Genomic DNA, 212,973 nt, shown 5'->3' on the forward strand with positions numbered 1-212,973 from the left:
GCTCGACTCGGAAGCGGCGACGGGCGCGTTCCATCTCACGCTGCATCCGGGCGAGATCACGACCATCGACGTCGAGACCACGATTTTCCCGCGCGCCAAGATCGAGCATGTCGGCATCGCGCCGCTGAATTCCATGTATTTGTTCGGATCCAACGACCGCAAGGGTGTCGACGACGTGCGCGTGGCCGTGCACGGCTCCTCCGGGCTGCAGATGCTGTCCGGCGGCGGTGAATGGATCTGGCGTCCGCTGCAGAATCCGGAGACGCTGCAGATCTCTGCCTTTGTCGACAAGACGCCGCGCGGCTTCGGCCTGCTGCAGCGCAATCGCGATCCGGCCGACTATGAGGACAGCCGGCATCGCTACGAAATGCAGCCCAGCGTATGGATTACGCCCAAGGGCGACTGGGGCGAGGGCTCGATCCAGCTCGTGGAGATCCCGACGGATCAGGAAATTCACGACAACATCATCACCTATTGGCGCCCCAAGGATGCCCTCGAGGCGGGCAAGGACTATTCCTTCGCCTATCGCACCAATTGGTGCTGGACGCCGGCGGAACGCCCGCCGATGGTGCTCGTGCACGAAACGCGTGTCGGTGCCCTGGGCTCAAAGCGGCGTCTGTTCGTGATCGACTTCCAGGGCGATCTGTTCGCCAATGCCGACAACCTCAATGGAGTCACCCCGGAGATCACCGTCAATCCCGGCAAGTTGAGCGACGTCAGTTTGACTCTGGAAACGGAGCGGCGCATCGGTCGCCTGAGTTTCGGCCTCGACCCGAGCAGCGAAACCTATTCGGAAATGCGTGCCGTGCTGGTCAAGGACGGCAAGCCTGTAAGTGAGACATGGCTGTATCGATGGACACCGTAGAGGAACACACCGGCGGCACCACCCCCGCTCCGTCGCAGGAATGGGTCTATCAGCGCCCCGCCATGCCGGAGGAGAGCCGGCTGGAGATGCCGGTGCAGTCGCTGACCAAGTGGTCGCGCTCGGAACGCCGCTCCTGGATCCATCCGGCCCTGCATCACGGTTCTTGGCTCATCCGGCTGTTCGTTTTCGGCGGCATGCTGGCGCTCACCGCTTTCGGCGCCTGGGAAATGTACAAGGTCGTCGAAGTCGGCGGGGTCACCTTCCTGGAATGGGCCCTGGTCTGCCTGTTCGTGCTGAACTTCTCCTGGATCGCCCTTGCCTTCACAGCGGGCGTCGCGGGCTTCGTCTATCTGCTCTTCCACCGGCGCCGCACCCAGCCGCTGCCGCAGCAATTGAGCACGCGCACCGCCGTGCTCATGCCGATCTACAACGAGGCGCCGAGCCGCGTTTTCGGCGCGATGCAGGCCATCATCGAATCGGTGGAACAGACCGGGCTCGGCCGCGCCTTCGATTATTTCTTCGTCTCCGACACCACCGATCCGAATGTGTGGATCGCCGAGGAGCGCGCCTTCCTGGCCATGCGCAAGCGGCTGGGGCCGGACATCCAGCTCTGGTACCATCATCGTCAGCGCAATACGAACCGCAAGGCGGGCAACATCGCCAATTGGGTCACGCGCTGGGGCGGCTCCTACGACCATATGCTGGTGCTCGACGCAGACAGCCTGATGACGGGTGCCTCCGTCGTGCAGCTGGCCGCCGCCATGGAACGCGACCCGGATGCCGGCATCATCCAGACGCTGCCGCTGATCATCAACCGCAACACCCTGTTCGCGCGCATCCAGCAATTCGCCGCCCGCGTCTATGGCCCGGTGATCGCCGAAGGCCTGTCGCTCTGGATGGGCCATGACGGCAATTACTGGGGCCATAACGCCATCATCCGCACCAAGGCCTTTGCGGCGCATTGCGGCATGCCGGACCTGTCCGGCCGCCCCCCTTTCGGCGGCCATATCCTCAGCCATGATTTCGTCGAGGCGGCGCTGATCCGTCGCGCCGGCTACGCCGTCTATATGCTCAACGACATCACGGGTTCCTACGAGGAGAGCCCGCCTTCGCTGATCGACCTGTCGGCGCGCGACCGGCGCTGGTGCCAGGGCAATCTGCAGCACGCCCGCGTGATCGGCTCCAAGGGGTTCCACCCCTGCACGCGCCAGCATTTCGCCAACGGCATCTTCTCCTATCTGGCAAGCCCGCTCTGGCTGCTCCAGCTCCTGGTCGGTCTGACCATCGCGCTGCAGGCCCATTTCATCCGGCGCGAATATTTCACCGACGAGTTCTCGCTCTTCCCGACCTGGCCGGTGTTCAATGCAGAACTCGCTCTGGCGCTGTTCGGCGGCACCATGGGTATCCTGCTGGCGCCGAAGATCTTCGGCCTGATCATCATGCTGCTCGACGGTCCCAACCGCCGGGCGAGCGGCGGCGGCCTCCGGCTGACTCTGTCGGTTCTGCTCGAGATCATTCTCTCGGCCTTGCTCGCCCCGGTGATGATGCTGATCCAGTCGGGCGCGGTATTCGAAATCCTGGTCGGACGCGACTCCGGCTGGAAGCCGCAGCGGCGCGACGACGGGTCGATCCCTTTCCGCGACATCGTCAAGCGCCATCGCTCGCACACCATCCTCGGTGCCTTTGCCGGTGTGGCTGCCTATGTGATCTCGCCCTATCTGTTCACCTGGATGTCGCCGACCATCATCGGCCTCCTGCTCGCCATCCCGCTTTCCTGGGCGTCCGGTCAGCTCGCCCTTGGCCTGTGGCTCCGCCGCCACGGCATCCTGGCGACACCGGAGGAGACGCATCCGCCGGAGGTGGCGACCCGAGCCAACGCGCTGAGCACCGAACTCGCAGCCATTGGCGAAGACGACAGCGATGCCATCGAGGTCGTCTACCGCGATGCGGGCTTCCGGGCGCTCCACGAGACCATGCTGCCGGCTACGGCATCGCGGGAGCGCGGTCGTTTCGAGCAGGATCGCGTCATGGCGCAGGCCAAGATCGCAGAGGCCGCCTCGATCGAGGAGGCCGCCAAATGGCTGAATGCGAAGGAGCGTTTCGTGGCGCTGCATGACCGCAGCCTGATCGCCAGCCTGTCCCGCCTGCACGAACCGGCCAAGGCCGAACCGGCCTAAGGGTCCACCGGCAAACGCGGCATCCGGGCGGGCTTTGAGCGCCTGACCGAAAAGCCGGCAAAACACGACTTTCGTCATTGCCGGGCTTGGTTCGGCAATCCACGGCCAACCTCGACGAGCGACGCTATCTGGATGCCCGGGACAGGTCCGGGCATGACAAAACTCAGCTTTTCTCGGCTCTGTTTGCGATTATCGAGTCAGGGCCTGAAGACCTGCCCCCTGTCGCAGAGGCAATGAAGCGGCTATTGACCGACGGCCTCGCCTTCCAGACCCGGCTCCGTGCCGAAACCGGCCGCAAGCCGAGATTTCAGACGGTTTTCCTGGCGCCGCTTCGCATAGGGCGTGCTGCGATCCGCCGTTTCCTGGACCAGTGGATCCAGCCTTTCGTCGATGGCGGCGATGGCTTCGTCGGCATAAGGGAATTCATCCTGACGCCCCCACGCCCGCCAGGCCTTGGCCACGCTCAGGCGCAGCCGGCCATAGGTATAGGCATAGGCGCCCATGGTCCGCGCAAAGCGCCAAGCATAGCGGGCATAGAAATGCAGCGGGTTTTCGAGCGGCAGCCCGTGGCGCCGCTCCCGGCGGTCGATGATGCGGCCGAGACCGAATTCCGCGAAGGCAACGCCTTCCCGCCGCGGCCCCTCGCGATAGGCGATCAGATTGTAGAGCGTGGTCAGGCGCATGCCGTTCTTGAGCTGCACCCGACGTTTGAACACCCGCTCCATATGCTCGAAATCGTAGTAGCGCCGGCTGGCCTCGTGGAAGACGGCGTCAAGCTCGGCGTCGCTCATTTTGGGATGATGGGTGACGCGATGGTTCAGGTCATATTTGTTGAAGTCCGGGTCCATCCATACGCCGGCGTCCTTCATGCGCTTGTGATCCTCGCTGCCGGGCAGAGGCGTAAGGATGTTGAAGTAGAGCACGTCGATGGCCAATTCACGCTTGATCAGATCCACGTCGCGCAGGATCGATTCTCTCGTATCGGCGGGAAAGCCGATGATGTAGCCGCAGCTGATCACCACTGGATGGCGCTTCCACGCCAGCACCATCTCGCGATATTCCTCGATGCGGTTCTGACGCTTCTTGGCCGCTTCGAGATTGTCGGGATTGATGTTTTCGAGCCCGATGAAGATCAGCCGCACGCCGGCCCGCACCACCTTGTCGATAAAGCCGGGAATGCGATGAGCCATGGTGTCGACCTGAATCAGCAGCCGGGCCTCCAGACCCTCGCGCTCGCGCAATTCGATCAGCCGGTCGCAATAGGCTTCCCAATTGCGGTTGCGGGCGAAATTGTCGTCCGTCACGAAGAATTTGCTGACGCCCTCCGCGGCATTCAGCCGGATGATGGCCTCCAGTTCATCCGCCGTGCGGAAGCGGCTTTTGCGCCCCTGGACGTTGATGATGGTGCAGAAGGAGCATTCGAACGGGCAGCCGCGGCCGAGATCGAAACTCGACCAGTGGGTGAAGGAGCGCCGCACGATAGGCCCAGGCAGGAGCGGCACAGGCACGTTCTGCAGGCCAGGCTGGTCCTTCAGATGATTGTAGAGCGGCTTCAAGGTGCCGGCCACGGCATCGCGCAGCACCGCATCGAGGCGATCGGGCTCGGCCTCGCCGGCAAACTGGCTGACACCGAGTTCCCGTGCCAAAGAAAGCTCCTCGGCATCCTCGCCCAGCATGGCGACACAGCCCGAGACATGGAAGCCGCCGATGCAGACCGGCACGCCGGCGGCTCGCAGCGGACGCGCAATATCCATCGCCCGGGGATATTGGTTGGTCTGCACACCGACCAGCATCACGATAGCCCGCGCGCCCTCGGCCTGATGGCTCCTCAGAATGGCCGAGATGTCGACGCGCGTATTGGTCTCGTCGATGGCGTGGACCCGGGTTTCGACACCGGGACCGAAGACCTGCCGGGATATGGCATCTTCCACCAGGGCCCAGACGCAGGCGAGCGAGTTGGATGGAATGGCGGACCGTATCCAGCGGATCGGATAGCCGTCATCGTCATATCGCGTAGCCTTGATCAGCCAGATATCGACACGACGCACCCGGCTCCCCGGCAGGCCGCCCGGTCTGCCTAGCTCTGCAACCGCCTGCCCCCGCATGCCATGTGCCTCAAGCTATATTATTACTTTTTTGTAGAGCTTTCTTTTCTAATAGCAAGATGAATTTCGCTTGATGGCAAGCTATGCGATGTACCGTCGGGTATTTTACACGAACACCGCGGCACCGGCGCCGCCAACACCCTCACGCTTTGGCGGATGGGTAAGTAGTAAGACGCCAAATCTCAGCATATCTGCTGCAATGACCTCCCTGCCAACAGACGCCGGCCGCTCTTGATCCTGTCCGCGACATCTCCTGCGAACCATCGCTCGGAGTTTGGCGCCGCAAACCGAGCGCGCGAACACCGCCGGCACAAGGACGAGCGTCCCAGCCTTCAGCCTTGACCCGGCTGACCGTTTGAGCCCACCATGACCACTCGGATATTTCGCCCATTGCACTCAGCAAACGACATCGTTTGACGCGCATTGCTTTCATCCTCATCCCCGCCCTGGCTGCCCTGGCTATCGCAGCAGGGCTCTGGTACGCCCCCATCGACTGGAATATCGCTCCCGCCGAAATTGGCTCGGGCCTGCTCTCGCGCGGTTTCTGGACGGCCGCTGCCGTCGGGCTGCTGGCCCAGATCGTCGATGGCGCCCTCGGCATGGCCTATGGAGTGACCTCAACGACCTTCCTGCTTTCGGCCGGCGTGCCGCCGGCCGCGGCTTCGGCCTCGGTTCACATCGCCGAGATCTTCACCACCGGTTTTTCCGGCCTGGCGCATTGGAGGCTGGGCAATGTGGACGGCAGGCTGTTCGCACGCCTGCTCATTCCAGGCGTCGTCGGCGCCGTGTTGGGGGCCTATCTGGTCACCACCATCGATGGCGAGCTCCTCGCGCCCTGGATATCGGCCTATCTGCTGCTGCTGGGCCTCTATATCGTCAGCAAGGCGTTCCGGACCATTCACGTCCGCACCGATCCGCCAACCTTCGTCGCACCACTTGCCGTTGCTGGCGGCTTCGTCGATGCGATCGGCGGTGGTGGTTGGGGGCCGGTGGTGACGACCTCGCTGCTCGGCACCGGCCAGGACCCGCGTACCACGATCGGCTCGGTCAACGCCGCCGAGTTCTTCCTTGCCATCGCCAGCGGCTTTTCCTTTGCCCTGCTCGGCGGTTTCACGCATTGGACCACCATTGCCGGCCTGGTCTTCGGCGGGCTGTTCGCCGCTCCCCTGGCGGCCCTGCTGGGCAGGCAGCTGCCAACCCGCGCCCTGCTTGTCATAGTCGGCGTACTGATCACCTCGCTCAGCGCCTGGAACCTTTGGAAAGCCCTGACATAGCCAAGGCCGCGTTGGCCATTCGGCCGCCGGCCTATCGGCGGCTGAATGGCCGGAACCGATGACCGTTCCCGCTTACGCCCCCACGCCGAGCGATTTCAGCTTGCGATGCAGAGCCGAGCGTTCCATGCCGACGAACTCGGCCGTGCGCGAGATATTGCCGCCGAAGCGGTTGATCTGGGCGATCAGATATTCGCGCTCGAACAATTCGCGTGCATCGCGCAATTGCAGCCCCATCAGCTGTTCGCCCCCCTGCCCGTTCGGGCGGGTCGGCATCAGCGCACCGATTTCCGGCGGCAACATTTCGGCGGTGATAGTGGCATCGGCATCGCCGCCCACCAGAATCATCAGCCGCTCGATATTGTTACGGAGTTGGCGCACATTGCCGGGCCATTCATGCGACTGCAGCACCGCCATGGCGTCGGGGCCGACCACGCGCCGCGGCAGGCCGGTCGCCTGGGCGATCTGTCCCTGGAAATAGTCCACCAGTTCCGGAATATCCTCGCGACGCTCGGACAGGCCGGGCACGCGGATCGGCACCACCGAGAGACGGTGCAGGAGATCTTCGCGGAAGCGTCCATCCGCCACTTCCTCCGTGAGGTCACGCGAGGTCGAGGTGATGATGCGCACGTCGACATGCACCTTGGTGGCGCCACCGACGCGAGAGAAGTTCTGGTCGATCAGCACCCGCAGGATCTTGCCCTGGGTTTCGCGGGGCAGATCGGCGACCTCGTCGAAGAACAGCGTGCCGCCATGGGCCTCCTCGAAAGCACCGACTTTGCGGGCCCGGCCATCGCCACCTTCCACGCCGAACAACTCGGTTTCCATGGTTTCCGGCAGGATCGAGGCCGAATTGAGCACCACGAAAGGTCCCTCGGCACGCTGCGAGGCCTGATGAATGGTGCGGGCAGCCAGTTCCTTGCCCGATCCGGGCGGACCGGCGATCAGGATACGGCTATTGGTCGGTGCGGTCTTCTCGATCACCTGCCGAAGCTGGTTCATGGCCGAGGACCGCCCGATCATCTTGGACGTGCTGCCCGAGATCTGGCGCAGCTGGTTGACCTCCCGGCGCAGACGCGAAGTCTCCAGGGCACGCTCGGCAACCAGCACCAGCCTGTCAGCCTTGAACGGCTTCTCGATGAAGTCGTAGGCACCGATCTTGATCGCGGCTACGGCGGTTTCGATATTGCCATGCCCCGAGATCATCACCACCGGAACTTCGGGGTGCTCGGCCTTCAGGACCTCCAGGAGCTGGAGCCCGTCGAGGCGAGACCCCTGCATCCAGATATCGAGGAAGATGAGATGAGGCCGGCGCTGGGCGACGCTCGCAAGGGCATCGTCGGCATCTTTCGCCGTTCGCGCGCCGTGGCCTTCATCCTCGAGGATGCCGGCAACGAGCTCTCGGATATCGGCCTCATCGTCAACGATCAGAATGTCGGTCGCCATCGTCTAGTTCCTGCTTGCATGAGGTGAATCCAACGCGTCCCCCGGCTGAGACCAGGCACGTCGCTCGCAAACGCTTTTCAAGCGCGTATCGCATAAGCTGCCATCGCCAGAGGGAAGACTGGGTCGATGCATCATTGCGCCGCCTCGTTCTTGGCTGTGCCGGGCTTGGCTGCGTCGGGCTTCGCCGTCGCTTCGGCCGGAAACCACAGGCGCATCATGGCGCCATGGCCGCCTTCGGCCACCGCCGGCGCGTCGAGCAGCTCGATGCCGCCGCCGTGCTCCTCCATGATTTTGCCGACAATGGCCAGGCCAAGGCCGGTGCCCTTCTCGCGCGTGGTGACATAGGGCTCCAGCAGCTTCTGGCGGTTTTCCTTGGGCAGGCCGATGCCGTTGTCGATCACCTCCACGGCGATATCCGCCCCTCTGCGCACCACCCGCACGTCCACGGTGCCCGGACCCTTGCGATCGTCGGGCCGGCCGGCAATGGCCTCGGTGGCGTTCTTCACGATGTTGGTGACGGCCTGCGAGAGCAGGCGCCGGTCGAAGCGGGCGATGATCGGCTCAGGCGGCGGCTGATAGTTGAAGCTGATGTCGGGATAGCCGATGCGCATCATGAACACGACCTGCTTCACCATTTCACCGAAATCCTCGCTCTCGATCGAGGGCTTGGGCATACGGGCGAAGGAGGAAAATTCGTCGACCATGCGCTTGATGTCATCGACCTGGCGCACGATGGTATCGGTGCATTGGTCGAAGACCTCGCGATCTTCCACGATGACCTTGCCATATTTGCGCCGGATGCGTTCGGCCGAGAGCTGGATGGGAGTCAACGGATTCTTGATCTCGTGGGCGATGCGGCGCGCCACGTCCGCCCAGGCCGAGCTGCGCTGCGCCACCACGAGCTCGGTGATGTCGTCCAGCGTGACCACATATCCGTGCTCGCGCATGGTGGACTGCTCGGAGGTGACGCGCACGGTGAGATTGCGCTCACGCCCGTCTCGATTGATGGTGATCTGGCCCTGGACCAGCCGCGACCTCGTGCCGAGGGCGTCGGCGAGGTAGGTGGAGAGCTCCGGCATCAGCTCGGCCAGGGGGCGCCCGACGGGGGACTGGCGCGATTTGATCCAGGTACTGGCGAGGGGATTGACCACGGTGATCTTGCCTTCGTCGTCAATGCCGATCACGCCCGTGGAAACGCCGGACAGCACCGCCTCAATGAAGCGCCGGCGGCTGTCGAGCAGATCATTGGCACCAAGCAGGTCATTGCGCTGGGTGCGCAGCGTATCCGTCATGTTGTTGAAGGTATCGCCGAGCTTGCCGAGATCGCCCGAGCGTCGTTCCACCGGCACATGCACGTTGAGATTGCCGCTGCCGACCTGGTCGGCGGCACTGATCAGGCGCCTGATCGGTTCCACCAGGCGATTGGCGAAGGAAAGGCCGATCCAGATCGCCGCCAGCAGCATATTGAGGGCGATGATGGCATAGAGCAGCGCGAAGTTGACCTGGGTCGGGAAACGGGATGCCTTCAGATTCTCGAAGCGAGCCGAGTCCTCGCCGGTCTGGCGGATATATTCGGCGATCTTGGGATCGAAGGGCCGGACGATGAAGAGATAGCGGTCGGTGTAGGCGGCCAGCTTGATGATCTGGCCCGTGACGTTCTGCGTGCCGGGGTCGATACGCACGGCCGGCTGCTGATCGGCGGCGGCAAGAGCTGGAAACAGCTTGGCCGGCAGAAAGAAGGGCAGGCTGCCGGGCACATAGGACTGGTCGGTCACCTGGCCGTCCCGCGTCAGGATCATGGCGCTGGACAGGCCGTAATTCACGGCGAGCATGTCGAACAGGCGCTGAAATTGCGACCTGTCGGCCGAATAGAGCGGCGAATATTTGTTGAGGTCGGCCGCCATGGACAGGCCGGCAAACCGCAACTGCTGGGCCTGCTCGTCCTGGTAGGAATTGGCGACCGCGACCGAGGTGTTGACGATGTTGCTGACGCGCGTCGAGAACAGATTGTCGAGGCCGCGGTCGAGCGAGATGATCGCCACCGTCGCCAGCAGCAGGACTGGCACGGCGGATACGACGGAAAACAGTCCGATCACCCGCATATGCAGCGCCGCGCCGGCCTGGCCGCGGCGCCTTGCGACGATCAGATTGCCGGCTTCGACCGCCAGCAGCACCAGCAGCGCCACGATGAAGGAAGCATTGACAATGAAAAGCGCATCGATGGCGTTGCTATAGGCGATATCGGTATTGGGCGCCTGCACGGCCGCGTCGATGCCGAGATAGAAGCGCAGATGGGAGACCGTGCTCTTGAGCAGCAACGACACCGGCTCGACGTCAACCAACACGAAGAAGGTGCCAATGGCCGAGGCGACCGAAAGAATGACCAGGCCGAAACCGAGCAAGCCGAGGCGCCGCGCCGGCATGCTGGCAACGTCTGGCACCGTTTGCTGGGCGCTGTCTGCAACTGCCATTCGAACGCCGTCCTCACCTCTGTGTCGATCGATCAGCTCGGCGATTCCGCGCTGAGTGATTCTTGCAACAGTGTTGCCGAATTGTAACAGAATCAAGGCGAAACTGACGAGCGGACTCATCAGAGTTCAGGCGAACTCGCTTTGCTCGCCGATCATCGCCTCGGCTGCCGCCTCGGCGGCATTGCAGAGCCAGTCTTTCCCGCGCCTGCGCAAATCCGCCTGCAGAAGCGGCACTCTGTGGGGATCATCGGCCTGGCAATTGGCGATTTCATGGCCCATCAATGCCAGCATGCGGGGCGACAGAAACTCGTCGGCCGCAGTTTTCACCTCCAGCTTGCGGCTGTTGGGCGACAAGCGCCGCACCAATATGTCGTCCTTCACTCCGTAATGCGGGTCGGGCGCCCGGCAGCGGCCGGTCGCGATCGTTTCCGCCAGGATCGCCCTGGCCTTGGGATCGAAACGGCAGGACCAGGCCGAGATGGTCAGCCTCTTGGCCTCGCGCAGCACCGGCCCTCCCCGCCACTCGCCGCAGGCGACGAAGCGCGCCCGGCCGAGACTCCCGGTTCCCGCCTGCCTGGGAGCGAAACGGCATTCGCTCCGCGGATCGGGCATCGAGGCCCGCAGCCTCCGTTCGTAATCGGGCCTGATGGGGTTTCGTGTCCTGATATCGAACTTGCTCCAGAACGCCTTGCGTTCGAGTTCGGGCAGCAGCACCGCCTTGCGCAGCCATTTGTGATCGCGCTCGAGCACGACGGGCGCCGGATTGGCGAGCCCCGCGGCATAGCCGTCCGCGATTGCCCTGCAGACCTCCCGCGCCGGCGGATCGCCACGGCCACGCACCAGCAAAGCACTGGTGGCAAGCCGCACGAGATCGAGCACATAGGGCATGGAGGCGGCATCGTCGAAATCATTGGCGCCCCAGATCAACCGCCCTTCGCTATCGCGCCAGGTGCCGAAATTCTCCAGATGAGTGTCGCCTATCGCCAGCACTTCCGGCGCCTCGGCAAGCTCCGGACAGATTTCCAGGATCGTCTCGGCCCACCGCCAATAGGTCGCACGCAGGAAGGCGAAAGCGCTGCTGCGCATCTTGCGGTGTTTTTCGTCGAGGTCTCCCTCGACGAAATCGGCTCCGATTTCTGCCTTCAGCCAGTTTTCGTAGGCGCGTACCGAGGTCCTGATTGAGTTCATGCCTGCATCCCCTATCCGGCTGAGTGTAGGAGTGCGGCGAGGCCAGGTGATAGCGGATTTGTCGCCTTGCCCATGTCACGCAACGGTCGGACGCCCATGCTCTATTCTATTCGCGCAGTTGCAACGATCGGCGCATGAAGCGGGAGAACCAGGCATGCGAGCGCAAGCAACGAATGGCGATCTTTCGCTTCGGGCCATCGCCGGCAGCCATGTTGTGCTCCTGGCGCTCGACGCCACCACTAAGGCCCGCCAGGGTCTGCTCGGCTTTGCCATCAAGCGCACCGACATCGCCGAGGATCAATCCTACTGGCTGAGCGGCACCAAATTGTTTCGCGAGGTGGTTCCAGAACCGCGTCCGGGGCAGAAATATTCCACGCTCGAACATCCGATTCAGAGCTTCTTGTGGAGCGACTACACCGCCAAACCCGGCCGCCGCTATGGCTTTCTGATCCGTCCCGTCTACGGCACGCCAAAGAACCTGCGCTACGGCAATGACATCGAGATCGAGGTCACGACCGAGAGCGAGGATAGCGGCAAGCACGCCGTCTACTTCAATCGCGGCGCCATCGCGAGCCAGGCCTTCGCCGAGAAATTCGGCAATCGAGGCCCCGCCGATCCCGATGACAGCCAAGACCGCACCACCCAGTGGCTCTCGCGCGGCCTCCTCGAGGCCGCTCTCGATTTCATCGCCGACACCCGTCCGGGAGAAAGCCTGCGCGTCGCCGCCTATGAATTCAGCTATCCGCCGGTCCTGAAAGCCCTGGCTGCCGCGCATGAACGCGAGGTCGATGTCGCCATCGTCCATGAAGCCGGCCAGGAAAGCGTAAAGGGCGAACGCAGGGATACCGAGGCCACCAGAGCCAACGCCGCAGCCATCAAGGCGGCCGGCCTGCCCAAGGCGATCCTGCTGCCGCGCACCCGCCGCAACGACATCCCGCACAACAAATTCATCCTGCGCCTCTCGGACGATCCGGCTCGTATCGCCCTGTGGACCGGCTCGACCAACTTCACCGCATCCGGCTTTCTGGGGCAGAGCAATGTCGGCCATCTCGTGCGGGATGAGGCACTAGCCGCCCGCTATCTCGCCTATTGGGAAAAGCTTGCCGATGACACCGAGTGGAAGCCCTTGCGCCAATGGGTGGGGGCCGAAAATGCCGCGCCCCAGGGCGAGCTTCCACCAGGCACGATTACCCCGCTGTTCAGTCCACGTCCCGATGACAGCCTGCTCGCCTGGTATGCCGACCGCATCCGGGCAGCCCGGCAAACCGTGATGTTCACGGCGGCCTTCGGCGTGAATGCCACCCTGGCTCAGGCCTTTACCGAAGACGTCGATTTCCTGCGCTACATCCTGCTCGAAAAGCCGCTCGACACCAAGGCGGAGAAACTGCTGGGCAACGATCCCGATCTGCAGATCGCCAATGGCGCGGCTCTCGGCAAGATGACGCTGCGCGCCAAGGTTCCCGGCTGGAAACTCGACAGATGGTTCCTGGAGGAAGGCCATTACCGCTATGAAGGCAATGTCTTCTACATCCATACCAAGATCCTGCTGATCGACCCGCTGTCGGACGATCCACTGGTCATCAGCGGTTCGGCAAACTTTTCCACGAACTCGCTCGTCAACAATGACGAGAACATGCTGCTCATCCGCGGGGACACGCGCGTGGCCGATATCTACATGACGGAGTTCGACCGCATCTTCCGGCATTTCTATTTCCGCAATGTCGCGAACCAACTCGCGCTCAAGGGCAGCGAGGGAACGCAGGCGATCTTCCTGGACCCGACCGACGGATGGGTCGGCGAGAATTTCGAGCCCGCCCGCATGAAGTCCAAGCGGCGCAAGCTCTTCTTCCCGCAATCGCCGAATTGAGCCCGCGCCCGCGCCTCACCGGATGGCGCGGATGACCTGGATATCGAGGTCGCGGATCTTCTTGCGCAACGTGTTGCGGTTGACGCCGAGAAGTTCGGCCGCCTTGATCTGGTTTCCGCGCGTCGCCGCAAGCGCCGCTCCGATCAACGGCTCCTCGATGTCGCGCAGCACTCGGTGATAGAGGCCGGGCGGCGGCAGATCGTCGCCGAACTTCGAGAAATAGCGGGTCATGTGGCGCTCGACCGAGGCCGACAGGGTTTCGTCGACCGAGTTCTCCGCCTCCAGCGGCATGGTCTCCGAGGTCGCCAATTCCTGCTCGATGATGGCAGCCGTCAGCGTCTCCTGGGGATAGAGCGCGCAAAGCCGGCGCACCAGGTTTTCGAGCTCGCGCACATTGCCCGGCCAGCGATGGCGCTTGAGGCGTTCGACGGCGGAGGCGTCCAGATGCTTGGCCGGCAAGCCCTCCCGCTCCACCAGCTTGAAGAAGTGGCGGGCGAGGTCCGGCACGTCCTCGGCGCGCTCACGCAGCGGCGGTAGGCGCAGCGGCACGACGTTGAGACGGAAGAACAGGTCCTCGCGGAACAGGCCCTGCTGGATCAGGATGCGCAGATCCTTGTTGGTGGCGGCCACGATGCGCACGTCGGTCTTGATCGGCGTGCGCCCGCCCACGGTGGTGTATTCGCCCTGCTGCAGAACGCGCAGCAGGCGCGTCTGCGCCTCCATCGGCATATCGCCAATCTCGTCGAGGAAGAGCGTACCGCCCTCGGCCTGCTCGAACCGTCCCACGGAACGGGCATTGGCGCCGGTGAAGGCCCCCTTCTCATGGCCGAACAATTCGGATTCGATCAGGTCCCGCGGGATCGCCGCCATATTGATGGCGACGAAGGCGCCACTGCGCCGCTTGCCATAGTCGTGCAGAGCCCGGGCCACCAGTTCCTTGCCCGTGCCTGACTCACCGGAGATCATCACGGTCAGGTCCGTCTGCATCAGGCGGGCAAGGACGCGGTAGATCTCCTGCATCGCGGCCGAACGCCCGACCAGCGGCATGCTCTCGGCTTCTTCGCCCGAGCGCGACGCCGGCTTGCCGCGAGGCTCGCTCAAGGCGCGGCCGACGATGGCGATCAGTTCCTTCAGGTCGAAAGGTTTGGGCAGATAGTCATAAGCACCCTTCTCGGAGGCCCGGATCGCCGTCATCAGCGTGTTCTGGGCGCTCATCACCACGACAGGCAGTTCGGGCCGCACCTTCTTGATGCGCGGCAGCATGTCGAAGGCGTTCTCGTCCGGCATCACCACATCGGTGATGACGAGATCCCCCTCGCCTTGACTGACCCAGCGCCACAGGGTGGTGGCGTTCCCGGTCGAGCGCACTTCATAACCGGCACGGGACAGCGCCTGGTTGAGCACGGTCCGGATGGCGGCGTCGTCATCCGCGACGAGAATACTGCCTGCCTGCATACTCGATTTTCCTATGCGCTAAAGCGTTTTGTGATTTGAACGTTTCAGTTCAAATCACAAAGACGCGTCGAAAGAACAAACAAGCGGTCACGGCTGAACCCGCTTTGCTTCGGAGTCGGAACGATACATGGGAAGAAGGATGCGAAAGACCGTGCGCTTGTTCTGGCTTTCGCATTCCACGATGCCCCCGTGATCGCCGACGATCTTGGCGACGAGGGCCAGTCCCAGCCCAGTACCGCTGGTCTTGGTGGTGACGAAGGGATCGAACAGGTAGGGCAGGAGATCGGGCGCCACGCCGGGCCCGTTATCCTTGATGCACACTTCGATGGGCAGGCTGACCCGCGAGGACGACCCCGGCACCGAAAGGCGCACGCCCGGCTTGAAGCCGGTGGTCATGGTGATCTCGCCATCCGCCTCGCCGTCAACGGCCTCGGCAGCGTTCTTGACCAGGTTGAGCACGACCTGAACGAGCTGGTCCTTGTTGGCGTGAACCGGCGGTAATGAGGGATCGTAGTCCTCGATGAACTTGATCTTGCGGGCAAAGCCGGACTGGGCCAGCTTCTTCACATGCTCCAGCACGACATGGATGTTCACCGGGCTGCGCGCCACCGGGCGCTCATCCGAGAACACTTCCATGCGGTCGACCAGCTTGACGATGCGGTCGGCCTCCTCGCAGATCAGCTGCGTCAGCTCGCGGTCGGCGTCCTCGACCGACTGCTCCAGGAGCTGGGCCGCACCGCGAATGCCGGAGAGCGGGTTCTTGATCTCATGAGCGAGCATGGCCGCCAGCGCCGTCACCGACCGTGCGGCGCCGCGATGGGTAAGCTGACGGTCCATCTTGTCGGCAATGGTGCGTTCCTGCAGCATGATCACCACGCCGCCGGATTGATCCTGCATCGGAGCGACCTGGATGTCGACATGCCGCTCGCCCCCGAGGCGGGGCGAGCCGAGATCGACCCGATATTCGTTCACCGGGGCGTTGCGTTCGCGAACCTGCTCGATCAGGGCCAGCAGCGGCGAGCCGAAGGGCAGGAGATCCTTGATCAGATTGCGCCGCATCATCGGGGCGCTGACGTCGAAGAAGGCCTCGGCCGCCATATTCGCATCGAGCACCCTGCCCTGCGCATCCACGGACAGAATCGCGTGGGGCAAGGCATTCAGGACGGCTTCATGATTGGGCATGTGGCGCGGCAGGGCTGTCATGCGGCCACCCGATCGAGACTAGCGAAATAGGCGGTGAAGGCGGTCGCCACCTCGCCGGGCTGGTCGCCCGTCAGCACCGACTGGCGCAGCTCGGCATGGCCGCCGCCGAAATAGGTCTGAGCCGCCTCCATTGCGGACGCCAGATGCTTGCGGGCGTGGCGAATACCGTGCGCCGGCCCGTAGAGATCGAGCAGCCCGTGATAATGCTCGAGCGCGAGATCGCGCTGCACCTGTGCATCGGGCACCGGCAGAGCTTCGCCGGCTGCGAGCTCGCGGGCGATATGTCCCGGCAGCCATGGCCGTCCCTGGGCGGCCCGGCCGACCATGATGGCATCGCAGCCCGATTGCTGCAGCATGGCCAGGGCGTCGCTGAGCCCCCGGCAATCGCCATTGGCGACGACGGGAATGCTGACGGCCTGCTTGACCGCCCGGATGGCCTGCCAATCGGCCGTGCCCTTGTAAAATTGCATGCGTGTGCGCCCATGCACGGTGATCATGGCGGCCCCCGCCTGCTCTGCGCGGCGGGCGAGCTCCGGCGCGTTCAGGCTGGCATGATCCCAGCCCAGGCGCATCTTCACCGTCACCGGGACCTTCACGGCCGAAACCGTCGCGTCGATAAGGGTGAGCGCATGATCGAGATCGCGCATCAGGGCAGAGCCCGACCAGCCGCCGGTGACTCGCTTGGCCGGACAGCCCATATTGATGTCGACGACATCAGCGCCGGCGTCGACCGCCACCCGGGCCGCCTCCCCCATCCACCGCGCCTCGCACCCCGCGAGCTGCACGACATGGGGCCCGCCGCCGGGCGCTTCGGCCCGCAAACGCGCCTCCTCGTCACCCGTGGCGAGACGATCGCTCGCCACCATCTCGGAAATCACGAGGCCCGCACCCTGGCGCTGCGCGATACCGCGCAGCACGGCATCGGTCACACCGGACATCGGTGCCAGGACCACCGGGTTCGCCAACTCGACCGTGCCGATCCGCAGCCGCCTTGGCGGCACGGATTCGATTGTGGCCGTGATTTCCTTGCCTACCATGAATGCAGGGCTCCTTTGTGCTCACAATCTAGCCAGTCGCATGGGCGGCAGCAAGCGGAATTCGCCTCCTAAACAAGCATGCCTGCAAAACGGGCAACGCAGGGCAAACCCACCGGTTCCCCAGCTCTGATGCGCCGATTTGCACATTGTCCGCGTTTGGCAAATGATGTGGTTGCGCAAGGGCACCTTCTAAGATCCCTTACAGCCGCGTCCGGGAGTGAAATCGATGAAGTTGAAGCTGTCACAAATCGTTATAGCCACTATCTCAACCATTGTGTTGGCGGGGGCCGCCCAGGCGGGCGATGCTTCCGGAACCTGGCTGAGGGAGAATGGCGAATCGAAGGTGAAGATCGCCCCGTGCGGGGAAGCTCTGTGCGGCTCCGTCGTCTGGGTCAAGGATCCCAAGCATCAGGGCAATGTCGGCAAACGCGTGTTCTACGACATGGCGCCGTCGGGCGATGACAAATGGAAAGGCAAGGCCTTCAATCCCGAAGACGGCAAGACCTATACCGGCACCATGACCCTTTCGGGCAACCGGCTCACCACGGCAGGCTGCGTTCTCGGCGGCTTGATCTGCCGGTCTGTCAGCTGGAGCCGTCAATAGGCCCGGCAGGCGCGCTGCCCAGACGCGCGGCGCGCCCTTTCGGCTGAAACGAGGCCGAGACTTGTTGGACGAAAGGATGTGGAGCGATGGCGACAGAAAGAGAGCCGGCGGCGCGGCCGATTTCGTCGCATGACGTGCCCTGGACGGAATGGGCCGAGGTGCCGCGTTTCGGCGTGCGCTACCGGCACCTCACCCAGGCGGCCGTCGGCGGATCCTACCATGTCGGGGTTGCCATCGAGGAGCTGGAGCCGGGGAAGCAGAGCTCGCCGGCGCATTTTCACATCTTCGAGGAAGAGCATGTCTACGTCCTCGAGGGCGATCTCACGGTACGGGTCGGCACCGAAATATACAGGCTGAAGGCCGGCGACTATATCTGCTTTCCTGCCGGCCAGCGGGCCGGCCATTGCCTGCTCAATCACGCCAGCGCGCCGGCCCGCTATGTGATCGTCGGCGAGCGCAACGAGAATGAGGTGGTGGTCTACACCGACTCGAACAAGGTGCTGGTACGGGCGCTCGGAAGGGACGCCCTCCTCGACCTCGAGGCAGCGCGCAATTACTGGGACGGCGAGGACACCGGCCTCGACGATCCAGCCTTTCCACGCCCCGACATCATCGGCAATCTTGCGGCAAAGCCGATCAAGCCGCTTGCGCCCATCTCACAGGACGACGTGCCCTGGGACGAGAACGGTGCCGGGCCGCAATTCGGCGGCTCTTCCAAGCACCTGAGCTACGCCGCTGCGGGCAGGGCCTATCGGGTCGGCGTGCTGATCGAATCCCCGGCTCCCGGCATGCGCCTCTGTCCGACCCACTACCATATGCTGGAGGAAGAGCATGCGCTGATCCTCGAAGGAGAGCTGACGCTTATCCTGGGAGAAGAGCGCCTTGCCATGAAACCGGGAGACTATGTCTGCTTTCCTGCCGGGCGGAAGATCGGCCACTCCTTCGTCAACAGCGGCGCGGGTCCCTGCCGCTACCTGATGATCGGCGAGCGCAATCCGAACGAGGTGTGCGTCTATCCCGACTCCAACAAGATGGCGGTCGACGCCCTCCGCGTGGAGCCGGGGGTTTTCGACATGTCGGCGACAAAGGGGTATTGGGACGGCGAGAAGACGCGATAGGCGCCAATTCCCGCGATCCCGGAGAGAAACCGCGCCGCTGATTACAGCCCTAGCTTGGCCTTGAGGATGTCGTTCACGGCCTGCGGGTTGGCCTTGCCGCCGCTCTGCTTCATCACCTGGCCGACGAACCAGCCGAGCATGGTGGGCTTGGCCTTGACCTGCTCGACCTTGTCGGGATTGGCCGATATCACCGCATCGATGGCCGCCTCGATCGCACCGGTATCGGTGACCTGCTTCATGCCGCGGGCCTCGACGATGGCGCGCGGGTCGCCGCCCTCGGTCCAGACGATCTCGAACAGATCCTTGGCGATCTTGCCCGAAATGACGCTTTCGCCGATGAGATCGACGATGCCGCCGAGTTGCTGGGCCGAGACGGGCGAAGAGGTGATGTCGAGCCCCTCCTTGTTCAGCCGGCCGAACAATTCGTTGATTACCCAGTTTGCCGCGATCTTGCCGTCACGGCCCTTGGCGACCTCCTCGAAGAAGTCCGCAGATTCGCGTTCGGCCGTCAGCACGCCGGCATCGTAAGCCGACAGGCCGTACTGGCTGATGAAGCGCGCCTTCTTGGGGTCGGGCAGTTCCGGCAAATGGCTGGCGAGATCATCGACATAGGCCTGATCAAATTCGAGCGGCAGGAGATCCGGATCGGGAAAATAGCGATAGTCATGCGCTTCTTCCTTCGAACGCATGGACCGCGTCTCGCCCTTGTTGGGATCGTAGAGGCGGGTCTCCTGGTCAATGGTGCCGCCATCCTCCAGAATGCCGATCTGGCGACGGGCCTCGACCTCGACGGCCTGGCCGATGAAACGGATCGAGTTGACGTTCTTGATCTCGCAGCGCGTGCCGAAGGGCTCGCCCGGGCGGCGCACGGAGACGTTGACGTCGGCACGCAGATTGCCCTTGTCCATGTCGCCGTCGCAGGTGCCGAGATAACGCAGGATCGTGCGCAGCTTGGTGACATAGGCGCGCGCCTCGTCGGCCGAACGCAGGTCGGGCTTGGAGACGATCTCCATCAGGGCCACGCCCGAGCGGTTGAGATCGACCAGCGAGACGTCGCCCACATGCATGGACTTGCCGGCATCCTGCTCGAGATGAAGCCGCTCGATGCCCACGCTCAGCGTCTCACCGGTCTCCGGCACCTCGACGATGATGGTGCCCTCGCCGATGATCGGCTGCTTGTACTGCGAGATCTGGTAGCCCTGCGGCAGGTCGGGATAGAAATAGTTCTTGCGGTCGAATACCGATTTCAGATTGACCTGCGCCCTGAGACCGAGACCGGTGCGGATGGCCTGGCGCACGCATTCCTCGTTGATCACCGGCAGCATGCCGGGCATGGCGGCATCGACCAGCGACACATGGCTGTTGGGCTCCCCGCCGAACTTGGTGGAGGCGCCGGAAAACAGCTTGGATTCGGAGGTGACCTGGGCATGGATTTCCATGCCGACAACCACTTCCCAGTCGCCCGTGGCGCCCTTGATCAGCTTCTTGGGGTCAACCGTGGCGTTCATGTCTAGGCTCCGGTTCAGAATAGAATTCAATGTTGCAGCGGGCTGACGTCAGCCTCGTCTGTCGGCATTCAGGTGCCGGTTCTCGTAGTCGATGATCCAGGCCACCATGTCTCGCCAGATGAGTTCGGCGAGTTCGGGCGGCAATCCTTCGATTTCAGCCCGCCTGCAGGCAGAGGCCACCACTTCCTCGACGCGTTCGGGGATATTGGCGGGCAGGCCGTCGCGGTTCTTCACCTTGACCACCCGTTGCACGACCCTGAGGCGGCTGGCCAGCAGATGCACCAGCTTTTCGTCGATGGCATCGATCTCCCGGCGCAGATCCGCCAATGTCTCGGTCGTGCCCGATGTTTCGCCGGTGTTCTGGCCGCCGCTCATGCTCAGGCCCACCAGCGTTCTGGTCGCCCGAGCGAGCCGGCCGCCTGTTCGACGGCATGGCCGAGGGTGAACAGCGTCTCCTCGTCGAAGGGGCGCCCGATGAGCTGCAGGCCGAGCGGCAGGCCGCCCGAGGACAGCCCCGCCGGAACGGACAGGCCCGGCAGGCCGGCCAGGTTCACCGTCACCGTGAAGACGTCGTAGAGATACATCTCCACCGGATCGGCCCCACCCTTTTCGCCGATGCCGAAGGCGGGTGACGGTGTGGCCGGCGTGAGGATGGCGTCGACGCCGGCGGCATAGGCCTGTTCGAAATCGCGCTTGATCAGCGTGCGGATCTTCTGGGCCCTGACGTAATAGGCATCGTAATAACCGGCCGAGAGCACATAGGTGCCGATCAGGATGCGGCGCTTCACCTCGGCGCCGAAACCGGCAGCGCGGGTGTTCTCGTAGAGCTCGGTGATCTCGCGGCCGGCAACCCTCTCGCCATAGCGCACACCGTCATAGCGGGCCAGGTTGGAGGAGCACTCGGCCGGCGCCACGATGTAATAGGCCGGCAGGGCATATTTGGTGTGCGGCAGGCTGATCTCACGGATCTCGGCGCCGGCATCACGCAGCCAGTCGATGCCCTTCTGCCAGAGCGCGTCGATCTCCGCCGACATGCCTTCGACCCGATATTCCTTGGGAATGCCGATGACCTTGCCCTTGACGCTGCCGCCGATCGCCGCCTCGTAGTCGGGTACGGCGATATCCATGGACGTCGTGTCCTTGGGGTCGTGCCCGGCCATCGAATTGAGCATGACGGCGCAATCGCGCACGGTATGGCCGAAGGCGCCCGCCTGGTCGAGCGACGAGGCGTAGGCGATGATCCCCCAGCGTGAGCACCGGCCATAGGTCGGCTTGATGCCGGTGATACCGGTGATGGCGGCGGGCTGGCGGATGGAGCCGCCCGTGTCGGTGCCGGCCGCACCGGGGCACAGGCGCGCGGCCACGGCGGCGGCGGACCCGCCCGAGGAGCCTCCGGGAACCAGGAAGCCGTCCGGCGTCTTGCCGGCAGAGCGTGCGTCATCGAGCTTGCGCTTGCCTTCCTCGGCGCTCCAGCCCGGCGGCAGCCAAGGCGAGACGGCCGCTCCGAAGGCGGAGGTTTCGTTCGACGAGCCCATCGCGAATTCGTCATTGTTGGTCTTGCCGAGCATCACGGCGCCATCGCGCCAGAGCTGGCTCGTCACAGTCGACTCGTAGGGGGGCACGAAATTGTCGAGAATGCGCGAGCAGGCGGTGGTGCGTACGCCCTCGGTGGCAAACAGGTCCTTGACGCCGAGCGGCACGCCTTCGAGCGGGCCGCCCTCGCCCCGGGCGAGCTTGTCATCGGCCCGCGCAGCCATCGCAAGCGCCTGTTCCGGCGTCTCCAGCACATAGGCGTTGAGGCCGCGTGCCTTCTCCATCGCATCGAGATAGGCCTTGGCCGCCTCGGTCGCGGTAAACGCCTTGGCCTTCAGGCCGTCGCGGATTTCGGCAAGGGTGAGATCGGTAATATGGCTCACGGAAGAATGTCCTGAACGGATACGGCCCGGGTTCGGAGCGGCCGGGAAGGCAGCGGCTCGAACGCGCGGGGCCTGGAAACGGCGTAACTCAGTCGACGACCTTGGGAACGAGGAAATAATTGTCCTCGGAAGCCGGCGCGTTGGCGACGATCTTCTCGGCGATATTGCCGTCCGTCACCACGTCCTGGCGCTTCTTCATCACCATCGGTGTCACCGACGTCATCGGCTCGATGCCGTCGACGTCGACTTCGTCGAGTTGGGCCACGAAATCGAGGATGGCATTCAGTTCGCCCTGCAAATGCGGAACGTCTTCTTCGGTGACGGCAATGCGCGCGAGACGCGCGATACGCTTCACCGTGGCGGCATCGACAGACATGAAACCCTCGATTGTGCGCAAAATCACGGAACGGCGCGGTCTATCACGCGTAGCTTTGCAGGCGCAACCAGTCTTGTCCCCCATGATGCCGCAAGTCGGGGGAACGAGTCACGCTGGTTTGACGCCATTTGCGCGATGGCTCTCGCATGAGGCCGTTGCGCAAGCTATCCTGCCTCTGCGATTGGGGGACTTCCATGAGAGCACGCTGTGTCCTGCTCCTGTTCGTGCTCCTGGCTTTCGGGAGCGGCATGACGCCGGCCTCCGCCAAGCTGCTCGCCCTGATCGTAGGCAACAACACCTATCAGGAAGTGCCGCCGCTGCAGACGGCAGTGAACGATGCCCAGGCGATGCGCGAGGCATTGCAGCGGGCGGGCTTCGCGGTCACGCTCGTGGAGAACGGCACCAAGCGCCAGATCAGCCGGGCCATGGCGACGATGGAGGGCGCCATCAGCCCTGGCGACACCGTGCTCTTCCACTACTCCGGCCACGGCGTCGAGATCGACGGTCAGAACTGGCTGTTGCCCGTCGACATCCCTACCGCAAAGGAAGGCGAGGCCGGCCTCATCAAGGACGAATCCTTCAACGCCGCCGACATCATCGATCGCTTCCGCGCCAGGGGCGCGCGGCAGGTGGTGGCGATACTCGATGCCTGCCGCAACAATCCCTTCGCCCAGGGCGGCACACGCGCGCTGCCCGCGACCAGGGGGCTTGCACGCATGGAAGCGGATGGCGGCGTCTTCATCATGTTCTCGGCCGGCACCAAGCAGGAAGCGCTGGATCGCCTCTCGGCGGCCGATCCGGAAAAGACCTCCGTCTTCGTGCGCTCCTTCCTGCCGCTGCTGGGGCGGCAGGATCTGACGCTGATCGACATGGCCAAGGAAACGCAGGAGAAGGTGCGTGCCCTTGCCCGCAGCGCCGGACGAGAGCAGGTGCCGGCCTATTATGACGGGATCGTCGGCAGGGTCACGCTGACGGGCGAGCTGCCCTCGGCGCGCGCAGGCACTCCACCGCCTGCAATCACGCCCGACCCACCTTCCGCCGGCAACGGCCAGTCGGAAAACCTGTTCTGGCAATCGATCCAGAACAGCTCCGATCCCGCCATGTTCCAGGCCTATCTCGACCAAGTGGGCGCCGGCACGTTCACGGGCACCTACAAGGTGCTCGCCCAGATCAAGCTCGCCGCGTTGCAGCCCAAAGCCGCGCAACAGCCGGCAACGAAACCGATTCCTTCCCCGCCTCCGGCAGCCGGGCAGGCCACGGCGTCACCGCCGCCGGTGCCCGGCAACGCGCCCCTGGATGCCGCCGTGACCGCCTGCGACCAGGCTGCCGCCGATACGCGCGATCCCGACAAGCCGGCCGCAGTCACCGGCGTGAGGCTGTCGGCCGACAGCGCCTCTGCGGCTATCGCCGCCTGCAGCAAGGCCATTGCGGTGCCCGGTGCGCCGCGCCGCGTCTATTATCAGCTTTCCGCTGCCTACGGACAGAATGGACAGGACGCTCTGGCGCTGGCGCAGCTTCAGAAGGCCGCTTCGCTCGGCCACGGGCTTTCACTCTACGAGTTGGCCGGGCGCTATCTGGCCGGGCGCGGTGTTCCCAAGGATGCCATCAAGGCACTCAGCCTCTATTACAAGGCTATCGATGGAAATTATGGGCCGGCCGTCAGTCGAATCGCCTGGATGTATGCCAACGGCCTCGGCGCCAGCCGCGATTATCGCAAGGCCGTGGCGATCTACGAACTCGGGGTCAAGAACAAGGAACCCACGGCCTATTCCGGCCTCGGCCTGCTCTATCTCAAGGGCCAGGGCGTGGCCAAGGATGTCGGCAAGGCCTGCGACCTCTTCAGGCAGGGCGCGTCGGCCGGGGACGCCGACGCGGCCGGCAATCTCAATGCCAAATGCCCGCCGGGCTGAGCGACAGGCGCAGGCAGCCCGGATGGTTAGACATGAGCGGAGACGAGGGATGTCGATGAAACTGCTGGCAGGTCCGCTGTTCGCCACGGCGCTGGCGCTGTCGTGGAGCGCACCGGGCCTGGCGGATCATGCCCGTCCCCTGCTGCTTGCCCAGGCGAGCCAGTCGGCCGAGGACATCTTCTGGCAATCGGTGCAGAACAGCACCGATCCCGCCATGTTCCAAGCCTATCTCGACCAGGTGGCCAACGGGACCTTCAAGGGCGTCTACAAACCCCTCGCCGACATCAAGCTGAAGGCCCTCGGCAAGGCTGCCGCACCGGCCATACCGATGGCGCCAGCGGCGGAAACAACGGCACAGGACCGGGCCACACCGCCGCCGGCGACGGAAGCGGCAACTTCGTCTCCATCCGCCCAGACTGGGCGGGATGTTCCAACATCGCCGGATATCGAGGCCTGTGATCGCGCGGCAGCCCATGCGATGGACGAGCAGAAGCCGGCCAACCTTCCCGGCGTCACCTTCGACAAGCTCGACACCTCGGCAGCCATCACCGCTTGCCTCAAGGCGACGAAGCTTGCCGACGCGCCAGCCAGGGAGTTCTTCCAGCTCGGACGCAGCTATGACAAGGCCGGGAACTACAAGGAAGCCATGGTGGCTTACAAAGCAGCGATGGAAAAGGGGCACAAACGGGCGCTCTACAATGTGGCGACCGGCCTGATGAAAAACCAGCGCGGCGTCAAGAAGGATCCGGCAGCGGCGTTGGCGCTGTTGGAGAGGGCCGCAGACGAGAAGGTCATGTTCGCCCTTTCCGGGCTGGGCGATTATTACCGCCTTGGCGTCGGTGGCCGCCGCAACTACCCGAAGGCGATCGACTACTACAATCAGGCCATCGCAACCGGCGATTCACAAGGCTATGTCGGCCTCGCAATCATGACCTATGACGGCACGGGCGTGCCAAGAAACCGCAACAAGGCCTGCGATCTCTGGCAGAAAGGCTCCAGCCTCGGGGACGTCAACGCCGCCGACTACAGCAAGCGCTATTGCCGTTATCGGTAAGACTGCGCCACAGATAGCCTATGGACAGGGAGGCGCGGGCGGGCTGCCGATCAGCGCGAACTCATTGGAGAGGACACGCCACGTCTCGAACGTTTCAGCCTGCAAATTCATCGCTTAGGGTGCAGGCTGCCTGCGCTCCTCCCATGCATCCTCACCCGACTTCCACGCTCTCGCCGGACTTGGGAGCGAGCACCCTCGTCTTGGTGCCGGCGAGCCCTGCGGCGAAGGTGTCGGCATTGCTTACCAGGCCGGGGAATGTGGCGTAATGGCAGGGGATGGCGACATCGAGATCGAGATAGCGCTTCACCGCCAGCGCCGCGGTTTGCGGGCCCATCGTGTAGCGGTCTCCGATCGGCACCAGGCCGATCTTGGGCTGATGCAATTCCGCGATCAGGGCCATGTCGGAAAAGATGTCGGTATCGCCGAGATGATAGAGCGTCGGCTGGCCCGGCGCCTTGAGGATGAGCCCATTGGCGTTGCCGACAGCAATGCTGACGCCATTGTCGATCAGGCTGGCCGAATGATCGGCTCGAACCATGGTGGCGCTGAAACCGCCGAGATCGACGGTGCCGCCGGTGTTCATCGGCTCGACCTTTTCCACGCCCTTGCCGGCCAGGAAGGTCACGAGATCGGCGTTGGAGACCACCGTCGCGCCGGTTTCCCGCGCCAGCTCGATGGTGTCACCGACATGATCGGCATGACCATGGGTGAGCAATATGTGGCTGATGCCCGCGCTGACGGCGGCACGATCGCCTTTGAAGGAGGGATTCCCGCTCAGGAAGGGGTCGAACAACACGGCCTTGCCGTCGAATTCGACCCGAAAAGCGGCATGGCCGAGCCAGGTAATACGCATTTGGGAAATCCTTTGAACAATGAGGTTGGTGCTTGGATCAGAAAACCATAACGCCTGAGCGGCGCAAAATGCTATCGGGATTCTCGCAGGGGTCCACGATGAGGCGCCCTTACCGGGAGCGCGGAGGTCCTCGTCCGCTTCCAGGACCGTGACATTCAATGGATGGGTAGAGCGGACGAGGACGTCCGCGCTCCCAGGGATATTTCCTTGATTGTTGATCTCTTCGACCTTGCAGAAAACCTGCCCGCCAATCAGCGCCTGCTCGGCCTCGATCTCGGCACCAAGACGATCGGCCTGGCGCTTTCCGACGTGATGCTCACCATCGCCTCGCCCCTGGAGACGATCCGCCGCACCAAATTCACCGCCGATGCCGAGCAGTTGCTCGCCCTCTGCGCCCGGCACGAGGTCGGCGGCCTGGTGCTCGGCTATCCACTCAACATGGATGGCAGCAAAGGCCCGCGCGCCCAGGCTTCCGAGAGCTTTGCCCGCAACCTGCAGCGCCTGAGCGACCTGCCGGTTGCCCTCTGGGACGAACGCCTGTCGACGGCAGCGGTGACCCGAACCTTGCTGGAAGCCGACGCTTCGCGTCGCAGGCGGGCAGAAGTCGTCGACAAAATGGCGGCATCCTTCATCCTGCAAGGCGCGTTGGATCGCCTGGGCTACGGGCGATGACCTCATGCGAACCATCACTGAACCAGCGCGCCAAATCGACGTCATCCTGGAAACCGACGTGCTGGTGGTCGGCAGCGGCCCGGCGGGGCTGGCAGCCGCCCTCGCCTCCGCGCGTGCCGGCGCCGAGACGACTCTGTTGGAGCGCCATGGCTGCTTCGGCGGCAACATCACCCAGGTGGGGGTCGAGGGCTTTGCCTGGTACCGACACGAGCACACGGTCGACAGCGAGGGTATCGGCATCGAGTTCGAACAGCGCGCCAAGGCGATGGGCGCCGCCCAGCCCGAACCGCAATCCGACAGCCAGGCGCTCGACGCCGAACTGTTCAAATACGTCGCCGACGTCCTGGTCCAGGAAGCCGGGATCCGCCCCCTGCTCCACAGGCTGGTCGTGGGCACCCTTGTCGAGGACGGCGAGATCAGGGGTGTGATCACCGAAAGCAAGGCCGGGCGGGAGGCGATCCTCGCCAGGCGCGTGGTGGATGCGACCGGCGATGCCGACATCGCTTTCCGGGCGGGCGCTCCCACCTACAAGACACCACGCGAAGAGATGCAGGCCGCTTCGGTGATGTTCTCAATGTGCGGCGTCGACAAGCGCCGGTTCATCGAGGCGGTGAAGTCCGATCCGCAGACCTACAAGGACTGGGGCGGCGGCGAATGGACCGTGGAGACCACCGGCAAGGAGGATGCTATGTTCTCGCCCTTCCTGCGCAAGCCTTTCAGCAAGGCAATCGAGGCCGGCGAGATTCCCGCCAATCTGTCCACCATCTGCGGCACCTGGGGAGCGGTTTCCGACCAGGGGGACCTGACCTATCTCAATCTGGTGCATCTGCCCGAGGTGGATGGGACGGATCCCGGCGACCTCACCAAGGGCGAGATCGAGGGGCGGCGCCAGGCTGTGATGGCGGTGGAAGCCCTGCGCCGCTACATGCCCGGCTGCGAAACCGCCAAGCTGCGCAATTTCGGCATGACGATCGGCATTCGCGACACCCGCAAGATCGACGCCCACTACAACATGGCGGGTTCGGATGTGCGCGAACAGGCGCGTTTCGATGATTCGATCGGCATCTTCCCCGAATTCATCGACGGCTACGGCATTCTGATCCTGCCGACGACCGGGCGATATTTCCATGTGCCCTACCGCGCCATGCTGCCTTACAAGATCAAGAACCTGATCGTCGCCGGCCGAAGCATCGGTGGCGACAAGGTCTCGCATGCGGCCGTGCGCAACATGATGTGCTGCGCCGTTGCCGGCCAGGGGGCGGGCGTCGCCGCAGCGGTTTCCCTGAAGAGCGGGCGCTCCTTCCACGACGTCGATATCGCGCAGGTGCAACAGGAACTGCGCCGCCAGGGCGCGCGGATCCATTGATGCCGGCCGGAGCCGGAACGGCGGAAGCGATCAGCGTCCGTGCCGTTCCAGCGCTTCGATCACCGCCTTGGGGACCTCGATGGTGTCCTCCGCGCGCCTGCGACCGGGAATATGCACGCCCTTGCCGGACAGCCTTTCCAACTGCTGCCTCAAGCGGTCGGCAAAATCCGGCTCCAGCAGATCGGGCTTCAGGGCGAGAACGAACAGGCCCGCACCCGGGCTCTTCGCACCGGTCATGAAGCGGGGAGCATCGAGCGACCAGTTCGCCCCGCTGATGCCGGCCGCCAGCACTTCGACCATCAGCGCGATATTGCCGCCGCGCGCGCCGCCGAAAGCCAAGAGGGCTCCCTTGACGGCTTCGCGGGCATCGGTCGTCGGCTGCCCCTGTGCATCGATCGCCCAGCCCTCGGGAATGGCCTCGCCCTTCTCGGCGGCCTGCCGGACATTGACGAAGGCCGTGGCGCTGGAAGCCTGGTCGATCACCAAGGGGGGCTCGCCGGCGACAGGCGCCGCGAATGCCAGCGGATTGGTGCAATAGACCGCCTCGCTGCCCAACGCGGCTGCCATCAGGGCCGGACCATTCGAAGCGGCAAGAGCCACCAGTCCCCGCTCGGCCAGGCGGCGCACATAGGACCCGAGCTCCCCGGTGGTATAGCTGTTGCGCTGGGCAAAGGCGGCCAGCCCATAGCGGCCTGCGCGGTTGCACAATTCCTCGAAGGCCCTGTCGAAACCAAGCTGGGCGATGCCGCCTTTCGCGTCAGAGCGGATGATGGCCAAGGCCGGATCGTCGAGCTCCGGCTCCACGTCGGTGGCGATCCTGCCCGAGGTAAAACCGACCAGGTAATCGCGCAGATGGGAGAGCCCCACCGAGGAGCGCCCCACCCATTCGGCGGCCACGACGGCATCGGCGAGCGACCGCGCGATCGCCTCGCCGGCACCGGCTCCGCGGCAGGCGCCATAAGCGAGAGTCCAGGCCGCCTCCCGCCCCAATCTCACGACATCCGACATCGGCGACCATCACTCCCAAAGCATCCTGCGATCTGCCGGAATACACAGGAAATTGTCCAGCAAAGAGTTGGACCAACCGAGCATTCGGGCACAATCGCCCGATTGTCTAGAACGCCGAAGCCGGATCCGGCCGGCTGCTTGCCAGTTTCGTGCGATAGATGAGCAGCGCCGCGACCAATCCGCAGGCTGCCGCCACCGACAGCCACAGCCCGGGAGCGGCCTTGTTCTGCAAAAGCGAGATCAGCCAAGTGGAGATCGCCAGCGAGAAACCGCCAAGCGCCGTGGCGAGGCTGTAGGCCAGCGAAAAGCCCGTCGTGCGGACATGGGCCGGCACGATCTCGGTCAGGGCCACCACCATGGCGCCGTTATAGCTGCCATAGAGGAAGGAAAACCACAGCTCGACCTCCAGCATGCGGGAAAAGCTCGGGGCACTGACCAGCCAGGACAGCGCGGGATAGGCCGTCACCAGCATCAGGAAGGAGAAGATCGCCAGAATGGGAAAACGCCCGATGCGGTCCGACAAAGCTCCCATCACCGGCAGCCAGATGAAATTGGAGATGCCGACGCAAAGGGTGACGACGAGGGCATCGGACTCCGACAGCTTGAGCACATTCTTGCCGAAGGTCGGCGTGTAGACCGTGATCAGATAGAAGGAGACGGTGGTCATCAGAACGAGCATCACGCCGAGCAGCACGACCTGCCAGTTCTGCAGCAGGGAAGACACGGCCTGCTGCAAGGTCGGGCGGATGTGGCGTGCCTCGAACTCGGCCGTCTCCTCCAGGCTCCGGCGCAGGAAGAACAGCAGCGGCACGATCATGCAGCCGATGAAGAAGGGAATGCGCCAGGCCCAATCGGTGATGGTCGCCGGCACGAACAGGCGATTGAGCGCATAGCCGATCAGGGCGGAGACGATGATGGCGACCTGCTGGCTGCCCGATTGCCAGGAGACATAAAAGCCCTTGTTGCCCGGGGTTGCCATCTCCGCGAGATAGACGGACACGCCGCCCAGTTCCACGCCCGCCGAAAAGCCCTGCAGCAACCGCCCGACCAGGACCAGGATCGGCGCCATCAGGCCGATGGTGGCGTAACCGGGCACGAAGGCGATCAGCACCGTCCCCATCGCCATGATGCCGAGCGTAACGATCAGCCCCTGCCGCCGGCCGATGCGATCGATATAGGCGCCGAGGAACAATGCGCCGAGCGGCCGCATCAGGAAACCGGCACCGAACGTCATGAAGGCTTGCAGAAGAGACGTCGTTTCGTTCTGGGAGGGAAAGAAAGCCTGGGAAATCTGGGTGGCGTAGAACCCGAACAGAAAGAAATCGAACATTTCGAGGAAATTGCCGCTGGTGACCCTGAGTACGGTCCCCACTTTCGACTGAGCTGCCGCCGCGCCTGCCATGAGCGTCCTTCCTGTCTGCTCGTGTTCTGCGCCCCCCGGCGCGAGCATTAAGAGCCAGCCCCCGCGCCCGGACAAGGGAAATATTCCGTGGGCCGGGAGGAGAGCGGCCCTCCCGATCCATGCGAAAAGCCCGCCGCGGAAAGCTCGGCAAATCGCGGATGGCCCGGCGGAGAGGGTTCACCTCCCCGCCGGGCTGACCGAAGCGAAGAACGCCTCCGGCTCGTCCACCTCGATGAGTTTGCGGCCCTCGATCAGCCAGAAACGGCTGCCGACGGCCCGTACGAAGCTCCTGTCATGCGAGACCAGCAGACAACTGACGTTGGGACGCAGCAATTCCCCCTCCAATGCCTCCTGGCCTTCGATGTCGAGATGATTGGTCGGCTCGTCGAGGAGATAGAAGTTCGGCTCGGCCAGGCGCAGCATCAAAAGGCCCAGGCGGGCCTTCTGGCCGCCGGAAAGCCGGCCGATCGGCCGGGTCTGCTTTTCGATGGCGATGCCGGCTCCGGCCAGGAGGGAGCGCCCGCGCTGGTCGCCGATATCGAATCGATGGGTCAGGGCGTGATGCGGCGTCTGCCCATCGTCGAGATCGGCCAGGGCCTGGTCGCCATAGCCCAGCACCAGGGCGGGCGTTGCCTTGATGCCTTCCGCGCCTATTTCCGGCTGCGCTATGGCGCGGCGCAGCATGGTGACGAGGCGGCTCTTGCCCGTCCCGTTCCGGCCGAGGAGGACGATGCGATCGCCCTGGCAGATGAAGTGCTTGCCGGTCCGGAACAGCAGCGTGCCATCCGGTGTCGTCACGGCCGCATCCTCCAGCGTCACCAGCACCTTTGCATGCGTGCCCTGGCTGGCAAGACGAACCGCCCCGGCGGAGCGCTCCTGATGGGCCGGCCTTGCCGCCTCCTCCAGCCGCTCTGCCCGCTCCTTGAGCTGCTTGGTCTTGACCACCAGCAGATCGCTGCCGGAGTTGATGCCGATATTGTTCAGCTTCGCGGCCTGCTTGCGCAACTGCTGGGCCGTCCTGATGTCGCGCTGATAGCGCCGCTCCTCCGAAGCGTCGGCTTCCGCGAGAGCAGCGCGCGCCCGCGAATAGGCCAAGGGAAACAAATGCGACCCCTCCGGGCGCAGGAACAGGGTGCGGTTTGTCGTGGCATCGAGGAAGGCGCGATCATGGCTTGCCACCATCACGGGCACGTCCCGCGGCAGGGCATTGAGCCAGTCCTCCAGCAGCGCGATCTTGGTAAGATCGAGATGGTTGGTGGGCTCGTCGAGCAGCAGGAGATCGGGCTCCCTGACCCAGACCCGGGCCAGCATGGCAAGCCTCAGCCACCCCCCACTCAACTGCCCAAGAGGTTTTTGCCGCAGATCGTTCGGCACCTGCAGCGAATCGAGGGTGACGTCGACGCGCCAAGCCTCGCTCGCCTGCGCCTCTTCGGGCAGCGCCGCGAGGACGGCCTCGTAAAAGGGGATGTCCAGAAGGAGGGACGGCACATTTTGTTCGACATGGCCGACGGTCAGCCCGCGTGACCTTATGATGTCCCCCTCCCCGGCTTCCATCGTGCCGGCAATGCAGCGGAGCAAAGTGGACTTGCCCCGGCCGTTGGCCGCCACCAGGCCGATGCGGTCGCCGGCATTGATGGTGAGGGTGAGTTGCGAGAAGAGCGGTGCGCTCAGCGTCACGCCGAGGTTGCGCAGGGTAATCAGGCTCATGGAAATTCTCTGGTCCGAACCGGCGATCGCAATGTCCCGGGCATCAAGCCATCGGGGGGATGCAGGGCGAAGGCGCGGCGTTTGACGATGCGCAATCACGAGCGGGAGCTCGTTCTGCACGGCCATCAGGGCAGACCAGTACGGGGGAAGAAACGGCCTCTGGTCAGCCCTGCAAACGCATTTGCAGGGCCTGGACTGGGCCACGCTGGCGATGATGGTCGGAACGAATAATCATGCGCAGCCCTCCTTTCCCAGGTTCGAGTACCGCGATCGCGGATAGCATTGGTCGGGGGGATAGGCAAGGCAGTCCGGAGGGGCGATCTCCAGATCGATCACTTTCTTGTGGCGATGGCAGCACTTCCAGGAGGTCGATCGCGCCATCATTCGATGGAGCTGAGGAGATAGCCCATCCAATGCCCGCGGTGGAAAAATGCGCCAGCCTCATCTCCTGCCTTGCTGCCGTCACCTGTGCGGCCTATGAAGTCGGCTTTGATGACAAAGCCAGCTCCAGCGACGTATCCGCACCGCCACCTCCTCGGCATAGAAGGCCTGACGGAGAGCGACATCATCAGCCTGCTCGACGAAGCCGACGAGCACATCGCCTTCAACAGGCAGGTCGAGAAGAAATCATCCGCCTTGCGCGGGCGGACCCAGATCAACCTGTTCTTCGAGCCCTCGACGCGCACCCAGTCCTCCTTCGAACTGGCAGGCAAGCGTCTCGGGGCAGACGTAATGAACATGTCGGTCGGCTCGTCCTCGGTGAAGAAGGGCGAGACGTTGATCGACACGGCGGTGACCCTCAACGCGATGCGGCCCGATGTGATCGTGGTGCGCCATAACCAGGCTGGCGCCGTGCATCTCCTGGCGCGAAAAGTCGATTGCGCCGTGGTCAACGCCGGGGATGGCGCCCACGAACATCCGACCCAGGCCCTGCTCGATGCCCTCACCATCCGCCGCAACAAGGGGCGGATTGCCGGGCTGACGGTGGCGATCTGTGGCGACATCCTGCATTCGCGCGTCGCCCGCTCCAACATCCTGCTGCTCGGCACGCTTGGTGCCCGCGTGCGCCTGATCGCCCCCTCCACCCTGTTGCCGGCCGGCATCGACCGCTTCGGCGTCGAGATCCACAGGGACATGAAGGAAGGCCTGGATAACGCCGACATCGTGATGATGCTGCGCCTCCAGCGCGAGCGCATGGCCGGCGCCTTCATCCCATCCACCAAGGAATATTTCCGCTATTTCGGGCTGGACGAGGAAAAGCTCAGTCATGCCAAGCCGGATGCGCTGGTGATGCATCCGGGCCCGATGAATCGCGGAGTGGAGATCGATACCGCCGTCGCGGATGGCGCGCAGTCGCTCATCCGTGAGCAGGTGGAAGCGGGCGTCGCCGTCCGCATGGCCGTGCTCGAAGCGCTCGCCCGCAACCTGCCGAATGCCTGAGGGGAAAATCCGTTGAATAGTGCTCGCCCTCTGCTTCTGGCCAATGCCCTCCTGACCGATCCCGCCGCCCGCAGCCAGCAGCGCGGCGGCCTGCTGATTCGCGACGGCGTCATCGCCGATATCGGACCCCACCTCACCGCCGGTGTCGTTGGCCCGGATATTGCCGTCATCGACTGCGAAGGCCAGATCCTCGCACCTGGCCTCATCGACATGCGGGCCGTGACGGGCGAACCAGGCGCCGAGCATCGCGAAACGCTCGCTACCGCCTCTCAAGCCGCAGCCGCCGGCGGTGTCACCACCATCGTGTGCACGCCTGAAACCCATCCGCCGATCGACGATCCCGCCGTGGTCGATTTCGTGCTGCGCCGCGCCCGCGACACCGCCATCGTGCATGTCCATGCCATGGCGGCGCTGACCAAGGGTCTGGCCGGCCAGGAGATGACCGAAATCGGCCTGCTCGGCGAGGCCGGCGCCCTGGCCTTCACCGACGGCGCACGCAGCGTGATGAATGCGCGCGTGATGCGCCGGGCGTTGACCTATGCGCGCGATTTCGACGCCCTCATCATCCATCACACCCAGGACAAGGACCTGGCCGGCGACGGGGTGATGAACGAGGGCGAATTTGCCAGCCGCCTCGGCCTGCCCGGCATCCCCGCCGAGGCCGAGGCAATGCTGCTGGAGCGGGACATGCGCCTGGTCGCCCTGACCGGCGGGCGTTATCACGCCGCCACCGTCACCTGCCGCGCCTCCCTGAACGTATTGCGCCGGGCCAAGCAGGACGGGCTCAACGTCACCGCCTCGACCTCGATCAACCACGTCACTCTCAACGAGAACGACATCGACGGCTTCCGTACCTTCTGCAAGGTCTCGCCGCCGCTGCGCCATGAGGATGACCGCTTGGCCCTGGTGCAGGCCATCAAGGACGGGCTGGTCGACGCGATCGTCTCCGATCACAACCCCCAGGACGTCGAGACCAAGCGCCAGCCCTTCGCCGAGGCGGCCGACGGCGCCATCGGCCTGGAGACCATGCTCTCGGCGGGACTTCGCCTGGTACATGACGGTTCGCTCGACCTGATCGGCCTGCTGCGCGCCCTATCGACCCGCCCCGCCGAGATCCTGCGCCTGCCCGGCGGCACACTGGGCAAGGGGGCCGGCGCGGACATCATCGTCTTCGATCCCGACGTGCCCTTCGTGCTCGACGCGGCCAAGCTGCGCTCGCGCTGCAAGAACTCCCCCTTCGACGAAGCCCGCCTCAGCGGCCTGGTTTCGCGGACCTTCGTTTCTGGCAAGCAGGTGTTCGAGCGGAGCTGATACCAGCGTCCCCGCTTGGGAAAAGCCATGCAGGTCGCGTATTGCCCGACCTGGCGCTGCGAAGGCGGTCATTGGTATGCCGGTCTGAAGACCGGCACACCAGACCGCGCCCAGGCATTATTCGTCGAAAGCCTGGTCCAAGGCCTGTTTCTGCGCCGCGCTGGGCGCGCCCAGATAGACCGGCTTGTCGCCGTCGCGGACCTCCGCCCAGGCCCGGCGGCCATCCGCCGTGAACAGGAAGACGCTGCCATATTCGGCACAGGTCACGTTGGTCGGGCAGACCATGGCGACGCGATAGGGAGAACCGTCGACATTCACCTGCTTGGAACCGAAGGTCATGTAGTCGCCCTTGCGCCTGAGGACGTCGGACAGATAGTCGGGAACGGGCGACAATTCCTTCAGCAGGGCACTATAGGCACCCTTGTAGGGCTGGGCCTTCACCAGCCTGTCCAGGGCGGGAAACTCCTTTTCGACCTGCTCGTTATAGGTCGGCTGCTGCGCGAGGGCAGCGCCGGCAAACGCGAGGAACAGGGCCGAAGCCACGATGGCACGCATTCAAATCTCCTTCAGTCGGCCGTCCCGCACATGCGGCCTGCGCTGGAGCAAAGCGCGTTCACATGCGAACGCTTGTTTGCCCTAGCTCTTAACTCTTTGTTCCGACGCGTCTTTGCGATTCTCGGTGATTCCGGGAAATAACAAAACGCTTTAGCGTCATACAGCATTGAACCAGCTCGGCACATGGGGAAAGCCTTAGCGTGCTCCCGGGTCATCGCAATCTGGTGCCCATCAAAGGCTGAGGAAAACTCCTTCACCGACACCTCACCCCGCGTGTCGATGAAAATTTTCGTGGCCGGGCCTTGGTCAGTGGCGATAGTGTGCGGCACGGACTTTTCCTTCAAAGCGAGCTGCCGATGTTTGCCGACCTGACCCTGACGACGACGCTGGCGGCGCTGCTGCTCGGCTATCTTCTCGGGTCGATCCCCTTTGGCCTGATTCTCACCCGCGTGGCAGGGCTGGGTGATATCCGCGCCATCGGCTCGGGCAATATCGGCACCACCAACGTCCTGCGCACCGGCCGCAAGGATCTGGCGGCGGCTACCCTGATCCTCGACGCTCTCAAAGGCACGGCCGCCGTGCTGCTCGCCCGCCATTTCTGGGGGGATGGGGCCGCCGTCGTCGCCGGGCTCGCCGCCTTTGTCGGCCATCTCTTCCCGATCTGGCTGAAATTCAAGGGCGGCAAGGGGGTCGCGACCTATCTCGGACTGCTCGCCGCCTTCGCCTGGCCCATCGCCATTTTTTTCGCACTGGTCTGGGTCCTGGTGGCCTTCACCACCCGCTATTCTTCCGCCTCCGCCCTGACCGCCAGTCTGCTGAGCCCGATCGGGCTGTTGCTGATGGGCTACCAGCGTGAAGCCCTGCTCTTTGCCGTCCTCTCGGCGGTCCTCTGGGTGATGCACCGCGCCAATATCGGCCGCCTCCTCAATGGCACGGAGAGCCGCATCGGAAAGAAGGCGTGACGTCGCCAGGCTCAGTCCTTCCGGATGAAGAAAAGCTGGATTGGCTGCGCCTGATCCGCTGCGACGGCATTGGCCCCGTCAGCTTCAAGGGCCTCCTGGAAAGCCACGGCTCCGCCCGCGCGGTGATCGAAGCCTTGCCGGAGATCGCCAGGCGCAGCGGCCGAGCCCTCAAGCTGCCATCCGAGGCCAGCCTCCAGCGCGAATTGCAGGCCATGGCTGCCCTTGGCGCCCGCTTCGTGGCCATGGGCGAAGCGGATTACCCCGTCTCCCTGGCCGCTATCGATTCGGCTCCGCCCCTCCTCGCCGCCTGGGGTTCGCTCGCTCCCTTGTCCCGGCCGATGGTCGCTATCGTGGGCGCCCGCAATGCCTCCGCACTCGGACGCCGATTCGCTGCTGCAATGGCGAGCGAACTCGCCAATGCCGGCTTCACCGTGGTTTCCGGCCTGGCACGCGGGATCGATGAAGCGGCCCATAGCGCGACGATCGGAAACGGCACCGTCGCCGTGGTCGGCGGCGGGCTCGGCAATATCTATCCTCCCCAGCACCTACAGCTCGCACGGGACATCGGCCAGGCGGGCTGCGTCCTGTCCGAAATGCCGTTCGACTGGGTGGCGACCGCACGTGATTTTCCCAAACGAAACCGTATCGTTTCGGGCCTGTCGCTTGGCGTGGTGATCATCGAGGCCGCCGCGCGTTCCGGCTCTCTCATCACCGCCCGCCTGGCTTTGGAACAGGGGCGGGAACTGATGGCAGTCCCGGGCTCCCCACTCGACCCGCGCAACGAAGGCAGCAACAAATTGCTGCGCGAGGGTGCCGTCCTGGTCCGGCATGCCGGCGACGTGCTGGAAGCCCTTGCGCCACTGGTCGAGCGCCCGGTAGCGCCGCCGCGGCGACCCGTTCAACCTCGTTTCAATTTCGAGCCCCCCTCCTCCGAAGCCCCTCCCACCCCACCGTTCGCCTCGACGGGCGACCCCGACCAGAATCGGCTGATCGCCGTGCTCGGTCCCTCGCCCGTGGCTATGGATGAGCTGGTGCGCGCCAGCGGCCTCGATGCCCGGCGGGTTCAGCTCGCTTTGCTGGAGCTCGATATGTCGGGACGGATCGAACGGCACGGCAACGGCATGGTGTCGCTGTTGTAAGCCGCTCGGTCGAATTGACTTACCTTCGCCTTTTGCCCATCTTGCCGCCGCCTTGGTGGTTGCAACACCGCCTGATCCGACAAATGCGCCGGTTTGCAATTTTCGGATTTACCCTTATTTGGCAGTTAGTCGACGGCTCCAGGACGCCTATTCGCGCCGAAAGCCGGACGGCCTGCTCGTTTCCATGCCCTGTTTGGCCGGCCACCAAGGTGAGCTCCTGGCAGGGAAGATTTCGTTTTCCGCGTAGTGAACGGCCCGCCCCATGCCTGTCGTCATCGTTGAGTCGCCTGCCAAAGCACAGACGATCAACAAATATCTCGGTTCCAACTACCAGGTGATCGCCTCCTATGGTCACGTGCGCGACCTGCCGGCCAAGGACGGTTCGGTGGAGCCCGACGCCGATTTCGCCATGGTGTGGGAAAACGATGCCAAGGCCGGCAAGCGCCTGTCCGACATCGCCAGGGCGGTGAAGGAGAGCGACAAGCTCATTCTGGCAACCGACCCCGACCGCGAGGGCGAGGCGATCTCCTGGCACGTCCTGGAGATCCTGCGCCAGAAGCGCGCCATCAAGGACATTCCTGTCGAACGTGTGACCTTCAACGCCATCACCAAGGATGCGGTGCTGAAGGCCATGAAGGCACCGCGCGAGATCGACGAAGGCCTGGTCGATGCCTATCTCGCCCGCCGGGCCCTCGACTATCTCGTCGGCTTCCGCCTGTCGCCGGTGCTCTGGCGCAAACTGCCGGGCGCCCGCTCAGCCGGACGCGTTCAATCGGTAGCCCTGCGCCTGGTCTGCGACCGGGAACTGGAGATCGAGCGCTTCGTCGCCCGCGAATATTGGTCCCTCGTCGCTACGCTCGCCACGCCGCGCGGCGATCTGTTCGAGGCTCGCCTCGTCGGGGCCGACGGCCAGAAGATCCAGCGCCTCGACGTGGGCACGGAGAAGGAGGCGCTCGCCTTCCGGAACGCCCTCGATCGGGGCCATTATGTCGTCGCCAGCGTCGAGGCCAAGCCCGCCCGGCGCAATCCCTTCCCGCCCTTCACCACGTCGACGCTGCAGCAGGAGGCCAGCCGCAAGCTCGGCCTGTCGCCCAACCGAACCATGCAGATCGCCCAGCGTCTCTATGAAGGCGTGAACCTGAATGGCGAACAGGTCGGCCTGATCACCTATATGCGTACCGATGGCGTCGACATGGCCCCGGAGGCCATCGCTGCCGTGCGCAGCATGATCGGCAAGAGCTATGCCCCGGGCTATTTGCCCGAAACGCCTCGCCGCTACACCACCAAGGCCAAGAACGCCCAGGAAGCCCACGAGGCGATCCGCCCGACCGATCCCTTCCGCACCCCCAAGGATGTCGCCCGCTTCCTCGACAACGAGCAGGCCCGGCTCTACGAGTTGATCTGGAAGCGTACGATTGCCAGCCAGATGGCGTCCGCCGAGCTCGAGCGCACCACCGTCGACATCCTGGTCGAGTCCGGCGGCCGCAAGCTCGACCTGCGCGCGACGGGCCAGGTCGTCAAGTTCGACGGCTTCCTCACGCTCTACAATGAAGACCGCGACGATGATGGCGACGAGGAGGACGGCAAGCGCCTGCCCGCCATGTCGGCTGGCGAAACGCTCGACAAGAAATCGATCGCCGCTACCCAGCATTTCACCGAGCCGCCGCCGCGCTACAGCGAGGCAACGCTGATCAAGCGCATGGAGGAACTCGGTATCGGGCGGCCCTCGACTTATGCCGCGACGCTCGCCACGCTGCGGGATCGCGAATATGTCTCTGTCGACAAGAAGCGCCTGAAGGCCGAGGACAAGGGCCGCCTCGTCACCGCCTTCCTCGAGAGCTTCTTCGCCCGTTACGTCGAATATGACTTCACCGCCGCGTTGGAGGAAAAGCTCGACCGCATCTCCAACCACGAGCTCGACTGGAAGGAAGTCCTGCGCGATTTCTGGCGTGATTTCTCAGCCGCCATCGACGGCACCAAGGAATTGCGCACCACCCAGGTGCTCGATGCCCTCAACGACCTGCTCGGTCCTCACATCTTCCCCGACCGGGGCGACGGCTCCAATCCGCGCCAATGCAAGGTGTGCGGTACCGGCACGCTCTCGCTCAAGCTCGGCAGGCAGGGTCCCTTCATCGGTTGCTCCAACTATCCCGAATGCCGTTACACCCGCAATTTCTCCGCCGGCGCCGGCGCGAATGGCGAGGCGGAAGGTGGCGGGGAGGCAGGCACGAAGAAGCTGGGGACCGATCCGGAAACCGGCCTCGACGTCACGCTTCGCGACGGGCGTTTCGGTCCTTACGTCCAACTCGGCGAAGGCGACAAGCCCAAGCGTTCCAGCCTGCCGCGCGGCATGAGTGCCTCCGGCGTCGACCTGGAGCGGGCATTGGCGTTGCTCTCTCTGCCCAGGGAAGTCGCCGTCCATCCGGATACGGGAAAGCCGATCCTGGTCAATATAGGCCGCTACGGTCCTTATGTTCAGCATGAGAAGACCTTTGCCAGCCTCGACAAGGACGACGACGTGCTCTCGATCGGCGCCAATCGGGCGGTCGACCTCATCCTCACCAAGGAGAGCGGCGGTGCAGGCCGCCGCTTCGGCGGCAGCGCCCCGGCCGGCCGGCCCCTCGGCGATTATCCCGGCGGCGGCAAGATCGAGGTCAAGCCTGGCCGCTATGGCGCCTATGTCACCAATGGCAAGGTCAACGCCACCCTGCCCAAGGGTATGGAAGCCGATTCCATCACCCTCGAGCAGGCGATCGAGTTGATCGCCGCCAAGGCCGGCAAGGCACCGGCGGCCAAGAAGGCGCCAGCCAAGAAAGCCACCGCCGCCAAGAAGCCTGCCGCCAAGAAGGCAACCAAGGCAATCGTCGATTCCGACGAGGTGCCATTCGATACCGATTGAGGCGGCGTTTCCGGCAACTGTAGTTGAGCGAGTGTCAGGCCTTGAACGGGGCCTGATCGCGCAAGATTGCATTGAGAGTGATGAGGATCTTTCGGGCCAAGGCGATGAGAGCCAGTTTGGGCGGCTTTCCGGCTTGTCGCAGTGCGCGATAAGTTTGGGCGAAGTTGGATTTGGATCGGCTGGCTGAAACAGCAGCCATGTAGAGGGCCTGGCGCACGCGGCGTCTGCCGCCGATGACTTTGCGTGTGCCGCGCATGAGGCCGCTATCGCGATTGAAGGGAGCCAGGCCTGCCAAGGCGGCGATGGTCTTGGGCGAGCGTTGGCCAAGTTCGGGCAGGAGAGCCAGCAGGGTCGTGGAAATGACCTTGCCGATGCCTGGAGTGGAGCACATGAGTTGGCGCCTTTGCTCAAGGCTGTCATGGCGGGCAATGAGGCGAGTGATATGCTGGTCGAGGCTGGCAATGGCGGCCTCCAGCCAGGCGAGATGGTCCAGGAGGCTGTCGCGGATCTGGGCCATGTCGGCTTGAGCCAGGCGCGTCAGTTCCTGCTTGCGGGTGGCGACGAACTGGTCGCGGCGCTTGTGCAGCAAGGCCAGTTGCTGGCGGTGGGGATCATCGGCAGGGTCGGCTTGCAGGTTGAGGCACTGGGCCATGGCGGCGAGCATGCGGGCGTCGATGGCGTCGGTCTTGGCCAGCAGGCCGATGGACTTGGCAAAGTCGCGGGCACGGGCCGGATTGATGCGGACAAGGGACAGTTGCAGGCTGGCCAGAGCCGTACGCAACGGCCCATCATAAGGCCCGGTCGCTTCGAAGGCGACGAGCTTGATTGGATCGGCTCGCAAGCGCTCGAAAGTCGAGGTGATCGCCTGTGGGGTGTTGTCGATGCGCTCGACATGCTGGGTGGTGGCATTGAAAATATCGAGATGGTGTTTGGAGACATCGATCCCGATGAAGCCAGGGTGTATGATCATCGCGCCTATCCCTGTGCTACGAGGTCCGGTGGTGCGGCCTCGATCAACTGTTCAGGTTGGGTACTCGAACGCGGGCGAGGACCAAGCCGGAAAACGGCCTTAACGGGCCGGGGTGCACACGGTCTCTCGCCCGCACCCATCCTGACACATTCCAACTACACAGGGTGCACGGGCATCTTGCCCGTTCTTCCTATTCTGCGAATGCCGCGTTTCCAGGAACGGGCAAGATGCCCGCGCACCCGGAATTCGCCATGCGGAGCGCCATCCTGTTCCGGCCGGCACTTTCCTCTGCTCGCCAACAACTCTAGCTTGCCTGAGGCAAGCAAGCTGGAGGTGGGCTATGGTTCGTCACGCTGTGAGATTCTTCAGCGCCCTTTTGTCTTGCAATCTCGCTGCCTTGCCAGCCCTCGCCGGTGATGCTGCAACACCCGACATTATTGGCTTTTCCAAGGATGGGCGCTATTTCGCCTTCGAGGAATACGGCACCCGTGACGCCTCGATCCATCCTTACAGCACGATTTTCGTGATCGATCTCGACACCGGCAAAACCGTGCCCGGCGCGCCCTTTGCCGTCGAGCATGACAAGGAAGGCCCCGAGCTTGCGGCTCGGGCCGAGGCGCGCCAACAAGCCGAGCCCCTGCTGGCCCGGCTCGGCATCGACAAGAAGCCGACCAGGCAGGTCGTGTATGAGGGCGCACGTCTGTTCGATCCACCGACGCCCGATCAGGCCTATGCCACCATGGCCGCCGAGGTGACCAATCTCAGCATCGGGGATGCGGTTCCCGGCGGCGACGTCACCGTGGACGTTTTGCCCCGCACGATCACCGATGCGACCTGCGCGGCTCGGGGGCGCGACAAGCTCAAGAGCTTCTCACTGGTGCGCACCCTGCCCGAGAACAACAGGGACAATGTGATCGTCTATGTCGACGAGGCTGCCGGGCATAAGCGCGGTTGCTCGCAATCCAACGGCCTGAACGCGCTCTTCGTCTACAGGCCGGCCAATGCCAAGCCGCGGCTGGTGGCGTTGGTCAGCTATTGGCCTCACAGCTGGGAAGAGCCCGACCGGCGCCATCTCGCCATTCCAGTGCCGCTGCCGTGAAGCAATCAATCCGCTACCATCGTCCGTTGCGCTTGTTCCAGGCGAAGAGCAGGTCGGCGAAGCGGTCATAGGCAAAGCGGGTCAGCACGATGATGCCCGGAGCGCCGAGCAAAGTGGCGATCCAGCCCTGGCCGGGGGTGCGCCGCCAGACGGCCAGGGCGACATCGGCGCCGACCAGCAAACGGCCGTCCTCGTCTGTTGCATGCAGGCGGCGCCTGACATCGTCGAGGCCGGCGCCGAAGTGCGCGAGGGCGTCCGGTTCCAGATTGATGTCGAGGAACTCGATGCGCCCGGCCTTGACCGCTTCGATCAAACGGCTCTTCTGATGACGGATGCCGGCGTCACACACCGGACATTTGGTATTGTACCAGACCGTCAGCGGCCTGGTGCCGTCCGGTCTGGAGACCTCATTTGCCATCCCAGCTCTTCAGCGCCTCGAGCTTGAGTTTGCGCTGCTCCTCGACGGAAAGCTTGTAGTCGCCCTTGTAGGGAGCCGATTCGAAGGAGCCATAGGTCGGGTTGGCGATCACCATCCAATCATGGCCCCAGCGCGCAGCATTTTCGGCGAACACCTTCTCGCGCTCCTCGGGCGTGCCCTTATAGGCGTCGGTGAAATCGCCGAAATTATCGCCGACCAGCAGCAGGATGCGATAATCCTTGGCAATCACCGCCCGCCGCGTTCCCTTGGCCGACTTCCAGTCCGGCTGTTCCTTGGCGCTAAGGAAGGTGTCGACATTGCCGCCGGTCGGGAAGCCCAGCTTGGTCATCAACTGCACGGTCGGCTCTTCCTCTTCCTTGGTGCGGTTGGTGACATAGAAGACCTTCACGCCCTTGGAAGCGGCATATTGGGTGAATTCCACGGCGCCGGCGATCGGCGTATCGATCTGCGCCTTGACATATTGGGTCCAGGTCTCCGGGGTGAAGCGCGTGCCCGCCTTGACGTTCCAGGCCTGGTAGTTCGAGGTGTTCAGCAGCGTATCGTCGACATCGAGGACGATGGCCGGCGGAAAATTCTTGAAATCACCGGTCTGTTCGGCAGGAGCCGCCGTCCAGCTCGGATCGGCCAGGGCCTGATCGAGACGGATGCGAGCCAAAGCGAAGGCCGCCAGCGCATTGCCCCTGGCCTCGACGGCGGTCTGGTCCCAGAGCACGGCATTGAGATTGTCGTCGGGCTTGGCGCTCTCCTCAGCCGCAGCCGTTGTGACTGCCGCCGAAGCCGCGACGAGCGCCGACGTGAAACAAAGTCCGATCAAACCACCCCGCATGCCATGCTCCCAGTTTGGACCCGCAGTAAAACCGGAACGATAGCACCGGCCCTTGAAGGGTCAACGCGCCAATTCCGCAGCAATGCACGCAGCACTGGTGTGCCGATCCCCGTCGGCATCTTCTTCGGCAATAGGGATTGTCTTTAAGAATGCCGATCTGGAGATCGGTACATCATGGTCCCTCCCAACAGAAATGCTGCATCGCAGCATTTCTGTTGACAAGCTGCTCTTCGATGCCTATATGGCAGCTGTCTGGTTCAGTCGAACCGTCCCTCTGTCCGCCTGTGCCGGCGGATCGTATGAAGGATTTTGGACAGTCTGTCCCGGCACGTCGAGTTTCCTGTCGTTCCGCGTTTTGCCAGACATGGCTCTGCCGCGCTGTGGGATCCGTTGGGATCGCCGCGCAGAGCGCTTCGACAATCTCTTCCTTCGACAGACAAAGCTGCCGATCGCGCAGGACGTCGCGGAAATCCGCAATGTCCACGATTGGCTTCGACAAATACCCTATGCGTTGGTCTATGATGCTACCGGATCCACTGCCCGCTTTCCTCGGGCATGCCGGGCCGCCAACGCCAATTCGGAATAATTTCTGTGGTTCGTAAAAACAAACAAGCCGAGGCATTGGAACCCGCCCTGCCCAGCCGTGAAGACATTCTCGCTTTCATCGCGCGCTCGCATGGCCGGGCCGGCAAACGCGAGATCGCCCGTGAATTCGGCCTGGGCGGCGCCGAGAAGATCGCCCTCAAACACCTGCTCAACGAATTTGCCGAGGAAGGCATCGTGCAGCGCAACCGCAAGGGCTTCAATGCTCCCGGCGCCCTGCCCTCCTCCCTCGTTGCCGACATCACCGGCCGCGACCGCGACGGTGAGCTCGTCGCCATCCCTTCGGACTGGAACGAGGACAATGGCAAGCCGCCGCGCATCGTGGTGACCATTCCCAAGCGCTTCGGCGGCGCGGCCCCGGGCGTCGGCTCAAGGGTTCTCCTGCGCATGGCCGATGGCGGCTCGGATCATCAGCCGACCGGACGGGTGATCAAGGTGCTGGAGCGGCTGCGCCAGCGTATTCTCGGCGTCTTCCGCCGCCTTCCCAATGGCGACGGCCAGATCGTGCCGATCGAAAAACGCAATGCCGGACGCGAAATGCTGGTCCGTCCCGAGGATGCCGCCAAGGCCGAGGACGGCGAACTCGTCGCCATCGAACCTTTGCGCGGCGCCCGCCATGGCCCGCCCATGGCGCGCATCGTCGAACGGGTCGGCAAGGTCGGCAGCGAAAAGGCGATCAGCCTGATCGCCATCCATGCACATGACATTCCCTATGTCTTCCGCAAGGACACGCTTGAGGAGGCCGAGGCTGCCAAGCCCACCACCTTGGCCGGCCGCGAGGATTGGCGGCGCCTGCCGCTGATCACCATCGATCCGGCCGATGCCAAGGATCATGACGATGCCGTTCATGCCGAACCGGATTCCGATCCGGCCAATCCGGGCGGACACATTCTCACCGTGGCGATCGCCGATGTCGCGGCCTATGTCAGACCGGACTCGCCCCTCGACCGCGAAGCCCTGATCCGGGGCAATTCGGTGTATTTCCCCGATCGCGTCGTGCCGATGCTGCCGGAGCGCATCTCCAACGATCTGTGCTCGCTGCGAGCCAACGAGGACAGGCCAGCGCTCGCCGTGCGCATGGTCATCGCGGCTGATGGGCGCAAGCTTCGTCACAGCTTTCATCGCGTGATGATGCGCTCGGCCGCCAAGCTCTCATACCAGCAGGCCCAGCGCGCCATCAACGGCGATCCCGATGAGGTGACGGGCCCGCTGCTTGCTCCCGTCCTCCAGCCCCTTTGGGCCGCCTATGCCTGCCTGAAGACGGAGCGCGAGGGCCGTGGGCCGCTCGACCTCGATCTGCCGGAGCGCAAGATCCTCTTGAAGCCCAATGGCATGGTCGACCGGGTGGTCGTTCCCGAACGTCTCGACGCCCACCGGCTGATCGAGGAGTTCATGATCCTCGCCAATGTCGCGGCCGCCGAGACGCTGGAAGCCAAGAAGACGCCGCTGGTCTACCGTGTGCATGACGAGCCCTCGATGGAGAAGATCATTGCCCTGCGCGAGTTCCTCCACACGCTCGACATCCCACTTTCCAAGCAGGGGGCCCTGCGTCCGAGCCAGTTCAACGCCATTCTGGAAAGGGTCGTGGGCACCGACAACGCCCATCTCGTCAATGACGTGGTGCTGCGCTCGCAGAGTCAGGCCGAATATTCGGCGGAGAATATCGGGCATTTCGGCCTCAATCTGCGGCGCTATGCGCATTTCACTTCACCCATCCGCCGCTATTCGGACCTGATCGTCCATCGCGCCCTGATCCGCGCCCTGCATCTGGGCGATGATGGCCTGCCGGCAGAGATGACGCCTGCGATGCTCTCCGAGATTGCTGGCCGTATCTCGGCCTGCGAGCGGCGCGCCATGACGGCCGAGCGCGAGACCATCGACCGCCTGATCGCCCATTTCCTCGCCGACCATGTCGGCGAGATCTTCCAGGGGCGCGTCTCCGGCGTGATCAAGTCGGGCCTGTTCGTCAAGCTGCTCGAAACCGGGGCCGACGGCTTCGTACCCGCCGCGACGATCGGCCACGACTATTATCGCTTCGAAGAAAACGCGCATCAGCTTATCGGTGCAGCCACAGGTGAATCCTTCCAGCTCGGCGATACGGTATCGGTGAAGCTGGTGGAGGCGGCGCCGTTCGCCGGTGCGTTGCGCTTCGAGATCGTCTCGGACGGTCAGAGGCGGCGGGCGCCCGGGCGGAAGGTCGGCGTGGTCAAGCGGCCGCGCATCACCGATCGCAAGGGCAATGCAGCCAAGCGCAAGGCCAAGGCGCTCAAAGGCAAGCGCGCCGGGAAGGGAAGTCGGCGATGAAAAAATATCGGCCCGAGCAGCGCGATGCGGCGCTCGCCATGCGGCGGGGTGCCTTCGGGCGCTGCCCCAATTGCGGCAAGGGCAAGATCTTCACCTCCTACCTCAAGGTCGCTCCCCGCTGCAGTGTCTGCGGAGAGGATCTGTCGCATCATCGCGCCGACGACGCTCCACCCTATTTCACCATGCTGATCGTCGGCCATGTCGTAGTCGCCGGCATCCTCACCTGCGTGATCGAGACGGAGATGCCGCTCTGGTCGCTCGGCGTGATTTTTGGAACGCTCACGGTGGTATTGTCGCTGGTCCTGCTTCCGATGATCAAGGGCGCCATCATCGGGCTGCAATGGGCAAACCGCATGCATGGCTTCTCCGGCAAGGCCGATCCCGACTCGTTTTCTCCTTACTGAGCCATGACCGACATACCCGTCTCGCAACTGAAACCCCGCCCCGTACGCCCCCGCGACTCCGCGTCGTTGATCCTGCTCGACCGCGCCGGCAAGACGCCGCGCATCCTGATGGGCAGACGGCATTCCGGCCATGCCTTCATGCCCGGCGTGATGGTGTTTCCCGGCGGGCGTGTCGAGGCGGCCGATCGCAGCATGAGCGCCTATGGCGCGCTGGCCGCCCATACAGAACGCAGCTTGCTTACGCGCGTCATCAGGCCCTCTCCGGCCAAGGCCAGGGCGCTGGCCCTGTGCGCGATCCGGGAAACCTTCGAGGAAACCGGCATCCTGCTCGGCGAGACCGGGCTCGGGGCTCCGCCGACCAGTAGCCCTCATTGGCGGGCCTTCGCCGAGCACGAGGTCTTTCCATCGCCCGAAGGCCTGCATTTCGTCGCCAGAGCCATCACGCCTCCCGCCATGAAGCGCCGATTCGACACCCGCTTCTTCGTGGCCGATGCGCGTTCCATCGCACACCAGACCGACGGGGTCGTCGGTCCCGACTCGGAACTGATCGAAACGAAATGGCTCTCCTTCGACGAGGCCCGGGCGCAAGATCTGGTCTGGATCACCCGCACCATCCTCGAGGAAGTGGCCAAGAGACTGGAAATTGGCCTGGAGAAGGATGTTCCCGTGCCCTTCTATCGCGAGCAGCGGGGCGTGCGGAGCCGGGAGGAGATCTAAAAGAGTCGGAATGGCCGGCATGAGCGCACAATTCCCGCCAGGACGCTCTTCTTTTGGTTGACTTCAGCGCTTCCATGAGTAGTGTGCGCCAAGATTCAAAAGGGCCGCGCCATTGCGCGGCTTTGCTGCCTTAGCCGATACGGTCCGGTAGCAATATTCGGAGCATCACCATGGCCAAGGCCGCAACCATCAAGATCAAGCTGCTTTCGACGGCAGACACGGGCTACTTCTATGTCACCAAGAAGAACACCCGCACCAAGACCGAAAAGCTCGCGATGAAGAAGTATGACCCCGTCGCGCGCAAGCACGTCGAGTTCAAGGAAACCAAGATCAAGTAAGATCGGTTTCCGGATCGGAATCAAGGGCGCCTTTCGGGCGCCCTTTTGTTTTTGGAAGATGCGTTGGGGGGCTGCAGATGTCGATGTCCGGCGAAACCCGAGGGCCCTCGCGCGGCCTGCAGTTCTTCATCCTGGGCTGCACCCTTCTGGTCATCGGCTTCGGTTCCGGAGCCGCGTCGATCAGCCTCTCGGCCGTTTTTCAGGAGTTCGCGCTCTCCTACGCACTCATAGGCGCCGTCACCTCCGGCGTTTTCCTGGCTCTTATCGTATTGCTCGCACTTGGCGCGCGCCTGCGCGCGGTGCTCGGCGACAAGCCGCTGCTGCTGGTCGCCACCGCCGTCTTCATCATCGGCGCAGTCTTTGGGGGAATTGCCCCCGATTTTTCCGTCTGGGCCATCGGACGCCTGCTTCAGGGAGCAGCGACGGGCTGCCTCCTTTCCGTCAGTCTCGCTTTTGCTACCGACAATGCACGCCGGCAGTGGCGAGGCGATGTCATAGGCGTGCTGCTTGCCGTTTATTTCCTGGGCACGGCAACCGGCCCCGGTGTGGCAGGCTACATTACCGCGTTTTACAGCTGGCGTGACATCTCCTACGCCTCCGCGGCGCTCGGCGTGATCGTGCTCCTCCTGCAAGCCGCATTCGTCACCACGCCGAAACGGCCCGAAATCGAGACCATTTTCGACTGACGCCGTCCGGAACGATCCAAGCGGCACCCGCCAACACACCGCCTTCCACGCTCCTGGTCAGGCCTTCCCGCCATCGGGCTGCGCGCCCTTGGCAAAGACGCGGCTCGCCAGCACATCGGCCGCCTCGATGGTCATGATGTCATCCGCCGTCAGTCGCCGGTCGAGGTCACCGACCAACCGGCTTGCCTGGCGCAGGCGGATACGGTCGAGAGCGTTGCGGATGGAGCGGGCATTGGAAAACAGGGGCTGGGTCTTGCGCAGCTCGATATAGCGGATGAACGCCGCCCGCGCCTCGGCATCGAAGCGGTAATTGCGCTCCTCCAGCATCAGCTCGGCAATCGACAGCAGTTCGGCGTCCTCATAATCGGGAAAATCGATGTGATGGGCGACCCGCGAGCGGAAACCGGGATTGCTGGCGAAGAACTTCTGCATGCGATCTTCGTAACCGGCCAGTATCACCACCAGGTCGTCGCGCTGCGTCTCCATCACCTGCAGCAGGATCTCGATGGATTCCTGGCCATAGTCGCGCTCGTTCTCGGGACGGTAGAGATAATAGGCCTCGTCGATGAACAATACGCCGCCCATCGCCTTTCTGAGGATCTCCTTGGTCTTCGGCGCGGTGTGGCCGATATATTGCCCGACGAGATCGTCCCGCGTCACCGACACCAGATGTCCGCGCCTGACGAAGCCGAGGCGATGCAGGATGTCGGCCATGCGCAGGGCCACCGTGGTCTTGCCGGTACCGGGGTTGCCGGTGAAGGACATGTGAAGGGTCGGCGGATCGTTCGCCAGCCCGATCTTCTGCCGGATGCGCTCGACCATGAGGAGCGAGGCGATCTCACGGATGCGCGTCTTCACCGGCTTGAGACCGACCAGTTCACGGTCGAGCTGGGCGAAGACATCGGCAATGCCGACCGCCTCGAATTCCTGCCTGAGGTCGATGGCCTGCGCTACCGGTGTCCCCGCCTCGCCGGCCTCTTTAACAGTGTTTGCATCGAGCATCGTGGTCCTCGCGAAAGGCTCCGCCGCCCGGCCGGCGGCGGAGCAAGTTGTCCGGTTGGTCGTCAGGGACGGGAGGAACTGCCGTCACCAACCGGACTGGGACACCTCAGCCGTAACGCCAGTGAGCGCTTAGGAAGCGTCGGGAAATAACCGAAGCGCGCCTTTGTCATGCCCGGGCCTGACCCGGGCATCCATCGGCCTTGGAGCCTGGGGGGCGGCTGGATTGCCGGTTCGAGCCCGGCAATGACAAAGGTCGAGCCAATTCGATCCGCTTATTTTCCGACAAATCCTAAGTTCCGTAACGCTGGCCTTCCGGCCGGTCCGCGGCATAGCTGTGGGTAGCGTAGCGGATGTTGCGTCCCACGCTTTCCTGGCGTTCGAGGCGGAACCCGGGCTCGTCCTTCGGGCGATTGACGATGAAGGAGATGCGCAGCGACTCCCAGCCATGGCTGGAATCGAAGCCGGAGATGCGGATATAGCGATCGCCATAGACGCGCCGGCATTCGGCGAGTTCCATCATCACCCCCGCCGCATCGCGCAGGTCGAACATCGGCAGCCCCCACATCTCCCAATAGGTGTTGCGGGGATGGGGGTCGTCGGTGAACTCGATGTTTACGGCCCAGCCCTTCTCCAGGCAGTACTGCACCTGCCGGCTGATCTGCTCGTCGGTGAGATCGGGCAGGAAGGAAAAACACCCTTGTGTGATACGCATTGTCTTTCTCCTCTTGTGATGACTTGCCCTTTACCCTCCCCTCGATGGGGAGGGTCGACGCGCAGCGTCGGGGTGGGGTGACCTTCTCAACCGTCATGGTTCCCACCCCACCCCGGCCTTTCAGGCCGACCCTCCCCATCGAGGGGAGGGTATCGAGTGCTTGGAATGGGTAACGATCTCCTTTCAGGCGGTGACGGCGACGCTGGGCACGAAGTCCGGCGTGTCCGTGGATTCGTAGTTGAAGGTGACGTCCTTCCACACCTCGAGTGCCTGCTTGAGCGGGGTGCAGCTGTTGGCCGCCTTGGCCAGGATTTCCGGGCCCCCATTCAGGTAGTCGCGCCCCTCGTTGCGGGCGAGGATCATGGCTTCCAGCGCCACGCGGTTGGCCGTGGCGCCGGCGGCGATCCCCTGCGGATGGCCGATGGTGCCGCCGCCGAATTGCAGCACCACGTCCTCGCCCAGCAAGTGCAGAAGCTGGTGCATCTGGCCGGCATGGATGCCGCCGGAGGCTACCGGCATCAGCTTGTTGAGGCTGGCCCAATGCTGGTCGAAGAAGACGCCATGCTCGAGGTTGGTCGGATTGAAGTCCTCGCGGCAGATGTCGTAATAGCCGCGCGTGGTGTTGGGATCCCCTTCCAGCTTGCCGACCACGGTGCCGGCATGGATGTGGTCGACACCGGCCAGCCGCATCCATTTGGCGATGACCCGGAACGACACGCCGTGGCTCTTCTGGCGCGTATAGGTGCTGTGGCCGGCCCGGTGCAGATGCAGGATCATGTCGTTGCGGTGTGCCCAGGCCGCCATCGACTGGATCGCGGTATAGCCGATCACCAGATCGATCATCACGATGTTGGAGCCGATCTCCCGGGCAAAGTCGGCACGTTCATACATCTGCTCCATCGTGCCGGCCGTGACGTTGAGATAGGTCCCCTTGATCTCGCCGGACGCGGCCTGCGCCTTGTTCACGGCCTCCATGCAATAGAGGAAGCGCTCGCGCCAATGCATGAAGGGCTGCGAGTTGATGTTCTCGTCGTCCTTGGTGAAATCGAGCCCGCCCTTCAGCGCCTCGTAGACGACGCGGCCATAGTTGCGGCCGGACAGGCCGAGCTTGGGCTTCACCGTGGCCCCGAGCAGCGGACGGCCGAACTTGTCAAGCCGCTCGCGCTCCACCACGATGCCGGTGGCGGGCCCCTGGAACGTCTTCACATAGGCGACGGGAAAGCGCATGTCCTCCAGGCGCAGCGCCTTCAGCGGCTTGAAGCCGAAGACATTGCCGATGATCGAAGCCGAGAGATTGGCGATCGAACCCGGCTCGAACAAATCGAGGTCATAGGCGATGTAGGCGAAGTATTGCCCGGGCGCGTTCGGCACCGGGTCGACCCGGTAGCATTTGGCCCGATACTTTTCCGCCGCTGTCAGCCTGTCCGTCCACACCACCGTCCAGGTGGCGGTGGAGGATTCGCCCGCCACGGCTGCCGAGGCTTCGATCGGGTCGACGCCGTCCTGGGGCGTCACGCGAAACAGCGCGATGACGTCGGTATCCCTGGGTTCGTAGTCGGGCTCCCAATAGCCCATCTTCTTGTATTCCATCACGCCGGACCGGTAGCGATCTTTGCCGCGGACGGTTTGTGTGTTCACATTCATCTCGTCCTCCTTGGTTTTCAGGAAATGGCGCCCGCTCTCATTCGGCTCGCCCGGACAAGAGCCGGCGCGCGACTTCGGCGACGGCGGCAGGCGTGATGCCGAACTCCCGGTAGAGATCGCCGGCCGGCGCCGAGGCGCCGAAGCCCGTCATGCCGATGAAGACCCCGTCCTCCCCGAGCAGGCGGGACCAACCCGCCTCGACCGCCGCCTCCACGCCGATACGCGGCGCGGTTCCCAATACCGCCTGGCGGTAGACCGGCCCCTGCCGGCGGAACAGCTCGAAACAGGGAGCCGACACCACGGCGGCACCGACGCCCTCCTTCGCCAGGAGTTCAGCCGCCTCCACGGCGACCGAAACCTCCGAGCCGGTGGCGACAAGGGTGACCTCCCGCGGGCCCGGCGGTTCGACCAGCACATAGGCGCCGAGCGCGGCCCCGTTCACGCCGCAGTCGGAACGCAGCGTCGGCAGGGCCTGGCGCGACAGGCAGATGACGGAGGGTTGCTTCTCGGCCGCAAGGGCGCACTCCCATGCTTCGGCGGTCTCGACAGCGTCCGCCGGCCGGAACACCAGGAGATTGGGAATGACGCGAAGCGCTGCCAGATGCTCCACGGGCTGGTGGGTCGGGCCATCCTCGCCGAGACCGATGGAATCATGCGTCATCACATGGATCACGCGCACTCCCATCAGAGCCGCCAGCCGGATCGCCGGCCGCGAGTAATCGGCAAAGGCCAGGAAGGTGCCGCCGAAAGGGATGAAGCCGCCGTGCAGGGCGATGCCGTTCATGGCTGCGGCCATGCCATGCTCGCGCACGCCGTAATGGATGTAGCCGCCGGAGAAATCGTCGGCCTGGACCGGCTGCAGCCCCTTTGCCTGGGTCAGGTTGGAATGGGTGAGGTCGGCCGAGCCGCCCAGGAGATTGGGCTGGGCGGCGACGATCGCATCGATGACGCGCTGGGAAGCCTGCCGCGTGGCGATGTGCGGGGTATCGCTGGCAAAACGCTGGCGGATTTCGGCCAAGGCGCGCTTGAGCTCGGCACTCGCCCGGCCGTTGAGAGCATCGTCGAACGCACGCCTCTCGGGCTCACCAGTATCGTGCAGCCTCTGCTGCCAGGCCTCGTGCTCGGCCTTGCCGCGGGCTCCCACGGCCAGCCACGCCTCGCGGATTTCCGACGGAATCTCGAAAGGCTCGTGCGGCCAGTCGAGGACTTCTCGCGCTGCCTGGGTCTCCTCGGCACCGAGCGGAGCACCATGCACCTTTTCGGTGCCCTGCCGATTGGGCGCGCCGAAGCCGATGATAGTCCGGCAGGCGATGAGCGAAGGCCGCTCCGTCGCCCGTTCCTCCGCGATCGCCTTCGCCACCGCCTGGCGGTCATGGCCGTCGACCCGGCGCGTCGACCAGCCGGATGCCGCAAAGCGGGCGAGCTGGTCGTCCGAACAGGAGAGCGAGGTAGCCCCGTCGATCGAGATCTCGTTGTCGTCGAACAGTACGATCAGCTTGCCGAGTCTGAGATGACCGGCCAGCGAGATTGCCTCATGGCTGATCCCCTCCATCAGGCAGCCATCGCCGGCAATGACATAGGTGTGGTGATCGACCAGATCGTCCCCGAAGCGGGCATTGGCGAGGCGTTCGGCCAGCGCCATGCCGACGGCCGTCGCCAATCCCTGCCCGAGCGGTCCGGTCGTGGTCTCCACGCCCTGCGTGTGACCAAATTCGGGATGACCCGGCGTCCTGGAGCCCCATTGCCGGAAGGACTTCAACTCTTCCAGCGTGAGTTCGGGGTAGCCGGTGAGATGCAGGAGACCATAGAGCAGCATCGAGCCATGCCCTGCCGAGAGCACGAAGCGGTCCCGATCGGGCCAGGCGGGAGCCGATGGGTCGAACTTCAGGAAACGGGAGAACAGCACGGTGGCGACATCGGCCATGCCCATGGGCATGCCGGGATGGCCGGACTTGGCCTTCTCCACGGCATCGATGGCCAGGAAGCGCAGGGCATTCGCCATGTCGCGATGCGGCACCGAGGTCTCGAAAGTGGCTGATGGTGTCGAGATATTCACGGGCATGTCCTCCCATTCCGCTGCCCAGGGCAGACGGTGGCGGTTCACGGAAAGGCTCTGTGTCTGCTAGTCGGCCCCTGGATCCCCTTCCCCTCGCTCTCTCGCGAGTGGCTTGGCCGGGGATGACAAAAAGCTCGCGTACGAACGGCTAAGCGGCGCGTTTCTTGCGGTCGACCAGTTGCAGGATCAGCGGCGTCAGGATCAGTTGCATGGCCAAATCAAGCTTGGAGCCATGGATGACGATGGAGTTGGCCCGCGACATGAAACTGTTGGGGATCATCGACAGCAAATAGGGAAAATCGATCCCCCGCGGTGTCTGAAAACGGATCACCACCATCGATTCATCCGGCGTCGGGATCCAGCGCGCGATGAAGGGATTGGAGGTATCCACGGTCGGCACGCGCTGGAAATTGATGTCGGTGTGGGTGAATTGAGGGCAGATATAATTCACGTAGTCAGGCATGCGCCGCAGGATGGTGTCGGTCACCGCTTCGGTCGAATAGCCCCGCGTGCTGCGATCGCGGTGCAGCTTCTGGATCCATTCGAGATTGATCACCGGTACGACACCGATCTTGAGATCGGCATATTTGGCGACGTCGACCTCGTCGGTCACCACCGCCCCGTGCAGCCCTTCATAGAAGAGCAGATCGGTGCCGGGCGGCAGCGGCTTCCAGGGCGTGAAGGTGCCGGGCGGTGCGCCGTAGAGAATCTCCTCCTCGTCGTCATGGACATAGTGGCGTGTGGTGCCGGTTCCGTGATTGCCATAGTCGCGGAACAGCGCCTCCAGTTCGGCGAACAAATTGGTCTCCGGGCTGAAATGGCTGAAATGCTTGTTGCCCCTGGCCGCCTCCTCGGCCATGCGACTGCGCATCTCGGCCCTGTCGTAGCGGTGAAAGGAATCGCCCTCGACATAGGCAGCCTCGATGTTCTCCCGGCGGAAGATCTGCTCGAAGGTGCGTTTGACCGAGGTCGTGCCGGCACCGGACGAGCCGGTAATGGAAATGATCGGATGCTTGATCGACATGGCATTCCCCGGCTCATACGCGGAAGAGGCCGCGATTGGCGAACAACGGCGCCGAAGTCGGCGGCCACAGGCCCGGCCTGTTATGCAGCCTTTCCAAATGGGCGACCTTGTTCGAGGCCCCGAGAATCAGCGGTACGCGCTGATGCAGAGACGTCGCCCGGATATCGAGAATGCGGATCCGGCCGTTGGAGCCTGCCCCGCCTGCCCTCTCCATCAGGAAAGCCATGGGATAGGCTTCATAGATGAGCCGCAGCCGCCCCTGCCCGTAGCCGATCCTGGCATCGGCGGGATAGAGATAGATGCCGCCGCGGGTAAGCGCGTGGAACGTGTCGGCCACCAGCGCACCGTGCCAGCGCATGTTGTGATCCCGCCCCGAGGGGCCATCCGCCCCAGCCTGGCATTCGTCGATGAAGGCCCGCACCGGCTCCTCCCAATGCCGGTAGTTGGAGGCATTGATGGAATATTCCGGCTGGTCCCGGTCAGGCAGGCGCACATTGGGCCGGCTCAGCCGGAACTGGCCTCTGCGGCGGTCGAGGGTGAAAATATCCACGCTCTCGCCGAGCGAGAGCACCACAGTCGTCTGCGGACCATAAATGACAAAGCCCGCGGCGAGCTGGCTGGTGCCGGCCGGCCAGATCAGCGTGCGATCGGCCGCCGAAGCCCGCACGAACTCATCGGGTGTGGGCATGATGGAAAAGATCGTACCGGCCGGCATATTGAGCTCGAGATTGCCGGAGCCGTCCACCGGATCGATGGCGACGCATAGGGGCTGGCTCGCATCCCAGATTTCCAGCTCGTCGGCCTCCTCCGACGCGAAGGCAGCGATCGGGCAAGCTTTCAGCGCTTCCCGGAACTGGCGGTCGGCCCAGACATCCACCTCCTTTTGTTCGTCTCCTCCGACAGCATAGCCGCGCGTCTCCTCGACGATGTCGGCGAGGTTGCCGAGCGACACCGCTTCCGACACATGAATAGCCGTCGCGGCGAGGCTGGCGACGACTTCGGCCACCGCGACCCTGAGCATGTCACTGCCAGCCTGGCGGGTGAGATAGGCGTCCAGAGACGGCTTGTCGGTCATCGGCATTTCCCCCGGATGATGCCCGGCTCGGGGCATCGTTATTTTTCCGATTCTTCGAAGACCTTGACCCAAAATGGAAAATAATAGAAATTTTGTTTTCTTCGCCTTTGCTAAAGTTTTCCTTATATGGCTGTCCGGCTGCGAGACATCACCCGTCGGCAACTGCGCGCCCTGGCCGCAATCGCCTCGAGCGGCTCGGTGACATCGGCCGCCAAGCACCTGCATCTCACCCAGCCCGCGGTGACGTTGCAGTTGCGCAATCTGCAAGACCTTGCCGATCTGCCTTTGTTGCAGCGAACGGGCGACGGGATGATCCTCACCGACGCCGGCATCGAGATGCTGCAATTGCACGGCCGCATCGAGGCGGCCATTGCCGATTGCGAAGCCACGTTGGGCATCATTTCGGGCAAGACCGCCGGGCGTGTCTCGATCGGGGCCGTCAGCACGGCCAAATATTTCGTGCCCTTCATCATTGCGGCTTTCTCGCGCGCCCATCCTCGGATCGAGGTGAGACTGTCGATCGGCAATCGCGCTGAAATCATGCAGGCCTTGCGCGACTACAAGCTCGACGTCGCCATCACCGGCCGCCCTCCTCCCGACATCGAGGTCGAGAAACACCTGATCGGCCAGAACCCGCATGTCATCATCGCATCGCGCAATCACTGGCTGGCAAAAGAGAGAGGCCTCGCCGCAGTCGATTTGTCGCATGAGACCTTCCTCACGCGCGAGCCGGGCTCGGGCACCCGCATGCTGATGGAACGCCTGTTCGAGCAGACGGAACTGGCCCCCCATATCGGCATGGAATTCGACTCGAACGAAACGATCAAACAGAGCGTGATCGCCGATCTCGGCATCGCCTTTCTCTCCGCCCATACCGTTGCGACGGAATTGGAGGACGGCCGCCTGGTGACGCTGGACGTTGCAGGCCTGCCCGTGACGCGACAATGGTTCGTGATGCGCCGGGTCGACAAGGTGCTGCTGCCCCCGGCCCAGGAGGCTCTGGACTTCATCGCCAGGGAAGCGTCTCAATATCTGCCGCGCCCGCGCCTCAGCCACGATTGACTTAACGGAGCGCGATGATAGTGGGTCGATCTCCAGATCGGCCGCCTACTCTCCCAGGAAGCCCCGCACCGTTTCCAGGAACTTCGCCACGGAGATCGGCTTCGACAGATAGGCCTCGCATCCCCCCTGGCGGATGCGTTCCTCGTCGCCCTTCATGGCGAAAGCGGTGATGGCGACCACCGGGATCGACCTCAGCTCGTCGTCGTCCTTGAGCCAGCGCGTCACCTCCAGGCCGGAAACCTCCGGCAGCTGGATATCCATCAGGATGAGGTCGGGACGATGCTCCCGCGCCAGGTTCATCACATTGATACCGCTGCGGGTTTCCACGATGTCGTAGCCATTGGCTTCCAACAGATCATGGAAGAGCTTCATGTTGAGCTCGTTATCTTCCACGATCAGGACTTTCTTGGCCATGGAGACCCTCGTCTGCGCCAAAGCATCTTGCGATCTGGCAAACATCCAGGAATCGCAAAGACGCATCAATACAAAGAGTTAGAACAAGGAAGCGTTTTCAGCAAAACGCACTTTGCTCTAGAATGAACCGCGGATATCGGGGCTGCGAATCTGTTTTCAACCACGCCCGCCTATAAGCACGTTGTTAGCAGTCAGTCCTTACCAAACGGGAAATCGAATGTTCAGGCAGACCGCCGGGCAGGCAGCCCAAAAGCAACGCGCCGAAGAAATCGCGACGGCGGCTCTCGGCTTCATTGCCGCCGATGAAGATCGACTCAATGGTTTCTTCATGGCGACCGGCCTGTCGCCCGACGAAATTCGCAGCGCCGCTGCCAAGCCTGGATTTTTCGCCTCGGTATTGCAGCACGTTCTCTCCGATGAAGAGAGTGCGGCAAGCTTTGCAACGGAAAATGGCCTCTCGCCCGAGGACTTGCAACGGGCGGCGTTCCAGCTCGGCATTCGTTGGGACTGATGAGCGCGCTCTGCCGGGATTGTCTTGGCGAGGCCGGCGAGGCGGATCGCTGCCCTGCCTGCCGCTCGCCTCGCATCATCAGGCATGCGCAGCTCGAGCGCCTCGCCATCGCCCATGTCGACTGCGACGCCTTCTACGCCACGATCGAGAAGCGCGACGATCCGTCCCTGGCCGACAGGCCGGTGATCGTCGGCGGTGCCAAGCGCGGCGTGGTCTCGACCGCCTGCTACATCGCCCGCACCTTCGGCGTCAGATCCGCCATGCCGATGTTCCAGGCATTGAAGCTCTGCCCGGATGCGGTGGTCGTCAGGCCCAATATGGAGAAATATGTCGAGGTCGGCCGACAGGTTCGCGACATGATGCTGGCTCTCACGCCGCTGGTCGAACCGCTTTCGATCGACGAGGCCTTCCTCGACCTCAGCGGCACCGACCGCCTGCACCATGCCAGCCCTGCGCGCACATTGCTGCGCTTTGCCAACCAGGTGGAGAAGGAGCTGAGGATCACCGTATCCATCGGGCTCTCTGCCAACAAATTCCTGGCCAAGACGGCTTCGGATCTGGAAAAACCCCGCGGCTTTGCCGTGCTCTCGCCGGAGGAGGCGCCGGATTTTCTCGCCCCGCGCCCGATCTCCTTCATCTGGGGCGTCGGCAAGGCCGGCGCGGCTCGCTACGAAAAGGACGGGCTTCGCACCATCGCCGATCTGCAGAAAGCCGGAGAGCTGACCCTGATGCGGCGCTACGGCGTCGAAGGCCAGCGGCTTGCCCGCCTCGCCTTCGGCCGCGATACCCGCAAGGTCGATCCGGAGGGCGACCGCAAATCCGTCTCGGCCGAAACGACCTTCGAACATGATCTGGCCAGCGGCGAAGCCCTGCTTCCGATTCTCTGGCGTCTGTCGGAAAAGGTTTCTTCGCGCCTGAAGAAATCCGCCATCGCCGGCTCGACCGTGACGCTGAAGCTGAAATCGGCCGACTTTCGTATCCGCACCCGCGCCCAGAGCCTGCATGAACCGACACGCCTGGCGACGCGCATCTTCGAAACCGGCAAGAAGCTGTTGTCGAAGGAGACCGACGGTACCCAATATCGCCTGATCGGCATCGGCGTCACCGGCCTCACCGACATGGCCGATGCCGATCACGGCGATCTCGCCGATCCCCATGCCAAACGGCTGGTCGCAACCGAGGATGCCATCGACGCCGTCCGCGCGAAATTCGGCAGGACGGCCGTGCAAAAGGGCATCGCCTTCAAGCCCGACAGGGGCGAAGCCTAGGGCAACGTCATGGACTGCGATAGACGCCGATATCCAGCTTCTTGCCGCCGTTGATGTTGATCCCCGCAACCCTGGAAACCAGGTCGGCCTTGGTGCCATTCGCGGCGAGGCGGGCCAGAAAAGCCGGCTCGAAGCGCTTGTCGACGAAAGCAGCGCGGCAGGTGCCCTGTCCCAGGAAATCCGCCGCGCCTTCCGCGCTGGGCATATCCAGATCCGTCCCGGCCAGGAAGACCAGGCTGGGCTCCCGAAAACCGACGCTCGCGGCTGCGACATGCGGGCATTGCGTCGTCTGCGCCGCCGCAGCCAGGCGCGGACTGATGGCCATGGCCTGTAGCTTGGGAATGGCGCCGGCATAGATGCCCCAATAGAGCAACAGGCTGGTGGCGAGGCAGGCCAGAATGGCCTCGACGCCCTTATCCTCACCCAGCCGCTGCCAGGCCAGCCATGCCGTCGCCACGGCCACGACGGCGAAGGGCAGCGTCAGCCAGGCGATTTCCCTCTGATAGAACCACACTGCGCCGATCGCGACGACGGCGAGCACCAAGGCCAGCAAGGGGATGAGGCCCGCCACGATGCGGGCCCACAGGCTTCGGGAGAGCCCGTCGTCGCAAACAGCGGCGGCGATCAGGATGGCGATCGCCGGATAGACCGGCAGGACGTAATGCGGCAGCTTGGTGGGGAAGAACTCGAAGACGAGCCAGAAAGGCACCAGCCAGGCGAGCAGGAAAATCACCGACGCGGTTCGGCGCTGCCGCCAGGCCCATGGCCCGGCCAGCGCGGCCAGCGGCGCGAAGGGCCAGAACGTTCCCCAGAAGACGGCGAGATAGGTGCCCGGCCAGCCGCCATGCGATTCCTGGGCGCCAGCCACCTTGTTCAGCATGTCCTTGCCGACAGATTCCTGCAGGAAGGCGCCCTTGGTCTGGATCATGATGGCGATGAACCAGGGGGATACCAGAACCAGGGTGAACAGGATCCCCCAAAGCCAGCGCAGTTGTCCGAGCCAGCGCCAGTCACGCGTGGCAGCCACCGTAGCGGCAATGGTCAGGCCGACCAGAAGGGCGCCGATCGGCCCCTTGATCAGAATGGATGCCGCCATGCCGAGCCAGAACACAGCCGGCAGGCCCAGGCCCGCCGGCAAGGGTTCACCACGCTGGGAGGCCATGAAAAAGCGGGCGAGCACGCCCACCATCGCCATCACCGTCAGAAGCTGGGTCGCATCCGTCTTCGCCAGGCGCGCTTCGACGCCAAGCAGCAGGCAACCGGCCATCATCAGGCCCGCCAGCAGGGCTGCACGGCGGCCCACGAGCGGAATGGCGGTCCACCAGGTCAGCAGCACCGCACCGATCGCGGCGATCAGCGAGGGAATGCGATAGAGCCAGATCGTGGTGCGCGCTTCAGGAACCCCAAGGCTCTCCCCGAGACTGACGGCAGCCGTCTGGAGCCAGTAAATGCCGACCGGCTTCTTGAGCCGGGCCTCCTCTTGGAAGCGGATATTGACGAAATCGCCGCTCTCCAGCATCTGCTTGGAGGCCTGGGCGAAGCGCGGCTCGTCCCGATCCATGGGCGGCAAGCCGGTGAAGCCGGGGGCCAGCGCCAGGATGGCTATCAGCAGGAGCGTTGCAAGCGCCAGCAGGTTGGAACCCGCCAGCCGATCGAGCATACGGCCCGGCCCACGAACGGCGGCTGGTGCTTCGGATAAGGCGGCCATGCTAACCTCCACCGGTCCCGCCGGTTCGTGACGAGGAAGGAAGACCGCCGCTCCGCACGATGCTCTGGCAAATGGCCGAACCGTCCGGCGGGATGGCGACCCCAGCAGGGCTCGAACCTGCGACCTAGCGCTTAGAAGGCGCTCGCTCTATCCAGCTGAGCTATGGGGCCAGTCCAAAGCCAGGCGCAATCGCTCAATGGGTCCACTGACCGATGCGCGATACCTTGAAGTTGTCCGAGTAGGACACGATTTTCGTCGTCGCTTCCTGCGGCTCGAAGAGCTGATAGGCGATGCCGTTGCGGGTGGCGTAGGCGATGGCCTCTTCCTTGGTCGCAAAACGCAGCTTGACCTGCTGCTTCATGTCGCCCGAGGACGTCCAGCCCATCAGCGGCTCGACCGAGCGCGGCTCCTCAGGCTCAAACTCCAGGAGCCAGTCCTTGGTCTTCGCCGAACCGGACTGCATGGCCGTACGTGCCGGCTTGTAGATTCTCGCTGTCATCGTTCGCCGTCCGCCTTTCGTCTCATCCGTCGCTGGTCGGGGCAGCAGGATTCGAACCTGCGACCTATAGTACCCAAAACTATCGCGCTACCAGGCTGCGCCATACCCCGTTCAGGACGAATGTGAGCTTACTAAGGGGCCTCGCAGAGAACCGCAAGGGTCTGGGGACCCCGATTTCAAAAAGTTGTTCGCCCAGATCGGGTCGTCAAGGCTTGAAGATCGGGTAGCTCACCTTGTCGCCGGGCTTGATGCCCAACTTGTCCGCCGTTCCGGCCACCACCTCCAAAACGGCAAGCACCGGCGCGCCGGACATGATGGTACGCGTCGACAGGGGCTCGGCCCGCTTTTCGATCCGCTGGATCGTACCGTCGCTGCGGATGAAGATCATGTCGAGCGAGACATAGGTGTTCTCCATCCAGAACGAAGCGATGCGTTCGGCCGGAAACGGAAAGAGCATGCCCTTGTCCGCATCCAGGCTGCGCCGGAACATCATGCCGCGCCGCTGCTCGTCCTCGCTGCGCATGACCTCGACCTGGAAGTCGTGCTTGCCGCCTGCGGTCGCGATCGACAATGGCTCGAACACGCCATCCTCTGCACGCAAGGCCGCAACGCCTCCAATACTCATGAACAGAGCGAGGATAGTGGCGTAAATTATTGAAAGAAAAGAGCTCTTACGCATTCGCATCAATGCGATTGCGGCCCTGAGGGCCCATCGGCGAGCTTGAGCTCGGCAGCCATCAGCCCCTTTGGCCCGGTACCGAAGCGCACCATCAGGATCTGCCCCGGCTTCAGGTCCATGATGCCGAAGCGCCTGAGTGTCTCCATATGGACAAAAATATCCGGGGTGCCGTCACCCCTGGAGACGAAGCCGAAACCGCGCAGGCGATTGAACCATTTCACCGTGGTCGGCTCGAAACCACCCGTCGGGGTCACCTGCACATGGGTGCGCGCCGGCGGCAACTGGGCGGGATGGACGGCGGTCGACTCATCCATGGACAGGATGCGGAATACCTGGAGGCCTTTGGCGCGCTGCGTCGCCTCGACGACGACACGCGAGCCCTCGAAGGCTGCCTGGTATCCGTCGCGGCGCAAGACACTGACATGAAGCAGGATATCCTGTCCGCCATTGTCCGGAACGATGAACCCATAGCCCTTGGCAATATCGAACCACTTGATGGTGCCGGCGACCTCCAGCAGGCCTGCCGGCCTCTCGTCCGGATGTCCCCCGGAGTCGCGAACTGGCTCGAACCTCGCTTCAAAATCGTTCGTACCCATCTACGCCATCCAACACATTGCCCACGGACTGGGCCGCCGCACGATTCTTGACGCTGCTACGATAACACCCCCTGGCTCAACGGAAAGCCCGAATTAACATTTTTGTGCCTCATCTTCATACAATCGCAAAACGTCCCTAAAATCGACGAACTCTCGATAATCGGGCCATATTTACAGGACGAAATCCGCCAGCAGATCGCCGATCTCTCCCCTCAGCAACAGCTCCGCATAGGCATCCCCCGGCGTCTCCTCCCGGTTGACGATGACCACGCGAGCGCCCTGGCGATGGGCAAGGCGCGGCAGATCGGCGGCCGGATAGACGACCAGGGACGAGCCGACCACCACGAAAAGATCGCAAGTCTTGGCAAGTTCGGTGGCGCGCCGCATCACAGTCTCCGGCATGGGCTGCCCAAAGGAAATCGTCGCCGTCTTGATGAAACCGCCGCAATCGTCGCAGCACGGCGCCTTCCCGCTCGCCAGGAACGGCTCCCGCAGGGCAGCGATCTCATAGCGCCTGGCGCAGTCGAGACACGTCGCATAGGTGGTATTGCCATGTACTTCCACCACGGCGTCGGCAGGAATGCCGGAAGCCTGATGCAGATTGTCGATATTCTGCGTGATCACCGCCGGACATTTGCCTGCCCGCACCCAGGAGGCGATCGCCAGATGCCCCCGTGTCGGCCGGGCCAGGCGGATCTCGTCATCCATGTCGAAGCGCCGGCGCCAGCTCTCGCGCCGGGCCTCGTCGCCGGCCAGGAATGCTTCGAAAGAAATCGGCTTCATCCGGCTCCAGCGTCCGCCGGGCGAGCGGAAATCGGGGATACCGGCCTCCGTCGACAGTCCGGCACCGGTGAAGGCAACGACGCGGTCGGCGGCTTTCAGCATCTCGGCGAAGCGAAGTAGTTTCTCGCGGCGCATGGCATCCTTGTCGGCGGCGGCAATCGGCATTAGGCCTAACTTCTCCAATTGCGATGAGGATCCAATGAAATATCTGCACACCATGGTTCGCGTTCGCGACCTCGATGCCTCGCTCAAATTCTATGTCGACATCTTCGGCTTGGTCGAGGCCCGTCGCTATGAAAACGAAAAGGGTCGCTTCACCCTGGTCTTCCTGGTCGCTCCCGAGGATCTCGAAGCCTTCAAGGCCGGCAAGGCCCCTGCCCTCGAGCTGACCTATAACTGGGATACGGAAGACTACGGCAGCGCCCGTAATTTCGGCCATCTCGCCTATGAGGTCGACGACATCTACGCCTTCTGCGCCAAGCTGCAGCAGGCCGGCGTCACCATCAACCGCCCGCCGCGGGACGGTCACATGGCCTTCGTGCGCTCGCCGGACCTGATCTCCATCGAGATCCTGCAAAAGGGCGATTCTCTGCCCCCGGCCGAGCCCTGGGCTTCGATGGCGAACACCGGCGTTTGGTGAAACGGCGCTTTTGGCCCCAAAAACGGCACCAAAAGCGCCTCACGCAACTAATTTCACAAAGGCGGCATATTCCTCTTGCCGCCTGCGATTCCCCCCTCTATATGTCCGCCCCGCCGCGCCCTTCGTCTATCGGTCAGGACGCCACCCTTTCACGGTGGAGAGAGGGGTTCGATTCCCCTAGGGCGCGCCACATTTTCGAACCCAAGCATCGATATCAGCCGGATGACCTCCGCTAGTTCGATGCTCTGGTTCCCACATATTTCCCATGACAATCGCCGATATCACCCAGTCCGTCGTCGCATTCGTTCGCGCGCATGAAGCCTGGGGTAACCTCGTCGTGCTGCTGCTGGCCTTCGGGGAATCGCTCGCCTTCGTCTCGCTGCTGCTGCCGGCGACCGTCATTCTGCTCGGTATCGGCTTCCTGATCGGCGAAAGCGGCATGTCGCTTTGGCCGTTCTGGGCCGCGGCGGCGCTGGGGGCCTTTCTGGGGGATTGGCTGTCCTATTGGATCGGCCTGAAACTCGAGCATCGCGTTGCCCATTATTGGCCGCTGTCGCGCTACCCGAATCTCTTGCCGCGGGGCCATCGCTTCTTTGAGAGATGGGGTGCGCTCGGCGTCTTCTTCGGCCGTTTCCTCGGACCGCTCAGGGCCTCGGTGCCGCTGGTGGCCGGCATCTGCCAGATGCCGGCCCTCGCCTTTCAGCTCGTGAACGCCGCCTCGGCCGTGATCTGGGCCTTCGGGGTGCTCGCGCCCGGTGCGCTGGGACTCAACTGGCTGCAATCGCTGTTCTGATCGGATGTCGGATGGGCCGGCATCCTCGAAACCCGCACCGGGAAGGCGTTATACCATCAGCCGAACCGGCGCCTCCAATTCTCCCTTCACCGTCTTGATGAAGGCGGCGGCATCGAAGCCGTCGACGATGCGGTGATCGAAGGAGGAAGACAGATTCATCAGCTTGGCGACGACGATCTGGCCATCCTTCACCGCCGGCCGTTCGACGATCTTGTTGACGCCGACGATGGCGACCTCCGGTGGATTGATGATCGGCGTCGCCGCGATGCCGCCGAGCGCGCCCAGGCTTGAGACGGTGATGGTCGAGCCGGTCAGCACCTCGCGGCTCGCCTTGCCGGCCCTGGCGAGTTCGCTGAGCCTGGCGATCTCGGCGGCGAGCTGATGCAGCGTCAACGCTTCGGCATGGCGGATCACCGGGACGACCAGTCCGCGGGGCGTCTGGGTCGCCACGCCGATATGCACGGCATTGTAGCGGTGGATGACGGCCGCCTCGGCATCGTAGCGGGCATTGACGATGGGGTGCTGGGCAATGCCGCGCACCATCGCCTTGATCAGGAAGGGCAGCAGCGTCAGCTTCGGCCAGCCGACGGCCGCAGTGTTGATCTCGGCGCGCACCGCTTCGAGGGCGGTGACGTCGATCTCCTCGACATAGGTGAAATGCGGCACGCTGCGCTTGGCTTCCAGCATGCGCTCGGCAATCTGGCGGCGCAGGCCGATCACCTTGATGTCCTCGATGCCGTCATCGCCGAGCATGGGTGGCGGCGGCACCGGCGGGCGGGCGGGCGGAGGCGAGGGCTCAGCCTGGAGTTGGGGCTGGCTGCGCGTCAGATACTCGTCGAGATCGCCATGCTCTATCCGCCCGTCGGGCCCGCTGCCGCGGATCTTGCTGCCGTCCAGCCCGAGGGCGGCCATGCGGGAACGTACGGCCGGGGCGGCCAGAACCTTGCCTGACCCTGCCGGGGCCGCCGGAGATGGCGGTACGGCGGCAGTCGCAGCGGCCTGTGCCGGGGCCGGAGCCGAAGCGGCCTTGGCCGGCGCCTTGGCAGGCTTGGCAGACGTTGGCGCCGGGGCGGGCGCTGGCCCGGCTATGGGAGTTTCGGCCTTGCCGCCGGTCTCGATCACCACCAATTCACTGCCGATCGAGGCCATCACGCCGACCTCGGCATGGCGCGAGAGGATGCGCCCGGAGACGGGCGAGGTGATCTCCACCGTCGCCTTGTCGGTCATCACATCGACCAGGGGATCGTCCTCCTGGATCTCCTGGCCGATCTCCGCATGCCAGGCGACAATCTCGGCCTGGGCGATGCCTTCGCCGACATCCGGCAGTTTGAACACGAAATTGCTCATGATCGTCTCCCGCTCAACCTGCCCGCGTCATTTCAAGCGCAGGGGTATAGATTCTCACCCTCCCCTCGATGGGGAGCGTAAAGTCCAAGCCTTCCGCTCAGCCAGCCATCACTTTGCGCATGCCTTTCCCCACCCGCCTCGGTCCGGGGAAATATTGCCATTCGAAGGTATGGGGATAAGGCGTATCCCAGCCGGTGACGCGCTCGATCGGGGCTTCCAGATGGTGGAAGCAGCGTTCCTGCACCAGGGCCGACAATTCGGCGCCGAAGCCGCCCGTCCGCGTGGCCTCATGCACGATCAGGCAGCGGCCCGTCTTCTTCACCGATTCCTCGATCGTCTCGATATCGACAGGCAGGATCGTTCTGAGATCGATGATCTCGGCATCGATCTCCGTCTCCTGCGTCGCCGTGAGCGCCACGTGCACCATGGTGCCATAGGCGAGGATGGTGAGGTCGCTGCCCTCCCTGATGATCGCGGCCTTGCCGAGCGGCACCTTGTAATGTCCCGCCGGCACATCAGCCCCGGCCTGGTCGGTCCAGGGTTTCAAAGGGCGGTCGTGATGGCCGTCAAAGGGACCGTTGTAGAGACGCTTGGGCTCGAAGAACAATACGGGGTCGTCATCCTCGACCGCGCTGATCAGGAGGCCCTTGGCGTCATAGGGGTTGGAGGGGATCACCGTCTTGATGCCGCAGACGTGGCTGAACAGGCCTTCCGGGCTCTGGCTATGGGTCTGCCCCCCGAAAATGCCGCCGCCATAGGGCGAGCGGATGGTGATCGGCGAGGTGAACTCTCCACCCGAGCGATAGCGCAGGCGCGCCGCTTCCGAGACGATCTGGTCGAAGCCGGGATAGATGTAATCGGCGAACTGGCACTCGACGATCGGCCGGAGACCATAGGCCCCCATGCCGATGGCGATGGCGATCAGGCCGCCTTCGGCGATCGGGGCATCGAAGACGCGCTGGGAACTGTAGCGCTGCTGCAAACCGTCGGTGCAGCGGAACACGCCACCGAAGAAGCCGACATCCTCGCCGAAAACCAGCACGTTGGGATCGTTCTTGAGCAGGACGTCCATGGCCGAGTTGAGGGCCTGCACCATGTTCATGGCGGGCATCATTCACCCTCCTTCTTATTGGCGGCTTCCCTGGTGGCCTCGAAGCGGGTGAGTTCGGCCAGTTGCTCCTTGAGATGCCAGGGCATCTCCTTGAACACATCCTCGAACATGGTCTCGTTGCCGTGATGCGGCCCGTCGCTGAGAATACCATGGCGCTGGGCCTCGATATTGGCGGCCTTGACCTCGGCCTGCAATTCCTTGGCCTGCGTCTGATGCCGCTCTTCGCTCCATTCGCCCACGCGGATGAGATGGCGCTTCAGGCGCTCTACCGGATCGCCGAAGGGCCAGTACTTCTCCTCATCGCCGGGGCGATAGCGGCCAGGGTCGTCGCTGGTGGAATGGGCGGCGACGCGGTAGGTGAAGAGCTCGATCAGGGTCGGGCCATGATTGGAACGCGCCCGCTCGGCAGCCCAGCGCGTCACGGCATACACGGCGAGCAGATCGTTGCCATCGACCCTGATGCCCGGCATGCCGAAACCGATGGCGCGCGAGGCGAAGGTTGCCTCCTCGCCCCCGGCAACGCCCTGGCTGGATGAGATCGCCCATTGATTGTTGACGAGATTGATCAGCACCGGCGCGTGATAGACGGAGGCGAACACCATGCCGTGGTGGAAATCGCCTTCGGCCGAGGAGCCATCGCCGATCCAGGCCGCGGCAATGCGCCGGTCGCGCTTATAGGCAGAGGCCATGGCCCAGCCGACGGCCTGCGGCACCTGGGTGGCGAGATTGCCGGAGATGGAGAAGAAGCCGGCGTCCTTGGCCGAATAAAGCACCGGCAATTGCCGCCCCTTCAGCCGGTCCTGTGCGTTTGAATAGATCTGGGACATCATATCGATCAGCGGCCAGCCGCGTGCGACCAGGAGGCCCTGCTGGCGATAGGTCGGGAAGCACATGTCGCCGGCTTCCAAGGCCAGCGCCTGGCCCACCGCCACCGCCTCCTCGCCCGTGCATTTCATGTAGAAGGAGGTCTTGCCCTGGCGCTGGGCCTTGAACATCTGGTCATCGAAATAGCGCGTCAGCATCATGGCGCGCAGGGCCTTGCGCAAGGTGTCGGCATCGAGCTTGGGGTCCCAGGGGCCGACCGCCCTGCCCTCATCGTCGAGCACCCTCACGAGACCGAAGGCCAGGTCGCGCGTCTCGGAGGCGACGGCAGTCACCGGCGGCCGTTGGGCTTCGCCGGCCCCAGGCAGTTTGAGATAGCTGAAATCGGGCGTGTCGCCCGGCCGGAAGCGGGCTTCCGGAATGTGCAGGCTGAGCGTGGTCTTCTTGGTCATCGAACGGGCGCTCCCAGGACGTGATAATGTCCGGCTGGCATGAGAATGCGTCTGGTCGTGTCGTTTCGGCGTGTCCTGCAATGTCAGCTCGTCTCGCGGAAGATCTCGCGGCCGATCAGCATGCGCCGGATCTCCGAGGTGCCGGCGCCGATCTCATAGAGCTTGGCGTCGCGCAGCAGGCGTCCGGCCGGGAAATCGTTGATGTAGCCGTTGCCGCCCAAGGCCTGGATGGCCTCGAGCGCAACCTTCGTGGCGTTCTCGGCCGCATAGAGGATGCAGCCGGCGGCATCCTTGCGGGCGACCTCGCCGCGGTCGCAGGCCGAGGCAACGGCGTAGGTATAGGCCCGCGAGGCATTGGTGATCGTATAGATGTCGGCGAGCTTGCCCTGCATCAGCTGGAACGTGCCGATCGCCTCGCCGAACTGCTTGCGCTCATGCACATAGGGCACCACCAGATCGAGCGCCGCCGCCATCAGCCCGAGCGGACCGCCCGCCAGCACCACGCGCTCGAAATCGAGTCCGGACATCAGGATACGCACGCCGTCGCCGGCCTTGCCGAGCAGATTGGCGGCAGGCACAAAGCAATCCTCGAACACCAGTTCGCAGGTGCTGGAGCCGCGCATGCCGAGCTTGTCGAGCTTGGGCGAGGTGCGAAAGCCGGCAAAACCACGTTCGACGATGAAGGTGGAAATGCCCTTCGGCCCGGCGGCGGGGTCCGTCTTGGCATAGACCACCAGCACATCGGCATCGGGCCCGTTGGTGATCCACATCTTGGTGCCGTTGAGGACATAGCCGCCGTCGCGGGCTTCGGCTCGAAGTGCCATCGACACCACGTCCGAGCCGGATCCGGCCTCCGACATGGCGAGCGAGCCGACATGCTCGCCCGAGATCAGCCTGGGCAAATAACGCTGCTTCTGCTCGGGGGTGGCATGGCGGGTGAGCTGGTTGACGCAGAGATTGGAATGAGCGCCGTAGGAGAGGCCGACAGCACCGGACGCCCGGCTGATTTCCTCCATCGCGACGCAATGAGCGAGATAACCCATGCCCGAGCCGCCATACTCCGGCTCGGCGGTGATGCCGAGCAGGCCGAGGGCGCCCAGCTCGGGCCACAGGTCACGCGGAAAGGCATTGTCGCGATCGATGGCGGCGGCGCGCGGCGCGATCTTTTCCGCTGCGAAACGCTGCACCATGCGGCGCAATTCCTCGATATCCTCACCGAGGTTGAAGTTCAGGCCGCCGTCATACATGAGCGTTCTCCCTGATATTTCGCATTATTTTATCTTGGCCGCCAAGGCCTGGCCCGTGCGTGAGCGCGGGGCTGCTCCCAGCGCCGCGCAGACAGTCCTGCCCACCGCCGCAACCCTGTCGAGATCCACTCCGGTTTCGACGCCGAGGCCCTCGAGCATGTAAACGAGATCCTCGGTCGCCAGGTTTCCGCTCGCTCCCGGCGCATAGGGGCAGCCACCAAGGCCGGCGACGGAGGAATCCACCACGGTAACGCCGAGTTCCAGGCAGGCCAGGACATTGGCGAGCGCCTGGCCATAGGTGTCGTGGAAATGCACGGCAACGCGCTGCATGCCGATCTCGCTGGCCACCGCCGCCGTCATCGCGCGCGCCGCATCGGGCGTTCCCACACCGATGGTGTCGCCCAGAGAGATCTCCTGGCAGCCCATCGAGGCCAGCGCCGTCGCCACGGAAACCGCGGCGGAGACGGGCACATGTCCCTCATAGGGACAGCCGAGCACGCAGCTCACATATCCCCTGACCTTCAATCCCGCCGCCAGAGCCCCGGCCACGATCGGCCTGTATTCGGCAAGGCTCTCCTCGATGCCGCGATTGATGTTGCGGCGGCTGAAGCTCTCGGAGGCGGCGGCAAACACGGCGATATGCCTGGCCTTCGCTGCCAGCGCATCGGCGAAGCCGCGGGCATTGGGCACCAGCACAGGCAAGTTGATCGGGTTCGGAGGGTCGATCTCCAGATCGCCCCCCTGTGTACCGTCGCTGGTCGACCTGGAGATCGACTCTCCGGAAAATGACGGCCGGGTCAAGCCGGACAGCCCGGCCAGCACTTCGGCGGTCCCAGCCATCTGCGGCAGATTCCTCGGCGAGACGAAGCTGCCGGCCTCCACCGTCCGCAGCCCGGCCGCGGCCAGGTCGCGGATCATGGCGATCCGGGTCTCGACGGGCAACACCCTGCTTTCGTTCTGGAGGCCGTCGCGGGGCCCGACCTCGAATATCTCGACGCGACCTGCCCGGCTCATGGCGCGACCTCCAGCACCACCAGTTCGGCCCCGGCAGCGACCTGATCGCCGATGGCGACATCGACCATCTTGACCACACCCGCGCGTGGCGCCGAGACCGTATGCTCCATCTTCATGGCTTCGATCACCACCAGGGCCTGCCCCTTCTCGACCGCCTCTCCAGCGACGGCGCTCACAGACAGAACGAGGCCGGGCATCGGCGACAGGATCCGGCCGCCGCCTTCACTTTCGACACCACGCGGCTTGCGGGGATCGCGCAGCCCGAAACCATAGGAGCGGCCGTCGACGAACAGCGTCAATGTCTCTCCAGACCGGATGGCGCGGGCACTGAGAACGGCCTCGCCCACCCGCAGCCTCGCCGTGCCATCCGCAGCGACCGCGCCGCTCACGCTCACCAGCCGATCGGCCAGCTGCAGCTCATATCCCCCTGCCCGCCAGGACACGTCGGCTCGGATGAGCGTATCGCCCCAGGCGAGTTCCACCGCGCGCCGCGCGGCCCCCGACAGGCGCCAGCCGCTGCTGTCGCCCCATGGCGAGTGAGGATCGGCGGGATCGCGGCGATCAGCCTCGTTCTCCACGCCCCGCAGGGCGAAGAAGGCGGCAGCAGCGATCACGTCGTCGGAGGGATGGGGCGCGGGCGCCAGCAATTCGGCCTGGTGGCGTTCGATGAAACGGGTATCGACGCCGCCTTCCGCAAAAGCCGGATGGCGAATGATGGCGGCGAGGAAATCCCTGTTGGTATGGGGGCCGACTACCTCGACGGCATCGAGCCCGGACCCGAGCCGGGCGATGGCTTCGGGCCGGTCGACACCCATGGCGATCACCTTGGCCAACAGGGAATCGTAATGCATAGAAATGGTGTCGCCGCCGCGAAAGCCACTGTCGACGCGGATACCGGAAAGACGATCGGGAAGAGCGAGATGCTCGATCCTGCCGATGCTCGGCAGGAAGCCACCGGCGGGATCCTCGGCGCACAGGCGCGCCTCCAGCGCATGTCCGGTGCAGACGATCGCCTCCTGCCCCAGCGGCAGCGGCGCCCCTCCCGCCACACGCAACTGCCAGGACACGAGGTCGAGGCCGGTGACCGCCTCCGTCACCGGATGCTCGACCTGCAGCCTCGTATTCATCTCCATGAAGTAGAAATGGTCGTCGGCAACCAGGAACTCAACGGTGCCGGCGCCGACATAATCGACCGATCGCGCGCAGGTGATCGCCGCCTGATGCAGGCCGGCGCGCAAGGCCGGCGGCAGGTCCGGCGCCGGCGCCTCCTCGATCACCTTCTGGTGCCGACGCTGCACCGAACAATCGCGGTCGAACAGATGCACCGTGTTGCCGTGGTGGTCGGCGAAGACCTGCACCTCGACATGGCGCGCGCTCTGCAGATAGCGCTCGATCACCATGCGATCGTCACCGAAGGAGGAGCGGGCCTCACGCTGGGCCGCCTGGAGGGCGGCCGGGAGATCCTCCGCCCTGGCAACCACATGCATGCCCTTGCCGCCCCCGCCCGCCGAAGGCTTGAGCAGGACAGGAAAGCCGATCGCCTCCGCTGCCTTGACCAGCGTATCGACGCCCTGGTCCTCTCCCTCATAGCCCGACAGCACCGGTACGCCGGCTGCCGCCATGCGGGAACGCGCCTGCGCCTTGTCACCCATGGCGAGAATGGTCTCTGCCGACGGACCGACGAAGGTTATGTCAGCCGCCGCGCAGGCCCGCGCAAACTCGGCTTTCTCGGCGAGGAAGCCATAGCCGGGATGGATCGCGTCTGCCCCGCTCGCCTTGGCGGCGGCAATCAGAGCCTCGATGGACAGATAGCTTTCGCGCGAAGGCGCCGGGCCGATGCGCAATGCGCGATCGGCGAGGGACACGGCGAGACTGTCGGCATCGGCATCCGAATAGACGGCGACGGTGCGGATACCCATGGCGCGGGCGGTACGGATGATGCGCACGGCAATCTCGCCGCGATTGGCGATCAGCAGCACGCGAATGGGTCTGGGCTGAGGAGTGATCATGACATCCATCCCGGCTTGCGCTTGGCGAAGAAGGCGGCGAGCCCCTCGCGCGCCTCGCTCGAGCTGCGGATCGTGGCGATACGCCGGGCGCTTTCCTCGATGCGCTCGGCCGTGATCGGCCCGGCCATGTCGACCGCCAGTTTCTTGGCGGCAGCGATGGCCTCGGGGCCACCCGCGAGGATGTCCGAGAGACAACGCTGCACCGCCTGGTCCAGGGTTTCTGGTGCCGCTATTTCATGGATCAGCCCATATCTCAGCGCCTCATCGGCCGAGAAGCGTTCGGCCGTGAGGAAGAGGCGGCGTGCGGCGCGCTGCCCGATCGCCCTGATCACATAAGGGCTGATCGCGCCGGGGATGAGGCCGAGCCGCACCTCGCTGAGGGAGAAGCGCGCCTGCGGCACGGCGATGGCGATGTCGCAGCAGGCCACAAGGCCCACGGCCCCGCCGAAGGCGGCCCCCTGCACCCTCACGAGCGTCGGCTTGGGGCAGGTATCGACCACCCGCATCAGTTCGGCAAGCTGACGGGCATCGGCCAGATTGTCCTCCGGCGAGGCATCCGCGGCGCGGCGCATCCAGGCAAGATCCGCCCCGGCCGAGAAGGCCTTGCCCTCGGCTTGCAGCAGCACCGCCCGCACAGCGGCGTCGGTGCCCGCTTCGGCAAAGGCCCTGGTCAATTCGGCGATGAGACCTTCGTCGAAGGCATTCAGCACCTCGGGACGGTCCAGCGTGAGGACCGCGACCGAACCGTCCCGCTCCACCCGCAAACTCACATCCGGAACACGCCGAAGCGTGTCTCCCTGGCTGGCGCATTGCGCGACGCCGATAACGCCAGCGCCAGGACCATGCGCGTTTCCGCGGGATCGATGATGCCGTCGTCCCACAGCCGCGCCGTCGAGTAATAGGGGTTGCCCTGCTCCTCATATTGAGCCCGGATCGGCGCCTTGAAGGCCTCTTCGGCCTCGGCATCGATTTTGGACTCATCGGTCCCGGCGGCATCCCGGCGCACCTGCGCCAAAACATTGGCGGCCTGCTCGCCTCCCATCACGGAGATGCGGGCGTTGGGCCACATCCACAGGAAGCGGGGATCATAGGCACGGCCGCACATGGCATAATTGCCGGCGCCGAAGCTGTTGCCGATCACCACTGTGAATTTCGGCACGTTCGCCGCCGCCACCGCCGCCACCAGCTTGGCGCCGTCCTTGGCGATGCCGCCCGCTTCATAGTCCCGGCCGACCATGAAGCCTGTGATGTTCTGGAGGAAGAGCAAGGGAATGCCGCGCTGGCAGGCAAGCTCGATGAAATGAGCGCCCTTCAACGCCGATTCGGAGAAGAGAATGCCGTTGTTGGCGATGATGCCGATGGGATAACCCCAGATCCGGGCAAAGCCGGTGACCAGCGTATTGCCGAAATCGGCCTTGAACTCGTCGAACTCGGAACCGTCGACCAGCCGGGCGATGATCTGCCTGACGTCATAGGGCTTGCGCGGATCGGCCGAGACGATGCCATAGATCTCCCTGGGATCGTAGAGAGGCGGCTTCGGCGCTTCGATGTCACCGGCATCATGTTTGCGGCGATTGAGGTTGACGACGATCTCCCGGGCAATGCCGAGGGCATGAGCGTCGTTCTCGGCGGCATAATCGGCCACGCCTGAGGTGCGGGTGTGCGTATCGGTGCCGCCCAGCACCTCCGCGCTGACCGTCTCGCCCGTGGCGGCCTTCACCAGCGGCGGGCCGCCGAGGAATATGGTGGCCTGATTGCGCACCATCACCACCTGATCGGCCATGGCCGGCACATAGGCGCCGCCTGCGGTGGAGCTACCCATCACCACCGCGATCTGCGGGATGCCGGCCGCCGACAGGCGAGCCTGGTTGAAGAAAATGCGGCCGAAATGCTCGCGATCCGGAAAGACCTCATCCTGCTTGGGCAGGAAGGCTCCGCCGGAATCGACCAGATAGACGCAAGGCAGATGGTTTTCGGCGGCGATGGCTTGCGCCCGCAGATGCTTCTTCACCGTCATCGGGAAATAGGTGCCGCCCTTCACCGTGGCGTCGTTGGCGACGATCATGCATTCCCGGCCCGAAAGGCGGCCGATGCCGGTGATCAGCCCGGCAGCCGGCACCTCGTCGCGATAGAGGCCGAAGGCGGCAAGCTGGGAAAGCTCCAGAAAAGGGGCTCCGGCGTCGAGAAGCAGTTCGATGCGATCACGCGGCAGCAATTTGCCGCGCTTGAGGTGCTTTTCGCGCGCGGACGCCGAACCGCCGCCACCAGCGCGTTGAATGCGCTCCCTCAGTTCAGCGGTGAGCGCTGCCAGCGCATCATGATTGCGCTGAAACGTCTCCGACCGCCGATCGATTGTACTCCCTATGATCGGCATGCAGACCGCCTTGCCTGTTGCAAGCCGCTTGCGATGCGGCCTCGATTGGATCATAAACGAACGGACGTTTGTTTCTATAGTCGGGAGCGGGTTTCTCCGCAAGCGGTTTCACATGGCGCGCAAGGCTGGATCGGATGGCAGCAAGACCGCGGAGGCGATCCGGGCCGCCGGTCTGCGCCTGATCTTCGAGCATGGTTACGAGGGGATGAGCCTGAGGGATCTCGCCCAGATCGTCGGGATCCAGCCCGGCTCGCTCTACAACCACATCACCACCAAGCAGGCCCTGCTGTTCGATTTCCTGGTCGAGCACATGACGAGGCTGACCGAAGCTCTCGACGCAGCGCTGGCCGGCATCGAGAGCCCCCTCGCCCGCCTGGACACCTTCATAGAATTCCATTTGCGCTATCACCTGACCCGGCGGATGGAAGTCTTCGTCAACAATTCGGAGCTGCGCAGTCTCGAGCCGCAGAACCGTGCCGTCGTGACCGGCCTGCGGCGCGATTATGAACGGCGCCTGGAGCAGATCCTGGCAGAGGGAACCAGGAGCGGCGCGCTGAATGTGCCGGACGTGACTATTGCCACCTTCGCGATCATCGCCCAGCTCACCGGCGTGGTCGGCTGGTATGATCCGAAAGGGCGCCTCGGCGAGGACGAGATCATCGCCATCCATCGGCAGTTGGTCGTCGGCGGACTGTTACCTATCCCCTAGACAAGATTTCCCTGCCAGGGTTGCGGCCCGGAAAGAGCACACCAAGGTGCCGAACGCTGCCGGAGCGGCTAAAATAAAGCTGCGCAAACAGTTCCGCGGAGAACACATAGGGCCTTTTCGATATCGCTAAGATGAGTTCTATTGCGGCCGAGGATGGTTTCTCTGGGCGAGGTCTTGGGTGAATAAAACGCCAGCACTGTGGGTAATAACGGTTTTGTTATCGCTAGTCCCGGCAACAGGGATCGCCAAGAAGATCTCGCCCAAGCAGGCGGAGTCATTTTGTTTCGATACGAAATCCACCAATGACCAGACCATTGCCGGATGCAGTTGGCTAATTTCGTTAGCCGGAAAGCCTCAGGCCGATCTGGTAGCCGCTTTCTACAATAGGGGCGTAGCCTATCAGCGCAAGGGCGACGTGGTGCGTGCCATCGCGGACTACGACCAGGCCATATTGCTGAAACCCGATTACGCCTATGCGTACAACAATCGCGGCAACGCCTATAGCGACAAGGGCGATCGAGAGCGCGCGCTCCAAGACTTTGACCAGGCCATACGACTGGACCCCAACTATGCGCTCGCGCTTGGCAACCGGGGTAATGCCTATGCCAACAGGGGTGACTACGACCGCGCTATCGCGGATTATGATCGCGCCATCAGCCTCGATCCAGACGATGCAGTTCCCTTCAACAACCGCGCCAGCGCTTATCACGATAAAGGCGCGTATGATCGCGCCATCCGAGACTACGACCAAGCCATTCGCATCAAGCCCGACTATGCCGTCGCCTACAATGGCCGCGGCAAAGCCTATGACGACAAGGGAGATCACGACCGAGCTATTCGGGATTTCGATGAGGCCATCCGGCTCAAACCGGATTATGCCTATGCCCTCAATAGTCGAGGAAGCGCCTATCGCGACAAGGGCGAATATGACCGTGCCATCCGCGATTATGATCAGGCCATTCGCATAAAGCCGGACTACGCCTATGCACTCAACAACCGCGGCAGCATCTATGACGACAGGGGCGAGTATGACCGAGCCATCCGCGACTATGATCAGGCCATCCGCTTCAAGCCGGATTATGCCTACGCCTTCAACAATCGCGGCGTCTCCCACAAGAACAAGGGCGACTACGATCGGGCCATCCGAGATTACGACGAAGCCATCCGCATAGACCCGGAATATGTCACTGCCTACTCAAATCGCGGCAACGCTTATTACGACAAGGGCGAATATAGCCGTGCCATTCAGGATTATGACCAGGCTATTCGCATCAAGCCCGACCACGCCATCGCCTATAACGGTCGCGGGAACGCCTATGACGACAAGGGGGACCGCGATCGCGCCATCCAGGATTACGATCAGGCTATCCGGCTCGATCCCAATTTTGCCATCGCGTTCAACAATCGGGGTGGCGCTTACGCCGACAAGGGCGACTATGACCGAGCGATGCGAGATTACGACCAAGCCATTCGAATCAAGCCGAATTATGCCAGGGCATATTACGGGCGAGCCAATGCTTACTATGACAAGGGCGACTACGAGCATGCGATCCGGGATTACGACCAAGCCGTAGTCTTCGACCCCAATTATGCCGCTGCCTTCAACAACCGTGGCAACGCCCATGACGACAAAGGCGATCGCGATCGTGCACTTGCCGATTACAGTCAGGCCATTCGTATCAAGCCCAACTATGCCCTTGCCTATCGGAACCGGGGCATCGCGTTCGACAGGCAAGGCGATTACGACCGCGCCCTCCGCGACTACGACGAGGCTATCCGGATCGACCCCGATAGTGCGGTTGCCTTCATGAATCGCGGTGTGACCTACAACAACAAGGGTGACCATGCCCGCGCGATCCAAGACTTCAACCAGGCCATTCGCATCAAGCCCAGCTATGCGCTTGCCTATCGGCACCGTGGCTCCAGTTATGATGATCTGGGAAATCGCGACCGGGCGATCGCCGACTTCAATCTGGCGATCAATATCGATCCCACCTACGCCGAAGCCTACAATGATCGAGGGATAACCCATTTCAACGCCGGTGATTATGATAGCGCGATCGCGGATTTCAATCAGGCCATACACATCAAACCCAACTTCGACCTCGCTATAAAAAATCGCGCCAAAGCTATAGAAACACGAGATAAAAACATTTCCAAATCCAAGATACTCAAAGCATCGGCCACCCCGTGAGTTCGGCGCGTCCGACCGGCCTCGTCGCCAGTCGGATGTTGGCGGTCGCATACAAGACCTGGTGGTTTCATCACTTTTCCGGAGCGGCGCTCGATTGAGATTGTCGTTCCACCACAGCCAGAATATCCTCTGACAATTGCGCTTACTTTGTGCCTGCCGGCAAGCCGCGCGATTGCATCGGCGCTGCCTATTGGCGAGACATTGATCGTCTTTTCCGGCCGTTGTGCCGCTCTCCGCAGCAAAGAGGAAACTCCATGGAATATCGTCAGTTAGGCGGCTCGGGCTTCAAGGTGCCGGCCCTCAGCCTGGGTACCGGAACCTTCGGCGGCGGCGGTGACTTCTTCAAGGCCTGGGGTTCGACCGATGCGGAAGGCGCCCGGCGCCTGCTCGACATCTGCATCGATGCCGGCGTCACCATGTTCGACAGCGCCGATATTTATTCGTCGGGCCTGGCCGAGGAAATTCTCGGCAAGGCGATCGCCGGCCGCCGCGACCGGGTTGTTATCTCGACCAAGGCGACCTTCCGCTCCGGACCGGGGCCGAACGATGTCGGCTCTTCCCGCTTCCATCTCACCGATGCCGTCGACGAGGCGTTGAAGCGGCTCGGCACCGACTATATCGACCTGTTCCAGCTGCACGGCTTCGACGCGCTCACGCCGGTGGAGGAAGTGCTGCAGACCTTCGACGATCTGATCCGTGCCGGAAAGATCCGCTATATCGGCGTCTCCAATTTCTCCGGCTGGCATCTGGCGAAGTCCCTGGCGGCCTCGGACCGTTACGGGCTGCCGCGCTATGTCGCCCACCAGGCCTATTATTCCCTGATCGGCCGCGACTATGAATGGGAGCTGATGCCGCTCGGTCTCGACCAGAAGGTCGGCGCCGTGGTGTGGAGCCCGCTCGGCTGGGGGCGCCTGACCGGAAAGCTGCGCCGGGGTGCGCCGCTGCCGGAGCGCAGCCGCCTGCACCAGACTGCCGCCGACGGTCCGCCGGTGAGCGATGAGTTGCTCTATCGCGTCGTCGATGCGATCGACGCCATCGCCGGCGAAACCGGAAAGAGCGTGCCCCAGATCGCCCTGAACTGGCTGCTGCAGCGGCCCACCGTCGCCAGCGTGATCATCGGCGCGCGCGACGAGGCGCAGTTGCACGAAAATCTCGGCGCCATAGGCTGGTCGCTCACGCCGGAGCAGATCGCCCGTCTGGACGAAGCCAGTACCGTCACCCTGCCCTATCCCTACTGGCACCAGCGCGGCTTCGCCGAGCGCAACCCGCCGCCCGTGTAAACCATTCAGCCCATGGCCGGCGCGGCGTCGAGCACGCGCAACTGCACGCGCTCGCGCCCGCCATAGCGATCGACACTCAAGGTGCCGGCGACATGCAGGGCCCTGCCGCGATGGCCGATGAGGCCATCGCCCAGAGGCTGCCCGACCGAGCGGAAGGCGATGGCGTCGAGCATGGCACCGTCATGCGCCTTGAGGCGAAGCCGCAAATGGGCCTCACCAACCGTATCGACGAAGGCGAGCTGGTGGCTCGGCAGCGCCAGCACGGGCTCGGGATTGCCCTGGCCGAACGGGCCGGCTTTTTCGAGCATCTCGATCAGGCCGGTGGTCGCACCGCCGGCTGCGAGCGCTCCGTCGATCTCCAGGGCTGCATCTGCCCGTGCGGTCTCGACGGCGGATGCGAGTTCCGCTTCCAGATAGGCTCGGAAGGCGCCGAGTTGGTTCTGGCCCAAGGTGATGCCTGCCGCCATGGCGTGGCCGCCGCCCTTGAAGACGAGGCCGCGCTCCACCGCCTGCCTTACGGCCTTGCCCAGATCCACGCCGCCGATCGAGCGCCCGGATCCGGTGCCAACTCCATCCTTGTTGAAGGCGATCGCGAAGGCAGGCCGGCCGAAGCGCTCCTTCAGGCGAGCGGCGACCAGACCGACGACCCCGGGGTGCCAATTTCGCGACGCCGTTACCACCGTCGCGCCCGTCTCCTCCATGCCGAGGGCGGCGACGGCCTCGGCCAGCGCTTCCTCCAGCATGATGGCCTCAACCGTCTGGCGCTCCCGGTTGAGCCGGTCCAATGTCGCGGCGATCGAAGCCGCCTCCTCGCCATCCTCGCTCATCAACAGCCTGGCGCCGAGCGCAGCATCGCCGATGCGACCGCCCGCATTGATGCGCGGGCCGAGCAGGAAGCCCAGATGATAAGGCCGTGGCGGCCCGTCCAGACGGGCCATATCCATCAGTGCGCGCAGGCCGGCACGCTGGCGTTGGCGCATTACGGCAAGGCCTCGCGCCACGAAGGCCCGATTGAGCCCCTTGAGCGGCACCACATCCGCCACCGTTCCCAGAGCAACGAGGTCGAGGCGCGCCATCAGGTCCGGCTCGGGCCGTTCCCGCCACCAACCGCGCTGTCGCAGAGTTCGGCTGGCCGCGACGAGAAGCATGAAGGTGACCCCGCAGGCACATAGATGTCCCTGACCGGAGAGATCATCGAGACGGTTGGGGTTGACCACCGCTACCGCCGGCGGCAGCACTTCGCCGGCCTGGTGATGATCGACGACCAGTGTCTCGAAGCCGAGTTCAGTGGCCTTGCCGAGAACATCGACGCTCGTCGTGCCACAATCCACCGTTACCAGCAGGCTCGCGCCCTCGGCCCGCAACAGGCGAATCGCCTCCTCATTCGGACCGTAGCCTTCATAGATGCGATCGGGAATGTGGATGCGGGCCGGTACGCCGACCTCGCGCAGCCACCCGGCAAGCAGCGCTGCAGAGGTCGCGCCGTCGACGTCATAATCGCCGAAAATGGCGATGCTCTCGCGCGCCATCACGGCATCGGCCAGCCGTTCCGCCGCCTTGTCCATATCGGTCAGGCGGGAGGGATCGGGCATGTAGTGGCGCAGCGTAGGAGCCAGGTAGGCCTCCGCCTCCTCGGCCGCGACGCCTCTGCCGGCAAGAATGCGCGCCAGCAGCTCAGGCTGGCCGGAGCGCTGGGCGAGCGTCACAGCCTGCATCTGGCCCTGTGCATCCAGCCTTTCTCGCCAGGCCTTGCCGGTAAAGGAGGATTGCACGCCGAGAAAATGGCGCGAGGAAATGGTTTGAAATTGCATGGAGCGACCATATCGGAGCATCCCTGGACGATGCCAGGGATTTTACTGTCTTCACGGCTCGCGGCAGAGCCGCTCAGGAACCGATCGGCCTCCTGGAAACACGGAAGGCGCCGGCACGAGCCAGGGCCAAACCGATGGCGCGGTCGATCGTGAGCCCCTCGCCGAGACAGACCACCATCATCAGGAAGAGGGGGGAAGTGACTGGAGCTTGTCGCGCAGCAGGTTTTCGTTCAACGCGAACGCCTGGTCATAATCACCGGGCTCGCCGATGAGCCAGCCATAATCGAGGCCGAGGCGCCTGCTCAGCCACAGATAGGTGCTCTTGGTGAAATTCGCGGGAAAAAGCTCGATCACCTGCGTTCCGGGCCGGCAGAACGCCAGATTGCCGAGTCCGGCGCCATGCACGCCGATAACGGCGTCAGCCTGGGAGAACAGGCGAACCTGTTCGGCATGATTGTCGCCCTTGGCCTCGAATCGCTCGAAACCATGCCCTCTTGCAATGTCCCAGAGCGCATCTTCATTGAGCAGGCGCCGGATCTTGCTGTTTCCCCGCGAAAAGAAGATGCGCCGGCCGCGGCCGGCGGGCACCCCGTAGTGCGCGCGGAAAAGGTCCGCCAGCCGCTGGACGGGAGCGGCATCGGCAAAGCTCCATTCGGCATTACCGGCATCGAAGGAAAGCCACAGCGCCTCCTCGACCGCCACTTTGGCATCGTCCGGCATGGCGATGACGCGCACGCCCGGATAGGCCTGCTCCAGCAGGGCGCAGCCTAGGTTCAGGCTTTCCAGGCGCGAAGGCGGCAGCAGCAGGGTGAGCGGCATGCCCTTGGGGTGAAAGCGCTCGAGGTAGTTGACGACCGGAACCAGGTCCTCAAAGAGCGCATGATAATAATTGTCCGTCCGAGCCAAGAGATGACAACGCCCTGCAAGGGCGGGCAGAACGCGAAGCCGCTTGGCCCTGGCGAAGTTCCAATTCACCCATTCCACGTCGCGTATCACCACGCCTTCCCGATCGGGCGCGAAAACGCGGCTGACATGGCCAAGCAGTTCCGCGGGACTTATCGTCAGGGCCAGTTCCTGCACCGGAACCGTGACGCCTCCCCGCCATTCGCGCGCCAAGGTGTCATAGGGCCAGCACCGGTCCCGCACGAAAGCGCATTCTTCCGGTGTGAACGAAGTCGCCATCTCGGCCTTGCGGTCCTCGATGACAAGGGTCGCGGCGATCTCAGGATCGACTCCGCGCGGATAGAAGGAAAAACGACGCCGCAGCAGGCTGATCCTGCCAATAGTCGCCCGTGCCGCCAGCCAGCGCCAGTAGCGGATATTGAAACGCTTTCGAAATCCGGATTTGACGCGGGCCATTTCTGCCGTTTGATTGCCAAGGAACAGCCAAGCGGCTATAGCCGCGCCACCCACCTCTGTCTATCGGATCAGACCTTGAAAGCAATCATTCTCGCTGGCGGCATGGGCACGCGCATTTCCGAAGAATCGCATCTGCGCCCCAAACCGATGATCGAGATCGGAGGCCGGCCGATCCTCTGGCACATCATGAAGATCTACAGCCATTACGGCATCAACGATTTCGTGATCTGCCTGGGCTACAAGGGCTATATGATCAAGGAGTATTTCTCCAACTACTTCCTGCACAATGCGGATGTGACGATCGACGCCGAAAAGAACGAGGTCATCTACCATAACCAGAAGGCTGAGCCCTGGCGGGTCACCATGGTGGACACCGGCGAGACCAGCATGACGGGCGGCCGGCTGAAACGGGTCGCCCCTTTCCTGACGCCGGGCGAATCCTTCTGCTTCACCTATGGCGACGGCGTCTCCGACGTCGACATCGGCGCGCTCATCGCCTTCCACAAGAAGCATGGCAAGCGCGCCACGCTGACGGGCGTGATCCCTCCCGGCCGCTACGGCTCCCTGTCGCTCGAGGGTGACAAGGTCACCCGTTTCATCGAAAAGCCGCCCGGCGACAATGCGCTGATCAATGGCGGCTTCTTCGTGCTGGAACCGAGCGTGGTCGACCTGATCGAGGCAGACCAGACTTCCTGGGAAGGTGCGCCGCTCGAGGCTCTGGCCGCCTCCGGCGATTTGATGGCCTATCGGCATGGCGGGTTCTGGCAGCCCATGGATACCTTGCGCGACAAGAACCATCTCGAACAATTGTGGGCGCAGGGCAAAGCGCCCTGGAAGGTCTGGCCGTGACCCGGGCTTTGGCCGCAGGCATTTTGCCATCACCTGCTTTCTGGCGGGGCAGGAAGGTGTTTCTTACCGGCCATACAGGCTTCAAGGGGAGCTGGATGGCCTTGTGGCTGCATCGGCTTGGGGCGGAGGTTACCGGCTTTGCGCTGCCGCCGGCCGCCGACCAGCCCCTATTTGCAGCCGCGGGCGTCGACGGTTCCGTCCGGTCGATCCTTGGCGACCTTCGCGATGCCGAAGCCGTGCGCCGGGCCGTGGAGGCGACCCAACCCGAAATCGTGCTGCACCTGGCTGCCCAGGCCCTGGTGCGGCGTTCCCTCGCCGATCCGCTCGAGACTTTCGGCACCAACGTCATGGGCACGGTGCACCTCTTGGAAGCCCTGCGCTCCCTGCCGGCACTCGCCTGCATCCTCGCGGTGACCTCGGACAAGGTCTATCTCAACGAGGAAACAGGCGAGGCCTTCCATGAGGATGACAAGCTCGGCGGCAAGGATCCCTACTCGGCTTCCAAGGCGGCTGCCGAGATCGTCACCTATTCCTATGCGCGCTCCTATTTCGACAAGGCACGGGTGCCGGCTGCCACTGCACGCGGCGGCAACGTCATCGGGGGCGGCGACCATTCGGCCGACCGGCTCGTCCCGGACATCGTGCGCGCCGTGCGCGGCGGCAAGCCGCTCGAACTGCGCCACCCCGAGGCGGTCAGACCCTGGCAGCATGTGCTCGACTGCGTGAACGGCTATCTCGTCTATGCCGAACGGCTGGCCACTGTCGCGGACACGCCGCGCGCACTGAACTTTGGTCCCGACCCTTCCCGTCCCCTGCCCGTTTCGGCGGTGGCCGATGCGATTTTCCAGGCGCTTGGCCGCAAGCCGGACTGGCTGCACAAACCCGTGCCCGGTTCCATCGAGATGAAGGCGCTGACCGTCGATTCCGAGCGTGCCCGCTCGCTGCTCGGCTGGCAGGATCGGCTCGCCGGCCCGGCCAGTCTGGAATGGACGGCGCAATGGTATGCTGCCGAGGCCGCCGGGCAGGACATGCACGCCTTCACCCTCGATCAGATCTCCCGTTTCTCGACGCCCTGAGACCGCCGCCATGCCCGCTGCCACGTCCACGCTTCCTCATTGCCGGTTCTGCGCTACGCCGCTGACGACGACCTTGTGCGATCTCGGCTCGATGCCGCTTGCCAACGATTATCGCCTGCCAGACGACAGCAATCCCGAGCGCAGCTTCCCGCTGCATGCGCGCGTCTGTCCGAGCTGCCTGCTCGTCCAGGTCGATGATTCCGTCCCGCCGGACGCGATCTTCTCCGACTACGCCTACTTCTCTTCCTATTCGGACAGCTGGGTGGCGCATGCCAAGCGCTATGCGCAAGCTATGATCGAGCGTTTCAAGCTCGGCGCCAATTCGCTGGTGATCGAAGTCGCCTCCAATGACGGCTACCTGCTGCAGCATTTCAAAGCCGCTGGCGTACCGGTGCTCGGTGTCGAACCTGCTGCCAATGTCGCCGAGACGGCCCGGGCCAAGGGCATCGATACCGAAGTCGCCTTCTTCGGCGTCGAAACCGCCCGACGTCTCGTCGGCCAGGGCAAGCGCGCCGACCTCATGGCTGCCAACAATGTGCTCGCCCATGTCCCCGATATCCGCGATTTCGTCGGCGGCTTCGCCGCCTTGCTGAAACCCGAGGGCGTCGTCACCTTCGAATTCCCGCATGTGCTCAATCTGATCGAGAAGGTGCAGTTCGATACCATCTATCACGAGCATTTTTCCTATCTCTCGCTGGTGACGGTCGAGAAGGTGTTCGCCGCCGTCGGCCTCAAGGCGATCGATGTCGAGGAACTGCCGACCCATGGCGGCTCGCTGCGTCTGTTCGCGGCACCATTGGCGTCCAGCCACCGGCCTTCCGCGAGGCTCGACGCCCTGCGCGCCAAGGAGCATGCCGCCGGTCTCGACGCTCTGGCCGGCTATGAAGGCTTTGCTGCCAAGGTCGCCGAGGTCAAGCGCGGCTTCCTCGCCTTCCTGGCCGAGGCCAAGGCCGCCGGCAAGACCATCGCCGCCTATGGCGCCGCCGCCAAGGGCAACACCTTCCTGAATTTCTGCGGCGTCGGCCCCGCCGATATCGTGGCTGTGTTCGACCGTTCCCTGGCCAAGCAGGGCCGCCTGCTGCCCGGCAGCCAGATCCCGATCCTCTCGCCCGACAAGATCAGCGAGATCGCACCCGATTATCTTGTCATCCTGCCCTGGAACATCGCCGAGGAAGTGATGGAGCAGACGCGTCCGCTGATGCCGCCGGGCAGTTCCTTCGTGACGGCCGTGCCCAGCATCAGGCTCACGCCGTGATCTTCGTCGAGACCCGCATCCCGGGCTGCTTCCTGATCGAGCCGGAGCCGCAGCGCGACGATCGCGGCTTTTTCGCCCGCACCTATTGCCCGGACGAGTTCGCCGCCGCCGGGATCGTCTTTGCGCCGGTGCAAACCAATCTCTCGCGCAACGACAAGGCTTTCACCCTGCGCGGCATGCACTTCCAGAAGGCTCCTCATGCCGAGGCCAAGCTCGTCCAGGTGGCGCGAGGGAAGATCCATGACGTCGTGGTCGATCTCAGGCCGGACAGCCCGGCTTTTCGCCAATGGGTCGGCGCCGAGCTGAGCGCCGACAACCTGCATCAACTCTATATTCCCGAAGGCTGTGCCCACGGCTTCCTGACGCTCGAAGCCGGAACGGACGTCTTGTACGGCATGGGCCGCAAATATGTTCCCGGCCATGCGCGCGGCTATCGCTATGACGACCCGGCCTTTGCCATCGAATGGCCCCGCCCGCCGGCGGTGATCGCACCGGCGGACGAGGCTTGGCCGGCTTTCGGGGCTTGAGAGGCGGCCCGCCGCGTCTTGGTCGCGGCAGGCCGGTCCGCTATTTCGCCTCGAACGCCGGGTGGTAGGCCACGTCTCCCTGCGGCATGTCAGCCCCGAAGGGCAGGCACTGGAAATAGACAGGCGGCACGCCAGGAAGGCAAAGCCGAACCTCGTTCTTGAAGCCGAAGCGGCCGTAATAGGCGGGATCTCCCAGGACGACGCAGCCTTGCGCCTCCTGCCGGCGGAGGTCGGCGAGGCCAGTCTCGATCAGCGCTCGCCCGATGCCGTTTTTCTGGCGGTCCGGTCGCACCGATACCGGCCCCAGCCCGTACCAATGCCGGAAAGCCCCATCGATGGTGACGGGCGAAAAGGCGACATGGCCGACGACCCCGCTTTCTTCTTCCGCCACCAGGGACAAGGTCAAAGCCCCCGCCGCCCTTAAGCCGTCGACGATCGCCGCCTCCGTCTGGCTGCTATATGGCTTTCCTTCGAAGGCGGCCCTGGTCATCGCGCGGATGGTATCGATATCATCGGCACGTTCTGGTCGGATCTGCATGATATTTCCCTCGTTCAGCGGTTGTCGGCCTGAGCGCGCACGCTCTCCCGCCCTTTGCGCGAGATGCGGTAGGGGCCGGAGGCATGGGATTCGATCAGCCTTTTGCGGTGGAGCTTGCCGAATGTCTCAAGCGTGCAATCGGCCAGACGATGGCCGTCGCGGGTGAAGCAGTCGACATGATGGATGCGGCCGTTATCGCCGCGATGATGGCGGATATGCCCGCCCTGGGCCAGCACGTGCAGCACACGCTGCTCGCCCCGTGAGATATTCATGATGGTGGAGCCTGTCGCAGAAACCATGACAAGCATCGCCTGCGCACCCGGCCGATCCGGCCGCCGCGCCTCGCAATGCTTCCTCATGTCTCGTCAAATCGAGACGGTCAGCGGTTTCTCACAAGCTCTGACATGAAACCTTCCGCTCAAATCAGCAGGTGACAATCGCATAGGTCGGCATCAGCCCGATGTCAATCCGGCCCCATCACGCAGGATCTTGCGAAGACCATGGGGCTCAGACACCATGGATCCTGCTGCACCTTCCCGGTGACACCCTTGCCCGTGCACGCTGCGAGCCTATCCGGCCCGCCAGCCCATCGCCGCCGCGTGAAACGAGCGTGGCGTGGAACCCCCGTGCCGCGATGCGCATTTCATTTAGGAGTTCAATGATCAGGACGACGCGGATGAGCTGGTTCATCATCATGAAACGCCGTGGCGCTCACGTCGAACCGCTGCCGGACGCACCGATTTTCGAAGACCTCGTCGAGGCGGAGACTTGGGCGGCGACCTATCTGGAAGGCGACCCGCCCTTGTTCGACAAGAGCCTGGACTCGATCGAGGTCCACCGGCAGGAAGCGCAGCTGGCAATGCGCCAGGTGGCATCAGCCCGGCGCTGAGCACCCATCAAGCCTGCAAGTCGACAGGCCAAACTGATCGAATGTTCTGGTGGGCGGTGACGGGCTCGAACCGCCGACCCTCTCGGTGTAAACGAGATGCTCTACCAACTGAGCTAACCGCCCCAGCACGGAAAGGTCCCGCGCACGGCCCCTGTCTATTGCGCTTGTGCCCGCTTCGCAAGGCAAAAGAAAGCGGCCGCACCCTTTGGGGCGCGGCCGCTTGCAGATCGTTTCAGTGTCAGTGCGCGACGACAGCGTTGGCGTCATCTCCGACGACAGCCGGCGGCGGCGCGTTCTTGTCCTCGTCCCAGGTGATGGGCTCTGGCATGCGCACCAGCGCCCTGCGCAGAACTTCCTCCATCCGGGAAACCGGCACGATTTCAAGACCGTTCTTCACATTGTCGGGAAGTTCGGCCAGATCCTTGGCGTTCTCTTCCGGAATCAGCACGGTCTTGATGCCGGCCCGCAAGGCGGCGAGCAGCTTCTCTTTCAGGCCGCCGATCGGCAGCACCCGGCCACGCAAGGTGACCTCACCGGTCATGGCAACGTCACGGCGAACCGCGATGCCCGTCATCACCGACACCATGGCGGTGGCCATGGCGATGCCGGCCGAGGGGCCATCCTTGGGCGTTGCGCCTTCCGGCAGATGCACATGCACGTCGCGCTTGTCGAACAGCGGCGGCTCGATGCCGTAGTCGATGGCGCGCGAACGGACATAGGAGGCAGCCGCGGAGATCGACTCGCGCATGACGTCCTTCAGATTGCCCGTCACGATCATCTTGCCCTTGCCGGGCATCATGACCGCCTCGATGGTCAGAAGCACGCCACCCACCTCGGTCCAGGCCAGGCCCGTAACCGCACCCACCTGATCCTCGAGTTCGGCCTGGCCGTAGCGGTAACGCGGGGCGCCGAGATAGTCTTCGAGCACCGTGTTCGTCACCTTGACCGTCTTCTTCTTGGACATCAGGATGTCCTTGACGGCCTTACGGGTCAGGTTCGAGATCTCGCGCTCGAGGTTGCGTACCCCGGCTTCCTGCGTGTAGCGACGCACCAGATTGAGCAGCGCTTCGTCGTCGATCGAGAACTCACGTGCCTTCAGGCCATGCTTCTGAACGGCATTGGGGATGAGATGCTTGCGGGCGATCTCCACCTTCTCGTCTTCGGTATAACCGGCGAGACGGATGATCTCCATGCGGTCCAGCAGCGCCGGCGGAATGTTGAGCGTGTTCGCCGTGGTCACAAACATCACGTTCGACAGGTCGTAGTCGACCTCGAGGTAATGGTCGTTGAACGTCGAGTTCTGCTCGGGATCGAGCACTTCCAACAGAGCCGAAGACGGATCGCCGCGGAAATCCTGGCCCATCTTGTCGATTTCATCGAGCAGGAAGAGCGGATTCTGCTTCTTGGCCTTGCGCATCGACTGAACGACCTTGCCGGGCATCGAGCCGATATAGGTGCGCCGATGGCCACGGATCTCGGCCTCGTCCCGGACACCGCCGAGCGACATGCGCACATATTCGCGGCCGGTCGCCTTGGCTATCGAACGGGCGAGCGACGTCTTGCCGACGCCGGGCGGGCCGACGAGGCACAGGATCGGACCGGTCAGCTTGTTGGCGCGCTGCTGCACCGCCAGATACTCGATGATGCGTTCCTTGACCTTTTCCAGGCCATGGTGATCGGCATCGAGGATCTCCTGGGCATGCGGCAGATCCTTCTTGATCCGGGACTTGTCGCCCCAGGGCAAGGAAATCAGCCAGTCCAGATAGTTGCGCACGACGGTGGCCTCGGCCGACATCGGGGACATCTGACGCAGCTTCTTCATCTCGGCCTGCGCCTTGTCGCGGGCCTCCTTGGAGAGCTTGGTGTCCTTGATCTTCTGTTCGAGTTCGCCGAGTTCGTCCTTGCCTTCCTCGTCACCGAGCTCCTTCTGGATCGCCTTCATCTGCTCGTTGAGATAGTACTCGCGCTGGGTCTTCTCCATCTGCCGCTTGACGCGGGTACGGATGCGCTTCTCGACCTGCAGGACGGAAATCTCGCTTTCCATCAGGGCGAGCACCTTCTCCAGGCGCGCCGGGATCGACAGGATCTCCAGCACTTCCTGCTTGTCGGCGATCTTCACCGCAAGATGTGCGGCGATGGTGTCGGCGAGCTTCGAATAATCCTCGATCTGGGTGACCGTGGCCACGACTTCCGGCGACACCTTCTTGTTGAGCTTCACATAGCTCTCGAATTCGGCCACCACGGAACGGGCAAGCGCTTCGGCTTCGATCTTCTCGCCATTGCCGTCACCCAGGACCTCGGCCTCGGCCTGATAGAAATCGTCATGCCCGGAATAGGAGAGCACGCGTGCGCGGTCGACGCCCTCGACCAGCACCTTCACCGTGCCGTCGGGCAGCTTCAGCAATTGCAGCACGGTAGCCAGCGTGCCGAGCTTGTAGATGGCGTCCGGCGCCGGATCATCCTCAGCGGCATTGAGCTGCGTCGCCAGCAGGATGTGGCGGTCGGTCCGCATGACTTCTTCCAGCGCCCGAATCGACTTCTCGCGGCCAACGAAAAGCGGCACGATCATGTGGGGGAACACCACGATATCGCGCAGAGGCAACACCGGGAACGTATCGACGGTGCCTGCCGGCACCGGAGGACGCTGCTTATTCGTCGTCATTGCATATCCTTTCCTGCGCCGTTCCACGCTGCAATAGCCGTACCAGCGGCGCTATCCTCCCGGCCAACACGAAGAGCGACCTCGGAGGTATTCCAACTGCCCCGGATGGGCACAGTTGCTTCGATAAGGGTTAGGTGGAGAGCACCAAGCACAGTGTCAAGCCGGCTAATCCCGGTAAATTGCGCTGTCTCGATTTTCGTTCTCGCACCTGCGAACCTCGCTACAAATTTCTGTTCGATCGACTTCGGATTGATTGCCGGGAACCTCGGGCCACTCTTGAAAGGACTCTCCGAAAAGTAGCGACAATTAGCCAAAACCTGCATTTTTCTACGGAAACCGGCTCGAATCGAGCTGGTCTCTCCTAGCCCACGATACCCCCCTCCGACGTCAAGCGCAATCGAAGGCCGCTGCGGCGAATGGTCGATCACAGCGGAGCGGGACATCGCCCGAGCCATGCATTTCAACATGTCTGCAGGAAGGTGTCGACATGACAATGCCGGCCACAGGCCGGCATTGCATATCGAGCATTGCTCCGGCGGACATCAGCCGGTGGAGGAAACCTCCTGCTTCTCGGAATAGATGAAGAGCGGCTTGGCCTGTCCGTCGACGACTTCCTTGGAGATCACCACTTCCTCGACACCGTCGAGGCCGGGCAGTTCGAACATGGTGTCGAGCAGGATGCCCTCCATGATCGAGCGCAGGCCACGCGCACCGGTCTTGCGCTCGATCGCCTTCTTGGCGATCGACGACAAGGCCTCGTCCTGGAAGGTCAGATCGATCCCCTCCATCTCGAACAGGCGCTGATACTGCTTCACCAGCGCATTCTTCGGCTCGGTCAGGATCTTGATCAGCGCCGGCTCGTCGAGATCTTCCAAGGTCGCAATGACTGGCAGACGCCCGACGAATTCCGGGATCAGGCCGAACTTCAACAGATCCTCGGGCTCAACCTCACGGAAGATCTCGCCGGTACGCCGGTCTTCGGGCGTCACCACGCGGGCGCCGAATCCGATCGAGGTGCCCTTGCCGCGGCTGGAGATGATCTTCTCGAGGCCCGAGAAGGCACCGCCGCAGATGAAGAGGATATTGGTGGTGTCGACCTGCAGGAACTCCTGCTGGGGATGCTTGCGCCCGCCCTGCGGCGGAACACTGGCCACCGTGCCTTCCATGATCTTCAGCAAGGCCTGCTGCACGCCCTCGCCCGAGACGTCACGGGTGATCGAGGGATTGTCGGACTTGCGGCTGATCTTGTCGACCTCGTCGATATAGACGATGCCGCGCTGGGCGCGCTCGACATTATAGTCGGCCGCCTGCAGCAGCTTGAGGATGATGTTCTCGACATCCTCGCCGACATAGCCGGCTTCCGTCAGGGTCGTGGCATCGGCCATGGTGAAGGGCACGTCGATGATGCGGGCCATGGTCTGGGCGAGCAGCGTCTTGCCCGAACCGGTCGGTCCGATCATCAGGATGTTGGACTTCGCCAGTTCGACATCACTGTGCTTGGTGGCATGGTTGAGACGCTTGTAGTGATTGTGCACGGCCACCGAGAGCACGCGCTTGGCCTGCATCTGGCCGATCACATAATCGTCGAGCACCTTGCAGATCTCACGCGGGGTAGGCACCCCGTCGCGCGACTTCACCAGCGAGGACTTGTTCTCCTCGCGAATAATATCCATGCACAGCTCGACACATTCATCGCAGATGAATACCGTCGGGCCGGCGATGAGCTTGCGAACTTCGTGCTGGCTCTTGCCGCAGAACGAGCAGTAGAGCGTGTTCTTGGTATCGCTGCCGGCCTTGGTCATGGCATCCCCCTTTCGGGCTCTCTCGGCGGAACGGACATTCCGCATAATCCCACGGGAAATCCCGTGGCTGTAAACACAATCCCGCAGGCGTACCTGCATCGACTAAGCTCGTCCTGCAAGGGCTATGCCAAATGATGGCTGCCCCTGCATTCTCCGGTGACGCTGCATCCAGCGGGTCCAATGCTGGAATCTAGCGCCCCCCACGTCAACAGATCATTACCGATATCCATTGCAACGAACTGTGGCGAAACTCGTGCAGGGATCTCCCGCAGGGTTACATTAAGGCTTGGGCGAGGCTTCCTCCGGCCGCTTCTCGCTCACATGGTCGACCAGACCGAAAGCTTTGGCCTGCTCCGCATCCATGAAATTATCACGCTCCAGGGCCTCCTGGATCGACTTGATGTCCTGGCCGGTATGCTTGACGTAGATTTCGTTCAGCCTCTGCTTCACGCGGCGCGTTTCTTCGGCGTGGATCAGGATGTCGGTCGCTTGGCCCTGATATCCGCCCGAAGGCTGGTGCACCATGATGCGCGCGTTGGGCAGGGCAAAGCGCAGATCCTTCTCGCCGGCGGCCAGCAGGAGCGATCCCATCGAAGCCGCCTGGCCGACGCAAAGCGTTGAGATCGGCGAGCGAATGAACTGCATCGTGTCGTAGATCGACAGGCCCGCCGTCACCACCCCGCCCGGCGAGTTGATGTACATCGCGATTTCCTTCTTGGGGTTCTCCCCTTCCAGGAACAGCAGCTGGGCCACCACGATGGAGGCCATGTAGTCCTCCACCGGGCCGGTCAGAAAGATGATGCGTTCGCGCATCAGCCGCGAATAGATATCCCAGGCACGCTCGCCGCGATTGGTGCTTTCGACCACGGTCGGTATGAGGTTGTTGGTATAGAAGTCGATCGGATCTCGCATCAATCTCTCCAGCAAGCGAATCTCGGCAGTCCATGTTCCTGTCAGGGCAGGGATCGCGAGCCTGTTTGTCAAGTGAACCTTCCTGTCGCCCGCAGGGACATGAAGGCGCGACGGTTGTCGAGGGAGGTTAGCCCGAGAAGAGACGGGCCCTCTTGTCGCAAATGTGTCGTCAAACCCGGTCCTGCAAGTCCCCTCCCCGCCTTTTGCAAGTTCGGGGACGTTCGAGAACGACAATGGCCGGGGCAAGCCCGGCCATCGCATATTCGTCTCGACGAACCAGGATGGCCCGGCACAGCCTTATTCTGCTGACTCGGCAGGCTTGGCGGCCTTGGTTTTCTTGGCCTTGGCCGGCTTTTCCTCGGCAGCGGCAGAAGCGGCCTGCTCGTCGTCTTCCTTGAACAGTTCCTCCTTGGAGACCTTGTTCTCGGTGATGTCGGCGAGCGAGAGGATGTGGTCGACAACCTTGTCCTCGAAGATCGGCGCGCGCAGCTCGGCGATCGCCTGCGGGTTCTTGGTGTAGAACTCCCAGATCTGGCGCTCCTGGCCCGGGAACTGGCGGGCACGCTCGATCACGGCGCGAGTCGCCTCTTCGTCGGTCACCTGGATCTTGTTGCTCTCGCCGATCTCGGCCAGCACGAGGCCGAGGCGAACGCGGCGGGCCGCGATCTTGCGATAATCTTCCTTGGCGGCCTCTTCGGTGGTGTTCTCCTGCTCGAAGGTGCGGCCGGTCTGCTGCATCTCGCGCTCGACCTGCAGCCAGACATTGTCGAACTCCTGCTGGAACAGGGTCGGCGGCAGATCGAAGGAGTATTTCGCATCGAGTGCATCGAGAAGCTGGCGCTTCACCTTGCTGCGCGAGGCGGCGTTGTACTCGCCTTCGATCGAGCTCTTGATCACTTCCTTGAGCTTGTCGAGCGATTCGAGGCCGACAGACTTGGCAAGCTCGTCGTCGATGACGAGCTCAGCCGGAGCCTGCACCGCCTTGACCTTGACGTCGAAGGTGGCGTCCTTGCCGGCCAGCGTGTCGGAGGCATAGTTGGTGGGGAACTTGACCTCGATGGTCTTCTCCTGGCCGGCGGTGACGCCGATGAGCTGGTCCTCGAAGCCGGGAATGAAGGTCTTGGAGCCGAGGTCGACGGAAATGTCCTCACCCTTGCCGCCGTCGAACTCGACGCCGTCGATCTTGCCGACGAAGTCGACGATCACGCGGTCGTGGTTCTCGGCCTTCGACTTGGCCTTCTTGTCGGCATAGGTGACGTTGCGGCGGGCCAGATCCTCGAGGCGCGACTGCACCTCTTCGTCGGAGACTTCGGCCACCGGCTTGACGATCTTGATGCCGGAAATGTCGCCTACCTCGAAGGTCGGCAGCACTTCCACGGCGACGGTCCAGGCAAGATCGGCCTTGCCGTCGAGCACCTGGGTCACGCCTTCGTCGTCGGCACCGAAATCGAGCTTGGGCTCCATGGCCAGCTTGATCTGGTTGTCATCGACGATCTTGCGATTGGCTTCGCCAACGAAATTGTTGACGACATCGGCCGTGACCGAGCGGCCATAGAGACGACGCAGATGCGCCACCGGCACCTTGCCCGGACGAAAGCCGTTGACGCGGACCTTGCCCTTCATGTCTTCCAATTGGGCATCGGTGCGCGAGGCGATATCAGCCGCCGGCACCACCACTTTGAATTCCCGCTTCAGGCCATCGGCCAGGGTTTGGGTCACCTGCATATTCTTGTCCCGAATCCGTGAGTTCGTAGCTGCCCCGTCTTTAAGCCGTCGAGGCCGATCGTGGTGCGGGCGGAGGGGCTCGAACCCCCACGACTTTCATCACTGGAACCTAAATCCAGCGCGTCTACCAGTTCCGCCACGCCCGCAAATAGGGCTCCCTTTCGCAAAACTTGCATTCTGCGAAACGAGTGGCGCCATATAGCATGTCATGAAATTGATGCAGCAAAAAAATGCCGTCTCCTGCATGATATTTGGAGTTGAGGATTCGCGTGCGGCCGCAACAGCCGGCCGCAGCGTCGCTCCCGGCCTTCGAGCAACCTTCCCGGCAGGCGGGAATAGCCACTGCCCAGCCAGGAGGACCCACCGATGACCGGCAGTTTCGATCGGCGTCAGCTTCTTGCCGGGCTCGGCGTCACCCTGGCCAGCCTTGCTCTCACGCGCCCCGCACCGGCCGCTCCGGGCCTGACCTTGACGGCCGCGGCCGGCGAACTCCCCCTGCTAGGCAGCGTCAAGCCAACCCGGACGCAGTGTTTCGACGCCTCGACGCCGGGACCTCTCCTGCGCACGAAGCGCAACCAGGCCGTGAAGCTGCGCTTTGCAAACCGTCTCGACGCCCCCTCGACGATCCATTGGCATGGCGTGCGCCTCGCCAATAGCATGGACGGCGTTCCCGCCCTGACCCAGCAGGCGGTGAAACCGGGCGAAGGCTTCGACTACGCGTTCACGCCGCCGGATGCCGGCACCTTCTGGTACCATCCTCCCGCCTTTGGCCCTTTCTTGTCACAATGCGAGGCCGGCCTCTATGGCGTCCTGATCGTCGACGAGGATGAACCGCCAAAGGTAGACCGAGACCTGGTTCTCGTCATCGACGACTGGAACATCGGTGCCGACGGGCAGATTCAGGCCACCGCCGATAGCAAGCCGACCATCACGGCGAATTCGAAGCCGGCCGAAACGATCAGCCTCGCTCCCAATGAGCGTGTCCGACTGCGTCTCGTCAACGCCGCGGCGACGCGCATCGCCAAACTCGCCCTGGCCGGTTTTCCGGCCACCATCGTCGCCATCGACGGCCACCCCGTCGACACACCCTTCGCCCCCAATCACGGTCGCCTCGACCTGCCGCCCGGCGGGCGCGCCGACATTGCGGTCGACGGCCTGCTCACAAAGGGGAGCGAGGCCGGTATCGCATTGGATCGCGACGGCGACGTCGTCATTCTCGCTCACCTCGTTTCGAACGGTGCGGCGCCGCTTCGCCCAGCCTTTCTGCCGCCCCTGGTGCTGCCGCGCCCCGATCTGCCGGCCGCACTTGCGCTGCAGAAGGCCAAGCGCGTCGCCCTAGCGCTGTCAGGCCGGAACGGCGGCGGCTCGGTGCTGCCCGACAAGCCTTTGTTCTCGGTCAAGCGAGGCAGCCTCGTCGATCTCGGCCTCGCCAACAAAACGCCTATCGACCAGGCCGTGCATGTGCACGGCCACGCCATGCGCATCCTCCATCCCTTCGACGACGAGTGGCAGCCCTACTGGGTCGACACGGTCGCAATCGGTCCGGGAGAAACCGTGCATACGGTGTTCACAGCGGATAATCCGGGCAAATGGCTCCTGCACGGCCGCGCCTGCGGCCCTTCCAGGAAGGATGATCTCTTGACCTGGTTCGAGGTGACCTGAACCTTGGAATAAGGGCCGTCATGCGGAAAGCCTCGAGACGACAGGCCCCTCCAGCGATTCAATCGCGATTCATGTCGGTTAGCGCGTCGCGCATGGAGATGCTGGAGATGCCGAAGAAACCGCCATAGGGAATCTTGAGGTCGATGATCACGAACATGACGCTCGATACGCACACGACGCCGATGGCAAGCACGATCTTGCTCAACAGGCGCTGCGAGATCTGAAGGCCGAAGCTGAGGAAGACGAGGGCCAGCCAGAAGCTGATGATCAGCGTGAAGGACACGCCGGATGGAGCATGCGTATCCTCGATGACGGCCCAGCGCCCCGTCAGCGCCGCCCTGTAGTCCAGTTGGCAGCGCGCGGCGATGTTCTTGCCGATGCCATCGGTCGGCTGGAACGAATCGATCGCCAGGCCGATCTGGTTCATCATGCCGGCAAGAACCTTGTCCTCGCCCATGAGCGGCATGTCCTTGGTGTCGAGCATGATCTTGACCTCCGGCGCCGGCTCGTCGGGCCAGGTGCTGGCGATCACCGCGGCGGTGTAGCGGCGCAGCAGCTGGCGCGTCGGCTCCATTCGCGGGGAGAGATCGCGCAGGCATTGGTCGAGGCTCGCCAGATGCGCCGCATAGGTCGAGCGATCCTTGCTGGCCGCGTCGAAGTCGGCCCTGGAGGTGGAAAGTTGCAGGCTCAGGATCAGGGCGGCGAAGGACACCAGCAGGCCCGTCACCAGGCGCACCGCCTCCATGTTCTCCTTCGAGAGGTGTTCTTCGTGCAGGCGCCTGCGCAAGATCACCCCGCCGACGGCGCTCAAACTGAAAAGCACCAGGAAACTCAGGCCGTAGATTTCTTCCATGACCGGGACCGCCAGGTTTTTCTTTTGTGCCGGCAGTGTGGCTCAGCGGGCGTGACTTGAAAGTCACACCAGAATCCGGCCGCGCGCACAAGATCTCGCGGTGCTCCATACGCATCAGCTTGGGAGCAACGGGGGAAGCGGATTGTTCTGGTTACGGAGGTCGTCGGCTGGCGCCAGTCTTCAACCAACACCAAGGGCGAGCCCGTCACCATGAGCCACATTCCAGTCGATTGAGCGAAGTAGTCGAGACCCGTAAGCTGTCAGCCGCACCGCGCAAGTGGAGGAGCAACATGACCAACGCCTTGACGATATGGACTTATGATTGGGTGCCACCGGGCCCCCGCGGTCACGTTCGAGACATCAGATTGCGCTGGGCCTGCGAAGAGGCTGGCCTCCCTTACGACGTAAAGTCGGTTTCCTTCCATAACCGCGGGCCGGAGCATTTCGCGCGCCAACCTTTTGGCCAGGTGCCCTTCATCGAGGACGGGGACATCGCCCTTTTCGAAAGCGGCGCCTGTCTTCTGCATCTGGCTCGAAAAAGCGAGAAGCTGATGCCACGCGATCCCAAAGGAGAAGCAGCGACGCTGGAATGGACGATCGCCGCGCTCAACTCGATCGAGATGGTTTCGGTGCCCTGGTGGTTCATCGGCCTGTCCAAGCAGGCCACCAACCCGCTCGAAGGCTGGCTGTTCCAGCGCCTGCAGCATCTGGAAACGGTGCTGGCACGGCGCGAATGGCTTGCCGCGGGACAATTCACCGTCGCCGACATTGTGATGACGGAGGCTCTTCGCGTGCCGAAGGTAAGGGCTGCCGGCGATTTTCCGGCCACACGATCCTATGTCGATCGAGCCTGCGCGCGCCCGGCCTTCAAACGAGCCTATGACGGCCAGATGGCGCATTTCGCGGCGAGCGACAAATAATCGAGGCCCCACGGCTCCCCGGATGCCGCAGCATCCGGGCAGATCCACCGGGATCGACCTGTTCGCGGAAAGCTCGGAATGAGCCGGTGCGGCATTGATCACGAAGGCCGCAATGACGCCAAGGCGGCGAGAGCCTTGGGCAGCATCGCAGGCAGGTCGTCGGCGGTGAGGCCCGGCCCGAACAGATTGGCCGCTTCGCCATGGAGCCAGACGGCGGCGCTGGCGGCTTCGAAGGCCGGCATCGATTGAGCGAGGAGCCCGCCTATCAGGCCTGAGAGCACGTCGCCGGAGCCGGCCGTCGCCAGGGTAGGCGGCGCATTGGCGTTGATGGCGGCCCGCCCGTCCGGCGCTGCGATTACGGTATCGGCCCCCTTCAGCACGATGACCGCGCCGGTTGCCTCGGCAGCCGCGCGGGCCCGGTCGAGCTTGGCCGCGTGTTTTCCGGCGATGTCGTCGAAGACGCGCGCGAACTCGCCCTCATGGGGCGTGAGGACGACGGGCCCGAGCGCCGCCCGCAACGTGGCGATGAAATGAATGCGTTCGGCGGCAAAGGCGGAAAGCGCTCCGGCATCGATCAGCACGGCACGCGAGGAAGAAAGCACCAGGTCGACCTTGGCCCGGGTCTCCTCGTCCGGCGGCAAAGCGGGTCCGACGACGAACGCATTGCGCCGCGCATCCTCCAGCAAGACGGCGAGGCCTTCCGGCCCATCGCAGCGCCGCACCATGATGGCGTCGAGCGAGGCGGCATGGATGGCGAGGGCGTCGGAAGGACTGGCGACAGTCACGAGACCGGCGCCGACGCGCAATCCAGCCTTGGCCGCCAGCCGCGCCGCCCCCGTCCCTTCGATGCCCGCGGACAGGACGACCAGATGCCCCCGCGCATATTTATGTCCCGCCGGTTCGGGATGCGGAAAACCGGGCTGCCACAGGTCCGGCTGGTTGACGAAAGTCCGGGGTCGGATAGTGGCCAGCACATTGTCCGCAATGCCGATATCCGCAACCCGGACGGCGCCGCAATTGAGCTTGCCGGGCAAGAGCAGGTGCCCCGGCTTGCGCCGGAAAAAAGTCACCGTCTCGCGCGCCTTCACGGCCACGCCGCGGATCTGGCCGGTCGCCCCATCGATGCCGGAGGGCAGATCGACTGCGATGACCTGCAGGCCGGAAGCATTGATCCGCTCGACCAAACCGGCGAGCGTGCCGCCAATGTCACGGGAAAGCCCGGCGCCGAGCAGCGCATCGATGATGATTCCCTCCCTGGGGAACGAAAGGGCCAGCGCATTCTCGACCGGCTGCCCCCATTTCTCGGCAGCGTAGGCGACCTCTCCCCCCAGCGCCGAAGCCGGGCCCAGCAGGCCAAGCCGGACCCGATAGCCTCTTTCGCGCAGGATGCGGGCGGCAACGAAACCATCGCCCCCGTTCAGGCCCGTTCCACACAAAACCAGGATCGGCGTGTTGAAGGGATGCCGCGCCGCCACATCGGCCACCGCCCTCCCCGCCCGCTCGAGCAACTGGTCGGCGGTGGTGGCCTCGGCGATGGCGAGACGATCCGCATCGGCCATTTCGGATGGGGTCAGCAACTCGATCAAGACGTCCTCCAAGCTTTCCCCAGCATGCGCCACCTCGTCGCATTCGGTGGAAAAAATGCGTTTGCTGCCGTCACGGGCCGAAAATTACCCTCTCACGCCGCATATTTTATTGGCAGCCCGCCAAAAAATTGTGCAGTCTTTCGGTAGCGCTTGCCCATTTTTCAGCACCTTAGGTCTCAACACGTTGAAGATAAAAGAAAATTTTCCTGTTGGCGGTTTGGCATGCGACCTGCTACCAGCAAGGAGGTTTCTGCGCACTATGTGCTGAAATCGAGGAGACCCCATGAAGAAAATTGAAGCCATCATCAAGCCCTTCAAGTTGGACGAGGTGAAGGAAGCGCTGCAGGAGGTCGGTCTGCAGGGCATTACGGTGACGGAAGCGAAGGGATTCGGGCGGCAGAAAGGCCACACGGAACTTTATCGCGGCGCCGAATATGTCGTCGATTTTCTTCCCAAGGTGAAGATCGAGGTTGTGGTGCCGGACGAGCGTGTCGAGCGCGCCATCGACGCCATTCGCAAGGCCGCCCAGACGGGCCGGATCGGCGACGGCAAGATCTTCGTCCTCAATATCGAGGAAGCCATCCGCATCCGCACCGGCGAGAGCGGCCTCGACGCCATCTAGATCAAAGTGCGTTCGTCACCGAACGCTCATTTGCTCTGGTTCTTTGTATCGACGCGTCTTTGCGGTTCCAGGTGATCCCGTCCAATCGCAAAACGCCGTGGCAATCAGCGGGCCTCTGCCTGCGCCTCATAAGATCATGCCCAAACGAACGAAAGGGTTGCACAAGATGAAGACCGCCAAGGATGTCCTGAAGGCGATCAAGGACAATGACGTCAAATATGTCGATTTCCGCTTCACCGACCCGCGCGGCAAGTGGCAGCACGTGACCTTCGACGTCTCCCTGGTGGATGAGGAGATCTTCACCGAAGGCACCATGTTCGACGGTTCCTCGATCGCCGGCTGGAAGGCGATCAACGAATCCGACATGTGCCTGATGCCGGACCCCACCACCGCCACGATGGATCCCTTCTTCTCCGCGGCGACGATGTCGATCACCTGCGACGTGGTCGAACCCTCCACGGGTGAAGGCTACAGCCGCGACCCGCGCGGCATCGCCAAGCGCGCCGAGGCCTATCTGAAGTCGACCGGCATCGGTGACGTCGCCTATTTCGGCCCGGAAGCCGAATTCTTCGTCTTCGACGACGTCCGCTTCAAGGCCGATCCCTACAACACCGGCTTCAAGCTCGATTCGACCGAACTGCCTTCCAACTTCGACACCGAATATGAAGGCGGCAATCTTGGCCACCGCATCAACACCAAGGGCGGCTACTTCCCGGTTCCCCCGCTGGATTCGGCCCAGGATATGCGCTCGGAAATGCTGGCTGCCATGCAGCAGATGGGCGTCGTGGTCGAAAAGCACCACCATGAGGTCGCCTCCGCCCAGCATGAACTCGGCATGAAGTTCGGCACGCTGGTGACGATGGCCGATCATCTGCAGATCTACAAATATGCCATCCACAACGTCGCCCACACCTATGGCAAGACGGCGACCTTCATGCCCAAGCCCGTCTTCGGCGACAACGGCTCGGGCATGCATGTGCACCAGTCGATCTGGAAGGACGGCAAGCCGGTCTTCGCCGGCAATAAATATGCCGACCTCTCCGAGACCTGCCTTCACTATATCGGCGGCATCATCAAGCATGCCAAGTCGCTGAACGCCTTCACCAACCCCTCGACCAACTCCTACAAGCGCCTGGTTCCCGGCTATGAGGCGCCGGTGCTGCTGGCCTATTCGGCCCGCAACCGCTCGGCCTCCTGCCGCATTCCCTACACCACCAGCCCGAAGGCCAAGCGCGTCGAGGTCCGCTTCCCCGATCCGGCGGCGAACCCCTATCTCGCCTTTGCCGCCCTGTTCATGGCCGGCATGGACGGCATCCTCAACAAGATCGATCCCGGCCCGGCGATGGACAAGGATCTCTACGACCTGCCGCCCAAGGAGCTCAAGAAGATCCCGACCGTCTGCGGCTCACTGCGCGAGGCCCTTTCTGCCCTCGACAAGGACCGCGAATATCTCAAGAAGGGCGGCGTGTTCACCGACGACTTCATCAACAGCTTCATCGAGCTGAAGATGCAGGAAGTGATGCGCTTCGAGATGACGCCGCATCCGGTCGAATTCGAGATGTACTACTCGGTCTAAGAACTCAAAAACCATCCAGAGAGAGCCGAGCGGGGGCCGGTGCAGCGATGCACCGGCCTTTCCTTTTCCAGCCCATGGCGGCGGCGAGAGGAATCACGCCGGCCGGGGACCTTCTAGGGGTCACCTGCGTTAGAGTGCTGGATCGAGGAGCGGATCACGGCCCGACCTATCGGAGGACAGCATGGGGCATTCCTACACCTTCGGTATCGAGGAGGAGTATTTCGTGTTCCAGCGCCGGACGGGCGGCGTGCAGGAAACCATGTCGGCCCAATTTTTCGACGAGGCCCGGCAAATGCTGGGCAAGCACGTCACGCGCGAATTGCTGCAATCGCAGATCGAGATTGCCACGACGCCCTGTCGCAACATGAAGGATGCGAGGCTGCAACTGGTAGGCTGCCGACAGGCGTTGCAGGATCTCGCCTTCAAGCACGATCTCGGCGTCCTGGCCGCGGGCACCCACCCCTCCGCCGAGTGGTCCGACCAGCATCCCACCCAGGCTACCCGCTATGGCAAGGTCACGCATGACCTGCAGATGCTCGCCCGGCGCAAGATGATCTGCGGGATGCATGTTCACGTCGAGATTCCCCCGGACCGCTCGCGGGTCGATCTGATGAGCCGCATGCTGCCCTATCTGCCGCTGTTGCTGGCGCTTTCGACCTCCTCGCCCTTCTGGCAGTCGCGCCCGACCGGCCTGATGGGCTATCGCCAGAACATCTATTCGGAACTGCCCCGCTCGGGCCTGCCCGACCTCTTCCAGAGCGAAGAGGACTATCAGACCTATGTCGACACTCTGGTGAGAAATCGCATTATCGACGACGCAAGTTTCCTGTGGTGGGCGATAAGGCCCTCCAGCCACCTGCCTACGCTGGAGCTGCGGATCACCGATGTCTGTACCAATGTGGACGATGCCCTCGCCATCGCCGCGCTTTATCGCAGCCTGGTGCGGCATCTCATCCGCAAGCCGGACCTCAACCGCGGCCTGACGTCGCCCGGGCGCGCCATCGTCGAGGAAAACAAATGGCGGGCTCAGCGCTACGGCATTCACGGCTCGCTCATCGACCTCCACAGCGGGCAGGCGAGAAGCGCCGCCAATATGCTGACGGAACTGCTCGATCTCGTCTGGGAAGACGCCGAACTGCTCGGCTGCAGCGAAGACCTGGCGACCGCCCAGATGATCCTGCGCACCGGCACCAGCGCCGACGGACAACTGGCGGTCTACGAAGAGCGCATCGCCGCCGGCGCGACCACCGACGAGGCCATCCACGCCGTGGTCTGCTGGCTTGCCGACAGGACGGCTGCACCGCTCGCTGCGCGCCTTGCCACCGGCGGCTGACGGGCCGGTTGCGTTTCGATCCGCTTCTGCTAGAGCAAAGCCCGTTCAGACGGAAACGCTTGTTTGCTCTCACTCTTTGGTGCGACGCGTCTTTGCGAGTCCTGGCGATTCCGCCAAATCGAAAAACGCTTTGGGTCAAGATATCGAGCGTGATGCGGGGGAGGCCATGACTGTCACCATAGACGGACGGCGTATGACGGGTGCCAAGGTCGTCCGCGTCGCGCGCGCACAGAAGGCAGGTCGATTCGAGAAAGCGGGTATCGAGGCCAAGGCCCGTGCCGCGGTAGGTGCCGCGCGCGACTATATCGACGCCAACTGGCTGAACGACCAGGCCCCGCTGATGTACGCCTTCAACACCGGCGTCGGCCTGTTCAAGGAAGTGCGCATCCCCATCGCCAACATGGCGCATTACCAGGACCAGACCATTCGCGCCCACGCCACCGGCATCGGCGAGCCCTTTGCGCGCGAGATCGTGCGGGCCACCATGCTGCTGCGCGCCAATGCCTTCGCCTCCGCCTATTCCGGCGCGACGCTGCCGCTGATGGACCGTCTCGTCGGCTTCCTCAATGCCGGCCTGCACCCCGTGATCCCTTCCAAGGGCTCGGTCGGCGCGTCCGGCGACCTTGCGCCCCTCGCCTATCTCGCCGGCGCCATCCGCGGCTTCGAGGACGTGCAGGTCGAATATAAGGGCAAGGTCTATCCGGCGCCCGAGGCCGCGCGCCGGGCCGGCTTCGAGCCCGAATACAAGATGGGGGCCAAGGAAGCCTCGGCCATCATCAACGGCTCCACCGTATCGCTGGCCATCGCAGCCCTTGCCCAGGAGGACGCCAAGCGTATCCTCAAACATGCCGACATCGCGCTCGCCTTGACGCTGGAAGCCTTGCGCGGCGAACTGGCGGCCTTCGATCCGCGTGTGCATGCGGCGCGCCCGCATCGCGGCCAGGCCCGTACCGCCCGCAATCTCCTGCGCATTGCCGGCGATTCCAAGCGCTGCTCGGAAGGCGCGCGCGCCATCCTCTATCCCGACGAAGCGCGCGATCCGGCCAAGCCCGTGCCGCCGCGCGTGCAGGACGTCTATTCGCTGCGCTGCGCCCCGCAGGTGCACGGGCCGGTCTTCGAGGCTCTCGCCTATGCCGACGGCGTACTCGGGGTCGAGATGAATTCGGCCACCGACAATCCGCTGATGTTCGCCAATGACGACGGCAGCTATGTCTCGATCTCGGGCGGCCATTTCCACGGCGCTTACGTCGCCCAGGCCATGGATCTGCTTGCCATTGCCATGACCGATCTCGGTGCCATTTCCGAACGCCGCCTCGCCCGGCTGATCGATCCGGTGATGAGCTACGGCCTGCCGCGCAACCTGCTGGCCGGCCAGCGGGGCCTCAATACCGGCTTTGCCACGGTGCAATGCTCGATGTCGGCCCTGGTCATGGAAAACCGCAGCCTCGCCACGCCCGGCTCCGTCGACTCCATCCCCGGCAAGAGCAATGCGGAGGATCATGTTTCGAACTCCACCTGGTGCGCGCGCAAGGCCCGGACCGTGGTGGAGAATGTCGAGCAGATCGTTGCCGTCGAGATGCTGATGGCGGCCCAGGCGCTTTCGCTAGTCGCCGATCGCAGCAAGGACTACCCGATCGGCAAGGGCTCGCAGGCGGCCCTCGACGCCATCCGCGCCGAAATCGCGCCGGCTCTTGACGGGGACCGCTGGTACCACCACGAAATGCAATCCATACTCGAACTTGCCCGTAGCGGCCACATCCTGGCGGCCGTTGAAGCGGCAGTCGGTGGCCTGGAGTGAGGAGACCCCATGATTCTTGTATGCGGCGAAGCCCTGATCGACTTTCTGCCGGTCAAAAGCACCGATGGCCGGAATGCCTATCGACCGGCTGTCGGCGGCAGCCCCTTCAACACGGCCGTCGGCATCGGGCGGCTCGAGGGTGATGTCGGATTCTGCGCCGCGCTGTCCACCGACTTCTTCGGCGACGACCTTGCCGCTGCCTTGACCAAGTCGAAGGTCAAGCAACACTACGTGGCCCGCTCGAAACATTCCTCGATGCTTGCTTTCGTCTCCGTCGGCGAAGGCGAACCGGAATATGCCTTCATCGACGAAGCCTCCTCCAATCGCCTGTTCTCGCCGGAACGCGACGTTCCGCCGGTCGGGCCGGAAGTTTCGATGATCTGGACGGGTTCGGTCGCCCTCATCAACGATCCGATCGCCTCCGCCTATGAGACGCTCTACTTCGCCAACAAGGGCAAGCGCGTGCTCGGCATGGATCCGAATGTGCGGCCGACCGTGGTGGGCGACGCCGTCGAATACCGCGCCCGCATGAAGCGTATGACGGAAGCCGCCGAGATCATCAAGATTTCCAAGGCCGATCTCAACTGGCTCTATCCCGGCATCGATCCTGCCGCCTGGGCACGGGACCTGGTGGCGAAGGGCGCCCATCTGGTCGTGCTGACGGATGGCGGCAATGGCGCGGAAGGCCATGGCAAGGGGTTTGCTGTCAAGAGCCCCGTGGTCAAGGTCGAGAAGGTCGCCGATACGGTCGGCGCCGGCGACAGCTACTCCTCCGGCCTGCTGACCATCCTGCAGCGTCGGAACGTGGTTTCCATCGATACCGTGAAGAACATCGACGAGGCCATCGCCCAGGAAGCCATGGACTATGCCGCACGGACGGCGGCGATCACGGTCTCGCGCGAGGGCGCCGATCCCCCGTGGAACCACGAAATGGCCTGATCGCCTTCCGGCCAGGCGCTCGCCTTCACAGGAGCGGCATCGACACCGATGCCGCTACTCCTCCAGCTGAGCCAGTTTCTTGTCGAAACGCCCGCTTTGCAGGCTGATCAAGGCGAGCAGCGGCAGGGCGAACAGCGCCAGGTGCACATAGCCGCCGCGCACCAGCAGGAACTGTGCGATCAGCGTGCCCGCGTCGATCAGCAGCAGCAGCACCGCCGCCGTCAGGCTCGCCACGGGCACGAGGACGAGCAAGGCGGCGAGAACCTGCGTCGACGACAAGGCGATGCGCATCCAGGGGGCGAAGCCGAGCGCATCGAACTGACGGACCATGATCCGATGCCCCCATAGGGTGAGCAGCGCGGGCGTAAGGAAAATAAGCGCCACAAGAATACGCAAACCCCAGGTAACCAGAAGCTTGGTACGGGATTGGGGGGAAGAGTCGGGCTCCATCCGTGTACTCGCCAACAACGCCTTTGGCGCGGCTAAAGCACGATGAAAGCGCTTGCAGACGTCCACGAGGCCAACATTGAATAATCCGCCCGCTTCACCGCATTGGCAACTGTTAAAATTGCACGAGAGCGTGATCTGTAACCGGCGAAACGCCTTACGCCCGCTCGCCACCTGAGGTGGTCTCCACTTGCCCCAATGGTGGAGCACTGCCGGGCGGCGCGGCGGAAGGTCGGTTTCATTCTGGCAGCCGCCCCGGAGAAGGCACGCTGTTACCACAATGACATGCGGCAGGATCAGGGGTTTCCAGGAATGCTGGATGCTTGCCGGGCTTCGCGGAGCCTAATGGCTGGCGCTTGGCATTGCTGCGGCGTGTTTGGTAATTTCTGAGAGGAAGATTGGCTCGGGGACCTGGATTCGAACCAAGATTAACGGAGTCAGAGTCCGCTGTTCTACCGTTGAACTATCCCCGAACAAAGGGCCTTTTCGATCAAACACTTGGTTGGAATGTGTTCAATCCAACGCGTGTTTCAGTGGGTGGCCCCGTTCTGTCCGGGCTTCATATTGAAGTCGCTGCCGCATTGCAAGAGGGCTTGTCGTTTTTCTGTGACCATCGCTTCCGTTTGCAACCCAGAGGGCACAGCAGCCGATAGCCTGCGGCTAATCTGTCGGTACAGGCGCCGCGAGGGCGCCTGTACCGACAGGAAACGGCTCAATAGCCGTCATCGTAATAGCGACGATGGGGATAGCTGCGATAGCCAAAACCGAATCCGTAGCTGGGACGCTCTTCGTAGTAATAATTGTTCGGATTCCGGCCGGGATGACGGCGCAGATAATGGCTGAGTTTGCAGCCCCCGTAACTGGTCACCTTGTAGCCCGGCGGACATCCACCATGATACCGAACCTGGACAATGCTGGAACCATCGTCGGCCGGACGTGGCACGAGAGGTGCTGCGAATACCGACGAGCCAGAAATACCCATTGCCGCCACAAGACCTATCAGTATCGAGCGTGTCATCGGGACCTCCTTCTCAAACGATCTCGGACATACCAATGACTCAAAACCCCATTTTAGTGAAAACGTTCCCTCTCTCTGGATTTCGACGAAGCAGGATTCCAGAAACCAGCCAGAAGATCTGAGTGAATGCCTGCCCGAGGCGGCCGGAAAAGCACGACCGGCGCTGTTCGTCACGATACTGGCCGATCAAGGGTGAGCCGGAAGGCCAAGGCATCCTCCTGAACCGGCCCCTGTCGCGCATGTCTTCACAAAGCGAAGCGCGACCGGGGACCAAAGCCCGTCCCGGGCGTTATGATACCACGACGCAAGCCCTTTCTCTTGCGCCCCACAAAGGTCATAACAGATCGATTGGCGTGGCCAGTCTCGACCGAGTTGCCCATGAGCAGACATACCGCCCACCGACCGCCTCTGCGCTTGCCTCTTCTCCTTGCGAATGCGGTGAAGGGTTTGTGGCGCGGTCTCGTCCCGATCGTCCTGCTCAACGCTCTGCCGAGCCTGCCGACCCTGCTCGCCTTGATGGTGAACGGCGAGGTGTCGCAAACCCCTACACTTGCCGATCTGGTGGCCTTGCCCATCGCGGTGATTCTGCTGGTCTTTGCCCAAGGGGCCACGGTTGCGGGCACGCATCGCCTGCTGCAGGGCGACGATTTCGACCTGCCTCTGTCGATGCAGCAAACCTGGCGGAGGCTTCCCACCCTGCTGGGCACCGCCTTTCTCAGCGGCATTCTGGTCCTGCTCGGCCTCGCGGCGCTGGTCGTGCCCGGCCTGATGGCGATCGCGCTGCTCTATCTCGTCCTGCCGGCCTGCATGATCGAGCGCACGGACATGGTCGAGAGCCTGGAACGCAGCGGGCAGCTCACCCAGGGCTATCGCTGGTCCATCCTCGGCCTCTTCATCCTGACCCTGCTGCCGACCATCGGGCTTGGAGCAGTCACCGGGGATCTCGCCAATGCCCCCGCAACTGGGATGCAGGCTCTGGGCCAGGAGGCTGGCATGATGCTGTTCAGCATGCTCTCGGCGGTGACGGCAACGGCCGCCTTCGAGCGACTTGGCGAGATCCGCGGCATGCCGGAGGCCGCACGGCCCCTCCCGGAATGGGCCAGCGGCAAGACCTGAAAGCTGCCCCCTGCCCTCTAAGGCGGTTCATCCCAGAGGAAGGGATGGTCAGGCGGCAACCGGACATTGCTGATCCTGTCCCACCAATTCGTTGGTTTGCGGCCGTTGCACCAGTAGGAATCGTAGATGGTGTCCACCTGCCAGCCCCACAGATGGGCCAGTCCCTTGATGTCCAGGGGATACATGATGTTCCTGGCCGTCGCTTCGACTGCGTCGGATTGCTGATGGCTGAGGCGGCAGGCGTGCCCCATTTCATGGATCAGCAAGCTCTTGGGACTGTCCTGGATTGGTGTGGGATCGGCTATGACCCAAGGCAGCCACTCCTGGCGCAGCACCGTGTAGCCATTCGGCCCGCCGTCAATATGGGCGAATACCACGACCAGCCGCGTTTCATCCCGGATCGTGCCGAGGCTTCTCCTGAGGGCAATGAGGCCATCGATGGGAGCCTCTCCCTCCCTGGGCACATGGACCGAGCCGCTGAAATCCAGAAGGCCGCGCGACGCAGGGCCTTGTTCCTCGATTGACTTGGCCGCGGCTTCGGTCTGCTTCTGGGCGGCCCTGCCCTTCGCTTTCCTTTGCCGCGCGAGCTGTTTACCCGCGGACCTGTCGAATTCGCGGGTGGCCTTGTCCTTGGTTGGGGCCAGTGCCGCCGGTTCTGTTTGCAGCGGCAACATGTCGAGCGCCAGCGTATATTTGCGAAGGATTTCGTCGGCCCCTTTGAGCAATACCCAGCTGTTGTTCCACAGCGATACGTCCCGCCAGATATCGGCAGCCCAATAGACCTGCACCCGCACGCCCTTGCCGCCAAAGTCATGATATTGTTGGGGTTTGTTATCGATGTCGTTAGCGGGATCTTTGTTGAAGTCGAGAAAACTCGTCATTTGAAGGACTCTCGCGCCATCGTCGCCATGGGCTGAGGAAGGCGGCATTGACAAGATGGCACGGGGTCGTAGGGAGCGCCCGCTGGGGAAGGCCGCCACCCACGCGCTTGATTGGAGCATGGAAAAGCCGGGGCCGCCTCCCCCGAACTCGGGATGACCCGGACGCACCTCCTGGCGATACTGCCTCATCAGGCAGCATCGCGGGCTTGCTGCGGGCCGCGCAAAACGAACCGCGATCGCTCCGCCACGAAGGCATGCCGCCTTCACGGAGACAATCATGGCTACACCGCTCGAAACCAAGCCCGTCAAGCTGGCCCCGATTCCGCGCGGCCGTCCCTACCGCGTGAAGGATGGCGACGACTGGCTTTCCGTTGCCAGGGCGCATGGCATCAACGTGCAATATCTGATCAGCTATAATTTCGACACGCTCAATACCCGCGAGGTGAACTGGTATCTGCGCCACCGTGTCGGCTGCGTCGTGCCGAGTCCGAAGGGTTGGAACTGGCGGTTCAGCAGCAGTGCCAATCCCGGCATCATCATGATCCCGCCCGATGACGGCCAACTCGTCCTCAAGATCAACAGCTTCACCTATTCGATCGCCACCATGAGCTGGATCGACCCGCGCTCCGGCCTGCCGGAGCACGATGCCGGCAGCCCGGGCGAACTTGTCGATCGCAAGCTCATCCTCGGCAGCAGCGGCTATCGCTTCGCCAATTTTCTCGAAGCCACCATCGAAAGCACGGACACCTCCTCCAAGGCGATCAGGCTGCTCCACCGCGTCGCTTACGAGAAGGATACCGGCCTCTACCGCTCGCCGTCCTTTCTCGGCTTTCCCTCCTATCCCTATCCGATCAAGCTGGAGGAGCCGCAATATATCGACGAGGGCGTGGTGTTCCGCCAAACCGTCGGCGCCCGTACCCAGAGCGCCGAACTCGCCGCGGGCGTGGCGCCTCCCCCCATCGGCTTGGTTGCCGGCAAGATCCTGCAGAAGGTCATGAATTTCCCGCCAATCTGGACGGAACTGAAGCTGACGCTGCGCTATGACGGGACCTATGAGGGCGAACTCGTCGCCCACAGCCTCTATCCGAGCTGCTCCTATTATGAACGCTCGCCGCTCATCTGCCTCAATCTCGGACCCAAACCCGAAGCCTGCGAGGCCTATGAGCGCAAATATGAATATGACGGCCTGCCGAATTTCGACCGCTGGTTCGAACAAGACAAAGGCTGGGGCGCCAAGAGCGGCTATATGCCCGCCGACGGCAATCCGTGGGGTGTCACCGCGCCCGATTCGGACGTGCTCTTCGGCCAGCAGCCCCCGGACCCGAACGAGGAGGTACGCCGTCCACGCCAATATCCACCCGAGACCTGGCGTCCTCCCAGCCGCTGAGATGGCTTTTCCGACTTCTCTGCGGTTTGAGCGATCGGCACCGCGGCGCTGTCCGAACCTCACGCCCTGCCCTTCCGCGGCAGATGTCATCCTTATACCAAGGAAAATAAGGGCACCATTTGCACTTCCACTTCGCGTGAAATAAGTTTCCATAGGTGTCCCTCGCCGAACTTTCTTGCCGTGTACTTGGCGGTTCGCAAAGGAACTATGGTTTGCAAAGGAAATCGCCGTCGATGGATACTTCCGCAAATATGATCTCCGGACGCCACCCCGGCATGGCTTGGGTAATGCCCCTGCTTAATAGGATGCACTTTCATGACCAACTACAGTCAGGCCACCGGCTCCGGTGATTTCAACATCGGCGCCTTGATCAGCGAGAGCCTTGCCGTTCTCCACCGAGCTCTGCCCCGTTTTCTGGGGCTGGGTCTGATTCCCATCATTCCCCTGATCATCTCGACCCTGGTCATCGGGGTGCCGGCACCGGGAAACCCGTTGCCGAACGCTGGTGCGTTCATCGTGCTGATGCTGATCTACATCGTCCTGCTTTTCGTGATCCAAGGGGGCATGATCTACGGCGCGTTCAACGAACTGCGCGGGCAGAGTTTTTCGGTCGGAGACGCTCTCTCCAAGGGATTGGCACGTTTGCTGCCACTGGTGGGGCTGTCGATTCTCATCGGCCTTGCGGTCACGATTGGGCTGATTCTGCTTGTCGTGCCGGGCGTGTGGCTGATCTGTGTGCTTTATGCCGCCGTCTCGGTCTGTGTCGTCGAACAGCGTGGCGTTACCGAAAGCATGTCCCGCAGCGCTGAACTGACTTCAGGCTTTCGCTGGAAGATTCTCGGCCTCGCGCTGATCGTCGGCATCGCCGGCTGGATCGTCGCCGCCATCATCGAATATGTCGCCGGGGGTATCGGCGGCCCCACATTCGGCGCGCTGCTGGCCAATCTGTTCCAGGTGTACCTGATCTCCCTTGGCAGCGTCCTCAGCGCCTTGGTCTATTATCGCCTGCGTTCGATCAAGGAAGGCGTCGACATCGACAGGCTCGCCAACGTCTTCGATTGAGGCCTTCGCCGCAACGGGAGCCGGCCCTCGCCTTGCCCGGCCCTCACTTGGCAGCCGGCTCGCCGGCCTTGCGGGTGCCCGAGTTCTTGTCGTCGCGATAGCGGCCGAAAAGCTGACCGCGCTCGAGCTCGGCCCGCTCCGCCGCATAGAAGGCCTGCAGGAAATCCGTCGCGGCATTGGGCTCGAAGGTGCCCTGCCAGCCGATGCGCCGGATGATCTTTTCGGCGATCTCGCGATGGATGCGCCAGGTCTCGGTCCCGCCGGGCCGGCGGAGAATTTCTTCCAGCACCTGCAATTCATAGGCGCCATAGGCCTGCAATTGCGCCGAGGTGAAGCTGTAGCGGGCCGCGGCCTTGGCTGCACCCTGCGTGAGGTCGAGCGCAAGCGCCCGCTTGGGTAGGGCGATCACCAGCGTGCCGCCGATCAGGTCGCCCGCCCGCAGATGATCCCGGTTGAAGAAGGGCAAGGCGGCGAGCAGCACCACCCACCCCAGCATCGAGAGCGCCTGCCAGGATTCGCCGCTGTTCGAAGCGCCGACCCACATGAAGAAAAGCTGCAGCGGCAGGAAGAACTCGACCTCGCGGGTCAGGTTGCGGGCAATGACGGCCGTGGGGGTGAGGACGCCGCCCTTGCGATCGATCACCTTCAAACCAGTGGCCCGCTTGCCGGGCGTCGAGCCCTGCCAGGCCAGCTCGAAATGGATGAAATAGAGGTTGCGCAGCAGGAAGGAGAGGAAGGATATCACCGTCACCGCGACATCGCTGCCGCCGCGCAGGAAGGTCGCCGCCAGGGCGATCCAGATCAGGATGGTGGCGCCGAACCAGATCATCAGGTCGATCAGGAAGGCACCCAGCCTTTCGCCACGATCGGCGACCTCGACATGGATGGCGACGCCTTCCGGCGTCACGATCTCGCGGGTGCGGCGCTGCCGCCCCTCCAGCAGTTGGGAAACGCGGTCACGCGGAGAGGGCATGCTGTGCCCCCTTGCCGCAATAGAGGAAATAAACGCCCCACAGCACGGCCGTGACAGCAGCGAAGGCAAAGCGCCAGGAGGTCACGTTAATGAGCTGGCGCAAGCCTCCCTCGATGAACCCCGCGATGAACAACATGGCAACCGCGCCGCAAGCAATGATCGCGGCCTGCTTGCCGTGGATGGCGAGCGCTTCCAGGCGTGAATAGCGGCCGGGGAAAATGATCTTCTCGGCCACCACCAGGCCTGCGGCGCCACACAGGATGAAGGCACCGAGTTCCGTCACGCCGTGAATGGAGAGCCAGCCGATGCAATCGACGAGAAGCCCGCGCTGATAATGGATCGCCAGGAAAGCGCCGACGATCAGCCCGTTATAGACCAGCAGCAGCAAGGTCGGCACGCCGGCCATGAAACCTACCCCGAAGGACAGGATGGCGACCATGCTGTTGTTCTGGAACAGGTAATTGGCGAAGACGATGAAGCTCTCCTTGAAACCGTCCCAGGGTGCGAACAGGACACTACGCAGATATTCGGCGCTGGCGCTCGGTCCCCGCCCGCCTGCCAGGCCATCGGGTACGATGGCGTTGAACCATTCGGCCTCGCTGTTCACCAGGACGAACCCGGCCGCAATGCCCAGCGCCATCGCGGCGAAGGCGATCAATATATGCCAGCCCGCCTTGCGCACGGCGTCTGGGAAGCCGTAGCGGAAGAAGTGGCTCAGCCCCGCTATCAGGCTGGTGCGCGGTCCGTAGACCACCAGATAGGCCCGCAGGGTCAGGGCTTCGAGATAACGCAGCAGATTACGGTCGAGTGCGATGCTGCGCGCGACGGACAGCGAGGACAGCGCCGAGCGGTAGAGCAGCGGCATCTTCTGCAGCTCGTCCGCGGAGACGCTCTTGATCCCACGCTTCTCGACGCGCGTGACCAGATCCTCGAGTTCCCGCCAGCCCTCCTCGCGTCCCCGCCGAAATTCCGCCGAGCGCAGCACGATGTGAGCCCGGGGCTCGTTGGGCACGCCGATGATCGTCGGCGCCGGTCGGGCTGGACCGGCCTCCGGAAAGCCTGCATCCATGGCTGTCATAGCAGGCCCTCCTGCTTGATTTGGAGATAGCGGTTGAGCAGGGCGACACTGAGCCCGCCGACCGGCACATCGACGCAATGCACGCCGAGACGGGCGATACGCTCCATCACGATCGCTCGCTCGCGCGCGAAATCATGGGCCACCACGGCTTCGGCCACGATGGTGAAATCCTGCGGCTCTGCATTGACCAAACGCGTGGTCAGCGGGTCCTGCAGCGTGACGAAGATCACGGCGTGACGGTTGGCCATGCGCTTGAGGCTCTCGATCAGCAGTTCGGCCATCACGCTGTCGACGAATTCGGTGAACAGTACCACCAGGGCCCGGCGCTTCAGCCGCGCGTTCAGCTCGGCCAGGCCCAGGGTGAAATTGGTCTCCTCGGTGTGATAGGCAAGCTGGGCGGCGGAGCGCTGCAGCCGGGCATAATAGGTGCTGCCCCGGCCCGGTTCCAGATAATGGCGGATGGTGGCGTCGAAGCCGAAACTGCCGACGAGGTCGCCAGCCCTAAGCCCGGTCCAACCAAGCATCAGACCCGCCTCGATGGCGTGATCGAGCCGCGCCAGGCCGTCGATCGGCTCGAGCATGAGATGGCCGGTATCGAAGGCCAGCACGATCTGATGATTGCGCTCGATACGGAATTCCTTCGACAGGAGCTTGCGATGGCGGGCCGACTGCTTCCAGTCGATCATGCGGGAGTCGAGGCCGGGCACATGCTCGCGCAGCGTATCGAACTCGGTGCCCTCGCCCTTCTGGTTCTGGGTCTTGGTGCCGTAGATGGCGCTCTTGCTCAGCGCCTGGATGGCCGGGCCGAAGGACATGCGGGCGGCCGGCAGGATTTCGATCTTGCGATCCAACCCTTCCTTGAGACGCCATTCCACCAGCCCCAGCGGCCCCCGCCAGCGCAGCCACAGGGCCTCCAGGGTCACCACCCCGCGCCGCAAGGCGGTGAAGGGAATGCTGAGCCTCTCCGGAGCTCCGCCGAAATGCCCCGCCACCATCGGCGGCGTCTCCAGCGGCCCGTCGAGATCGACCACCGCCTCGATCCTGAGCGGGCGGGCCGACCCCGTGCTGCGCAGCGTGACCTCGATCTGCCCCTCATTGCCGACCGGCAACCGCCTTGGAGCCTGAAGGTCGACCACCAGAGATCGACGCGGCGGGATCAGCAGCGCGTCGACGGCAATCACCACCAGCGCCAGCAGGCTGAGGTCGAAGGAAAACGGCCACAGGGCCGGGTTCCACACCACCATCAACAAGGCGACGGGGATGCCCAGGCTGAACAGCAGGACGGCGCGCGGGGTCGGCCGGATCATCGGGGCGCTGCCGTCTGGTCCAGGATCTCGTTGACGATGCGATCGGGGGTGAGGCCGTCGATCTCGGCATTGGGCGCCAGCACGATGCGATGACGCAGGATCGGCCGGGCCAGACGCTTCACGTCGTCGGGAATGACGAAATCGCGCCCGTTCAGCGCGGCCAAGGCCCGCACGGAGGCCGCGAGCGCATTGGCGGCGCGGGTCGATCCGCCGGTCTCGATCGCCGGATGCTGGCGGGTGGCGCGCACCACGTCCACGATATAGTCGATGATCTGCGGCGTCAGCACGATCTGCTCGCTGGTGGCCCTGAGATCGGCGAGAGTCGCCGGATCGGCCTGCGTCTGGATGCCGAAATCGGAGAGCTTGGGCATGGCTGAGCGGTGCCCGTGCTGGGTGACGATGGCCCGCTCCTCGTCGCGGCTGGGATAGGTGACATCGATCTTGAAAAGGAACCGGTCGAGCTGCGCCTCGGGCAAGGGATAGGTCCCCTGCTGCTCGATCGGATTCTGGGTCGCCACCACCATGAAATCGGCGCCGAGCGCATAGGTCTTGCCGTCGATGGTAACGGCCCGCTCGTTCATTGCCTGCAGCAAGGCCGCCTGCGTCTTGGGCGGGGTGCGGTTGATTTCGTCGGCCAGCAGGAGATCGGTGAAGATCGGCCCCTCTGTCAGCACGAAGGTGTTGGTCCGGAAATTGAACAAATTGGTGCCGATCACGTCGCCCGGCATCATGTCGGGCGTGAACTGCACGCGTCCGAATTTCAGCGACAAGGTCGAAGCAAAGGCCTGCGCCAGCAGCGTCTTGCCAGTACCGGGCACGCCTTCGAGCAGAATATGCCCGCCGCAGAGCAGGCCGGTGAGCATCAGTTCGATGACTTCGTCCTGGCCGACGATGGCCTTGCCGACTTCCTTGCGGATGCCGTCAGCGATATGGGCGACGCGCTGCAGTTCCATCGGTGATCTCTTCCTTCCAATCATGAATATCGCGCGCGGCCTGGAACAGGCCGGTCAGGGATGTGCCCTGCCCTTCTCCCGCGCGAGCGAGAATGGGGGAGGCCTTGGTTTCCAGCCCCCTGGCCTCGCCGATTTTGTCGAGCCACTCCGCCAGTTTCTCGTCATCGAGCTGGCGGGGTGCGTGAAACAGCCGGCCGACGTCGCGCAATGTCGCGCGCACATAGCGGCGCAAGACGAAGGCCTGATGGCCGGCGCGGTCGAGCAGAGTGGCCGTGTTGGTGATCAGGCGCTCCTTGCCGAGATCGAAGGCCGGCGGCGCCAGGCGCGGCTTGCCGAAACGGCTGGTGGTGGCCAAGGCCAGCAGCGCCGTCGCGGCGAGCACGAGCAGAAGCACGATGACATAGGGAAACTGGAACAGCTTCCTGAAGGGGCTGTCGACATTGTTGACCATGCCATGGATGGTCTCGTCGAACACGACCTTGCCGTCTCCGAGTTCGGCGTCGCGCATGGCATTCAGCAAAGCAAGCGCGAATTCGGCGTTCCGCCCCTTGGTCAGGCCGTGATTCTCGATGAGGTCGGGATCGGCGAGCACCCAGACGCGGCGTTCGCCATCGAGTTTCTCCCCGATCAACATGCCCTGGCGATTGCCGATGATCGGGGTGAGCTCCTCGCTCCTGATGAGCTGGGCGCCGTCGTCGAAGGACGGATTGACGCCAAGGTCGTTGCGGTCCCAGCTCTTGGGCGGATCCCCCCTGGTGACTTCGAGCTGCGGTTCCACCAGCCGCGCAATGCTGGTGACCCAGGGAATGTCCATCGGCGTGGCGGACCGGATCCAGGTGGGCTTGCTCCGGTCGGCCAGGGCCCAGCGCTTGGGCAGTACCAGCAGGACATTGTTCTCCCGCCCCAGCCGAATGATATCGTCCTTCGACAGGCTCGATGTCGGCTCCGCCATCACCAGCAGCCCGCCTTCACCCGGGGCGACGATCCCATTGATGCGGCTGCGCGCGACCGGGATATCGAAGCGCTGCGCCAGGTCGTAAAGGCCGGCATGCCCGATCGCCGAGACAGACTTGGTGGTGGTGCTGAAGCCCTGTTCTTCGGATGAGCCGTTCAGCATCAGCAGCATGGACAGGGCGAAGATGGCCGTTGCTCCCGCGACCAGCACGGCCAGGACGGGACCGGAGAAAGTGGCCTTTTCCGTCATGCCGCCCTCGCCTGCATCGCCTCGGTCAGGATCTCGTAGCTCTGCCGGCAAGCGGCATAATCCCGTTCCTCGGCGAGGCTTTCACCGAAATAGACGGGTTCCACCCGCCCGATGATATCGGCGAGCGCCTGCTTGCCCCGATCCGGCAGCGAAAGGGCTCGAAGAATCTCGCGGCTGGTCAGTGAATCAGCGAAGCTGACATTGAGCCTTTTTCGCACCTCGATCAGACTGCGCAGCAGCAAGGCATGCATCGCTTCGGCAAGGCGGCCCTGGCGCGCCAGCTCGTCGGCCTCGATCTGGGCCACCACCATGCGTTCGACCGAGGCCGCCTGGGCGGAGACATCCGTCTCGACACGGGCGACCAGCTTGCGCCGGCCGAGCACCGGCAGGCGATCCCGCATCGTCCAGATTGCGAAGATCAGGCCCGCGGCGATGGCGGCATAGAGCAGGATGCTCAGCAAGGTCCCCAGCCAGGGGCTCCAGATACGCGGCGCCCGCTCGTCCGGTTTCGGCTCGGTCTTGGGGGTCACCACCTCGCCCTTGTTGCCGGGCAGATCCGGCTGCAGGCCGAGATTGCGCGCGACATCCCGGGCCACGGCCTGGGGATCGGAGGCGGCTACAGCCGGTATTGCCGGCGTCAAAGCAAGGAGAACCGCCAGGCCGGCGACAGCCGGCATGGTTCTTCGCGTCAGATTGATTCGACCCCGTTCCCGCACCAAACCGCCAATCAGCCCCGCTTCATATCCGCGAACATGGCGTGACGGCCGATCCGGAGCAAGCGTCCAGGGAACACATTCGCCGCGTCCCGATCGAATTCACTCAGCCGCAGGATTGCGGCAGCAGGCCGCCGCCGGCAAAAGAGCCATTCGCGAATCTGTTCCATTTTTGTTCATATCTCCCTTCTACCCTCTTTCGAAGCGCGTCCGCCGAATCGCCGACGGATCCGTTTCTCACCACGCGAGAGCAAGGCATGAATGCGCAGGCAGCCCTTCTTGTCCCCGAGGAGTCCGTTCCACCGCCCGCCGATCGTCTCGCCGGACTGAATGAGAACCAGCGCCGCGCGGTCGAACATGGTTCCGGCCAGCCGGCCGGTCCCCTCCTGATCATCGCCGGCGCCGGCTCGGGCAAGACCAACACGCTGGCGCATCGGGTTGCCCATCTCCTCGCCGAGGGGGCCGATCCCAGACGTATTCTCCTCTTGACCTTCTCACGCCGGGCCGCCTCCGAGATGATAAGGCGGGTCGGGCAGATCACCGCCAAGGTCATGGGCGCGAAGGGGGCGACGCTGAGCGAGGGCCTCACCTGGGCCGGCACGTTTCACGCCATCGGCGCCCGCCTTCTGCGCGAATATGCCTACCAGATCGGGCTCGATCCCTCCTTCACCATTCATGACCGGGAGGACTCCGCCGACCTGATCAACCTGGTGCGCTACGAACTCGGCTTCTCCAAGACGGAGAACCGCTTCCCGAGCAAAGGCACGTGCCTGGCCATTTATTCGCGTGTGGTCAACGCGCAGGACGACCTCGAAAACGTGCTGAAGGAGGCCTTTCCCTGGTGCCTTGCCTGGGCGGCGGAGCTTCGCAGCCTGTTCGCCGCCTATGTCGAGGCCAAGCTCGCCAACAATGTGCTCGACTATGACGACCTGCTGCTGTGGTGGTCGCATATGGTGGCTGAGCCGATGATCGCCGCCGATATTTCGGTGCGTTTCGACCATGTCATGGTCGACGAATACCAGGACACCAATCGCCTGCAATCCTCGATCCTCAAGGCGCTCAAGCCGGACGGAAAGGGCGTGACCGTGGTCGGCGACGACGCCCAGTCGATCTATTCCTTCCGCGCCGCCACTGTACGCAACATTCTCGACTTTCCGGCGCAGTTCTCGCCCGCGGCGGAGATCATCACGCTCGACCGAAACTACCGGTCGACCCAGCCCATCCTCGCGGCAGCCAACGCCGTGATCGCTCTTGCCAGCGAGCGCTTCACCAAGAATTTGTGGACGGACCGGCAATCGAGCGAACGCCCCCAGCTCGTCACCGTCCGCGACGAAGCGGGACAGGCCGATTTCGTGGCTGGCCAGATCCTGGAGAACCGCGAGGCCGGCATGACGCTCAAGCAGCAGGCGGTGCTGTTTCGCGCCTCCCATCACTCCGGCCCTCTCGAGGTCGAACTGACCCGTCGCAACATCCCCTTCGTGAAGTTCGGCGGGCTGAAATTCCTCGACGCCTCCCACGTCAAGGACATGCTGGCGCTGCTGCGCTGGGCGCAGAACCCGCGGGACCGCGTTGCCGGTTTCCGCGTCCTGCAATTGCTGCCGGGCGTCGGCCCCACATCAGCCGCCAATGTTCTCGATGCCGTCGGTGTCGACGATATCGCAGCCTTGCCGGCGCCGCCCCGCGCCGGGGCGGACTGGCCCGATTTCATCGAACTCGCCGCCAGCCTTCACAAGGGACCTAGCGACTGGCCCGGCGAGATCGAGCGTGTCCGGCGCTGGTACGAGCCCCATCTCGAGCGCATGCACGAGGATGCCGCGACGCGACGGGCCGATCTTCTCCAGCTCGAGCAGATCGCGGCGGGCTACGAATCGCGCGAACGCTTCCTCACCGAGCTGACGCTCGATCCGCCCGACGCCACCAGCGACGAGGCCGGAACGCCCTTGCGGGACGAGGACTATCTCATCCTCTCCACCATCCATTCGGCCAAGGGGCAGGAATGGAAAGCGGTGTTCGTGCTCAACACCGTGGATGGCTGCTTGCCGGCGGATCTTGCCGCCGGCACCAAGAATGATCTGGAAGAGGAGCGCCGGCTTCTCTATGTCGCGATGACGCGGGCGCGCGACAGCCTGCATCTCGTGATGCCGCAGCGCTTCTTCACCCATGGCCAGCCTTCCCAGGGCGACCGGCATGTCTACGCCAACCGCACCCGCTTCATTCCGTCTTCGATCCTCGACCGCTTCCAACAAGTGATGTGGCCGAAGGTGGCGGCTTCAGGCACCCGACAACAAAGCGGCATCCACAGCTCGATCGACCTGCGCGACCGCATGCGCGGCATGTGGCGTTGAGACCTGCGGGTGAGCGTGCCATGGTCCGGCCATGTGCGGACGGATCATGCAGCGCAGCCCGGACCTGCCGGGCCTTCAGACGGAACCGGGAGCCACGCCGGAAGAGGTCGCTCGCGCCTGGGAAGCCCATTTCAATGGCGCGCCGGCGCAGTATTTCTGGGTGATCCGCCGCCAGCCCCGTGCTGCCGCCTATGTCCACGATCTCCTGCAATGGGGCCTCATACCCAACTGGGTGAAGGACCCCAGCGATTGGCCGAAGCCCATCAACGCCCGTTGCGAGGGCATCCAGACCAAACCCTCCTTCCGGGATGCCTACAAGGCCAGGCGCTGCCTTGTCCCGATCGATCTCTTCTTCGAATGGATGAAGATCCTCGAGCCGGACGGCAAGCCGGTGAAAGGGGCCAAGCAGCCCTATGCCATCGCCATGAAGGATCGCCGCCCCTTCGCCGTCGCCGGCGTGTGGGAAAGCTGGGTCGACAGGGCCTCCGGCGAGATCACCCGCAGCTTCGCCATCGTCACCTGCCCGGCCAATGCGTTGATGGCGACGATCCACGACCGCATGCCGGTGATCCTGGCCCCGGAGAACCTTCGGCGCTGGCTCGACAACATCGAGCCCGATCCCTTCGACCTGATGGTGCCCTTTCCGCCCGAACTGATGGAGATCTGGCCGATTTCCTCGCGCGTGAACAGCCCGGCGAACAATGGGGAAGATATCGCGGCGCCGGTGTGAGGCATGGGTTATCAGAGCGGACGGGACGTCTGCGGTCCCAGCCAATGTATCTCCCATGCAAACCTTGCTGGCATTATGCAGAAAACGCAGCGACTGGAACTGCGGACGTCCCGTCCGCTCTTGGAACACCACGCCTGCAAAGCAGAAAAGCGGACTGATACTCGGCGCTCCAAAGGTCCCTTGACCTTGCCATGACTGGAAGGTTTACCTATCTCGGCAATGACCTGGAAAGGGATTGCCCCATGCCTTCGACTTCGAGCTCCGCAACATTCGATATCGTCATCGAGGGCATGACCTGCGCGTCCTGCGTCCGCCGCGTTGAGAAAGCCATCGCTGCCGCGCCGGGTGTCGTGCAGGCGGCCGTCAACCTCGCCACCGAACGGGCTCAGGTCGCCTTCGAGGGGCCGGCCAATTTGCCGCCCGTGCTGGCCGCCATTGCCAGCGCGGGTTATGGCGCCCATGTGGTCGAGGAAGACCGTGCGGAAGACCCCGAGCGCACGGCCCGCAAGGCGGAGATCGCCACGCTACGCCGTGATCTCGTGCTTGCCGCCCTGCTGACCGCGCCGGTTTTTCTGGTCGAGATGGGTGGGCATCTGGTACCGGCGCTCCACCACGTCATTCAGATGAATTGGGGCCAGTGGAACTGGTACGCGCAATTCGTGCTGATCAGCTTGGTGCTGTTCGGGCCGGGCCTGCGCTTCTTCGTCAGGGGCATTCCTGCCCTGCTGCGCGGCGCTCCGGACATGAACGCGCTGGTCTCGCTCGGCGCCGGCGCCGCCTGGCTGTTTTCGGTGGTCGCGACCTTCCTGCCCGCAGCCCTGCCGGAGGGCACGGCCTATGTCTATTTCGAGGCTGCCGGCGTCATCGTCACGCTGATCCTGCTCGGCCGCTATCTCGAGGCACGCGCCAAGGGCGAGACCAGCGAGGCGATCCGCAAACTGGCCGGTCTGCAGGCCAAGACGGCCCTGCGGCTGCGCGATGGCTCGGAGACCGAGGTACCGATCGCCGAGCTCCGGCCGGGAGACATCATCCGGGTCCGTCCCGGCGAGAAGATCGCCGTCGACGGCGAAATCGTCGAAGGTTCCTCCTACGTGGACGAGTCGATGCTCTCCGGCGAGGCGATACCGGTTACCAAGGGCATCGGTGACGAAGTCATCGGGGGCACCCTCAACAAGACGGGCAGTTTCTCCTTCCGGGCAACCAAGGTGGGCTCGCAGACCGTCCTCGCCCAGATCATCCGCATGGTCGAGGCGGCCCAGGGCGCCAAGCTGCCGATCCAGGCGCTGGTCGACAAAGTGACGGCCTGGTTCGTGCCGGCCGTCATCGCCATCGCGGCGCTGACCTTCATCGCCTGGCTGCTGCTTGGCCCGAGCCCCGCCCTCACCTTCGCGCTCGTCAATGCGGTTGCCGTATTGATCATCGCCTGCCCGTGCGCCATGGGCCTGGCCACCCCCACCTCGATCATGGTGGCGACCGGGCGCGCGGCGGAACTCGGCGTGCTCTTCCGGCGCGGCGATGCCCTGCAGAGCCTGCGTGACGTCGGGATCGTCGCCTTCGACAAAACAGGCACCCTCACCCAGGGCAAACCCGCCGTCACCGACATCGAAACCGCCCCCGGCTTTTCGGAGAACGAGGCCCTCGCCTTGCTGGCTTCGGTGGAGGCGCGCTCGGAACATCCGCTTGCCACTGCGATCGTCGAGGCTGCCCGCGATCGTAATATCGACATCCCCGCGGCCACCGGTTTCGAGGCGATCCCGGGACGCGGCGCCTCCGCCCAGGTCGACGGCCGGAAGATCTCGATCGGCTCGGCACGCTGGATGGCGGAACAGGGCATCGATGCCGGAAGGCTTTCCGCCCGGGCGCATACTCTCGGCGCACAGGCCAAGACGCCGCTTTTCGCGGTCGTCGACGGCAGGATCGCCGCGGTTGTCGCCGTCGCCGATCCGATCAAACCCACGGCCAAGGCGGCCGTCGCCGCCCTCAAGGCACTCGGCATCGAGGTCGCGATGGTAACAGGCGATAGCCGGCAGACGGCGCAAGCGATAGCGGCAAGGCTCGGGATCGAAACCGTCGAGGCCGATGTGCTGCCTGACGGCAAGGCCCAGACGGTGAAGCGCCTTGCCGCCGATAGCCGCAAGATCGCCTTTGTCGGCGACGGCATCAACGATGCGCCTGCCCTCGCCACTGCCGATGTCGGCATCGCCATCGGCACGGGCACCGACGTCGCCATCGAAAGCGCGGCCGTGGTGCTGATGGCGGGCGATCCCAACGGCGTCGTCAAAGCCATAGGACTGTCGCGGGCGACCATGCGCAATATCGCCCAGAACCTGTTCTGGGCCTTCGCCTACAACATTGCGCTGATCCCTGTCGCCGCCGGCGCCCTCTACGCCGTCAACGGCACCCTGCTCTCGCCGATGCTGGCGGCCGGCGCCATGGCGCTCTCGAGCGTCTTTGTGGTGACCAACGCGCTCAGGCTCAGGGGTTTCCACCCCGCGGATTCCGCAGCACGGGCGAGCGGAAAGAAATACGTTAAATTATCTAATTAATTCAAAGGAATATAGAAAAAACCTCATCGCGATTCGAAGGTCGCGGTAGGGATTTCGTGGAAAAGACCGACAGGAAGAACCGCATGAATATCGGTGAAGCATCCGCAGCCTCCGGCGTTTCAGCCAAGATGATCCGCTATTACGAATCCATCGGACTGGTGCCGAACGTGGCCCGCACCGAAGCCGGCTACCGGGTCTATGGCGACAGTGACATCCACACGCTGCGTTTCATCCGGCGCAGCCGCGATCTCGGCTTTTCGGTCGAGCAGATGGAAACCCTGCTTGCCCTTTGGAGCGATCGCAGCCGGGCGAGCGCCGACGTCAAGCGTATCGCCGCGGCGCACATCACAGAGCTCGAACGCAAGGCGCGCGAGATCGAGGAAATGGCGAAAACCCTGCGTCACCTCGTCCATAATTGCCACGGCGACAGCCGGCCCAACTGCCCGATCCTCGAGGACCTCTCCCATGGCGAGGAGGCGGCGCCGCCCAAACCCAAGCGTCGCCGGGCGTGATGTCCAGGCCGAGGTGAGCTAATTTCCGATATGCCCGTTCAACCGATTCTGCGCTTTCCCGATCCGCGCCTGCGCCTCCCTGCGGCCCCTGTCACCGCCTTTGACACCCACCTCGCCGCCCTCGTCCGGGATCTGCTCGACACCATGCGCGCCGCGTCGGGAATCGGCATCACAGCGCCTCATCTCGGCATTGCCAAACGGCTCACGGTCCTCGAACTGCCCGGCGAGAACAGGGTGCGCGTCTATGTCAATCCGCGCATACTGTGGTCGTCCGAGGAAAGCCAGCAGCATACCGAAGGCAGCGTTTCGATGCCCGGCGTAACCGAGACGATCGAACGGCCGGCCCGGGTGCGTGTGGCCTTTCAGACACTCAACGGGGCGGAGGAGACGGAGGAAGCCGATGGCCTGCTCGCCATCTGCCTGCAGCACGAAATCGACCAGCTCGACGGCATTTTCTGGATCCAGCGTCTATCGCGCCTGAAACGTGAAAGGCTGATCAAGCGTTTTCAGAAGCAATCCTGACGCGACCGGCTCCTCACACGACAAAATCTCGCCAGGGCTGTCGGCTTGGCCGAATGCCGATCGTCCTTGGGGAGATCGAAACAGGAGGAAGCTGAAAAATGACCTATGTCGACGGTTTCGTTCTCGCCGTACCCAAGCAAAATCTCGAGGCCTATAAGGAAATGGCGCGTCTCGGCGGCCAGGTGTGGATGGAACATGGCGCGCTCAGCTATGTCGAATGCGTCGGTGACGATGTGCCCTACGGCGAAGTCACGTCCTTTCCGCGCGCCGTCCAGGCCAAGGAGGACGAGGTCGTCATCTTCTCCTGGGTGACCTATCGCTCGCGCGAGGAGCGCGACGCCGTCATGGCCAAGGTGATGGCCGATCCCCGCCTGGAGGGCAGCATGGCGAACGCGCCCTTCGACGGCAAGCGTATGATCTTCGGCGGCTTCACCAGCCTGATCGAGATGTAGGCCAGATCGTCATCGCCGCTTGTTCATAGGGGTCAATCCAAGTCATCAGAATTGGTGTGCCGATCTCCAGATCGGCATCTTTTCGACAGACATATCGCTACCCAGAATGCCGATCTGGAGATCGGCACACCAGCATAAGCGCTCTTGTCCGTCAGGTTAACACACCGCCCGCCCTGTCCCCATCAAGCCATCGCGGCGGCATAGCTATCCGGCTTGAAGCCGACCAGCAGCTTGCCGTTGCCGAGATCAAGTACGGGTCTTTTGATCATGGTCGGCTCGGCCAGCATGAGGTCGATCGCCTTGGCCCGGTCGATGCCCTGCCTGTCGCCCTCAGGCAAGGCGCGGAAGGTGGTGCTGGTTTTGTTGAGCAGCGTTTCCCAGCCGACCTTGTCCGCCCAGGCATTCAGATGCGCGCGATCGATGCCCTCGGCCCGGTAATCGTGAAAGGCATAGGCCTTGCCATGGCTCTCGAGCCAGGTCCGCGCCTTCTTCATGGTATCGCAGGTCTTGATGCCGTAGATCGTCACACTCATGTCAGGTCCTGATTCCCGGGCTGGTTGATGCCTTCTTTTCCGTCGCGAAATAGAGCAATGCAAGCACCGGCAGGGCAAAGCCGAGCCAGGACGTCGCCGTCCAGCCGCCATGGGCGTAGGACCAGCCTCCCAGAGCGGAGCCGAGGGCACCGCCCGCGAAGAAGGTCGCCATATAGACGCCGTTGAGGCGGCTGCGATATTCCGCTCCCAGACTGTAGATCAGGCGCTGGCCGAGCACGACATTGGCTGAGACGCCGAAATCGAGCACGATCGCGGCAGTGACCAAAAGGCCGAGGGACAGGTTCGATCCCGGCTCGGCCAGATGGGTGAGCAGGAAGCTGACGGCGCCGAGCGTCATGGCGAAGGCCGAAGCCGGACGTACCCAGCCGCGGTCGGCGACCCGTCCGGCGATCGGGGCCGCCACCGCGCCTGCCGCCCCGGCCAGCGCGAACAGCGCGATGCCCGATTGCGTCATGCCGAAGGCGGGACTCGCCAGCAGCAGCGGCGTGCAGGTCCAGAACACGCTGAAGGCGCCGAACATGCAGGCCTGATAGAGTGCGCGCCGGCGCAGGATCGGCGTGGTGCGCATCAAGGTCGCCATCGAGAGCAGGAGCCTGCCGTAGGATGGGGCCGGCGGCGGCTGGCGTTTCGGCAGGGCGCGGGCCAATACCGCGCCCAGCACCAGCATGGCAACGATGGAGACAAGAAACACCATGTGCCACGAACTGAAATAGGTGATCAGGCTCGATACCGGGCGGGCCAGCATGATGCCGACCATCAGCCCGCTCATTACATTGCCGACGACCCTGCCCCGCCTGGCCTCGGGCGCGAGATGCGCGGCAAAGGGTACGAGGATCTGCACCGCCACGGAACCGAGCCCGATCAGCAAGGCCGAGACCAGGAACTGCAGGCTGTCGCGGGCGAGCATGGCCCCTGCCAGAGCGATCACCGCCAGTCCCATAACCCAGAGAATGAGCTTGCGGTTCTCGATCAGATCGCCGAGCGGCACCAGGAACAGCAAGCCGGCACCGTAGCCGATCTGCGTCATCGTCACGATCAGCCCGGCCGCGCCGGGAGACATGCCGAGATCGGCGCTGATCAAGCCGACCAGAGGCTGGGCATAATAGATATTCGCGGCGATGAGGCCACAGGCCGCCGCGATCAGCAGGGTAATCCAGCCCGAGGCCGCGGGCTCATGAGCCGTCTCGCCCCTCGTTGCAATGCGGGACATCAAATCTCACAAAAGAAAAAGGCATGCAGCCACCCGGTTACGGGAACGCGTCATGCGGAGCTGAACGGAATTCAGCGTCTCTTTTGTCACGGGCGATGCCGGCTTGGCCAGCCCCTGCCTGCTGAAAGCCAACATGATCGCGGAATACATCGTGTCACCTCGCGCATTGCAGCGCGCACGGATGACATATTTGCCGGCAGGAGCGTACGCCTCGGTCATTGCGGCCCAGACATCAGATCAGCCTGATGCGTTCTCCGCTTGCCGGGTCGAACAGGCGCAGATCGCCGGGGGCGATCGCCAGCTTCACGATCTCGCCAGCCGTCAAGGCGGGGCGCTCCGTCGTGAACAGCTTCAGTCCCTGCCCGCCGATCTCCAGATGCGCCACCGTGCCGAGCCCCGTCGGCTCGACCAGATCGACGCGGGCCGGCACGTTGCCCTCCGGCGAGAGCACCGCGCGCTCCGGACGAATGCCGACGACGATCTTCCCGGGCAAGCGCTGGCCTGGCAGGACGACAAGCACCGTGTCGCCGACGCGCAGGGTGGTGCCGCCCTCTCCCGGCTGCGCCTGCGCATCGAGGAAGTTCATTGCCGGTGAGCCGATGAAGCCGGCCACGAACATGTTGGCGGGATCGTCATAGAGTTCGAGCGGCGCGCCGACCTGCTGGATCACACCCCCGTTCATGGCGACGATGCGATCGGCCATGGTCATCGCTTCGATCTGGTCATGGGTGACGTAGATCGAGGTCGCTCCGAGATCGCGGTGCAGCTTGCGGATCTCGAAACGCATCTGCTCTCGCAGGCGGGCGTCGAGGTTGGACAAAGGCTCGTCGAACAGGAAGGCCTTGGGGTTGCGCACGATGGCCCGGCCCATGGCGACACGCTGGCGCTGCCCGCCCGACAATTGCCGTGGCTTGCGGTCCTGCAAGGCTTCCAAGCCAAGCTTGGTGCCGGCCTTGGTCACGGCGTCCGCGATGAAATCGGCCGCTTTCTTCCGCAGCTTGAGCGCGTAGCTCATATTGTCGCGCACGCTCATATGCGGATAGAGCGCGTAGGATTGGAACACCATGGCGATGTCGCGATCCTTCGGCGGCAGGTCGTTCACCGTGGCGCCGTCGATGAGGATCTGGCCTTGGCTGGTGTCCTCAAGCCCGGCGATGAGACGCAGCAAGGTCGACTTGCCGCAGCCGGAAGGCCCGACCAGCACCACGAACTCGCCCGAGGCGATCGTAAGGTCGATGCCCTTGAGGATGGGCAATGCGCCGTAGTTCTTGCGGACGGCTTTGACTTCGATATTGGCCATCGGAAAAACCCTTTCAGCCTTTCACGGCGCCGGCCGTGAGGCCCTGGACCAGATAGCGCTGGATCAGGAAGAAGAAGATGCAGACGGGGATGAGCGCGAGCACGCCGGCCGCCATCATCTGCCCGAAATCCACCGCGAACTTCGATACGAAGTTGAGCAGCCCCACCGGGAAGGTGATGACGCTGTCCTTGGTGTTGAGCATCAGGGCAAAGAGCAGTTCGCTCCAGGCGGCGGTGAAGACGAAGCCGAGGGTGGCGGCGATGCCGGGCATGGTCAAGGGCAGGATGATCTGGCGCAGCGCCCCGAAACGGGTGGCGCCGTCGATCATCGCCGCCTCCTCCAGATCCTTCGGAATGCCATCGAAGAAGGACTGCATCAGGAAGGCGGCGAACGGCACGTTATAGGCGGTATAGATGATGATCAGGCCGGTCAGGCTGTTGTTGAGGCCGAGCGGCTGGAACAGCTTGAAGATCGGCGCGATGATCATCACCAGCGGAAACATCTGGGTGACCAGCATCAGTCCGACCAGCCAGAATTTGCCGCGATAGACGAAGCGCGAAAAGCTGTAGCCGGCGCCAGCCGCCAGCAGCGTGGTGAACAGCGCGGTAAAGCCCGAGATGATCACGCTGTTGCGGAAGAACAGCGGGAAATCGGTGTGGGTGATCACCGAGGCATAATGATCGAAACCGAAGCGCGAAGGCCACAGCTTCACCCCTTCGCTGTAGAGCAGATCATTGGGCGTGACCGAGACCTTGAATACCCAGTAAAGTGGGAACAGGGCGAAGAGCAGGAACAGCCCGATCAGGGTGTAATGAAAGACCCAATAGGCCGAACGGCGGGTGGAACGGCGCATGGTCAGGCCCTCCGGATCAGCATTTGCCTGAGCGCGATCAGCGTGGCGGCATAGGCAAGCAGCAGCACCAGCAGCACCATCGAAATCGCCGAGGCATAGCCGAAATCGAGGCGCATATAGGCCTGCGTGTAGATGTAGCTGGCGATGATCTGGGTCGAGTCGGCCGGCCCGCCGCGCGTCATCACCACGATGAGGTCGGCGGAATTGGCGATCCAGACCGCGCGCAGCAGCACGGTGATGGCGATCGTCGGTGCCAGGAACGGCACGGTGATCGAGGTAAAGCGCTTGAGCGGCCCGGCGCCATCGATCTCGGCCGCCTCATAGATGTCCTGCGGGATCGACTGCAGGGCGGCGAGCAGTGTGATGGCGAAGAACGGAAAGCCCCACCAGACATTGGCGACGATCGGGCCCCAGATGGCATGGGTCGGGCTGGAGAGAATGTTGTCGGGCGCCGCCATCAGGCCGAGGCCGGAGAGCCAGTGCGGCACCGGACCGACGATGGGATTGAACATCCAGGCCCAGTTGAGGCCGGAGAGAAAGCTCGGCACGGCCCAGGGCAGGAACACCAGTGCCTGCACCACGCCTCGCCCCGGGAAGGGCCGGTTGAGCAGGAGGGCCAGGATCAGGCCGAGAATGAATTGCAGGGCGACCGAGACCACCGTCCACAGCACCGTATTGGAAAGGGCGTTCCAGAAATTGGCATCGCCCCACATGGTGTGGAAATGATCGAGCCCGACAAAGCCGCCGCCAAAGGGTTTCAGGAGTTGGATATCGCGGAAGGCGTAGGACATGCCGATGGCCAGAGGCACCAGCATGATCGCCACGATCAGGATCACCGAAGGCGCTGCATAGAGCCAGGGTTCGAACGCCAGCCAGGCGCTTCGGCCGCGCCGCCTGGTCGGAATGGAAAGTTCTGCCAAAGCCATTCGGTATCCGATCGGGAATGGGCTGGGGACGGAGAAGGCAGCCGGGCGTGCCGAACCATTCCCTCCTCCCCTTGCGGGAAAAGGTGCCGGCAGGCGGATGAGGGGTGGCGGCGCCCCTGAAGAGGTCGCGTGCCTCCCCTCATCCGGCACTTCGTGCCACCTTCTCCCGCAAGGGGAGAAGGAACACGCGCGGAGCCTACGGAATGACTACTTCTTCTTCGCCAGAAACTTCTGCTGGGCCTTGGTCAAATAGTCCGCCCACTGCCCGGCGAGTTGCTCGGGGGTGAGCTGGCCCAGCAGCGCCTGCTGCGTGGTCTTGACCGCGATGGAGTCGGCGAAGAAGGCGAACTCCTCCAGATAGGTCGGCATCACCAGCGGCGAGACATTGGAATCGCCGAGCTCGGCGAACCAGCCCTTGAACTTGGGGTCGGCATAGAAGGGATCGTTGGCGGCGGACTTGTAGATCGGCAACGCGCCCGTCTTCTTGTTCCAGGCGATGTTGCCTTCCGGGCCATCGAGGGCGGCGATCAGCTTCCAGGCCAGTTCCTTGTTCTCGGAATTGGCGAACATCGACCAGGAGGCATAGCCGATGGTCGGGAAGGTCTTGCCGGCCGGCCCCTTGGGCATGGGGGCGACGTCGTAATCGTCCTTGTTCATCTTGTCGGCCACGGCGATCAGGGCATCGGGATCCTGGTCGAGCATGGCGCAGGTGCCGGAATAGAAGCCGGTGACGATCTCGTTGAAGCCCCAGTTCACGCTATCCTTGGGCGCATAGCCGTTCTTGTAGAGATCGACCAGCACGGTGACGCCCTTGATCCAGCCGGGATCGGCCATGGTCGAGGTGCCGTCAGGCTTGAAGAAGGTACCGTCTCCCGCCATGTTGGCGCCCATCATCATCCAGCCATTGAGGCCGCCGGGACCGCCGCGCAGGCAATAGCCGAACTTGCCCGGAAGGGCGGAAACCTTCTTGGCCGCCTCGACGAACTCGTCCATCGTCTTGGGCGGACCGTCGACGCCGGCTTCCTTGAACAGCTTCTTGTTGTAGAACATCGCGCGCAGATAGAAGCCATAGGGCAGCGCGTAGGCGGTGTTGTTGACATAGCGCCCCATTTCGAGTGCGCGGTCGTTCAGTTCCTTGGTGTGCTCCCATTTGGCCAGATAGGGCTCGAGATTTTCGAGCATGCCATTATTGGCGTAGAGCGACTGCCACCGGTCAGGCATCTCGACCACATCCGGCGTATCGCCGGCCGAGACCATGGTGGCGAACTTCTCGAAGGCCTGGCCCCAGGGCAGCGAGGTGATCTCCACCTTCACGCCCGGATTGGCGTCCTCGAACTTCTTGACGATCTCCTTGAGCGTCTGGGTGCGCTCAGGACTGGTGATGACTTCCGTCAGCTTGAGCGTGGTGTCGGCCAAAGCCGGCAAGGCCAGGGCCAACGAGGCCGTCGCGGCCAGCAACAGTTTCTTGAACATTGAGATTCCCCTCTCTTGTTATTTGCACCCTACGTCCCAGCCAGAACCCGAACGCTCGTCCAATGGGCGGCGTCGGCGCACCGGCTATCTCTTGGCCGCAGCCAGCGCCTGCGTGACATCGGCCCATAGCGCGTCCGTGCCTTCCAGGCCGACATGGAAGCGCACGATGCGCTCCGAAACCCCGAAATCCAGCGCCGAGTTAGGACCCGCATTCTGGCCACGCGTAACCAATGCCGGCACCACCAGGCTTTCATGCCCGCCCCAGCTCACGCCGATCTTGAACAGCTTGAGGGCATTGCAGAAGGCGGGAATGTCGATGCTGTCGTCGAGTTCGAAGGAGAACAGGCCGGAGGTGCCGCTCAGCCCGGGCGGCAGGCTGTTGCCGAGACCCGGATGGTAGACTGCCACCACTTCCGGTAGCTCGCCGAGCTTGCGCGCGATGGCCAGGCCTGCCGCCTCATGCGCCTTCATGCGCGTCGGCAAGGTGCGCAGCCCCCTGAGCAGCAGCCAGGCTTCGAACGGCGCCAGCTTGGCGCCGAGATAGGGTGTGATGGTGCGGCGGATGATGTCGACGAGTTCCTTGCGCCCTGCTACCACGCCGGCAACCACGTCCGAATGGCCACCGATATATTTGGAAGCCGAGTGCACCACGAGGTCGACGCCGAGGCGCACCGGCTGCTGGAAGACCGGCGAGGCCCAGCTGTTGTCGAGGATGGTGATGACGCCGTGCTGGCGGGCCAAGGCCGTGAGCGCGGGAATGTCCTGCGTCTCCATCATCCAGCTGTTCGGGCTCTCCATGTAGAAGAGCCTGGCGCCGGGCAGTGCCGCGGCGACGGCCTCGGCGTCACGGCCGTCGACATAGACGGTCTCGACCTTCCAGCGTTTCAGCAGCGTCTCGAACAGGCGATAGGCGTCGGGATAGACATGTCGCACGCACACGATGCGATCGCCCGGCTCGAGGAAAGCGAGCACACTGGAGGAAATCGCGCCCATGCCGCTGGCAAAGCCGATGGCATCCTCGGTGTGTTCGAGTTCGGCGATCTTCTCCTCGAAAAGGCGCGTGGTCGGATTGGTGACACGGGTATAGACGGGGCGCGACTGCTCGCCGCGATAGGTCGCCGCCATCTCCTCGAAGCTGGAGAAGGTGAACAGCGACGTCTGCACGATCGGCGGCACCACAGCCTCGAAGGCGTGGGCATCGTCATGGGCGACGACGAGGCTGGCATGGTCGAAATCGGCCAATGCCTGCGTCATCCGATGGTCGGTCATTTGGACATGTCCTTGATGTCTTCTTCGACAATTTCGAGAATGGCGAGCGTCTTCAAACGTGCCGTTTCTGGATCGCGCCGGACGATGGCGTCGAAGAGCTCGCGATGGAAACGAAAGGAGCGGCGGGCAAAATCGGGGCGGTCGAACGGTTCGTCGAAGAAACTCTCGAAGGCACCGCGCATTTGTTCCAGGAGCTGGCCGAACAGGGGATTGTGGCTGGCGTCGTAGATGGCCAGATGGAAAGCGAGGTCCTCGGGGCCGGAGGTTCCCTTTTCCAGATGCACCGCCTCCATGATGTCGAGCTTGGCCTCGATGACGGCGATGTCGTCAGGGGTCGCCCTGAGGGCGGCGAGCGCGCTCACCTCGGTTTCGAGCCCGCGCCGAACCTCCAGCGTCTGCAGCAGGCGGTCGCGCAGCAAGGCAGTATCGATCACCAGCGGCATGTGGATGGCGTCGGCCGAGAACACCCGCTTGAGATAGGTACCGCTGCCCTTGCGGGATTCCACCACCCCCAGGGCCTGCAGCTTGCGGATGACTTCCCGCACCGTGGAACGGCCGACCGCCAGGGTCTGCATCAGCTGCCGTTCGGTCGGCAGCCGCTCGCCAGGTTTGATGCCGGAGGTGGCTATGAAGGTGCCGATCGCACGCATGACGTCATCCGCCCGGTCGGCGGATGGCAGCGGAGCAAGTCCCTGGAGAGACGGCGTGCTCAAATGCGGCTTCCGGATGATGATTCAAAAATTGGTCTGACATCTGACTATTTTTCAAAGCAGATTGGATTGTCAAGGAGAAAGTCAGACCAATCACAATCCCGTGGATAGGCCTTGGGACCCGGCTCTTCTTCGCGGCAAACGGGATGTTTCCGGTCTGCCTGAAGAGCAGGCTCGATTGCCTGCCATGCTCACTCCGCAATTGCATTCCGACCCGTCTTGGCGCAAAGGAACGCGTTTCATGAGACAGACGGAAAGAAAGCGGACATGGCGGTGATCGAAGCAGCGCAAGAGACGGCCGAGGGCAAGACGGCCCCGACGGTCTCCTATGTCTCGCTGGGCTGCCCCAAGGCCCTGGTCGATTCCGAGCGCATCCTTACCCAACTGAGGGCGGAGGGCTACGGCATCACCCGCAACCACAAGGGCGCGGATCTCGTCATCGTGAATACCTGCGGTTTTCTCGATTCGGCCAAGGCGGAATCTCTCGGAGCCATCGGCGACGCGATGGCCGAGAACGGCAAGGTGATCGTCACCGGGTGCATGGGCGCCGAGCCCGATCCGATCCTGGAGAAGTTCCCCAACGTCTTCGCCGTCACCGGCCCGCAGCAATATGAGACGGTGGTCGAGGCCGTGCACAAGGCGGCGCCGCCGGCTCATGACCCCTTCACGGACCTGGTGCCGCCGCAGGGTCTCAAGCTCACGCCACGCCACTATGCTTACTTAAAGATTTCAGAGGGTTGCAACAATCGCTGCAGCTTCTGCATCATCCCCAAGCTGCGCGGCGATCTCGTCTCCCGCCCGGCCGCCGATGTGATGCGCGAGGCCGAGAAGCTGGTGAAGGCCGGCGTCAAGGAATTGCTCGTCATCAGCCAGGACACCTCGGCTTATGGCGTCGACATCCGCTATGCCGAGAGCCCCTGGCAGGGCGAGCCGCTGAAGGCGAAATTCTACGATCTCTCCAAGGCCCTCGGCGAACTCGGGGTCTGGGTGCGCATGCATTATGTCTACCCCTACCCGCATGTCGACGACGTCATCCCGCTGATGGCCGAACGCAAGATCCTGCCCTATCTCGACATCCCCTTCCAGCATGCCTCCCCAACGGTGCTGAAGGCGATGCGTCGCCCCGGCAACCAGGAAAAGGTGCTGGAACGCATCCATAAATGGCGCGAGATCTGCCCCGACATCACCCTGCGCTCGACCTTCATCGTCGGCTTCCCGGGCGAGACCGACGAGGATTTCGAGCTCCTGCTCGACTGGTTGCGGGAAGCCCAGCTCGACCGGGTCGGCTGTTTCGAGTATGAGCCGGTCGCCGGCGCCACCGCCAATGATCTCGGCCTGATGCCGGTGCCGGACGAGGTGAAGAAGCAGCGTCACCGCCGCTTCATGGAAACCCAGCAGCAGATCTCGATCCGAAAGCTGAAGAACAAGGTCGGCAAGCGCCTGCAGGTGATCATCGACGAAACGGGGCCGACCGTCGCCAGGGGCCGTTCCATGGCCGACGCACCGGAGATCGACGGTGCCGTCTATGTCGCCAGCCGCCGCCCGCTGCGCGTGGGCGACATCGTCACGGTGAAGATCGAGCGCTCGGACGCCTACGACCTGCACGGCATCGCCGTCTGAGGACCGGCGATCCGGAAATCCGGGCGCGACCGACAACAGCAACACCGACTTTACGAACCCGATCGCCGACAGTCGGGTTCGTCCCAGACCGCTTCACTGCCGCGGTCCGGCGGCGTCTTCCGCCTCAATCACAAGAGACAAACTTATATCCGACAGCCACGGGATGGGCGGCAACGCCGCGCTGCCTTATCCAAAGGCCAAGATTTTCTCATGTCACCGCCAAATATTCATCGTTTGGCGGGAGCCGGATTTGCTCCTATCCGGTGTCGAGCGGGCGGTGGTCGATGATGCGGCGGAGTGCCGACGAGACCTGTCTCCCCGGGACAACATCGCGAAATGGAGTTGGGAATGATGTCGTCGACATTGCGAGCCAATCTGAAACTCGGATGTCCGACGGGGATGATCGCCGCATCGGCTCTCGCAGTTTCCATGACTGCCGGCTCACCGGTTTCGGCCCAGACGCCCCCAGAACGGAGCCATCTGGAAGAGGTCGTCGACGCCGCCATCAAGCCGTTGATGGAGCGGGATAAAATTCCCGGCATAGCCGTCGCCATCGTCGTCGGCGGCAAGCAATTCGTCTTCAATTACGGCCTCGCCTCGAAGGAAAACGGACAGAAGGTCACCGACGCCACGCTTTTCGAGGTCGGCTCGATCAGCAAGACCTTCACCGCTACCCTCGCCGCCTATGGCCAGGTCCGCGGCGCCTTCTCCCTGTCCGACAGGGCGGGACAGAGATTGCCGGCTCTCGCCGGCAGCAGTCTCGAAAATGCCAGCCTGCTCGACCTTGCCACCTACACGGCCGGCGGCCTGCCCCTACAGTTTCCGGACGAGGTCACCGACGATGCCAAGATGCTTGCCTATTACAAGGCATGGCACCCGGCTTACGCGCCCGGCACCCACCGGCTCTATTCCAATCCGAGCATCGGCCTGTTCGGCTATCTCGCCGCTCAGGCCATGGGCAAGCCCTTCGATGACCTCATGCAGGCGGAGCTGCTGCCCCTGCTCGGTCTCTCCAATACCTATGTCAGGGTGCCGCAGGAACGAATGGCCGACTATGCCTGGGGCAATAGCAAGAACAACAAGCCCATCCGGGTATCGCCGGGGCCCATGGATGCCGAAGCCTATGGCATCAAGACAACCGCAGCCGACCTCATCCGCTTCGTCGAAGCCAATATGAACGGTTCCCGGCTGGATGAATCGCTCCAGCGCGCCATCGCTGCAACGCAAACGGGCTATTACAAGATCGGCGTGATGCAGCAGGGACTCGGATGGGAAATGTATGGCTATCCGACGACGCTCGAGCGGCTGCTCGCCGGAAACTCGGCCAAGATGGCCCTCGAGCCGCACCAGGCGCACAAGCTCGTGCCGCCCCAGCCGGCACGGCGTGACATGCTGTTCAACAAGACCGGCTCCACCAGCGGCTTTGGAGGCTATGTCGCCTATGTGCCCGCCAGGGGCATCGGCATCGTGATCCTGGCCAACAAGAACTATCCCATTCCGGATCGGATCAAGGCGGCCTGGCAGATCATGACTGCGCTCGACGGCCCAATAAAACCGGCGCCCAAGCCCTGAGACGTCGGCGACAGACAGGCGCCCAGGCCCTGCACCTCCCCGGTGCGGGGCTTTTTTTACGCCGTTTCCTTCCCACCAAAACCAGGCGACTCCGTTCCCACCTGGCCACATCCGTCTTGACACCCCTGGATGCCATTAATACCATAACTATGCCTAATATAACATAATAATGTAATATAGCATCCAGATGATGGGGAGTTCAGCACTATGGAAGACTTCGCCGAAACCAGACGGAATCTGGTCAAGGGCGGCTTGCTCGGCGGCCTCGCCCTCGCCAGCGTCGTCGGCTCCGCCCGGCAGGCAGCCGCGCAAGCCTCGTCCGACAGCCTGCTCCGCACCGTGCTCGATCGCGGTCACCTGATCGTCGGCACCGGTTCCACCAATGCGCCCTGGCATTTCGAGGACGAGAAGGGCGAACTCACCGGCATGGACATCGCCATGGCGAAGATCCTCGCCAAGGGCCTGTTCGACGACGCCAGCAAGATCGAGTTCGTGCGGCAGGACGCTGCCCAGCGCGTTCCCAACATCAATACCGGCAAGGTCGACGTCGTCATCCAGTTCATGACGATCTCGCCGGCCCGGGCCCAGCTCGTCGCCTATTCGCGCCCCTATTACGTCGAGGGCGTCGCCTTGCTGACGCGCCCAGACAGCGACAAGAAGACCTTCGACGACCTCCTCAAGGCCGGGTCCGGCGCCCGCATCTCCATCCTGCAGAACGTCGACGCCGAGGAAACGGTGAAGAAAGTGCTGCCCGAGGCGACGGTGATGCAGCTCGACAGCCAGCCCAACGTGGTACTTGCCCTGGATTCAAAGCGCGTCGACGCCGCCGCCGTCGATCTTTCCAACGTCTGGTGGCTCGCCAAGCGTCATCCCGACAAATATTTCGACGCCGGCAAATCCTGGAACGCCATGCTCTACGGAGCGGCGGTGCGCCAGGGCGACCCGGACTGGCTCCATTTCGTCAACACCACCTTCGGCGTGGCGATCCATGGCCACCAGAACGAGATCTATGATGCGGCGCTGCGCGATTATTTCGGCCTGACGCCGCCGGCCCGCAAACCCGGGCTGCCGACCTTCTAGACCCCGCTTATTCCGGCAAACTCCCGACAGCATCGCCGGCCCACTTCGGTGCCGAACCTCACCGGCGATGCGAGGGGCCATAGCGCAGGACGGCTGGATCTCCGGCATGATGCATTATCACTTCAACTTCGCCATCGTTTGGCGCTATTCGGCCAAGCTCTTCGAGGGGCTGCTGCTGAGTGTCGAACTGGCGGCCGCGACCATTGCGATCGGCATGCTCATCGGACTGATCCTCGCCTTGGTCCAGCTCGACGGGCCCCGATGGGCCCGTCCCCTGATCCGCTTCTATGTCGAATTCGTCCGCAACGTGCCGCTGCTGTTGCTGGTCTATCTGGTCTTCTACGGCATCCCCAGCGCCATCGACCTGCAATATGAGGCGACGACCTCCTTCGTGGCCACGCTCGCCGTCTATTCCGGCGCCTATCTCGTCGAAGTCTTGCGGGCGGGCCTCGAGGCCGTGCCCAAAGGCCTGATCGAAGCGGGCAAGAGCATCGGACTGACGCCGTTCGGCGTGCTCTGGCACATTCGCCTGCCGACGGCGCTGCGCATCGCCCTGCCTTCGCTGTCGAACACCTATGTCTCCCTGTTCAAGGACACCTCGATCGCCTCCGCCATCGCCGTGCCCGAACTCGCCTATGGCATGCGCTGGATCGAGACACAGACCTTCCGCACCGTTGAAGTCTATCTGCTCGCCACGCCGATCTACCTCGTGACCAGCTACGCCATCCTGCTGCTGCTGAGGCTGGCAGAGCGGCGCTATGCCATCAGCCGGTGACACCATGTCCATGATGCTCGAAACGCTCCCCTTCCTGCTCGGCGGCCTGTGGACCACGCTCTTCGTCTCTGCGGCCGTGGTCGTGATTTCCCTGCTGATCGGCATTCCACTCGGCTGCGCGCTGGTCTTCGGACCGGCCTGGGCACGGCTGCCGATCCGGCTCTATGCCGATTTTGTCCGCGGCGTGCCGATCCTGGTGCTGCTCTATTTCATCTATTATGGCCTGCCGGCGTTGCGCATCAATCTGCCCAGCCTGCTGGCGGCGATCGTGGCGCTCACTGCCTTCAAATCGGCCCAGATCGTCGAGATCACGCGCGGGGCGTTCCAGGCCATTCCGAAAGGACAGACGGAAGCAGCCCAGTCGATCGGCCTCGGCCTCTTCGATCGCTTCGTCTATGTCCTCGCGCCCCAGGCCGTCAGGCGCTTCCTGCCGCCCTTCATCAACAGCGTGGTCGACACGGTGAAGGGCTCCTCGCTCGTATCCCTGCTCGGTATCGTCGACCTGCTGCTCTCGCTGCAGCAGGTGATAGGCCGTACCCATGTCGCCCTGCCCCTCTATGTGCTGGGTGCCCTGCTCTATTTCGCCATCAACTTCCCGCTCTCCGCTTTGAGCCGCAGGCTCGAAAAGCGCTTCGTCTGATCGGAAGCCCCATGCCCAACGCCGCGACGCAGCCGGTGATCGAGATTGCCAATCTCACCAAATCCTTTGGAGCCCTGCAGGTGCTGAAAGGCGTCGACCTTTCCGTTCAGAAGGGCCAGGTCATCGCCATCATCGGCCCGTCCGGCAGCGGCAAGACCACCCTGCTGCGCTGCATCAACTTCCTGGAGGAATATGACGGGGGCTCCGTCCGCATCGACGGGGTCGAGGTCGGCTTCAGCGAAACGAACGGCAAGCGGCGGCGGCGCAGCGAGCGCGAACTCGCCCACATCCGCGTCGACGCCGCCATGGTGTTCCAGCAGTTCAACCTGTTTCCGCATTTGACGGCAGCCCAGAACATCATGCTGGGCCTGGTCAAGTCGCGCGGCAAGAGCAAGGCCGAGGCGAGGAGCATTGCCGAGAAATGGCTCGGCCGCGTCGGCCTGTCGGCGAAGGTCGATGCCATGCCGGGACAGCTTTCCGGCGGACAGCAGCAGCGCGTCGGCATTGCCCGCGCCGTGGCGATGGAGCCCAAGGTGCTGCTCCTCGACGAGATCACCTCCGCTCTCGATCCCGAACTTGTCGGGGAGGTCCTCGGCGTCGTGCGTGAATTGGCCACCGAGGGACGCACCATGATCCTGGTCACCCATGAAATGGCTTTCGCCCGGGAGGTCGCGGACCGGGTCGTCTTCACCGACCAGGGCAAGATCGTGATCGACGCTCCGCCCGCGCTCGTCTTCGGCGAGCAGCCGAACGAGCGACTGCGCGCCTTCCTCGCACGCTTCGCAGGCCTGCAATACCAGGGGTCATAAAGGCCGCATCATTGCGAGCGAAGACGGTGATTCAATCTTTATGCTGGTTGGTGTGAGTGCCGTCCTCTACTCCCGCGCGCTGATGACCGCGCCGGCGCTGGCGATCATCACCAGCGCGATACCGCCGATCTGCTGTAGGCTGAGCGGCTCGTGCAGGACGAGATATCCGGCGAGCGCACCGATACCGGGCTCGGCGCTCATCAAGATCCCGAAGGTGGCCGAGGACAGGCGCCGCAGAGCCATCATTTCGAGGGCATAGGGCAGCAGCGGCGTCAGGACGGCAAGGCCGACGGTCTGCACGGCGAGACCGCCGGGAAGCGCAAAACCGGTTTCGTACAAGCCGAAGGGCGTCGATATCAGGGCGGCCGCGGCGAACGAGATCGCCAGCCCTTCCAATCCCTTGAAGACCTTGCCGATCCGCTTGCTCAAAAGGATATAGGCGGCCCAGCCGGTCCCGGCTGCGATCGCAAACATGAAGCCGAGCATGTCGACGCTCCAGCCTGCCTGGTTTCGCACCAGCAGGAGAACGCCGGCAAAGGCCAGCACCAGCCAGATCAGGCGCCAGCTGCGGGCAAAGCCGAGAGCCGCCACGCCCAGCGGCCCGAGGAACTCGATGGCAACCACCAGGCCCAGCGGCACACGGGTGATCGCCACGAAGAAGAAGAGCGTCATCATCGCGATGGTTGCGCCGAGCGCCAGGGCCGTCAGGATCTCCCGGCTGCGATAGCGGCGAAGGTCGGGCCGGACGATGACGCCCAGAATGATCGCCGCCCAGGCCAGACGCCCCCAGGTGGTGGCGAAAGGACCGTAGGCCGCCATGGCGGGATGCGCCAGGGCCGCGCCGAGCTGCACCGAAACCATCGAGCATATGAGCATGAGCAAGGCGAGGCCCGTCTGCGATGTCGATGGTGCGGCTCCTGCTGCCGCGCTGCTTGGATTTTCCTGCAAAGTCCCCTCCCCAGGGGTGTGCTTCTACACCATCGAAACGGCAAAGCGCAGAGTGGCAAAACGACGTCTACGGCCGCCGGACGGAAGAATCGAGCCGAGCCTAATTCAGTTCGCCTAAGCGTCTTCGAGTTTGCGCGACCTTCGCCAGGAGCGGGCTTGCCCCGGCAACCCGGCTCTTCGCGCGGCTTCTGGATAGCCGGCTCAGGCCCGGCCATGACCAATCTGGACCTGAAACCACCGCACCATTCTCGTCCGTGCAATCAAATGCCGAACGATCTGATCATTCTATTCAGGCCCGAGAGCGATATACATAGCCGATGTGAGGCGATGAAGACCGGCATCCTAATTCTGAAAGGGCATATCGGCGCCTTCGTAGCATGCGAACGAAGAAGCCTCCTTTTCAGCCACGGGTCGCCTCGGCCGGATCGAACTTCTCGATGAAATCGATCAGGGCCGTCACGGCCAGTCCCATGTCGCGAATGGAGGTGAACTCCGCGGGATTATGGCTGATGCCGCCGCGGCAGCGCACGAACAGCATGCCGATCGGGCAGAGGGCCGCCAGCGACTGGGCGTCATGGCCGGCTCCCGACGGCAAGTGGATGGCCTTGCCGCCCTGGGCGGTGATCGCAGCGGCAAAACCGGCTTGAAGCGAGGGATCGCAGGGCTCGGCCTTGGCTTCATGGGTCTGCTCGATCCAGACCGAGACACCGCGCCGTTCGGCGATGGCGAGGAACTCCGCACGCAGGACATTCATCGCTTCCACCCGCCTGACATCGCTCTGCGAGCGCAGATCGACGGTGAAGACGATGCGGGCGGGAATGACGTTGGAGGCGCCGGGCGACAGGTTCAACTTGCCGATGGTGCCGACCATGAAGTCGTCGGCGTGGCTCCGGGCGAGGCTTTCCAGTGCGAGCGCCATCTCGGCACAGGCCGAAAAGGCGTCTCGCCTCAGCGCCATCGGGACAGTGCCGGCATGCCCGGCTTCGCCGACGACCGTCACCGAATAACGGCCCTGGCTGGCGATTGCCGTCACGACGCCGAGCCCCTCGCCGGCCTCCTCCAATACCGGTCCCTGCTCGATATGGACCTCGACATAGGCCGCCGCTTCGCCGGGCTCGTAGGCCGCGGGGGCAATGGTGTCCGGATCCTTGCCATAGAGCCGCAAGGCGTCAGCCAGCTTGACGCCATCGCTGGATTCGATCTGCAGAGCGGCGGGATCGAAGCGCCCGGCCACGGATTGTGAGCCGAGCAACGTCGTCGGGAAACGGGAGCCCTCCTCGTCGCCGAAGGCCAGGACGTCGATGCCGAAGGGCATGGCGCCATGCTTGCGGATGATCTCGCGCGTCGCCAGGATGCCGGCGATGACGCCGAAGGTCCCGTCATAGGCGCCAGCATCGATCACCGTATCGATATGCGAACCGATCAATAGCCGCTGCACGGCGTTGCGCATCGCGGGCAGCGGGGCGAGACGTCCCCGCACTGTGCCGAGCGTGTCTTCGCTGACCTCCAATCCTGCTTCCGTCATCCAGCGGCCTACCAGGTCCGCTGCCTGGCGGTGCTCGGAGGTGAGATAGAGGCGCGTCAGGCGCCCCTCCTCGGCACTGATCGTCGCCAGGACGCGGATCATGCCTTCGGCCTCGCGCCCCAATGCCATCGCCCGTTCGATCATCGCATCGGCTCCCTCGACAGCAAGGACAGGGGACGGCGGACGGCTTCGAGCCTGGAACGGTCAAATGGCATGGAGTGTGTCGGCCTCGTCTGCGCGGCATTCCGAAAGGTCAGCCAGTCCCTAACAGAAAAAGCCGCTCCGGTCCCCTTTCTTGGGCACGGGAACCGGAAAGTCGTGGGCCATTATGCGCGATCAAGCATCGGTGCCTGTCCGCGCGACAGCCGATCAGTTCGGGAACTTGTCGTCGATGCCCTTGACGTACCAGTTCATGCCGAGGATCTGGGAGGCATCGAGCTTGTCACCGCCCTTGCATTCCACCGTCTCGCCCTTCTGGTTCACGACGGGGCAGGTGAAGGGATGGATCTTGCCGGATTTGAGTCCCGCCTCGGTCTCCTCGGCCAGCTTCTTCACATCCTCGGGCATGTTGGTATAGGGCGCCATCTTCACCATGCCCTTGTCGAGCCCCTCCCAGGTGTCTTCCGACTTCCAGCTCCCGTCCAGCACGGCCTTGGCACGCTCGATATAGTAATCGTCCCAGTGATTGATGATGGCGGTGAGCTGGGTCTTCGGCCCGAAGGCGATCATGTCCGAGTCCTGGCCGAAGGAGTTGATGCCCTTCTCGGCCGCGGCCTGGGTGGCGGCGGGGCTGTCGGTATGGGTCGCCAGGATGTCGGCTCCCTGCGCGATCAGCGCCTTGGAAGCGTCCGCTTCCTTGCCGGGATCATACCAGCTCGAGGTCCAGACGATCTTGATCTTCATGTCCGGCCGCACGGATTGGGCACCCCGCATGAAGGAATTGATGCCCGAGATCACTTCGGGGATCGGGAACGGCGCGACATAGCCGACGATACCGCTCTTCGACATCTTGCCGGCGATCACGCCCTCGATATAGCGCCCTTCATAGAAGCGCCCGGCATAGGTCGAGACATTCTCGGCCCGCTTGAAGCCGGTGGCATGTTCAAACTTCACGTCCGGAAAGTTCTTGGCGGCCTTGATGGTAGGATCCATGAAGCCGAAGGAGGTGGTAAAGATCAGCTTGTGGCCGGAATCAGCGAGATTCTCGATGGCGCGCTGGGCATCGGGCCCTTCCTGCACGCTCTCGACATAAGTGGTCTCGACCTTGTCGCCGAGCGCCTTCACCAGCGCCTTGCGCCCGACATCGTGCTGGTAGGACCAGCCGAAATCGCCGACCGGGCCGACATAGATGAAGCCCACCTTGAGCTTCTCCTCGGCACCGGCCGAAGTCACCCCGGCAGCGGCCATGAGGCCGCAGACGGCCAGGGCTGCCAATATCGTTTTTTTCATCGAGTTTCCCCTCATGGCGGGCCATACGGATCGAAACGCCGGGCCATGGCCCATGCCCGGCGGAAACGGAAATCAGCGATCGGGCACGAAGGCGGTGCCGAGTGAACCCGGCGCCACGCCACGCCGCCCCTTGCCGGCCGAGATCATCACCAGGACGATCACCGTGGCAAGGTAGGGCAGGCCGGTCCAGAATTGCGGGGGCCAGACCAGCCAGTGCGGCAGCGAGCCGCCCAGTGCCTGCATGTGCAGATTGCCGATCCAGATGGCCCCGAAGAAATAGGCGCCCAGCAAGAGCCGCCCGGGTCGCCAGGACGCGAACACCACCAGGGCCAGCGCGATCCAGCCGCGGCCGGCCGTCATGCCCGTCCCCCAGAAGGGCGTGTCGGCCAGGGAGAGATAGGCCCCGCCGAGGCCGGCGCAGGCTCCGCCGAACAGCACGGCCCCGAAGCGGATCAGCCTGACGGGATAGCCCAGCGCATGCGCCGAGACGTGGTTTTCGCCGACGGCCCGCAGGATCAGGCCGCCGCGGCTGCGATAGAGGAACCACCAGACGGCGGCCACCAAAGCGATCGACAGATAGACCAGGGCATCCTGGCCGAACAGGATCGGCCCGATCACCGGGATGTCGGTCAGGCCGGGAATGTCGAGCGACGGGATCTTGGCCCGGTTGAGCCCGACGAAGCCGGTGCCGAGGAGATCGGACAGGCCGAGGCCGAGAATGGTCAGAGCCAGGCCGGAGGCGACCTGGTTGGCGGCGAGGCCCAGTGTCATGAAGGCGAAGAGCGCCGCGAAGACCATGCCGGCGACAATTGCGGCAAGAAAGCCGAGCGGCGCGCTGCCGGTCGTGTAGGCGATGGCAAAGCCCGAGACCGTGCCCATGATCATCATGCCTTCGACCCCAAGATTGAGCACGCCGGAGCGCTCGACGACCAGTTCGCCGATACCGGCGAGCACGAAGGGCGTCGAAGATGTGATGATGGTGAGGATGATCGCTTCGGTGAGGTTCATCAGGCCACCTTGACTGCGCCGCGCACGAAGCGAATGCGATAGAGGATGAGCGTGTCGCAGGCGAGCACGTAGAACAGCAGCAGCCCTTGGATCACGCTGGTGATGCCAATCGGCACCTTGAGCGAGATCTGGGCCGCCTCGCCGCCGAGATAGGACAGCGCCAGCAACAGGCCCGACAACAGGATGCCCACCGGGTTGAGCCGTCCGAGAAAGGCGACGATGATGGCGGTGAAGCCGTAGCCGCTGGCGAAGGGAAGCTGCAGGAGGCCCATCGTGCCGTCGGCCACGCTGATGCCCGCGAGACCGGCAAGGGCGCCCGACACCGCAAAGACGAACAGGGTCATCTTCCTGGGCGAAAAACCCGCGAACAGGGCCGCGCGCGGCGCCTGGCCGAGAAGGCGGATCTCGAAGCCCTTGAGGCCGCGCCACAGCAGCACGGCGGCGGCAGCCACCACCAGCAGCGCGAAGATGGAATCGAGATGGATCGGGCTGCGCCGGAACAAGGCCGGCAGCGTATTGTCGAAATTGGCGGTGAGCGGGAAGTTCAGGCCGGCCGGGTCGCGCCAGGGGCCGCGCACGCAATAATCGAGGATCTTGTCGGCGATATAGACCAGCATCAGGCTGGTCAGGATTTCGTTGGTGTTGAACCGTATCTTCAGGATCGCCGGGATCAGGGCCCAGAGCGCGCCGCCGACGATGCCGCCGATGAGGATGAGCGGCACGGCATAGAAGGGCGTCTGGCCCTGGAACAGCAGGGCGATGCCGCCCCCCACCGTGGCGCCGATGATGTATTGGCCTTCGGCGCCGATGTTCCAATTGTTGGAGATGTAGCAGAGCGAGAGGCCGACCGCGATCATCACCAGGGGCGTGGCGCGCACCACCAGTTCCTGGGCGGTACGCAGGCCCGTCAGCGGCTTGATGAAATAGACATAGAGCGCCTCACCCGGCGGCTTGCCGTAGAGCGCGAAGATCAGGGCCGCCGAAACCACCGTGAGCAGGATCGCGATGAGCGGCGAGACCAGGGCCATGCTAATGGAGCGCTCGGCCCGCTTTTCGAGTTCAATCCGCATGATCGGCGCCCCCCATCAGCAGCCCGATCCTCTCCAGACTCATGGCCGACACGGGCTCCGGCGCCGACAGGCGGCCGTGATGGATGACCGCGATATGGTCGGCCACCTCGAAGATCTCGTCGAGATCCTGGCTGATCACCACCACCGCAGCACCGCGCCGCGACAGGTCGATCAGGGCCTGCCGGATCAGCGCGGCAGCGCCGGCATCCACGCCCCAGGTCGGCTGGTTCACCACCAGCACGCCGGGTTCGCGCAACATTTCGCGGCCCACCACGAATTTCTGCAGGTTTCCGCCGGAGAGCGAGCCGGCCTCGGGATCGGGCTTGCCTTTGCGCACGTCGAACGTGCCGGAGATCCTCGCCGCTTCGGCCGAGGCTTTGCGCATATCGACCATGCCGTAGGACACCAGGCCATTGGCGGCGTGGCCCGTCAGCAATGCATTTTGCGAGAGCGTCATGCGCGGCGCCGCCGCATGGCCGAGACGCTCTTCCGGCACGAAGGCGGCGCGCAGGCGCCGGCGCTCGGTGACGCCAAGCGCCCCCACCGGCTTGCCGTCGATCGCAACCGCCTCGGGTCCCACCGTGCGCTCGCCGGAGATGGCCGCGAAGAGTTCGCTCTGACCATTCCCCGCCACGCCGGCAATGGCGAGAATCTCGCCGCCCCGGGCGTTCAGCGTGACGTCCTTCAGCGCCGTGCCATGCAGGTCTTCGGCCGGCAGGTCGAGTCCCTTTAGCGCTAGGCGCACGGCCCCGTCGCGGTTGGCCAGGCGCCCATGCTCGACCATGGCGACGTCGGCACCCACCATCATGCGGGCCAGGCTGGCAGCGGTTTCCTTCCGCGGGTCGCAGGTCGCCACCCGCTTGCCGTGGCGCAGCACGGTCGCCGTCTGGCACAGGCGCTTCACCTCTTCGAGCCGATGGGAAATATAGAGCACCGCCCTGCCCTCGCCGGTGATGCGTTCGAGGGTGAGGAAGAGCTGGTCGGCCTCCTGCGGCGTCAGCACCGAGGTCGGCTCGTCGAGAATGAGCAGCTTGGGATTCTGCATCAGGCAGCGCACGATCTCGATGCGCTGCCGCTCCCCGACCGAGAGCGTATGCACCGGCCGGCGCGGCTCCAGCGGCAGGCCATAGGCGGCCGACACCGCCGCGATGCCCTCCTCGACATCCCGCAATTTCGTGCCCGGCGGCTGGGCCAGGGCGACATTCTCCGCCACGCTGAGATTGTCGAACAGCGAGAAATGCTGGAACACCATGCCGATGCCGATGGCGCGGGCGGCCGCAGGGCGCGGCAGCTGGATCGGCTGGCCCTCCCAAAAGAGCTGCCCCTCATTGGGCTGAAGCAAACCATAGAGAATCTTGACGAAGGTCGACTTGCCGGCGCCGTTCTCGCCCAGCAGGGCATGAATCTCATGCGGCATGATCTTGAGATCGATGCCGTCATTCGCTCTCAGCGCGCCGAAGATCTTGACGATACCCCTCGCTTCGATCAGGGGCGTGTGAGCGTCTGCCATTGCTGCCACATTCATGGACGTGCCCAATTCATAGGCGTAAACAAGGCAGATGCGAAGAGTTCAGGCATGGTGACGCAGCTTTTCCCCAACTCAGCGACGTGCCGCAACTAGGCGGGACGCCGGTGGCCTTTCAGGACCGGCATCCGGCTGCCGGTCTGACGGGGTAATTGCAAGATCTGGGCCACGACGGAGGCCGCGATCACCGCCGGCTCCTTGCCCTCGACGCCGGGCACCCCGATCGGGCAGATCATGCCCTCGATCAGGCGCTCGGCCAGGCCCGCTTGCCGCAATTGCGAGAGGAAGCGAGCCCGCTTGGTCTGCGAGCCGATCACGCCAACATAAGCGAAGCGATCCGCCGCCAAGGCTGCCGAAACGATGGCAAGATCGAGCGCATGGCTATGCGTCATGACCACGATGCGGGCATCATCGGGCGCCGCCGCCAGGATCCGCTCGGGCTCGGCATCGCGTCGGAGCACGACATGCTGCGGGACGTGACTTGGAAAGGCGTCCGGGCGGGAATCGCACCAGACCACGTCGATCGGCAGCGGCGCCAACGCCAGGATCAGGGCTCGGCCGACATGGCCGGCTCCGAACAGATAGAGAGCCGGATTCGCGGGCTCGAGTCTTTCGAGCAGCCGCCCGTCCGGCAGGAAGCGGCTGGCCGCGCCGGCGGGCAGACCTTGCGCCTCGGTATCGCTGGCCGGGCGACGCGTAAAGCCGCCCCGATCATGCGGCATGCCGATGCTGACCCCGCTCCCGTTGGTTGGTTGCGCCGCCAGTTCGTTCAGCCAAACGAGATCGTCCCGCTCCAGGCGCTCCAGCATCAGGCTGACCCGGCCGCCGCAACACTGGCCGAGATCGGGGCCCAACGCCTTGTCCAGGGTACGCATGCGGCGGCCCTCCCCGGCTGCCAGCAGCGCCTGCGCCTCGGCGAGCACCTGCCATTCCAGGGTGCCGCCCCCGACCGTGCCGGAGAAGGCGCCGTCTGCCCGCACCGCCATACGTGTGCCGGCCTCGCGCGGGCTCGAACCTCGCACGTCCGTGATGGTGACGAGCACGGCGCGCCCGTCCCGTTCGACCATGGCCTTCAGCGTCGCGAAGATCCCCATCGCTCTGCCCGCATCCATGCCGGTTTTGACGTTGGCATGATAGCGCTTGGAAGCAGTCGCGCCAAAGCCCATTTGGGGAGAAATACCGCCTTTGGCATGCCCGGGCTTGTCCCGGGCATCCAGCTACCGCCACTTGTCGAGATTGCGGCACTGGATTGCCGGGACGAAGCCCGGCAATGACAAAAGTCGAGTTTTACGGATTTCCGGCCAGGCTCTGGGACCAGCCCCTCGATTACAGGGCCTTGTCGAGTGCCTGCTCGAAATCGGCGATCAGGTCGTCGGCGCTCTCGATGCCGGCGGAGAAACGCAGCATGCCCTGACGGATGCCCATGCCGAGACGCGCATCTTCCTCGAAACGCTGATGGGTGGTGGTCGAGGGGTGGGTGAGCAGGCTCTTGGTGTCGCCGAGATTGTTGGAAATGCGAGTGATCTTCAGGGCATTGGCGACCTTGAACGCCGCCTCTTTGCCGCCCTTCACCTCGAAGGTCACCAGCGTGCCGCCCGCTTTCATCTGGCGGCGCGCGAGTTCGGCCTGGGGATGGTCGTCACGGAAAGGGTAGATCACGCGTTCGATCGCCTTGTGGGCAGCCAGGGCGTCGGCGACCTTCGCCGCATTGGCGATCTGGCGCTCGACCCGCAGCTCCAGCGTCTCCAGGCCCTTGAGCATCACCCAGGCATTGAAGGGCGAGATCGAGGGACCGGTCTGGCGCAGATAGGTATGGATGTGGTCGTTGATGAACTTTTCGGACGCCAGGATCACGCCGGCCAGACAGCGGCCCTGCCCGTCAATGTGCTTGGTCGCCGAATAGACCACGCAATCGGCGCCGAGCGCGAGCGGGCTCTGCAGCAGCGGCGTGGCGAAAACATTGTCTACCACCAGCGTGGCGCCGGCGCTCTTGGCGATCCCGGCGATGGCCGCTATGTCGAGAATCTCGAGCGTGGGATTGGTCGGGCTTTCCAGGAAGAATACCTTGGTCTCCGGCCGCACGGCCGCCCGCCACTGGCCGAGATCGGTACCGTCGACCAGGGTCGAGCTGACGCCGAAACGCGGCAGAAGCTCCTCGATGACATAGCGGCAGGAGCCGAACAGCGCCTTGGCGGCGACGATGTGATCGCCCGCCTTGAGCTGGCCGATCAGCGTCGCGGTGACGGCGGCCATGCCGGAGGCGGTGGCGCGGGCGGCCTCGGCTCCCTCCAGTTCCGCCATACGCTGCTCGAACATCGCCACGGTCGGATTGGAAAAGCGGCTATAGATGAAGCCGGCATCCTCGCCCTTGAAGCGGGCCTCGGCCTGCTCGGCGCTTTCGTAGACGAACCCCTGGGTGAGGAACAGCGCCTCCGACGTCTCGGCATATTGGGAGCGCAGCGTGCCGGCATGCACGAGCCGGGTTGCCGGACGCAATTCCCGGGTGGAAGGTGCTGAAGTCAAAGGTTTGGTCATCTGCGGCAATCCTGAACAGCCGCAAGTCGAGCGCCAGCGCTCTTTCCCACGGCCCTTTAGCGAGTTGTTTTACGTGGCTGCAAGCCGGCCGGCCCAAATCCACCACGACGAAGACTGTTGAGTAGCCCTACTCCCCGATGGCGTCAATGCATGGTTTCGTCTAGCAAGACCAAGATACGCCAAAACTGGCAGCAAAAAGCGAGAGCCATGCCGTCCGCGAACATCCTGCATTCCCAAGGCATCCTGCACAGCCATGGCATCCTGCCTTCCCAGGCGATCGCCGGCTTGGTCGAGGCGGGCGCCATCCGCATCGAGCAGCCCCTGGCTTCGGACCAGATCCAGCCGGCCAGCCTCGACCTGCGCCTGGGCGCCAAGGCCTATCGCATGCGGGCAAGCTTCCTGCCGGGGCCGCGCAGCACCGTGGCCGAGCGCATCGCCGACCTTGCCCTGCACGAGATCGACCTGACCAAGGGCGCCGTGCTGGAAACGGGCTGCGTCTATATCGTACCCCTGCTCGAAAGCCTGAAGATGCCGGACGGCGTTCTCGCCTCCACCAATCCCAAGAGCTCGACCGGCCGCCTCGACGTCTTCACGCGCGTCATCACCGACCATGCCCGCGCCTTCGACCAGGTCGAGGCCGGCTATGACGGCCCGCTCTATGCCGAGATCGGCCCGCGCACCTTTCCGGTGCTGGTCAGGACGGGATCGCGCCTCAGTCAGATCCGTTTCCGCCGCGGCGAGGCCCGCATCGACGATGTCTCCCTGCGCGAATTGCAGCGCCGCATGGGCCTGGTCTCCTCGCCGGATCCGGACATTGCCGGCGGCGTCGCCGTCTCCGTCGACCTGACCGGCTTCGGCGACGGCATCGTCGGCTACCGCGCCAAACGGCACACCGCCGTGATCGATGTCGACAAGCGTGCGGCCTGCGATCTCCTCGATTTCTGGGAGCCCATTCCCCATCGCGGCAAGAACGACATGATCCTCGACCCGGACGAGTTCTACATCCTGGCGTCCAAGGAAGCCGTGCATGTGCCGCCGGAATTCGCCGCTGAAATGGTGCCTTTCGACCCGCTGGTGGGCGAGTTCCGCGTGCATTACGCCGGCTTCTTCGATCCGGGCTTCGGCTATTCACCCGATGGCATGGAGGCGGCCCGGGCCGTGCTGGAAGTGCGTTCGCGCGAAGTCCCCTTCATCGTCGAGGACGGCCAGATCGTCGGGCGCCTGATCTATGAGCGCATGCTCGAACGCCCGCAGATCCTCTACGGCTCCGGCCTCAATTCGAACTATCAGGGCCAGGCCCTGAAGCTCTCCAAGCATTTCAAATAGGTCTGGCTCGAGCAACGAGGACTATCGCTGCGCTGGCGCTGCGCACCAGGTTATTGTCGCGGCGACGATCTGCACCGATCCGCCCACGACCATGGCAGCGGCCAGTCCGGCCGAGCCACCGCCGAGAACGGCATAGAGCGAGCCGAGGACGGCGACGCCGACCGTCGCTCCGACCATCCGCGCCACATTGATGAGAGCCGAAGCCGTGCCGGCCCGCGCCGATGCGACCGCGCCCACCGCCTCCCCCATGAGGGGGCCGGTCGCCATGCCCATGCCGAGGCCGGTCAAGGCCAGGCCGATTTCGGCCGGCAGGATCGAGACATGATGGGCGCTGGCTGCGATCGCCAACAGGCCGCAGCCTATGACGGCGACACCGCCGCCGGTCATCGTTCGCATGCCGAGCCTTCGGCCCAGAAATCCCGAAAAGGGCGAGACTGCAACGAACAAGGCGGCCATCGGCATCAAGGCAAGGCCCGCCATAGTCGGGCTGAGCCGGCCCGCTTCCTGCCAGAAGAGCGGCAGCAGGAAGAGAGTACCATACATGCCGAAGGTCATGCCGGCGGTCGCCGTGATAGCGCCACGGAAGGTAGCGTTCTGAAAAATATCCAACGGCACCAAAGCTCTATGGTGATATCTTCCCTCGATTGTTACAAAAAAGACCAGAGAGAGGACGGCCAGGAAACTGGCTCCCAGGGCGATGGACGGCCTCTCGCGCATTTCGATGGCGGCAAAGGCGAGACCGCCGAGGGCAGCCGCACCGACGAGTTGGCCACCCGCATCGAAGTGTCGTCCCTGGGGATCGGCGGATTCGGGAATGACCAGACCTGCCAGGGCCAGTGCGACGAGGCCTATCGGCACGACGACGAGGAAGATGCTCGGCCAGCCGAAAACATGCAGCAGAATGCCACCGAGCGTTGGGCCGATGGCCATGGCAACGCCGTTGCAGGCCGCCCAGATGCCCAATGCGCGTTCCCGTTCGGCCTGATCGGTCCACGTGACGCGCAGAATCGCCAATGAAGATGGCGTCAAGAGCGCCGCACCGAGGCCGGCCAACGCCCGTGCTGCGATCAATACCTCGATCGTGGGAGAGAAGGCGCACAGGAGCGACGCCGCGGTGAAGATTGCGGCACCGGCCATGAAGATCAGCCGGCGTCCCCGGAGATCGGCCAGCAAACCGCCCGTCAGCAGCATGACGGCGTAAACCAGATTATAGCCGTCCACGACCCATTGCAGCGCGCCGATACTCGCGGAAAAGGCTTCGCCGATCGGGCGAACCGCGAGATTGACGACCGCCGTATCGACCTGGGCTATGAGGACCGCAAGGCACAGCGTCAGCAGGGCCAGCCCACGTCGCGAGCGCGGGAGAGCCCGTTTCGAAGCAAGAGTGGAATCCATGGCGGATGGTCTCCGTGGACGCAGGTCCTTGTTACCGCCATGTTCAGGTTCGATGCTTCGGCCTGCATCGAAACATGCCCCGAGGCGTTGGGGCATACTCATCCCGGAAAGGGGATGCCATGCCCGAAATTCCGGATTTTGCCTTCGCCGCGTCATTGGTCGCCGATCCCGCCCGTGCACTGATGCTGACCGCCCTGCTCGACGGGCGGGCGCTGCCGGCCGGCGAACTGGCCTATGCCGCCCGCATCGCGCCCCAGACGGCGAGTTCCCATCTGGCCAAGCTGCTTGCCGGTGGCCTCCTCGCTGTCGAGACGGAAGGGCGCCATCGTTATTATCGTCTCGCCGGCGGCCATGTCGCCGAGGCGCTTGAGCGCCTGTCCGTGCTCGCACCGGACCAGCCGGTGCGGCGCAAGGCGATCAGCGGCAAAGCGCGTGAACTGCGTTATTGCCGGTGTTGCTATGACCATCTGGCCGGACAGGTCGGCGTCGCCGTGACACAGGGCTTGGTCGAGCATGGCTATCTCGTCCCGGCCTCCGACAAGCAGTTTCGCGTCACCGCCAGCGGCCACGCCTGGTTCAACTCGATCGGCCTCGATGTTGCGGCGCTGAAGCCCACCGCACGGGGGCTTGCGCGCCAATGCCTGGATTGGACCGAGCGCAGCCATCACCTCGCGGGCCCTCTCGGCGTGCATCTACTGAGCACGATGTGCAAGCTGGGATGGCTGCGCCGCAGCAAGGACTCGCGGGCGATACAGGTCACCCCCAAGGGCTGGATCGAACTCAGACGACAACTTGGCATCGATCCCGTTTCGACTCTGGCAGCGTAAGGCTTCCTTTCACAGAACACGGGTCTCTTTCTTCAGGCCATGTGGTCAGGCCACCTAGCCACTTGAATGTTCCGCTGTCGATGATAGGCTCGAAGCGAGCAGAATGACCGGCGAGACAGGACCATGCCGTTTCAGGCCGTGGCGTCGCAGAGACTGTTCCAGCAGGTTGCCGAGCAGGTCGTCGGGCTCATCCGCTCGGGCGAATTGCCGCCGGGCACGCGCCTTCCCGCCGAACGGGACCTGGCCAGAAAGCTGGGCGTCAGCCGACCGGTGGTGCGCGAAGCGATGATCGCGCTGGAGATTTCCGGCTTCGTCGAAGTGAAGACGGGCACGGGCAGCTATGTCTCCGACGGGTCGCCGCGGGCCGGCGAACTCGGCGATGCCGGCCCAAGTGCCTTCGACCTGCTCGCGGCCCGCCGCATCATCGAGGGCGAGATTGCGGCCACCGCTGCCGAAATGGCCAGACCAGCAGACATCGAGCGTCTCGATCAGGCCCTGGCCTGGTACCGGCAGGAATCTCTCAAGGGTGAAGACTCTTTCGAAGCTGATCGCGCCTTCCATCTGGGCATTGCCGAAGCCACCGGCAATCCGGTGCTCACCCGGACGATGGAGCTCCTGTGGGGCGACATGCGCGGTCGCATCTTCGACCGGCTGGGCGAGTTGACCAAGAACTCCACCAAACTGCGGACCAACATGGCCGATCATCAGGCCATTCGTGACGCCATCGCCGGAGGCGATGGTCATAGCGCGCGCCAGGCCATGCAAACGCATATCGCCAATGTCGAAACCTATTTCCTGATGGATGCCGCGGAAGACGGCACGACGACACAGACGAGGAACGCCACAGGCGGCACGAGCCGCCGCTAAAGATCAAGAATGGGAGGATGTCATGACTGCTCGGATAACCCGCCGCCAGGCACTCGGCGCCGGCATCGGCTTTGCGGCCCTCGGCATTGCCGGCGCCAAGGCGGAAACCCCGGCCCTGCCGAAGGCGCCCGTCACGCTCAATGTCGTCGACGTCGCCGGCAATCTTGCCCTGACCCAGAAGGCCATCCAGAACTACGCCAAGGCGAAGCCGGAGCTGGTGTCGAAGATCAGCTTCACCAAGGCGCCGGCGCCGGATCTTCCCGGCAAGCTCAAGGCCCAGCAGGATGCCGGCCGGGTCGACATCGATCTCGTCCTCACCGGCACGGACGCGCTGTCCGCGGGCCTCGACCAGAAGATCTGGGTACCGCTCCTGCCGGATCTCGCTTCGGCGCTGCCCAAGCTCGACGACGTCCTGCTCGCACCGGCCGCCCGCATGCAGGGGCTGGCGAACGGGGCCGGTGTCGTCGTCTCCTATTATCCCTCCGGGCCGCTGCTCGAATATGCCCCCGAACGCGTCTCGCAGCCGCCGAACACGGCCGAGGAACTGCTCGCCTATGCCAAGGTCAATCCGAACCGCTTCATCTATGCCCGCCCGGCCAATTCCGGGCCGGGGCGCACCTTCCTGATGGGCCTGCCCTACATCCTCGGCGACAAGGATCCGAAAGATCCCGTCAATGGCTGGGAGAAGACCTGGGCCTATCTGAAGGAACTGGGGGAAGCCATCGAATATTATCCCACCGGCACGGGCGCGACCATGAAGGAGTTCGGCGAGGGTTCGCGCGACATGACCGTGTCCACCACCGGCTGGGACATCAATCCGCGCGTGCTCGGCGTGGTGCCCAAGACTGCCGCGATCTCGACGCTGAAGGGCTTTCACTGGGTTACCGACGCCCATTACGCCTGCATTCCCAAGGGCCTCGCTCCGGAGAAGATCGCGGTGCTGCTCGATCTCATCAGCTTCATGCTGAAGCCGGAGCAGCAGGCCTACACCTATGACGAAGGCTATTTCTATCCGGGGCCGGCCGTGAAGAACGTCACGCTCTCCATGGCGCCCGAGGAGAGCCAGGCTGCCATCGCTGAATTCGGCAGGCCGGAATATGAAAAGCTGATTGCCGACATTCCCACCGAACTGCCGCTCGATCCGGCCAAGATGGTGGTGGCCTTCAACATGTGGGACAAGCAGATCGGCGCCGCCAAGACCAAATGAGACGCGAACCGGGAAAGGCCCGGTTTCGTGCGTCGCGGGGAAGGTCCAGGACCCTCGTCAGGCATCCGGGCTAGCCTCCCCCGCTTTCACCATTGTGGGCATGGCGGCAGGTTCGATGTCAGCACTGAGTAATTTTAGCCATTTGAAGCTCGACCGGGTCGGGCGCGATTTCGGCGCCATGAACGCCCTGAAGGACCTGTCCTTCACGGTTCAGCGCGGCGAATTCATCGCCCTGCTCGGCCCCTCCGGTTGCGGCAAGTCGACCGCCCTCAACTGCATTGCCGGCCTGTTGCCAACCACGCGCGGCTCGATCTGGCTCGACGACCGGCGTATCGATACGCTCGGCCCCGAAGACCGCGGCTTCGGCATGGTATTCCAGAACTACGCCCTGTTTCCGCATATGAGCGTCAGGGACAATGTCGGTTTCGGCCTGCGCATGCGCAGCGTGCCGCGCGAACAGGCCTCCGCGCGCATCGGTGAGGCGCTGGCGACGGTCAGGCTCACCGACCAAGCCGCCAAGCTGCCCGGCCAGTTGTCGGGCGGACAGCAGCAGAGGGTCGCCATTGCCCGCGCCATCGCGGTCGAGCCGCCCCTGGTCCTGATGGACGAGCCGCTTTCCAATCTCGACGCCAAGCTCCGCCTGGAGATGCGCCAGGAAATCCGTCGCATCCATGCCGGCCTCGGCTCGATCACCCTCTATGTCACCCACGACCAGGACGAAGCGCTTTCGCTGGCCGACCGCATCATCGTGCTGCGCGACGGCGAGATCCGCCAGATCGGCACGCCCGAGGAACTCTATCAACGGCCGGCGACGCTGGACGTCGCCGAATTCATGGGGTTCCGCAACCGCCTGCCGGGCACGGTCATTGCCTCGTCGAACGACGGCGTAACGCTGGAGATCGCCGGCGAACGGCTCGAGGGGGTCGCCCGCCAGGTGCTGGCCAGCCCGAGCGCGGTCGCGGCGATCCGTCCGGACGATCTGATTGCCGGGGAACAGGGCATCCCCGCCGTTGTCGAGATCTGCGAATATCGCGGCCACGCCTTCTTCGGAGCGGCCAGGGGACCGACGGGCAACGAACTCTTCTTCAGGGCGCGGCAGCGCATGCGGCCGGGCGAAAAGGTGCATCTGAAGGCCGATCCGGCCCGAGTCCTCGTCTTCAACGAGGTAGCGCGATGAGCGCCCCCTCCGCCCCCGGCCTGAAGACACGCCTCGCCGCGCGCGGCATCGACGGCGTGACGCTGCTCGCCCTGCCGGCCGTGCTGTTCCTGCTGGCCCTGTTCATCTACCCCTTCTTCTATGGGCTGTGGCTGTCGTTCCAGCCCAAGGACGGCTCGACCTTCGGCAATTATGTCGCCTTCTTCAGCGACCCCGCCCTCTACGGCACCATCGCCACCACCCTGTGGATCGCGGTGCCGGCCACTTTGTTCAACCTGCTCGCCGCCATACCGGTGGCCTTCAGGGTGCGTCTGCTCGACAACCAGCGGCTGCTCACCACTATCCTGGTGCTGCCGATCACGCTTGGGACCGTGCTGGTGGCCGAGGGCCTGCTCAACTATCTCGGGCCGCAGGGCTGGTTCAACCGGGCGCTGATCCTCATGGGTATCGGCCCGGTCAAGCTGGTTCACAATTATTGGGGCGTGTTCCTGTCGCTGGTGATCACCGGCTTTCCCTTCACCTTCCTGTTGACGCTCTCCTATGTCACCGGCATCGATCCGGCTCTGGAGAATGCCGCGGCAACCCTGGGCGCCAGGCCAGCCGCCCGCTTTCGCCACATCTTCCTGCCGCTGTTGCTGCCCGGCCTTGCCGTGACCTTCTGCCTGAGCTTCGTGCAGGCTTTCTCTGTCTATCCATCGGCCGTGATGCTCGGCGCCCCGGCAGGCCCCACCCGGGTCATCACCATTCCGGCCTACCAGGCAGCCACCGAGCTCTATGATTATTCGATGGCCTCGGCGATCGCCATGATCATGGGCGCGATCCTGCTGGTCGTCATCGCCATCGTGCTCGGCCTGCGCTCCCTGGTCTATCGCGGGCCGGCCGGCGGCGGGAAAGGTTAGGAATCATGGTCAGCCGGATTTCTCGCCCGCTTTCAGAACGCCTGTGGTCCACGGCGGTGTGGGCCCTGACCATCTTCTTCGTCCTCAACCTCCTCGCCGTCATCGCCGCGGTGGTCGTCAGTTCCTTCTCGACACGCTGGCTCGGCACCTGGCTGCCGCAGGGCTGGACTGGCCGCTGGTACAATTCGGCCTGGGAGGAGTTCCAGCTCGGGGGTGTGCTCCTCGTCACCTTCCAGGTCGTCTTCGGCGTGGTGCTCCTGTCGGCCGTGATCGGCATTCCCGCCGCCTATGCCCTGGCGCGCCGGGACTTTCCCGGCAAGAAACTGGTGACATTGCTGTTCCTGCTGCCCTTGCTGGTGCCGCCCGTCACCTATGGCATTCCGCTGACGACGGTTCTCTACAAGGCCGGGCTGGGCAGTACGCTCGCCGGCGTGATCATCGCCAACCTCGTGCCTGCCCTGCCCTTCGTCATCCTGGTGATGATTCCCTTCGTCGAACAGATCGATCCACGCCTGGAGGCAGCGGCTCGGGTTTTCGGCGCCCGCACCGGTTCGGTATTCCGGCATGTGCTGATTCCGCTGCTGCTGCCCGGGGCGCTCGCTGCCCTCCTCCTGGTGCTGGTGCGCACCATCGCGATGTTCGAGCTGACCTTCCTGATCGCCGGCTCCGACAGCCAGACGCTGGTCGTCTCGCTCTATGCCGCGGTCACGGCGTCCGGCGTCAGGGCGCCCCAATCGGTGGACGCCATGGCCGTCATCTACATGCTGAGCACGCTGGTCTGGCTGGTCATCGCCCTCCGCTTCATCAATCCGACGCAGATGGTGACGCGGGTGAAGAAGGCCCCTGCCCACTGATCCGCCGGAGCCTACAGCTTCTTGACCAGTCTCAAGGTTTCGGTGGCAAAGCCGTTCCTTTCATAGAAAAGCCGGCCGCGATGATTGCTGGCAAAGACATCGAGGGATAGGGCAGCATAGCCCTGCTCCCGCGCCCAGTCCTCGGCGGAGGCGAGCAACCGCTTCGCCACGCCTGTGCCTTCGGCCTCCTCGGTGACGGCCAGAAGCGCCACATAGCCGATCGTCCGGCCGGTTATGCCGTCGGCCCCCGGAAGGGCATGCAGGAAACCATGCCCGATACCGACGCTATCCTCGGCGATCAGGCTGAGGCTGCCTGCCGCCGGATTCCTGAGATTGACGGCGGAAAAGGCGTCCTGAAACGCCTGGATTTCGGCCGGTTCATGCAAGCCGGTCTCGATGACCGCCGCAAGGCGGCGGCCGAGACCGAGCATGAAGCTCAGATCCTTCTCGCCCTCCGCCTTGCGGATGCAGATATCCATCAACGATAGGCGGAGGCGATGCCGAGAAAATCCTCGGCCTTGAGCGAGGCGCCGCCCACCAGGGCCCCATCGACATTGTCGACGCCCATCAGTTCGGCCGCATTGCCGGGCTTGACCGAGCCGCCATAGAGAATGCGCACACCATTACCTTCTTCGCCGAGCGCTTCCGCCAGACGGGCACGGATGAAATCATGCACCTGCTTCACGTCCGCCGCCGTGGGCGTCAGCCCGGTGCCGATCGCCCAGACGGGCTCGTAGGCGATCACGGTGTTGGCAGCATTGGCTTCGGCCGGCAGGGAACCCGCGAGCTGGCTGCCCACCACGTCGAGGGTCTTGCCCGATTCGCGTTCCGCGCGGGTCTCTCCGATGCAGACGATGGCGACGAGGCCGGCGCGCAATGCCGCCTCGGCCTTGGCCTTGACCGTCGCGTCGTTCTCGCCGTGATCGGTGCGACGCTCGGAATGGCCGACGATGACATAGGTCGCGCCGGCATCCTTCAGCATCTCTGCGGAGATGTCGCCGGTATGCGCGCCCGAGGGCTTGGCATGGCAATCCTGCGCCCCGATCTTGATGTGCTGGCCCGCGGCCTGCGCCGCAAAGCGGGAGACCAGCGTGAAGGGCGGGCAGACGAGAACCTCCGCACTGCCGGCTTCCCCGGCCGCGACACCCGTCGCAATGGCATCGAGCTCGGTAACCCCCTTGGTGAGGCCGTTCATCTTCCAATTGCCAGCGACGAGCGGGCGCGGCCGGTTTGCTGTCATCTTGCTGATCCTCTTTCTGTCAAACAGGATTGCCGAGGCTGCTCGGCGGGGCGGGCTCGGAAATCCTGTCGCCTGTCGAGACCTGCGCCGGGAGGCTCTGCCTGGGCCGCCCCGATACGCGGACTTTGCCTGGCGTGCTTAGCAACCTCGTCCCCATGGAGCAAGGCGTGGGTGGCGCAAGAAACCCACAGCCGTGCCATTGCGACGCCACGTGCTCGTCCCTATGATGCGCCGCTTTTCATGTGCCGCCCCTCATGGGATCGTTCATGCGGCCCCGAAGAAGCGTAGAAACGATGCGGGATTTCCCGGGCCTTCCGACAGGGGCCTGGAGAATCCTTTTGCCTTGATGGAACCAAGACACCGATGCTGAGCTCATTCCGTGAAGTTATGACCAAGGGGCCTGCCAAGATCCTCACGGCGGGGGTCATGTTGCTCCTGAGCGGCAGCTTCGCCTTATGGGGTGTCGAGGGCTGGCTGCAGGGGCGCAGCAATTCCGATGTCGCCACGGTGGGTGGTTCCACAATTTCCGCCAATACCTTTAGCGAGGCCTATCGCGCGCGCACCCTGCAGATCACCCGCGCCACCGGCAAGGCGGTTACCCCCGACATCGCCCGGGCCTTCGGCCTCGACAAGCAGGTTCTCAATGGCCTGATCTCGGAAAAGGCCATGGAGGTGCAGGCCGCCAAGCTTGGGCTCGGCCTCGACCAGCAAACCACGGTCCAAACGGTGATGAACGATCCGGACTTCCAGGTCACCGCACCCGGCAAGCCGCCCGTTTTCGATGCCAATGCTTTCCGCCAAATGCTCGAAAACAATGGCATGAACGAAGAGATGTTCTTCACCCGCCAGCGTGAGGTCTATATCCGGGGCCAGATCGACCAGGGCCTGACGGCCGGCGGCCCGGTCCCCCAGGCTCTGCTGCAGGCTGCCGCCCGTTACGAGCAGGAAAAGCGCAATACGTCCTATTTCGTGTTGCCGCAGAGCAGCGTAGGTGACATTGCTCCGCCCGACACTGCCGCATTGCAGACCTATTACGACGAGAACAAGGGCGCCTTCCGCACCAAGGAACTGCGCAGCCTGAGCTACATACTGGTGACGCCGGCCGAGCTGAGCGGCCGTGCCACCGTGACCGATGCCGATGTCCAGGCAGCCTTCGACAAGAACAAGGCGGGTTCGGCAGCGCTGGAACAGCGCACGGTCGAGCAGATCGCCTTCCCCTCGCCGGATGAGGCCAAGGCCGCCGCCGCCCGCATCGCTTCGGGCCAGATCACCTTCGAGGGCCTGGTCGCCGAGCGCAAGCTCAAGCCCGAAGACATCGATCTGGGCACCGTGTCCAAGCGCCAGCTCAGCGACCAGAAGATCGCCGACGCCGCCTTCGCCCTGAAGGAAGGCGCGACATCGGACGCCGTGCAGGGCAATCTGGCCAACGTCATCGTCAAGGTCACCAAGATCGTCGACGCCAAGACAGTCCTGCGCGGCGAACTGGAGCGCCAACGGGCATCGGAGGCCGCCAAGAATCTGCGTGACGCCATCGAAGACGAGCGCATGGGCGGCGCCCCGCTCAAGGACATCGCCGCCAAGCTCAAGCTCAAGGCCGTCACGCTGCCGCCGGTCGACGCCCAGGGCCGTGACGCCGAGGGCAAGCCCGTTGCCGTGCCGCTCGCCACCCAGGTTCTTCCCGCGCTCTTCACCGCCGAGCCCGGCTCCGATCCCGAAGCCGTCGACGGCCGCGACGAAGGCCTGATGTGGTTTTCGCTCGACACCGTCGTTCCAGCCCGCGACCGCACGCTCGACGAGGCCAAGAACGAGGTGATCGCCGCCTGGACCGCCGATCAGAAAATCGCCAAGCTCAAGGAGAAGGCGGACCAGCTCGTAACGCAGCTGCAAGGCGGCAAGTCGCTCGACGAGGTTGCCAAGGGACTGAATCTGCAGGTCACGCCGGCGTGGGACCTGACACGCAACGGCCAAGGCCAGCCGGTGCCCCCGGCTGTCGTCACCGCCGTGTTCGCCACCCCGCTCAAGGGCTTCGGCACGGCGCTGGCCGCCAACGGCACCGATCGAATCATCTTCCACGTCGAGGACAACGTGATCCCCGAACTCGATGCCAAGGCTCCGCAGACCGAGGCGCTGTCGAAGCAACTCGCGACCGGCATCAGCCAGGATCTGATGACGGAATATGTCAAGAAGGTCGAAGACCAGCTCGGCGTGGCCATCAACCAGACCAATGTCGACCGTGTCGTCGGCACCGGCAGCCTCTGAGTCGCCAGCATGCTTCTCGAACCTTCCTTCGAAGCCTTCTCGGCCGCCTACGCGGCCGGCAAGGCGCAGATCCTGACGCTGACGCTGGTGGGCGATCTGGAGACGCCCGTCTCCGCCTTCATGAAGCTGGCGGGCGACAGGCCCAACGCCTTCCTGCTGGAATCGGTGGAAGGCGGCGCCACGCGCGGGCGCTATTCCATGATCGGTTTGGAGCCGGACCTGATCTGGCGCTGCCAGAACGGCGAGGCCTCGATCAACCGCCATTTGCCTGGCGAAGGCTTCGAGGCGCTGGACGGGCATCCACTCGACACGCTGCGCGCCCTGATCGCGGAAAGCCGGATCGAGCTGCCCGAGGGTGCACCGCCCATGGCGGCCGGCCTGTTCGGTTATCTCGGCTACGACATGGTGCGGCTGGTGGAGGAACTGCCCGCCGCCAAGCCGGATCCCATCGGCATTCCCGACGCGATCTTGATGCGCCCGACGGTGATGGTGGTGTTCGACGCCGTGCGCGACGCCATCACCGCCGTGACGCCGGTGCGCCCGCAGGCGGACGTCACCGCCAGGCAGGCTTATCTGCGCGCTGAACAGCGGCTGATGACCATCGTCGACGGCCTGGACCGCCCGACGCCCAAGCTTGCCGAGACCCTCGATCTCGACGCCCTGCACGCCCAGCAGGTCTCCAACACCGCCGAGGCCGACTATCTGGCCATGGTTGCCCGTGCCAAGGAGTACATCAAGGCCGGCGATATTTTCCAGGTCGTGCTGTCGCAGCGCTTCAGCGCGCCGTTCCAGCTGCCGCCCTTCTCGCTCTATCGCGCCTTGCGCCGCATCAACCCGGCTCCGTTCCTGGTCTACCTGCAGCTCGACGGCTTTTCCGTGGTCTGCTCCAGCCCGGAAATCCTGGTCCGGCTGCGCGACGGCAAGGTCACGGTCCGGCCCATCGCCGGCACGCGCCCGCGCGGCAAGACCAAGGCCGAGGACGACGCGCTGGCCGAATCGCTGCTCAACGATCCCAAGGAACTGGCCGAGCACCTCATGCTGCTCGATCTCGGGCGCAATGATGTCGGCCATGTCTCGGCAGTCGGCAGCGTGAGCGTGACCGACCGCTTCTTCATCGAGCGCTACAGCCATGTGATGCACATCGTCTCGAATGTCGAGGGCAGCATCGGCCCGGGCCACGATGCGCTCGACGCGCTGGCTGCGGGCTTTCCGGCAGGCACGGTCTCGGGCGCGCCCAAGGTCCGCGCCATGCAGATCATCGACGAACTCGAGAAGGACAAGCGCGGCCTCTACGCTGGCGCCATCGGCTATTTCGGCGCAGACGGCCAGATGGACACCTGCATCGTGCTGCGCACGGCGCTGGTGAAGGACGGTACCATGCATGTCCAGTCCGGCGCCGGTATCGTCTATGACAGCGTACCCGCCAGCGAACATGCCGAATGCGTCAACAAGGCCAAGGCCCTGTTCCGGGCCGCCGAAGAAGCCGTGCGTTTCGCCGGCCAGCCCGGCCGGGGCCAGTAAGGCTGGCGGGCCGCATTCATGGCTAGATGGCCCGGCGCCCGTCGATCGGCCCTGCTCACCTTTGCGGCCGCCTATGTCGTGCTCTTCGCCGACTTCTATCTCTATTTCTATCCGGGCGGCCTTCAAGCCATCGCCCTGATGCTGGCGATCGCGCTGCCGGCCATGGGCGCGGCCTATGGCATCTTCTTCTTCCATTGGCTGTACGAGAGCGAGCGCTCTGTCCCCTATGCCGATTACGGCTTCGGTATCTGGCTGATCTCGTCTCTCGCCTCGCTGATCTACATGGCCGTCTTCGCCGGCCTGGGGGCGCTCCTGCCCTATGGCCTGGAGAGGCTGGAATTGTTCGGGAACACCGTGCAGATGGTCGCCTCGCGCATGACCTTGGCGTCGGACTATTTCGAGCCCGTCGTGGGGCGCAATCTCGCGCTCTTCGTGCTGCTCGAAGTGTTTGCCTGCGCCTATGGCAAGAAGGAAGGTATGCGGCTTCGCGCGTCCCGCCCGGACGCGGGTCCGGAGCGGTCCGGCCCTTGATCCGAAGCGGGCCTCAAGGCGCGACGATCAGGAGGACATAGGCAACAAAAATCACCAGATGCGCGAGGCCCGTCAGAAGCGTGGTACGTCCCGTCCCGAAACTCACCACACCCATGGCGAGGGCAAGAAGGAGCAAGATCGTATCGCCCGCATTGAGGCCGAGGGTCAACGGGCGGCCTGTGATGAGGCTCGCTGCCGCGACCGCGGGAATAGTCAGCCCTATGGTTGCGCAAGCCGAGCCGAGGGCGATGTTCAGCCCCCTTTGAAGTTCGTTCTTGAGAGATGCCTTTATGGCAGAGATCGCCTCCGGCAACAGGGTGACGAGCGCAATCCCCGCGCCGACGATCGCGTCGGACTGCGTGACTCCGAGATAAGTGAGCCCATCCTCCACACCGGCCGCTACCTGTTCCGTCAACAGAACGATGCCTCCCAATCCCAAGAACAGCAGGACAAGATGCGTGGGCAGGGAGTTGACGGTGGCAGGATGTTCGCCCTGCACTTCCTCCAATGCGCGAACCTCTGAAAAATCCTCCTTCTGGCCATAGCTTTGCGCGAAAACAAAGCTGCCATAGAGCAGGATCGAAAGCACGCCGACGAAAACAAGCTGTATGGATGAAAACGTGCCTGGCGCGGTCGACAGGGTGTAGTTGGGCAGAACCATCGTCAGGACGGTGATCGCGACCAGAACGGAGAGAAAGGCGCTCGTTCCCTGCCTCCTGATATCCTGCCGGCTATGGCGCCAACCGCCCACCGTCAGGGCTATCCCGACGATGCCGCAACAAACGATCATTACGGTGGAAAAGACCGACTCGCGCGCCAGGGTTGGATTATTGCCGCCGTGAAGCATCATTGAAACGATGATCGATACTTCAATGGTCGTTACCGCAAAGGTTAAAACGAGCGTGCCATAAGGTTGACCGACAAGGAGTGCTATCGATTCGGCATGATGCAAGGCCGCAAATACGGTCACCAAGACAAGACCGATCGAAATGGAATTCAAAAGAATGACAATCGCAATATCGCCTTGCCCGATTGCCAGCACATTGGACTGAAGGGCCAGCGCGATCAAAAAACAGACGACAGGCAGAACCCGTGTCCATGAAGTTGTTTGGCGTAGGAATGTATCGAACACGAGCGGCACCGAAGTTGTGCCATGCAACAGAGCAGGCATGAACACATATCACATCGAAAGGATTTCGGAAGGTAAGCGCCTACGCGGAATCTTTCGGCGGAGCGCCGGCCCGCCGAGGCTGGTGCCCATGCGGCGAAGGCAGCACCGCCGAGATGGCCGACCTTGAACGTGAGGGAGCAAGGCCTGCTTGCGGCCGTCCGCAGCTTCCAACCCGCCGGCGCCCGATGGATCGCCACCCCCGGAAGCGCTTGACCCGCTGCCTCCACACGCCTAGTCGTGATGGCTTCAAAGGAGGCTAGAGCCGTGACGACAGACCGTTCCATGACCGTGACGCTGATCGACAATTATGACAGCTTCACCTGGAACCTCTGGCATTATCTCGGCCAGCTGGGTTGCACCGTCACGGTCCATCGCAACGACAAGGTCAGCGCCGATGAGGTGATCGCCGCGGCACCCGATGCGATCGTGCTCTCGCCCGGCCCCTGTACGCCGACGGAAGCCGGTATTTGCTGTGAATTGATCGAGAAAGCCAAGGACCGGATCCCGCTGTTCGGCGTCTGCCTAGGCCACCAGGCCATCGGCCAGGTCTTCGGCGGCGACATCGTACGCCTTGCCATTCCCATGCATGGCAAGATTTCTTCGATCGACCACCGCGGACGCGGCGTCTTTCGGGGGCTGAACGGTCCCTTCATGGGCACGCGCTATCACTCGCTCGTGGTCAAGCGCGATAACCTGCCGACCGATCTCGAAGTCACCGCCGAGACGGACGACGGCGTCATCATGGGTCTGCAGCACAAGAGTGCGCCGTTGCATGGCGTGCAGTTCCATCCGGAATCGATCATGTCGGACCACGGCCACCGTATCCTGCAGAACTTCCTGGAACTGGCAGAGGAATGGAACGCCAAGAACAGAGTGCAGGAAAACCGGAACGAAAGCGAGCATGCGTGATGGACGGTTTCAAGCCCTATATCGGCAAGGCCGCCGCCGGCTCGCTCACCCGCGAAGAAGCAGCCGAGGCCTTCGACCTTCTCCTGTCCGGCCAGGCCACCCCTTCGCAGATCGGCGGTTTCCTGATGGCTCTGCGGGTGCGCGGGGAAACGCCGGATGAAATGGCCGGCGCCGTCTCGGCCATGCGCGCCAAGATGCTGACGGTGGAGGCCCCCGAGGATGCCGTCGACATCGTCGGTACGGGCGGCGATGCCTCAGGCTCCTACAATGTCTCGACAGCCGCCTCCCTGATCGTGGCCGGCGCAGGCGTGAAGGTCGCCAAGCACGGCAATCGTGCCCTCTCCTCCAAGTCGGGCGCCGCCGACGTCCTGACCGCGCTCGGCGTCAACATCGAACTGAAACCCGAAGGCATCGCCCGCTGCATCACGCTGGCAGGCGTCGGCTTCATGTTCGCGCCGGCCCATCACGGCGCCATGAGGCATGTCGGCCCCACCCGCGTCGAGCTCGGCACGCGCACGATCTTCAACCTGCTCGGCCCCCTGTCCAATCCCGCCGGCGTCAAGCGGCAATTGCTCGGCGTCTATGCCCGCCAATGGCTGCAGCCCATGGTGGAGGTGCTCAAGACCCTGGGATCGACGCGCATCATCGCCGTGCATGGCAGCGACGGGCTCGACGAAATCACCACCACCGGCCCGACCGAGATCGTTTCCCTGGAGAACGGCGTGATCAGCCATGGCATCATCACGCCCGAGGAGGTCGGCCTGCGGGTAGCGACCCCGGATGATCTCAAAGGCGGTGACGCCGCCCACAACGCGCTCGCGCTGCGGGCCGTGCTCGAAGGCGAAAAGACGCCCTACCGCGACATTGCCCTCCTGAATGCCGGAGCCGCCCTGCTCGTCGCCGGGCGGGTGCCAAGCCTGGCGGACGGGGTGGCGCTCGCCCGCGAATCCGTCGATAAGGGCAAGGCCCTAGCAACGCTCAACCGTTTGGTTGAAATTTCCAACGCGTGAGTGCCATGGCCACCATTCTCGAAAAGATTGAAGCCTATAAGCGCCGCGAGATCGAAGCGGCGAAGGCGGCACGTCCCTTGCCGGACTTGATCAGGCTGGCGGAACGGGCCAGCCCAGTACGCGGTTTTCAGAAGGCTCTCCAGGCCAAGCTCGACGCCGGCCATACCGCCTTGATCGCCGAGATCAAGAAGGCGAGCCCCTCCAAGGGCCTGATCCGTGCCGATTTCGACCCGCCGGCGCTTGCCCGCGCCTATGAGGCCGGCGGAGCGGCCTGTCTTTCCGTGCTGACCGACGAGCCCTCCTTCCAGGGACACCCCGACTTCCTCGCCGCGGCGCGTGCGGCGGTGTCGCTGCCCGCCTTGCGCAAGGACTTCCTCTATGATCCCTACCAGGTGGTGGAAGCCAGGGCCTGGGGTGCCGACTGCATCCTGGTGATCATGGCCAGCGTCACCGATGCCGAAGCTCGGTCCCTGATCGCCGCCGCCAGGGACTGGTCCCTCGACGTCCTGTGCGAGATCCACAATCACGACGAACTCGAGCGGTCCCTCACGCTCGATGTCGGCATGATCGGCATCAACAACCGCGATCTCAACGACTTCGTCACCCGCCTGGAGACAACGGAAACGCTGGCGCCGCTGGTGCCCAGCGATCGCCTTTTGGTCGGAGAAAGCGGCATCTTCACGCCCGGCGACGTCCAGCGCCTGCAGAAGGCGGGCGTCAACACGTTCCTGGTCGGCGAGAGCCTGATGCGCCAGCCCGACGTCACCGCGGCCACCCGCACCCTGCTCGCCCTGGACGACGCGGCATGAATGCCGCCGCCCTCACGCACCTCGATGCCTCCGGCGAGGCCAACATGGTCGACGTCTCGCAAAAGGCCGTGACCAGCCGCACCGCGATCGCCGAAGGGCGTGTGCTGATGCGGGCTGAGACGCTCGAACTGGTACTGTCGGGCGATGCCAAGAAAGGTGATGTCCGCGCTACTGCCCGCATCGCCGGCATCATGGCCGCGAAGAAAACCCATGAACTCATCCCGCTCTGCCATCCGCTGCTTCTCAGCAAGGTCGCCGTGGAAATCGAGCCCGATACCGCGCTGCCCGGCCTGACCGTGCGCGCGACGGCCAAGGTCGCCGGCCAGACCGGCGTGGAGATGGAAGCGCTGACCGCCGTTTCCGTCGCCTGCCTGACCATTTACGACATGGTCAAGGCCGTCGATCGGGGCATGCGCATCGAGGCGATCAGGCTCATAGAGAAGTCCGGCGGCAAATCCGGCGATTGGCATGCGGAGGAAAGTGCATGAGCCTGCTTCCCGTCGCGGACGCGCTGGCCAAGGTGGTTGCCGGTGTCACCCCGCTCAGCGTCGAAACCGTAGCGCTCCACGCCACGCGCGGGCGCGTCCTTGCTGCCGCCATCACCGCTCTGAGAACGCAGCCCGGCTTCAACGCCTCGGCCATGGACGGCTATGCCGTGCGAGCGGATGACGCCAGGCAGGGGGCCAGCCTCGAATTGATCGGAGAGTCCGCCGCCGGGCATGGCTATGCCGGGCGCGTCGGCGAAAACCAGGCCGTTCGCATCTTCACGGGCGCTCCTGTTCCCGACGGCGCGGACACCGTGGTGATCCAGGAGCAGACCCGCCGCGACGGCAATCGCGTCATCCTGGAGGCCACGGCCAAGCCGGGCCAGCATATCCGGGCCCGCGGCCTGGATTTTGCCGAGGGCCGCGAGGCCTTGAGTCCCGGGACCGTCATCGGCCCCCGGGACATCGCCCTCGCCGCGGCCATGAACCATCCCGGCCTGCCGGTCCATCGCCGTCCGAAGGTCGCCATCCTTGCCACCGGCGATGAGCTGGTGCTGCCCGGACAGGCTATCGGCGAGAATCAGATCGTCGCCTCCAACAATTTCGCCATCCGCGCCCTCGTCGAGGCCGAAGGCGGTGAGGTGCTCGACCTCGGCATCGCCAGCGATGATTTTCCCGCCCTGGAAGCCGCCATCAAAAGGGCCCGTAGCGAAAAGGCCGACGTGCTCGTCACCATCGGTGGCGCATCCGTCGGCGATCACGACCTGATCCAAACCGCCCTGACCCGCGAAGGCATGCAGCTCGGCTTCTGGAAGATAGCCATGCGGCCGGGCAAGCCGTTGCTGCACGGGCGGCTCGGCCCCATGCACATCCTCGGACTGCCGGGCAATCCGGTCTCCTCGGTCGTTTGCGGTGTCCTTTTCCTGGTGCCCCTGCTGCGCACGCTGCTCGGCCGGTCCGATGCCGGTCCGCCGCGCCGCCGGGCCGTCTTCGCCAGCTCCTGGCCGGCCAACGATGTCCGCGAAGACTATATTCGTGCTCGCTTCATGCTTGACGATACGTCAGACATCCTCAAGGTAGAGCCGCTGGCATTGCAGGATTCGTCGCTGGTCAGCGTCATGCAGCATGCCGACTGCCTCGTGATCCGGCCGCCCTTTGCACCGGAAGCAAAAGCGGGCGAAAGCTGCGAGATCATCGATCTTCGCGCAGCGGGCTATTGACCACGTCTTAACCTGAACTTCATTGTTGCAGAACACAGTAGGAACATGTAGCACTGTTCTTGTTTTGTTTACACCTTCACCGTGATTCGCGGCCGCCACGACGGGATAGCCATGCTGACCAAGAAACAACATGAATTGCTTCGGTTCATTCATGAGCGCCTGAAGGAACAGGGCGTGCCTCCCTCCTTCGACGAAATGAAGGAGGCGCTGGACCTCAGGTCCAAGTCCGGCATTCACCGCCTGATCATGGCGCTGGAGGAGCGCGGCTTCATTCGGCGCCTGCCCAACCGCGCCCGTGCGCTGGAAGTGGTCCGCATGCCCGAATCCGCCGTTCCCGGCGGCCTGTCATTGGCCACCTCTCAGCGCGGCTTCCGCCCCAATGTGATCGAAGGCAACCTCGGCAAGGTCCGCCCCGTGAGGCCCGAAATGGACGACGAGGTCGGTCGGCCTGTCCTCGTTCCCGTGATGGGGCGTATCGCAGCCGGCACGCCGGTCTCCGCCATCCAGTCCAAGAGCCACACCATCAGCGTCACGCCGGAAATGCTGTCTTCCGGCGATCATTTCGCCCTGGAGGTGCGCGGCGATTCCATGATCGAGGCCGGTATCTTCGACAATGATACCGTGCTCATCCGCCGCCAGGACCACGCCGATACCGGCGATATCGTCGTGGCGCTGATCGACGATGAGGAAGCCACGCTCAAACGCCTGCGCAAGCGCGGTGCCTCCATCGCGCTGGAAGCCGCCAACCCGGCCTATGAAACGCGTATCTTCGGGCCTGACCGGGTGCAGATCCAGGGCAAGCTGGTCGGCTTGTTCCGTCGCTATTGAGAGAGGCTGACATCCGGACTTGCCGGCGATGAGCGCGCTTCGCGCGATCACGAGCCGCAGCATGGGCGAAATCGCGTCAATTATCGGTTTCCGGGGCGATGCTATCGAGGGGAGAATCTCCCGCCGGGGCTTGCAGCGCCGGTTGAGGCGGGGACTTCGGCGGTGGGGTCACCCGGCCCGGTGCCCAGGGACGGGATGCTTGCGGATCGCGGGCCATGACGAGCCGCCAGCGTGGACCGATGTCACCGCTCGGCGGCGGCTCCGCATAAAGCGCGATCGAGCCGGCCGATCGGATCAAATCGCGATCCATCACAATCCCTGTGGCGGCACAGCGTGAGCCGATCGGAATCGGTCCTGCCAGGACGCTGACGCGTCCGCAGTCTTCCTCGGCGGCGTTGCTGGTCTTGTCGAGCATGAAGACCCCGCCTCCTTCGATGGGGGCTGAACACCCTTCGCTGTCGCATAGGCGCTGCGACGCCAGGCTCGGATCCTCCGGCTTGCGCCGATCGCCCATGGCGAGCAGCCATTGCTGAACCGTGAAGGCATCCGATCGCTGCGCCAGCATGGTCAGCCGATCACCCTGGCGGACGAGGGCCGCATAGCCGTTTGCACCATACAAGGCCGCCGGCAGCGGCGCCGTTGCGGCCAAGGCAACGCCTCCGCCAAGCGGCACCAGGGCCAGCAAAGCCAGGCGCGTGCGCAGGATGGTCAGCAGCACCAGCGCCAGCGCGAAAAGGCCGAGGGCAGCGGCGGAAAATTGCGGCAGCACGAGGTCGGAGCCAGGCCAGGTAGCCACCGAACGAGCCACCTGCATGAACAGGCCGACTGCCCAGCCCATCGCCTGCCAGAGCGGAGCGCCATAACCGAACGGCTCGGCAACCAGCGCCAGCATGGCCAGCGGCATGATCAGGAAGGAGACGATCGGCGTTGCGACGAGGTTGGAGGCCAGCGACTGCAGGGTGAGGCGGTGAAAATGAAAAGCCGAGAACGGCGCCGTGGCGAGCGAGGCGACGATCGTCGTCAGCATCATGGCAAGAACCACGGTCACCGCGCCGCCGATGGCCCTTTCCCACGCCATTGCGGATTTCTCCCGCTTGCGCCGGCTCCATTGCTCATGCGCGGTCACCAGCATCGCAACCGCCGCGAAGGACATCTGGAAGCTCGGCCCCAGAAGTTGCTCCGGCGTGGTCACCAGCACGAAGCTCGCGGCCAGAGCAACGTTGCGCCGGGTGATGGCATTCCGCCCCAGGGTGACGGCCAGCAGCACGATGGACGTCATCAGGAAGGAGCGGACCGTCGCGACCTCGGCACCGGAAAACAGCGTATAGGCAGCGGCCGGCAGCAGCGAGAGCAGCGCTGCGAGTTCCTTCGTGCCCCGATAGAGCACGATACGGCGGGACAAGGCCAGCACAGCGCGGATGAGCCCGAACAGCCCGCCCGCAAACAACGCCATATGGAGGCCGGAGATCGAAACGACGTGATAGAGACCGGAAGCGCGCAGCGCGTCATTGGCGTCGCCGGGTATCTGGCCGCGCTTACCGGTAACCTGGGAAGCGGCAATGGCGCCGTTCTCGCCCTGTATCGTCTCGACGATGCGCCGGGTCAGATCGTTGCGCTGCCGGTCGATCCAGATATTCAAGGCCTCCGCCCAGCTTGCCTCGACCGGACTGGCCGCGGGCGAAATCTTTCCCGCCGCGAAACCGACCCCGCCAATGCCGTCGAAGAAAGCATCGCGTGCAAAGTCATAGCCGCCGGGCAAGGCCGGTGGCGGCGGCGGTCGCATGACGGCCTTGAGGCTGATGCTGTCGCCGGCCTGGATTTCGCTGCCCTTGCGGACCGTGAGCCGGATGCGGCCCGGCATGGCGGCAGGTTCGAGTTTCTCCACCGAGACCGGCCTGATGACGATGCGGGCACTGCCGCCCAGCCGAGGCTCCACCGAAAGGACGAGACCGGTGACGGTTCCCGCCATCGAGCGCGAAAGTTGCGGCGCGGCAACGCTCAGCGTGCGCAGCTTGGCGGCGCAAAAGCCGGCCCCCGCGGCCGTCAGACAGATCAGGCCGACATGCAGCCACCAGCGTCCCCGCACGCCATAGGCAAGACAGGCTGCACCCACGGTAAGAAACATGGGAACAACAAGACCAGGCTCTTCCGGTGCTGCGAAATAGGCAATCACACCCAGGCCGAGAAAAACCGGAACGACGAGAGCAAGCTCGAAGGCGGCCATCTCCGCCGCAAGCCCGGTTGCCAGCCAGGACAACAGCCGCTGCAGGCCCTGCCCGAACAAGATGCCGCCGGGCAACGCCAATCCCGGCTGCCCCGGCCTTCTCCCGAGAACCCCAACCCGCGCGCGGCCTCGATCATTCCCAGGCAAAGGTGCCCCCGCCGCTACCGCCCGATGAAACCCTGTGCTAAAGCCCCAAGCTTATTGATGTGAACCGGGTTAGCCAAGGGCTTCCATTTTACGCCTCTATGCTCCTCCGCTCTGGCTTCGCTCTCCCAGCCTTTTGGAATTGCCAACTTCGATGTCCACTCCTGTCGTTACCCGCTTTGCTCCCTCCCCCACGGGCTTCCTCCATATCGGCGGCGGCCGCACGGCGCTGTTCAATTGGCTCTATGCCAGGGCCAAGGGCGGCAAGATGCTGCTGCGTATCGAGGACACCGATCGAGAGCGCTCGACCGATGCCGCCATCGCCGCCATTCTGGACGGGCTTGCCTGGCTTGGCCTCGACTGGGATGGAGACCCGATCTTCCAGTTCGCCCGCGCGGCCCGCCACCGCGAGGTCGCCGAATCCATGCTCGCCCAGGGCAAGGCCTATTATTGCTACGCCACGCAGCAGGAGCTCGAGGAGATGCGCGAGCTCGCCCGCAAGGAAGGGCGGCCGCCACGCTATGACGGTCGCTGGCGCGACCGCGACCCTGCGACGGCCCCCAAGGACGTCAAGCCGGTCATCCGCCTTCGTGCGCCGACCGAAGGCGAGACCGTTATCCACGACGACGTACAGGGCACCGTGCGCTGGGCCAACAAGGATCTCGACGACTTGGTGCTGCTGCGCTCGGACGGTACGCCGACCTACATGCTCGCCGTGGTGGTCGACGACCATGACATGGGCATCACTCACATCATTCGCGGCGACGATCATCTCACCAATGCCGCCCGCCAGAAGCAGATCTATGAAGCCATGGGGTGGGAGGTGCCGCACATGGCGCATATCCCGCTGATCCACGGCCCCGACGGCGCCAAGCTCTCCAAGCGCCATGGCGCCCTCGGCGTCGATGCCTATCGCGCCATGGGTTATCTGCCGGCGGCCATGCGCAACTATCTGGTGCGCCTGTCCTGGAGCCACGGCGACCAGGAAGTGTTCACCACCAAGGAGATGATCGAGCATTTCGATACGGGCGCGATCGGCAAATCGGCCGCACGCTTCGATTTCAAGAAGCTCGAAAATCTCAACGGTCTCTATATGCGCAACTCGACGGACGAGGAATTGCTCGCCGCCATCGACCAGTTGCTGCCACATATCCCGGATGGCCCGGGGCTCGCTGCCCAGCTTGCTGCCGACAATGGCGCCAAGCGTTCCCAGTTGCTCGCCGCCATGCCTGGCCTCAAGGAGCGGGCCAAGACGCTGGTGGAATTGCTGGACGGCGCCAATTTCCTATTCGTCGCGCGGCCTCTGCCTTTGGACGACAAGGCCAAGGCCATGCTCAGCGAGGAAGCGCGGGCGACCATCGCCATGCTGGTGCCGCGTTTCGAGGCCCTGAGCGAGTGGAATGCCACGGCAACCGAGGCTACGGTACGGGCGGCAGCCGAGGAAACCGGCGCCAAGCTCGGCTCACTCGCCCAGCCGCTGCGCGCCGCCCTCACCGGCCGTACGACCTCCCCGCCCGTCTTCGACGTGCTGGCCGTTCTCGGCCGGGAGGAGAGCTTGGCCCGCCTCAGGGACCAGGCTGGCTGAGACCAAGCGCCGCATGATCAACGTTGCCTATCCGGCGGATTTCGCGCAATAGGTGTCGTTTTCGCAGCTTTGACGCGAAAGTTTTGAAAAGCTTTCGCGTCCAGGTAGCCCGATCACCGGAAGCCCGCGACCGGGGGATTGAGCCCAAGGCCGAACCGTCGGTTCGCCTCTTCGTCATTCTTGCGGCATTGCAGCAAATGGTCTACCCAACAGCGACGGATCGGCGATACGTAGGCCTTACTTGAGCCGGGGGGCTCCTTTCTGGCCAGGGCGTGACCGCGTATTTCCGTACAAGGAGGATTGCATGAGCGGTAACACGGCGACTCTGACTATTGGTGACAAGGCAATCGAATTGCCAACCAAGAGCGGCTCCGTTGGTCCGACGGTTGTTGATATTGCGCCCCTTTATAAGCATACGGGCATGTTTACCTACGATCCGGGCTTCACCTCGACGGCGAGCTGTGAATCTCAGATCACCTATATCGATGGCGATGAGGGCGTGCTGCTTTATCGCGGCTACCCGATCGAGCAACTCGCCGAGCATGGCGACTTCCTCGAGACCTGCTATCTGCTGCTCTATGGCGAGTTGCCGACGGCCGCTCAGAAGGCGGACTTCGACTACCGCGTCACGCGCCACACCATGGTGCATGAGCAGATGGCCCGCTTCTTCCAGGGCTTCCGGCGTGACGCTCATCCGATGGCGGTGATGGTCGCCTCGGTCGGTGCCCTCTCGGCCTTCTATCACGACTCCACCGACATCTCCGACCCGCATCAGCGCATGATCTCGTCGATGCGGCTGATCGCCAAGATGCCGACCCTGGCTGCGATGGCCTACAAATACACCATCGGCCAGCCCTTCGTGTATCCGCAGAACAATCTGGACTATCCGTCCAACTTCCTGCGCATGTGCTTTTCGGTTCCCTGCGAGGACTACAAGCCCAACCCGATCCTGGCACGCGCTCTCGATCGCATCTTCATCCTGCACGCCGATCACGAGCAGAACGCCTCGACCTCGACAGTCCGTCTCGCCGGCTCCTCGGGCGCCAATCCCTTCGCCTGCATCGCGGCCGGCATCGCCTGCTTGTGGGGACCCGCGCATGGCGGCGCGAACGAGGCTGCGCTCAAGATGCTGCAGGAAATCGGCACCGTCGACCGCATCCCGCAATACATCGCCAAGGCCAAGGACAAGAACGATCCGTTCCGCCTGATGGGCTTCGGCCACCGCGTCTACAAGAACTACGATCCGCGCGCCAAGATCATGCAGCGCACGACGCATGAAGTGCTCAACGAGCTCGGCCACAAGGACGACCCGCTGCTCGAGGTAGCGCTGGAGCTCGAGCGCATCGCCCTGCACGACGAGTACTTCATCGAGAAGAAGCTCTATCCGAACATCGATTTCTATTCGGGCATCACGCTCAAGGCGATGGGCTTCCCGACCTCGATGTTCACCGTGCTGTTCGCGCTCGCCCGTACGGTTGGCTGGATCGCTCAGTGGAAGGAGATGATCGAGGATCCTTCCCAGAAGATCGGCCGCCCGCGCCAGCTCTACACCGGCGCAGCCCGCCGCGATTATGTTTCGCCGGCCCAGCGCCGCTGAATAGCAAAGGGCGGATCCTCGGATCCGCCCTTCTCATTGCAGTCGCTGCGCTTCCAGCCGACGCGCCCGCCCCTCTCACCTCGCCTTGGCGGCAATGGTCTCCAGCACGATGCGGGCTGCTCGTTGCGAGGGTGTCTCTCCCACGACCTGCATGCGCTGATCGATCTCGCTGAAGGCCTGCATCTGGGCGCGCCGTTCGTCCGTATCCCCAAGCAATCCCGCCATCAGACCGGCCAGGCGATCCGGCACGACCTCTTCCTGAAAGAGTTCGGGCACGGCCGGTCGATCGAGAATCAGATTGGGCAGCAGGAAGAAGCGCCCCTTCACCAGACGCCGGGCCAGGAAGGCCTCCCAGGCGGGAAAGCGGTAGGTGCCGATCATCGGCACCTGCGCCAGGGCCAGTTCGAGCGTCACCGTACCCGATGCCGCCAGCGCAGCCCGCGCCCGGCGGAAGGCCGCATATTTCTCATCCGCATCGGTGATGATGCGCGGCTTCGTAGCCCAGCTGGCCGTCACCTGCCGCAGGCGTTCGGCATGGCGCGGTACCGTTGGCAACACCGCATCGAAAGGCCCGCTCCTGGCCGACAACAGCTCGATCGTCCGGCCGAAATCTTCGGTGAGCAGCCCCACTTCGCTCGAACGGCTGCCGGGGAGCACCAACAGCAACGGCCGTGCCCCCTGCCGGATCGCCTCCTCCTCGGCGTTGGGCCGCAACTCATCGAGGCGCTCCATCAAGGGGTGGCCGACATAGGAGCAAGGCGGACCATTCAACCGGCGATAGGCTTCGGGCTCGAAGGGCAACAAAGCGAGCACATGGTCGACATAGGCCCGCATCGACACGGCCCGGCCCGGGCGCCAGGCCCAGACGCTGGGCGAAACATAGTTGACGATCGGCAGGTGCGGCAGACGCCGGCGCACGCGCTTGGCGACGGCGTGGGTGAAATCCGGGCTGTCGATGATCACCATGCCATCGGGCGGGTCGGCGACGATGGCGTCGATCACCTGCCAGGCTCGCCGGTAGATCGTGGGAAAACGTCCGATCACCGCAGCAAAACCCATCACCGCAATGTCGTCGAGAGGAAACAGGCTTGCCATACCCTCCCGCGTCATGGCGGGGCCGGCCGTGCCCTTGAACACCACGGGCCTACCGGCCTGCGCCCGCAAGGCCTGCATCAGCTTGAAGCCGAGCTGGTCACCGGAATGTTCGCCGACGACGATGGCGATCTTCAAAGGCCGATCCGTCATCATCATACCCCGACAAGGAACAGGTTGGCCGCGTCGGCCGCCGCGATGGTGGCATCCCGCTCCAGCACGAGAACATTGCCCGCCTCGATGGCGATGCCTGCAAGGCCGGCTTTCCTGGCAAGGCGTACCGTGCGCGGTCCGATTCCCGGCAGGTCGGCCCTGAAATCCTGTTCCGGCTTGGCCGCCTTCACCAGCACCCCGCCATCCTGCTCGGCCACGGGCGGGCGGCCATGGCGCAGCAGGCGGCCGAACAGGCCAGGCCGGCGCAACAGGGCAACGCGCCTTATCATGTTATCCGTGCCTTCGGCGGCTTCGACGGCCAGCACACGCTTTTGTGCGACGATCACCCCTTGGCCGATGTCGTCCGCCCCCATGGCGGCAAGAGCACGCCGTCCGATCGCGATCCCTTCGAGTTCGGCCGGACTGGGCGATAAATGGCCGAGCGTTCCCACAGGCGCCATCAATGACGGCGCCACGTCACGAACGCCGACGACCGCATAGCCGTGCTTCTCCAGGAACGCGATCACGCCCCGCAGGAGATTGTCGTCCCCGCCTTCGAGCACGTTGCGGATTTCTTCGAGGTGCCGAACGGCCTGGATGCCGGAGCGCACCATGCCGAGCCCCGGCCGATGCACGGCGCCGGCCAGAATCACCCGGTCTGCACCGGCCCGCGATAATTCCTGCAGAACCCCCTTCGGATCGATCAGGCTGACGGGATATTGGGCGTAGCTGGCAAAATCGGCGTCGGCAAAGCCCTTCAGGGGTAGGATCGCGACCGCTTCCCCCCGCCCCGCCGCCTCTGCCGCAATCTCAGCCGGCAAACGCCCTGCCCCGGCAATGATCGCCAAAGCGGGCCTGGCCATCACCGTTCCGGCAGCAGGCGGCGCGCTCACGCCTCGCTGCCTGCGAGATCACGCGCCGACGCATCACGCGGCGTCACCAGGGCACGCTCGCCACCGCCGGCGCGCACGAAATCGACAATCTCCATCACCGCCGTCTGATCGGCGAAAGCCTCGGCGACTTTCTCCACCCGCTCCTTCAGCGTCCCGCCGGAGGAAAACAGCATGCGATAGGCATGACGCAGGGCATGGATCTGCTCCCGGCCAAAGCCGCGGCGTTTCAGGCCGATGATGTTGAGACCGGCCAAGCTGGCCCGATCACCCAGGGCCATGCCGAAGGGGATCAGATCGTTCTCGACGCCGGACAGGCCGCCGACGAAAGCGTGTGCGCCGACGCGCGCGAACTGGATCACCGCCGCGGCGCCCCCCAGAATGGCATAGTCGCCGACCGAGACATGGCCGGCCAGCAGGACGCCATTGGAGAGAATGATGTTGTTGCCGAGCCTGCAATCATGCCCGACATGGGAATTGGCCAGAAAGGCGCAGCGGTCGCCGACCACGGTATGCATGCCGCCGCCGCTGGTGCCGGGATTCATCGTCACCCCTTCACGGATCAGGCAATCACTGCCGATGGTGAGATCCGAGGGTTCGCCGGCATATTTGAGATCCTGAGGCTGATGCCCCAGCGAGGCGAAGGGAAACACCTTGGTGCGCGCACCGATGCTGGTACGCCCGGCGACGACGACATGCGAATGCAAGGTGACACCGTCAGCCAATGCCACCTCCGGCCCGACGACGCAGAACGGGCCAATGCTGACGCCCTCGCCAAGCTTCGCCCCCGCCTCGACGATGGCGGTGGGATGAATGGTCTGTTGAGCCCCCCCCGCCATTATTCAGTAACCAGCATGGCGGAAACCACGGCCTCGGCAACCGTGACGCCGTCGACCTTGGCTTCCCCCTTGTACCACCACATGTTGCGGCGGTTCTTCAGCTTGGTCAGGTGCAGACGCATCTGATCGCCCGGCGTGACCGGCTTGCGGAAACGGCATTCGTCGATGGTCATGAAATAAACGACCTTGGGCCTGGCCTTGCCTTCCGTGCTGAGCACGCAGATTGCACCGGCCGTCTGGGCCATCGCTTCGATCACCAGCACGCCCGGCATCACAGGCTGCTCGGGGAAGTGGCCAGTGAAATGCGGCTCGTTGAAGGTGACGTTCTTGATGCCGACGGCGGAATTGTCGCCGTCGATCTCGACGATGCGGTCCACGAGCAGGAAGGGATAGCGATGCGGCAGCAGCGTCAAGAGCTTGCCGATATCTGCAGTTTCCAGCGTTCCAGGGGTTGCTTCACTCATATATGTCTCATTTCCTGAACCGGCCCGGCCTTCGGCCAGGCGCTAAAGCCAAACTCGATATCGCCTTCAAAAGCGTTTTCCGACCCGACCGGTTTGGAAAACGCGTCTGTCCCCCAGAAATCAAGAGCAAAACGCGTTTCACCGCTTTTTTGCCCCCCACGCCTCCTTCCGGGGCCAATCCAAAGGGTTGGTCTTCCCCCGGCTTCCGTGAAATGGCAAGGCGCCTCAGGCGGTGGATCCCCCATCCGTTCCCTGCCCCGACCGAACCCGCGACGATTTGACCAGCTTCTTGAGCAAGGCCAGCTCGCGGGCATAATCTCCCAGAGGCTGGGCGGGGGTGCCGCCCATGCGCGCGCCTGGAGGCACATCATCCTTGACGTTGGCGGCGCCGGCGATCTGGGCACCCATGCCGATACGGATATGCCCGACCGTCGCGGAGGCGCCGCCCATCACCACGAAATCCTCCAGGACCGTCGAGCCGGAGATTCCGACCTTGGACACCAGCACGCAGTGCCGGCCGACCATGACGTTGTGGGCGATCTGCACCTGATTGTCGATCTTGGTACCCTCGCCGATGATGGTATCGCGGTTGGCGCCACGGTCGATGGTTGTGCAGGCGCCGATTTCGACATCGTCCTGCACCACGACACGGCCAACCTGCGGCACCTTGAGATGGCCGCGCGGCCCCATCGAAAAGCCGAAGCCGTCCTGGCCAAGGCAAGCCCCGGCATGGATGATGACGCGATTGCCGATCAGGGAGTGCTGGATCACCGCATTGGGGCTGATCGAGCAGTCGCGCCCGATCCGGACATCCGGGCCGATCACAGCATTGGCGCCGACGATGGTGCCGGCCCCGATTTCCGCTCGCGGTCCGATGACGGCCCCAGGATCGACTGTCACACCGATCTCCAGTCTCGCCTCGGGATGCACGACGGCCCCCGGCGAAATACCCTTGGCCCCGAAGAAGGATTGCGGGCGCGCCGCATCCGGGAACAGGGCCATGCCGATCTGGGCAAAGGCGCGATAGGGCTCGCGGGCCACCAGCAGGGGCGCATTCTTCGGAGCGCGATCGACGAATTTAGGCGAGATCAGGATGACCGCTGCCTTGGATGTTTCCAGCATCGGCAGATAATGCGGATTCTCAAGGAAGCTCAGATCGCCTTCCCCGGCATGATCGAGCGGCGCCACGCGTTCGACCGACAGGTCCAGCGACAGGCCGGGCACCGGCTCGGCTCCGGTGAGTTCGACGATATCGGCAACGGTGAGGCGGTTGCGCGCGTGAAAGAATACCGGATCCGTCATCAAGTCCACGCTACGGTCAGCCCCTCCAAATCCGGTTTCGAGTGGCTGCTCCGAAACCGGTGATCTTTGCCATCATGAATAAACCAGTCCCTTTGCAAAAGCGTTACCGGCCTGGACATTCATCCGCCAGCCCATACACGATGAAGGGGGCGCGATGCAAAACACCGAATATTTCCGTTCGTTGCGGCATCCGACAAGTGCCGCCCCTGTGAACAAAAAACCGGCCGGCCCCAAGGGACCGGCCGGCCAAAACGTCAGGTCAGATCATCAATAGTTGACGATCGTACCGAAGCGGAAGGCCTGCGTATCGTCATGCTTCGCCTTGGTCAGGACATAGGCATAGTCGAAGCGCAACGGGCCGAGCGGGGAGGCCCACAGCAAGCTGGCGCCGACGGAAGAACGGATCTTGTGTTCGTCGACGAGATTGAAAGTCACCTGCGTCGGATCGTCTGGGTTTCCGTATTTCGCGTACTTCTTACCGCCATAGCCGAATACCGTTCCGGCATCCGCAAAGACAGCGCCACGCAGGCCCACTTCACGCGGCAGTCCGAAGATCGGGAACTGCAGTTCCACCGTACCGCCGAAATAGGTGGTGCCGCCCAGCCCGTTGCCCTTCGAGCCGCCAGCGATATCACGCGGACCAATACCGCCCGGGGCAAAGCCGCGTACCAGATCGGGTCCGGGGCTATATTGATCGACGATCGCCAGTTTGTCCTTGCCGAAGCCGTGCATATAGCCGCCTTGGCCGCGGACCATCAAAGTGAGGTCGTCAGTCAACGAGTAGTAGTAGCGACCATCGATCGACTGCTTGATAAACTTGGCATCCCCACCAAGGCCGGCGACATCCTGCTTGAACTGGACATATATGCCAGAACTGGGCTGCTTAAGATCATCGAGCGTATTGTAAGTCAGCGTATAGCCGGCCATTGAGACCAGGCGACGTCCTTCACGAGCCAATTCCTTGATCGCCACGGAAGCTTCGCCATCATCGAATTTATCATTCGTGTAACGAGTATCCGGAATCGTCACCTTCTCCGAATAGATCGTGTAGTTCACACCAACCGTGAAGTTCTCGGTGATCGGGAAGGCAGCGCGCAGCGTACCGCCGGTGGTCTGGTCCTTGTAGTAGCTGTAGTCGCTGTCATCGGTGGTCTTGGAGAAGATGTCGAAGCCTGCAGCGATGCGCTGCCCGAGGAAATAGGGCTCAGTGAAGGACAGGCTGTAGCCCTGCGTGCGCTGGCCATACTGCACCGAGGCCTTCACATACTGGCCACGGCCGAGGAAGTTGCGCTCGGTGAGCGAAACTTCGCCGAGGAAGCCGTCCGAGGTGGAATAGCCGCCGCCCAGCGAGAATTCGCCGGTGGACTGGTCTTCGACATCGACGTTGACGATCACGCGATCGGGCTCCGAGCCCGGCTCGTTGGTGACGCGGATGTTCTTGAAGTAGCCCAGGTTGCGCAGGCGACGGGTCGCACGCTCGATCAGGGCCTTGTTGTAGGGGTCGCCTTCGCCGATATCGAATTCGCGGCGGATCACATAGTCACGCGTGCGGGTGTTGCCGCGGATGTTGATGCGCTCGATATAGACCTTCGCGCCCTCTTCCACGACATAGTTGACGCTGATGACGTTGCCGCCGGCATCGCGCACCGCGCGAGGACGGACCTGGGCAAAGGGATGGCCGGAAGCGGCCAGCTTGACCGTCATGTCCTCGACGGTCTTGTCGACGTCCTCGCCGCGATAGGTCCAGTTGTTCCAGGATTGGACATCACCCTCGAGATCGGCGGGATTAACGTCGGAAATGCTGGATTCGACCTGCGAGGGCCCGAATTTGTAGTACTGGCCCTCGTCGACCGTGACAGTCAGGACATAGGCATCCTGCTTCTCGTTCAGCGATGGCACGATCGAGACGACGCGGAAATCGGGATAGCCATGGTTGACGTAGAACTGGCGCAGGCGCTCCTCATCGCCGGCGAGGCGATCCGGATCATAGGTATCCGTGGTGCGCAGCCAGCCCAGATAGCCGCTCTCGACAGTGGCCATCTGCCGCTTCAGGCGCCAGGCTGAGAAATTGTTGTTGCCGACGAAGTTGATCGACTCGATACCGACCTTCGAGCCTTCAGCCACGGTGAAAACGAGGTCGACACGATTGTTCGGCAGGGGGACTTCACGGTAGGTGATCTGCACCGTCGAGCGGCCGGTCCGGTTATAGGCCTCGCGCATGCGATCGATATCGGCGTTGAGGGTGGCCTGGTTCACCGGGCTGCCGGGCTTGGTCTCCATGATCGAAGACAGCTGATCCGCCGTGACTTTCTTATTCTTCTCGAACACGATGCGGTTGACGATCGGCGCCGAGCGCGACGCGACATGCTTCCTCGGAGCGGCTTCAGCCGTGCCCACCAAAGGAGATGCCACGAAGGCCCCGAACAACGACGGAACCGCGACGGCCGCGAGGGCAACGCCCAGCTTCAACTTGTACATTGCTGTTGCCATCGGGTCTAAATCCCACTCTTTTTACCAAACCAAGTCGAGTTCAACGCCAAACCTCACCAGCCCGCATTGCGCTCATTGGAAATGCTTCTACAGGGTTTCCGGACACATGCAAACCGACCCCCGGCCGCCACCCGTCCTTTTTTGGGAGACCGTTGCGAATCCGCCACGCCCCTCAGCCACCCGACAATTGCTGTGACAGATCATGGCCCAACACCAAAACGGTGATTGTAATTATCAACATGAGCCCGATGCCGAAGGACAACTCCTGCGCGCGCGCTCCTACCGGCCTGCCCCGGATCGCCTCGATGGCGTAGAAGACTAGATGACCGCCATCTAGAACCGGTATCGGCAACAGATTGATGAAGCCGACGGAAATCGACAGTCCCGCCGTCAGCAGGATCAGGCCGGCAAACCCGATGGTTTCAGTGATCGTCTTGGAAGCTACCGCAATGCCGACAATGCCGGTCACCTGCTTGGGATCGCCGCGCCCGGCAAAAAGATCGTAGATAAATTTCGCTGATGCACCAATACCTTGGCCGGTTTCCTTGGTGCCCTGCCACAGGGCAGAGACAGGATCCAGGCGCGACATGCCGCCAGGGCCGATACCGATGATCGCTCGCGAAACGGTCTTGCCATCCGGCGTGGAGAACGTCCGCGTTTCCGGCGTGACGCTGACGTCGAAACTCTCCTGCCCCCGCTGGATGGTAAGCTTCACGGGGCGTCCCGGCTCGGCCGAAATCAGATCGGGGAGCTGGTCGAACAGGGTGACCTTGGTGCCGTTGACCTCGACGATCCGGTCACCCTTGCGCAGGCCGGCTTTCGCTGCCGGTCCGTCAGCCTTGATCGGCCCGATAATGGCGTCAGAATTCGGGTAACCATAAATCGAGAATGCGGCCGCGAAGACGAAAGCTGCCAGGATGAAATTGGCCAAAGGACCGGCCGCGACGATGGCGATGCGCTGCCAGACCGGTTTGTGAAACAGGCTGACCGCCCGCTCCTCCGGCGTCATCAGCTGGTTGCGCTCCTCGTCGGGCAGAGAAGCGGCATTGGCGTCGCCGAAGAAGCGCACATAGCCGCCGAGGGGAATTGCCGCGATGCGCCAATGGGTCCCGTGCCGGTCGTCATAGCCGAACAATTCCGGCCCGAAACCGATCGAGAAGGTCACGACCTTCACGCCGCACCAGCGCCCGACCAGAAAATGCCCAAGCTCGTGAAAGAAGATCAGGATGGAGATGATCACGATGAACGGCACGAAGCCGAGCGCACCGAGACCGAAACTATCCAGAAGACCCATCATCCGTTCCCCTCACGCACCGGAAAGCCAGGCCAGGCCGGCCCTGCCTGTGGCACTACCACACTATGAAGCCCTGGGCCGGATGCAGGCCGGCATGCACGAGCCCGATCAGCAAGGCGGCCAATGCCGCCGCCAGGAAGCCGTCGAGCCTGTCCATGACGCCGCCATGACCCGGGATCAGATGGCTCGCATCCTTGGCATCAAAACGACGCTTCAAGGCGGATTCAAGGAGATCACCGCCTTGGGAGATCGCCGCCAGTGCCGCGCCTACGGGAACCAACAGGAAGGAACCGCCAACCACGCCAGCAGCCAGAGCGGCGAACAGTGTGCCGCCGATGAAACCCGACCAGGTCTTCTTCGGGCTGACCCTCGGCCAGAGCTTGGGCCCTCCCAGAGTGCGGCCGGTAAAATAGGCCATTACATCCGAGCCCCAGACAATGGCGAACAGCACGAAAATGGCGCGCATGCCATGAGGCTCGTCCAATCTAAGTGCGATAACCGGCAGGACCACGCAAGCCGCATAGGGTAGAGCGGCCGCGGCCAGCAAGGGCTGCGGCATCCCGCGAACCCGGGCCAGGCAACCCATCGCCGCCGTCCCGCCGACAACTGTCAGCAAGGCAGCGCTCCCCTGCCCGCTCAGGACGAGCAGGGTCGATACCGCAAGCAGGCAGACCCCAAGCGCGGCGGCCGGCCCGTCGCGTCGGCCGGCGGCGATCAGGAACAGCCATTCGCACAAAACGGCGGCGGCGGCGAGAAACCAGAACAATGCGAAAAGGGGACCGCCCCACCAGGCCGTGGCCAGCGCCAGCCCGGCCATCACCAGGGCCGAAGCGATGCGGATGGAAAGATCGGACCAATTGGCCCTGGACGCATCCGCCATGTCAGAGACCGTGGGCGGATGATCCCGCCCCCCGCAACCGGCTGGCCGGTCCTCGGCACAAAACTGCTCTCACATCATCCCCCACATGCACGCCGACAACACGGTCCTACCCGGAATTGGCCTGACGGGGCGGATCGGTCTCGCCGAGCCCACCGAAACGACGATCACGTGCGTGATATTCGGCCAGCGCGGTCTCCAGGGCACGCCGATCGAAATCCGGCCAGAGCAAGGGAATGAAGACGAACTCGGCATAGGCCGCCTGCCAAAGCAGGAAATTGGAAAGTCTCTGTTCGCCCGAGGTCCGGATTACCAGATCCGGGTCCGGAATATCATGCGTGTGAAGATTGGCGGCGACGGCTTCGGCCGTGATGTCCTGCGGCTTGAGCGTCCCTTCGGCAACCTTCTGGGCGAGGCGACGAGCCGCGGCGACGATCTCCTGCCGAGCGCCATAATTGAACGCCACCACGAGTGTCAGCCCGGTATTGGCCGCGGTGAGATTCTCGACCTCACTCAGGAGTTCGGCAAGCTCGGCGTCGAGCCCTTCCCGCTCGCCGATGATGCGCACCCGCACATTGTTGGCATGCAGGTCCGCCAAGTCGTTGCGCACGAAGCGCTTCACCAATCCCATGAGATAGTCGACTTCGGTGCGGGGCCTCGACCAGTTCTCTGAGGAGAAGGAATAGAGCGTGAGATAGCGTATGCCCAGTTCCGCGGCGGCGCGGACGGTCCGCCTGAGTGCTTCGACGCCCCGGCGATGCCCTTCGAAACGGGGCATCAGGCGCTTGGAAGCCCAGCGACCATTGCCATCCATGATAATGGCGACATGAGCCGGCGGGGCCGCCACGGTTGCATCGTCGATTTCGTCCCTGCCAAACATTGGTGCCTCGAAGCTTCTCCGCCGAACCGGCTGGCACGAATTCTATCGAACGATCATCGGATAGACAGTGGATAATTGGTATCGAATTGGGGAAGTAGAATAGTCCTTGCGGATAATCTGCAGCCCTCTTCCGTCACACCTGCATGATTTCCTTCTCCTTGGAGGCGAGCGTCTTATCGATTTCGGCGATCATCGCATCGGTCGCCTTCTGCACCTGGTCGGCCAGACGCTTTTCTTCGTCCTCGCCGATCGCGCCGTCCTTTTCCGTCTTTTTCAGGATATCCAGGCCGTCTCGACGGACATGCCGCACCGCCACGCGCGCCGATTCTGCGTATTTATGCGCGACCTTGACCAGTTCCTTGCGGCGATCCTGCGTCATCTCGGGAATACGCAGCCGGATCACCTGTCCTTCGGTCTGGGGATTGAGACCGAGATTGGAGTTCATGATCGCCTTCTCTACGGCGCCGACCATACCGCGATCCCAGACCTGCACGCTGATCAGGCGCGGCTCCGGAACCGAAATGGTGGCGACCTGGGACAGCTGCATACTGGCGCCATAGGCATCGACATGCACAGGTTCGAGCAGCGAAGAAGAGGCCCGGCCGGTACGCAACCCGCCCAGTTCGTGTTTCAGCGCGTTCAGGGCGCCTTCCATGCGGCGCTTGACCTCGGCGATATCGAATGACGCAGTCATGTTCCTGCCCTCGAATTTCTGTACTGGAAACGGCGAAAGCGTTTCTAGAAAACGCTTCAAAACAAAGAACCAGAACGTTTTCCGATCCAGTTGGATCAAAAAACGTCCTATGGAGTGACCAGGGTGCAACGTCCTTCCCCGCGCAGCACGGCCGCCAGGGATCCGGGTTGTTGAATCGAAAAAACAATTATCGGCAAGCGTGCCTCGCGGGCAAGCGCAAACGCCGCCGTATCCATGATCTTGAGGTCCTTGCGGATGACCTCGTCATGGGTGATGTGATCATAGCGGGTCGCAGCCGGGTCTTTCTTGGGATCGGCGGAATAGATGCCATCGACCTGCGTGCCCTTCATCAGGACATTGCATTCCAGTTCTGCTGCACGCAAGGCGCCGCCGGTATCGGTGGTGAAGAAGGGATTGCCGGTGCCGCCAGCCAGCAGCACGACGCGATCCTTGGCGAGGTGCTCCATCGCCTGCTGGCGCGTATAGGTCTCGACCACCGAGGGCATGGCGACGCCCGACATGGCGCGGGCGGACTGGCCGAGCGAGGCGAGCTGGGCTTCGAGCGCGATGACGTTCATCGCGGTGGCGAGCATGCCCATCGAGTCCGCCGCGGGCCGCGACAAGCCCATGCCTGCGATCTGGGAGCCGCGGAAGATGTTGCCGCCGCCCACCACCACGGCGACTTCCACGCCAAGCTTGACCGCCTCGATGACATCCTCGGCGATGCGGCGCACCGTGGCCCGGTCGATGCCGAAGGCCTCGCCTCCCATCAGGGCCTCGCCGGAAAGCTTCACCAGGACGCGTTTATAGGGAAGTACCGCCATGATTGCTCTCCGATTCGCTGGCCACTTATACAACAGGCGGCCCTAAGCCGCCTGTTGTCGATCTCGATCATCCACATGGCCGAAATACGGCCAGCGGCAACTCCTGGAACAGGAGCCTCAGGCGGCGTGGCCCGCCTGAGCGGCAACCTCGGCCGCAAAGTCGCTTTCCTGCTTCTCGATGCCCTCGCCCAGAGCGTAGCGGATGAAGCCAGCCACCTTGATCGGGCCGCCAGCCGCCCCTTCGCTCTCCTTGATGGCCTGGCCGACCGACTTGGAGGGATCGAAGATGAAGGGCTGCTCCAGCAGGGTCACTTCCTTGAAGTAGGTCTTGATGCCGCTCTCGACGATCTTGGCGATCGCAGCTTCCGGCTTGCCCTGCTCGCGATATTTCTCGGCGAGAATGGTCTTCTCACGCTCGACGGTCGCGGCATCGACACCGGCGGCATCGACGGCAACGGGATTCGAGGAAGCGACATGCATGGCGATCTGACGACCGAGCTCAGCCAGCTTCTCGGCATTGCCGGCGGATTCGAGCGCAACGATCACGCCGATGCGGCCCTTGTTGGCGACGACCGGGTTGTGAACATAGGTCGCCAGTGCGCCCTGCCCGACCGAGACGATCTTGGCGCGGCGCAGCGACATGTTTTCGCCGATCTTGGCGACCGTCGCGGAGATCTTCTCCTCGACCGTGCCGCCACCCGGGAAGGCAGCCGCCTTCAGGGCCTCGACATCCTCGCCGGTGTTCAGGGCGACTTCGGCAATGCCGGAGACCAGATCCTGGAACTCGGGGTTGCGGGCCACGAAGTCCGTCTCGGAATTGACCTCGACGGCGACGCCCTTGTTGCCTTCGACCAGCAGGGCGACGAGCCCTTCGGCGGCGACACGACCGGCCTTCTTGGCGGCCTTTGATAGGCCCTTCTTGCGCAGCCAGTCAACAGCGGCTTCCAGATCGCCGGCGGTCTCGGTGAGCGCTGCCTTGCAATCCATCATGCCCGCGCCGGTCTGTTCGCGCAGCTCTTTCACCATGGCGGCGGTAATGTTCGACATCGCAGGATACCTCTTTGGGAAACCGGAACAGGTCCGGTGATGGGAAGCGGCCCGGCGCTTACCACTCCAACATCACAATTGGAAGGCAAGCTACCGGGCCGTATTCAGGGATAGATAGGGAGCCTGCAACGAAATTGCAGGCCTTGGATGTATCAGGCGCCGGCAACCAGATTGCGGGCCAGTTCCACCCAGCCGTCGCGATCGATACGGCCGTTGAGCTTGAGCTCGGCATCGACCTTGGCAACGTCTTCCGGGGTCATGGCAGCAACCTGCCAATAATGCCAGATGCCACCCTCGTTGAGCTTCTTCTCGAGCTGCGGGCCGACGCCGGTCAGCTTGGTCAGGTCGTCGGGAGCGCCGCGCGGAGCAGCCAGGAGCTCGAAGAACTCGCCCGAAGCAGCCTCTTCCGAAGCCGGCAGTTCTTCGACCAGCGGAGCCTCCTCGGCACCGATGTCGATACCCAGCTCGCCATGTGCGCGGGAGATACCGTCAAGAGCGGCGCGGGCAACCAGATCGCAATAGAGCGACAGGGCGCGGCCGGCATCGTCATTGGCCGGAATCGGGAAGGTGATGCCATCCGGATCGGAATTCGAATCGAGAACGGCGGCCACCGGGATGTTGAGCCGGCGGGCTTCCTTGATCGCGATGTCTTCCTTGTTGGTATCGATGATGAAGATCAGGTCGGGGGTGCCGCCCATATCCTTGATACCGCCGAGGGCGCGCTCGAGCTTGTCGCGCTCGCGGGTAAGGTCGAGACGCTCCTTCTTGGTGTAGCCCTGCTGGGCGCCACCGGAAAGCAGCTCGTCGAGCTTGCGCAGGCGCTGGATCGAGTTGGAGATGGTCTTCCAGTTGGTCAGCGTGCCGCCGAGCCAACGCGAATTGACATAGTACTGGGCCGAACGGCGGGCCGCATCGGCAACCGCGTCCTGGGCCTGGCGCTTGGTGCCGACGAACAGCACGCGGCCGCCACGGGCAACCGTGTCCGACACCGCCTGCAGGGCGCGATGGAGAGCGGGAACCGTCTGGGCGAGGTCGATGATGTGGATGCCGTTACGCACGCCGAAGAGATAAGGCCCCATCTTGGGGTTCCAGCGGTGCGACTGATGGCCGAAATGGGCTCCAGCCTCGAGCAGCTGGCGCATGGAAAAATCTGGCAGTGCCATAGAGTTGTAACTCCGGTTTGATAAGGCCTCCGCGGACATCTACCGTGCCTGCCTTGCCGCGCCATTGCGGACAAAACAAAACACGGCACCGGAGCGGCAGGGCCGCTTCGTCCGCGTGTGGAATGGCGCGCTCTATAAGGGGGCGCGGGCGATTAGGCAAGCCCCGAGGCGGGAAGAATTCGAAATGGAGGATCGGTCTCCGGCTCGGCTCCCTTCTTCCGCGGTGAGCGTGACGCTTCCAGGAGGTCGATCCGGAGACCGGCCCTCCACGCGGCCTACATCTGCGTAACGGTCGCCACGCCCGGAATCGCCTTGATCGCGCCGGCAATCTGTGGCGTCACCAGGAACTTGCCGGGCAGTTTCAACTCGACCTCACGCATGCCGCCTTCAAGCTGCAGAATCAGGAAGACCTCTCCCTCTCCGCGCTGGCCCAGCCGCTTGGCGACGGATTCGAGCGCCTGCTCGCCTTGCAGGAAGACCTTGATGCCGCGTTGGGTCTTGGCGGTGGCGTTATCGAGTTTTTCCGCCGTCACGATACGGATGCGGACATCGTCGCCTTCATGAGCCGCCTGCACGCCGAGCAGCACGGCCGTGCCCGGCTCGAGCAGGTCACGATATTGCGCCAGGCCTTCCGAGAACAGCACGGCCTCGAACTGCCCCGAGGCATCGGAAAGCATGATCACGCCCATCTTGGAACCGGTTCGGGTCTTGCGCTCGGAGCGTGACAGCACCGTCGCCGCCAGGCGCCCCGCCGTGGCTCCCTGCTTCACCTTCTGGGTGAACTGCGCCCAGGAAGGCACCTGCAGGCGCTCTAGGGCGGTGGCATAGGCATCCAGAGGATGGCCCGAAAGGAAAAAACCGATCGCGTCGAATTCGCGCTGCAGACGGTCGGCGGGTTCCCAGGGCTCGACGACCGTCCCCTTGAGCGGTTCCGGGGTCGACGCGGAACCGAACATATCGGCCTGTCCGTCGCTCTTTTCGGCGTGGGAGCGCTGCGCCTGCGCCATGATGGCATCGATGGAGGCGGTGACGCGTGCCCGGTCACGGTCGAATTCGTCGAAGGCCCCAGCCGCCGCCAGGTTTTCGAGAATGCGCTTGTTGATGGCCTTGGGATCGATGCGCCGGGCGAAATCGCCGAGATCGAAGAAGGGCTGGTCTCCGCGGATCTCGATCAGGCGCTCCATCGCCGCCAGACCGACGCCCTTGACCGCGCCGAGCGCATAGCGGATCGCGCCGTCATGGACCTCGAAGTCCGGTCCCGAACGGTTGATGGAGGGAGGCTCGACCTTGATGCCGAGCCGCCGCGCCTCCAGACGGAATTCGGCGAGCTTGTCGGTGTTCGACATATCCAGCGACATCGAGGCCGCCATGAACTCGACCGGATAATTGGCCTTGAGATAGGCGGTCTGGTAGGAAACCAGCGCGTAGGCGGCCGCATGGCTCTTGTTGAAGCCGTAATCGGCGAATTTGGCTAGGTAATCGAAAATCTCGTCGGCCTTGGCCTTCTGAATGCCCCGCTCGACGGCTCCCTCCACGAAACGCACGCGTTGGGCGTCCATCTCCGCCTTGATCTTCTTGCCCATGGCGCGGCGCAGCATATCGGCCTCGCCCAGCGTATAGCCGGAGAGGATCTGTGCGATCTGCATCACCTGTTCCTGGTAGATGATGACGCCATAGGTCTCTTCCAGGGCCGGCTTGAGCTGGTCGAGCATGTAGTCCGGCTCTTCCAGCCCCTTCTTGCGCGCGTTGTAGACGGGGATGTTGGCCATCGGGCCCGGGCGGTAAAGCGCCACCAGCGCGATGATGTCCTCGAAACGGTCGGCGTTCATGTCGAGCAACGCCTTGCGCATGCCCGCACTTTCCACCTGGAACACACCAACCGTCTCGCCACGGCCGAGCATCTCATAGCTCTTCTTGTCGTCGAGCGGCAGGGCGGCAAGATCGAGCGTGATGCCGCGCTGCTTGAGGAACATCAAAGCGCGCTCAAGCACGGTGAGTGTCTTGAGACCGAGGAAGTCGAACTTCACCAGCCCCGCCTGCTCTACCCATTTCATGTTGAACTGGGTCGCCGGCATCGGCATCGAGGTCTTGGGATCGTGATAGAGCGGCACCAGCTCCACCAGCGGACGATCCCCGATCACCACGCCGGCGGCGTGGGTCGAGGCGTGGCGATAGAGCCCTTCCAGCTTCTGGGCAATGCTGAGCAAACGCTCGACGGTCGGATCGTCCTTGGCCGATTCGCGCAGCTTCGGTTCATCCTCGATCGCCTTGGCCAGAGTGACCGGATTGGCCGGGTTCTGCGGCACCAGCTTGCACAGCTTGTCGACCTGGCCATATCCCATCTCCAGCGTGCGCCCGACGTCGCGTAGCACGCCGCGCGCCTGCAAGGAGCCGAAGGTGATGATCTGGGCGACGCGATCCTCGCCGTATTTCTCCTGCACATAGCGGATGACCTCGTCGCGCCGCTCCTGGCAGAAATCGATGTCGAAGTCCGGCATCGAGATACGTTCGGGATTGAGGAAGCGCTCGAACAGCAGGCTGAAGCGCAGCGGATCGAGATCGGTGATGGTGAGGGCATAGGCCACCAGCGAACCCGCGCCGGATCCGCGCCCCGGCCCGACCGGGATCCCCTTTGCCTTGGCGTGCTTGATGAAGTCCGACACGATCAGGAAGTAGCCGGGGAACTTCATGCGCTCGATGATCGAAAGCTCGAATTCGAGCCGTTTGGCGTAGCTGTCTTCGCTATGGCCGGGAGCCGGCCCATGCGCGGCAAGCCTGGCCCTGAGGCCTTCTTCGGCTTGGCGGCGCAATTCGACGGCCTCGTCGACGGGCGCGCCCGTTTCGTCGAGGCCCGTGGAAAAGCGCGGCAAGATCGGCTTCCGCGTGCGCACGCGGAAGGCACAGCGTCTGGCGATCTCAACTGTATTCTCAATGGCTTCTGGAATATCCTTGAACAAGGATATCATTTCCGCCCGGCTCTTGAAGTAATGGTTCGGCGTCATTCGCCGCCGGTCCGTATCGGCGAGAATGCGGCCTTCGGCGATGGCGAGCAGCGCATCATGCGGTTCGCTGTCGGCACGCGCGGCGAAATAGACTTCATTGGTCGCCACCAGCGGCACGTCGGCGGCGTAGGCAAGCTCCAGAAGCGGCGCTTCGACCTGCTGCTCCTCTGCGCTGTCGTGGCGCTGTACCTCGACATAGAGACGATCGGCGAACATCGCCTGCAAGCGCTGCAGCCGGGTACGCGCAAGGTCGTCGAGCCCCTCGCGCAAGGCCATGTCCAACGGACCGGCGGGACCGCCGGTCAGCGCGATCAACCCCTCCTGGAACTCGGCCAGGCGCCCGATCGAGACATGGGCCTCCTCGCCGCTGGCAGGGTCCATGTAGCAATGGGAGGACAAGGCCATCAGATGGCGGTAGCCCACTTCGCTCTGGGCCAGCAGGATCATGCGCGGCAAACGCCGCTGATGCAGGGGCCGGCGATCTGAAGCATCCTCGCGGTCGGCAAAATTGAGCGCCAGCGAGATGCCCATGATAGGCTGGATGCCGCTGCCCGCGAGCTTTTCGGAAAACTCCAGAGCCCCGAACAGATTGTTGGTATCCGTCAACGCAAGGGCCGGCATGCCGTCGGCCTTGGCGAGATCGGCGAGCTTGGGGACCTTCATAGCCCCCTCGAGCAGGGAATAAGCCGAGCGGACGTTCAAATGCACGAAGCCCGGACCGTTCACCTTACTCTCCGCCATGACACCTCCGCTCTGCGCTGGCGGGCGGCGCGACTCGCCACCTGCCCTTCTCCATGGTCTATGGCAATCCGGCCGGCCGCCAAAGCTGACTCTGCGCCCGGACCGCCGATGGCCACACCAGCGTCACATCCCGGCCATCTCCCCTTGTTGAGAGCCTGTGGACAAGTGTGGACAAATCTGGCTTAAACACCGCTCAGGAAGCTCGTCCACATGGCGAGCATGACCAGGAACAGGCTCATCGAAGCGATGGCGGCGAAATCTTCGGCGAAACGCGTAAGCATGATGTTCTCCTCTCTTCGATAGAGACATCTTGTTCACGTTTTGTTCCGAGTCAAGCGCAGCGTCGCCGAACCGCCATCTTATGTCTCTCTTATGTTCCGCCGGCACGACGCAGGCGACCTCTGCCCGGAAAGCAGAGGGTCTGCATTTCCCATATCGATCAAGGACTTGGGGAAAACCAAAGCCATGCCCGGCTTTGGTCTCTGCGGCGTTTACCATAGTATGAAGCAGCCCCCGGGCGCCGGGGCATGGTGCCACAATCGTCAGTCGAGCTCGACGATGTGACCGTCGCGCAGGGTCACGCGGCGATCCATGCGCGCCGCCAGATCGAGATTGTGGGTGGCGATCAGAGCCGCCAAGCCTGACGCTCGCACCAGCGCGGTCAGCGTCCCGAAAACGTGATCCGAGGTGCCCGGGTCGAGATTGCCGGTCGGCTCATCGGCCAGGATAAGATGTGGCGCATTGGCGACCGCACGGGCGATGGCGACGCGCTGTTGCTCGCCGCCCGACAATTCGTTCGGCCGATGGCCGAAGCGCTGGCCGAGGCCAAGGAAGGTCAGCAGTTCTTCGCCCCGCTGGCGCGCCTCGCGGCGTGACAGGCCGCGGATCATCTGCGGCAGGATCACATTTTCCAGCGCCGAGAACTCCGGCTGGAGATGATGGAACTGGTAGACGAAGCCAATCGAATTGCGGCGCAGGCGGGTGCGGCCCGCATCGTTCAACTCGGCGGTCGAATAGCCGGAGATCAGCACGTCTCCGCCGTCCGGCCGCTCGAGCAGGCCGGCTGTATGGAGCAATGTCGACTTGCCCGCCCCTGAGGGCGCGATCAATGCCACCGACTGCCCCGGCATCACTGCGAGGTCTATGCCACGCAGAATGCGCAGTTCCGTTGGGCCCTGCTGGTAGCTGCGTTCGACCCCTCGCAGTTCGAGGGCCGGAACTTCACCCGACATGCTCATGGCTCAACCTCCCCTCAACGCTTCGACCGGGTCGAGCTTGGCCGCCCGCCAGGCGGGGTAGAGCGTGGCCAGGAAGCACAGGATCAAGGTGGTCACCACCACCACTGTCACTTCCGTCGGATCCGTCTTGGCAGGCAGGCGCGAGAGGAAATAGATCTCGGACGCGAACAATTGCGTATTGGACAGCCAGGAAATGAACTCCTGGATGTTCTCGATATAGCGGCACACCAACAGCCCGAGCAGCAGGCCGAATATGGTGCCGAGCAGGCCGATCGCCATGCCGGTGATGAAGAAGATGCGCAGCATCGCTCCGCGTGTCGCGCCCATGGTGCGCATGATGGCGATGTCGGTCTGCTTGGACTGCACCAGCATCACCATGCTCGAGACCACGCCCAGTGCGGCCATGATCACCAGGATCAGCAGGATCATGAACATCACGTTGCGCTCGACCTGGAGCGCCGTGAAGAAAGCCGAATTGCGCTGGCGCCAATCGACGATCGAGACCGGCCGCCCGGCCCCCGCCTTGATCGCCTCGCTCTCCGACTGCACATGATCGGGGTTCTCGATATAAACCTCGATCGCCGTCGCATCGCCGTCACGGTTGAAATAGGCCTGCGATTCCTGCAGCGGCATGATCACGAAGCCGCTGTCGATATCGGACATACCGACCTCGAAGGTAGCGACCACCGGATAGACTTTCATGCGCGGCGTGGTGCCGAAGGCGGTCTGGTCTCCCTTCGGCGAGATCAGGGTGATGCCATCGCCGATCTGCAAGCCCAGCGAGGATGCAAGCCGGGCACCGATCACCACGCCCTGCCCCTGGTCGAAATTGTCCAGCGTGCCGTCCTTGATGTTGTTGGCAAGCCCCGGCAGGCGCTTGAGATCCTCGAGCTTCATGCCGCGCACCAAGGCTCCGCTCGCCGAGAAGGGCGAAGACACCAGCACCTGTCCTTCCACGAAGGGGACAGCCAGGGTCACGCCGGGCACCTTGGCGATGCGACTGGTGACCGCGTCGTAATCGGTCAGGGGCGTCTCATAGGGAGAGACGACGATATGGCCATTGAAGCCGAGGATCTTGGACTGCAGTTCCACCCGAAAGCCGTTCATCACCGACATCACGATGATAAGGGCGGCGACGCCAATGAGGAAGCTTAGAAAGGACAGGACGGCGATCAGCGAGGCCACGCCGCCCTTGCGATGCGGCATCAGATAGCGCAACGCCACCATCCACTCGAAGGCGGAGAAAGGCGGCGTTCCGGTCGGTTCCGACGATGTCGTGGCTGAAGCAGACGCGTTCATGGCATTCCAGGTGGGGCGCGAGGCCCCTTACTCCGCGAGAATCGCGGCGTTTGCACGGCAAAAATTCAGCGATGCCCAGCTTTGCCACGGCTTTTTGACGCTCCAACCGAGGCACCTTCGACGAAGCGACACAGCGCCTTCTTTAATTAGTCCCTATAATTCAAATAGATACGAGAAATTCCTGATCAATTACAAAAATGCCGCGAGCGCAAGCCCGCGGCATCGATGATATTCCCTTCCCCGGCCGAGGTGGGGCCAGGCCAGTCGAGTCACCCCACCAGCACGAGCGCATCCGATGGCGTCAGCAACTGGCGTTCGCCGGTGCGGCGGTTCTTCACTTCGACCTTGCCCTCCGCCAAGCTCTTGGGACCGACGATGATCTGCCAGGGCAGGCCGATCAGATCCATCTTGGCGAATTTGCCGCCAGGCCTTTCATCGGTGTCGTCGAGCAGCACGTCGATTCCCTTGGCGCCAAGCTGGAGATAGAGATCGCCGCAGGCCGCATCCACCGCACTGTCGCCCGGCTTGAGGTTGATCAGGCCGACCTTGAACGGCGCGATCGCTTCAGGCCAGATGATGCCGGCTTCGTCATGGCTGGCCTCGATGGCCGCGCCGGCGACACGGGTCGGACCGATGCCGTAGGAGCCGCCGTGCACGGGAATGAGGGAACCGTCCGGCCCGGCCACGAGGGCCTTCATCGGCGTGGAATATTTCGTGCCGAAATAGAAGATATGCCCGACCTCGATACCGCGCGCCGAAACCTGCTTGTCGGCCGGCAGGGCGTCGAAGGCCGCCTTGTCGTGCTTCTCCTCGGTTGCCGCATAGAGCGAGGTCCACTGGTCGACGACCGCTTGCAGCCCGGCCTTGTCGTCGAAATCCGTGCCAGCCGAAGGCGGCGCCATCGACAGATAGTCGCGATGGCAGAACACTTCGCTCTCGCCCGTCGACGCCAGGATGATGAATTCATGGCTGAGATTGCCGCCGATCGGGCCGGTATCGGCCACCATCGGAATGGCCGTCAGGCCAAGCCGCGCGAAGGTGCGCAGATAGGCCACGAACATCTTGTTGTAGGAATGCTGCGCGCCGGCCTGGTCGAGATCGAAGGAATAGGCGTCCTTCATCAGGAACTCCCGGCCGCGCATCAGGCCGAAGCGGGGGCGGATCTCGTCCCGGAACTTCCACTGGATATGGTAGAGGTTGAGCGGCAAGTCCTTGTAGCTGCGTACATAGGCACGGAAGATCTCGGTGATCATCTCCTCATTGGTCGGCCCATAGAGCATCTCCCGCTCCTGGCGATCCTTGATGCGCAACATCTCCTTGCCGTAGTCGTCATAGCGCCCGCTTTCGCGCCATAGATCGGCCGATTGGACGGTCGGCATCAGCAGCTCGATGGCGCCAGCGCGATTCTGCTCTTCGCGAATGATCGCATTGATCTTGTTCACCACGCGCAGGCCAAGCGGCAGCAATGCATAGATTCCAGCCGCTTCCTGACGGATCATGCCCGCGCGCAGCATCAGACGATGGGAAACAATTTCTGCTTCCTTCGGCGTCTCACGCAGAATAGGCAGGAAATAACGGCTCAAACGCATAGGACAGACCTTCTCCAAACTGCCGGCGAACCTTAGCTGCGCCGGGTAACACATGTGGCGAAATCGCGATTCAGGATAAAAAGGCGCGCCTGATCGAAACCGCCGCACGCCTGTCCGGCAAATCGCTTGCGATCGCCAGTTCGTGGCAGCTTGACCCGATCCCTCGCAAAAACACAAGGGTAGGACCGCCAAAACCGCTATTATTTGGCAATTTATGGGCTCCGCGCGGCAAGCGTGATGAGACCTGCCGGCTCATCACCTTGCGCATGAACGGCGCAGCCTAGCGAAACGACGCGCACAAATTTTAAGCAAAGATATTAATTTTGTGCCGATTGCTGCACAAAGACGTGACAAGCAAAAAAACTTCGTCTAGCGTCCCTCCCGTCAACGACAGGGCATCCGAGCTCAGCGATGAGTAGAAGGAAGTCAGGGTCCAAGTCTTGGGAGGAAGCCCGCAGGCGCCGCCGGTGAATGAACCGTTGTCGAGCAGCCGTCCTGGCACTTCAAACAGCACAAAGATGCGTGAAGGAAGTCTCAGGAAGATGGGTTAGGACGAGGTCTAGAATGAGGCGAGGCTCGCGAGAGCCTCGCCTTTTTTCGCTGATGTTTGCGTAACGGCATGTTGCATCATGCGGGCTCGTCATGACAATGGCATGACAATGTCGGATCGGCTGAACCTGCGTCGCAATGGCGACAGCGTCGCCGGTTGGAATCGGGTTTTCCCGTAGCAATTCCTGCGGCGCGGACCGCGGACTCGCCCGGAAGGACCCTGCCGCATCCCAACGCCGCTTCGCATTGTCTGCCCGACCGATTTACTTTAGCCTCTGCTGGCTGTGTGACGTGCGGCAAAACTGAGGCGAAGGCCGGCAGTTATCGGCGCCTCCCAGACCTGTATTGAGCACGTTGAGCCTGTGATCGATGAGCCGTAATCCTGTCTCGCAACCCGCGCGCATCGCGCCGCTGGCGGTATTGCCGGTATTCTATCGCCTGACCGGCAAACCCGTACTGGTCATCGGCGCGACCCAGGCCGCTTTGTGGAAGGCCGAGCTTCTGGCCTCGACCGGCGCCGAAGTCCGCATCGCGGCGCCTGTGGCGAGCGACGCCCTGGCGCAATTATGCGCCCGAGAGGACGTGGCTGTCCGCCACCTCGCCCGCTCCTGGCATGAGGCCGATCTCGACGGCATCACCCTGGTCGTCGCCGATGTCGAAGACGACGAGCAGGCCGCCCATCTTGCCGCCGCCACACGCCGGGCCGGAACGCCGGTGAACATCGTCGACCGGCCGGCCTTCTGCGATTTTCAGTTCGGCGCGGTGGTGAACCGCTCGCCCCTGGTGGTGGGCATCTCGACCGACGGCGCCGTTCCCGTCTTCGCGCAGGCGATCCGCAGCCGAATCGAGATGCTGCTGCCGACGGGCTTCCAGAAATGGGCGGAGGCCGCGCGCAACTGGCGCCCTCTGGTGCAGGCGCGGGACCTCTCCCTTCAGGCCCGCAGAGCGATCTGGGAGCGTTTCGTCAATGCTGCCTTCCGCCACCCCGATCGCGTGCCGGGCGAAACCGAACGCGCCGGCCTTGTGACCGCGATCGAGCAGCAGGAAAGAAACCCGGCCGAGGGCAGCGTCGCCCTTGTCGGCGCAGGCCCGGGAGATCCCGAACTGCTGACCTTGAAGGCGGTACGTGCCCTGCAGTCGGCAGACGTCATCCTGCATGACGACCTCGTCTCGCAGGAAGTGCTCGACTTCGCGCGCCGCGAGGCCGAGCGCATCATCACCGGCAAACGTGGACATCGCCCGTCCTGCAAGCAGGACGACATCAACGCGCTCATGGTTTCACTGGCCCGCGACGGCAAGCGCGTGGTGCGACTGAAAGGTGGCGACCCCCTGATATTCGGACGGGCCGGCGAGGAAATCGCCGCCTGTCGCGCGGCCGGCGTCGCCGTCGAGGTCATTCCCGGCATCACAGCGGCTTCCGGAGCTGCCGCGAGCCTGGAGGTCTCCCTTACCCATCGAGACCATGCCAGGCGCCTGCAATACATCACCGCCCATGCCAAGAACGGCAAGCTGCCGGACGATCTCGATTGGAAGGCACTGGCCGACCCTGCCGCCACCACCGCCATCTATATGGGCAAGCTTGTCGTCGCCGAGGTCGCCACGCGCCTGCTCGAAGCCGGCATGGCCGCCGATACGCCGGCCGTCATCGTGGAATATGCCACCCATGCCCGCGAGCGCCGCTTCCACACCACGGTCGGCGAAATGGCCGCTGTTTTTACCGCCAACCAGCTGGACGGCCCATGCATCATCCTGTTCGGGCAGGCCATGTCCGAGGCAAGGCCGGATGGAGCAAGCTGAACGGCTGCCTTCTGCGCGGTACAGCTTCCGTTAAGGAAAGATTTGCGACCATCGCGCCATGGTGGATTGCAGATTCGCGCCCGCCGGGCGCCTGAACGACAGGAGTTTTTCATGAAGAAATTGATTCTCGCGGCCGCCCTGGCCACGATCGGTTTTGCCGGCCTTTCCACCGGCGCCTCGGCCATGCCCGCCGTTCCGGCCATCGGCGCAGATGCCGGCATTGCCGAGACCGTAGCCTATGGTTGCGGGCGGGGCTATGTCCCCAATCGCTGGGGGCGCTGCGTGCCCAACCGCCCTGCTCCCGGCTACCGTCCCGGCCGCTTCTTTCCGGCCACTCCCGGTTATCGCCGCGGGCCGGTGCCGGCCAATCGCAGCGGCTACGGCCGGCCCTGCCCTCCCGGCACGCGTCTGGGCCCGCGCGGCGGCTATTGCCACCCCGTCTACTGATCGGCACGAGGTTTCACCGCCTCACCAAGCCGGCAAGGACGATCCTTGCCGGTCTTTTGCTGTCGCCGGGGACGTTCGCCTCAAAGGCCAGCACCTGCATATTTTCGCGGTTTGGCCAGTCGAACCGGGATCACCAGTCCGACACGCAGCGGCCGTACAGACCCGGATACCTGCCGGGCGGGCAGCGGCGCGGAAGGGCCCAATAGCGCGGGCCGTCGTAATAGCCAGGCCCGTCGAAGTAGCCCGGACTGTCGTAATAATAGCGACGCACATAATATCTCGGTGCCTCGGCATACCCGTCGTCGTAACGCGGTCCCCGATAGCCCCGGCTGTTGGGGACACAGCGTCCATAGCTGCGGTAGTAATTGCGCGGGCAGCCATCCGCCACCGTTTGCAGCAGTGGATTTTCTGCGCCGGCTGCAGGCGCCAATGGCATGGCTGAAGCAGGCGCCGCAGCAAGGCCTGCTGAAGCAAGGCCCATGGCCGCAGCACAGGCAGCAATAACCCATTGTCTCATCACACGCTCCTCGAGCCAATCCAGCGCGGTATAACGCCGAGCAGGAAACGTTCGTTCCACGCAGCGGCGATCCCCCCTTCCAGTGTATGGCGGCAACCGGGGCATTCATAGACAGGCGGGAATTCTTCCTCATATTTCTGGTTCGGCGCACCTCGCCTGCCCGCCCCGTGCATTTCGTGTCTCTCATATGACGAGAAACTGAAATCGGGGCTTGCGCATCAGAGCGAAAAACCCTATTCAGCCCACGCTCAATGAGCGTCGGAGCGTAGCGCAGCCCGGTTAGCGCACTAGTCTGGGGGACTAGGGGTCGGAGGTTCAAATCCTCTCGCTCCGACCATTTTTCTGAACATTTTGACTGCCAGCCAGCCCTTCTTCGCCGGGAGCGGAGAAGCGCCGGTTCGCACCGTCCGCATTTTCGTCAGCAAAGCGGCCAAGCCTGTCAGGTTCCCGGTGTTGAAAGTCATTGCGCTGGATTTCATCTGCTTGAGCATCTCAATGCCGTGGATACATACCAGCGCAGCCAGACGGTTCTGATGGATTCCTTCGACGTCTGATCTTGATATTTGTCCGGCAGCTTCGATCTCGCCGATAAGAACAAAAAGAGAACAAAATGCTGGACAGTCGCTCTCTCGGCGCATAAGGTCCTGCACTCAAACCGAAGGTAATCGACATGCTTGACGGTTATTTCGATGGCACGCGCATGCAGGCTGCCCGGCCCGAGGAAGTCGCGGAGATCGCCCGACTGGTCGAGAAGGCAGGCGGCAGCGGCGCGGCCCTGCTGATGCTCTACCGTTATGTTCGCCAGGCCCAGACCTCGCTGATCAACCGCGACAGGCTGATCGAGGAATTGAAGCGCCAATCCGACCGGCTCGAAGACGAAGATCTTCACGAAAGAGTGGATGGCGATGTCCGGGGCGTGTCGATCGAGTGGATCGTCAGCCGCGAGTTGAAGCGGACCGATGGCAATGCCGTTACGGCATTGCGCCGGGCCATTCGGCGCAATGTCCGGCTGGACGACGAACTGGACCGTCTGGCCGGCCTGCTGGAGGCGGCAGGCAATCCTCTCCGCCTTTCCGGCAAGCCATGAGCGCGAGCGCGGCGACTTCGGAGTCTTTCCTGCGTCGCGGTGCCGAGCTTGCACGGCTCGGCGTCGACGAGACGATCGCCGCTTGCGGAGGTGATGCACGTGCCGCCGTTGGGGCCTTGGTCGAGACGATCGCTCACCTCCGGGCCGCACTCGCCGAGCGGGAGGATATCATCACGACGCTGGCAGCCCGCGTGTCCCGCGGCTACACGCGCGGTCTTGACGGCGGGAAGCCGCCCCATCCGAGTGATAACGCGCTTTGCAAGCCGGGGAAGGAAGAACGCGAGTCGCCGCATGCCGCCTGTGAGCCCAATCGAGGATGAGAGCCTGCAGGCGATTCTTTACAAAAACACGTAGGGCCGCCGCTTCCATACGGCGCGAATGTCACCAACACGGCAATGATACCGTCCGCCAGGTTTGCGTCGCGATCATCTAGTCATACCAAGACCAAGCCTGTCCGGCCCGCCCGATGGCGGGAATCGCGGTGACGGCACCACAATGCGCCGGCGTTCAGCACCAGACGATGTCGCAGCCGATCTTCGGATCAAGGCTATGCTTGCCGGGAGCGGCGGTCTGTCTCGCCTGCATCGCGGTCTTAGCCGGCGAACGCCAATCAATCACCGTATCGATAATCAAAATTGCGATCACCAGGACAACCAGAAAACCCGTGATCATTTCACTCAGATCCATGACGAACCTCCATCGGCCGGCTTTAATCCGGCCATGAGGGACTCAGCCCTTGGCTTGAACGTCCGAATTCTGCGCTTGTTCCTACTATCCTTCAAGTTTAAATCGCCGTCGACCGCCGAAACTCAGCGCCATCTTGCGGCGCACACATGTTGCTGCATCGCAAACAAAAGAAAAGCCGGCTGCTGGCGCGCCGGCTTTTCCTGAAAATCTGACGGTATACCGAAAGACTCTGCGGTTCGCTTAGGCCGCGGCCTTGAGCTGGTCAGCGGCCAACTTGCCCGAGCGCCGATCCTGGACCAGTTCATAGCTGATCTTCTGGCCTTCGCGCAGCTCATACAGGCCGGCCCGTTCAACCGCGCTGATGTGGACGAACACGTCCTTGGAGCCATCGTCGGGCTGAATGAAACCGTAGCCCTTCTGGGCGTTGAACCACTTTACGGTACCTGTGCTCATCGTGAGCTATTCCTTCAACGTAGTGAGAGCCAAAGCCCGCAACGAAGCGGACCCAGCGAGTGTCGAATTTTGGTGAGATCTCGTCAGCACGCATCCAATGACGCGAGGCCAAGTCGTTCGGCCGAAAATCGATGGTGACAGGCTGCCCGATTGAATCCGGGCGGTCAAGACAAACCTGCGACAAAATGTACGTTTTTGCTATCTGCGCCGCTTTCTTGAAACGCCAATAACAATATAGTGCCAATTCAATCGGAATCTTCCGAGCAGAACATCGAAGCGGCAGTTCCGCAGCACATGCCTGATCCTATTCTTACGGATTCACTACGCTTCAAATCACTTTCCTGCCGCATAATCCTCTGACATTTCGCTGGAAGAGCATTCAAACGGATTCACCGGGGGGCGCTGAGGCCATATCCTTACTCCGGCCGGCATGAGCAAATGGCCTTAACCATGACACAGGCCGGTTGGCGCCTCAGTCCGGCTTGCGGCTATAAGGACCGGAGCGGGAAGACAGGCGAAGGACCGAAGAAACGATGGAGGGGACGGAGCCGGCGATTGCGATTTTGGTGCCCTGCTACAATGAGGCGGCGGCCATCCAGGCCGTGATCCAGGGGTTTCGCACGCAGTTGCCGTCAGCCGCCATCTATGTCTACGACAACAATTCCACCGACGATACTGCACGCCTGGCGAAGGAAGCCGGTGCCGTGGTGCGTCGCGAGGCCCGCCAGGGCAAGGGACACGTGATCCGCCGCATGTTCGCGGATATCGAAGCCGACATCTACATCATGGTCGACGGCGACAATACCTATGATCCGAGCAGCGCTCCGGCCCTGGTCGCGGCCCTGCGCGCCGGGCCTCTCGATCTCGTCAACGGCGTGAGGGTGGCCGATGGCGAGACAGCCTATCGTCCCGGACACCGTTTCGGCAACCGGATGCTCACCCGCCTGGTGACCCGCTTTTTTGGCTCATCCTCGCGTGACATGCTGTCGGGCTACAAGGCGATGTCCCGGCGCTTCGTCAAGACGTTCCCCGCCCTTTCGACCGGCTTCGAGATCGAAACCGAACTGCTCGTGCATGCCCTCGAAATGTCGCTTCCGCTCGGAGAGATCGAAACCTTCTACCGGGAGCGACCGGCAGGCTCACAGAGCAAGCTGCGCACCGTGCAGGACGGCATGCGCATCCTCAAGCTCATCGCCAAGCTGGTGAAAGAAGAACGGCCACTGCTCTTCTTCAGCCTGGTGGCCGGTATCCTCGCCTTGCTGTCGCTCGCCGCCGCTACCCCCGTCGTGCTGGAATATCTCGAACTCGGCTCGGTCAAGCGCCTGCCCACGGCCGTGCTCGCCACCGGCCTGATGCTCTCGGCCATCATCGCCTTCTTTTCCGGCATGATCCTGGATACGGTCACGCGCGGGCGAAGGGAGCTCAAGCGGCTGCATTATTTGCGTTATGCCCCTGTCCGCTGACCCCTCCTCGGGCTGGTCCGTGCGCCGGCGGCTATGCTGCTTTGCCCTGGCCGGTTTCGTCGGCTTCGCCTTCGACGCCGGCATCCTGACTCTCCTGGCCAATTTCGGTCTCGATGCACGCCTCGCGCGCCTGGCTTCCTTTGCCTGCGCCATGGTGGTGACCTGGCTGATCAACCGCTCGCTGACCTTCGGCGACCGCGCCGGCACCAACATCGCGGCCGAGTTCCTGCGCTATCTGTCCGCCAGTGCGCTGTCCGCTCTGGTCAATCTCGGCGCCTTCATGGCGCTGGTCACTCTGGGCGGGCCTTTCGCACGCTGGCCCGTGCTGGCGGTGGGAATTGCCGTCGCACTGTCGATGACCCTGAATTTCTGGAGCTATTTCAAGATGGTCTTCACGCCGGAGACCCGGGAGCCGGGCGGAACGCCCTAAGGCCGGCGCCCCCATCGAACCTCACCCGACTGAGGCAAAGAAGCACCCGGGACCCAGGCGCTTCCTGCTTTGCCGCCGAACCTTTTATCGGCCGAAGCCCGGAATACCGGCGGTCATGCCACGTGCGAGCTGCGTGACGAAATTGAGGTCGCCGCCGGCCGTCGGCGTCGTACGGGTGATCGAATCGAACACGACGCCGTCCTTCAGGCCGTAATTGGCGACGCGCGACACCCGGCCATTGGTGAAGTAGACGGCCAATACGTTGCGGTCGGTCACGTGCGGAGACAGAAAGGCCACAGGGCGGGACGTGGTCTGGGAGACATAGTACCAGGCCTGGCCGTCGAGCGTGGATTGGGTCGAAGGCGTGCCGAGCGCCTCGAGCACCTGGGCCTGGGACGTACCGGGCTTGATTGCCGACAAGGTACTCTCGGTCACCACGATGCCGTGCACATTGGTCTCGCCGATCGAGCCGCAGCTTTGCAACAGCCCTGCCAGGGAGATCACGACAGCGGCCGCCAACGCGGGAGACCGAAAACGGGGGGGCAACACAACTATACTCACTTTGGCCTCCATCGGGCACACAGGCTCGTTCGCCACATCGTCGCGTGGGTTCTGGCGTAACCCGCTCGCGCGTGAAATTCAACCTTGGCGCTCAGGAAGCATCCACTTATATGGAGCATCCGCTATAGAGTGCGGTCTTCGACCGGATCGTGCCGGACTGCCGGCACGGTGCCGGCGCCGGGAACCCCGGTCGACTATCCCTGCCGGTGAAGGAGCTCATGTTCGGCCTGTTTCGCAATAGAGCGCGCGACGCGCAGATTGCCCGTCTCTACGACCAGATCCTGGCCCAGAGCCGCGACCCCGCGCTGTTCATCGAGGGACGCGTTCCCGATACGGTGGAAGGGCGCACGGACATGATGCTGCTGCATCTGTTCCTGCTCATGCACCGGCTCAACGACGAGCAGGGCGAGATCCGAGAGATCGCCCAGGGCGTATGCGACCGCTTCTTCGCCGAGCTCGACCGCGCCATGCGGGAAATGGGCGTGGGCGACCTCGCCGTGCCCAAGAAGATGCGCAAGATCGCCGACATCTATACCGGATGCTCGTCCTCCTATGGCAACGCCTTGCACAAGCCGGATAACGAGGAACTCACGCAGGTTCTTCTGCGCAACGTCTACGCCCGCGACGAGGCGAGACTGCCACAGGCACGGGCCCTCGCCGGCTATGTCCGGCGCGCCTCCAACGCCCTTGGCGATGCATCGCTGGCGAGCCTTGCCAGCGGCTCCCTGCCCTTCCCCACCCCAGCCCTAGGTGAGAGCGCATGACCACCCAAACGCCCCATTTCTCGCGTCCGGTCCATCTGCGCGAGATTCCGGCCACCGGCCGCCACTTCGTCATCGACACGAACGAGGACGAGCGCCGCGCCGTCGCCCGGCAGCTCGGCCTTCCCAGTGTTGCCGCCCTGACGGCCAAGCTTCACGTCACCCCCTTCCGCAAGGACGGGCTGGCGGTCGATGGCAGCATTCATGCCCTGATAACCCAGATTTGCGTCGTCACGGCCGAACCGTTCGAGAGCGAGATCGAGGCTCCGGTCGACATCCGCTTCTCGCCCGATGGGCAGGATCCCAATGCCGAGTTCGATCTGGCCGAATTGAACGATCCGGAAGCCGAGGACCCGCCGGACCTGCTGGTGGGCGATGCCATCGATCTGGGAGCCATCGTCAGCGAGTTCCTCGCACTGGCGCTCGATCCCTATCCGCGCAAGCCAGGGGTCACCTTCGAGGGAGGCGAGGACGAGGCGAGCCTTTCTCCCTTCGCCGCACTCGACAGGTTGAAGGGCAAGGACTCCTGACAGCAGACTGCGTCCTCTTGAAACGCGTTTGCCAGTCGATCTCGTGTCGAAACGTAGTTGCGAAGCCAGCCGCGCCCTGCAATTGGCGAAAACCAGGCAAATGCCTTTGATCGAACACGATTGTGTGAGATCGCACGTCCTGGAACCGCGATTCATTGATCGGTTACGGGCCTGGACCTATCCACGTCCCAAAGCTTTTTGTGGTTTGAGCCACAGACCTCAAATCGCACGGACGCGCCGAACCAAAGAGTGAGAGCCGAATGCGTTTCTTCCAAACGCGTTTTGCTCTTGGGATTCCTGCCTTTTGGAGAAGTATATGTCGTTGAAGCGTCTGATGGCCGGGGTTGCGCTCGGCACTGGCTTGCTCGCACCCGGCCAGCCCGCCCTCGCTGCCGAACCGCTCGACAAGCCTGCGGTCGAAGCGATCGTCAAGAATTACCTGATGGAGCACCCGGAGGTCATCGTCGACGCCATCAACGCCATGCAGGCCAAGCAGGAAGCGGCAACGGCCGAGCGCCAGAAGAAGCTGCTCTCCGACAGCATGGACACCATTCTCAACGGGCCGCAGAACGCGGTCCTGGGTAATCCCCAGGGCGACATCACCCTGGTCGAGTTCTTCGACTACAATTGCGGCTACTGCAAGCGCGGCCTGGCCGACATGGTCAAGCTGCTCGAAACCGACAAGAAGCTCAAAGTGGTGCTGCGCGACTATCCGATCCTGAGCGAAGGCTCTAAGGAGGCCGCCGTGGTCGCCCTTGCCGTCAAGAAGCAGCTGCAGGGCGACAAGTTCCTGGCGTTCCACCAGGTCCTGCTGGGCACGCGCGGCGCCGTGGGCAAGGACCGCGCTCTGCAGGTCGCGCAGGATTCCGGTGTCGACATGGCCAAGCTCCAGGCCGACATGAAGGATCCAGCCCTGCTGAAGGGGCTCGCCAGCACGATGCAGCTCGGCGAAGCCTTGGGCATCAACGGCACGCCCTCTTATGTGCTCGGCAGCGAGATCACGCCCGGCGCCGTGGGTTACGATGCCCTCAAATCCAAGATCGATTCGCTGCGCAAATGCGGCCAGACCGCCTGCGGCTGAACCGGACGGCCCCTTCTCGGGCAAAGCAGGCGGTTTTTCACGACCGGCTTTGCCTTCCTGGATCGAGCGCCCTATAAGGGGCGTTCGCAGCAAAAGGCCCGTTGCAGCACGCTTCGGGCTTTCAATTTATGGTCCTGATGGCAAGCATGGCGCTCGTCTACATTCTCAACGGTCCCAATCTCAACATGCTGGGTGTGCGCGAGACCTCCGTCTACGGCACGCTCGACCTCAACGGCATCGAGAAGCTGGCCCGGGCGCGCGCCGAGCAATTGGGCCTTACCATCGAATTCCGGCAGACCAACCATGAAGGCGTGCTGCTCGACTGGGTGCACGAGGCCTATCACAAGGGGGCGGTCGGGTTGATCATCAATCCCGGCGCGCTCACCCATACCTCGATTGCTCTGCACGATGCGATCAAGGCCGTTAGCCTGCCGGTAATCGAACTGCATCTATCCAACGTGTTCGCGCGTGAAAGCTTCCGGCACCATTCCTGGGTCTCGCCGGCTGCCAAGGGCGTGATCTGCGGATTTGGCCCCAAGGGCTATGAACTTGCCCTCGAAGCGCTGGCTTCGAGCGTATCGGCTCAATGAATGACGGGGCCTCGGCCCCTCGGAAACGCAAGGCATGACGATGTCGCGAACCAAATCGGGGATCGACCCCGAGATTATCCGGGAACTCGCCAATCTCCTCACGGAAACGGATCTCACCGAAATCGAGGTACAGCAGGCCGATCTGCGCATCCGGGTGGCGCGGCAGATCAATGTGACGGCGACCGTGCCGGTCAGCGCGCCGGCCGTCGCCGTGGCAGCTCCGGCCGCTGCCGCTGCCGCTGCAGCCGCCCCCGCGGCTGCCGACCCGGCCAATCATCCCGGCGTGCTGAAATCGCCGATGGTGGGCACCGCCTATCTCGGCGCGGCACCCGGCGCCAAGGCCTTCGTCGAGATCGGCAGCAAGGTCAACCAGGGCGACCGCGTGCTGATCGTCGAGGCGATGAAGACCTTCAACGACATCATCGCGCCGCGTTCGGGAACGGTGACCGCCCTGTTCATCGAGGACAAGCAGCCGGTCGAATATGGCCAGCCGCTGATGATCATCGAGTGACATGAATGTTTGACAAGATCCTGATCGCGAACCGCGGCGAGATCGCCTTGCGCGTGCTGCGCGCCTGCAAGGAACTCGGCATCAAGACGGTGGCTGTCCATTCCACCGCTGATGCCGATGCCATGCATGTGAAGCTGGCAGACGAAAGCGTCTGCATCGGGCCCCCGCCGGCCCGAGAAAGCTATCTCAACATTCCCGCTCTGATCGCGGCTTGCGAGATCACCGGCGCCGAGGCCGTGCATCCGGGCTATGGCTTCCTGTCGGAAAACGCCCGCTTCGCCGACATTCTCGAGCAGCACAACATCGCCTTCATCGGCCCCAAGGCCGAGCATATCCGCATGATGGGCGACAAGATCGAGGCCAAGCGTACCGCCAAGCGCCTCGGCATTCCCTGCGTGCCCGGCTCGGACGGCGGCGTCACCAATGACGCCGATGCCGCCCGCATCGCCGACGAGATCGGCTATCCCGTGCTGGTCAAGGCGGCTGCCGGCGGCGGTGGCCGCGGCATGAAGGTGGCTCTGACGGCCGAAGATCTGCCCGATGCGCTCGCCACCGCGCGGGCGGAGGCGCTTGCGGCCTTTGGCGACGATGCGGTCTACCTGGAGAAATATCTGCAGAAGCCCCGCCATATCGAATTGCAGGTCCTCGGCGATGGCCAGGGTCACGCCATCCATCTGGGCGAACGCGACTGTTCGCTGCAGCGCCGCCACCAGAAGGTGTGGGAGGAAGGCCCTTCGCCTGCCCTCAATGCCGCCCAGCGCAACAAGATCGGCGACATCGTCGCCAAGGCGATGATCGAGCTCGGCTATGTCGGCGCCGGCACCATCGAGTTCCTCTATGAGAATGGCGAGTTCTATTTCATCGAGATGAACACGCGCATCCAGGTGGAACATCCGGTCACCGAGATGATCACCGGCATCGATCTGGTCAACGAGCAGATCAAGATTGCCGCGGGCTCCCCGCTGTCGATCAAGCAGTCGGACGTGCAGATCGAAGGCCATGCCATCGAATGCCGCATCAACGCCGAGAATGCCGCGACCTTCCGGCCCTCGCCCGGCACGATCAGCTATTTCCACCCGCCGGGCGGGCTGGGCGTGCGTGTCGATTCGGCCGTCTACCAGGGCTACAAGATCCCGCCCTATTACGATTCGCTGATCGGCAAGCTGATCGTGCACGGCCGCACCCGCACCGAATGCCTGATGCGCCTGCGCCGGGCCATCGACGAGTTCGTGGTCGACGGCGTGGAGACCACCCTGCCGCTGTTCCGCACCCTGGTGCGCAATGCGGACATCCAGAACGGTCTCTACGACATTCACTGGCTCGAGAAATTTCTCGAAGCCGGCGGCATGAGCGATAGCGCCTAGGCCTTTCGCCATGTCTGGCGCCGAGCTCAATCTGGAGATCACGCCGCAGGTCCTGCTCAAGGCCTATGCCTGCGGTATCTTCCCGATGGCCGAAAGCGCCGACGATCCCGGCCTTTACTGGGTCGAGCCGGAATTTCGCGGCATCATCCCGCTCGACGGGGTGATCGTCTCCCACCGTCTTGCACGAACCATCCGCTCCGACCGCTTCGAGATCGTGGTGGACCGCGACTTCGACGCAGTGATCGACGGCTGCGCCCAAGCCGGGCCGGGACGTCGTACCACCTGGATCAATGCCTCGATTCGCCGGCTATACGGCGAATTGTTCCGATTGGGCCATTGCCATACGGTCGAGGCCTATCGCAACGGCCGGCTGGTGGGTGGCCTCTATGGCGTCGACCTCGGCGGCGCCTTCTTCGGCGAAAGCATGTTCCACCGCGAGAGCGACGCCTCCAAGGTTGCCCTCGTCCATTTGGTCGCCCGGCTGCGTCGCGGCGGCTACCAGTTGCTGGATACCCAATTCGTCACCGACCATCTCACCAGTCTCGGCGCAATCGAATTGCCGCGTTCCCTCTATCACCGCTTGCTCGACGACGCCGTGGCCGCGGATGGCGATTTTCTCGCCTGGCCAAAGGAAGAATCCAGGAGCGGCACCGAAATTCTGGCTGCTCTTGCCGATTGAGCCGGCCGCCCGGAAAGGCTGGCCGGACCCCGCCAATAGGCGATCGCGGGCATGGGCACACCGATGCTGGGGAAGCCGGCCACTATCGCGATAGATTGCCGGCACTAGAGCATTATGAAATTAGGTTCGATCATATCCTGCGTTAGCGAAGAAATTCGCGCATTCGCAGGGTTTGGTCTGCTGCAAGATGTGCTGGATGGCGTGCGTGAGCTCATCGAGAGAACGAGCGGCGGCTTGGCGCAGCCAGTGTTTGAGTTTGGCGAAGAACTGCTCGATTGGGTTCAAATCGGGGGAGTATTTGGGCAGAAATAGCAGCTTTGCTCCTGCCTCTCGGATGGCTTGGCGTACCTGCTTTCCCTTGTGGGAGCCAAGATTGTCCATGACGACGATGTCGCCCGGCTTCAAGGTTGGAACCAGTTGGGTTTCCACATAGGTGC

The 212,973-nt window shown here is 63.7% G+C and carries 188 protein-coding genes, 7 tRNA genes, 1 pseudogene and 1 riboswitch (1 of these 197 running past the window's edge); of the genes and pseudogenes, 89 read left to right on the plus strand and 107 right to left on the minus strand.

Going from position 1 to position 212,973, the window contains the following annotated elements; all coding sequences use genetic code 11:
- Together C5L14_RS23600 and mdoH are read left to right on the plus strand one after the other, a co-directional pair.
- On the plus strand, positions 1-865 hold the 3' portion of the coding sequence (locus tag C5L14_RS23600; protein ID WP_105864532.1) for a glucan biosynthesis protein. 665 nt of this gene lie to the left of the window's left edge; 865 of the gene's 1,530 nt are visible here — the last part of the coding sequence; its start codon lies beyond the left edge, outside the window; the stop codon is at positions 863-865.
- A complete protein-coding gene (gene mdoH / locus C5L14_RS23605; RefSeq protein WP_281062584.1) occupies positions 841-3,042 on the plus strand; it encodes a glucans biosynthesis glucosyltransferase MdoH in 2,202 nt (733 codons plus the stop codon). Before C5L14_RS23600 ends, mdoH begins: the two co-directional genes overlap by 25 nt.
- Positions 3,043-3,284: 242 nt before the next feature.
- On the opposite strand, the gene C5L14_RS23610 is transcribed toward mdoH, so the two are convergent.
- Entirely contained in the window at positions 3,285-5,090 is a 1,806-nt protein-coding gene (locus C5L14_RS23610) for a B12-binding domain-containing radical SAM protein (protein ID WP_245443531.1), read from the minus strand.
- Positions 5,091-5,560: 470 nt separating this feature from the next.
- On the opposite strand from C5L14_RS23610, the gene C5L14_RS23615 reads away from it, so the two are divergent.
- The gene (locus tag C5L14_RS23615; protein WP_428832650.1) at positions 5,561-6,421 is read left to right on the plus strand and encodes a sulfite exporter TauE/SafE family protein; all 861 of its coding nucleotides are present in this window, start codon (positions 5,561-5,563) and stop codon (positions 6,419-6,421) included.
- A 72-nt stretch (positions 6,422-6,493) separates the two neighbouring features.
- On the opposite strand, the gene C5L14_RS23620 is transcribed toward C5L14_RS23615, so the two are convergent.
- The 3 genes from C5L14_RS23620 to C5L14_RS23630 form a co-directional block, all read right to left on the minus strand.
- The gene (locus C5L14_RS23620; protein ID WP_105864535.1) at positions 6,494-7,864 is read right to left on the minus strand and encodes a sigma-54-dependent transcriptional regulator; all 1,371 of its coding nucleotides are present in this window, start codon (positions 7,862-7,864) and stop codon (positions 6,494-6,496) included.
- A 131-nt stretch (positions 7,865-7,995) separates the two neighbouring features.
- Positions 7,996-10,335: a sensor histidine kinase NtrY-like gene (locus C5L14_RS23625; RefSeq protein WP_181161308.1), complete on the minus strand. Its 2,340-nt coding sequence runs from the start codon at positions 10,333-10,335 to the stop codon at positions 7,996-7,998.
- 126 nt (positions 10,336-10,461) lie between these two features.
- Entirely contained in the window at positions 10,462-11,523 is a 1,062-nt protein-coding gene (locus C5L14_RS23630; protein WP_105864537.1) for a DUF2252 family protein, read from the minus strand.
- Positions 11,524-11,677: 154 nt separating this feature from the next.
- Here C5L14_RS23630 and C5L14_RS23635 point away from each other — a divergent pair, with 154 nt between their 5' ends.
- Entirely contained in the window at positions 11,678-13,390 is a 1,713-nt protein-coding gene (locus tag C5L14_RS23635) for a phospholipase D-like domain-containing protein (protein WP_181161309.1), read from the plus strand.
- 15 nt (positions 13,391-13,405) lie between these two features.
- Here the strand turns inward: C5L14_RS23635 and ntrC are convergent, their stop codons facing one another.
- The 3 genes from ntrC to dusB form a co-directional block, all read right to left on the minus strand.
- Positions 13,406-14,845 carry a nitrogen regulation protein NR(I) gene (gene ntrC, locus C5L14_RS23640; RefSeq protein ID WP_105864539.1) on the minus strand — a complete coding sequence of 480 codons (1,440 nt, stop codon included), beginning with the start codon at positions 14,843-14,845 and terminating at the stop codon, positions 13,406-13,408.
- Between the two features lie 87 nt (positions 14,846-14,932).
- Entirely contained in the window at positions 14,933-16,048 is a 1,116-nt protein-coding gene (locus C5L14_RS23645) for a two-component system sensor histidine kinase NtrB (protein ID WP_105864540.1), read from the minus strand.
- Positions 16,045-17,085, minus strand: coding sequence for a tRNA dihydrouridine synthase DusB (gene dusB / locus C5L14_RS23650; RefSeq protein ID WP_105864541.1), 1,041 nt, complete (start codon positions 17,083-17,085; stop codon positions 16,045-16,047). The genes C5L14_RS23645 and dusB overlap by 4 nt, the downstream gene beginning before the upstream one ends.
- A 226-nt stretch (positions 17,086-17,311) precedes the next feature.
- Between dusB and C5L14_RS23655 the strand changes: the two genes are divergently transcribed.
- Positions 17,312-17,689: a DUF2147 domain-containing protein gene (locus C5L14_RS23655; RefSeq protein WP_105864542.1), complete on the plus strand. Its 378-nt coding sequence runs from the start codon at positions 17,312-17,314 to the stop codon at positions 17,687-17,689.
- 86 nt (positions 17,690-17,775) lie between these two features.
- Positions 17,776-18,807 (plus strand): cupin domain-containing protein, encoded by a 1,032-nt coding sequence (locus C5L14_RS23660; protein ID WP_105864543.1) that lies wholly within the window; start codon positions 17,776-17,778, stop codon positions 18,805-18,807.
- 41 nt (positions 18,808-18,848) lie between these two features.
- On the opposite strand, the gene gatB is transcribed toward C5L14_RS23660, so the two are convergent.
- The 4 genes from gatB to gatC form a co-directional block, all read right to left on the minus strand.
- Positions 18,849-20,315: an Asp-tRNA(Asn)/Glu-tRNA(Gln) amidotransferase subunit GatB gene (gene gatB, locus C5L14_RS23665; protein ID WP_105864544.1), complete on the minus strand. Its 1,467-nt coding sequence runs from the start codon at positions 20,313-20,315 to the stop codon at positions 18,849-18,851.
- A 48-nt stretch (positions 20,316-20,363) separates the two neighbouring features.
- The gene (locus tag C5L14_RS23670; protein WP_105864704.1) at positions 20,364-20,690 is read right to left on the minus strand and encodes a chorismate mutase; all 327 of its coding nucleotides are present in this window, start codon (positions 20,688-20,690) and stop codon (positions 20,364-20,366) included.
- A gap of 2 nt (positions 20,691-20,692) precedes the next feature.
- Positions 20,693-22,231, minus strand: coding sequence for an amidase (locus tag C5L14_RS23675; protein WP_105864545.1), 1,539 nt, complete (start codon positions 22,229-22,231; stop codon positions 20,693-20,695).
- An 88-nt stretch (positions 22,232-22,319) separates the two neighbouring features.
- Positions 22,320-22,607, minus strand: coding sequence for an Asp-tRNA(Asn)/Glu-tRNA(Gln) amidotransferase subunit GatC (gene gatC / locus C5L14_RS23680; RefSeq protein WP_068297110.1), 288 nt, complete (start codon positions 22,605-22,607; stop codon positions 22,320-22,322).
- Positions 22,608-22,801: 194 nt separating this feature from the next.
- Between gatC and C5L14_RS23685 the strand changes: the two genes are divergently transcribed.
- Both C5L14_RS23685 and C5L14_RS23690 read left to right on the plus strand, forming a co-directional pair.
- Positions 22,802-24,517 (plus strand): caspase family protein, encoded by a 1,716-nt coding sequence (locus tag C5L14_RS23685; RefSeq protein ID WP_181161310.1) that lies wholly within the window; start codon positions 22,802-22,804, stop codon positions 24,515-24,517.
- A gap of 49 nt (positions 24,518-24,566) precedes the next feature.
- On the plus strand, positions 24,567-25,571 hold the full coding sequence (locus C5L14_RS23690; RefSeq protein WP_105864547.1) for a tetratricopeptide repeat protein: 1,005 nt from the start codon (positions 24,567-24,569) through the stop codon (positions 25,569-25,571).
- A gap of 151 nt (positions 25,572-25,722) precedes the next feature.
- Here C5L14_RS23690 and C5L14_RS23695 read toward each other — a convergent pair whose 3' ends face one another.
- Positions 25,723-26,424: a metal-dependent hydrolase gene (locus C5L14_RS23695; protein WP_105864548.1), complete on the minus strand. Its 702-nt coding sequence runs from the start codon at positions 26,422-26,424 to the stop codon at positions 25,723-25,725.
- Between the two features lie 207 nt (positions 26,425-26,631).
- On the opposite strand from C5L14_RS23695, the gene ruvX reads away from it, so the two are divergent.
- Together ruvX and C5L14_RS23705 are read left to right on the plus strand one after the other, a co-directional pair.
- Positions 26,632-27,096: a Holliday junction resolvase RuvX gene (gene ruvX / locus C5L14_RS23700; protein ID WP_245443533.1), complete on the plus strand. Its 465-nt coding sequence runs from the start codon at positions 26,632-26,634 to the stop codon at positions 27,094-27,096.
- 4 nt (positions 27,097-27,100) lie between these two features.
- Complete coding sequence (locus C5L14_RS23705; protein WP_105864550.1) at positions 27,101-28,462, plus strand: FAD-dependent oxidoreductase; 1,362 nt, start codon at positions 27,101-27,103, stop codon at positions 28,460-28,462.
- Between the two features lie 30 nt (positions 28,463-28,492).
- Here the strand turns inward: C5L14_RS23705 and C5L14_RS23710 are convergent, their stop codons facing one another.
- The 3 genes from C5L14_RS23710 to C5L14_RS23720 all read right to left on the minus strand — a co-directional run bounded on the left by C5L14_RS23710 (position 28,493) and on the right by C5L14_RS23720 (position 32,579).
- Positions 28,493-29,470 carry an Ldh family oxidoreductase gene (locus tag C5L14_RS23710; RefSeq protein WP_181161311.1) on the minus strand — a complete coding sequence of 326 codons (978 nt, stop codon included), beginning with the start codon at positions 29,468-29,470 and terminating at the stop codon, positions 28,493-28,495.
- A gap of 106 nt (positions 29,471-29,576) precedes the next feature.
- Positions 29,577-30,872: an MFS transporter gene (locus C5L14_RS23715; RefSeq protein WP_105864551.1), complete on the minus strand. Its 1,296-nt coding sequence runs from the start codon at positions 30,870-30,872 to the stop codon at positions 29,577-29,579.
- 177 nt (positions 30,873-31,049) lie between these two features.
- The gene (locus C5L14_RS23720; protein WP_105864552.1) at positions 31,050-32,579 is read right to left on the minus strand and encodes an ABC-F family ATP-binding cassette domain-containing protein; all 1,530 of its coding nucleotides are present in this window, start codon (positions 32,577-32,579) and stop codon (positions 31,050-31,052) included.
- Positions 32,580-33,071: 492 nt separating this feature from the next.
- On the opposite strand from C5L14_RS23720, the gene C5L14_RS23725 reads away from it, so the two are divergent.
- Complete coding sequence (locus tag C5L14_RS23725; RefSeq protein ID WP_105864553.1) at positions 33,072-34,019, plus strand: aspartate carbamoyltransferase catalytic subunit; 948 nt, start codon at positions 33,072-33,074, stop codon at positions 34,017-34,019.
- Positions 34,020-34,031: 12 nt separating this feature from the next.
- Positions 34,032-35,330 (plus strand): dihydroorotase, encoded by a 1,299-nt coding sequence (locus C5L14_RS23730; protein WP_105864554.1) that lies wholly within the window; start codon positions 34,032-34,034, stop codon positions 35,328-35,330.
- 117 nt (positions 35,331-35,447) lie between these two features.
- Here the strand turns inward: C5L14_RS23730 and C5L14_RS23735 are convergent, their stop codons facing one another.
- Positions 35,448-35,885: a hypothetical protein gene (locus C5L14_RS23735; RefSeq protein WP_105864555.1), complete on the minus strand. Its 438-nt coding sequence runs from the start codon at positions 35,883-35,885 to the stop codon at positions 35,448-35,450.
- Between the two features lie 356 nt (positions 35,886-36,241).
- Between C5L14_RS23735 and plsY the strand changes: the two genes are divergently transcribed.
- The 3 genes from plsY (at position 36,242) to topA (ending at position 40,885) form a co-directional block, all read left to right on the plus strand.
- On the plus strand, positions 36,242-36,847 hold the full coding sequence (gene plsY / locus C5L14_RS23745; RefSeq protein WP_105864557.1) for a glycerol-3-phosphate 1-O-acyltransferase PlsY: 606 nt from the start codon (positions 36,242-36,244) through the stop codon (positions 36,845-36,847).
- A complete protein-coding gene (gene dprA, locus C5L14_RS23750; RefSeq protein ID WP_105864558.1) occupies positions 36,844-37,986 on the plus strand; it encodes a DNA-processing protein DprA in 1,143 nt (380 codons plus the stop codon). The genes plsY and dprA overlap by 4 nt, the downstream gene beginning before the upstream one ends.
- Positions 37,987-38,248: 262 nt before the next feature.
- Complete coding sequence (topA, locus tag C5L14_RS23755) at positions 38,249-40,885, plus strand: type I DNA topoisomerase (RefSeq protein WP_105864559.1); 2,637 nt, start codon at positions 38,249-38,251, stop codon at positions 40,883-40,885.
- A gap of 34 nt (positions 40,886-40,919) precedes the next feature.
- On the opposite strand, the gene C5L14_RS23760 is transcribed toward topA, so the two are convergent.
- Positions 40,920-41,855 carry an IS110 family transposase gene (locus C5L14_RS23760; RefSeq protein ID WP_146126830.1) on the minus strand — a complete coding sequence of 312 codons (936 nt, stop codon included), beginning with the start codon at positions 41,853-41,855 and terminating at the stop codon, positions 40,920-40,922.
- Positions 41,856-42,195: 340 nt separating this feature from the next.
- Between C5L14_RS23760 and C5L14_RS23765 the strand changes: the two genes are divergently transcribed.
- On the plus strand, positions 42,196-42,954 hold the full coding sequence (locus C5L14_RS23765) for a DUF2259 domain-containing protein (protein WP_105864560.1): 759 nt from the start codon (positions 42,196-42,198) through the stop codon (positions 42,952-42,954).
- A 13-nt stretch (positions 42,955-42,967) separates the two neighbouring features.
- Here the strand turns inward: C5L14_RS23765 and C5L14_RS23770 are convergent, their stop codons facing one another.
- A complete protein-coding gene (locus C5L14_RS23770; RefSeq protein ID WP_105864561.1) occupies positions 42,968-43,372 on the minus strand; it encodes a thiol-disulfide oxidoreductase DCC family protein in 405 nt (134 codons plus the stop codon).
- Positions 43,362-44,219 (minus strand): 5'-nucleotidase, lipoprotein e(P4) family, encoded by an 858-nt coding sequence (locus C5L14_RS23775; protein WP_105864562.1) that lies wholly within the window; start codon positions 44,217-44,219, stop codon positions 43,362-43,364. The genes C5L14_RS23770 and C5L14_RS23775 overlap by 11 nt, the downstream gene beginning before the upstream one ends.
- A 52-nt stretch (positions 44,220-44,271) precedes the next feature.
- Between C5L14_RS23775 and C5L14_RS30100 the strand changes: the two genes are divergently transcribed.
- The 6 genes from C5L14_RS30100 (at position 44,272) to C5L14_RS23800 (ending at position 49,271) form a co-directional block, all read left to right on the plus strand.
- Complete coding sequence (locus tag C5L14_RS30100) at positions 44,272-44,805, plus strand: hypothetical protein (protein ID WP_146127011.1); 534 nt, start codon at positions 44,272-44,274, stop codon at positions 44,803-44,805.
- Positions 44,806-44,810: 5 nt separating this feature from the next.
- Positions 44,811-47,126, plus strand: a complete 2,316-nt coding sequence (gene rnr, locus C5L14_RS23780) for a ribonuclease R (RefSeq protein ID WP_245443535.1) — start codon at positions 44,811-44,813, stop codon at positions 47,124-47,126.
- A complete protein-coding gene (locus C5L14_RS23785) occupies positions 47,123-47,530 on the plus strand; it encodes a DUF983 domain-containing protein (RefSeq protein ID WP_105864564.1) in 408 nt (135 codons plus the stop codon). The genes rnr and C5L14_RS23785 overlap by 4 nt, the downstream gene beginning before the upstream one ends.
- 3 nt (positions 47,531-47,533) lie before the next feature.
- Positions 47,534-48,247, plus strand: a complete 714-nt coding sequence (locus tag C5L14_RS23790) for an NUDIX hydrolase (RefSeq protein ID WP_105864565.1) — start codon at positions 47,534-47,536, stop codon at positions 48,245-48,247.
- 170 nt (positions 48,248-48,417) lie between these two features.
- Positions 48,418-48,585, plus strand: a complete 168-nt coding sequence (gene rpmG / locus C5L14_RS23795) for a 50S ribosomal protein L33 (RefSeq protein WP_068297055.1) — start codon at positions 48,418-48,420, stop codon at positions 48,583-48,585.
- An 83-nt stretch (positions 48,586-48,668) separates the two neighbouring features.
- A complete protein-coding gene (locus C5L14_RS23800; protein WP_181161312.1) occupies positions 48,669-49,271 on the plus strand; it encodes an MFS transporter in 603 nt (200 codons plus the stop codon).
- Positions 49,272-49,328: 57 nt separating this feature from the next.
- On the opposite strand, the gene cbbX is transcribed toward C5L14_RS23800, so the two are convergent.
- The 6 genes from cbbX to C5L14_RS23830 form a co-directional block, all read right to left on the minus strand.
- Positions 49,329-50,273, minus strand: coding sequence for a CbbX protein (cbbX, locus tag C5L14_RS23805; RefSeq protein WP_105864567.1), 945 nt, complete (start codon positions 50,271-50,273; stop codon positions 49,329-49,331).
- Positions 50,274-50,562: 289 nt separating this feature from the next.
- Positions 50,563-50,985, minus strand: coding sequence for a ribulose bisphosphate carboxylase small subunit (locus C5L14_RS23810; protein ID WP_105864568.1), 423 nt, complete (start codon positions 50,983-50,985; stop codon positions 50,563-50,565).
- Positions 50,986-51,168: 183 nt separating this feature from the next.
- Complete coding sequence (locus C5L14_RS23815; protein WP_105864569.1) at positions 51,169-52,629, minus strand: form I ribulose bisphosphate carboxylase large subunit; 1,461 nt, start codon at positions 52,627-52,629, stop codon at positions 51,169-51,171.
- Positions 52,630-52,666: 37 nt separating this feature from the next.
- The gene (tkt, locus tag C5L14_RS23820) at positions 52,667-54,691 is read right to left on the minus strand and encodes a transketolase (RefSeq protein ID WP_105864570.1); all 2,025 of its coding nucleotides are present in this window, start codon (positions 54,689-54,691) and stop codon (positions 52,667-52,669) included.
- 142 nt (positions 54,692-54,833) lie between these two features.
- On the minus strand, positions 54,834-55,709 hold the full coding sequence (locus C5L14_RS23825; RefSeq protein ID WP_105864571.1) for a phosphoribulokinase: 876 nt from the start codon (positions 55,707-55,709) through the stop codon (positions 54,834-54,836).
- 13 nt (positions 55,710-55,722) lie between these two features.
- Positions 55,723-56,784: a class 1 fructose-bisphosphatase gene (locus C5L14_RS23830; RefSeq protein WP_105864572.1), complete on the minus strand. Its 1,062-nt coding sequence runs from the start codon at positions 56,782-56,784 to the stop codon at positions 55,723-55,725.
- A 126-nt stretch (positions 56,785-56,910) separates the two neighbouring features.
- Between C5L14_RS23830 and C5L14_RS23835 the strand changes: the two genes are divergently transcribed.
- Positions 56,911-57,846, plus strand: coding sequence for a LysR family transcriptional regulator (locus C5L14_RS23835; RefSeq protein ID WP_105864573.1), 936 nt, complete (start codon positions 56,911-56,913; stop codon positions 57,844-57,846).
- 45 nt (positions 57,847-57,891) lie between these two features.
- On the opposite strand, the gene C5L14_RS23840 is transcribed toward C5L14_RS23835, so the two are convergent.
- The gene (locus C5L14_RS23840; protein ID WP_105864574.1) at positions 57,892-58,260 is read right to left on the minus strand and encodes a response regulator; all 369 of its coding nucleotides are present in this window, start codon (positions 58,258-58,260) and stop codon (positions 57,892-57,894) included.
- 217 nt (positions 58,261-58,477) lie between these two features.
- Here C5L14_RS23840 and C5L14_RS23845 point away from each other — a divergent pair, with 217 nt between their 5' ends.
- Together C5L14_RS23845 and C5L14_RS23850 are read left to right on the plus strand one after the other, a co-directional pair.
- Complete coding sequence (locus C5L14_RS23845) at positions 58,478-58,771, plus strand: DUF3572 domain-containing protein (protein WP_105864575.1); 294 nt, start codon at positions 58,478-58,480, stop codon at positions 58,769-58,771.
- On the plus strand, positions 58,771-60,039 hold the full coding sequence (locus C5L14_RS23850) for a DNA polymerase IV (protein WP_105864576.1): 1,269 nt from the start codon (positions 58,771-58,773) through the stop codon (positions 60,037-60,039). Before C5L14_RS23845 ends, C5L14_RS23850 begins: the two co-directional genes overlap by 1 nt.
- A gap of 7 nt (positions 60,040-60,046) precedes the next feature.
- Here C5L14_RS23850 and C5L14_RS23855 read toward each other — a convergent pair whose 3' ends face one another.
- The 7 genes from C5L14_RS23855 to C5L14_RS23885 form a co-directional block, all read right to left on the minus strand.
- On the minus strand, positions 60,047-61,747 hold the full coding sequence (locus tag C5L14_RS23855; RefSeq protein WP_105864577.1) for an ArnT family glycosyltransferase: 1,701 nt from the start codon (positions 61,745-61,747) through the stop codon (positions 60,047-60,049).
- A 93-nt stretch (positions 61,748-61,840) separates the two neighbouring features.
- Positions 61,841-61,917: transfer RNA gene (locus tag C5L14_RS23860), tRNA-Arg, on the minus strand.
- A 23-nt stretch (positions 61,918-61,940) separates the two neighbouring features.
- Positions 61,941-62,246 carry an ETC complex I subunit gene (locus tag C5L14_RS23865; RefSeq protein WP_105864578.1) on the minus strand — a complete coding sequence of 102 codons (306 nt, stop codon included), beginning with the start codon at positions 62,244-62,246 and terminating at the stop codon, positions 61,941-61,943.
- Between the two features lie 33 nt (positions 62,247-62,279).
- Positions 62,280-62,356, minus strand: a tRNA-Pro gene (locus C5L14_RS23870).
- Positions 62,357-62,451: 95 nt separating this feature from the next.
- The gene (locus C5L14_RS23875) at positions 62,452-62,847 is read right to left on the minus strand and encodes a DUF192 domain-containing protein (RefSeq protein WP_342588432.1); all 396 of its coding nucleotides are present in this window, start codon (positions 62,845-62,847) and stop codon (positions 62,452-62,454) included.
- 83 nt (positions 62,848-62,930) lie between these two features.
- Positions 62,931-63,521 carry a cold-shock protein gene (locus C5L14_RS23880; protein ID WP_105864580.1) on the minus strand — a complete coding sequence of 197 codons (591 nt, stop codon included), beginning with the start codon at positions 63,519-63,521 and terminating at the stop codon, positions 62,931-62,933.
- Between the two features lie 171 nt (positions 63,522-63,692).
- Positions 63,693-64,469 (minus strand): SIR2 family NAD-dependent protein deacylase, encoded by a 777-nt coding sequence (locus tag C5L14_RS23885; RefSeq protein ID WP_245443537.1) that lies wholly within the window; start codon positions 64,467-64,469, stop codon positions 63,693-63,695.
- Between the two features lie 34 nt (positions 64,470-64,503).
- On the opposite strand from C5L14_RS23885, the gene C5L14_RS23890 reads away from it, so the two are divergent.
- The 3 genes from C5L14_RS23890 (at position 64,504) to C5L14_RS23900 (ending at position 65,737) form a co-directional block, all read left to right on the plus strand.
- Complete coding sequence (locus tag C5L14_RS23890; RefSeq protein ID WP_105864581.1) at positions 64,504-64,944, plus strand: VOC family protein; 441 nt, start codon at positions 64,504-64,506, stop codon at positions 64,942-64,944.
- 115 nt (positions 64,945-65,059) lie between these two features.
- Positions 65,060-65,134: transfer RNA gene (locus C5L14_RS23895), tRNA-Glu, on the plus strand.
- 75 nt (positions 65,135-65,209) lie between these two features.
- On the plus strand, positions 65,210-65,737 hold the full coding sequence (locus tag C5L14_RS23900) for a DedA family protein (protein ID WP_105864582.1): 528 nt from the start codon (positions 65,210-65,212) through the stop codon (positions 65,735-65,737).
- Positions 65,738-65,785: 48 nt separating this feature from the next.
- On the opposite strand, the gene C5L14_RS23905 is transcribed toward C5L14_RS23900, so the two are convergent.
- From C5L14_RS23905 to C5L14_RS23940, 8 genes are all read right to left on the minus strand, one after another.
- Positions 65,786-67,084, minus strand: a complete 1,299-nt coding sequence (locus C5L14_RS23905; protein ID WP_105864583.1) for a dihydrolipoamide acetyltransferase family protein — start codon at positions 67,082-67,084, stop codon at positions 65,786-65,788.
- 97 nt (positions 67,085-67,181) lie between these two features.
- Positions 67,182-68,195, minus strand: a complete 1,014-nt coding sequence (locus C5L14_RS23910) for an alpha-ketoacid dehydrogenase subunit beta (RefSeq protein ID WP_210203287.1) — start codon at positions 68,193-68,195, stop codon at positions 67,182-67,184.
- On the minus strand, positions 68,195-69,469 hold the full coding sequence (locus tag C5L14_RS23915; RefSeq protein WP_105864584.1) for a thiamine pyrophosphate-dependent enzyme: 1,275 nt from the start codon (positions 69,467-69,469) through the stop codon (positions 68,195-68,197). The genes C5L14_RS23910 and C5L14_RS23915 overlap by 1 nt, the downstream gene beginning before the upstream one ends.
- 83 nt (positions 69,470-69,552) lie before the next feature.
- Positions 69,553-70,716 carry an isovaleryl-CoA dehydrogenase gene (locus C5L14_RS23920; RefSeq protein WP_105864585.1) on the minus strand — a complete coding sequence of 388 codons (1,164 nt, stop codon included), beginning with the start codon at positions 70,714-70,716 and terminating at the stop codon, positions 69,553-69,555.
- 24 nt (positions 70,717-70,740) lie between these two features.
- On the minus strand, positions 70,741-71,730 hold the full coding sequence (locus C5L14_RS23925; protein ID WP_105864586.1) for a hydroxymethylglutaryl-CoA lyase: 990 nt from the start codon (positions 71,728-71,730) through the stop codon (positions 70,741-70,743).
- Positions 71,727-73,739, minus strand: coding sequence for an acetyl/propionyl/methylcrotonyl-CoA carboxylase subunit alpha (locus tag C5L14_RS23930; RefSeq protein WP_105864708.1), 2,013 nt, complete (start codon positions 73,737-73,739; stop codon positions 71,727-71,729). Before C5L14_RS23930 ends, C5L14_RS23925 begins: the two co-directional genes overlap by 4 nt.
- Entirely contained in the window at positions 73,736-74,497 is a 762-nt protein-coding gene (locus tag C5L14_RS23935; protein ID WP_245443556.1) for an enoyl-CoA hydratase-related protein, read from the minus strand. Before C5L14_RS23935 ends, C5L14_RS23930 begins: the two co-directional genes overlap by 4 nt.
- A gap of 8 nt (positions 74,498-74,505) precedes the next feature.
- Positions 74,506-76,113, minus strand: a complete 1,608-nt coding sequence (locus C5L14_RS23940; RefSeq protein WP_105864709.1) for a carboxyl transferase domain-containing protein — start codon at positions 76,111-76,113, stop codon at positions 74,506-74,508.
- Between the two features lie 112 nt (positions 76,114-76,225).
- Here C5L14_RS23940 and C5L14_RS23945 point away from each other — a divergent pair, with 112 nt between their 5' ends.
- From C5L14_RS23945 to C5L14_RS23955, 3 genes are all read left to right on the plus strand, one after another.
- Positions 76,226-76,822, plus strand: a complete 597-nt coding sequence (locus tag C5L14_RS23945) for a TetR/AcrR family transcriptional regulator (protein WP_105864588.1) — start codon at positions 76,226-76,228, stop codon at positions 76,820-76,822.
- A 178-nt stretch (positions 76,823-77,000) separates the two neighbouring features.
- Entirely contained in the window at positions 77,001-79,016 is a 2,016-nt protein-coding gene (locus C5L14_RS23950; protein ID WP_105864589.1) for a tetratricopeptide repeat protein, read from the plus strand.
- A 254-nt stretch (positions 79,017-79,270) separates the two neighbouring features.
- Entirely contained in the window at positions 79,271-80,296 is a 1,026-nt protein-coding gene (locus C5L14_RS23955) for an aldo/keto reductase (RefSeq protein WP_105864590.1), read from the plus strand.
- A gap of 5 nt (positions 80,297-80,301) precedes the next feature.
- Here C5L14_RS23955 and recJ read toward each other — a convergent pair whose 3' ends face one another.
- Both recJ and C5L14_RS23965 read right to left on the minus strand, forming a co-directional pair.
- Positions 80,302-82,107: a single-stranded-DNA-specific exonuclease RecJ gene (gene recJ / locus C5L14_RS23960; RefSeq protein ID WP_105864591.1), complete on the minus strand. Its 1,806-nt coding sequence runs from the start codon at positions 82,105-82,107 to the stop codon at positions 80,302-80,304.
- Between the two features lie 180 nt (positions 82,108-82,287).
- Entirely contained in the window at positions 82,288-83,466 is a 1,179-nt protein-coding gene (locus tag C5L14_RS23965) for a glycosyltransferase family 61 protein (protein ID WP_105864592.1), read from the minus strand.
- Positions 83,467-83,541: 75 nt separating this feature from the next.
- Here C5L14_RS23965 and rfbF point away from each other — a divergent pair, with 75 nt between their 5' ends.
- The 4 genes from rfbF to rfbC are packed head-to-tail and all read left to right on the plus strand — an operon-like array spanning position 83,542 to position 87,173.
- On the plus strand, positions 83,542-84,315 hold the full coding sequence (gene rfbF / locus C5L14_RS23970; RefSeq protein ID WP_105864710.1) for a glucose-1-phosphate cytidylyltransferase: 774 nt from the start codon (positions 83,542-83,544) through the stop codon (positions 84,313-84,315).
- Positions 84,316-84,335: 20 nt separating this feature from the next.
- A complete protein-coding gene (gene rfbG, locus C5L14_RS23975; protein ID WP_428832653.1) occupies positions 84,336-85,391 on the plus strand; it encodes a CDP-glucose 4,6-dehydratase in 1,056 nt (351 codons plus the stop codon).
- 10 nt (positions 85,392-85,401) lie between these two features.
- Positions 85,402-86,646, plus strand: coding sequence for a class I SAM-dependent methyltransferase (locus C5L14_RS23980; protein WP_105864593.1), 1,245 nt, complete (start codon positions 85,402-85,404; stop codon positions 86,644-86,646).
- On the plus strand, positions 86,643-87,173 hold the full coding sequence (gene rfbC / locus C5L14_RS23985; RefSeq protein ID WP_105864594.1) for a dTDP-4-dehydrorhamnose 3,5-epimerase: 531 nt from the start codon (positions 86,643-86,645) through the stop codon (positions 87,171-87,173). The genes C5L14_RS23980 and rfbC overlap by 4 nt, the downstream gene beginning before the upstream one ends.
- A gap of 40 nt (positions 87,174-87,213) precedes the next feature.
- Here the strand turns inward: rfbC and C5L14_RS23990 are convergent, their stop codons facing one another.
- The gene (locus C5L14_RS23990; RefSeq protein WP_105864595.1) at positions 87,214-87,711 is read right to left on the minus strand and encodes a GNAT family N-acetyltransferase; all 498 of its coding nucleotides are present in this window, start codon (positions 87,709-87,711) and stop codon (positions 87,214-87,216) included.
- 14 nt (positions 87,712-87,725) lie between these two features.
- Positions 87,726-87,983 carry a YjhX family toxin gene (locus C5L14_RS23995; RefSeq protein ID WP_105864712.1) on the minus strand — a complete coding sequence of 86 codons (258 nt, stop codon included), beginning with the start codon at positions 87,981-87,983 and terminating at the stop codon, positions 87,726-87,728.
- A 404-nt stretch (positions 87,984-88,387) separates the two neighbouring features.
- Between C5L14_RS23995 and C5L14_RS24000 the strand changes: the two genes are divergently transcribed.
- The gene (locus C5L14_RS24000) at positions 88,388-88,600 is read left to right on the plus strand and encodes a hypothetical protein (RefSeq protein ID WP_105864596.1); all 213 of its coding nucleotides are present in this window, start codon (positions 88,388-88,390) and stop codon (positions 88,598-88,600) included.
- Between the two features lie 47 nt (positions 88,601-88,647).
- Here the strand turns inward: C5L14_RS24000 and C5L14_RS24005 are convergent.
- The 6 genes from C5L14_RS24005 to C5L14_RS24035 all read right to left on the minus strand — a co-directional run bounded on the left by C5L14_RS24005 (position 88,648) and on the right by C5L14_RS24035 (position 95,847).
- Positions 88,648-88,723: transfer RNA gene (locus tag C5L14_RS24005), tRNA-Val, on the minus strand.
- A 115-nt stretch (positions 88,724-88,838) separates the two neighbouring features.
- Positions 88,839-91,262 carry an endopeptidase La gene (lon, locus tag C5L14_RS24010; protein ID WP_105864597.1) on the minus strand — a complete coding sequence of 808 codons (2,424 nt, stop codon included), beginning with the start codon at positions 91,260-91,262 and terminating at the stop codon, positions 88,839-88,841.
- Between the two features lie 542 nt (positions 91,263-91,804).
- Positions 91,805-93,064: an ATP-dependent Clp protease ATP-binding subunit ClpX gene (gene clpX / locus C5L14_RS24020; RefSeq protein WP_068296294.1), complete on the minus strand. Its 1,260-nt coding sequence runs from the start codon at positions 93,062-93,064 to the stop codon at positions 91,805-91,807.
- A 279-nt stretch (positions 93,065-93,343) separates the two neighbouring features.
- Positions 93,344-93,976 (minus strand): ATP-dependent Clp protease proteolytic subunit, encoded by a 633-nt coding sequence (locus C5L14_RS24025; RefSeq protein ID WP_105864599.1) that lies wholly within the window; start codon positions 93,974-93,976, stop codon positions 93,344-93,346.
- 297 nt (positions 93,977-94,273) lie between these two features.
- The gene (gene tig, locus C5L14_RS24030) at positions 94,274-95,701 is read right to left on the minus strand and encodes a trigger factor (RefSeq protein WP_105864600.1); all 1,428 of its coding nucleotides are present in this window, start codon (positions 95,699-95,701) and stop codon (positions 94,274-94,276) included.
- 61 nt (positions 95,702-95,762) lie between these two features.
- Positions 95,763-95,847 (minus strand) — tRNA-Leu (locus tag C5L14_RS24035).
- A 220-nt stretch (positions 95,848-96,067) separates the two neighbouring features.
- Between C5L14_RS24035 and C5L14_RS24040 the strand changes: the two genes are divergently transcribed.
- Positions 96,068-97,363, plus strand: coding sequence for a multicopper oxidase family protein (locus tag C5L14_RS24040; protein WP_105864601.1), 1,296 nt, complete (start codon positions 96,068-96,070; stop codon positions 97,361-97,363).
- 58 nt (positions 97,364-97,421) lie between these two features.
- Here the strand turns inward: C5L14_RS24040 and C5L14_RS24045 are convergent, their stop codons facing one another.
- Complete coding sequence (locus C5L14_RS24045) at positions 97,422-98,216, minus strand: hypothetical protein (protein WP_105864602.1); 795 nt, start codon at positions 98,214-98,216, stop codon at positions 97,422-97,424.
- A gap of 290 nt (positions 98,217-98,506) precedes the next feature.
- Here C5L14_RS24045 and C5L14_RS24050 point away from each other — a divergent pair, with 290 nt between their 5' ends.
- Positions 98,507-99,136, plus strand: coding sequence for a glutathione S-transferase family protein (locus tag C5L14_RS24050; RefSeq protein WP_105864603.1), 630 nt, complete (start codon positions 98,507-98,509; stop codon positions 99,134-99,136).
- A gap of 98 nt (positions 99,137-99,234) precedes the next feature.
- Here C5L14_RS24050 and C5L14_RS24055 read toward each other — a convergent pair whose 3' ends face one another.
- On the minus strand, positions 99,235-100,719 hold the full coding sequence (locus tag C5L14_RS24055) for an NAD(P)H-hydrate dehydratase (RefSeq protein WP_105864713.1): 1,485 nt from the start codon (positions 100,717-100,719) through the stop codon (positions 99,235-99,237).
- 286 nt (positions 100,720-101,005) lie between these two features.
- On the opposite strand from C5L14_RS24055, the gene C5L14_RS24060 reads away from it, so the two are divergent.
- From C5L14_RS24060 to C5L14_RS24080, 5 genes are all read left to right on the plus strand, one after another.
- A complete protein-coding gene (locus C5L14_RS24060; RefSeq protein ID WP_068296275.1) occupies positions 101,006-101,344 on the plus strand; it encodes a P-II family nitrogen regulator in 339 nt (112 codons plus the stop codon).
- A 166-nt stretch (positions 101,345-101,510) separates the two neighbouring features.
- A complete protein-coding gene (gene glnA, locus C5L14_RS24065; RefSeq protein ID WP_105864604.1) occupies positions 101,511-102,920 on the plus strand; it encodes a type I glutamate--ammonia ligase in 1,410 nt (469 codons plus the stop codon).
- Between the two features lie 181 nt (positions 102,921-103,101).
- Positions 103,102-104,253 (plus strand): carboxylate-amine ligase, encoded by a 1,152-nt coding sequence (locus tag C5L14_RS24070; RefSeq protein WP_105864605.1) that lies wholly within the window; start codon positions 103,102-103,104, stop codon positions 104,251-104,253.
- 166 nt (positions 104,254-104,419) lie between these two features.
- On the plus strand, positions 104,420-106,051 hold the full coding sequence (locus tag C5L14_RS24075) for an HAL/PAL/TAL family ammonia-lyase (protein WP_105864714.1): 1,632 nt from the start codon (positions 104,420-104,422) through the stop codon (positions 106,049-106,051).
- Between the two features lie 9 nt (positions 106,052-106,060).
- Complete coding sequence (locus tag C5L14_RS24080) at positions 106,061-106,990, plus strand: carbohydrate kinase family protein (RefSeq protein WP_105864606.1); 930 nt, start codon at positions 106,061-106,063, stop codon at positions 106,988-106,990.
- Between the two features lie 54 nt (positions 106,991-107,044).
- On the opposite strand, the gene C5L14_RS24085 is transcribed toward C5L14_RS24080, so the two are convergent.
- The 3 genes from C5L14_RS24085 to C5L14_RS30105 all read right to left on the minus strand — a co-directional run bounded on the left by C5L14_RS24085 (position 107,045) and on the right by C5L14_RS30105 (position 108,455).
- A complete protein-coding gene (locus C5L14_RS24085) occupies positions 107,045-107,320 on the minus strand; it encodes a hypothetical protein (RefSeq protein ID WP_105864607.1) in 276 nt (91 codons plus the stop codon).
- 516 nt (positions 107,321-107,836) lie between these two features.
- Positions 107,837-107,910: transfer RNA gene (locus C5L14_RS24090), tRNA-Gln, on the minus strand.
- A gap of 239 nt (positions 107,911-108,149) precedes the next feature.
- The gene (locus C5L14_RS30105) at positions 108,150-108,455 is read right to left on the minus strand and encodes a hypothetical protein (RefSeq protein WP_146127012.1); all 306 of its coding nucleotides are present in this window, start codon (positions 108,453-108,455) and stop codon (positions 108,150-108,152) included.
- 378 nt (positions 108,456-108,833) lie between these two features.
- On the opposite strand from C5L14_RS30105, the gene C5L14_RS24095 reads away from it, so the two are divergent.
- Entirely contained in the window at positions 108,834-109,571 is a 738-nt protein-coding gene (locus C5L14_RS24095) for a hypothetical protein (RefSeq protein WP_146127013.1), read from the plus strand.
- Positions 109,572-109,588: 17 nt separating this feature from the next.
- On the opposite strand, the gene C5L14_RS24100 is transcribed toward C5L14_RS24095, so the two are convergent.
- Positions 109,589-110,452, minus strand: a complete 864-nt coding sequence (locus tag C5L14_RS24100) for a hypothetical protein (protein WP_105864609.1) — start codon at positions 110,450-110,452, stop codon at positions 109,589-109,591.
- A 277-nt stretch (positions 110,453-110,729) separates the two neighbouring features.
- On the opposite strand from C5L14_RS24100, the gene C5L14_RS24105 reads away from it, so the two are divergent.
- Together C5L14_RS24105 and C5L14_RS24110 are read left to right on the plus strand one after the other, a co-directional pair.
- Positions 110,730-111,839, plus strand: a complete 1,110-nt coding sequence (locus C5L14_RS24105; RefSeq protein WP_105864610.1) for a hypothetical protein — start codon at positions 110,730-110,732, stop codon at positions 111,837-111,839.
- 315 nt (positions 111,840-112,154) lie between these two features.
- On the plus strand, positions 112,155-112,901 hold the full coding sequence (locus C5L14_RS24110; protein ID WP_105864611.1) for a hypothetical protein: 747 nt from the start codon (positions 112,155-112,157) through the stop codon (positions 112,899-112,901).
- Between the two features lie 43 nt (positions 112,902-112,944).
- Here C5L14_RS24110 and C5L14_RS24115 read toward each other — a convergent pair whose 3' ends face one another.
- From C5L14_RS24115 to C5L14_RS30465, 7 genes are read right to left on the minus strand one after another with little or no spacing between them, the layout of a single operon-like run.
- Positions 112,945-113,874 carry an RDD family protein gene (locus tag C5L14_RS24115; RefSeq protein WP_105864612.1) on the minus strand — a complete coding sequence of 310 codons (930 nt, stop codon included), beginning with the start codon at positions 113,872-113,874 and terminating at the stop codon, positions 112,945-112,947.
- On the minus strand, positions 113,858-114,952 hold the full coding sequence (locus C5L14_RS24120) for a stage II sporulation protein M (protein ID WP_245443540.1): 1,095 nt from the start codon (positions 114,950-114,952) through the stop codon (positions 113,858-113,860). Before C5L14_RS24120 ends, C5L14_RS24115 begins: the two co-directional genes overlap by 17 nt.
- Positions 114,949-116,259 carry a DUF58 domain-containing protein gene (locus C5L14_RS24125; protein WP_105864613.1) on the minus strand — a complete coding sequence of 437 codons (1,311 nt, stop codon included), beginning with the start codon at positions 116,257-116,259 and terminating at the stop codon, positions 114,949-114,951. Before C5L14_RS24125 ends, C5L14_RS24120 begins: the two co-directional genes overlap by 4 nt.
- Positions 116,256-117,212 carry an AAA family ATPase gene (locus tag C5L14_RS24130; protein ID WP_105864614.1) on the minus strand — a complete coding sequence of 319 codons (957 nt, stop codon included), beginning with the start codon at positions 117,210-117,212 and terminating at the stop codon, positions 116,256-116,258. The genes C5L14_RS24125 and C5L14_RS24130 overlap by 4 nt, the downstream gene beginning before the upstream one ends.
- A complete protein-coding gene (locus tag C5L14_RS24135; protein ID WP_105864615.1) occupies positions 117,181-118,416 on the minus strand; it encodes a DUF4350 domain-containing protein in 1,236 nt (411 codons plus the stop codon). Before C5L14_RS24135 ends, C5L14_RS24130 begins: the two co-directional genes overlap by 32 nt.
- Positions 118,413-119,093 (minus strand): hypothetical protein, encoded by a 681-nt coding sequence (locus C5L14_RS24140; RefSeq protein WP_105864616.1) that lies wholly within the window; start codon positions 119,091-119,093, stop codon positions 118,413-118,415. The genes C5L14_RS24135 and C5L14_RS24140 overlap by 4 nt, the downstream gene beginning before the upstream one ends.
- 50 nt (positions 119,094-119,143) lie before the next feature.
- Positions 119,144-119,299: a hypothetical protein gene (locus C5L14_RS30465; protein ID WP_181161313.1), complete on the minus strand. Its 156-nt coding sequence runs from the start codon at positions 119,297-119,299 to the stop codon at positions 119,144-119,146.
- A gap of 87 nt (positions 119,300-119,386) precedes the next feature.
- On the opposite strand from C5L14_RS30465, the gene C5L14_RS24145 reads away from it, so the two are divergent.
- The 6 genes and pseudogenes from C5L14_RS24145 (at position 119,387) to C5L14_RS24170 (ending at position 126,236) form a co-directional block, all read left to right on the plus strand.
- Complete coding sequence (locus tag C5L14_RS24145; protein WP_105864617.1) at positions 119,387-121,474, plus strand: ATP-dependent helicase; 2,088 nt, start codon at positions 119,387-119,389, stop codon at positions 121,472-121,474.
- A gap of 31 nt (positions 121,475-121,505) precedes the next feature.
- Positions 121,506-122,204 carry an SOS response-associated peptidase gene (locus tag C5L14_RS24150; RefSeq protein WP_105864618.1) on the plus strand — a complete coding sequence of 233 codons (699 nt, stop codon included), beginning with the start codon at positions 121,506-121,508 and terminating at the stop codon, positions 122,202-122,204.
- 260 nt (positions 122,205-122,464) lie between these two features.
- A pseudogene (locus C5L14_RS24155) lies at positions 122,465-124,750 on the plus strand (heavy metal translocating P-type ATPase); the annotation flags it as partial.
- An 83-nt stretch (positions 124,751-124,833) separates the two neighbouring features.
- The gene (gene cueR, locus C5L14_RS24160; protein WP_105864620.1) at positions 124,834-125,262 is read left to right on the plus strand and encodes a Cu(I)-responsive transcriptional regulator; all 429 of its coding nucleotides are present in this window, start codon (positions 124,834-124,836) and stop codon (positions 125,260-125,262) included.
- A gap of 30 nt (positions 125,263-125,292) precedes the next feature.
- On the plus strand, positions 125,293-125,784 hold the full coding sequence (locus C5L14_RS24165; protein ID WP_105864621.1) for a peptide deformylase: 492 nt from the start codon (positions 125,293-125,295) through the stop codon (positions 125,782-125,784).
- Between the two features lie 98 nt (positions 125,785-125,882).
- Positions 125,883-126,236: a DUF1428 domain-containing protein gene (locus C5L14_RS24170; RefSeq protein WP_105864622.1), complete on the plus strand. Its 354-nt coding sequence runs from the start codon at positions 125,883-125,885 to the stop codon at positions 126,234-126,236.
- 182 nt (positions 126,237-126,418) lie between these two features.
- On the opposite strand, the gene C5L14_RS24175 is transcribed toward C5L14_RS24170, so the two are convergent.
- The 8 genes from C5L14_RS24175 to C5L14_RS24215 form a co-directional block, all read right to left on the minus strand.
- Positions 126,419-126,769, minus strand: coding sequence for an ArsC family reductase (locus C5L14_RS24175; RefSeq protein WP_105864623.1), 351 nt, complete (start codon positions 126,767-126,769; stop codon positions 126,419-126,421).
- Position 126,770: 1 nt separating this feature from the next.
- Complete coding sequence (locus C5L14_RS24180; protein WP_105864624.1) at positions 126,771-128,000, minus strand: MFS transporter; 1,230 nt, start codon at positions 127,998-128,000, stop codon at positions 126,771-126,773.
- A 232-nt stretch (positions 128,001-128,232) separates the two neighbouring features.
- A complete protein-coding gene (locus C5L14_RS24190) occupies positions 128,233-129,300 on the minus strand; it encodes an ABC transporter ATP-binding protein (RefSeq protein ID WP_105864626.1) in 1,068 nt (355 codons plus the stop codon).
- A gap of 13 nt (positions 129,301-129,313) precedes the next feature.
- A complete protein-coding gene (locus tag C5L14_RS24195) occupies positions 129,314-130,153 on the minus strand; it encodes a carbohydrate ABC transporter permease (RefSeq protein WP_105864627.1) in 840 nt (279 codons plus the stop codon).
- Between the two features lie 2 nt (positions 130,154-130,155).
- A complete protein-coding gene (locus C5L14_RS24200; RefSeq protein ID WP_105864628.1) occupies positions 130,156-131,079 on the minus strand; it encodes a carbohydrate ABC transporter permease in 924 nt (307 codons plus the stop codon).
- Positions 131,080-131,286: 207 nt separating this feature from the next.
- Positions 131,287-132,552: an ABC transporter substrate-binding protein gene (locus C5L14_RS24205; RefSeq protein WP_105864629.1), complete on the minus strand. Its 1,266-nt coding sequence runs from the start codon at positions 132,550-132,552 to the stop codon at positions 131,287-131,289.
- Between the two features lie 84 nt (positions 132,553-132,636).
- Positions 132,637-133,806, minus strand: a complete 1,170-nt coding sequence (locus C5L14_RS24210) for a PLP-dependent transferase (protein WP_105864716.1) — start codon at positions 133,804-133,806, stop codon at positions 132,637-132,639.
- An 11-nt stretch (positions 133,807-133,817) separates the two neighbouring features.
- Positions 133,818-134,471, minus strand: coding sequence for a FadR/GntR family transcriptional regulator (locus C5L14_RS24215; RefSeq protein ID WP_105864630.1), 654 nt, complete (start codon positions 134,469-134,471; stop codon positions 133,818-133,820).
- Positions 134,472-134,798: 327 nt separating this feature from the next.
- Here C5L14_RS24215 and rimO point away from each other — a divergent pair, with 327 nt between their 5' ends.
- From rimO to C5L14_RS24245, 6 genes are all read left to right on the plus strand, one after another.
- The gene (gene rimO, locus C5L14_RS24220) at positions 134,799-136,151 is read left to right on the plus strand and encodes a 30S ribosomal protein S12 methylthiotransferase RimO (protein WP_105864631.1); all 1,353 of its coding nucleotides are present in this window, start codon (positions 134,799-134,801) and stop codon (positions 136,149-136,151) included.
- 429 nt (positions 136,152-136,580) lie between these two features.
- Positions 136,581-137,723, plus strand: a complete 1,143-nt coding sequence (ampC, locus tag C5L14_RS24225) for a class C beta-lactamase (protein WP_245443543.1) — start codon at positions 136,581-136,583, stop codon at positions 137,721-137,723.
- Positions 137,724-137,930: 207 nt separating this feature from the next.
- Entirely contained in the window at positions 137,931-138,803 is an 873-nt protein-coding gene (locus C5L14_RS24230) for a transporter substrate-binding domain-containing protein (protein WP_105864633.1), read from the plus strand.
- A gap of 106 nt (positions 138,804-138,909) precedes the next feature.
- Positions 138,910-139,578 carry an amino acid ABC transporter permease gene (locus tag C5L14_RS24235; RefSeq protein WP_245443545.1) on the plus strand — a complete coding sequence of 223 codons (669 nt, stop codon included), beginning with the start codon at positions 138,910-138,912 and terminating at the stop codon, positions 139,576-139,578.
- A 4-nt stretch (positions 139,579-139,582) separates the two neighbouring features.
- Positions 139,583-140,218 carry an amino acid ABC transporter permease gene (locus C5L14_RS24240; protein ID WP_105864634.1) on the plus strand — a complete coding sequence of 212 codons (636 nt, stop codon included), beginning with the start codon at positions 139,583-139,585 and terminating at the stop codon, positions 140,216-140,218.
- Between the two features lie 11 nt (positions 140,219-140,229).
- The gene (locus tag C5L14_RS24245) at positions 140,230-141,027 is read left to right on the plus strand and encodes an amino acid ABC transporter ATP-binding protein (protein WP_105864635.1); all 798 of its coding nucleotides are present in this window, start codon (positions 140,230-140,232) and stop codon (positions 141,025-141,027) included.
- A gap of 66 nt (positions 141,028-141,093) precedes the next feature.
- Here C5L14_RS24245 and C5L14_RS24250 read toward each other — a convergent pair whose 3' ends face one another.
- The 8 genes from C5L14_RS24250 to C5L14_RS24285 all read right to left on the minus strand — a co-directional run bounded on the left by C5L14_RS24250 (position 141,094) and on the right by C5L14_RS24285 (position 151,087).
- Entirely contained in the window at positions 141,094-141,903 is an 810-nt protein-coding gene (locus tag C5L14_RS24250) for an EamA family transporter (protein WP_105864718.1), read from the minus strand.
- 472 nt (positions 141,904-142,375) lie between these two features.
- A complete protein-coding gene (locus C5L14_RS24255; RefSeq protein WP_105864636.1) occupies positions 142,376-143,644 on the minus strand; it encodes a M20 family metallo-hydrolase in 1,269 nt (422 codons plus the stop codon).
- Positions 143,645-143,869: 225 nt separating this feature from the next.
- The gene (locus C5L14_RS24260) at positions 143,870-144,949 is read right to left on the minus strand and encodes a BMP family ABC transporter substrate-binding protein (protein WP_105864637.1); all 1,080 of its coding nucleotides are present in this window, start codon (positions 144,947-144,949) and stop codon (positions 143,870-143,872) included.
- Positions 144,950-145,021: 72 nt separating this feature from the next.
- The gene (locus C5L14_RS24265; RefSeq protein WP_105864638.1) at positions 145,022-145,957 is read right to left on the minus strand and encodes an ABC transporter permease; all 936 of its coding nucleotides are present in this window, start codon (positions 145,955-145,957) and stop codon (positions 145,022-145,024) included.
- Positions 145,957-147,027 carry an ABC transporter permease gene (locus tag C5L14_RS24270; RefSeq protein ID WP_105864639.1) on the minus strand — a complete coding sequence of 357 codons (1,071 nt, stop codon included), beginning with the start codon at positions 147,025-147,027 and terminating at the stop codon, positions 145,957-145,959. The genes C5L14_RS24265 and C5L14_RS24270 overlap by 1 nt, the downstream gene beginning before the upstream one ends.
- Positions 147,017-148,537: an ABC transporter ATP-binding protein gene (locus tag C5L14_RS24275; RefSeq protein WP_245443546.1), complete on the minus strand. Its 1,521-nt coding sequence runs from the start codon at positions 148,535-148,537 to the stop codon at positions 147,017-147,019. Before C5L14_RS24275 ends, C5L14_RS24270 begins: the two co-directional genes overlap by 11 nt.
- Before the next feature lie 107 nt (positions 148,538-148,644).
- Positions 148,645-149,664, minus strand: a complete 1,020-nt coding sequence (xdhC, locus tag C5L14_RS24280; RefSeq protein ID WP_245443547.1) for a xanthine dehydrogenase accessory protein XdhC — start codon at positions 149,662-149,664, stop codon at positions 148,645-148,647.
- A gap of 214 nt (positions 149,665-149,878) precedes the next feature.
- Positions 149,879-151,087 carry an O-succinylhomoserine sulfhydrylase gene (locus C5L14_RS24285; protein WP_105864641.1) on the minus strand — a complete coding sequence of 403 codons (1,209 nt, stop codon included), beginning with the start codon at positions 151,085-151,087 and terminating at the stop codon, positions 149,879-149,881.
- 36 nt (positions 151,088-151,123) lie between these two features.
- A riboswitch (SAM riboswitch) is annotated at positions 151,124-151,203 on the minus strand.
- A 91-nt stretch (positions 151,204-151,294) separates the two neighbouring features.
- Between C5L14_RS24285 and C5L14_RS24290 the strand changes: the two genes are divergently transcribed.
- On the plus strand, positions 151,295-152,413 hold the full coding sequence (locus C5L14_RS24290; RefSeq protein WP_105864642.1) for a 2'-deoxycytidine 5'-triphosphate deaminase: 1,119 nt from the start codon (positions 151,295-151,297) through the stop codon (positions 152,411-152,413).
- 21 nt (positions 152,414-152,434) lie between these two features.
- On the opposite strand, the gene C5L14_RS24295 is transcribed toward C5L14_RS24290, so the two are convergent.
- Positions 152,435-153,808 carry an MFS transporter gene (locus C5L14_RS24295; protein ID WP_105864643.1) on the minus strand — a complete coding sequence of 458 codons (1,374 nt, stop codon included), beginning with the start codon at positions 153,806-153,808 and terminating at the stop codon, positions 152,435-152,437.
- A gap of 119 nt (positions 153,809-153,927) precedes the next feature.
- Between C5L14_RS24295 and C5L14_RS24300 the strand changes: the two genes are divergently transcribed.
- From C5L14_RS24300 to C5L14_RS24325, 6 genes are all read left to right on the plus strand, one after another.
- On the plus strand, positions 153,928-154,635 hold the full coding sequence (locus tag C5L14_RS24300) for an ArsR/SmtB family transcription factor (protein ID WP_105864644.1): 708 nt from the start codon (positions 153,928-153,930) through the stop codon (positions 154,633-154,635).
- A gap of 123 nt (positions 154,636-154,758) precedes the next feature.
- On the plus strand, positions 154,759-155,502 hold the full coding sequence (locus C5L14_RS24305) for a FadR/GntR family transcriptional regulator (protein ID WP_105864645.1): 744 nt from the start codon (positions 154,759-154,761) through the stop codon (positions 155,500-155,502).
- 22 nt (positions 155,503-155,524) lie between these two features.
- Entirely contained in the window at positions 155,525-156,709 is a 1,185-nt protein-coding gene (locus C5L14_RS24310; RefSeq protein WP_105864646.1) for an extracellular solute-binding protein, read from the plus strand.
- A 115-nt stretch (positions 156,710-156,824) separates the two neighbouring features.
- A complete protein-coding gene (locus C5L14_RS24315; RefSeq protein ID WP_105864720.1) occupies positions 156,825-157,886 on the plus strand; it encodes an ABC transporter ATP-binding protein in 1,062 nt (353 codons plus the stop codon).
- The gene (locus C5L14_RS24320; protein ID WP_105864647.1) at positions 157,883-158,764 is read left to right on the plus strand and encodes an ABC transporter permease; all 882 of its coding nucleotides are present in this window, start codon (positions 157,883-157,885) and stop codon (positions 158,762-158,764) included. Before C5L14_RS24315 ends, C5L14_RS24320 begins: the two co-directional genes overlap by 4 nt.
- A gap of 5 nt (positions 158,765-158,769) precedes the next feature.
- Positions 158,770-159,618: an ABC transporter permease gene (locus C5L14_RS24325; protein ID WP_105864648.1), complete on the plus strand. Its 849-nt coding sequence runs from the start codon at positions 158,770-158,772 to the stop codon at positions 159,616-159,618.
- A gap of 11 nt (positions 159,619-159,629) precedes the next feature.
- Here C5L14_RS24325 and C5L14_RS24330 read toward each other — a convergent pair whose 3' ends face one another.
- Together C5L14_RS24330 and tpiA are read right to left on the minus strand one after the other, a co-directional pair.
- Positions 159,630-160,097: a GNAT family N-acetyltransferase gene (locus tag C5L14_RS24330; protein WP_105864649.1), complete on the minus strand. Its 468-nt coding sequence runs from the start codon at positions 160,095-160,097 to the stop codon at positions 159,630-159,632.
- Positions 160,097-160,858 carry a triose-phosphate isomerase gene (gene tpiA / locus C5L14_RS24335; RefSeq protein WP_105864650.1) on the minus strand — a complete coding sequence of 254 codons (762 nt, stop codon included), beginning with the start codon at positions 160,856-160,858 and terminating at the stop codon, positions 160,097-160,099. Before tpiA ends, C5L14_RS24330 begins: the two co-directional genes overlap by 1 nt.
- 363 nt (positions 160,859-161,221) lie before the next feature.
- On the opposite strand from tpiA, the gene C5L14_RS24340 reads away from it, so the two are divergent.
- Genes C5L14_RS24340 through C5L14_RS24350 form a run of 3 tightly spaced genes read left to right on the plus strand, consistent with a single transcriptional unit; the run spans position 161,222 to position 165,169 of the window.
- Complete coding sequence (locus C5L14_RS24340; protein ID WP_105864651.1) at positions 161,222-163,117, plus strand: peptidylprolyl isomerase; 1,896 nt, start codon at positions 161,222-161,224, stop codon at positions 163,115-163,117.
- Positions 163,118-163,126: 9 nt separating this feature from the next.
- Positions 163,127-164,638, plus strand: coding sequence for an anthranilate synthase component I (gene trpE, locus C5L14_RS24345; RefSeq protein ID WP_105864652.1), 1,512 nt, complete (start codon positions 163,127-163,129; stop codon positions 164,636-164,638).
- An 18-nt stretch (positions 164,639-164,656) separates the two neighbouring features.
- Positions 164,657-165,169 (plus strand): hypothetical protein, encoded by a 513-nt coding sequence (locus C5L14_RS24350; RefSeq protein ID WP_105864653.1) that lies wholly within the window; start codon positions 164,657-164,659, stop codon positions 165,167-165,169.
- 13 nt (positions 165,170-165,182) lie between these two features.
- On the opposite strand, the gene C5L14_RS24355 is transcribed toward C5L14_RS24350, so the two are convergent.
- Positions 165,183-166,340, minus strand: a complete 1,158-nt coding sequence (locus tag C5L14_RS24355) for a calcium:proton antiporter (protein WP_105864654.1) — start codon at positions 166,338-166,340, stop codon at positions 165,183-165,185.
- A gap of 282 nt (positions 166,341-166,622) precedes the next feature.
- Here C5L14_RS24355 and C5L14_RS24360 point away from each other — a divergent pair, with 282 nt between their 5' ends.
- The 6 genes from C5L14_RS24360 (at position 166,623) to lexA (ending at position 171,601) form a co-directional block, all read left to right on the plus strand.
- Entirely contained in the window at positions 166,623-167,249 is a 627-nt protein-coding gene (locus tag C5L14_RS24360; RefSeq protein ID WP_105864655.1) for an anthranilate synthase component II, read from the plus strand.
- Entirely contained in the window at positions 167,249-168,259 is a 1,011-nt protein-coding gene (gene trpD / locus C5L14_RS24365) for an anthranilate phosphoribosyltransferase (protein ID WP_105864656.1), read from the plus strand. Before C5L14_RS24360 ends, trpD begins: the two co-directional genes overlap by 1 nt.
- A 5-nt stretch (positions 168,260-168,264) precedes the next feature.
- On the plus strand, positions 168,265-169,068 hold the full coding sequence (gene trpC / locus C5L14_RS24370; protein WP_105864657.1) for an indole-3-glycerol phosphate synthase TrpC: 804 nt from the start codon (positions 168,265-168,267) through the stop codon (positions 169,066-169,068).
- Positions 169,065-169,556 (plus strand): cyclic pyranopterin monophosphate synthase MoaC, encoded by a 492-nt coding sequence (gene moaC / locus C5L14_RS24375; protein ID WP_105864658.1) that lies wholly within the window; start codon positions 169,065-169,067, stop codon positions 169,554-169,556. The genes trpC and moaC overlap by 4 nt, the downstream gene beginning before the upstream one ends.
- Entirely contained in the window at positions 169,553-170,773 is a 1,221-nt protein-coding gene (locus tag C5L14_RS24380) for a molybdopterin molybdotransferase MoeA (protein WP_105864659.1), read from the plus strand. Before moaC ends, C5L14_RS24380 begins: the two co-directional genes overlap by 4 nt.
- Before the next feature lie 111 nt (positions 170,774-170,884).
- Positions 170,885-171,601 carry a transcriptional repressor LexA gene (lexA, locus tag C5L14_RS24385; protein ID WP_105864660.1) on the plus strand — a complete coding sequence of 239 codons (717 nt, stop codon included), beginning with the start codon at positions 170,885-170,887 and terminating at the stop codon, positions 171,599-171,601.
- Positions 171,602-171,677: 76 nt separating this feature from the next.
- Here the strand turns inward: lexA and C5L14_RS24390 are convergent, their stop codons facing one another.
- Positions 171,678-173,900 (minus strand): ComEC/Rec2 family competence protein, encoded by a 2,223-nt coding sequence (locus tag C5L14_RS24390; RefSeq protein WP_105864661.1) that lies wholly within the window; start codon positions 173,898-173,900, stop codon positions 171,678-171,680.
- A 223-nt stretch (positions 173,901-174,123) separates the two neighbouring features.
- Between C5L14_RS24390 and gltX the strand changes: the two genes are divergently transcribed.
- Positions 174,124-175,554, plus strand: a complete 1,431-nt coding sequence (gene gltX / locus C5L14_RS24395) for a glutamate--tRNA ligase (RefSeq protein ID WP_105864662.1) — start codon at positions 174,124-174,126, stop codon at positions 175,552-175,554.
- Positions 175,555-175,858: 304 nt separating this feature from the next.
- Entirely contained in the window at positions 175,859-177,151 is a 1,293-nt protein-coding gene (gene gltA, locus C5L14_RS24400) for a citrate synthase (protein ID WP_105864663.1), read from the plus strand.
- 75 nt (positions 177,152-177,226) lie between these two features.
- Here the strand turns inward: gltA and lpxB are convergent, their stop codons facing one another.
- The 17 genes from lpxB to proS form a co-directional block, all read right to left on the minus strand.
- Entirely contained in the window at positions 177,227-178,399 is a 1,173-nt protein-coding gene (lpxB, locus tag C5L14_RS24405) for a lipid-A-disaccharide synthase (RefSeq protein WP_428832654.1), read from the minus strand.
- The gene (locus C5L14_RS24410) at positions 178,399-179,289 is read right to left on the minus strand and encodes an LpxI family protein (protein WP_146127015.1); all 891 of its coding nucleotides are present in this window, start codon (positions 179,287-179,289) and stop codon (positions 178,399-178,401) included. The genes lpxB and C5L14_RS24410 overlap by 1 nt, the downstream gene beginning before the upstream one ends.
- Positions 179,286-180,125, minus strand: coding sequence for an acyl-ACP--UDP-N-acetylglucosamine O-acyltransferase (gene lpxA, locus C5L14_RS24415; protein WP_181161314.1), 840 nt, complete (start codon positions 180,123-180,125; stop codon positions 179,286-179,288). The genes C5L14_RS24410 and lpxA overlap by 4 nt, the downstream gene beginning before the upstream one ends.
- Complete coding sequence (gene fabZ / locus C5L14_RS24420) at positions 180,125-180,589, minus strand: 3-hydroxyacyl-ACP dehydratase FabZ (protein ID WP_105864667.1); 465 nt, start codon at positions 180,587-180,589, stop codon at positions 180,125-180,127. The genes lpxA and fabZ overlap by 1 nt, the downstream gene beginning before the upstream one ends.
- Positions 180,590-180,814: 225 nt before the next feature.
- Positions 180,815-181,891, minus strand: a complete 1,077-nt coding sequence (gene lpxD / locus C5L14_RS24425; RefSeq protein ID WP_105864668.1) for a UDP-3-O-(3-hydroxymyristoyl)glucosamine N-acyltransferase — start codon at positions 181,889-181,891, stop codon at positions 180,815-180,817.
- A gap of 267 nt (positions 181,892-182,158) precedes the next feature.
- The gene (gene bamA, locus C5L14_RS24430) at positions 182,159-184,381 is read right to left on the minus strand and encodes an outer membrane protein assembly factor BamA (RefSeq protein WP_105864669.1); all 2,223 of its coding nucleotides are present in this window, start codon (positions 184,379-184,381) and stop codon (positions 182,159-182,161) included.
- Between the two features lie 172 nt (positions 184,382-184,553).
- Positions 184,554-185,678 carry a M50 family metallopeptidase gene (locus C5L14_RS24435; protein WP_105864670.1) on the minus strand — a complete coding sequence of 375 codons (1,125 nt, stop codon included), beginning with the start codon at positions 185,676-185,678 and terminating at the stop codon, positions 184,554-184,556.
- 52 nt (positions 185,679-185,730) lie between these two features.
- Positions 185,731-186,555, minus strand: coding sequence for a phosphatidate cytidylyltransferase (locus C5L14_RS24440; RefSeq protein WP_105864671.1), 825 nt, complete (start codon positions 186,553-186,555; stop codon positions 185,731-185,733).
- A gap of 106 nt (positions 186,556-186,661) precedes the next feature.
- Positions 186,662-187,432, minus strand: a complete 771-nt coding sequence (locus C5L14_RS24445; protein ID WP_105864672.1) for an isoprenyl transferase — start codon at positions 187,430-187,432, stop codon at positions 186,662-186,664.
- Between the two features lie 133 nt (positions 187,433-187,565).
- Complete coding sequence (gene frr / locus C5L14_RS24450; RefSeq protein WP_105864673.1) at positions 187,566-188,126, minus strand: ribosome recycling factor; 561 nt, start codon at positions 188,124-188,126, stop codon at positions 187,566-187,568.
- Between the two features lie 107 nt (positions 188,127-188,233).
- Positions 188,234-188,950 carry a UMP kinase gene (pyrH, locus tag C5L14_RS24455; RefSeq protein WP_105864674.1) on the minus strand — a complete coding sequence of 239 codons (717 nt, stop codon included), beginning with the start codon at positions 188,948-188,950 and terminating at the stop codon, positions 188,234-188,236.
- A gap of 117 nt (positions 188,951-189,067) precedes the next feature.
- Positions 189,068-189,997 carry a translation elongation factor Ts gene (tsf, locus tag C5L14_RS24460; RefSeq protein WP_105864675.1) on the minus strand — a complete coding sequence of 310 codons (930 nt, stop codon included), beginning with the start codon at positions 189,995-189,997 and terminating at the stop codon, positions 189,068-189,070.
- Between the two features lie 152 nt (positions 189,998-190,149).
- Entirely contained in the window at positions 190,150-191,160 is a 1,011-nt protein-coding gene (locus C5L14_RS24465) for a 30S ribosomal protein S2 (protein WP_105864676.1), read from the minus strand.
- A 275-nt stretch (positions 191,161-191,435) separates the two neighbouring features.
- The gene (gene dnaE / locus C5L14_RS24470; protein ID WP_105864677.1) at positions 191,436-194,903 is read right to left on the minus strand and encodes a DNA polymerase III subunit alpha; all 3,468 of its coding nucleotides are present in this window, start codon (positions 194,901-194,903) and stop codon (positions 191,436-191,438) included.
- Positions 194,904-195,445: 542 nt separating this feature from the next.
- Positions 195,446-196,141 (minus strand): ABC transporter ATP-binding protein, encoded by a 696-nt coding sequence (locus C5L14_RS24475; RefSeq protein WP_105864678.1) that lies wholly within the window; start codon positions 196,139-196,141, stop codon positions 195,446-195,448.
- A gap of 3 nt (positions 196,142-196,144) precedes the next feature.
- Positions 196,145-197,440, minus strand: a complete 1,296-nt coding sequence (locus C5L14_RS24480; RefSeq protein WP_105864679.1) for a lipoprotein-releasing ABC transporter permease subunit — start codon at positions 197,438-197,440, stop codon at positions 196,145-196,147.
- Between the two features lie 269 nt (positions 197,441-197,709).
- Complete coding sequence (proS, locus tag C5L14_RS24485) at positions 197,710-199,029, minus strand: proline--tRNA ligase (protein WP_105864680.1); 1,320 nt, start codon at positions 199,027-199,029, stop codon at positions 197,710-197,712.
- 918 nt (positions 199,030-199,947) lie between these two features.
- Between proS and cysG the strand changes: the two genes are divergently transcribed.
- Both cysG and C5L14_RS24495 read left to right on the plus strand, forming a co-directional pair.
- Positions 199,948-201,375, plus strand: a complete 1,428-nt coding sequence (gene cysG, locus C5L14_RS24490; protein WP_105864681.1) for a siroheme synthase CysG — start codon at positions 199,948-199,950, stop codon at positions 201,373-201,375.
- A 111-nt stretch (positions 201,376-201,486) separates the two neighbouring features.
- Positions 201,487-201,822, plus strand: a complete 336-nt coding sequence (locus tag C5L14_RS24495) for a GCG_CRPN prefix-to-repeats domain-containing protein (protein ID WP_105864682.1) — start codon at positions 201,487-201,489, stop codon at positions 201,820-201,822.
- A gap of 130 nt (positions 201,823-201,952) precedes the next feature.
- On the opposite strand, the gene C5L14_RS24500 is transcribed toward C5L14_RS24495, so the two are convergent.
- On the minus strand, positions 201,953-202,339 hold the full coding sequence (locus tag C5L14_RS24500) for a hypothetical protein (protein ID WP_181161315.1): 387 nt from the start codon (positions 202,337-202,339) through the stop codon (positions 201,953-201,955).
- Positions 202,340-202,598: 259 nt separating this feature from the next.
- On the opposite strand from C5L14_RS24500, the gene C5L14_RS24505 reads away from it, so the two are divergent.
- Positions 202,599-202,676, plus strand: a tRNA-Pro gene (locus tag C5L14_RS24505).
- 333 nt (positions 202,677-203,009) lie between these two features.
- Positions 203,010-203,426 (plus strand): hypothetical protein, encoded by a 417-nt coding sequence (locus tag C5L14_RS24510; RefSeq protein ID WP_105864683.1) that lies wholly within the window; start codon positions 203,010-203,012, stop codon positions 203,424-203,426.
- A gap of 507 nt (positions 203,427-203,933) precedes the next feature.
- Here C5L14_RS24510 and C5L14_RS24520 read toward each other — a convergent pair.
- The gene (locus C5L14_RS24520) at positions 203,934-204,113 is read right to left on the minus strand and encodes a hypothetical protein (protein WP_105864684.1); all 180 of its coding nucleotides are present in this window, start codon (positions 204,111-204,113) and stop codon (positions 203,934-203,936) included.
- A gap of 240 nt (positions 204,114-204,353) precedes the next feature.
- Positions 204,354-204,566, minus strand: a complete 213-nt coding sequence (locus C5L14_RS24525; RefSeq protein WP_105864685.1) for a cold-shock protein — start codon at positions 204,564-204,566, stop codon at positions 204,354-204,356.
- A 533-nt stretch (positions 204,567-205,099) separates the two neighbouring features.
- On the opposite strand from C5L14_RS24525, the gene C5L14_RS24530 reads away from it, so the two are divergent.
- Both C5L14_RS24530 and C5L14_RS24535 read left to right on the plus strand, forming a co-directional pair.
- Entirely contained in the window at positions 205,100-206,029 is a 930-nt protein-coding gene (locus C5L14_RS24530) for a glycosyltransferase family 2 protein (RefSeq protein ID WP_105864686.1), read from the plus strand.
- The gene (locus tag C5L14_RS24535) at positions 206,013-206,459 is read left to right on the plus strand and encodes a GtrA family protein (RefSeq protein ID WP_105864687.1); all 447 of its coding nucleotides are present in this window, start codon (positions 206,013-206,015) and stop codon (positions 206,457-206,459) included. The genes C5L14_RS24530 and C5L14_RS24535 overlap by 17 nt, the downstream gene beginning before the upstream one ends.
- Before the next feature lie 84 nt (positions 206,460-206,543).
- Here C5L14_RS24535 and C5L14_RS24540 read toward each other — a convergent pair whose 3' ends face one another.
- Entirely contained in the window at positions 206,544-206,963 is a 420-nt protein-coding gene (locus tag C5L14_RS24540) for an outer membrane protein assembly factor BamE (RefSeq protein WP_245443548.1), read from the minus strand.
- 275 nt (positions 206,964-207,238) lie between these two features.
- Here C5L14_RS24540 and C5L14_RS24545 point away from each other — a divergent pair, with 275 nt between their 5' ends.
- The 7 genes from C5L14_RS24545 (at position 207,239) to aat (ending at position 212,536) form a co-directional block, all read left to right on the plus strand.
- A complete protein-coding gene (locus C5L14_RS24545) occupies positions 207,239-207,784 on the plus strand; it encodes a ubiquinol-cytochrome C chaperone family protein (protein ID WP_105864689.1) in 546 nt (181 codons plus the stop codon).
- Positions 207,781-208,311, plus strand: coding sequence for a YceD family protein (locus tag C5L14_RS24550; RefSeq protein WP_105864690.1), 531 nt, complete (start codon positions 207,781-207,783; stop codon positions 208,309-208,311). The genes C5L14_RS24545 and C5L14_RS24550 overlap by 4 nt, the downstream gene beginning before the upstream one ends.
- A 316-nt stretch (positions 208,312-208,627) precedes the next feature.
- On the plus strand, positions 208,628-209,392 hold the full coding sequence (locus C5L14_RS24555; protein WP_105864691.1) for a DsbA family protein: 765 nt from the start codon (positions 208,628-208,630) through the stop codon (positions 209,390-209,392).
- A gap of 146 nt (positions 209,393-209,538) precedes the next feature.
- Positions 209,539-209,982 carry a type II 3-dehydroquinate dehydratase gene (gene aroQ, locus C5L14_RS24560; protein WP_068296342.1) on the plus strand — a complete coding sequence of 148 codons (444 nt, stop codon included), beginning with the start codon at positions 209,539-209,541 and terminating at the stop codon, positions 209,980-209,982.
- 40 nt (positions 209,983-210,022) lie between these two features.
- Complete coding sequence (gene accB / locus C5L14_RS24565) at positions 210,023-210,493, plus strand: acetyl-CoA carboxylase biotin carboxyl carrier protein (protein ID WP_105864721.1); 471 nt, start codon at positions 210,023-210,025, stop codon at positions 210,491-210,493.
- A 5-nt stretch (positions 210,494-210,498) separates the two neighbouring features.
- A complete protein-coding gene (accC, locus tag C5L14_RS24570) occupies positions 210,499-211,857 on the plus strand; it encodes an acetyl-CoA carboxylase biotin carboxylase subunit (protein WP_105864692.1) in 1,359 nt (452 codons plus the stop codon).
- A 10-nt stretch (positions 211,858-211,867) separates the two neighbouring features.
- The gene (gene aat, locus C5L14_RS24575; RefSeq protein WP_105864693.1) at positions 211,868-212,536 is read left to right on the plus strand and encodes a leucyl/phenylalanyl-tRNA--protein transferase; all 669 of its coding nucleotides are present in this window, start codon (positions 211,868-211,870) and stop codon (positions 212,534-212,536) included.
- A 120-nt stretch (positions 212,537-212,656) separates the two neighbouring features.
- Here the strand turns inward: aat and C5L14_RS24580 are convergent.
- Positions 212,657-212,973 (minus strand): transposase (locus C5L14_RS24580; protein WP_146127016.1); only part of this gene is annotated, 317 nt, incomplete at its 5' end.

The organism is Labrys okinawensis, assembly GCF_002982075.1.
Taxonomy (GTDB): domain Bacteria; phylum Pseudomonadota; class Alphaproteobacteria; order Rhizobiales; family Labraceae; genus Labrys; species Labrys okinawensis_A.

What these genes read in the sequence shown, in the direction of transcription:
- C5L14_RS23830 (WP_105864572.1), bottom strand. Translation starts at nt 56,784, where the DNA reads ATGACCGACAAGCCGTCTCTGGACGCCTATCTCACCCGCCAGGCTGGC.
- tkt (WP_105864570.1), bottom strand. Translation starts at nt 54,691, where the DNA reads ATGCCCGTGAATATCTCGACACCATCAGCCACTTTCGAGACCTCGGTG.
- C5L14_RS24290 (WP_105864642.1), top strand. Translation starts at nt 151,295, where the DNA reads ATGCCGTCCGCGAACATCCTGCATTCCCAAGGCATCCTGCACAGCCAT.
- C5L14_RS24445 (WP_105864672.1), bottom strand. Translation starts at nt 187,432, where the DNA reads ATGTTTGGCAGGGACGAAATCGACGATGCAACCGTGGCGGCCCCGCCG.
- mdoH (WP_281062584.1), top strand. Translation starts at nt 841, where the DNA reads ATGGCTGTATCGATGGACACCGTAGAGGAACACACCGGCGGCACCACC.
- recJ (WP_105864591.1), bottom strand. Translation starts at nt 82,107, where the DNA reads ATGCAATTTCAAACCATTTCCTCGCGCCATTTTCTCGGCGTGCAATCC.
- C5L14_RS24440 (WP_105864671.1), bottom strand. Translation starts at nt 186,555, where the DNA reads ATGGCGGATGCGTCCAGGGCCAATTGGTCCGATCTTTCCATCCGCATC.
- gltX (WP_105864662.1), top strand. Translation starts at nt 174,124, where the DNA reads ATGTCCACTCCTGTCGTTACCCGCTTTGCTCCCTCCCCCACGGGCTTC.
- C5L14_RS23785 (WP_105864564.1), top strand. Translation starts at nt 47,123, where the DNA reads ATGAAAAAATATCGGCCCGAGCAGCGCGATGCGGCGCTCGCCATGCGG.
- C5L14_RS24045 (WP_105864602.1), bottom strand. Translation starts at nt 98,216, where the DNA reads ATGGAAGAAATCTACGGCCTGAGTTTCCTGGTGCTTTTCAGTTTGAGC.
- C5L14_RS24170 (WP_105864622.1), top strand. Translation starts at nt 125,883, where the DNA reads ATGACCTATGTCGACGGTTTCGTTCTCGCCGTACCCAAGCAAAATCTC.
- C5L14_RS23720 (WP_105864552.1), bottom strand. Translation starts at nt 32,579, where the DNA reads ATGAGCCTGATTACCCTGCGCAACCTCGGCGTGACGCTGAGCGCACCG.
- C5L14_RS24380 (WP_105864659.1), top strand. Translation starts at nt 169,553, where the DNA reads ATGAGCCTGCTTCCCGTCGCGGACGCGCTGGCCAAGGTGGTTGCCGGT.
- C5L14_RS24255 (WP_105864636.1), bottom strand. Translation starts at nt 143,644, where the DNA reads ATGATCGAACGGGCGATGGCATTGGGGCGCGAGGCCGAAGGCATGATC.
- C5L14_RS23655 (WP_105864542.1), top strand. Translation starts at nt 17,312, where the DNA reads ATGAAGTTGAAGCTGTCACAAATCGTTATAGCCACTATCTCAACCATT.
- C5L14_RS24475 (WP_105864678.1), bottom strand. Translation starts at nt 196,141, where the DNA reads ATGAGCATGTCGGGTGAAGTTCCGGCCCTCGAACTGCGAGGGGTCGAA.
- C5L14_RS24360 (WP_105864655.1), top strand. Translation starts at nt 166,623, where the DNA reads ATGACCGTGACGCTGATCGACAATTATGACAGCTTCACCTGGAACCTC.
- C5L14_RS24050 (WP_105864603.1), top strand. Translation starts at nt 98,507, where the DNA reads ATGACCAACGCCTTGACGATATGGACTTATGATTGGGTGCCACCGGGC.
- C5L14_RS23920 (WP_105864585.1), bottom strand. Translation starts at nt 70,716, where the DNA reads ATGTATGACGGCGGCCTGAACTTCAACCTCGGTGAGGATATCGAGGAA.
- C5L14_RS24260 (WP_105864637.1), bottom strand. Translation starts at nt 144,949, where the DNA reads ATGAAAAAAACGATATTGGCAGCCCTGGCCGTCTGCGGCCTCATGGCC.
- glnA (WP_105864604.1), top strand. Translation starts at nt 101,511, where the DNA reads ATGAAGACCGCCAAGGATGTCCTGAAGGCGATCAAGGACAATGACGTC.
- C5L14_RS23710 (WP_181161311.1), bottom strand. Translation starts at nt 29,470, where the DNA reads ATGTCGGATGTCGTGAGATTGGGGCGGGAGGCGGCCTGGACTCTCGCT.
- trpE (WP_105864652.1), top strand. Translation starts at nt 163,127, where the DNA reads ATGCTTCTCGAACCTTCCTTCGAAGCCTTCTCGGCCGCCTACGCGGCC.
- C5L14_RS23635 (WP_181161309.1), top strand. Translation starts at nt 11,678, where the DNA reads ATGCGAGCGCAAGCAACGAATGGCGATCTTTCGCTTCGGGCCATCGCC.
- xdhC (WP_245443547.1), bottom strand. Translation starts at nt 149,664, where the DNA reads ATGGATGCGGGCAGAGCGATGGGGATCTTCGCGACGCTGAAGGCCATG.
- C5L14_RS23845 (WP_105864575.1), top strand. Translation starts at nt 58,478, where the DNA reads ATGTTCAGGCAGACCGCCGGGCAGGCAGCCCAAAAGCAACGCGCCGAA.
- C5L14_RS23880 (WP_105864580.1), bottom strand. Translation starts at nt 63,521, where the DNA reads ATGGGTACGAACGATTTTGAAGCGAGGTTCGAGCCAGTTCGCGACTCC.
- C5L14_RS24305 (WP_105864645.1), top strand. Translation starts at nt 154,759, where the DNA reads ATGCCGTTTCAGGCCGTGGCGTCGCAGAGACTGTTCCAGCAGGTTGCC.
- lexA (WP_105864660.1), top strand. Translation starts at nt 170,885, where the DNA reads ATGCTGACCAAGAAACAACATGAATTGCTTCGGTTCATTCATGAGCGC.
- C5L14_RS24510 (WP_105864683.1), top strand. Translation starts at nt 203,010, where the DNA reads ATGCTTGACGGTTATTTCGATGGCACGCGCATGCAGGCTGCCCGGCCC.
- pyrH (WP_105864674.1), bottom strand. Translation starts at nt 188,950, where the DNA reads ATGGCGGTACTTCCCTATAAACGCGTCCTGGTGAAGCTTTCCGGCGAG.
- C5L14_RS24025 (WP_105864599.1), bottom strand. Translation starts at nt 93,976, where the DNA reads ATGCGAGATCCGATCGACTTCTATACCAACAACCTCATACCGACCGTG.
- trpD (WP_105864656.1), top strand. Translation starts at nt 167,249, where the DNA reads ATGGACGGTTTCAAGCCCTATATCGGCAAGGCCGCCGCCGGCTCGCTC.
- C5L14_RS24210 (WP_105864716.1), bottom strand. Translation starts at nt 133,806, where the DNA reads ATGACGCAGGCATTGGCCGATTTCGACCATGCCAGCCTCGTCGTCGCC.
- C5L14_RS24180 (WP_105864624.1), bottom strand. Translation starts at nt 128,000, where the DNA reads ATGTCCCGCATTGCAACGAGGGGCGAGACGGCTCATGAGCCCGCGGCC.
- C5L14_RS23660 (WP_105864543.1), top strand. Translation starts at nt 17,776, where the DNA reads ATGGCGACAGAAAGAGAGCCGGCGGCGCGGCCGATTTCGTCGCATGAC.
- C5L14_RS23885 (WP_245443537.1), bottom strand. Translation starts at nt 64,469, where the DNA reads ATGCCGATTGCCGCCGCCGACAAGGATGCCATGCGCCGCGAGAAACTA.
- C5L14_RS23645 (WP_105864540.1), bottom strand. Translation starts at nt 16,048, where the DNA reads ATGACAGCCCTGCCGCGCCACATGCCCAATCATGAAGCCGTCCTGAAT.
- C5L14_RS24530 (WP_105864686.1), top strand. Translation starts at nt 205,100, where the DNA reads ATGGAGGGGACGGAGCCGGCGATTGCGATTTTGGTGCCCTGCTACAAT.
- C5L14_RS23955 (WP_105864590.1), top strand. Translation starts at nt 79,271, where the DNA reads ATGGAATATCGTCAGTTAGGCGGCTCGGGCTTCAAGGTGCCGGCCCTC.
- C5L14_RS24080 (WP_105864606.1), top strand. Translation starts at nt 106,061, where the DNA reads ATGATTCTTGTATGCGGCGAAGCCCTGATCGACTTTCTGCCGGTCAAA.
- C5L14_RS24195 (WP_105864627.1), bottom strand. Translation starts at nt 130,153, where the DNA reads ATGCGCCGTTCCACCCGCCGTTCGGCCTATTGGGTCTTTCATTACACC.
- C5L14_RS24105 (WP_105864610.1), top strand. Translation starts at nt 110,730, where the DNA reads ATGGCTACACCGCTCGAAACCAAGCCCGTCAAGCTGGCCCCGATTCCG.
- C5L14_RS24060 (WP_068296275.1), top strand. Translation starts at nt 101,006, where the DNA reads ATGAAGAAAATTGAAGCCATCATCAAGCCCTTCAAGTTGGACGAGGTG.
- C5L14_RS23905 (WP_105864583.1), bottom strand. Translation starts at nt 67,084, where the DNA reads ATGAGCAATTTCGTGTTCAAACTGCCGGATGTCGGCGAAGGCATCGCC.
- lpxA (WP_181161314.1), bottom strand. Translation starts at nt 180,125, where the DNA reads ATGGCGGGGGGGGCTCAACAGACCATTCATCCCACCGCCATCGTCGAG.
- C5L14_RS23980 (WP_105864593.1), top strand. Translation starts at nt 85,402, where the DNA reads ATGCCCGCTGCCACGTCCACGCTTCCTCATTGCCGGTTCTGCGCTACG.
- C5L14_RS23695 (WP_105864548.1), bottom strand. Translation starts at nt 26,424, where the DNA reads ATGCGTATTACCTGGCTCGGCCATGCCGCTTTTCGGGTCGAATTCGAC.
- C5L14_RS24285 (WP_105864641.1), bottom strand. Translation starts at nt 151,087, where the DNA reads ATGACCAAACCTTTGACTTCAGCACCTTCCACCCGGGAATTGCGTCCG.
- C5L14_RS24165 (WP_105864621.1), top strand. Translation starts at nt 125,293, where the DNA reads ATGCCCGTTCAACCGATTCTGCGCTTTCCCGATCCGCGCCTGCGCCTC.
- C5L14_RS24300 (WP_105864644.1), top strand. Translation starts at nt 153,928, where the DNA reads ATGCCCGAAATTCCGGATTTTGCCTTCGCCGCGTCATTGGTCGCCGAT.
- C5L14_RS23915 (WP_105864584.1), bottom strand. Translation starts at nt 69,469, where the DNA reads ATGACCAAGAAGACCACGCTCAGCCTGCACATTCCGGAAGCCCGCTTC.
- C5L14_RS24555 (WP_105864691.1), top strand. Translation starts at nt 208,628, where the DNA reads ATGTCGTTGAAGCGTCTGATGGCCGGGGTTGCGCTCGGCACTGGCTTG.
- tpiA (WP_105864650.1), bottom strand. Translation starts at nt 160,858, where the DNA reads ATGACAGCAAACCGGCCGCGCCCGCTCGTCGCTGGCAATTGGAAGATG.
- C5L14_RS24435 (WP_105864670.1), bottom strand. Translation starts at nt 185,678, where the DNA reads ATGATGGGTCTTCTGGATAGTTTCGGTCTCGGTGCGCTCGGCTTCGTG.
- C5L14_RS24245 (WP_105864635.1), top strand. Translation starts at nt 140,230, where the DNA reads ATGCCCAACGCCGCGACGCAGCCGGTGATCGAGATTGCCAATCTCACC.
- C5L14_RS24040 (WP_105864601.1), top strand. Translation starts at nt 96,068, where the DNA reads ATGACCGGCAGTTTCGATCGGCGTCAGCTTCTTGCCGGGCTCGGCGTC.
- C5L14_RS23670 (WP_105864704.1), bottom strand. Translation starts at nt 20,690, where the DNA reads ATGAGCGGCGGCCAGAACACCGGCGAAACATCGGGCACGACCGAGACA.
- C5L14_RS24145 (WP_105864617.1), top strand. Translation starts at nt 119,387, where the DNA reads ATGAATGCGCAGGCAGCCCTTCTTGTCCCCGAGGAGTCCGTTCCACCG.
- C5L14_RS24500 (WP_181161315.1), bottom strand. Translation starts at nt 202,339, where the DNA reads ATGAGACAATGGGTTATTGCTGCCTGTGCTGCGGCCATGGGCCTTGCT.
- C5L14_RS24215 (WP_105864630.1), bottom strand. Translation starts at nt 134,471, where the DNA reads ATGCGTGCGATCGGCACCTTCATAGCCACCTCCGGCATCAAACCTGGC.
- C5L14_RS23790 (WP_105864565.1), top strand. Translation starts at nt 47,534, where the DNA reads ATGACCGACATACCCGTCTCGCAACTGAAACCCCGCCCCGTACGCCCC.
- aat (WP_105864693.1), top strand. Translation starts at nt 211,868, where the DNA reads ATGTCTGGCGCCGAGCTCAATCTGGAGATCACGCCGCAGGTCCTGCTC.
- C5L14_RS24340 (WP_105864651.1), top strand. Translation starts at nt 161,222, where the DNA reads ATGCTGAGCTCATTCCGTGAAGTTATGACCAAGGGGCCTGCCAAGATC.
- gatC (WP_068297110.1), bottom strand. Translation starts at nt 22,607, where the DNA reads ATGTCTGTCGATGCCGCCACGGTGAAGCGTATCGCGCGTCTCGCGCGC.
- C5L14_RS24100 (WP_105864609.1), bottom strand. Translation starts at nt 110,452, where the DNA reads ATGACGAGTTTTCTCGACTTCAACAAAGATCCCGCTAACGACATCGAT.
- C5L14_RS24000 (WP_105864596.1), top strand. Translation starts at nt 88,388, where the DNA reads ATGAGCTGGTTCATCATCATGAAACGCCGTGGCGCTCACGTCGAACCG.
- C5L14_RS23890 (WP_105864581.1), top strand. Translation starts at nt 64,504, where the DNA reads ATGAAATATCTGCACACCATGGTTCGCGTTCGCGACCTCGATGCCTCG.
- C5L14_RS24135 (WP_105864615.1), bottom strand. Translation starts at nt 118,416, where the DNA reads ATGACGGAAAAGGCCACTTTCTCCGGTCCCGTCCTGGCCGTGCTGGTC.
- ntrC (WP_105864539.1), bottom strand. Translation starts at nt 14,845, where the DNA reads ATGCAGGCAGGCAGTATTCTCGTCGCGGATGACGACGCCGCCATCCGG.
- trpC (WP_105864657.1), top strand. Translation starts at nt 168,265, where the DNA reads ATGGCCACCATTCTCGAAAAGATTGAAGCCTATAAGCGCCGCGAGATC.
- C5L14_RS23900 (WP_105864582.1), top strand. Translation starts at nt 65,210, where the DNA reads ATGACAATCGCCGATATCACCCAGTCCGTCGTCGCATTCGTTCGCGCG.
- C5L14_RS23855 (WP_105864577.1), bottom strand. Translation starts at nt 61,747, where the DNA reads ATGGCCGCCTTATCCGAAGCACCAGCCGCCGTTCGTGGGCCGGGCCGT.
- C5L14_RS24085 (WP_105864607.1), bottom strand. Translation starts at nt 107,320, where the DNA reads ATGGTCCGTCAGTTCGATGCGCTCGGCTTCGCCCCCTGGATGCGCATC.
- lpxB (WP_428832654.1), bottom strand. Translation starts at nt 178,399, where the DNA reads ATGATGACGGATCGGCCTTTGAAGATCGCCATCGTCGTCGGCGAACAT.
- C5L14_RS23850 (WP_105864576.1), top strand. Translation starts at nt 58,771, where the DNA reads ATGAGCGCGCTCTGCCGGGATTGTCTTGGCGAGGCCGGCGAGGCGGAT.
- C5L14_RS24270 (WP_105864639.1), bottom strand. Translation starts at nt 147,027, where the DNA reads ATGCGGATTGAACTCGAAAAGCGGGCCGAGCGCTCCATTAGCATGGCC.
- C5L14_RS24095 (WP_146127013.1), top strand. Translation starts at nt 108,834, where the DNA reads ATGAGCAGACATACCGCCCACCGACCGCCTCTGCGCTTGCCTCTTCTC.
- C5L14_RS24265 (WP_105864638.1), bottom strand. Translation starts at nt 145,957, where the DNA reads ATGAACCTCACCGAAGCGATCATCCTCACCATCATCACATCTTCGACG.
- C5L14_RS23910 (WP_210203287.1), bottom strand. Translation starts at nt 68,195, where the DNA reads ATGCCCGCCATGAACATGGTGCAGGCCCTCAACTCGGCCATGGACGTC.
- C5L14_RS23995 (WP_105864712.1), bottom strand. Translation starts at nt 87,983, where the DNA reads ATGAATATCTCACGGGGCGAGCAGCGTGTGCTGCACGTGCTGGCCCAG.
- cbbX (WP_105864567.1), bottom strand. Translation starts at nt 50,273, where the DNA reads ATGCTCGATGCAAACACTGTTAAAGAGGCCGGCGAGGCGGGGACACCG.
- rpmG (WP_068297055.1), top strand. Translation starts at nt 48,418, where the DNA reads ATGGCCAAGGCCGCAACCATCAAGATCAAGCTGCTTTCGACGGCAGAC.
- C5L14_RS24125 (WP_105864613.1), bottom strand. Translation starts at nt 116,259, where the DNA reads ATGATCCGGCCGACCCCGCGCGCCGTCCTGCTGTTCAGCCTGGGCATC.
- C5L14_RS23715 (WP_105864551.1), bottom strand. Translation starts at nt 30,872, where the DNA reads ATGGCAGGCGCGGCGGCAGCTCAGTCGAAAGTGGGGACCGTACTCAGG.
- frr (WP_105864673.1), bottom strand. Translation starts at nt 188,126, where the DNA reads ATGACTGCGTCATTCGATATCGCCGAGGTCAAGCGCCGCATGGAAGGC.
- lpxD (WP_105864668.1), bottom strand. Translation starts at nt 181,891, where the DNA reads ATGACGGATCCGGTATTCTTTCACGCGCGCAACCGCCTCACCGTTGCC.
- C5L14_RS24550 (WP_105864690.1), top strand. Translation starts at nt 207,781, where the DNA reads ATGACCACCCAAACGCCCCATTTCTCGCGTCCGGTCCATCTGCGCGAG.
- aroQ (WP_068296342.1), top strand. Translation starts at nt 209,539, where the DNA reads ATGGCGCTCGTCTACATTCTCAACGGTCCCAATCTCAACATGCTGGGT.
- C5L14_RS24535 (WP_105864687.1), top strand. Translation starts at nt 206,013, where the DNA reads ATGCCCCTGTCCGCTGACCCCTCCTCGGGCTGGTCCGTGCGCCGGCGG.
- C5L14_RS30465 (WP_181161313.1), bottom strand. Translation starts at nt 119,299, where the DNA reads ATGGAACAGATTCGCGAATGGCTCTTTTGCCGGCGGCGGCCTGCTGCC.
- C5L14_RS23990 (WP_105864595.1), bottom strand. Translation starts at nt 87,711, where the DNA reads ATGCAGATCCGACCAGAACGTGCCGATGATATCGATACCATCCGCGCG.
- C5L14_RS24150 (WP_105864618.1), top strand. Translation starts at nt 121,506, where the DNA reads ATGTGCGGACGGATCATGCAGCGCAGCCCGGACCTGCCGGGCCTTCAG.
- C5L14_RS23770 (WP_105864561.1), bottom strand. Translation starts at nt 43,372, where the DNA reads ATGGCAAATGAGGTCTCCAGACCGGACGGCACCAGGCCGCTGACGGTC.
- C5L14_RS24275 (WP_245443546.1), bottom strand. Translation starts at nt 148,537, where the DNA reads ATGGCAGACGCTCACACGCCCCTGATCGAAGCGAGGGGTATCGTCAAG.
- C5L14_RS24310 (WP_105864646.1), top strand. Translation starts at nt 155,525, where the DNA reads ATGACTGCTCGGATAACCCGCCGCCAGGCACTCGGCGCCGGCATCGGC.
- gltA (WP_105864663.1), top strand. Translation starts at nt 175,859, where the DNA reads ATGAGCGGTAACACGGCGACTCTGACTATTGGTGACAAGGCAATCGAA.
- C5L14_RS24355 (WP_105864654.1), bottom strand. Translation starts at nt 166,340, where the DNA reads ATGCCTGCTCTGTTGCATGGCACAACTTCGGTGCCGCTCGTGTTCGAT.
- C5L14_RS23815 (WP_105864569.1), bottom strand. Translation starts at nt 52,629, where the DNA reads ATGAATGTGAACACACAAACCGTCCGCGGCAAAGATCGCTACCGGTCC.
- C5L14_RS24240 (WP_105864634.1), top strand. Translation starts at nt 139,583, where the DNA reads ATGTCCATGATGCTCGAAACGCTCCCCTTCCTGCTCGGCGGCCTGTGG.
- C5L14_RS24200 (WP_105864628.1), bottom strand. Translation starts at nt 131,079, where the DNA reads ATGGCTTTGGCAGAACTTTCCATTCCGACCAGGCGGCGCGGCCGAAGC.
- lon (WP_105864597.1), bottom strand. Translation starts at nt 91,262, where the DNA reads ATGACGACGAATAAGCAGCGTCCTCCGGTGCCGGCAGGCACCGTCGAT.
- C5L14_RS23825 (WP_105864571.1), bottom strand. Translation starts at nt 55,709, where the DNA reads ATGTCGATCAAGCATCCGATCATTTCCATTACCGGCTCGTCCGGTGCC.
- C5L14_RS24520 (WP_105864684.1), bottom strand. Translation starts at nt 204,113, where the DNA reads ATGGATCTGAGTGAAATGATCACGGGTTTTCTGGTTGTCCTGGTGATC.
- C5L14_RS24465 (WP_105864676.1), bottom strand. Translation starts at nt 191,160, where the DNA reads ATGGCACTGCCAGATTTTTCCATGCGCCAGCTGCTCGAGGCTGGAGCC.
- C5L14_RS24175 (WP_105864623.1), bottom strand. Translation starts at nt 126,769, where the DNA reads ATGAGTGTGACGATCTACGGCATCAAGACCTGCGATACCATGAAGAAG.
- ampC (WP_245443543.1), top strand. Translation starts at nt 136,581, where the DNA reads ATGACTGCCGGCTCACCGGTTTCGGCCCAGACGCCCCCAGAACGGAGC.
- C5L14_RS23765 (WP_105864560.1), top strand. Translation starts at nt 42,196, where the DNA reads ATGGTTCGTCACGCTGTGAGATTCTTCAGCGCCCTTTTGTCTTGCAAT.
- C5L14_RS24075 (WP_105864714.1), top strand. Translation starts at nt 104,420, where the DNA reads ATGACTGTCACCATAGACGGACGGCGTATGACGGGTGCCAAGGTCGTC.
- fabZ (WP_105864667.1), bottom strand. Translation starts at nt 180,589, where the DNA reads ATGAGTGAAGCAACCCCTGGAACGCTGGAAACTGCAGATATCGGCAAG.
- rimO (WP_105864631.1), top strand. Translation starts at nt 134,799, where the DNA reads ATGGCGGTGATCGAAGCAGCGCAAGAGACGGCCGAGGGCAAGACGGCC.
- C5L14_RS24120 (WP_245443540.1), bottom strand. Translation starts at nt 114,952, where the DNA reads ATGACAGCCATGGATGCAGGCTTTCCGGAGGCCGGTCCAGCCCGACCG.
- C5L14_RS24525 (WP_105864685.1), bottom strand. Translation starts at nt 204,566, where the DNA reads ATGAGCACAGGTACCGTAAAGTGGTTCAACGCCCAGAAGGGCTACGGT.
- accC (WP_105864692.1), top strand. Translation starts at nt 210,499, where the DNA reads ATGTTTGACAAGATCCTGATCGCGAACCGCGGCGAGATCGCCTTGCGC.
- cueR (WP_105864620.1), top strand. Translation starts at nt 124,834, where the DNA reads ATGAATATCGGTGAAGCATCCGCAGCCTCCGGCGTTTCAGCCAAGATG.
- C5L14_RS23865 (WP_105864578.1), bottom strand. Translation starts at nt 62,246, where the DNA reads ATGACAGCGAGAATCTACAAGCCGGCACGTACGGCCATGCAGTCCGGT.
- C5L14_RS23835 (WP_105864573.1), top strand. Translation starts at nt 56,911, where the DNA reads ATGGCTGTCCGGCTGCGAGACATCACCCGTCGGCAACTGCGCGCCCTG.
- C5L14_RS23625 (WP_181161308.1), bottom strand. Translation starts at nt 10,335, where the DNA reads ATGGCAGTTGCAGACAGCGCCCAGCAAACGGTGCCAGACGTTGCCAGC.
- C5L14_RS23760 (WP_146126830.1), bottom strand. Translation starts at nt 41,855, where the DNA reads ATGATCATACACCCTGGCTTCATCGGGATCGATGTCTCCAAACACCAT.
- C5L14_RS24140 (WP_105864616.1), bottom strand. Translation starts at nt 119,093, where the DNA reads ATGCCGGCTGTCGCCGGCCTGGCGGTTCTCCTTGCTTTGACGCCGGCA.
- C5L14_RS23620 (WP_105864535.1), bottom strand. Translation starts at nt 7,864, where the DNA reads ATGGCGACCGACATTCTGATCGTTGACGATGAGGCCGATATCCGAGAG.
- C5L14_RS23925 (WP_105864586.1), bottom strand. Translation starts at nt 71,730, where the DNA reads ATGAGCCGGGCAGGTCGCGTCGAGATATTCGAGGTCGGGCCCCGCGAC.
- C5L14_RS23965 (WP_105864592.1), bottom strand. Translation starts at nt 83,466, where the DNA reads ATGGCCCGCGTCAAATCCGGATTTCGAAAGCGTTTCAATATCCGCTAC.
- C5L14_RS23775 (WP_105864562.1), bottom strand. Translation starts at nt 44,219, where the DNA reads ATGCGGGGTGGTTTGATCGGACTTTGTTTCACGTCGGCGCTCGTCGCG.
- C5L14_RS24070 (WP_105864605.1), top strand. Translation starts at nt 103,102, where the DNA reads ATGGGGCATTCCTACACCTTCGGTATCGAGGAGGAGTATTTCGTGTTC.
- tsf (WP_105864675.1), bottom strand. Translation starts at nt 189,997, where the DNA reads ATGTCGAACATTACCGCCGCCATGGTGAAAGAGCTGCGCGAACAGACC.
- cysG (WP_105864681.1), top strand. Translation starts at nt 199,948, where the DNA reads ATGAGCCGTAATCCTGTCTCGCAACCCGCGCGCATCGCGCCGCTGGCG.
- C5L14_RS24350 (WP_105864653.1), top strand. Translation starts at nt 164,657, where the DNA reads ATGGCTAGATGGCCCGGCGCCCGTCGATCGGCCCTGCTCACCTTTGCG.
- C5L14_RS24205 (WP_105864629.1), bottom strand. Translation starts at nt 132,552, where the DNA reads ATGTTCAAGAAACTGTTGCTGGCCGCGACGGCCTCGTTGGCCCTGGCC.
- C5L14_RS24230 (WP_105864633.1), top strand. Translation starts at nt 137,931, where the DNA reads ATGGAAGACTTCGCCGAAACCAGACGGAATCTGGTCAAGGGCGGCTTG.
- accB (WP_105864721.1), top strand. Translation starts at nt 210,023, where the DNA reads ATGTCGCGAACCAAATCGGGGATCGACCCCGAGATTATCCGGGAACTC.
- bamA (WP_105864669.1), bottom strand. Translation starts at nt 184,381, where the DNA reads ATGGCAACAGCAATGTACAAGTTGAAGCTGGGCGTTGCCCTCGCGGCC.
- C5L14_RS24480 (WP_105864679.1), bottom strand. Translation starts at nt 197,440, where the DNA reads ATGAACGCGTCTGCTTCAGCCACGACATCGTCGGAACCGACCGGAACG.
- C5L14_RS24325 (WP_105864648.1), top strand. Translation starts at nt 158,770, where the DNA reads ATGGTCAGCCGGATTTCTCGCCCGCTTTCAGAACGCCTGTGGTCCACG.
- C5L14_RS23940 (WP_105864709.1), bottom strand. Translation starts at nt 76,113, where the DNA reads ATGCCGATCATAGGGAGTACAATCGATCGGCGGTCGGAGACGTTTCAG.
- C5L14_RS24330 (WP_105864649.1), bottom strand. Translation starts at nt 160,097, where the DNA reads ATGGATATCTGCATCCGCAAGGCGGAGGGCGAGAAGGATCTGAGCTTC.
- tig (WP_105864600.1), bottom strand. Translation starts at nt 95,701, where the DNA reads ATGCAGGTGACCCAAACCCTGGCCGATGGCCTGAAGCGGGAATTCAAA.
- C5L14_RS23705 (WP_105864550.1), top strand. Translation starts at nt 27,101, where the DNA reads ATGCGAACCATCACTGAACCAGCGCGCCAAATCGACGTCATCCTGGAA.
- C5L14_RS23630 (WP_105864537.1), bottom strand. Translation starts at nt 11,523, where the DNA reads ATGAACTCAATCAGGACCTCGGTACGCGCCTACGAAAACTGGCTGAAG.
- C5L14_RS24495 (WP_105864682.1), top strand. Translation starts at nt 201,487, where the DNA reads ATGAAGAAATTGATTCTCGCGGCCGCCCTGGCCACGATCGGTTTTGCC.
- plsY (WP_105864557.1), top strand. Translation starts at nt 36,242, where the DNA reads ATGTTTGCCGACCTGACCCTGACGACGACGCTGGCGGCGCTGCTGCTC.
- clpX (WP_068296294.1), bottom strand. Translation starts at nt 93,064, where the DNA reads ATGACCAAGGCCGGCAGCGATACCAAGAACACGCTCTACTGCTCGTTC.
- gatB (WP_105864544.1), bottom strand. Translation starts at nt 20,315, where the DNA reads ATGAACGCCACGGTTGACCCCAAGAAGCTGATCAAGGGCGCCACGGGC.
- C5L14_RS24315 (WP_105864720.1), top strand. Translation starts at nt 156,825, where the DNA reads ATGTCAGCACTGAGTAATTTTAGCCATTTGAAGCTCGACCGGGTCGGG.
- C5L14_RS24115 (WP_105864612.1), bottom strand. Translation starts at nt 113,874, where the DNA reads ATGCCCTCTCCGCGTGACCGCGTTTCCCAACTGCTGGAGGGGCGGCAG.
- C5L14_RS24235 (WP_245443545.1), top strand. Translation starts at nt 138,910, where the DNA reads ATGATGCATTATCACTTCAACTTCGCCATCGTTTGGCGCTATTCGGCC.
- C5L14_RS24190 (WP_105864626.1), bottom strand. Translation starts at nt 129,300, where the DNA reads ATGGCCAATATCGAAGTCAAAGCCGTCCGCAAGAACTACGGCGCATTG.
- C5L14_RS23685 (WP_181161310.1), top strand. Translation starts at nt 22,802, where the DNA reads ATGAGAGCACGCTGTGTCCTGCTCCTGTTCGTGCTCCTGGCTTTCGGG.
- C5L14_RS24130 (WP_105864614.1), bottom strand. Translation starts at nt 117,212, where the DNA reads ATGGAACTGCAGCGCGTCGCCCATATCGCTGACGGCATCCGCAAGGAA.
- C5L14_RS23945 (WP_105864588.1), top strand. Translation starts at nt 76,226, where the DNA reads ATGGCGCGCAAGGCTGGATCGGATGGCAGCAAGACCGCGGAGGCGATC.
- C5L14_RS23840 (WP_105864574.1), bottom strand. Translation starts at nt 58,260, where the DNA reads ATGGCCAAGAAAGTCCTGATCGTGGAAGATAACGAGCTCAACATGAAG.
- dnaE (WP_105864677.1), bottom strand. Translation starts at nt 194,903, where the DNA reads ATGGCGGAGAGTAAGGTGAACGGTCCGGGCTTCGTGCATTTGAACGTC.
- C5L14_RS23810 (WP_105864568.1), bottom strand. Translation starts at nt 50,985, where the DNA reads ATGCGTATCACACAAGGGTGTTTTTCCTTCCTGCCCGATCTCACCGAC.
- C5L14_RS24320 (WP_105864647.1), top strand. Translation starts at nt 157,883, where the DNA reads ATGAGCGCCCCCTCCGCCCCCGGCCTGAAGACACGCCTCGCCGCGCGC.
- C5L14_RS23735 (WP_105864555.1), bottom strand. Translation starts at nt 35,885, where the DNA reads ATGCGTGCCATCGTGGCTTCGGCCCTGTTCCTCGCGTTTGCCGGCGCT.
- C5L14_RS23725 (WP_105864553.1), top strand. Translation starts at nt 33,072, where the DNA reads ATGACAAAGCCAGCTCCAGCGACGTATCCGCACCGCCACCTCCTCGGC.
- C5L14_RS23690 (WP_105864547.1), top strand. Translation starts at nt 24,567, where the DNA reads ATGTCGATGAAACTGCTGGCAGGTCCGCTGTTCGCCACGGCGCTGGCG.
- topA (WP_105864559.1), top strand. Translation starts at nt 38,249, where the DNA reads ATGCCTGTCGTCATCGTTGAGTCGCCTGCCAAAGCACAGACGATCAAC.
- C5L14_RS24250 (WP_105864718.1), bottom strand. Translation starts at nt 141,903, where the DNA reads ATGCTCATATGCTCGATGGTTTCGGTGCAGCTCGGCGCGGCCCTGGCG.
- C5L14_RS30105 (WP_146127012.1), bottom strand. Translation starts at nt 108,455, where the DNA reads ATGACACGCTCGATACTGATAGGTCTTGTGGCGGCAATGGGTATTTCT.
- C5L14_RS24295 (WP_105864643.1), bottom strand. Translation starts at nt 153,808, where the DNA reads ATGGATTCCACTCTTGCTTCGAAACGGGCTCTCCCGCGCTCGCGACGT.
- proS (WP_105864680.1), bottom strand. Translation starts at nt 199,029, where the DNA reads ATGCGTTTGAGCCGTTATTTCCTGCCTATTCTGCGTGAGACGCCGAAG.
- dusB (WP_105864541.1), bottom strand. Translation starts at nt 17,085, where the DNA reads ATGGTAGGCAAGGAAATCACGGCCACAATCGAATCCGTGCCGCCAAGG.
- C5L14_RS23800 (WP_181161312.1), top strand. Translation starts at nt 48,669, where the DNA reads ATGTCCGGCGAAACCCGAGGGCCCTCGCGCGGCCTGCAGTTCTTCATC.
- C5L14_RS24110 (WP_105864611.1), top strand. Translation starts at nt 112,155, where the DNA reads ATGACCAACTACAGTCAGGCCACCGGCTCCGGTGATTTCAACATCGGC.
- moaC (WP_105864658.1), top strand. Translation starts at nt 169,065, where the DNA reads ATGAATGCCGCCGCCCTCACGCACCTCGATGCCTCCGGCGAGGCCAAC.
- C5L14_RS23930 (WP_105864708.1), bottom strand. Translation starts at nt 73,739, where the DNA reads ATGATCACTCCTCAGCCCAGACCCATTCGCGTGCTGCTGATCGCCAAT.
- C5L14_RS24545 (WP_105864689.1), top strand. Translation starts at nt 207,239, where the DNA reads ATGTTCGGCCTGTTTCGCAATAGAGCGCGCGACGCGCAGATTGCCCGT.